170 protein-coding genes are annotated in these 176,618 nt (G+C 69.4%); 85 read left to right on the top strand and 85 right to left on the bottom strand.

Features of this window, described 5'->3' with window-relative positions; all coding sequences use genetic code 11:
* Positions 1-29: 29 nt before the first annotated feature.
* Positions 30-3,203: a TonB-dependent receptor gene (locus AC2YHT_RS02575; protein WP_487288028.1), complete on the top strand. Its 3,174-nt coding sequence runs from the start codon at positions 30-32 to the stop codon at positions 3,201-3,203.
* A gap of 36 nt (positions 3,204-3,239) precedes the next feature.
* Here AC2YHT_RS02575 and AC2YHT_RS02580 read toward each other — a convergent pair whose 3' ends face one another.
* Positions 3,240-4,871: an amidohydrolase gene (locus AC2YHT_RS02580; RefSeq protein WP_487288029.1), complete on the bottom strand. Its 1,632-nt coding sequence runs from the start codon at positions 4,869-4,871 to the stop codon at positions 3,240-3,242.
* A 96-nt stretch (positions 4,872-4,967) separates the two neighbouring features.
* Between AC2YHT_RS02580 and AC2YHT_RS02585 the strand changes: the two genes are divergently transcribed.
* A complete protein-coding gene (locus AC2YHT_RS02585; RefSeq protein ID WP_487288030.1) occupies positions 4,968-5,540 on the top strand; it encodes a methylated-DNA--[protein]-cysteine S-methyltransferase in 573 nt (190 codons plus the stop codon).
* Between the two features lie 102 nt (positions 5,541-5,642).
* On the opposite strand, the gene AC2YHT_RS02590 is transcribed toward AC2YHT_RS02585, so the two are convergent.
* A complete protein-coding gene (locus AC2YHT_RS02590; RefSeq protein WP_487288031.1) occupies positions 5,643-8,636 on the bottom strand; it encodes a TonB-dependent receptor domain-containing protein in 2,994 nt (997 codons plus the stop codon).
* A 324-nt stretch (positions 8,637-8,960) separates the two neighbouring features.
* On the opposite strand from AC2YHT_RS02590, the gene AC2YHT_RS02595 reads away from it, so the two are divergent.
* Positions 8,961-10,982, top strand: coding sequence for an alpha/beta hydrolase family protein (locus AC2YHT_RS02595; RefSeq protein ID WP_487288032.1), 2,022 nt, complete (start codon positions 8,961-8,963; stop codon positions 10,980-10,982).
* 117 nt (positions 10,983-11,099) lie between these two features.
* On the opposite strand, the gene AC2YHT_RS02600 is transcribed toward AC2YHT_RS02595, so the two are convergent.
* The 6 genes from AC2YHT_RS02600 to AC2YHT_RS02625 all read right to left on the bottom strand — a co-directional run bounded on the left by AC2YHT_RS02600 (position 11,100) and on the right by AC2YHT_RS02625 (position 18,980).
* Positions 11,100-11,468 carry a response regulator gene (locus AC2YHT_RS02600; RefSeq protein WP_101718306.1) on the bottom strand — a complete coding sequence of 123 codons (369 nt, stop codon included), beginning with the start codon at positions 11,466-11,468 and terminating at the stop codon, positions 11,100-11,102.
* Between the two features lie 5 nt (positions 11,469-11,473).
* Positions 11,474-13,099 (bottom strand): HWE histidine kinase domain-containing protein, encoded by a 1,626-nt coding sequence (locus tag AC2YHT_RS02605; protein ID WP_487288033.1) that lies wholly within the window; start codon positions 13,097-13,099, stop codon positions 11,474-11,476.
* A gap of 162 nt (positions 13,100-13,261) precedes the next feature.
* Entirely contained in the window at positions 13,262-14,377 is a 1,116-nt protein-coding gene (aroB, locus tag AC2YHT_RS02610; RefSeq protein WP_487288034.1) for a 3-dehydroquinate synthase, read from the bottom strand.
* A complete protein-coding gene (locus tag AC2YHT_RS02615) occupies positions 14,374-14,982 on the bottom strand; it encodes a shikimate kinase (RefSeq protein ID WP_487288035.1) in 609 nt (202 codons plus the stop codon). The genes aroB and AC2YHT_RS02615 overlap by 4 nt, the downstream gene beginning before the upstream one ends.
* Positions 14,983-15,255: 273 nt before the next feature.
* The gene (locus tag AC2YHT_RS02620) at positions 15,256-16,554 is read right to left on the bottom strand and encodes a carbohydrate porin (protein WP_487288036.1); all 1,299 of its coding nucleotides are present in this window, start codon (positions 16,552-16,554) and stop codon (positions 15,256-15,258) included.
* Positions 16,551-18,980: a membrane-bound PQQ-dependent dehydrogenase, glucose/quinate/shikimate family gene (locus AC2YHT_RS02625; RefSeq protein WP_487288037.1), complete on the bottom strand. Its 2,430-nt coding sequence runs from the start codon at positions 18,978-18,980 to the stop codon at positions 16,551-16,553. Before AC2YHT_RS02625 ends, AC2YHT_RS02620 begins: the two co-directional genes overlap by 4 nt.
* 227 nt (positions 18,981-19,207) lie before the next feature.
* Between AC2YHT_RS02625 and AC2YHT_RS02630 the strand changes: the two genes are divergently transcribed.
* Together AC2YHT_RS02630 and AC2YHT_RS02635 are read left to right on the top strand one after the other, a co-directional pair.
* Entirely contained in the window at positions 19,208-20,713 is a 1,506-nt protein-coding gene (locus AC2YHT_RS02630) for a hypothetical protein (RefSeq protein ID WP_487288038.1), read from the top strand.
* Entirely contained in the window at positions 20,710-21,642 is a 933-nt protein-coding gene (locus tag AC2YHT_RS02635; RefSeq protein ID WP_487288039.1) for a site-specific tyrosine recombinase XerD, read from the top strand. Before AC2YHT_RS02630 ends, AC2YHT_RS02635 begins: the two co-directional genes overlap by 4 nt.
* On the opposite strand, the gene AC2YHT_RS02640 is transcribed toward AC2YHT_RS02635, so the two are convergent.
* From AC2YHT_RS02640 to AC2YHT_RS02655, 4 genes are all read right to left on the bottom strand, one after another.
* Positions 21,639-22,067: a hypothetical protein gene (locus AC2YHT_RS02640; RefSeq protein WP_487288040.1), complete on the bottom strand. Its 429-nt coding sequence runs from the start codon at positions 22,065-22,067 to the stop codon at positions 21,639-21,641. The genes AC2YHT_RS02635 and AC2YHT_RS02640 overlap by 4 nt on opposite strands.
* A gap of 94 nt (positions 22,068-22,161) precedes the next feature.
* Entirely contained in the window at positions 22,162-22,761 is a 600-nt protein-coding gene (locus AC2YHT_RS02645) for a hypothetical protein (protein ID WP_487288041.1), read from the bottom strand.
* On the bottom strand, positions 22,758-23,102 hold the full coding sequence (locus AC2YHT_RS02650; RefSeq protein ID WP_487288042.1) for a hypothetical protein: 345 nt from the start codon (positions 23,100-23,102) through the stop codon (positions 22,758-22,760). Before AC2YHT_RS02650 ends, AC2YHT_RS02645 begins: the two co-directional genes overlap by 4 nt.
* A gap of 70 nt (positions 23,103-23,172) precedes the next feature.
* On the bottom strand, positions 23,173-24,444 hold the full coding sequence (locus tag AC2YHT_RS02655; RefSeq protein WP_487288043.1) for a cytochrome P450: 1,272 nt from the start codon (positions 24,442-24,444) through the stop codon (positions 23,173-23,175).
* 162 nt (positions 24,445-24,606) lie between these two features.
* On the opposite strand from AC2YHT_RS02655, the gene AC2YHT_RS02660 reads away from it, so the two are divergent.
* Positions 24,607-26,628 carry a di-heme-cytochrome C peroxidase gene (locus AC2YHT_RS02660; protein WP_487288044.1) on the top strand — a complete coding sequence of 674 codons (2,022 nt, stop codon included), beginning with the start codon at positions 24,607-24,609 and terminating at the stop codon, positions 26,626-26,628.
* A gap of 125 nt (positions 26,629-26,753) precedes the next feature.
* Complete coding sequence (locus AC2YHT_RS02665; RefSeq protein WP_487288045.1) at positions 26,754-26,975, top strand: alkylphosphonate utilization protein; 222 nt, start codon at positions 26,754-26,756, stop codon at positions 26,973-26,975.
* 8 nt (positions 26,976-26,983) lie between these two features.
* On the opposite strand, the gene AC2YHT_RS02670 is transcribed toward AC2YHT_RS02665, so the two are convergent.
* The 4 genes from AC2YHT_RS02670 to AC2YHT_RS02685 all read right to left on the bottom strand — a co-directional run bounded on the left by AC2YHT_RS02670 (position 26,984) and on the right by AC2YHT_RS02685 (position 30,681).
* On the bottom strand, positions 26,984-27,949 hold the full coding sequence (locus AC2YHT_RS02670; protein WP_487288046.1) for a phosphotransferase: 966 nt from the start codon (positions 27,947-27,949) through the stop codon (positions 26,984-26,986).
* Positions 27,950-28,026: 77 nt separating this feature from the next.
* Positions 28,027-28,512 carry a VOC family protein gene (locus AC2YHT_RS02675; protein ID WP_487288047.1) on the bottom strand — a complete coding sequence of 162 codons (486 nt, stop codon included), beginning with the start codon at positions 28,510-28,512 and terminating at the stop codon, positions 28,027-28,029.
* A 101-nt stretch (positions 28,513-28,613) separates the two neighbouring features.
* A complete protein-coding gene (locus AC2YHT_RS02680) occupies positions 28,614-29,684 on the bottom strand; it encodes a hypothetical protein (protein WP_487288048.1) in 1,071 nt (356 codons plus the stop codon).
* A gap of 109 nt (positions 29,685-29,793) precedes the next feature.
* Positions 29,794-30,681, bottom strand: a complete 888-nt coding sequence (locus AC2YHT_RS02685; RefSeq protein WP_487288049.1) for a LysR family transcriptional regulator — start codon at positions 30,679-30,681, stop codon at positions 29,794-29,796.
* Positions 30,682-30,801: 120 nt separating this feature from the next.
* On the opposite strand from AC2YHT_RS02685, the gene AC2YHT_RS02690 reads away from it, so the two are divergent.
* From AC2YHT_RS02690 to AC2YHT_RS02720, 7 genes are all read left to right on the top strand, one after another.
* On the top strand, positions 30,802-31,800 hold the full coding sequence (locus AC2YHT_RS02690; RefSeq protein WP_487288050.1) for an aldo/keto reductase: 999 nt from the start codon (positions 30,802-30,804) through the stop codon (positions 31,798-31,800).
* Between the two features lie 165 nt (positions 31,801-31,965).
* The gene (locus AC2YHT_RS02695) at positions 31,966-32,991 is read left to right on the top strand and encodes a mechanosensitive ion channel family protein (protein WP_487288051.1); all 1,026 of its coding nucleotides are present in this window, start codon (positions 31,966-31,968) and stop codon (positions 32,989-32,991) included.
* A 2-nt stretch (positions 32,992-32,993) separates the two neighbouring features.
* The gene (locus tag AC2YHT_RS02700) at positions 32,994-33,245 is read left to right on the top strand and encodes a hypothetical protein (protein ID WP_487288052.1); all 252 of its coding nucleotides are present in this window, start codon (positions 32,994-32,996) and stop codon (positions 33,243-33,245) included.
* Positions 33,246-33,336: 91 nt separating this feature from the next.
* Positions 33,337-34,386 (top strand): HpcH/HpaI aldolase/citrate lyase family protein, encoded by a 1,050-nt coding sequence (locus AC2YHT_RS02705; RefSeq protein WP_487288053.1) that lies wholly within the window; start codon positions 33,337-33,339, stop codon positions 34,384-34,386.
* 418 nt (positions 34,387-34,804) lie between these two features.
* Positions 34,805-35,845 carry a bifunctional nicotinamide-nucleotide adenylyltransferase/Nudix hydroxylase gene (locus AC2YHT_RS02710; protein WP_487288054.1) on the top strand — a complete coding sequence of 347 codons (1,041 nt, stop codon included), beginning with the start codon at positions 34,805-34,807 and terminating at the stop codon, positions 35,843-35,845.
* A 76-nt stretch (positions 35,846-35,921) separates the two neighbouring features.
* Positions 35,922-37,313 (top strand): nicotinate phosphoribosyltransferase, encoded by a 1,392-nt coding sequence (locus tag AC2YHT_RS02715; protein WP_487288055.1) that lies wholly within the window; start codon positions 35,922-35,924, stop codon positions 37,311-37,313.
* A gap of 62 nt (positions 37,314-37,375) precedes the next feature.
* Positions 37,376-38,386 carry a radical SAM protein gene (locus AC2YHT_RS02720; RefSeq protein ID WP_487288056.1) on the top strand — a complete coding sequence of 337 codons (1,011 nt, stop codon included), beginning with the start codon at positions 37,376-37,378 and terminating at the stop codon, positions 38,384-38,386.
* Between the two features lie 81 nt (positions 38,387-38,467).
* Here AC2YHT_RS02720 and AC2YHT_RS02725 read toward each other — a convergent pair whose 3' ends face one another.
* The 3 genes from AC2YHT_RS02725 to AC2YHT_RS02735 all read right to left on the bottom strand — a co-directional run bounded on the left by AC2YHT_RS02725 (position 38,468) and on the right by AC2YHT_RS02735 (position 41,852).
* Positions 38,468-39,154, bottom strand: coding sequence for a type 1 glutamine amidotransferase domain-containing protein (locus tag AC2YHT_RS02725; protein WP_487288057.1), 687 nt, complete (start codon positions 39,152-39,154; stop codon positions 38,468-38,470).
* 263 nt (positions 39,155-39,417) lie between these two features.
* Complete coding sequence (gene argJ, locus AC2YHT_RS02730) at positions 39,418-40,908, bottom strand: bifunctional glutamate N-acetyltransferase/amino-acid acetyltransferase ArgJ (RefSeq protein WP_487288058.1); 1,491 nt, start codon at positions 40,906-40,908, stop codon at positions 39,418-39,420.
* Positions 40,905-41,852, bottom strand: a complete 948-nt coding sequence (locus AC2YHT_RS02735; RefSeq protein ID WP_487288059.1) for a peptidylprolyl isomerase — start codon at positions 41,850-41,852, stop codon at positions 40,905-40,907. Before AC2YHT_RS02735 ends, argJ begins: the two co-directional genes overlap by 4 nt.
* Before the next feature lie 434 nt (positions 41,853-42,286).
* Between AC2YHT_RS02735 and secA the strand changes: the two genes are divergently transcribed.
* A complete protein-coding gene (secA, locus tag AC2YHT_RS02740; protein ID WP_487288060.1) occupies positions 42,287-45,052 on the top strand; it encodes a preprotein translocase subunit SecA in 2,766 nt (921 codons plus the stop codon).
* 86 nt (positions 45,053-45,138) lie between these two features.
* Here the strand turns inward: secA and AC2YHT_RS02745 are convergent, their stop codons facing one another.
* The 4 genes from AC2YHT_RS02745 to AC2YHT_RS02760 all read right to left on the bottom strand — a co-directional run bounded on the left by AC2YHT_RS02745 (position 45,139) and on the right by AC2YHT_RS02760 (position 47,161).
* On the bottom strand, positions 45,139-45,519 hold the full coding sequence (locus AC2YHT_RS02745) for a type II toxin-antitoxin system VapC family toxin (protein WP_487288061.1): 381 nt from the start codon (positions 45,517-45,519) through the stop codon (positions 45,139-45,141).
* Positions 45,516-45,785 carry a type II toxin-antitoxin system Phd/YefM family antitoxin gene (locus AC2YHT_RS02750; protein WP_487288062.1) on the bottom strand — a complete coding sequence of 90 codons (270 nt, stop codon included), beginning with the start codon at positions 45,783-45,785 and terminating at the stop codon, positions 45,516-45,518. Before AC2YHT_RS02750 ends, AC2YHT_RS02745 begins: the two co-directional genes overlap by 4 nt.
* 189 nt (positions 45,786-45,974) lie before the next feature.
* Positions 45,975-46,196 (bottom strand): hypothetical protein, encoded by a 222-nt coding sequence (locus AC2YHT_RS02755; protein ID WP_487288063.1) that lies wholly within the window; start codon positions 46,194-46,196, stop codon positions 45,975-45,977.
* Positions 46,197-46,198: 2 nt separating this feature from the next.
* Positions 46,199-47,161, bottom strand: coding sequence for an acetyl-CoA carboxylase carboxyltransferase subunit alpha (locus AC2YHT_RS02760; RefSeq protein ID WP_487288064.1), 963 nt, complete (start codon positions 47,159-47,161; stop codon positions 46,199-46,201).
* A gap of 284 nt (positions 47,162-47,445) precedes the next feature.
* Between AC2YHT_RS02760 and AC2YHT_RS02765 the strand changes: the two genes are divergently transcribed.
* From AC2YHT_RS02765 to AC2YHT_RS02785, 5 genes are all read left to right on the top strand, one after another.
* Complete coding sequence (locus AC2YHT_RS02765) at positions 47,446-47,640, top strand: hypothetical protein (RefSeq protein WP_110121916.1); 195 nt, start codon at positions 47,446-47,448, stop codon at positions 47,638-47,640.
* A 93-nt stretch (positions 47,641-47,733) separates the two neighbouring features.
* The gene (locus AC2YHT_RS02770) at positions 47,734-48,147 is read left to right on the top strand and encodes an OsmC family protein (RefSeq protein WP_487288065.1); all 414 of its coding nucleotides are present in this window, start codon (positions 47,734-47,736) and stop codon (positions 48,145-48,147) included.
* A gap of 162 nt (positions 48,148-48,309) precedes the next feature.
* A complete protein-coding gene (locus AC2YHT_RS02775; protein ID WP_487288181.1) occupies positions 48,310-49,083 on the top strand; it encodes an ABC transporter ATP-binding protein in 774 nt (257 codons plus the stop codon).
* Complete coding sequence (locus AC2YHT_RS02780; RefSeq protein WP_487288066.1) at positions 49,080-50,630, top strand: putative ABC transporter permease subunit; 1,551 nt, start codon at positions 49,080-49,082, stop codon at positions 50,628-50,630. The genes AC2YHT_RS02775 and AC2YHT_RS02780 overlap by 4 nt, the downstream gene beginning before the upstream one ends.
* Positions 50,631-50,744: 114 nt before the next feature.
* The gene (locus AC2YHT_RS02785; protein WP_487288067.1) at positions 50,745-50,951 is read left to right on the top strand and encodes a hypothetical protein; all 207 of its coding nucleotides are present in this window, start codon (positions 50,745-50,747) and stop codon (positions 50,949-50,951) included.
* Here AC2YHT_RS02785 and AC2YHT_RS02790 read toward each other — a convergent pair.
* The 3 genes from AC2YHT_RS02790 to AC2YHT_RS02800 all read right to left on the bottom strand — a co-directional run bounded on the left by AC2YHT_RS02790 (position 50,929) and on the right by AC2YHT_RS02800 (position 57,680).
* Positions 50,929-53,136, bottom strand: a complete 2,208-nt coding sequence (locus AC2YHT_RS02790; RefSeq protein ID WP_487288068.1) for a PAS domain-containing protein — start codon at positions 53,134-53,136, stop codon at positions 50,929-50,931. The two genes, AC2YHT_RS02785 and AC2YHT_RS02790, sit on opposite strands and share 23 nt — an antisense overlap.
* A gap of 321 nt (positions 53,137-53,457) precedes the next feature.
* On the bottom strand, positions 53,458-54,966 hold the full coding sequence (locus AC2YHT_RS02795; protein ID WP_487288069.1) for a DEAD/DEAH box helicase: 1,509 nt from the start codon (positions 54,964-54,966) through the stop codon (positions 53,458-53,460).
* 500 nt (positions 54,967-55,466) lie between these two features.
* On the bottom strand, positions 55,467-57,680 hold the full coding sequence (locus tag AC2YHT_RS02800; RefSeq protein WP_487288070.1) for a putative bifunctional diguanylate cyclase/phosphodiesterase: 2,214 nt from the start codon (positions 57,678-57,680) through the stop codon (positions 55,467-55,469).
* A gap of 418 nt (positions 57,681-58,098) precedes the next feature.
* Here AC2YHT_RS02800 and AC2YHT_RS02805 point away from each other — a divergent pair, with 418 nt between their 5' ends.
* From AC2YHT_RS02805 to AC2YHT_RS02830, 6 genes are all read left to right on the top strand, one after another.
* Positions 58,099-58,995, top strand: a complete 897-nt coding sequence (locus tag AC2YHT_RS02805) for an EamA family transporter (protein ID WP_487288071.1) — start codon at positions 58,099-58,101, stop codon at positions 58,993-58,995.
* Between the two features lie 60 nt (positions 58,996-59,055).
* Entirely contained in the window at positions 59,056-59,472 is a 417-nt protein-coding gene (locus AC2YHT_RS02810) for a hypothetical protein (RefSeq protein ID WP_487288072.1), read from the top strand.
* Between the two features lie 69 nt (positions 59,473-59,541).
* Positions 59,542-60,582, top strand: a complete 1,041-nt coding sequence (locus tag AC2YHT_RS02815; protein ID WP_487288073.1) for a beta-eliminating lyase-related protein — start codon at positions 59,542-59,544, stop codon at positions 60,580-60,582.
* A 66-nt stretch (positions 60,583-60,648) separates the two neighbouring features.
* On the top strand, positions 60,649-61,338 hold the full coding sequence (locus AC2YHT_RS02820) for a hypothetical protein (RefSeq protein ID WP_487288074.1): 690 nt from the start codon (positions 60,649-60,651) through the stop codon (positions 61,336-61,338).
* Positions 61,338-62,591, top strand: a complete 1,254-nt coding sequence (locus tag AC2YHT_RS02825; RefSeq protein WP_487288075.1) for a M48 family metalloprotease — start codon at positions 61,338-61,340, stop codon at positions 62,589-62,591. The genes AC2YHT_RS02820 and AC2YHT_RS02825 overlap by 1 nt, the downstream gene beginning before the upstream one ends.
* Positions 62,588-63,178 (top strand): hypothetical protein, encoded by a 591-nt coding sequence (locus tag AC2YHT_RS02830; protein WP_487288076.1) that lies wholly within the window; start codon positions 62,588-62,590, stop codon positions 63,176-63,178. Before AC2YHT_RS02825 ends, AC2YHT_RS02830 begins: the two co-directional genes overlap by 4 nt.
* 180 nt (positions 63,179-63,358) lie before the next feature.
* Here the strand turns inward: AC2YHT_RS02830 and AC2YHT_RS02835 are convergent, their stop codons facing one another.
* Positions 63,359-63,694: a PRC-barrel domain-containing protein gene (locus AC2YHT_RS02835; RefSeq protein ID WP_487288077.1), complete on the bottom strand. Its 336-nt coding sequence runs from the start codon at positions 63,692-63,694 to the stop codon at positions 63,359-63,361.
* Positions 63,695-63,780: 86 nt separating this feature from the next.
* Between AC2YHT_RS02835 and mutT the strand changes: the two genes are divergently transcribed.
* Positions 63,781-64,209 (top strand): 8-oxo-dGTP diphosphatase MutT, encoded by a 429-nt coding sequence (gene mutT / locus AC2YHT_RS02840; RefSeq protein WP_487288078.1) that lies wholly within the window; start codon positions 63,781-63,783, stop codon positions 64,207-64,209.
* A 46-nt stretch (positions 64,210-64,255) separates the two neighbouring features.
* Positions 64,256-65,662, top strand: coding sequence for a family 43 glycosylhydrolase (locus tag AC2YHT_RS02845; RefSeq protein WP_487288079.1), 1,407 nt, complete (start codon positions 64,256-64,258; stop codon positions 65,660-65,662).
* A gap of 120 nt (positions 65,663-65,782) precedes the next feature.
* Here AC2YHT_RS02845 and AC2YHT_RS02850 read toward each other — a convergent pair whose 3' ends face one another.
* Positions 65,783-66,694, bottom strand: coding sequence for a methyltransferase domain-containing protein (locus tag AC2YHT_RS02850; protein ID WP_487288080.1), 912 nt, complete (start codon positions 66,692-66,694; stop codon positions 65,783-65,785).
* Between AC2YHT_RS02850 and AC2YHT_RS02855 the strand changes: the two genes are divergently transcribed.
* Genes AC2YHT_RS02855 through AC2YHT_RS02870 form a run of 4 tightly spaced genes read left to right on the top strand, consistent with a single transcriptional unit; the run spans position 66,693 to position 69,027 of the window.
* Positions 66,693-67,472: a ComF family protein gene (locus AC2YHT_RS02855; RefSeq protein WP_487288081.1), complete on the top strand. Its 780-nt coding sequence runs from the start codon at positions 66,693-66,695 to the stop codon at positions 67,470-67,472. The two genes, AC2YHT_RS02850 and AC2YHT_RS02855, sit on opposite strands and share 2 nt — an antisense overlap.
* A 29-nt stretch (positions 67,473-67,501) precedes the next feature.
* Entirely contained in the window at positions 67,502-67,756 is a 255-nt protein-coding gene (gene grxC, locus AC2YHT_RS02860) for a glutaredoxin 3 (protein WP_110120192.1), read from the top strand.
* A complete protein-coding gene (locus tag AC2YHT_RS02865) occupies positions 67,753-68,577 on the top strand; it encodes a carbon-nitrogen hydrolase family protein (protein ID WP_487288082.1) in 825 nt (274 codons plus the stop codon). The genes grxC and AC2YHT_RS02865 overlap by 4 nt, the downstream gene beginning before the upstream one ends.
* A 15-nt stretch (positions 68,578-68,592) precedes the next feature.
* On the top strand, positions 68,593-69,027 hold the full coding sequence (locus AC2YHT_RS02870) for a DUF1178 family protein (protein ID WP_487288083.1): 435 nt from the start codon (positions 68,593-68,595) through the stop codon (positions 69,025-69,027).
* Here AC2YHT_RS02870 and AC2YHT_RS02875 read toward each other — a convergent pair.
* From AC2YHT_RS02875 to AC2YHT_RS02915, 9 genes are all read right to left on the bottom strand, one after another.
* Complete coding sequence (locus tag AC2YHT_RS02875) at positions 69,020-70,294, bottom strand: cation:proton antiporter (RefSeq protein WP_487288084.1); 1,275 nt, start codon at positions 70,292-70,294, stop codon at positions 69,020-69,022. The two genes, AC2YHT_RS02870 and AC2YHT_RS02875, sit on opposite strands and share 8 nt — an antisense overlap.
* A 106-nt stretch (positions 70,295-70,400) precedes the next feature.
* Positions 70,401-70,712, bottom strand: a complete 312-nt coding sequence (locus AC2YHT_RS02880) for a glycine zipper 2TM domain-containing protein (protein ID WP_487288085.1) — start codon at positions 70,710-70,712, stop codon at positions 70,401-70,403.
* A 105-nt stretch (positions 70,713-70,817) separates the two neighbouring features.
* Positions 70,818-71,909, bottom strand: a complete 1,092-nt coding sequence (locus AC2YHT_RS02885; RefSeq protein ID WP_487288086.1) for a glycine zipper 2TM domain-containing protein — start codon at positions 71,907-71,909, stop codon at positions 70,818-70,820.
* 138 nt (positions 71,910-72,047) lie between these two features.
* Positions 72,048-72,425, bottom strand: a complete 378-nt coding sequence (locus tag AC2YHT_RS02890; RefSeq protein WP_487288087.1) for a hypothetical protein — start codon at positions 72,423-72,425, stop codon at positions 72,048-72,050.
* 50 nt (positions 72,426-72,475) lie between these two features.
* Positions 72,476-72,880, bottom strand: coding sequence for a type II toxin-antitoxin system VapC family toxin (locus AC2YHT_RS02895; RefSeq protein ID WP_487288088.1), 405 nt, complete (start codon positions 72,878-72,880; stop codon positions 72,476-72,478).
* Entirely contained in the window at positions 72,877-73,149 is a 273-nt protein-coding gene (locus tag AC2YHT_RS02900) for a type II toxin-antitoxin system VapB family antitoxin (protein WP_487288089.1), read from the bottom strand. The genes AC2YHT_RS02895 and AC2YHT_RS02900 overlap by 4 nt, the downstream gene beginning before the upstream one ends.
* A gap of 20 nt (positions 73,150-73,169) precedes the next feature.
* The gene (ubiG, locus tag AC2YHT_RS02905; protein WP_487288090.1) at positions 73,170-73,934 is read right to left on the bottom strand and encodes a bifunctional 2-polyprenyl-6-hydroxyphenol methylase/3-demethylubiquinol 3-O-methyltransferase UbiG; all 765 of its coding nucleotides are present in this window, start codon (positions 73,932-73,934) and stop codon (positions 73,170-73,172) included.
* A gap of 2 nt (positions 73,935-73,936) precedes the next feature.
* On the bottom strand, positions 73,937-74,323 hold the full coding sequence (locus AC2YHT_RS02910) for a type II toxin-antitoxin system VapC family toxin (RefSeq protein ID WP_487288091.1): 387 nt from the start codon (positions 74,321-74,323) through the stop codon (positions 73,937-73,939).
* Positions 74,313-74,825, bottom strand: a complete 513-nt coding sequence (locus AC2YHT_RS02915) for an AbrB/MazE/SpoVT family DNA-binding domain-containing protein (RefSeq protein ID WP_487288092.1) — start codon at positions 74,823-74,825, stop codon at positions 74,313-74,315. Before AC2YHT_RS02915 ends, AC2YHT_RS02910 begins: the two co-directional genes overlap by 11 nt.
* A gap of 206 nt (positions 74,826-75,031) precedes the next feature.
* On the opposite strand from AC2YHT_RS02915, the gene AC2YHT_RS02920 reads away from it, so the two are divergent.
* The 12 genes from AC2YHT_RS02920 to AC2YHT_RS02975 all read left to right on the top strand — a co-directional run bounded on the left by AC2YHT_RS02920 (position 75,032) and on the right by AC2YHT_RS02975 (position 87,315).
* Entirely contained in the window at positions 75,032-76,279 is a 1,248-nt protein-coding gene (locus AC2YHT_RS02920) for an aspartate kinase (protein ID WP_110120202.1), read from the top strand.
* A 7-nt stretch (positions 76,280-76,286) separates the two neighbouring features.
* Positions 76,287-76,682 carry a hypothetical protein gene (locus AC2YHT_RS02925; RefSeq protein WP_487288093.1) on the top strand — a complete coding sequence of 132 codons (396 nt, stop codon included), beginning with the start codon at positions 76,287-76,289 and terminating at the stop codon, positions 76,680-76,682.
* Between the two features lie 58 nt (positions 76,683-76,740).
* Positions 76,741-77,205: a hypothetical protein gene (locus AC2YHT_RS02930; protein WP_487288094.1), complete on the top strand. Its 465-nt coding sequence runs from the start codon at positions 76,741-76,743 to the stop codon at positions 77,203-77,205.
* 164 nt (positions 77,206-77,369) lie between these two features.
* Positions 77,370-78,149 carry a helix-turn-helix domain-containing protein gene (locus AC2YHT_RS02935; RefSeq protein ID WP_487288095.1) on the top strand — a complete coding sequence of 260 codons (780 nt, stop codon included), beginning with the start codon at positions 77,370-77,372 and terminating at the stop codon, positions 78,147-78,149.
* A gap of 88 nt (positions 78,150-78,237) precedes the next feature.
* Entirely contained in the window at positions 78,238-79,545 is a 1,308-nt protein-coding gene (locus AC2YHT_RS02940; RefSeq protein ID WP_487288096.1) for a family 1 glycosylhydrolase, read from the top strand.
* A gap of 74 nt (positions 79,546-79,619) precedes the next feature.
* Positions 79,620-80,564: a DMT family transporter gene (locus AC2YHT_RS02945; protein ID WP_487288097.1), complete on the top strand. Its 945-nt coding sequence runs from the start codon at positions 79,620-79,622 to the stop codon at positions 80,562-80,564.
* Positions 80,565-80,821: 257 nt separating this feature from the next.
* Positions 80,822-81,208 carry a hypothetical protein gene (locus AC2YHT_RS02950; protein WP_487288098.1) on the top strand — a complete coding sequence of 129 codons (387 nt, stop codon included), beginning with the start codon at positions 80,822-80,824 and terminating at the stop codon, positions 81,206-81,208.
* A gap of 181 nt (positions 81,209-81,389) precedes the next feature.
* On the top strand, positions 81,390-83,654 hold the full coding sequence (gene ptsP, locus AC2YHT_RS02955) for a phosphoenolpyruvate--protein phosphotransferase (RefSeq protein ID WP_487288099.1): 2,265 nt from the start codon (positions 81,390-81,392) through the stop codon (positions 83,652-83,654).
* Positions 83,655-83,832: 178 nt separating this feature from the next.
* On the top strand, positions 83,833-84,885 hold the full coding sequence (locus AC2YHT_RS02960; protein WP_487288100.1) for a helix-turn-helix domain-containing protein: 1,053 nt from the start codon (positions 83,833-83,835) through the stop codon (positions 84,883-84,885).
* 66 nt (positions 84,886-84,951) lie between these two features.
* Positions 84,952-86,091 (top strand): flavodoxin-dependent (E)-4-hydroxy-3-methylbut-2-enyl-diphosphate synthase, encoded by a 1,140-nt coding sequence (ispG, locus tag AC2YHT_RS02965; RefSeq protein WP_487288101.1) that lies wholly within the window; start codon positions 84,952-84,954, stop codon positions 86,089-86,091.
* A 181-nt stretch (positions 86,092-86,272) separates the two neighbouring features.
* Entirely contained in the window at positions 86,273-86,719 is a 447-nt protein-coding gene (locus AC2YHT_RS02970; RefSeq protein WP_487288102.1) for a translation initiation factor 2, read from the top strand.
* Entirely contained in the window at positions 86,716-87,315 is a 600-nt protein-coding gene (locus AC2YHT_RS02975; RefSeq protein WP_487288103.1) for a hypothetical protein, read from the top strand. The genes AC2YHT_RS02970 and AC2YHT_RS02975 overlap by 4 nt, the downstream gene beginning before the upstream one ends.
* Positions 87,316-87,409: 94 nt before the next feature.
* Here AC2YHT_RS02975 and AC2YHT_RS02980 read toward each other — a convergent pair whose 3' ends face one another.
* Positions 87,410-88,792: an aminotransferase-like domain-containing protein gene (locus AC2YHT_RS02980; RefSeq protein WP_487288104.1), complete on the bottom strand. Its 1,383-nt coding sequence runs from the start codon at positions 88,790-88,792 to the stop codon at positions 87,410-87,412.
* Between the two features lie 97 nt (positions 88,793-88,889).
* On the opposite strand from AC2YHT_RS02980, the gene AC2YHT_RS02985 reads away from it, so the two are divergent.
* The 4 genes from AC2YHT_RS02985 to AC2YHT_RS03000 all read left to right on the top strand — a co-directional run bounded on the left by AC2YHT_RS02985 (position 88,890) and on the right by AC2YHT_RS03000 (position 91,345).
* A complete protein-coding gene (locus AC2YHT_RS02985; RefSeq protein ID WP_487288105.1) occupies positions 88,890-89,561 on the top strand; it encodes a LysE family translocator in 672 nt (223 codons plus the stop codon).
* 83 nt (positions 89,562-89,644) lie between these two features.
* A complete protein-coding gene (locus tag AC2YHT_RS02990; protein WP_487288106.1) occupies positions 89,645-89,890 on the top strand; it encodes a hypothetical protein in 246 nt (81 codons plus the stop codon).
* Positions 89,891-89,945: 55 nt separating this feature from the next.
* Complete coding sequence (locus tag AC2YHT_RS02995; protein ID WP_487288107.1) at positions 89,946-90,449, top strand: molybdopterin-dependent oxidoreductase; 504 nt, start codon at positions 89,946-89,948, stop codon at positions 90,447-90,449.
* A 59-nt stretch (positions 90,450-90,508) separates the two neighbouring features.
* A complete protein-coding gene (locus AC2YHT_RS03000; protein WP_487288108.1) occupies positions 90,509-91,345 on the top strand; it encodes an alpha/beta hydrolase in 837 nt (278 codons plus the stop codon).
* Positions 91,346-91,360: 15 nt separating this feature from the next.
* On the opposite strand, the gene AC2YHT_RS03005 is transcribed toward AC2YHT_RS03000, so the two are convergent.
* Positions 91,361-91,888: a DUF1993 domain-containing protein gene (locus AC2YHT_RS03005; RefSeq protein WP_487288109.1), complete on the bottom strand. Its 528-nt coding sequence runs from the start codon at positions 91,886-91,888 to the stop codon at positions 91,361-91,363.
* 191 nt (positions 91,889-92,079) lie between these two features.
* Between AC2YHT_RS03005 and prfA the strand changes: the two genes are divergently transcribed.
* A complete protein-coding gene (prfA, locus tag AC2YHT_RS03010) occupies positions 92,080-93,141 on the top strand; it encodes a peptide chain release factor 1 (protein ID WP_487288110.1) in 1,062 nt (353 codons plus the stop codon).
* Positions 93,142-93,308: 167 nt separating this feature from the next.
* Here the strand turns inward: prfA and AC2YHT_RS03015 are convergent, their stop codons facing one another.
* Together AC2YHT_RS03015 and AC2YHT_RS03020 are read right to left on the bottom strand one after the other, a co-directional pair.
* Complete coding sequence (locus tag AC2YHT_RS03015) at positions 93,309-93,833, bottom strand: GNAT family N-acetyltransferase (RefSeq protein ID WP_487288111.1); 525 nt, start codon at positions 93,831-93,833, stop codon at positions 93,309-93,311.
* Positions 93,834-93,880: 47 nt separating this feature from the next.
* A complete protein-coding gene (locus AC2YHT_RS03020) occupies positions 93,881-95,131 on the bottom strand; it encodes a YihY/virulence factor BrkB family protein (RefSeq protein ID WP_487288112.1) in 1,251 nt (416 codons plus the stop codon).
* 89 nt (positions 95,132-95,220) lie between these two features.
* Here AC2YHT_RS03020 and AC2YHT_RS03025 point away from each other — a divergent pair, with 89 nt between their 5' ends.
* Positions 95,221-95,985: an MOSC domain-containing protein gene (locus AC2YHT_RS03025; protein WP_487288182.1), complete on the top strand. Its 765-nt coding sequence runs from the start codon at positions 95,221-95,223 to the stop codon at positions 95,983-95,985.
* On the opposite strand, the gene AC2YHT_RS03030 is transcribed toward AC2YHT_RS03025, so the two are convergent.
* Positions 95,982-96,272 carry a type II toxin-antitoxin system RelE/ParE family toxin gene (locus AC2YHT_RS03030; protein ID WP_487288113.1) on the bottom strand — a complete coding sequence of 97 codons (291 nt, stop codon included), beginning with the start codon at positions 96,270-96,272 and terminating at the stop codon, positions 95,982-95,984. The genes AC2YHT_RS03025 and AC2YHT_RS03030 overlap by 4 nt on opposite strands.
* Positions 96,269-96,532, bottom strand: a complete 264-nt coding sequence (locus tag AC2YHT_RS03035; RefSeq protein WP_487288114.1) for a type II toxin-antitoxin system ParD family antitoxin — start codon at positions 96,530-96,532, stop codon at positions 96,269-96,271. Before AC2YHT_RS03035 ends, AC2YHT_RS03030 begins: the two co-directional genes overlap by 4 nt.
* A gap of 82 nt (positions 96,533-96,614) precedes the next feature.
* Here AC2YHT_RS03035 and prmC point away from each other — a divergent pair, with 82 nt between their 5' ends.
* The 7 genes from prmC (at position 96,615) to AC2YHT_RS03070 (ending at position 104,963) form a co-directional block, all read left to right on the top strand.
* On the top strand, positions 96,615-97,484 hold the full coding sequence (gene prmC / locus AC2YHT_RS03040; protein WP_487288115.1) for a peptide chain release factor N(5)-glutamine methyltransferase: 870 nt from the start codon (positions 96,615-96,617) through the stop codon (positions 97,482-97,484).
* Positions 97,485-97,738: 254 nt separating this feature from the next.
* On the top strand, positions 97,739-98,902 hold the full coding sequence (locus tag AC2YHT_RS03045; protein ID WP_487288116.1) for a DUF4167 domain-containing protein: 1,164 nt from the start codon (positions 97,739-97,741) through the stop codon (positions 98,900-98,902).
* A 108-nt stretch (positions 98,903-99,010) separates the two neighbouring features.
* Positions 99,011-100,042: a sensor histidine kinase gene (locus AC2YHT_RS03050; RefSeq protein ID WP_487288117.1), complete on the top strand. Its 1,032-nt coding sequence runs from the start codon at positions 99,011-99,013 to the stop codon at positions 100,040-100,042.
* On the top strand, positions 100,043-100,381 hold the full coding sequence (locus AC2YHT_RS03055; protein WP_487288118.1) for a response regulator: 339 nt from the start codon (positions 100,043-100,045) through the stop codon (positions 100,379-100,381).
* A gap of 116 nt (positions 100,382-100,497) precedes the next feature.
* Positions 100,498-101,247 carry a M48 family metallopeptidase gene (locus tag AC2YHT_RS03060; RefSeq protein WP_487288119.1) on the top strand — a complete coding sequence of 250 codons (750 nt, stop codon included), beginning with the start codon at positions 100,498-100,500 and terminating at the stop codon, positions 101,245-101,247.
* 101 nt (positions 101,248-101,348) lie between these two features.
* Entirely contained in the window at positions 101,349-103,937 is a 2,589-nt protein-coding gene (clpB, locus tag AC2YHT_RS03065) for an ATP-dependent chaperone ClpB (protein ID WP_487288120.1), read from the top strand.
* Between the two features lie 447 nt (positions 103,938-104,384).
* Positions 104,385-104,963, top strand: a complete 579-nt coding sequence (locus tag AC2YHT_RS03070) for an OmpA family protein (protein ID WP_110120226.1) — start codon at positions 104,385-104,387, stop codon at positions 104,961-104,963.
* A gap of 308 nt (positions 104,964-105,271) precedes the next feature.
* Here the strand turns inward: AC2YHT_RS03070 and AC2YHT_RS03075 are convergent, their stop codons facing one another.
* Positions 105,272-105,736 (bottom strand): tRNA (cytidine(34)-2'-O)-methyltransferase, encoded by a 465-nt coding sequence (locus tag AC2YHT_RS03075; RefSeq protein ID WP_487288121.1) that lies wholly within the window; start codon positions 105,734-105,736, stop codon positions 105,272-105,274.
* 198 nt (positions 105,737-105,934) lie between these two features.
* Between AC2YHT_RS03075 and petA the strand changes: the two genes are divergently transcribed.
* From petA to AC2YHT_RS03090, 3 genes are read left to right on the top strand one after another with little or no spacing between them, the layout of a single operon-like run.
* Complete coding sequence (petA, locus tag AC2YHT_RS03080) at positions 105,935-106,483, top strand: ubiquinol-cytochrome c reductase iron-sulfur subunit (protein WP_110120228.1); 549 nt, start codon at positions 105,935-105,937, stop codon at positions 106,481-106,483.
* Positions 106,484-106,488: 5 nt separating this feature from the next.
* The gene (locus tag AC2YHT_RS03085) at positions 106,489-107,808 is read left to right on the top strand and encodes a cytochrome b (protein ID WP_487288122.1); all 1,320 of its coding nucleotides are present in this window, start codon (positions 106,489-106,491) and stop codon (positions 107,806-107,808) included.
* Between the two features lie 5 nt (positions 107,809-107,813).
* The gene (locus AC2YHT_RS03090; RefSeq protein WP_487288123.1) at positions 107,814-108,668 is read left to right on the top strand and encodes a cytochrome c1; all 855 of its coding nucleotides are present in this window, start codon (positions 107,814-107,816) and stop codon (positions 108,666-108,668) included.
* A gap of 173 nt (positions 108,669-108,841) precedes the next feature.
* Here the strand turns inward: AC2YHT_RS03090 and AC2YHT_RS03095 are convergent, their stop codons facing one another.
* From AC2YHT_RS03095 to AC2YHT_RS03110, 4 genes are all read right to left on the bottom strand, one after another.
* Complete coding sequence (locus tag AC2YHT_RS03095) at positions 108,842-109,237, bottom strand: OsmC family protein (RefSeq protein WP_487288124.1); 396 nt, start codon at positions 109,235-109,237, stop codon at positions 108,842-108,844.
* 31 nt (positions 109,238-109,268) lie between these two features.
* The gene (locus AC2YHT_RS03100; protein WP_487288125.1) at positions 109,269-110,012 is read right to left on the bottom strand and encodes a hypothetical protein; all 744 of its coding nucleotides are present in this window, start codon (positions 110,010-110,012) and stop codon (positions 109,269-109,271) included.
* Between the two features lie 216 nt (positions 110,013-110,228).
* Entirely contained in the window at positions 110,229-112,484 is a 2,256-nt protein-coding gene (locus tag AC2YHT_RS03105) for a beta-glucosidase (RefSeq protein WP_487288126.1), read from the bottom strand.
* Between the two features lie 67 nt (positions 112,485-112,551).
* A complete protein-coding gene (locus AC2YHT_RS03110) occupies positions 112,552-113,589 on the bottom strand; it encodes a LacI family DNA-binding transcriptional regulator (RefSeq protein WP_110119074.1) in 1,038 nt (345 codons plus the stop codon).
* A 666-nt stretch (positions 113,590-114,255) separates the two neighbouring features.
* On the opposite strand from AC2YHT_RS03110, the gene AC2YHT_RS03115 reads away from it, so the two are divergent.
* From AC2YHT_RS03115 to AC2YHT_RS03125, 3 genes are all read left to right on the top strand, one after another.
* Complete coding sequence (locus tag AC2YHT_RS03115) at positions 114,256-117,336, top strand: TonB-dependent receptor (RefSeq protein WP_487288127.1); 3,081 nt, start codon at positions 114,256-114,258, stop codon at positions 117,334-117,336.
* 125 nt (positions 117,337-117,461) lie between these two features.
* Entirely contained in the window at positions 117,462-119,000 is a 1,539-nt protein-coding gene (locus tag AC2YHT_RS03120; RefSeq protein ID WP_487288128.1) for a tryptophan halogenase family protein, read from the top strand.
* Between the two features lie 38 nt (positions 119,001-119,038).
* Complete coding sequence (locus AC2YHT_RS03125; RefSeq protein WP_487288129.1) at positions 119,039-120,565, top strand: tryptophan halogenase family protein; 1,527 nt, start codon at positions 119,039-119,041, stop codon at positions 120,563-120,565.
* 3 nt (positions 120,566-120,568) lie between these two features.
* Here the strand turns inward: AC2YHT_RS03125 and AC2YHT_RS03130 are convergent, their stop codons facing one another.
* The 4 genes from AC2YHT_RS03130 to AC2YHT_RS03145 form a co-directional block, all read right to left on the bottom strand.
* A complete protein-coding gene (locus AC2YHT_RS03130) occupies positions 120,569-120,772 on the bottom strand; it encodes a hypothetical protein (protein WP_487288130.1) in 204 nt (67 codons plus the stop codon).
* A gap of 88 nt (positions 120,773-120,860) precedes the next feature.
* A complete protein-coding gene (locus AC2YHT_RS03135; RefSeq protein WP_487288131.1) occupies positions 120,861-121,544 on the bottom strand; it encodes a Fe2+-dependent dioxygenase in 684 nt (227 codons plus the stop codon).
* Positions 121,545-121,813: 269 nt separating this feature from the next.
* Positions 121,814-122,125, bottom strand: coding sequence for a hypothetical protein (locus AC2YHT_RS03140; protein ID WP_110119078.1), 312 nt, complete (start codon positions 122,123-122,125; stop codon positions 121,814-121,816).
* Between the two features lie 31 nt (positions 122,126-122,156).
* Entirely contained in the window at positions 122,157-122,987 is an 831-nt protein-coding gene (locus AC2YHT_RS03145) for a TonB family protein (protein WP_487288132.1), read from the bottom strand.
* A gap of 211 nt (positions 122,988-123,198) precedes the next feature.
* On the opposite strand from AC2YHT_RS03145, the gene AC2YHT_RS03150 reads away from it, so the two are divergent.
* The gene (locus tag AC2YHT_RS03150; RefSeq protein ID WP_487288133.1) at positions 123,199-123,849 is read left to right on the top strand and encodes a tetratricopeptide repeat protein; all 651 of its coding nucleotides are present in this window, start codon (positions 123,199-123,201) and stop codon (positions 123,847-123,849) included.
* A gap of 160 nt (positions 123,850-124,009) precedes the next feature.
* Here AC2YHT_RS03150 and groL read toward each other — a convergent pair whose 3' ends face one another.
* Together groL and groES are read right to left on the bottom strand one after the other, a co-directional pair.
* Positions 124,010-125,653 carry a chaperonin GroEL gene (gene groL, locus AC2YHT_RS03155; protein WP_487288134.1) on the bottom strand — a complete coding sequence of 548 codons (1,644 nt, stop codon included), beginning with the start codon at positions 125,651-125,653 and terminating at the stop codon, positions 124,010-124,012.
* A 63-nt stretch (positions 125,654-125,716) separates the two neighbouring features.
* Entirely contained in the window at positions 125,717-126,007 is a 291-nt protein-coding gene (groES, locus tag AC2YHT_RS03160; RefSeq protein ID WP_110119081.1) for a co-chaperone GroES, read from the bottom strand.
* Positions 126,008-126,208: 201 nt separating this feature from the next.
* Here groES and AC2YHT_RS03165 point away from each other — a divergent pair, with 201 nt between their 5' ends.
* Together AC2YHT_RS03165 and AC2YHT_RS03170 are read left to right on the top strand one after the other, a co-directional pair.
* Complete coding sequence (locus AC2YHT_RS03165; protein ID WP_487288135.1) at positions 126,209-126,592, top strand: VOC family protein; 384 nt, start codon at positions 126,209-126,211, stop codon at positions 126,590-126,592.
* Positions 126,593-126,645: 53 nt separating this feature from the next.
* Positions 126,646-127,074 carry a DUF4345 family protein gene (locus AC2YHT_RS03170; RefSeq protein ID WP_487288136.1) on the top strand — a complete coding sequence of 143 codons (429 nt, stop codon included), beginning with the start codon at positions 126,646-126,648 and terminating at the stop codon, positions 127,072-127,074.
* Between the two features lie 201 nt (positions 127,075-127,275).
* Here AC2YHT_RS03170 and AC2YHT_RS03175 read toward each other — a convergent pair whose 3' ends face one another.
* Positions 127,276-127,791: a methylated-DNA--[protein]-cysteine S-methyltransferase gene (locus AC2YHT_RS03175; protein ID WP_487288137.1), complete on the bottom strand. Its 516-nt coding sequence runs from the start codon at positions 127,789-127,791 to the stop codon at positions 127,276-127,278.
* Between the two features lie 302 nt (positions 127,792-128,093).
* Between AC2YHT_RS03175 and AC2YHT_RS03180 the strand changes: the two genes are divergently transcribed.
* Positions 128,094-129,116 (top strand): hypothetical protein, encoded by a 1,023-nt coding sequence (locus AC2YHT_RS03180; RefSeq protein ID WP_487288138.1) that lies wholly within the window; start codon positions 128,094-128,096, stop codon positions 129,114-129,116.
* 90 nt (positions 129,117-129,206) lie between these two features.
* Positions 129,207-130,286, top strand: a complete 1,080-nt coding sequence (locus tag AC2YHT_RS03185; RefSeq protein ID WP_487288139.1) for a S1C family serine protease — start codon at positions 129,207-129,209, stop codon at positions 130,284-130,286.
* Between the two features lie 10 nt (positions 130,287-130,296).
* Here AC2YHT_RS03185 and AC2YHT_RS03190 read toward each other — a convergent pair whose 3' ends face one another.
* Positions 130,297-131,241 (bottom strand): TraB/GumN family protein, encoded by a 945-nt coding sequence (locus AC2YHT_RS03190; RefSeq protein ID WP_487288140.1) that lies wholly within the window; start codon positions 131,239-131,241, stop codon positions 130,297-130,299.
* A gap of 37 nt (positions 131,242-131,278) precedes the next feature.
* On the bottom strand, positions 131,279-132,277 hold the full coding sequence (locus AC2YHT_RS03195) for a TraB/GumN family protein (protein WP_487288141.1): 999 nt from the start codon (positions 132,275-132,277) through the stop codon (positions 131,279-131,281).
* Positions 132,278-132,407: 130 nt separating this feature from the next.
* Between AC2YHT_RS03195 and mutL the strand changes: the two genes are divergently transcribed.
* Positions 132,408-134,366, top strand: a complete 1,959-nt coding sequence (gene mutL, locus AC2YHT_RS03200) for a DNA mismatch repair endonuclease MutL (RefSeq protein WP_487288142.1) — start codon at positions 132,408-132,410, stop codon at positions 134,364-134,366.
* A gap of 166 nt (positions 134,367-134,532) precedes the next feature.
* On the opposite strand, the gene AC2YHT_RS03205 is transcribed toward mutL, so the two are convergent.
* Positions 134,533-135,750, bottom strand: a complete 1,218-nt coding sequence (locus AC2YHT_RS03205) for a hypothetical protein (RefSeq protein ID WP_487288143.1) — start codon at positions 135,748-135,750, stop codon at positions 134,533-134,535.
* 110 nt (positions 135,751-135,860) lie between these two features.
* Here AC2YHT_RS03205 and AC2YHT_RS03210 point away from each other — a divergent pair, with 110 nt between their 5' ends.
* Positions 135,861-136,256, top strand: coding sequence for a VOC family protein (locus tag AC2YHT_RS03210; protein WP_487288144.1), 396 nt, complete (start codon positions 135,861-135,863; stop codon positions 136,254-136,256).
* 163 nt (positions 136,257-136,419) lie between these two features.
* On the opposite strand, the gene AC2YHT_RS03215 is transcribed toward AC2YHT_RS03210, so the two are convergent.
* The 3 genes from AC2YHT_RS03215 to AC2YHT_RS03225 all read right to left on the bottom strand — a co-directional run bounded on the left by AC2YHT_RS03215 (position 136,420) and on the right by AC2YHT_RS03225 (position 139,653).
* Positions 136,420-137,616 carry a hypothetical protein gene (locus AC2YHT_RS03215; RefSeq protein WP_487288145.1) on the bottom strand — a complete coding sequence of 399 codons (1,197 nt, stop codon included), beginning with the start codon at positions 137,614-137,616 and terminating at the stop codon, positions 136,420-136,422.
* A gap of 84 nt (positions 137,617-137,700) precedes the next feature.
* Entirely contained in the window at positions 137,701-138,918 is a 1,218-nt protein-coding gene (locus AC2YHT_RS03220; protein WP_487288146.1) for a hypothetical protein, read from the bottom strand.
* Between the two features lie 144 nt (positions 138,919-139,062).
* Positions 139,063-139,653 (bottom strand): GNAT family N-acetyltransferase, encoded by a 591-nt coding sequence (locus AC2YHT_RS03225; protein WP_487288147.1) that lies wholly within the window; start codon positions 139,651-139,653, stop codon positions 139,063-139,065.
* Positions 139,654-139,821: 168 nt separating this feature from the next.
* Between AC2YHT_RS03225 and AC2YHT_RS03230 the strand changes: the two genes are divergently transcribed.
* Complete coding sequence (locus tag AC2YHT_RS03230) at positions 139,822-141,126, top strand: acyl-CoA dehydrogenase family protein (protein ID WP_110119093.1); 1,305 nt, start codon at positions 139,822-139,824, stop codon at positions 141,124-141,126.
* Here AC2YHT_RS03230 and AC2YHT_RS03235 read toward each other — a convergent pair.
* From AC2YHT_RS03235 to AC2YHT_RS03250, 4 genes are all read right to left on the bottom strand, one after another.
* Complete coding sequence (locus AC2YHT_RS03235; protein WP_487288148.1) at positions 141,123-142,097, bottom strand: hypothetical protein; 975 nt, start codon at positions 142,095-142,097, stop codon at positions 141,123-141,125. The two genes, AC2YHT_RS03230 and AC2YHT_RS03235, sit on opposite strands and share 4 nt — an antisense overlap.
* Positions 142,098-142,166: 69 nt before the next feature.
* Positions 142,167-143,108, bottom strand: a complete 942-nt coding sequence (locus tag AC2YHT_RS03240; protein ID WP_487288149.1) for a bifunctional riboflavin kinase/FAD synthetase — start codon at positions 143,106-143,108, stop codon at positions 142,167-142,169.
* Positions 143,109-143,122: 14 nt separating this feature from the next.
* Positions 143,123-143,542, bottom strand: coding sequence for a MaoC family dehydratase (locus tag AC2YHT_RS03245; protein ID WP_487288150.1), 420 nt, complete (start codon positions 143,540-143,542; stop codon positions 143,123-143,125).
* A 62-nt stretch (positions 143,543-143,604) separates the two neighbouring features.
* Positions 143,605-144,465, bottom strand: coding sequence for a TIGR01459 family HAD-type hydrolase (locus AC2YHT_RS03250; protein ID WP_487288151.1), 861 nt, complete (start codon positions 144,463-144,465; stop codon positions 143,605-143,607).
* A gap of 289 nt (positions 144,466-144,754) precedes the next feature.
* On the opposite strand from AC2YHT_RS03250, the gene AC2YHT_RS03255 reads away from it, so the two are divergent.
* On the top strand, positions 144,755-145,873 hold the full coding sequence (locus AC2YHT_RS03255; RefSeq protein WP_487288152.1) for a YadA-like family protein: 1,119 nt from the start codon (positions 144,755-144,757) through the stop codon (positions 145,871-145,873).
* Positions 145,874-145,971: 98 nt separating this feature from the next.
* Here AC2YHT_RS03255 and AC2YHT_RS03260 read toward each other — a convergent pair whose 3' ends face one another.
* The 4 genes from AC2YHT_RS03260 to tipF all read right to left on the bottom strand — a co-directional run bounded on the left by AC2YHT_RS03260 (position 145,972) and on the right by tipF (position 149,374).
* Entirely contained in the window at positions 145,972-146,658 is a 687-nt protein-coding gene (locus AC2YHT_RS03260; protein WP_487288153.1) for a 2OG-Fe(II) oxygenase, read from the bottom strand.
* On the bottom strand, positions 146,655-147,419 hold the full coding sequence (locus AC2YHT_RS03265) for a methylated-DNA--[protein]-cysteine S-methyltransferase (RefSeq protein ID WP_487288154.1): 765 nt from the start codon (positions 147,417-147,419) through the stop codon (positions 146,655-146,657). The genes AC2YHT_RS03260 and AC2YHT_RS03265 overlap by 4 nt, the downstream gene beginning before the upstream one ends.
* A 71-nt stretch (positions 147,420-147,490) precedes the next feature.
* Positions 147,491-147,958 carry a nuclear transport factor 2 family protein gene (locus AC2YHT_RS03270; protein WP_487288155.1) on the bottom strand — a complete coding sequence of 156 codons (468 nt, stop codon included), beginning with the start codon at positions 147,956-147,958 and terminating at the stop codon, positions 147,491-147,493.
* 144 nt (positions 147,959-148,102) lie between these two features.
* On the bottom strand, positions 148,103-149,374 hold the full coding sequence (gene tipF / locus AC2YHT_RS03275) for a flagella assembly cyclic-di-GMP phosphodiesterase TipF (protein WP_110119100.1): 1,272 nt from the start codon (positions 149,372-149,374) through the stop codon (positions 148,103-148,105).
* A 199-nt stretch (positions 149,375-149,573) separates the two neighbouring features.
* Here tipF and AC2YHT_RS03280 point away from each other — a divergent pair, with 199 nt between their 5' ends.
* The 4 genes from AC2YHT_RS03280 to AC2YHT_RS03295 are packed head-to-tail and all read left to right on the top strand — an operon-like array spanning position 149,574 to position 152,461.
* Positions 149,574-149,894, top strand: coding sequence for a FeoA family protein (locus AC2YHT_RS03280; RefSeq protein WP_487288156.1), 321 nt, complete (start codon positions 149,574-149,576; stop codon positions 149,892-149,894).
* On the top strand, positions 149,891-151,762 hold the full coding sequence (feoB, locus tag AC2YHT_RS03285) for a ferrous iron transport protein B (protein ID WP_487288157.1): 1,872 nt from the start codon (positions 149,891-149,893) through the stop codon (positions 151,760-151,762). The genes AC2YHT_RS03280 and feoB overlap by 4 nt, the downstream gene beginning before the upstream one ends.
* A gap of 37 nt (positions 151,763-151,799) precedes the next feature.
* The gene (locus tag AC2YHT_RS03290; RefSeq protein WP_487288158.1) at positions 151,800-152,075 is read left to right on the top strand and encodes a hypothetical protein; all 276 of its coding nucleotides are present in this window, start codon (positions 151,800-151,802) and stop codon (positions 152,073-152,075) included.
* Between the two features lie 2 nt (positions 152,076-152,077).
* Entirely contained in the window at positions 152,078-152,461 is a 384-nt protein-coding gene (locus AC2YHT_RS03295; RefSeq protein WP_487288159.1) for a type II toxin-antitoxin system VapC family toxin, read from the top strand.
* Between the two features lie 10 nt (positions 152,462-152,471).
* Here AC2YHT_RS03295 and AC2YHT_RS03300 read toward each other — a convergent pair whose 3' ends face one another.
* The 9 genes from AC2YHT_RS03300 to AC2YHT_RS03340 all read right to left on the bottom strand — a co-directional run bounded on the left by AC2YHT_RS03300 (position 152,472) and on the right by AC2YHT_RS03340 (position 160,690).
* A complete protein-coding gene (locus AC2YHT_RS03300; protein WP_487288160.1) occupies positions 152,472-153,350 on the bottom strand; it encodes a 3-hydroxybutyryl-CoA dehydrogenase in 879 nt (292 codons plus the stop codon).
* A 173-nt stretch (positions 153,351-153,523) separates the two neighbouring features.
* Complete coding sequence (locus AC2YHT_RS03305) at positions 153,524-153,796, bottom strand: GNAT family N-acetyltransferase (RefSeq protein ID WP_110119106.1); 273 nt, start codon at positions 153,794-153,796, stop codon at positions 153,524-153,526.
* Positions 153,797-153,882: 86 nt separating this feature from the next.
* Positions 153,883-156,321 (bottom strand): phenylalanine--tRNA ligase subunit beta, encoded by a 2,439-nt coding sequence (gene pheT, locus AC2YHT_RS03310; RefSeq protein ID WP_487288161.1) that lies wholly within the window; start codon positions 156,319-156,321, stop codon positions 153,883-153,885.
* 94 nt (positions 156,322-156,415) lie between these two features.
* Positions 156,416-157,489, bottom strand: a complete 1,074-nt coding sequence (gene pheS / locus AC2YHT_RS03315) for a phenylalanine--tRNA ligase subunit alpha (RefSeq protein WP_487288162.1) — start codon at positions 157,487-157,489, stop codon at positions 156,416-156,418.
* A gap of 123 nt (positions 157,490-157,612) precedes the next feature.
* Positions 157,613-157,969: a 50S ribosomal protein L20 gene (gene rplT / locus AC2YHT_RS03320; protein WP_058347692.1), complete on the bottom strand. Its 357-nt coding sequence runs from the start codon at positions 157,967-157,969 to the stop codon at positions 157,613-157,615.
* A gap of 15 nt (positions 157,970-157,984) precedes the next feature.
* A complete protein-coding gene (gene rpmI / locus AC2YHT_RS03325; protein ID WP_018061454.1) occupies positions 157,985-158,185 on the bottom strand; it encodes a 50S ribosomal protein L35 in 201 nt (66 codons plus the stop codon).
* A gap of 160 nt (positions 158,186-158,345) precedes the next feature.
* Complete coding sequence (locus AC2YHT_RS03330) at positions 158,346-159,566, bottom strand: MFS transporter (RefSeq protein ID WP_487288163.1); 1,221 nt, start codon at positions 159,564-159,566, stop codon at positions 158,346-158,348.
* Between the two features lie 97 nt (positions 159,567-159,663).
* Positions 159,664-160,464, bottom strand: a complete 801-nt coding sequence (locus AC2YHT_RS03335) for a transglutaminase-like domain-containing protein (RefSeq protein ID WP_487288164.1) — start codon at positions 160,462-160,464, stop codon at positions 159,664-159,666.
* A gap of 37 nt (positions 160,465-160,501) precedes the next feature.
* Positions 160,502-160,690 (bottom strand): hypothetical protein, encoded by a 189-nt coding sequence (locus AC2YHT_RS03340; RefSeq protein WP_110119113.1) that lies wholly within the window; start codon positions 160,688-160,690, stop codon positions 160,502-160,504.
* Between the two features lie 217 nt (positions 160,691-160,907).
* Between AC2YHT_RS03340 and AC2YHT_RS03345 the strand changes: the two genes are divergently transcribed.
* Positions 160,908-161,453, top strand: a complete 546-nt coding sequence (locus AC2YHT_RS03345; protein ID WP_487288165.1) for a cysteine hydrolase family protein — start codon at positions 160,908-160,910, stop codon at positions 161,451-161,453.
* Positions 161,450-162,442 carry a GlxA family transcriptional regulator gene (locus AC2YHT_RS03350; RefSeq protein ID WP_487288166.1) on the top strand — a complete coding sequence of 331 codons (993 nt, stop codon included), beginning with the start codon at positions 161,450-161,452 and terminating at the stop codon, positions 162,440-162,442. The genes AC2YHT_RS03345 and AC2YHT_RS03350 overlap by 4 nt, the downstream gene beginning before the upstream one ends.
* A 195-nt stretch (positions 162,443-162,637) precedes the next feature.
* Here the strand turns inward: AC2YHT_RS03350 and AC2YHT_RS03355 are convergent, their stop codons facing one another.
* The 3 genes from AC2YHT_RS03355 to infC all read right to left on the bottom strand — a co-directional run bounded on the left by AC2YHT_RS03355 (position 162,638) and on the right by infC (position 166,003).
* Complete coding sequence (locus tag AC2YHT_RS03355; RefSeq protein WP_487288167.1) at positions 162,638-164,599, bottom strand: alpha/beta hydrolase family protein; 1,962 nt, start codon at positions 164,597-164,599, stop codon at positions 162,638-162,640.
* A 78-nt stretch (positions 164,600-164,677) separates the two neighbouring features.
* A complete protein-coding gene (locus tag AC2YHT_RS03360) occupies positions 164,678-165,415 on the bottom strand; it encodes a 2OG-Fe(II) oxygenase (protein WP_487288168.1) in 738 nt (245 codons plus the stop codon).
* 66 nt (positions 165,416-165,481) lie between these two features.
* On the bottom strand, positions 165,482-166,003 hold the full coding sequence (infC, locus tag AC2YHT_RS03365) for a translation initiation factor IF-3 (protein ID WP_110119117.1): 522 nt from the start codon (positions 166,001-166,003) through the stop codon (positions 165,482-165,484).
* A 249-nt stretch (positions 166,004-166,252) separates the two neighbouring features.
* Between infC and AC2YHT_RS03370 the strand changes: the two genes are divergently transcribed.
* The 3 genes from AC2YHT_RS03370 (at position 166,253) to AC2YHT_RS03380 (ending at position 168,245) form a co-directional block, all read left to right on the top strand.
* Entirely contained in the window at positions 166,253-166,852 is a 600-nt protein-coding gene (locus tag AC2YHT_RS03370) for a YitT family protein (RefSeq protein WP_487288183.1), read from the top strand.
* 125 nt (positions 166,853-166,977) lie between these two features.
* On the top strand, positions 166,978-167,829 hold the full coding sequence (locus AC2YHT_RS03375) for an aldose 1-epimerase (protein WP_487288169.1): 852 nt from the start codon (positions 166,978-166,980) through the stop codon (positions 167,827-167,829).
* Positions 167,826-168,245 carry a response regulator transcription factor gene (locus AC2YHT_RS03380; protein WP_110119119.1) on the top strand — a complete coding sequence of 140 codons (420 nt, stop codon included), beginning with the start codon at positions 167,826-167,828 and terminating at the stop codon, positions 168,243-168,245. Before AC2YHT_RS03375 ends, AC2YHT_RS03380 begins: the two co-directional genes overlap by 4 nt.
* A gap of 212 nt (positions 168,246-168,457) precedes the next feature.
* Here AC2YHT_RS03380 and AC2YHT_RS03385 read toward each other — a convergent pair whose 3' ends face one another.
* Positions 168,458-169,345: a LysR family transcriptional regulator gene (locus AC2YHT_RS03385; RefSeq protein ID WP_487288170.1), complete on the bottom strand. Its 888-nt coding sequence runs from the start codon at positions 169,343-169,345 to the stop codon at positions 168,458-168,460.
* 75 nt (positions 169,346-169,420) lie between these two features.
* Between AC2YHT_RS03385 and AC2YHT_RS03390 the strand changes: the two genes are divergently transcribed.
* The 4 genes from AC2YHT_RS03390 to AC2YHT_RS03405 all read left to right on the top strand — a co-directional run bounded on the left by AC2YHT_RS03390 (position 169,421) and on the right by AC2YHT_RS03405 (position 173,527).
* The gene (locus AC2YHT_RS03390; RefSeq protein WP_487288171.1) at positions 169,421-170,641 is read left to right on the top strand and encodes an MFS transporter; all 1,221 of its coding nucleotides are present in this window, start codon (positions 169,421-169,423) and stop codon (positions 170,639-170,641) included.
* Positions 170,634-171,335, top strand: a complete 702-nt coding sequence (locus tag AC2YHT_RS03395) for an alpha/beta fold hydrolase (protein WP_487288172.1) — start codon at positions 170,634-170,636, stop codon at positions 171,333-171,335. The genes AC2YHT_RS03390 and AC2YHT_RS03395 overlap by 8 nt, the downstream gene beginning before the upstream one ends.
* 2 nt (positions 171,336-171,337) lie before the next feature.
* Positions 171,338-171,736, top strand: a complete 399-nt coding sequence (locus tag AC2YHT_RS03400; protein WP_487288173.1) for a VOC family protein — start codon at positions 171,338-171,340, stop codon at positions 171,734-171,736.
* A gap of 75 nt (positions 171,737-171,811) precedes the next feature.
* Entirely contained in the window at positions 171,812-173,527 is a 1,716-nt protein-coding gene (locus AC2YHT_RS03405) for a hypothetical protein (RefSeq protein ID WP_487288174.1), read from the top strand.
* Positions 173,528-173,719: 192 nt separating this feature from the next.
* On the opposite strand, the gene fixJ is transcribed toward AC2YHT_RS03405, so the two are convergent.
* The 3 genes from fixJ to AC2YHT_RS03420 form a co-directional block, all read right to left on the bottom strand.
* Entirely contained in the window at positions 173,720-174,328 is a 609-nt protein-coding gene (gene fixJ / locus AC2YHT_RS03410) for a response regulator FixJ (protein ID WP_487288175.1), read from the bottom strand.
* Positions 174,325-175,809 carry a PAS domain S-box protein gene (locus AC2YHT_RS03415; protein WP_487288176.1) on the bottom strand — a complete coding sequence of 495 codons (1,485 nt, stop codon included), beginning with the start codon at positions 175,807-175,809 and terminating at the stop codon, positions 174,325-174,327. The genes fixJ and AC2YHT_RS03415 overlap by 4 nt, the downstream gene beginning before the upstream one ends.
* Before the next feature lie 6 nt (positions 175,810-175,815).
* Positions 175,816-176,618: ATP-binding cassette domain-containing protein (locus AC2YHT_RS03420; protein ID WP_487288177.1), on the bottom strand; the 803-nt coding region annotated here is incomplete at its 5' end.

Genomic DNA, 176,618 nt, shown 5'->3' on the forward strand with positions numbered 1-176,618 from the left:
GGTCACCGCCTGTCTCTCGGAGGGAAACCATGTCGACCAACCACAAAGCGCGCCGGGACAACCGGCTGCTGATCACCACGGGCCTGGCCGCGGCCATCCTGGGCTCGAGCTCGTCGATCGCCCTGGCGCAAGCGACCCAGAATCCGGCGACCCAGGCCACGGACACGACCAAGGCCGCGCCGGAAGCCACGGTGGAGAACAAGGTCGAGGAGATCGTGGTCGTCGGCACCCGCGCCAGCCTGCAGAGCGCCATGGGCCGCAAGAAGCGGGCGGGGACGATCTCGGACTCGATCGTCGCGGAAGACATCAGCCAGTTCCCCGACAAGAACGTCGGCGAGGCCCTGGGCCGGGTGACCGGCGTACAGCTGGCCCGCGACTTCGGCGAAGGCAACGCGGTGTCGATCCGCGGTGTCGAGCCCGACCTGAACCGGGTCGAGATCAACGGCATGAGCACGCTGTCGACGGCCGGCAACATCAACGTCTATGGCGGCGGTGGGCGCGCCAACGACTTCCGCGAGCTGGCCTCGGAGCTGGTCAAGTCGATCGACGTGTTCAAGGGCTTCACGGCCGACATGACCGAGGGCGGCGTCGGCGGCACGGTCTCGGTGACCACCCGCAAGCCGCTGGACTTCAAGAAGCCGACCCTGTCGCTGACCGGTTCGATGCAGAACCTCGACACGGCCAAGGGCTGGAAGCCGCGCGGCAACCTGTTCGCCGCCACCCAGCTGTTCGACGGGCGTCTGGGCCTGATGGCCAACGTCACCTACGACAAGGTCAACACCCGCGGCGACTATGTCCGCAACTCGTCGTGGGGCCGGTTCGCCGACTTCGACGGCTCGACCGACAAGACCGTCGACTACTATTCGACCGCCTACAGCCAGGAGATCAACGACCTGGCCAGCGGCGTCAGCACCTATGCCGGCTGCTCCAGCCTGACCTCGCCCGACACCAGCCAGATCTCGACCAGCAACCTGCGCACGGCCTGCCAGAGCCAGTGGTACGACTACGCGCCGCGCGTGGCCCGCTACGGCGTCTGGACCCGCGAGGACGAGCGCCTCTCGGCCGAGTTCACGGTGCAGTACAAGGTCAGCGACCGGATCGACATCTGGGCAAGCTACAACCGCAATGAGCGCAGCCAGCGCCTGAACGACATCAACTACGGCACCGACTTCACCTCGGCGACCCGTCTGCGCAACACCGCCGCCAGCGGCGCCTCGTGCTCGTCGACCGACACCACGGCCAGCTCGGTCGTGGTCGACAAGAACCACAACGTCATCCAGTACACCCTGGGCAACTGCCTCACCACGTCGGGCAGCGGCGGCTACAACGGCTTCAGCATCAGCTCGCGCGACTTCGCCTACGACTCGTCGAGCGACTACTACAATTTCGGCGGGACCTATCGCGGCGAGCGCCTGCAGATCGACTTCCAGGGCTCGAACGCCGAGACCTCGACGGTGTCGCAGACCAACAATGTCAGCGTCAGCTTCGACACCCCCGGCATGACCGTGACGCTGAACCCGACCACGGGCGCGCCCTCGTTCACCTTCGCCAGCGGCTACAGCCCGTCGGACGCCTCGGCGATCCGCCAGTGGCAGATCCAGTATCGCCCGTCGAACTCGCAGTCGGAAGAGAAGCAATACAAGCTGGACTTCGACTATGAGACCGACCTGCCGTTCCTCAAGAAGATCGAGTTCGGCGGCCGCGCCACCGACTTCTCGACCTCGGGCTACGGCTACGGCGGCTACATCATCGACGGCGGCGACAACCTCTATTCGACCACCGACGACGTCGTGATCTACAGCAACGCGGTCAACTCGACGGCCACGGTCAGCAACTCGGCCACGGCCGATCAGACGGCGGCGACCGCCGCCTCGGCCGCCTATACCACCGGCTACTGGTCGACGACCGAGACCTGGTCGCGGGCGTTCTCCAACGCCGTGTTCGCCAACGCCATGACGGCCCTGCCCAGCGCCTTCTACTACGGCGGCGGCTCGCTGCCCTCGACCTGGCTCTATCCGAACTTCGCCAAGGTGGCGCAGTACCTCGACACCTCGCACTTCAACCTGAACAACCTGGTGAGCACCACCGGCAGCGACGGCAACACCTACGAGCAGATCCCCTATCGGATCGCCGAGCAGACCGACGCGATGTACCTGAAGTTCAACTACGCCTTCCCGCTGTTCGACTACGACGTGAACGGCAACTTCGGCTGGCGCCGGGTGCACACCAAGACCGTGGCTTCGGGCGCCCAGACGCGCAGCGAGACCTACGCCTCGACCAACGGCGGGACCTCGACCACCTATGTGCTGAGCAACACCCAGGCCAGCATGGAGAAGGACTACACGGTCTGGCTGCCGAGCTTCAACGTGGGCCTGTGGCTGCAGCCCAACAAGCTGTCGGCGCGCGCCGGCTTCGCCCAGCTGATGGCCCGTCCGCGCATGGACTATCTGATGCCGACGGTCAGCTGCACCACCGACAATTCGCCCGACGCCAACGGCGAGTTCGACGAGCCGAGCTGCACGGCCGGCAACCCGAACCTGAAGCCCTACCGCGCCAACCAGTACGACCTGTCGTTCGAGTGGTACCCGAACAACGACACCCAGCTGTCGCTGGGTCTGTTCTACAAGGACATCAAGTCGTTCTACCTGTCGTCCAAAACCCTGATCGGCAAGGTCGACGTCTATGGCGACGGGGTGCTCTACAACTACAACACCTACATCAACGGCGACGGGGCCAAGATCTCGGGTGTCGAGCTGACCGGCAAGACGGCCCTGACCTGGCTGCCGGGGGTGTTCTCCGGCTTCGGCGTCGACGCCAACTACACCTATCAGGAAGCCAAGGACGTCGAGCTCTATTCGACCCTCGACGGCTCGCCGCTGCCGTTCCCCGGCCTGTCCAAGAGCAGCGCCAACCTGACGGTCTGGTACGACAAGGGCCCGGTCAACGCCCGCCTGGCCTACAACTACCGCTCCAAGTACCTGTCCTCGGCCGCCGACACCTCGGGCCAGCCGGTGTTCAAGGAGCCGACCGGCTACCTCGACGGCAAGATCACCTGGAAGCCGGGTCCGCAGGGCCTGCAGCTGTTCGTCGAAGGCAAGAACCTGACCAAGGAAGAAGAGGTCTCGACGGCGGGCGACATCCGCCTGATCGAGCAGGGCTATTTCGGCCGCCGCTTCTTCATGGGCTTCACCTACAAGTACTAGGGTTAGGCCAAGGCCGCCCCGCTCCGGCGGGGCGGCCTATTTCTCGAACACCACCTTGCCGTCGACGATGGTCAGCACGGCCTGGGCCTTGAGGATATCGGCCGGGGCGATGGCCATCAGGTCGCGGTCGAAGACGGTGAGGTCGGCGGCCTTGCCGGCCTGCAGCACGCCGCGCTGCTGCTCGGCGAAGGCCGCGTATGCGGGCGCCCAGGTCAGCATGCGCAGGGCCTGGTCGCGGCTGACCGCCTCTTCCAGATGCCAGTCGGCATTGGCGAAGCCCGAGAGGCTGTGGCGGTAGACGGCGGCGTAGAACTCGATGCGCGGGTCGCCGACCTCGACGGGCGCGTCGGATCCGGCGGCGACGACCGCGCCGCTTTTCAGCATGTCGGCCCAGGCATAGGCGCCTTTCAGCCGGTCCTTGCCCAGGCGGGCGGGGGCGAAATAGAGGTCGCCGATGGCGTGGCTGGGCTGCATCGAGGCGATGATCCCCAGCCTGGAAAAGCGCGGCAGGTCGGCGGCGTCGACCACCTGGGCGTGCTCGATGCGCCAGCGGCGGTCGGCGTCGCTGCCCAGCACTTCGCCGAACCAGTCCAGCACCATGCGGTTGCCGCGATCGCCGATGGCGTGCATGGCGACCTGGGCGTTGACGGCGCGCGCCTGGCGCATGAGGGCCAGGCCCTGGTCGTGCTCGGTGAGGATCAGGCCCTGGCCCTCGGCGTCGCTGTAGGGCGCCAGCAGGGCCGCGCCGCGCGAGCCCAGGGCGCCGTCCATGTAGAGCTTGATCCCGCGCAGGCGGATCAGGCCGGTGGGGTCGGCGCTGGGACCGGTCTTCAGCACCTCGGCCGCGCCGGACGGGTCCATGTAGTTGTCGACGCGCAGGGAAAAGCGGCCCTCGGCGGCCAGTTGGCGCAGGATCTCCAGGTCCTCGGCGTCGACGCTCATATTGCCAAGGCCAGTCCAGCCGCGGCTGGCGTAGAGCCTGCCGGCGGTCTCCAGCGCCTGGCGCTTGAGGGCCGGGGAGGGCGGCGGGATGACGCCCTCGACCAGCGCCTGGGCGTGGTCGATCAGCATGCCGGTGGGCTCGCCGGTCTCGTCCTTGAGGATCTGGCCGCCGGACGGGGCGGTGGTGTCGCGGGTGACGCCGGCCTTGGCCAGGGCGGCGCTGGAGGCGACCACGGCGTGGCCGTCGGCGCGGCCCAGCACGACGATGCGGCCGGGGGCGGCGCGATCGAGGTCGGCGCGGGCGGGGAAGCGCTTTTCCGGCCAGTGGGTCTCGATCCAGCCCCGGCCGTAGATCGGCGCATCGCCCGGATGGGCCTGGGCGTAGGCGCGGACGGCGGCGACCAGGGCCTCGACGGAGTCGGTCTGGTCGAGGTTGAGGGTCAGCTCGCGCAGGCCGATGCCGGTGAGGTGGGCGTGGGCGTCGACGAAGCCGGGATAGGCGGCCGCGCCCGCAAGATCGATGTCGCGGGCGCCGGGGGCGGCCTTGGCGCGGGCGGCGGCCAGCGGGCCGACGAAGGCGATCGTCCGGTCGCGGATCAGCACCGCCTCGGCCGTGGGGGTCGCGGCGACCCCGGTGTGGATCGGCCCGCCGTGCACCAGGATGTCGCCGGCGAAGGCTGGCGCGGCGGCGAGGAGCAGGGCGGCGGCGAGCGGGGCGAGGCGCAAGGGCGATCTCCGGAACCGGGGCGGGGAGAAGAGCGTGACCGTGGAAAGGTAGAAGGCCCGGCTCGCAACCTGCAACAGCGGTGTTAATCTGTCGCCATGGGACAGGGCTTCATGCTTTTCGAGACGGCGATCGGCCGTTGCGGCCTGGCGTGGGCGGCGGGCGGGCTGATCGGCGTGCAACTGCCCGAGGCCGGCCCCGGCGCGACCTGGGCGAGGCTGCGCAAGCGCTATCCCGACGCCGCCGAAACCGCGCCGCCGCCGGAGATCGACCTCGTCGCCGATCGTATCATCGACCTGCTGGCCGGAGGTCGCGACGACCTGGCCGACGTGTCGCTGGACCTCACCGTGGTGCAGCCCTTCAACCGCCGGGTCTACGAGATCGCTCGCGCCATTCGCCCCGGCGAGACCTCGACCTACGGCCAGGTGGCCAAGGCCATGGGCGAGCCGGGGGCGATGCGGGCGGTGGGCAAGGCCCTGGGCGAGAACCCCTGGCCGATCGTCGTGCCCTGTCACCGGGTGCTGGGCGCCGACGGCCGGATGGGCGGCTTCAGCGCCGACGGCGGGGCCGAGACCAAGGCCCGGCTGCTGACCATCGAGCGGGCCCGCGTCAACGACGTGCCGACCCTGTTCGACCTGGAATTCTCGGTGGCCCCGCCCAAGGGGCGCTGAGCGCGCCGGCCCGTCGCCGACGATCGATTTCGCTTGGTTCCAAATAAAAAGGCGGCGGATCCGAAGATCCGCCGCCCGATAGCTCATTCTATTCCGTGAGGATTAGAAGCTCTTCGACACGTTCAGGAAGAACTGACGGCCGATGTAGTCGTAGCCGCTGTACAGCGGGGCGTTGCCAACCCGGTTGTAGTAGCCCGACGAGATGACCGGCGGGTCCTTGTCCATCAGGTTGCGGACGCCGAAGGTGGCTTCCCACTCGTTCTTGGAGGTGTACTGGACCGACAGGCTGTGCAGGAAGTAATCCGGCACATCGAAGTCGTACTGGGTGGTCTGCTTGTTCACGCCCAGGTAGGCGTAGCTTTCCTGAGCAGCGATCCATTCCAGACCGTAGCGGAACTTGTAGGACTTCCAGGCGTAGGTGGCGTCGAAGGTGCCCGTGTATTCCGGCGAGTTAACGGTGCCGTTGTACTCGTCCATCTCGTCGTCGCTGAACAGCTTGGAGGCCTGCGACAGGTACTGAGTGACCTGGGCGTTCAGGGTCAGACGGCCCTCGCCGATGTCACGCTTGTAGCGGAAGTTGTAGTCCCAACCCTTCACGACCTGGATCGCGATGTTGGTGTAGCTGTCGTGCACCGTCAGGGCGTTGGTACCCACGGCGCGCGTGTCGACGAAGCGGCAGAAGCCGCCGCCCGAGCGGAACTGCGGGTCGTCGTAGCAGGCCTGCAGGATGTTGCTGGCGCCGAAGCGGGCGACACCGTTGTTGATCTTGATGTTGTAGTAGTCGATGGCGACCGACAGGCTGCCCCAGCCCGAGGGCAGTTCGGGCTGCAGGATGATGCCGCCGGTGTAGTTCTTCGAGGTTTCAGCCTCGAGGCCCTGATCGGCGCCGCCGGCCGTCAGCACCTTGACGCTTTGGGTCGAGGTGTAGGCGGTGTTGTTGAGTTCGGCGTTACAGTTCTTGTAGCGCTGCGAGGTGATGTCCTGAGCGCCGTAGTTGTCGCAGGGGTCGATGGTGTTCGACAGGAAGCCGCTGGTGGCGCCTTGGTACTGTTCGAACAGCGCCGGAGCGCGGAACGAGGTGCCGTAGGTGCCGCGGAACGACAGCCAGCCGACCGGCGTGTAGACGCCGCCGACCTTGTAGGTCTGATCCGAACCGTACGACTTGTAGTCGGTGTGACGGCCCGACAGGTTCAGGGTCAGGTCCTTGGCGAACGGCTGGTTGGCCAGCAGCGGGATTTCGACTTCGCCGAACACTTCCCAGACCTGGTCGTCGCCGCGGGTGATCGTCGACGAGGTCAGGTTGTAGAGGTTGCCGGTCTGGCTGTTGATGTCCGGAGTGTCGTCGATCTCGTTGCGGCGGATTTCGGCGCCGACCGAGGCCTTCACTTCACCGGCCGGCAGCTTGAACACCGGGCCGTCGAAGTTCACGGTGGCGACGGCTTCGTTGTAGTTCGTCTTACCGGTCACCTTCTGGAAGGTGTAGTCGATCCAGTCCTGCGGCAGCTTGCCACCGACGGTGTCGCTGGTCAGAGCCGGACCGGGAATGCAGCCGGCGGCCGAGTTCGTGGTGTTGACGCGGCAGGTGTAGCCGTTGCGGACGAACTGGGCGGGCGTGCCGGTCGGAGCGACCACGACGTCCATCGATTCGGCCAGACGGTCGGTCAGCCACGACTGCTGGGTGTAGGTCGAATCCGAGTTCGAGTAGCTGGCCGAGAAGTCATAGCGCCAGTTCGGCAGGAAGGTCAGGTCGCCGCGGATGCCGCCGGTGGCCTTTTCGAACTTCACGACCTGGCTGCTGACGTCGTTGCCGAAGCCGATGAAGGCGCGTACGCCCGTGGCCAGGCCCTTGGTCATCGTGCTGCCGCCAGCGGCGAGGAACGTGCTGAAGGCCAGGTTCGACGGGATGAGCGGGCTGCCCTTGGCGTAGTCCAGCGACAGCTGGCGGTAGCCGGTCTGCTGCGAACGACGCTGGTTGGCCAGCACTTCGAAGTAGACTTCGGCGTTGCCGAGGGCCTGCAGGTCGTAAGCGCCTTGACCGAAGGCGGTGTAGATCTTCACCGGCGAGATCAGCGAGCGCTTCAGCGTGCGCGGATCGAAGGTGTCGCGGACGTTCAGGTTGTTCGAACCGCCGCCAACGCCTTCCCAGCCGACCAGGCCGGTGGTGACGGCCGAGTTCGGACGCCAGCGGTTGAACGTGGTGCCCACCGAGCCGGCGGCGCCGACGCCCGTGGTCGAGGTGGTGCCGAGGGTGTTGATCGTCACGCCGTTCGAGCCGGTCGTGGTGATCGGGTAGCACTTCGGCGACTTGGTCAGCGGGTCGACGAAGTCGAGCGAGCCGCCCGAGGCGCGGTTGATGAAGCTGTCGGTGTTGCAGCGGGTCCAGTCGCGGTCGGCGAGGGTGAGGTCGCTGCGCTCGAGGTATTCCAGCGAGCCCGACAGGGTCCAGCGGTCGCCCGTGGCGCCGGCGACGACCGACAGGCGGTTGGTGTTGCCGCCGCCGTGAGCGGTCTTGTTGTACTGGTTCTCGACCGTGATGCCCTGGGCGTTTTGCTTGGTGATGATGTTCACCACGCCGGCGACGGCGTCAGAACCGTAGATCGACGAAGCGCCGTCCTTCAGGATTTCGACGCGGTCGATCATGGCGCTGGGCAGCACGTTCAGGTCGGCCGAACCGACCGAACCGCGCGAGCCGGCCGGAGCGACGCGGCGGCCGTTCAGCAGGATCAGGGTGCGCGAGGCGCCCAGGCCGCGCAGCGACAGGGTGTTGGCGCCCGGGCCGCCGTTGGTGACGTAGCCGCCGAAGGCGTTGTTGATCTGAGCCGAACCGCCGGTGACGGCGGTGCCTTGCAGGGCCTCGGTGGTCGAGGCGAAGCCGGCCAGGGTCGATTCCTCGCGGGTGATCACTTGGACCGGCGAGGGCGAGTTGAAGGTGTCGCGACGGATGCGCGAACCAACGACCACGAGTTCTTCGACTTCGTTAGCGTCGGCCTTGGCCTTGTCTTGCGCGAAGGCCGGAGCCGCCATGGCGGCCATGCTCAGCATAACGCCGAGAGCAGACCCCGCACACAGCGCGGTCTTCATCGTCTTATCAATCATTCGAGTCCCCAAAAGTACCTGTCGCTGACGCCCCTCAGGGTCCGCGACCGCCGCACGCATAAGGCGCAGCCCCGGCGGACAGTAGCGGGCCGACACTCGGTCGCAACACTTTTGACGCAATTTCGACGCGAATGGAAAATGACGCGGTACGATGGTTGCTCAAATGGCACAATGAGGCAGTGAACGCGAAAATTTTCCCCCTTTCCGTGCACGAAGTCGCCCTTGTCGCCCTCTGAATGCGGTGGCAGCTTGCCAAGATTGCACGGCGCGTCATGCACCTATGCGGGCATGGGGCGCCCTCCAGGGGTTGGGGATTGAAAGTTTATGCTTAGAAGTCTGGTGCTGGCGGCCATGGCCGTTTTCGGAGCGACTACGGCGATTGCGGCGCCGAAACCTCCCACCGTCGAACAGCTCGCCGCATATCCGGCGGTGTCGAGTTTCTCACTTTCCCCCGACGGGAAATATATCGCCGGCCTGCGAGGCCAGGGCGAAGATCGCGTTATCCTGGTGTGGGAAGCCGCCGATCTGAAGAAGGCGCCGAAGGTCCTGGCGTCCAAGCAGATGAAGATCCAGTCGGTCCAGTTCATCAAGAACGACCTGCTGGCCGTCAGCCTGTGGAACCCGTACGACGACCTGCTCGGCGGCGGCGTGACCAAGACCTTCGCCGAGAAGCTGTTCTTCGTCGACGTCGACGGCAAGAACTGGCGCGAGCCGATGTATCAGGACGACGGCGGCAGCCAGGCGATGTCCGTGCTGATCAAGCGCTTCGGGCCGGAGGTGCTGGACAGCCTGCCCAACGATCCCGACCACGTTCTGGTCGTCTCGCAGGTGGGCACCAAGCGCGGCGACGTGTTCAAGGTGAACGTGAAGAACGGGCGTTCCGAGCGCATCCAGCGCACCGCCGACAACGTCTCGGGCTACTTCACCGACCTGGACGGCAAGCTGCGCGGCCGGGTCCGCGGCGACGTCGACGGCAAGGGCGCCTACACGACGACCGAGCTGCGCACGGCTGACGGCGGCTGGGTGGAGCACTTCCGCACCTATGTGAAGGACCGCGACGTCACCAGCATCGTCGGCTTCACCAAGGATCCTAACGTCGCCCTGGTGCTCAGCAACGTCGGCCAGGACAAGGCCGTGGTCTATGAATACGACATCGCCAAGCGCCAGATGGGCGAGGTGCTGTTCAAGCACCCCTATTTCGAGGCCAACGCGCCGCGGGTGTTCCGCTACGCCGGGCCGCGCTTCGGCGAGATCGTCGGGCTGAGCTATGACGGCCCGGTCGGCGGCGACGTGGTCTGGGTCGATCCGGACCTCAAGGCCCTCGACGCCGCCCTGCGCCAGGCGCTGAACATCACCCCGACGCCGACCACCTTCGTCGACGTGGAGACCGGCAAGAGCGCTGAAACCAAGTACTTTTCCGACAAGTACTATCGCATCATCGACTACTCGCCCGACCTGAAGACGGTGATCCTGTCGGTGGCCGGCGCGACGACGCCGCCGTCCTACTACCTGTTCAAGAATGGTGAGCTGCAGCTGCTGTCCAAGGCCTATCCGGACATCGACCCGGCCGCCCTCGGCACCCGCAAGCTGGTCTACTACAAGGCCCGCGACGGTCTCGACATCCCGGCCTTCCTGACCCTGCCGAACCCCGAGCTGTGCGGCCCGGCGCCGTATCGCACCGTCATCCACCCGCACGGCGGTCCGTGGGCGCGCGACCACATGGGCTTCGACGGCTCGATGTGGACGCCGCTGATGGCCTCGCGCTGCATGGCCGTGCTGCAGCCGCAGTATCGCGGCTCCGACGGCTGGAGCCGCCGCCTGTGGAAGGCCGGCGACGCCGAGTGGGGTCAGAAGATGCAGGACGACAAGGACGACGGCGCCAAGTGGCTGATCGAGCAGAAGATCGCCCAGCCCGGCCACATCGCCATGTTCGGCTTCTCCTACGGCGGCTACGCCTCGATGGACGCCGCCGTGCGCCCGAACGGTCTCTACAAGTGCGCCATCGCCGGCGCCGGGGTGTCGGACATCCGCCGCATCTGGAAGGACTTCTACACCAACCCCTACTTCATGGACGCCCAGGGGCCGACCGTGAAGGGCGTCAGCCCGGTGGACTTCGCCGACCAGATCAAGATCCCGATCATGGTCTATCACGGCGAGCGCGACCGGACGGTGCCGATCGAGCAGTCGGAATGGTTCGTCAACAAGGCCAAGAAGTCGGGCCAGGTGGTCGAGTACCACGTGTTCGACGACTACGATCACGGCCGGGCCTGGACCCGCAAGATCATGGCCGACCAGCTGCGGATCATCGACGACTACTTCGCCAAGGGCTGCGCCGGCGGCCTGTAGGCGCGCCGGCTCGGGCGGGCGGCGTCAAGCCGCTCGCCCGTCCGCCGCCAGCCGGAAACGAGAACGCCCGCGCGATCGCATCGCGCGGGCGTTTTCTTGTCTGGAAACGTGGAGGGCTCAGACCACCTGGGCGGCCAGGCCTTCCAGCACGCGGCGCAGGTCGGCCTCGCGGAACGGTTTCTGCAGCACCGCCGAGCCCTTGTGCGGCTCGGTCAGGCCCGCCTCGCCGTAGCCGCTGGCGAAGGCGAACGGCACGCCGCGCGCCTTCAGGGCGTCGGCGACCGGGAAGATCGGGCGGCCGCCCAGATTGACGTCGAGCAGGGCCGCGTCGATCTCGGCCGAGCCGGCCAGGCGCAGGGCCTCCTCGATCTCGGCGGCGGGACCGACGACCTCGCAGCCGAGATCGCCGAGCATGTCCTCGACCAGCATCGAGACGAGGGCCTCGTCTTCGACCACCAGAACCTTCAGGGCGGCGAGGGTCTTCATCTGTTTCACGGCTCCAGGGCGGCCAAGGGCAGCGTCATCGCGCAGACCAGGCCAGATTGATCATAGGCGAGACGGACCACGCCGGACAACTCGCCGGCGAGGCCCTTCTCGAGAAGGCGGGCGCCGAACCCGCGACGGGTCGGCGGCGGGACGGGCGGGCCGCCGCTTTCGGTCCAGCGCAGGCGCAGGCGGGCGGAGGTCTCGGGCGAGGCCGGCTCGGTCGACCAGGCGATGCTCACTCGGCCGCCGGGCGTCGACAGGGCTCCGTACTTGGCGGCGTTGGTGGCCAGCTCGTGCACGGCCATGCCGACGGCCACGGTGGCCTTGGGATTGAGCCGCAGGTCGCGGGCGTAGTCGAAGTCCAGCCGCTCGCGGCCGCCGAAGGCTTCCAGCTCGGCGTCGACGATCTCGCGCAGGCTGGCGCTTTCCCAGTTCTGCTCGGTCAGCAGGTTGTGGGTCTGGGACAGGGCGATCAGCCGGGCCTCGAAGGCCTCGCGGAAGGCGGGGAGGTCGCTGGCGGCGCGCAGGGTCTGGGCGGCCATCGACTGGACGGTGACCAGGGTGTTCTTGACGCGATGGTTCAGCTCGTTGAGCAGCAGGCGCTGGCGCTCCTCGGCGCGCTTGCGCTCGGTGACGTCCAGAGACACCCCGGCCATGCGCCGCACGCCGCCGCCGATCACGGGTTCGTCGCGCACGGCGGCGCGGCCGCGGGCGTGCACCCAGCGGGTCTCGCCGCTGGGGATCACCACGCGGTATTCGATGTCGTATTCGCCGCCGGTGCGGATGGCCTCGTCCATCGCCGCCAGCATCCGGTCGCGGTCGCTGGCGTGGATGGTGGCCACCAGGTCGTCGAAGCCGAAGTCCTGGTCGGGGCCGCGGCCGTAGTTCGACCTGCAGATGTCGGAGGCGTCGTAGGCGCGGGTTTCGACGTCGAGCTCCCACGAGCCCAGGCGGCCCGAATCGAGGGCGAACTTCAGGCGCTCCTCGGCGCGCCGGCGTTCGGTGAGTTCGCGGTCGCCAGCCTCGCTCGCGCGGCTGCGCTCGATGGCGACGGCGGCCTGGGCGGCCAGGCCCATGATCACCGTCTCGGCGCGCGAGTCGAAGCGGGCCGGCTCGCGGTGGCCGAAGAACAGGCCGCCCAGCACCAGGCCGTCGGCGGTCTTCACCGGGGCGGCCAGATAGCTGCGCACCGGCAGGTGGCCCTCGGGCATGCCCTGGTTGGGCGCGTTCTTGCCGTAGCGGGGATCGGCCAGCACGTCGTCCGAACGCACCACGCCCACGCCGTCGAAGGTGGGTGCGAAGATCGCCGTCTTGCGCGGCATCGGGAAGTTGGCGAAGGCCTCGTCCGGCGCGCCCGCCAGGCCGTACAGCATGTAGCTTTCGCCGGTGCGGTCGATGACGTTGTAGAAGAAGGCCCCGAACTGGGCGCCGATCAGCTCGACGCCGCCGTCGATCACCGCCTGGACGGTCTCGCCCAGGCTCTGGTGCGCGCCGATGGCCGCCGCGATCCGGCTGAAGGCCTGGTTGCGGCGCACTTCCTCGGCATGAGCTTGCTGGGCCTCGGCCAAGCGCCGGCGGAGATCGAAGATCTCCTCGGTCGCGGCGCGTGCGTCAGCCTCCAAAACGGTCACCCCTGGGCTCCCCCTAGACCCCACGCCGACAAAGCGGTGCGTCGTCGTCAACGCACCGGATGCGGACCGGTTCCGGTCCGTCGGCAGAAAGCTTGACCATTGCGCGGATGCGGCGCCAAGAGGCGCCGACGCGGGGGCTGTGGACGAAACCGGACCAGTCGGTCAGCCGGCCGCGCCCTCGGCCACCAGGAAGGCGCGCAGCGGGGCCGGATCGACGCCCTTGGCGACGAAGGCATCGCCGATGGCGCGGACCAGCACGAAGGTCAGGGCGCCGCCCTCGGCCTTCTTGTCCTGGCCCATGTGGGCGATCAGGGCGTCGGCGTTGAAAGGTTCCGCGCGCACGTCCGACAGCTTGGTCGGCAGGCCGGCGGCCTTGATGGCGGCCTCGGCGCGGACGGCGTCCTGGGTCGAGCACAGGCCTTGCGAAGCCGAGAAGCGGAAGGCCTGGGCCATGCCGACGCCGACGGCCTCGCCGTGCTTGAGCGCGTCGCCGAAGCCCATCTCGGCCTCGATGGCGTGGCCGAAGGTGTGGCCGAGGTTCAGCAGGGCGCGGCGACCGGCCTCCTTCTCGTCCTCGGCGACGATCTCGGCCTTCATCTCGACGCTGCGGCCGACGGCGCGGACCAGGGCCTCGGTGTCGCGCTCGAGCACGGCGTGAACGTGCTTCTCCAGCCACTCGAAGAACGGGAAGTCGCCCAGCAGGCCGTACTTGACCACCTCGGCATAGCCGCAGGCCAGCTCGCGGGCGGGCAGGGTGGCCAGCACGTCGAGGTCGGCGAGCACCAGGCGCGGCTGGTGGAAGGCGCCGATCAGGTTCTTGCCGCGCGGGGTGTCGATGGCGGTCTTGCCGCCGACCGAGCTGTCGACCTGGGCCAAGAGGGTGGTCGGGATCTGGATGAAGTCGACGCCGCGCTTGTAGATCGCCGCCGCGAAGCCGGCGAGGTCGCCGATCACGCCGCCGCCGAAGGCCACGATCATGTCGCCGCGGTCCAGCGCCAGGGCCAGCAGCTGGTCCGACAGGTGGGCCAGACCCTCGAAGCTCTTGGTCTCCTCGCCCGGCGGCAGGACGATGACGTCGACCGCGGCGCCGGCCTTCTCCAGCGACACCGACAGCCGCTCGACATGGTGCTCGCCGACATTGGCGTCGGTGACCACGGCGCAGCGTTTGCGCTTGGACAGGAACGGCAGGACGTACTCGCCGGCCTTGTCGATCAGGCCCGTGCCGATGACGACGTCGTAGGCGCGATCGCCCAGGCCCACGGGAACGGTGCGGATCACGGCTGTACTCTTTCGGAAGCGTCGCCAGCGGGAGTGTCGCTGGCGGAAGCGGCGGCGAGGCGGCCCTGCAGGGCGGCGATGACGGCCTCGACGGCCACCATGTGGGGCGTGTCGCCGGTCTCGACGGTCAGGTGGGCCTCGCCATAGGCGGGATAGCGGGTGGTCGCCTGTTCGCGCAGCACGTCCATCGGGTCGCGGTTCTTCAGCAGCGGCCGGCCGTCCTTGCGGCCGACGCGGCGGGCCAGCAGTTCCAGATCGGCCTTGAGCCAGACGGCGATGGCCTTGTCCTTGATCAGGGCGCGGGTCTCGGCGTTGACGAAGGCTCCGCCGCCGGTGGCCAGCACGTGGGGCGGATCCTCCAGCAGGCGGGCGATCACCCGCCGCTCGCCGTCGCGGAAGGCGGCCTCGCCCATCTCGGCGAAGATCTCGGGAATGCCGCGGCCGGCGGCGCGCTCGACCTCGTTGTCGGCGTCGCGGAACGGCAGGTCGAGGGTCTGGGCCAGGCGGCGGCCGACGCTGGACTTGCCCACGCCCATCAATCCGACCAGCACGATGGTCTGGTCACGGAGCTCTGGATAGCGCGGCGGGGCGAGGTCGGCGGTCATGGTCGATCCCCCCGATACACGACCCGAGCCGCCGCCGCCACGCCCCGGGTTCCGCTTATTCCTGGGGCGGGCGTTAGTTTTGCGGCAGGGGAGGGGGGATGGGCGTTCGCCTGCCGCCGCTCCCCAATCCGACTTTCCCCGCGAAGGCGGGGATCCAAGCTGGCTGTCAGAAGGAGGAGCGGCCGTGGATCATCTCCAGACTCGGCTTGGATCCCCGCCTTCGCGGGGACGCACGGAGGAAAAAGCGTCCAGCTTGGTGAACGCCGATCCGCTTCAGAACTGCGCCTTGATCTGCGCCCCCACCGCCAGGGCGTTGGGCGTCGAGCGATAGCTGAAGGCGCCGGGGTCGATGATGTACTGCACGTCGGGGCGCACGATCAGCCAGCGGGTCGCCTGCCAGCCGTAGCTGAGCTCGATCGCGGTTTCGCCGGCCGGCAGCGAGGCGTAGTCGACCAGGGTCGGCGAGGCGTCCGCATAGGCCTGGCGCAGGCGTGGATTGAGCTCAGCGTGGACGATCCCGAGCGCAATGGTGTCGGCGTCGCGGCCGGGGAAGGTGCCGGTCTGCACGAAGCCCGCCTCGTACCAGCGGGTGATCGGGGCCGAGGCCTTGGGATTGAGGGTGACCTGGCCGAACAGCGACAGGCCCCGGCCGCCGCTCCCTTGGCGCCAGACCATCTGGTCGGCCAGCAGGTAGACGCCGTAGCGGCCCTTCACCTTGCCGGTCTCGCCCTGCCGGGTGACGCGTGAGCTGTCGTAATAGGCGCCGAGCTTGTAGTGGCCGGGCAGGCCTCCCCCAGAATTGTGAGAGGCCGCGCCGCGGTCGTATTCGACCTCCAGCGGCAGCATCACTCCGGTCGAGCCCGAGGCGAACGGCTTGTAGGCGTTGGCCTTGTTGTTCAGCGACGGGTTCACCTGGTAGGCGCCGGTGCGCACCAGCAGGTTCGGCCGCACGGCGTAGCGCACGGCCAGGCCCCAGCGGGCGTTGGGGTAGTTGTACCAGCCGCTGTCGCCCGACATCGACAGCGGGTGGGCGCAGAAGGCGGCGTTGACCAGGTTGCAGCCGATGGCCATGCCGCCCAGGTCGTTGCCCATGGCGAAATAGCCGGCCCGCAGGTTCAGCCGCCCGCCGTCCAGCTTCTGCTCGATGGAAGCCTCGGTCAGCCGGGAATACTGGCCGCCATAGGCTTCCTGGATCGGCAGGCGGTTGCCGACCACGTCGGACGACACGCCCTTGCCGCGCCGGTCGTTGAAGGTCAGGTGGGCGATGGCGCCCGACCAGCCCGACAGTTTCTCCAGGTCGAAGTCGGCGCCGACCCGGATCTGCTGGGTGTAGCCGCCGCCATGGCGCAGGCCGCCGTCGATGGCGCTGAAGGTCTCCGAGACGTAGTCGCCGCGGAAGGCGATCCCGTCTTCGGCGAGGTCGGTGCGGACGCCGCCCCAGTCGCCGGTCAGGGTCGTGCGCTCTTCGGCCAGAGCGGATGAGACGAGGGCGGACGAGACGAGCGCCGACGAGGCGAGGAGCGCCGCCGCCAGACCGGCGGCGGCGCTCAGCCGTTCGAGACGCCCGCTCATTTCAGGGCGTAGGCGATGACGTAGTCGCCGCGGTCGGGCGACTGGCGGGCGCCGCCGGCGGTGATGACGACGTACTGCTTGCCGGTCTTGGGCGAGCGGTAGCTCATCGGGCCGCCCTGGCTGCCGACCGGCAGGCGGGCCTTCCAGACCTCCTTGCCCGTCGCCGAGCTGAAGGCCCGCAGGTAGTAGTCCTGGGTGCCGGCGAAGAAGACGAGGCCGCCCTGGGTGGCCAGGCTGCCGCCCAGGGTGGGCAGGCCGATCGGCATGGGCAGGCCCATCTTGATCCCCAGCGGGCCGGTGTCGCGCACCGTGCCGACCGGAACCTGCCACTTGATCTTCTGGGTCTTCATGTCGATGGCGGTCATGGTGCCGTAGGGCGGGGCCTGGCAGGGGATGCCCAGCACCGACAGGAAGCGGTTCTTGTTCACCGAATAGGGCGTGCCCTTCAGGGGGACGGCGCCCATGCCGGTGTTGACCGCCTCGCCGCCGGCGGCGGCCGTGGCCTTGGCGGCCTGCGGCGTCATCTCCACCCAGAGGCCCAGCCGCATGTCGTTGACGAAGATGGTGTTGGTGGTCGGGTCGGTCGACAGCCCGCCCCAGTTCATGCCGCCCAGCGAGCCGGGGAAGCTCAGCGACTTGTCCGTGCCCGGCGCGGTGTAGAGCCCCTCATAGCGCATGCCCTTGAAGGCGATGCGGCACAGCAACTGGTCGAAGGGCGTGGCGCCCCACATGTCGGCTTCCTTCAGGGTCTGGGACCCGATCTGCGGCATGCCGACCGACTTGGGCTGGGTCAGGGCGTAGGGCTCGCCGGGGATGTTGGCGGCCTTGACCGGGACGTTCTCGACCTTGGTCAGCGGCTTGCCGGTGGCGCGGTCGAGTACATAGAGCTGGCCGGCCTTGGTGCCGAACACCAGGGCCGGAACCGAGCCGCCGCCGGCCTTGGGGAAGTCGATGAAGCTGGGCTGCATCGGCACGTCGAAGTCCCAGAGGTCGTTGTGGACGGTCTGGAACACCCACTTCTCGCGGCCCGTGGTGGCGTCGAGCGCCAGCATCGAGGCGCCGTAGCGGTGGTCGAGCGCGCTGCGGGTGACGCCATAGAGGTCGACCGAGGCGCTGCCCACCGGCATGAACACGGTGTTGGAGGCGGCGTCGTACGACATCGACGACCAGACATTGGGCGTCGAGCGGGCGTAGGTCTTGCCGGCCGGCGGGTCCTTGGTGACCGACGGATCGCCCGGATCGAAGGCCCAGCGCAGGGCGCCGGTGATGACGTCGAAGCCGCGCACCACGCCGCCGGGCATGTCGACCTGGACGTTGTCGGCGATGCGGCCGCCGACCACGATGGTGGTGCCGGCCAGGGTCGGGGCGGCGGTCAGCTGGTACTGCGGGTCGGGCGCGTCGCCCAGGCCGGCCTTCAGATCGACGCGGCCGCCGGTTCCGAAGCCTTCGCAGGCCTTGCCGGTGTCGGCGTCGAAGGCCATCAGCACGGCGTTGATGGTGTTCATCAGGATGCGGCGGCGGCAGGGCGCGCCTTCCGGCACGCTCGCCGTCAGGATCGGCGTGGCGCCGGAGACGGTGGGCTGGGCGAGCGGCGCGCCGGCGTCGAAATAGGCCAGGCCCCGGCAGCGCATCCACACCGAGGCGTGGGCGTCGACGATCGTCTTCCACTTTTCGCGGCCGGTGTCGGCGTCCAGGGCGATGACGTTGTTGTGCGGGGTGCAGATGTAGACGGTGTCGCCGACCTGCAGCGGGGTGTCCTGGTCCTCGGCGCCGTTGCCGTCGCTGACCGCCACGTCGCCGGTGCGGTAGGTCCAGGCGACCTTCAGATCCTTGACGTTGTCGCGGGTGATCTCGCCCAGGGCCACGAAGCGGCTGGCGCCGGGGGTGTTGCCGTAGGCCTCCCAGTTCTTCTGGGCCTTGGCCGGGTCGACCGGGACGAGGCCGCCCGCCGCGCCGGCGAAGGCCACGGTGGGATGGGCGAAGAACATGCTGGCGAAGCCGGCGGCCGAGCCCACGGCCAGAACCGCGCCGAGCGCCAGGGCCGGAACGAAGGCCGGCGACTTGCCGCTGGCCCGCGCCATCAGCGGATAGGAGAAGGCGACCACGGCCGCGCCGACGCTGAGCGCCAACAGGCGTGAGATCAGCGGCCAGAACGCAAAGCCCGACTCCCAGACCGCCCACAGCACCGTCAGCACGAACACCGCGCCGAACAGCAGGGCGCCGCTCGCCTTGGCCCGGCAGATCTGCACGCCCGCCGCGACCAGCGCCAGGCCCGCGACCAGGAAGTAGGGACTGCCGCCCAGGCTCAGCAGCTTGCCGCCGCCGACCACGAAGAACAGCCCGGCGGCTAGGATGACCGCGCCCAGCAGCAGCAGCCACAGCCTGGCCACGGGCGGGAGGCGATTATCGGGGGGAGAAAGGGGCATTCGGCGGGATCTCCTGCGGATGATCGGCGCTGCTCGACCACTCCCGTCCGACCGGACGTTGGAGCCCCCCAAGGCTCAAGCTCACGCAACGTAAGCTGTACATTTCCGCAATTGGACCCAAATTCGGCGGCCCGCAAGCCTTTCTGGACGACCAAGGTTACGTCCGCGCCCCCTTCCGGCCGCCGGACCGTCTTCTGCCTGCCGTGCTTCCTTGCCATAGTGGGGGCATGGCTTTCTCCCCGCGTTCCTCGCTCCTGCTCGCCGCCGCCCTGTCGGTGATCGCCGTCGCTTCCGCCCGGGCCCAGGAGGCGCCGCCGGCTTCGGGGGCGGTGGCCGTGACCACCCTGGCGCCGCCGGACCTGTTCTCGACGCCGGCCGCCGAGACGGGGCTGCCGGGCGACCTGTGGAAGGACGCCTCGCCGGAGCTGATGCGCCAGATCCTGCCAACCCTCGCGGCCAGGCCGCTGTCGCCGGCCTTCGCCGAACTGGCCCGCCGGGTGCTGGCGACCGGGGCCCATGCGCCCAAGGGCGTGGGCGACGATCCGGCGATGGGCGGAGCGCGGGCTCTGGCCCTGGTCGCCCTGGGCGAGGCGGCGGGCGCCAAGCAGGTGCTGGACCGCACGCCGGGCCTCGACCAGAACGCCGCCCTGGCCATGGCCGCGGCCGAGGCCAACCTGATCCGTGGCGACGACGAGCGGGCCTGCGCCATCGCCGACGCCCTCAGCGTCGATCGCGGGGCGGGCTACTGGCTGCGGCTGCGGGCCTTCTGCCAGCAGCGCGCGGGTCAGCTCGACCAGGCCCAGCTGACCTTCAACCTCGCCCAGCAGCAGGGCAAGGATCCCGCCTACGCCCGGCTGATGACCGCCTTGCTGGCCAAGACGCCGGCGACGGGGACGGGCGACCTGAGCAGCGGGATCAACTTCGCCCTGTCGACCACCCTGGCGCTGGAGATCCGCACGCCGGCGGCGGCGGCCACGGCCTCGCCCGCCCTGCGCCCGGTGATCGCGCCGGCCCCGACCGACGTGGCGGCCGCGCAGGCCTCGGACTGGGCGTTCCTGCGCACCGCCAGGCCGGGGGCGGACTACGCCGCCGCCGCCCGCGCCGCCGCGCCGCTGATCGCTACTGCGGCTGGGGCCGGAGGACCGATCGACCAGGCGCTGTTCCTGCGCGCGGCCCTGGCGGCGGGCGACGTCAAGACCGCCCAGGCGATCCGCGGCGGCATGACGGCCGACGCCATCCCCGGCGTCGGTCCGCAGGACCTGGCCCTGTTCGACGCGGCCCTGGCGGCGGCGTCGGGCGGCTCGACCGACCAGGCGCTGGACCGGCTGGTGGAGCTGGGCGCGGCGGGCGGACCTAAGTCGCCGGCCCAGCCGGCCGCCGTGGTGCTGCAAGCCCTGGGCGGGGCGTTGAGCCCCGAGGACCGCGCGACCTTCGCCGGCTTCGAGGCCGGCAAGTCCACCGCCTCGGCCGCGCGCCTGGCTTTGCTCGACAGCGCCGCCGCCGCCGGCCGCAAGGGCGAGGCCGCCCTGCTGGCCCTGTCGGTTGCGGCGGAAGCCGGCGTGGCCGGCCCGTCGGCGGGCGACCGCGCCCGCATCGTCTCGGCCCTGAACCGCGCGGGCTTGGCCGCCGACGCCCGGGCGATCGCCGTCGAAGGCCTGCTGCCCGCGCCGCCGGCCCCGCCGAAGGCGGCAGCGCCCAAGCCGGCCGCCAAGCCTGCGGCGAAGAAGAAGTGAGCGCGCCCAAAGGGGGGGGGAGGGCAGAGGGCTGGGTCGAGGCCTTCCTGGAGATGATGGCCGTCGAGCGCGCGGCCGCCGCCAACACCCTGCGCGCCTACGAGAAGGACCTGGCCGACGCCCGGGGCTTCCTGGGACGGGCGGGCAATGATCTCGACGCCGCCGACGCCGAAGCGATCGAGGCCTATTTCCAGGACCTCGGCGCGCGCGGACTTTCACCGGCTACCGCCGCCAGGCGGCGTTCGGCCGTGCGGCAGTTCTATCGCTTCGCCCTGGGCGAGGGCTGGCGGGCCGACGATCCTTCCCGCCGGGTGGTCGCGCCCAAGGCCGGCCGGCCCCTGCCCAAGGTGCTGTCGCGGGCCGAGATCGACGCCCTGCTGGCCGCCGCCTCGGCCAAGGACGGGGCCCAGGGCCTGCGCCTGACCTGCATCATCGAACTGCTCTACGCCTCGGGCCTGCGGATATCGGAGCTGCTGGCCCTGCCGCTGTCGGCCCTGGCGCGGGATCCGGCCTTCCTGATGGTCAAGGGCAAGGGCGGTAAGGAGCGGCTGGCCCCGCTGAACGACGCGGCCCGCACGGCGGTGAAGGCCTATTTAGAGGAAAGGCCACAATTCCTGCCAAAGGGTGAGAAGGCCAGCGCCTGGCTCTTTCCCTCGCGCGGCAAGGGCGGGCGGCTGACGGGGCGGCGCGTCTCGCAACTGCTGGAGGACGCCGCCATCGCCGCCGGCATCGACCGCGAGAAGGTCAGCCCCCACGTCCTGCGCCACGCCTTCGCCACCCACCTGCTGGAGGGCGGCGCCGACCTGCGCGTCATCCAGACCCTGCTGGGCCACGCCGACATCGGCACCACCCAGATCTACACCCACGTCGCCGGCGAACACCTGGCCGAGGTGGTGCGGACCAAGCATCCGCTGGGGCGGAAGGGTTAGAGTACGCCGCGCCGCCGCCGTCCGAAGACCAGGGCGGCGATGACGGCCAGGGCGATCACCAGGATGGGCGTGGCGAGGCAGACGGCGTTCAGCAGCAATTGCGGCAGCCCGTCGTCCGGCAGGCTCCAAGGCGGCAGGCTCCAGGGTAGCAGGGCCGACAGCAGTAGCGCGCTTCCGGCGGTCGCTAGCCCAGCCACGACGCGCAGGGCGACCAGGACGCCGCGTCCGGGCGGCGGCGCGCGCCTGGCCGCCAGTCCGCCAGCGGCGAGCACGACCAGGGCCAGCGGCAGGCCGATGAAGCAGAAGAGGATTTCCGGATAGGACTCGGCGGGCCGCCCCGCTAGCACCCAGGCCAGGGGCGTGAAGGCGAAGACCGCCATCGCCGCCGTGAGCGCCGCGCCCAGTGCAAGCAGTGCGAACCTCATCGACGCCTGTCGCCCCCTTCGTTCCACCTCTGGGCCGAGCATGCCACGCGTCGATGCAGATCGTATGCAGCGCCTGTCGACAAGCCGCGGAAGCCTAGGTCGTCGCCGACGCCGCCGTCACGATGCTGACCGAGAAGATCCGGTAGATCCCGTCCTCGCAGCCGCCGCCGAAGGCGCCCGCGTCGATGGCGGCCCTGGCCGCGTCGAGAGTGTCGAACAGACAGCGGGCGTTGACCGGCAGCTCTTCCGCGACGCTGTTGCAGGACAGTGGTGAGTGGCAGAGGAAGTCGTCGAACACCACCACGTCGTAGCCGATCAGCTGGGTCTTCAGGCCTTCCGACGGCGGGACGACGGCGGTGTCCACGCCGGGCGCGGTCGGCGGCGACAGCGGTCGCCAGTCGCTGGGATCGAAGGTCCAGCCGTCGGACGGGATCTCCCGCTCGTAGACCTCGTAGTAGAACAGCACGCCGTCATCGACGGCCTTGCCCGCGCTCGGATCGGGATCGGGCAGGCGGCTCCACAGGTCGGCGGGCGCATTGGCGACGCCGAAGCCGTTGTGCGCCCAGATGTTCTGGAGATCGATCACGTCCTCGTTGACGCAGTCGGAGACGCTGCAGACGTCGGCGATCGCCGCCCCCTGCAAGAATTCCGGCGGGGTGACGATGCGCTTGAGGAGATAGCCGGCGGGGATCATGGATGAGCCGCCTTGCCGTTTTCGTCATCGGCGGCAGTCCAGGTCACCGGCCCCCAAGGCTGGATGTCGACCCAGGCCTTCGCAGCGCCGAGGCTTTCGAAGTAGCCGCCGAACCAGCCATCGACGCGGTAGAGCCACCCGCCGGGACCGAGCGGATGAGGTTCGGGCCTTTTCAAGCCGTCGGGATTGCCGATGGATTCCTCGTACTCATAGTCGTCGAGTTCGGCTTCGTACCCGTGGTCGTAGTTGCTGGCCTTGATCTCGACGAGTTGGGGCACGCTGCCGTCATAGAACCAGACGCCGGTGGCGACGACCTTGTCCCATACCTTCTCGAACCGCATCGACGACGCCCGGCTGACTGAAACGTGCTGGCGGCGAGAATGCGGGAGCCGAGGGGCTCCCGCAACGCCCCTACTTGGTCAGCACCAGGCTTTCCGGGAACGGGCCGCCCTTGAAGTCGAGATGGCCGGCCGCGCCCGCCGCGCGCTTGCAGAAGCCGGCCTTGATGATCTGCTTGGCCAGTTCGGGGGCCTGCATCAGGCTGACCTGGTCGCCCAGGCAGCGGTGCTCGCCAAAGCCCAGGTGCAGGTAGTGATAGGCCGGGCGGCCGGGCTTGAAGGTTTCCGGATCGGGAACCACCGTGCCGTCGTGCATGGCCGAGGCGACGCTGGCGAACACCACCGTGCCGGCCGCCAGGGTGGTCTGGCGCGGGGTGCCGGCGGCGATCGTGTAGGGCTCGACCAGCAGGCGGACCACGAACGGGGCCATCGGGTTGAAGCGCAGGGCCTCCCAGAAGATGGCGTCGAAGGTCGCGTCGTCATTGGCCTGGGCCGCGCGCTTGGCGGCGACCATCTGGTCGGGCCGGTCGAGCAGCTGGTCGATCGCCTGGACGATGGCGGCCGAGGTGGTCTCGATGCCGCCGACCAGCAGGCCCATGGTGTTGGACAGGATCCGGCCCTGGTCGAAGCCGATCTGCGGCGGGGTCTGCAGGCGCAGCATGCGCGAGACGACGTCGTCGAGCTTGGGATCGGCCTTCACCTGCTTGGCGCGGCGGGGCAGGAAGTCTTCCAGGTAGGACCGCATCTCGGCCCCGGCGGCGATGTTGGCCGCATGGACCTTGGGGTCGTCGGTCAGGTTGTGGAACATGTCGTTCTGGGTGGCGTAGGACCAGCGCAGCATCGCCGTCAGGTCCGGCCCCGGAAAGCCGAAGTACTGGCCGGTCAGGGCGATCGGGCCGGGACGGGTGACCTGCGAGACCAGCTCCAGCCGGCCGTCGGGCGAGGCGCCCTGGGCGATCAGCTTGGCGCCGATCTTGGCCACCGTCTGGCGCACGCTGGGCAGGTCGGCCTGCTGGATCAGGGCGCGCATGATGCTCTTGTCGCGCTGGTTGTAGACCGTGCCGTCGCGGGCCAGCATGAACGGGCCGACGGCCGGGTCCATCTTGGGGGCGTAGGGCTTGACCGTGAACTGCAGGTTCCGGGTCAGGGCCTCCTCGACGTCGGCGAACATCGCCAGGAGGGTCGGCCCGCCGGGCGTGACCAGGATCGGCCGCCGGGTTCGCAATTCCTTGAACAGCGCCAAGGGCTTGGTGGCGATCCACTGATAGAGGAGGCCCAGTTTCTGCTGCGGCTGCTGCGCGGCGTCGTAGGCGTCCAGGAACGATGATGCTGCGACATCGACCATCTTTGACCTCGGCTTGGCGGGTTTGGTTGTTCTGAAAAAAAAGCGGCCCCGAGACGCGCCCGCCACGAGAGGGCGATGCGCATCACTTCCAGAAATTGTATCCCATGTTGATGAGTCCTCAAAATTGCATTCTTATGGGGTGCGTCGCGGAGGGGAACGTCGATGTCGGGATTCAAGAAAGCCGCCTTGTGGATCTTGGCGCTGGTCGTCTTCGTGGCGGTGGGGATCGGGATCCAGAAGGTCCTGTCCTTCGTCGAGCCGCCGCTGCCGCCGGCCCAGCCGGTGCGCGAGGCCCGCTGGCTCGACCAGGGCTGGAGCGAGAGCGACCGCTACTGGTTCCACCACGCCACCCAGGGCACCTCGACCCTGCCGATCCCCTACGCCTGGTTCGTGGCCGTGGCCGAACCGAAGATCCTGCCCGGCAAGGAGACGCTGTTCATCAACGACGGCTACATGCAGAAGCTGGGCTTCATCCCCAGCCCGCCGTCGGGCGGCGGCCAGGCGGGTCCCGCCGGTTGGCGCGAGAAGGCCTACGGCTACAAGCACAAGATCGGCGGCGTGGCCGCCGACGCCAAGGTCGAGAGCAACCAGGGCCTCAATCCGGCCGGCATGCCGGTGGGCTTCGCGATCACCAAGGCCTATGCCGATCCGACCACCGGCAAGATGCTGCCCGACCAGGTGGGCCTGACCTGCGCGGCCTGCCACACGGGCCACCTGGAATATAACGGCGTCTCCCTGCGCATCGACGGCGGCAACGCCGCCTCGAGCCTGGGCCAGCTGACCAGCACCCTGGGCGCGGCCCTGCTGCTGACCGACGTGCTGCCCTGGCGCTTCAATTCGTTCGCCGACCGGGTGCTCGGCCCCAAGGCCACCAAGGCCCAGCGCAAGCAGCTGCACGCCGACCTGAAGGCGACGATCAAGACCCTGGCCGCGGCGGCCAAGGCGACGTCGGCGATCGACAAGCGCGACGGCGTGCCCGAGGGCTTCAACCGCCTGGACGCCCTCAACCGCATCGGCAACGAGGTGTTCTACGTCAACCTGCTGCCGGTGAAGTCGGCGACCTTCGACCCGCTGGTCAACTATGCGGCCCTGAGCGCGCCGGTGAAGTATCCGCACCTGTGGACCACGCCGTGGTTCACCTGGGCGCAGTACGACGGCTCGATCGGCCAGCCGGCCATCCGCAATGTCGGCGAGGCGATCGGGGTGCTGGCGCGGGTGAACATGACCACCTACGACCAGCCCCACAAGCTGTGGGACTCGTCGGTGCCGGTGGGCAACCTGGCGCGGATGGAGCAGCAGATCGAAGGCCCCAACCCGCTGGATCGCGAGCCCGACGGCCGGGTGCGCGGCTTCAAGGGCCTGTCGGGTCCGAAGTGGCCGCAGGACGTGCTGGGCCGGATCGACATCGCCAAGGCGGAGGCGGGCCGCAAGGTCTACGCCCTGCGCTGCCAGGGCTGCCACCTGCCGCCGGTCGATGACCCCAATCAGGCGCTCTACACCCCCTCGCTGTGGACCACGGCCAACGAGCACGGCGAGAGCTATCTGAAGGTCAACATCATCCCGCTCAGCGTGGTTGGCACCGATCCCGGCCAGGCCGAGATCCTGTCGGCCCGCAAGATCAAGACGCCGCTGGCCCTGGGTCTGCAGCCGGGCGTGACCGACCCGACCACGGGGGTGACCTGCTTCACGACGCCGACGCCGGCGGCCACCGACATGACCTTCGGCCAAGCCCTGGCCTCGGCGGTGCAGTTCGTGGTCGACAAGTTCCACGTCGACGAGGGCACGCCGATCAAGAGCCTCGAGGCCGACGCCGACAAGGGCAACCGTCCCAACTGCATCCAGGCCCCGCCGGCCTACAAGGCCCGGCCGCTGAACGGCATCTGGGCGGCGCCGCCCTATCTGCATAACGGCTCGGTGCCGTCGCTCACCGCCCTGCTGGGCGCGCCGGGCGAGCGGCCGTCGAGCTTCTGCCTGGGCAACCGCGCCTACGACCCCAAGGCCGTCGGCCTGGACGTCAAGGCCGCCTGCCCGCGCGGGGCCTTCAAGCTGGACGTCAGCGTCAAGGGCAGCTCCAACAAGGGCCACGAGTTCCGCGACGCCCCGGCCGGGACCAAGGGCGTGGTCGGCCCGGCCCTTACCGCGCAGGAGCGGGCGGCGGTGATCGAGTTCCTGAAGACGCAGTAGGGAGAAGACCCTGCAGGAAAAGACGGCCGGAGGCCTTTACGCCTTCGGCCGCCGCATCCTAGAAAGCCCGCAACTTTTGTAAGGGCTTCGCCTTCGCGCCGCCCGGCCGACGAAGGAGACTATCCATGTCCGACGAAACCCGCGATTCCAACGGCGCGATCCTGGCCGACGGCGACAACGTCACCCTGATCAAGGACCTGAAGGTCAAGGGCTCGGGCGGCGTGACCCTCAAGCGCGGCACCCTGGTCAAGAAGATCCGCCTGACCGGCGACCCCGAAGAGATCGAGGCCAATGTCGACAAGGTGAGGGGCCTGGTGCTGCGGACGGAGTTCGTCAAGAAGGCCTGAGGCGGCGCCTAGGCCGCCGCCAGCCGCGCCAGGCCGTACTCGACCCGGCCGTCCCAGGTGTCCAGCAGCGGTTCGCCGACGCCGAGGGCGGCGTGCAGGTTGGCCAGGGGACGGGCCGGCGTCGCCTCGGCGAGGCGGGCGTCGGGGCGCTCGTTCGCCGCGGCGGTCAGGAACATCACCGCGTAGAACAGGTGGCTGACCCGGCGCGCCAGGGCCAGGCGGCCGCGCTGCGCGTCGGTCGGCGGCGCGCCGAAATAGACGGCCAGCAGGCGGTCGGCGGCCTCGGGGCCGGGGGCGAACAGGTTGGCGATTGCGGCCAGGTCGACATAGCGGTCGGCCAGGAACGCCGACTCCCAGTCGATCAGCCACAGCCGGGCGCCGTCGCTGAGGATGTTGCGGGGATTGAGGTCGTTGTGGCTGGAGACCGGCTCGCACCCCGCCGCGCGGCTGGCCGTGGCCAGTCCGTCCCACAGGCTCGCCGTCGCCTCGCGGGTCGCCGGCGCCAGCAGCGGCCGGGCCAGCAGGCCGCGCACCAGGCCCTCGAGGGCGTCGAGATAGTCGATCGCCGGCGGGAAGGCCGGGGTCTCGTGCAGCAGGCGCACGGTGCGGGCCAGTTCGTCCACCAGGGCGCCGCCGGGGAAGTCCGACAGGGGCCGGGCCTCGATCCACTCCACGATCGTCACGCCGCTCTCCGCATCGGCCCAGCGCAGGCGCGGGCTGAACAGGGCGTCGGCGGCGATGCGCTGGCAGGCCTGGGCGCGGGCCGGATCGCGCACGGCGTCGCGGGCCGTGTCGATGCGCAGCGCATAGGGGACGCCGCCGACGCGGATGCGCCAGCTGCCGGCGCCGGAGAGCCCGCCGGTCAGCCGCGTCTCGGAATCGACGGCGTCGGCCGCGAACGCCGTCCGCAGGGCGCGGGCGACGGCGGGGATCCGGGCGACGGAAGAGGGGGCGGAAGAGGCGGCGGACGACATGGGCGGCGGCTCCCTGAAAAGCGCGCCGCCTAATTTGTCCGGATAAAAATCAGAGTCAATATTACCCGGGTTAAATCCTATTCGCCCTGCGCGGCCCTCTCCAGGGTCGGCACGTCGATCTTCACCATCTGCATCATGGCGGCGAAGACGCGGCCGGCGACGGCCTTGTCGGGACCGGTGGTCAGCTCGATCAGCTGGCGCGGGGTGATCTGCCAGGAGAGGCCGTAGCGGTCCTTCAGCCAGCCGCAGGCCGAGGGCTGGCCGCCGCCGGCCAGCAGGGCGTCCCAGTAGTGGTCGACGTCGGCCTGGCCGTCGCAGTCGACGGTGAACGACACCGCCTCGTCGAACTTGAAGTGCGGGCCGCCGTTCAGCGCGGTGAAGCCCTGGCCGTCGAGCTCGAAATAGACCGTCGACACCGAGCCGCCCGGCCCGGCCGGCGGTGGCACGTCGTCGGGATAGCGGTTGACCGACAGGATCCGCGAATTGGGGAAGATCGAGACGTAGAACTCGGCGGCCTCCTCGGCCTGGGTGTCGAACCACAGGAACGGGGTGATCTTGGGCATGGCGTCCTCCTCCTGGCTGGCGGCCTGGTCGCCGCGTCTTCCCGAGGACGAAGGAACGCCCGCCGCCCCGACATCGTCGAGGCGAATTTTCGCGGGGGCCGTCAGATCGAGCGGTCGACCGTCTTTCCGACGTTGCTCAGGGTCGCCAGGGCGACCGCCGCGGTCGAGGCGGCGGCGCTGACCGGAACGGCCAGGGTGGCGGCGGTCGCCGAGGCCGTGCTCGCAGGCGCCGTGGTCCCGATCGCGGCCGTCTTTGAGGTTTCGGCCGCGAGGGCGGCGTCCCGGGCCTTGCGGGCGGCGATGACGTCCGACCAGCGAAAGCCCCACGCGGAGCTGTCGTCGACCTGGTCGCTGACGTCGCGGCCGTTGGCGATGGCCGTGACCTCGCCCGTCGAGCGCACCGACACCGACCAGCCGGCCTCGCCGGCCGACTGGGTGAAGTCGCCGATCCTGAGCTTGCCCTCGGTCGTGCGGTAGAGCGGCGCGCCCGTGACCTCGAACCGGCTGTTCATCCCACGGAGCGTGGCGTTCAGGCTGGAGAGGCCCCTGTTGATCCACTTTTCGGAGATGTAGACCATCATGTCGACCTCGCCGCCCATCCCCTGGGCGCGCATTTCGTCGAACTTGGCCGTGTTGTTCAGCATCCAGACGCCGCCGTTGATCAGGCTGATGTCCAGGCCCAGCATCTCGATGTTGTTGCGCGCGGCCTTGGCCATGCCTGTGGCCATCTGGTTGTTCTCGGAGGCGAGCGAGCCCTTGGGGTAGGTCTCGACCGGCGCGGCGACGGCCGTGGTCGCGCCCGTGGTCGGGGTGACGGCGACAGCGGTCGTGGGCGTTGCGTCGGACGTTTCGGCGGGCTTCTGCGCGGCGTCTTTCGCCAGGGCCGCCTTGGCCTCCGGGGACAGGTCCACCTTCACGGCCGGCTCGACATATTCCGGAAGGTTCAGCGCCTGGATGGACGTCTCGGCCTGCGCCAGTATGGCTTCGCGCCGCTCGTAAGCGCCCGCCGCCTGGGCGTACATGTCCTTGCGGTTCTGGGCCTGCTTCAGATAGGCGGCCTCGTCGAACGACACGTGAGCAAACTCGTAAAGACGCCGCAGCCCCGGCAAGCTCGCCTGGGCGTGCGCCACGGGGTCGTAGCTGTAGGGAGAGGGGGCGACGGCCGTGACCATGGAAGTCCTCACCGGTGCGCGTGCTGCGCGTGTCGAGTTTTCAAGCTCAACATGAGGGCGAGTTGTGAACAGCGCGTAAACCTTGTCGCGCGTTGGGCCGTGTCGGCGCTTAGAACCGCATCCAGTCGATGAAGGCCCGCAGGGCCGGGGAGAGCTGGCGGCGGCTGGGGTAGTAGAGGAAGAAGCCGGGGAAGGGCTCGCACCAGTCTTCCAGCAGCGAGACGAGACGGCCGGCGGCGATGTCGTCGGCGACGGCTTCGCGGAACGGGAAGGCCAGTCCCGCCCCGCCCTTGCAGGCCTCCAGCAGCACCGCGCCGTTGTCGGTGAGCAGGCAGGCGGGCGGGGTGACGACGACGAGGCGGCCCTTGCGCTCGAACTCCCACGGATAGGGCGCGCCGGAGGACCGGCGCACCAGCAGGCAGCGGTGGCCGCTCATCAGGTCTTCCGGCTCCTGGGGGGCGCCGTGGCGGGCGATGTAGTCGGGGGTGGCGACCAGGGCCTGGGAGAGCTCGCCGCTCAAGGGGATGGCGATCATGTCGGCCTGCAGCCGCTCGCCCAGGCGCACGCCGCAGTCGAAGCCGCCGGCGACGATGTCGGACAGGGCGTCCTCGCAGACGATCTCGACCCGCACGTCGGGATAGGCGTTCATGAAGCCGCCGATGCGCGGGGCCAGCAGCATGCGGGCGGCCGTGGTGGCGATGTTGATGCGCAGGCGCCCGGCGGGTCGGTCGCGGAACTGGGCGATCTCGTCGAGCGCCGCGTCGATGTCGGCCAGGGCGGGGCCAAGTCTCGCGAGCAGCCGCTCGCCGGCCTCGGTGGGGGCGACGCTGCGGGTGGTGCGGTTGAGCAGCCGCACGTCCAGCCGGGTCTCCAGGTTGCGGATCGCGTGGCTGAGCGCGGAGGCCGTCACCCCCAGGGCCTGGGCGGCGGCGCGGAAGCTGCGGCGCTCGGCCACCAGGGCGAAGACGGCGAGGTCGGGCAGGGGGCGGGGCGACATTGCTGAGAGATGCTCAGGAGTGCGTTGAGACCGCAAGCGGTTATCGTTTGGCCCGCCAAGGCCCATCTCCCTGCCGTCGCGGCGACGTCCGCGGCCCCCATTTCGCACAAGGAGCTGCCCATGAAGACGCGCAAACTCGGCGACGGCCTGGAGGTCTCCGCCCTCGGTCTCGGCTGCATGGGCATGAGCTGGGCCTATGGCCCCGCGCCCGACAAGCAGGCGATGTTCGACCTGATGGCCAAGGCGGTGGACCTGGGCGTCACCTTCTTCGACACCGCCGAGGTCTATGGCCCCTATGTCAACGAAGAGCTGGTCGGCGAAGGCCTGAAGCCCTTCTGCGACAAGGTCGTGATCGCCACCAAGTTCGGCTTCGACATCGGGCCCGACGAGTCCGGGACCGTGCGCATGAAGGGCGTCAACTCGCGGCCCGACAACATCCGCGCCGTGGCCGAGGCGTCGCTCAAGCGCCTGGGCGTCGAGGCGATCGACCTCTTCTACCAGCACCGCGTCGATCCCGGCGTGCCGATCGAGGACGTGGCCGGAACGGTCAGGGACCTGATCGCCGAGGGCAAGGTCAAGCACTTCGGCCTGTCGGAAGCCGGGGCGGCGACGATCCGCAAGGCCCATGCGGTGCAGCCGGTGGCGGCGCTGCAGAGCGAGTATTCGCTGTGGACGCGCGGGATCGAGGCCCAGGTGCTGCCGACCATCCGCGAGCTGGGCATCGGTCTCGTCCCCTACAGCCCGCTGGGCCGGGGCTTCCTGACCGGCGCGATCAAGGCCGGCGACGGTTTCGGCAAGGACGACTTCCGCTCGACCCTGCCGCGCTTCCAGGGCGAGGCCATCGCCAAGAACCAGTCGCTGGTCGAGGCGCTGGTCGAACTGGCCGGCGAAAAGGGTGTGACCCCCGCTCAGCTAGCGCTGGCCTGGCTGCTGGCCCAGGGCCCGGACATCGCGCCGATCCCCGGCACGACCAAGGTCGCGCGGCTGGAGGAGAACATCGGCGCGGTGGACGTGGCGCTGAGCGCCGACGACTTGGCGAAGATCGCCGCCGCGGTGCCGGAGACGGCGGTCGAGGGCGAGCGGTATGCCGAGGCCGGGCTGGCGATGGTGGGGCGCTAGCCGGCTGGCGCCGGCCCCCTCAGTCGCTCCGCGACAGCTCCCCCAGAGGGGGAGCATCTGCGGCGATAGATCCTCCCCCTCTGGGGGAGGTGGCCCGGAGGGCCGGAGGGGGTCTGCGGCGGCGGGGCTTGAAAGCCGCGCCGACGACGGCTCAAACTCCACCCCATGACCGACAACCCGCTGCAACGCCTGGACGCCCTGGAGCTGGTCAAGCTCGGCAAGTCGGCGATCACGGTGGGGGGCTTGGGGGCCGGGATCGTCATCGTCATCGCCGCCCTGCTGGCCGCGCGGCTGGCTGCGGCGGGGCTGCGGCGGCTGCGGGCGCGGGCGGCCGACAACGCCTCGTCGCTGTATGTGGTCGAGAAGCTGACGACCTACGGCCTGGTTGTGGTGGGCCTGCTGGCGGGCCTGTCGACCATGGGCATCGACCTGACCTCGCTGACGGTGTTCGCCGGCGCGGTCGGGGTGGGCGTGGGCCTTGGTCTGCAGGGGGTGATCAAGGACTTTGCGTCGGGCGTCAGCCTGGTGTTCGAGCGGCTGATCGCGGTGGGCGACTTCGTCGAGCTGTCGAACGGCTCGCGCGGGGTGGTGCACGAGATCGGGCCGCGCGCCACGCGCCTGCGCACCAACGACGCCACCGACGTGATCGTGCCCAACTCGGTGCTGGTCAACGACCAGGTGGTCAACTGGACCCTGCGCAACACCACCCGCCGCATCCGCGTGCCGTTCGTCACCGCCTTCGGGGTCGACAAGGAGGTGGTGCGCGAGGCGGTGCTGAAGGCGGCCCGCAGCGTGCCCTTCACCAGCGCCGACGACGCCGTGCGCCGCACCCAGGTGTGGTTGGTCGGCTATGGCGAGCACGCCCTGAAGTTCGAGCTGATCGTCTGGCCGACCGTGGAAGCCGTGCGCCGGCCGGCGGCGATCTTCGCGGCCTATACCTGGGCCATCGACGACGCCCTGCGCGGGGCCGGGATCGAGATCCCCTATCCGCAGCGCGACGTGCGGCTGCGGGGGCTGTTCGGCGAGGAGGGCGAGGACGCGCGGGCGGCCCTGCGGCTGGAACCGCGCGCGGCGCGCAAGGCTCGGGGCAAGGCGGCGACCCACGTCTCGCAGAACGACGCCGCCGACGAACTGGGCCGCGAGGATCCGGACGAGGCGCCGCCGCCGAGGCCGGGACAGGGAGCAGCCTGACAATGCAGACAGTGGAAACGTCCGAGGAGGTCGAGATCGCGTCGGCCTTGCACCCTCGTCGCCGCTTCGTGGTGCTGTTGCGGGGTGACGGCCTCTTCGCGTGGGCGGAGCAGTACCACTACGTTTCGGAACATGAGGGCGAGGTGGTCGCAGAGGGGTGGCATACCCTGTCGCCGGAGGGGATCTACGCCTCGGCCGAGGTCGCCGCGGCGGAGGGGCGCGCGGCCATGCGGAGCCGGCTCGGCGGGGAGTAGCTGAGGCCTTCCCCCGCGTCGCCCTTGACCCCCTCGCGCCCGCGCCGCAGTCTTCTCGCAACTGCGAAATAAGAACACAGGGAAGACGCGCATGAAGACCGCCCGAGGCTTCTTCAAACCCCTGGCCATCGGCGCGCCGGCGCCGTGGCGCGAGCTGCCCGCCCGCGTCGAGCGGATGATCCACTTCGTGCCGCCGCATCTGGAGAAGGTGCGGGCCAAGGTCGGCGAGATCGCCCCCACGGTCGACGTGATCCTGGCCAATCTGGAGGACGCCATCCCCGCCGACGCCAAGGGCGCGGCCCTGGCGGGCACGATCGCCCTGTCGCGCGAGGTCGACTTCAAGGCCCTGGGCGTGGGGCTGTGGGTGCGGATCAACTGCCTCAACTCGCCCTGGCACCTGGACGAGGTGGCGACCCTGGTCGAGAAGGCCGGCGACCGGATCGACGTGATCATGGTCCCCAAGGTCGAGGGGCCGTGGGACATCTTCTACATCGACCAGCTGCTGGCCTCGCTGGAGGCCAAGCACGGGGTGACCCGGCCGATCCTGCTGCACGCCATCCTCGAGACGGCCGAGGGGGTGATGAACGTCGAGCAGATCGCCGGCGCCAGCCCGCGCATGCAGGGGATTTCGCTGGGTCCGGCGGATCTGGCGGCCAGCCGGGCGATGAAGACCACCCGGGTCGGCGGCGGCCATCCGGGCTACCGCGTCATCGAAGATCCGCATACGGACGGATCGCCCCGCGTCAGCGTGCAGCAGGACCTCTGGCACTACACCTTCGCCAAGATGGTCGACGCCTGCGCGGCCCATGGCGTCAAGCCGTTCTACGGGCCGTTCGGGGCGATCGACGATCCGGTCGCCTGCGAGCAGCAGTTCCGCAACGCCTTCCTGATGGGCTGCGCCGGGGCCTGGAGCCTGCACCCCAGTCAGATCGCCATCGCCAAGCAGGTCTTCAGCCCCGACCCGGCCGAGGTGGCCTTCGCCAAGCGGATTCTGGAGGCCATGCCCGACGGTTCGGGCGTGGCGATGATCGACGGCAAGATGCAGGACGACGCCACCTGGAAACAGGCCAAGGTGATGGTCGACTGCGCCAAGCAGATCGCCGCCAAGGACGCGGAATACGCGGCGCTCTACGGGTTCTGAGGTCTCCTTGCCCGCTCCCTATCCGCCCGTCATTCCCGCCCTTGTGGCTGACAGAGGGGGTCTCACCATAGGGGCGGCTTGGATCCGTTGCGGATGGCAGGCGCGAAAACCCTCTCTCTTAGAGAGAGGGAGGGGCCCATCGCGCAGCGATGGGAGGGTGAGTGGTTACACCTTCAGCCGGCGTGCCAGCACATCGCCCGCAACAGCGCCAAGATCGTCGCCAAGATTGTCCGGGGGCTTCGCCTACCCACTCACCCTCCCACGCCTACGGCGCGGGCCCCTCCCTCTCTCCATGAGAGAGGGTTTCCCTAAAGAAGGCGAGCCCTGCACGTCCGGGTTGACAACACCTTTTGCTCAAAGTTAGCATAACCCATGTCGCCGGATAGACCGGCGGCGGACATCGGCGTGAGGGAGTCTCATGCGCTTCGACTATCTGGTCCTGATCGGACGCTTCCAGCCGTTCCACAACGGCCACGCCAGCGTGCTGAAACATGCGCTGCGGCTGGCGGAGAAGGTGATCGTGCTCACCGGCAGCGCCGGCCAGCCGCGCACCATCCGCAACCCCTTCAACGCCGCCGAGCGGGCCGTGATGATCCGCGCCGCGGCCGGCGACGACGCGGCCCGGCTGATCGTGGCGCCGCTGCGCGACCGCCTCTATGGCGACACCCTGTGGGTCGGCGACGTGCAGCGTCTGGTGGCCGAGGCCCTGGTGGCGGACGGCGCCGGTGAAGACGCCAAGGTCGGCCTGATCGGCCGCAACAAGGACGACGCCACCGCGACCTATCTGGCGGCTTTTCCGCAGTGGGAGCTGGTCGACGTGCAGCACGCCGACGTGCTGTCGGCCACCGAACTGCGCGACTGGCTGTTCGCCGGCGAGGCGGGGGGTCTGCGCCTCGTGGAGGCCAATGTGCCCGGGCCGGTGTTCGAGATGCTCGGCGCCTTCCGCGACGGCTCGCCCGCCTACGCCCAGCTGGCCCGCGAGCACGCCTTCATCAAGACCTATCGCCAGGCCTGGGCCGCCGCGCCCTATCCGCCGACCTTCGTCACCGCCGACGCGGTGGTCGTGCATTCCGGCCACGTGCTGCTGGTGCGCCGCCGGGCCGAGCCGGGCAAGGGGCTGTGGGCCCTGCCGGGCGGCTTCGTGAACCAGGGCGAGACGGTGCAGGCCGCCGCGATCCGCGAGCTGCATGAGGAGACGCGCCTGAAGATCCCGCCGGCCGTGCTGCGCGGCTCGATCAAGGCCGCGCGGGTGTTCGACCACCCCGACCGCTCGCTGCGCGGGCGGACCATCACCCACGCCTTCCACTTCGACTTCCCCGCCGGCCCGCTGCCGCGCGTGAAGGGCTCCGACGACGCCGAGCAGGCGCGCTGGGTTCCCGTCAGCGAGGCGCTGCTGATGGAGGAGCAGTTCTTCGAGGACCACTTCCACATCCTCGAACACTTCGTCGGCGCCGCCTGACGGCGCTTTCAGATCAAATCCACGAAACCGCCCCGAGAGACGAGACGGTCACTCCCCGCGCGAAGGAGCTTCCGCGATGTTCGACAACCTGATCCTCGACACCGACAGCTACAAGGCCAGCCACTGGCTGCAATATCCGCCCGGCGTGACCGGCGCCTTCTCCTATGTGGAGAGCCGGGGCGGGCGCTACGACCGCACGGTCTTCTTCGGCCTGCAGGCGATCCTGAAGACGGCGCTGGCCAGGCCGGTGACCCACGCCATGGTCGACGAGGCCGCCGAGCTGCTGGCGGCGCACGGCGAGCCGTTCAACGAGGCCGGCTGGCGGCGGATCGTCGACGTGCACGGCGGCCGCCTGCCGGTGCGCATCCGCGCCGTGCCGGAAGGGACGGTGGTTCCGACGCACCAGGCGCTGATGACCATCGAGAACACCGACCCGGAGTGCTTCTGGCTGCCGTCGTACCTGGAGACCCTGCTGCTGCGGGTCTGGTATCCGGTGACCGTCGCCACCACCAGCTGGGGCGTCAAGCAGACGATCCGCGCGGCGCTGGAGAAGACCAGCGACGATCCGGCCGGCCAGCTGCCGTTCAAGCTGCACGACTTCGGGGCGCGGGGCGTCTCCAGCCGGGAGAGCGCCGCGATCGGCGGGCTGGCCCACCTCGTCAACTTCCTGGGCAGCGACACCCTGGCGGCGGTGCAGGCCGGGCGCGCCTGGTACAACGAGCCCATGGCCGCCTTCTCCATCCCAGCCGCCGAGCACAGCACGATCACCAGCTGGGGCCGCGACCGCGAGGCCGACGCCTACCGCAACATGCTCAAGAGCTTCGGCAAGCCCGGCGCCCTGTTCTCGGTGGTGTCCGACAGCTACGACCTGTTCGACGCCGTCAGCCGGATCTGGGGCCAGGAGTTGCGCGACGAGGTGATCGCCAGCGGCGCGACCCTGGTGGTGCGGCCCGACTCCGGCGATCCCGTCAGCATCGTCGCCGAAACCCTGAAGCGCCTCGACGAGGCCTTCGGCAGCACGGTCAACGCCAAGGGCTACAAGGTGCTGAACCACGTGCGGGTGATCCAGGGCGATGGGGTCAATCCGGTCAGCATCGCCGCGATCCTGGAGCGGGTGATCGCCGATGGCTTCGCCGCCGACAACCTCGCCTTCGGCATGGGCGGCGGCTTGCTGCAACAACTCGACCGCGACACCCAGCGCTTTGCTTTGAAGTGCTCGGCCGCCAAGGTCGACGGGGTGTGGATCGACGTCAGCAAGAACCCCGTCACCGACCCCGGCAAGCGCTCCAAGGCCGGGCGGCTGATGCTGCAGACGAACGCGGCCGGCGACTACCGGACGGTGGCGGTGGGCGAAGACGAGGCGGTGGAGGCCGGCTGGACCGACGCCATGGTCACGGTGTGGGAGGACGGGGCGCTGCTGGTGGACCACACGCTGGCCGACGTGCGGGCGCGCAGCGAGGCGGCTTAGCCGCTCCGCGCTCCGGCCGCTGCGGCCGAGGCTCGCAAGTCTGCTCGATCAGGAGGTTCAACGTGACGTACGCCGCCGAGACCGACCGCCGCCTGATCGTCCTGTGGCGGGTCTTCGACGCCTGCAACCTGTCCTGCCCGTTCTGCGCCTACGACAAGCGGGTGGACGGACCCAGGCACGCCGTCGACCCGGCCCGGGTGGAGCGGACCATAGACCTGCTCGGCGACTGGCGTCGGGCGCAGGGCCGTTCCGTCCTGCTCAGCTGGCTTGGGGGCGAGCCCTTGCTCTGGGAGCCGCTGTCGGCGCTCAGCGCCCGCGCCGTCGACCAGGGGCTGGAACTCAGCCTGACCACCAACGGCACGAGGCTCGGCTCGCCCCGGGTCCGTGACGAACTGGTGCGGCGCTATCGCGAGGTGACGATCAGCATCGACGGTCCCGCCGCCTTCCATGACCGGATGCGGGGCTGGCCGGGGGCGTTCGACAAGCTCTCGCGCTATGTGCCCGCGCTCGTGGCCGACCGCGACGCGGCCGGCGCCGCGCTCAAGGTCCGCGCCAACGTGGTGCTGATGCGCGACAACATCGCCGACTTCGAGGCGCTGTGCCGGACCCTGGCCGGCTGGGGCGTCGACGAGATCAGCTTCAACCAGCTGGGCGGTCGCGATCGTCCCGAGTTCTTCCCCGACCATCGCCTTCGTCCGGACGATGTGACGTTCCTGGCCGCGCTGCTGCCGGGGCTGCGCGCCGAACTGGCGGGTCTCGGCGCGGGCCTGGTCGGCGGAGCGTCCTATGTCGCGCGGATCGCCGACACCGTAGCGGGCCGGCCGCTGCCGATCGCCGATTGCCGGGTCGCCGAGCGGTTCCTGTTTATCGACGAGGCCGGCCGGATCGCGCCGTGCAGCTTCACGCCGCAGCATTTTGCGCTGTCCGTCGACCAGCTTCGCGAGCCGGCGGACCTGGAGGCGCTGCCGGGGCGGCTGCGCGACCTGCAACGGCGCACGCCCTCGCGCGACTGCGCCGACTGTCCCAGCACCCAGCAGTTCGCCAAGTTCGAGCCGACCGGCGCCGAGGCCTGATGCGGCTCGGCGCTCAGCCCGCTGATCAGCCTTCTCCGTAAAATCCCCGCTTTCGCGGGGGTTTTGCGGTTGGAGACAAGCTCAGGCCTTGGCTGCCAGGCGTTTGACCAGAGCGTGGGCGACGGCGTCGCTGCTGGCGGGGTTCTGCCCGGTGATCAGGTCGTCGTCCGTGACGACATAGGGGGCCCAGTCGGGGCCCTTCTCATAGAGGCCGCCGTTCGCCTTCAGCATGTCCTCGACCAGGAACGGCACGATGTCGGTCAGTTCGACGGCGTCTTCCTCGCCGTTGGTGAAGCCGGTGACCTTGCGGCCGGCCACGAGCGGGCGGCCGTCGGCGGCCTTGACGTGGCGCAGGGCGCCCGGGGCATGGCAGACCAGGGCCTGGGGCTTGCCGGCGCGGTCGAAGGCTTCGATCAGGGCGATCGAGGCGGGCGACTCCGCCAGGTCCCACAGCGGTCCGTGACCGCCGGGATAGAAGACCGCGTCGAAATCGGCAGCGTCGACGGCGTCCAGCGGAACGGTCTTGGCGAGGGCTTCCAGCGCGGCCTCGTCGGCCTGGAAGCGGCGGGTCATGTCGGTCTGGAAGTCCGGCAGGTCGCTCTTGGGATCGAGCGGCGGCTGCCCGCCCTTGGGCGAGGCCAGGACGATCTCGGCGCCGGCGTCCTTAAACACGTAGTAGGGCGCGGCGAGCTCTTCGAGCCAGAACCCGGTCTTCTTGCCGGTGTCGCCGAGGGTGTCGTGCGAGGTGAGGACGATCAGGATTTTCATGGCGCGCTTCTCTGCTGCGAAGATCGGTCGGGGGCGTCGATCTTGCCGCATATAGGGTGGGCAGGCGCCGGCCGCCGCCATGATCGCGGCGCGCGGTGAAGAGGGGGGCAGGCCCAGGCCTTACCCCTTCCGTAAAATCCCCGCGAAAGCGGGGACCCAGGTGTTTTCTGAAACGCGCCGCGCTCGACGATAAAACGCCTGGGCCCCCGCTTTCGCGGGGGTTTTACGGTGGAGGGATGGGGGCAGGTCGGTAGGGGGTGACCCTACGACCGATAATCCCCGTTGATCGCCACGTACTGCTTGGTCAGGTCGCAGGTCCAGACGGTGGAGCTGCCCTTGCCGACGCCGACCTCGACGGTGACCTCGAGTTCCTGGTGCTTCATGTAGGCGCTCATGGCCGCCTCGTCGTATTCGGCCGAGACCAGGCCGTCGCGGGCGGCGAAGAGGTCGCCGAACTTGACGCTGATCTTCTCGCGGTTGACCGGCTCGTCGGCGCGGCCGACGGCCATGACGATGCGGCCCCAGTTGGCGTCCTCGCCGGCGAAGGCGGTCTTGACCAGCGGGCTTTCGGCGATGGTGCGGGCGATCTTGCGGGCCGACAGCGGGCTTTCGGCGCCGTTGACGGTGATCTTGACGAACTTGGTGGCGCCCTCGCCGTCGCGGACCAGCTGCAGGGCCAGATCCAGCAGTACGCCTTCCAGCTTTTCGCGGAAGTCGGCCAGGCGCTTGTCGCCGGGGCGGCTGATCTTGGGCGCGCCCGACTGGCCGGTGGCGAACAGCAGCAGGGTGTCGTTGGTCGAGCGGTCGCCGTCCACCGTCACGCAGTTGAAGGTGGTGCGGGTGTACAGAGAGACCAGCGTCTGCAGGGCGGCCGGAGCGATGGCGGCGTCGGTGGCGACGAAGGCCAGCATGGTGGCCATGTCCGGCGCGATCATGCCCGAGCCCTTGGCGATGCCGGCGATCTTCACTTCATGGCCGTCGATCACCGCCGTGGCGTAAGCGCCCTTCGGGAAGGTGTCGGTGGTCATGATCGCCGAGGCCGCTTGGGCCCAGCCGTCCGGCGTCAGGCGGGTCTCCACCTCGCGCAGGTTGGAGGTGATCTTGCTGTCGTCGAGGATGACGCCGATGACGCCGGTCGAGGCCATCATCACGTCGCGCTGGCGGCAGTCGAAGCGCTTGCCCACGGCGGTGGCCACGCGGCGCACGGCGTCGGCGCCGGGCTTGCCGGTGAAGCTGTTGGCGCAGCCGGCGTTGACCACGAGGGCGCGCACGTCGCCGCCGCCGCTGGCGGCCAGCTGACGCTTGCACCAGTCGACCGGAGCCGAGCCGACGCCGTGGCGGGTGAAGACGCCGGCGCCCGAGGTGCCCTCGGCGAAGCGCATCAGCAAGAGGTCGGGGCGCTCGTGCTTGTAGAAGCCGGCGCGGCCGGTGGCGATCTCGACGCCGGCGATCGGCGGGATGGTCGGGAACGGCACGACCAGCGGCGAGACGGCCAGGCCCGGCTTGCCCGGCGCGGCGGCGGGCGTCGCGGGGGCGGCGGTCGGGACAGGGGTCTCGCCGGCCGACTTCTGGGCGCGGCGCAGGCCGGCGCGCTTCAGGGCCGAGGCCAGCGGATCGAGGGCGCGGTCCAGGGCCTGACCGACGCTGGCGCCGACCTGGCCGACGATCTCGGCCGGAGTCGTGGTCGCGGGCGTCTTTTCGGCGGCCTTCGGAGCGGTGGTCTTGGTCGGGGTCTTTGCAGGCTTGCGGGTCATTTTTTGGCCGGGGTCTGGGCGGGCGCCGAGGCGGGCGGCGCGCTGTCGAGGTCGGAAACGGGGGCGGCGGCGCCGGCCGGAGCGGAGGCCGGCTCCTGCGGCGCGCCGGGGACGTCCTGGCCCTTGCCGACCAGCATCTCCACCTTGGCGCCCGAGCGCAGCTTCTCCAGCAGGTCGCGGACCTGGTCGTAGGTCAGGAAGCGTACGATCTGGGGGCGGGTCTCTTCCAGGCTGAGCGGGGCTTCCAGGCGCTTGTCCTCGACGCGCAGCACCACCCACTGGCCGTCGGAGTGGAACGGACCGATCAGGTCGCCGGCCTTGGCGTCCTTCAGGGCGCCGGCATAGGCCTCGGGCATGACGTCGACGGTGAAGTAGCCGAGGTCGCCGCCCTTGAAGCGGGTCGCTTCGTCTTTCGAGCGCTCCATGGCCAGGGCGTCGAACGAGGCGCCGGTGGCCAAGAGCTTCTTGACGCTTTCGGCTTCGGCCTGGCTGGGCACCAGGATCTGGCGGGCGCGGATCTCTTCGGACTGCTTGGCCAGCTTCTGCTGCTCGGCGTAGAGGCCGCGGATGTTGTCTTCGGTCACGGCCTTCTCGACCATGCCCTCGACCAGCATGTCGCCGAGAATGCGCTCGCGGGCGGCCGCCAGGCGGCGCTGGGCGACGGGATCCTTGTCGAGCTTGCGCTGCATGGCCTCGGCGGCCAGCAGCTTCTGGTCCACCACCTCGTCGAGGACGCGGCGGAAGAGGTCGGACGAGACGTCGAGCGGCTCGCCCTCGCCGATCAGGCCCTGCGCCACCGCCTCGCGCTTGACGTCGGAGGCCCAGACCGCGTGGCCGTCGACCCGCGCCACGGCCGTGTCGCCGGGCTCGGGCGGGCGCTCGTCGACCCCGCCGCGGCCGCAGGCGGCGACCAGCAGCGCCAGGCCGAGGGCGGCGGCGAGCATCAAGGGACGGGCCTGAAGTTTACCGGGGCGGACGGGGTGCATCGGACGCGGTTCTCCGCTGAACTCAAGAAAAGCGCTCTAGAGCGCGTCAGGCCAAAGGGGAAGCCGTTTCGGCGGCCTTTGGGTCTAAACTTCGCGTCGGGCCGTCCGGTTCTGGCCAAGCGGATGGAACTCCAGGCGCTTCCAGCGGTTTCGGCGTCGCGCCCACGCGCGCTGCGGGCATAATTCGTGCGGCGCGGGCAAGCTTGGCCGATCGGTGTTTTCGACGTCGAGGCGGGCCGGGCCTTCGTTGACACTGGGAGGGGCGGTGCTTAAGTCTCGCGCGCGCGCCGTTTTCAGTGGTTTTCCGAAACCCGGCGCAACGTCATTACCGTAGTGAAGGCCCACAAGCCTTAGCGCCGGCCTCACTAGTTCTCGCTCCGGATCCTTTCTGCATGCTCGGCTTCGCCAAAAAGCTCTTCGGTTCCTCCAACGAACGCAAGGTCAAGACGCTGCAGAGCCGCGTGGCCAAGATCAACGCGTTCGAGCCGGCGATGGCCGCCCTGTCGGACGAGGCCCTGAAGGCCAAGACCCAGGAATTCAAGGACCGCCTGGAAAAGGGCGCGACCCTCGACGACATCCTCGACGAAGCCTTCGCCGCCGTGCGCGAGGCCTCCAAGCGCGTGCTGGGCATGCGCCACTTCGACGTGCAGCTGGTCGGCGGCATGGTGCTGCACTTCGGCGGCATCTCGGAAATGCGCACCGGTGAAGGCAAGACCCTGGTCGCCACCCTGCCGACCTATCTGAACGCGCTGGCCGGCAAGGGCGTGCACGTCATTACGGTCAACGACTACCTGGCCACCCGCGACGCCGAGTGGATGGGCCAGCTCTACAACTTCATGGGCCTGTCGTACGGCATCATCGTCAACGGCCTGTCGCAGGGCGACCGCCAGCGCGCCTACAAGTCCGACATCACCTACGGCACCAACAACGAATTCGGCTTCGACTACCTGCGCGACAACCTCGTCTATGACGTGAACGAGATGGTCCAGCGCGGCCACCACTACGTGATCGTCGACGAAGTCGACTCTATCCTGATCGACGAAGCCCGCACCCCGCTGATCATCTCGGGCCCGACCGAGGACCGCAGCGAGCTCTACAAGACCATCGACGTCCTGGTGAAGGAACTCATCAAGGACAAGACCAACTACGATCACGACGAGAAGCAGAAGCAGGTCATCCTGACCGAAGAGGGCCAGGAGCGGATCGAAGAGGTCCTGATCTCGGGCGGGCACCTGGCCGAGGACACCGCCGGCCTCTACGACGCGGCCAACATCTCGATCGTGCACCACGTCAACCAGGCCCTGCGGGCCAACGTGCTCTACACGCGCGACAAGGATTATATCGTCAAGGCCGACGAGATCGTCCTGATCGACGAGTTCACCGGCCGCATGATGACCGGCCGCCGGCTGTCGGAAGGCCTGCACCAGGCCATCGAGGCCAAGGAAGGCGCCGCCATCCAGCCCGAGAACCAGACCCTGGCCTCGGTGACCATCCAGAACTACTTCCGCCTCTACACCAAGCTGTCGGGCATGACCGGCACGGCCTCGACCGAGGCGCAGGAGTTCGACGACATCTACAAGATGGGCGTCAGCGAAATCCCGACCAACCGCGTCATCCAGCGCATCGACGACGACGACGAGGTCTACCGCACCGAGGAAGAGAAGAACCGCGCCATCCTGGTGCAGATCGCTGACTGCCACAGCCGCGGCCAGCCCATCCTGGTCGGCACCGTGTCGATCGAGAAGTCCGAAGAACTGTCCAAGCTGCTCGACGCCTACGAGTGGGAAAACAAGGGCGCCAAGCAGAAGGGCATCCCCCACCAGGTGCTGAACGCCCGCTTCCACGAGCAGGAAGCCGGCATCGTCGCCGACGCCGGCGTGCCGGGCGCGGTGACCATCGCCACCAACATGGCCGGCCGCGGCACCGACATCCAGCTGGGCGGCAGCATCGACCTGCGCCTGTCGAAGTGGAAGATCGAGCAGCGCGGCCTGGGCATCACCGTCTCGCACGAGGACGAGCTGGCCCATCGCGCCGAACTGGAAGCCGAGATCGCCGACGCCAAGAAGGCGGCCCTGGCCGCCGGCGGCCTGTTCGTGCTGGGCACCGAGCGCCACGAGAGCCGCCGCATCGACAACCAGCTGCGCGGCCGCACCGGCCGTCAGGGCGACCCGGGCCGCAGCAAGTTCTTCCTGTCGTGCGAAGACGACCTGCTGCGCATCTTCGCCGGCGAGCGCCTGGACGCGATCATGCGCACCTTCGGCGTCCAGGACGGCGAGGCGATCACCCACAAGTGGCTGAACGCCGCCATCGCCAAGGCCCAGACCCGGGTCGAGCAGCGCAACTACGAGATCCGCAAGAACCTCCTGAAGTACGACGACGTCGTCAACGACCAGCGCAAGGCCGTGTTCGAGCAGCGCCAGGAGTTCATGGAGAGCAACGACCTGTCGGAAGTCATCGCCGAGATGCGCACCGACGTGGTCGAGGACCTGGTGGCCCGTCACGTGCCGCCCAAGGCCTATGCTGAGCAGTGGGACATCGAGGGCCTGCACGAGCGCGTCCAGGCGATCCTGGGCCTCGACCTGCCGCTGAAGGAATGGGCCGCCGAGGAAGGCGTCGACGACGAGGTCTTCCGCGAGCGCATCGGCAAGGCCGCCGACGAGTACGCCGCCCAGCGCGAAGTGATCATCACCCCCGAGCAGATGCGTTCGGTGGAAAAGAGCTTCCTGCTGCAGATGATCGATCTGCAGTGGCGCGAGCACCTGATGCACCTGGACCACCTGCGCAACGTCATCGGCCTGCGCGGCTACGGCCAGCGCGACCCGCTGAACGAGTACAAGACCGAAGCCTTCAGCCTGTTCGAAAAGCTGCTGGGCGACCTGCGCAGCAACACCACCCGCTGGCTGATGACGGTCGAGATCGCCTATGCCGAGCCCGAGCCCCTGCACACCCCGGAAAACCTGATCCCGGTGCACCTGGACCCGCTGACCGGCGAGAACGCGGCCCTGGCCGGCGCTCTGCCCGAAGGCCTGTCGCCGCAGCAGCGCGAGGCCCTGCCGGTCTCGGCGCTGCCGGAAGGCTGGGACCGCACCAACCGCAACGGTCCGTGCCCCTGCGGTTCGGGCAAGAAGTTCAAGCAGTGCCACGGCTCGCTGGTCTGACGACCGGCGGGTTCGAAAGAGCCTGAAAAGACGAAGCCCGCCCCGGTAGACCGGGGCGGGCTTTTTCGTGGGCGGGGGGGCGCGCGTCAGGCTGAGATCAGGTCGGTGCGGGCGAAGTCGTCGCCGACAAACAGCAGCCGCCCGCCGCAGTCCTTGGCCGCGACATAGGCGAAGCAGTCGCCCCAGTTCAGGCCGGCGGGATGAAAACCCTTGCCCCAAAGTCCGTAGGCTTCGGCGACGCGGTGAGCGGTGACTTCCGATACCGGCGTGATGGTCATGCTCAAGTTGTCGAGCAGCTTTTGCATTTGCGGGGTCACGCCGCGACGCGCCGAGACGATCAAGGTCTCTGTCAAGGTGCCGGCGGAAATGACGGGACTGGCTTCTTCGGCCAAGACGGCGATGCATCGCCGCCCTTCGGGCTCGTTCAACACGATTGCGATCAGCGCGGAGGTGTCGACCGCGATCACCCGGGCAGGCCGTCGTCGCCGTAGAGGAAGTCCTGGCTACGCGCCGCCGAAGGGCCGGGCGTCGCCTTCGCACCCGCTTCCTTGGCGATGGCTTCCAGGATCGCGCGACGCTTGGCGGGGTCGAATTTGGCGTCGGCCTGGGCGTGGATAGGCACCAGCCGCACGGCCGGTTGGCCGTGACGGGTCAGCACGACCTCGTCGCCGGCCTCGGCCTTGCGGACGAGGTCGGTCAGTTGGCCTTCGGCGTCTGTGACCGAGATTTCCATGGGACGACCGCTCCGGACCATCGAGAAGGTCCAGAACGAAAGATGCAGCTGAGTGGGGCTTGCGTCCACCTCTAGCCGTAAAATCCCCGCGAAAGCGGGGACCCAGGCTTTTTCTGAAACGCGTGGTGCTTGACGATAAAACACCTGGGCCCCTGCTTTCGCGGGGGTTTTACGGGAGAGAAGGGACCGTCAGCCGATCTTCTTCTTGCCGCCCGGGCCTTTGAGCGCCTTCCAGGCGAGGAAGCCGATCAGGCCCGCGCCGGCGATCACGCCGCTGACGACGAGGAAGGGCAGGGGCGCGATCTCGGCGGCGAGGCCGAGGCCGGCTTCGACGCCGGCGTCCGCGACCGAGGAATCCTTGCGCTTCTTGCCGACGGTTTCTCCGAGGAACGGATCGCCGTCGCCGCTCACGGCTATTGCAGGCCTTCGCGGCCGATGGCGTAGAAGCGGTCGGCGCGCTGGCGCTTGAGTTCGGCGGGGGTGAGGACCGACAGCTTCTTCAGCTCGTCTTCCACCGCGTCGCCGACGGCCTTGATGGCGGCTTCGGGATCCGAATGAGCGCCGCCGGCCGGTTCCTCGACGATGCGGTCGACGATGCGCAGCTTGATCAGGTCTTGCGCGGTGATCTTCATGTTGGTGGCCGCGTCCTTGGCCCGGCCGCCGTCGCGCCACAGGATCGAGGCCGCGCCTTCCGGCGAGATCACCGAATAGATCGAGTGCTCGAGGATCAGCACGCGGTTGGCGCCGGCCAGGGCGATGGCGCCGCCCGAGCCGCCTTCGCCGGTGATGGTGGTGACCATGGGCGTGCCTAGGGTCAGGCAGCGTTCGGTCGAGCGGGCGATGGCCTCGGCCTGGCCGCGCTCCTCGGCGCCGAGGCCCGGATAGGCGCCGGCGGTGTCGACGAAGGTCAGGACCGGCAGGTTGAAGCGCTCGGCCATGTCCATCAGGCGCACGGCCTTGCGGTAGCCCTCGGGGCGGGCCATGCCGAAGTTGTGCTTCAGGCGGGTGGTGGTGTCGTGGCCCTTCTCGTGGCCCATGACCACGACCGGCATGCCGCGGAAGCGGCCCAGGCCCCCGACGATGGCCTGGTCGTCGGCGAATTTGCGGTCGCCGCGCAGCTCGACGAACTCGTCGATCAGGCCCGCGACATAATCGCGCAGGTGCGGCCGCTGCGGGTGGCGGGCGACCATCGTCTTCTGCCAGGCGTCGAGACCGGCATAGGCTTCCTTGCGCAGAACCTGCACGCGCTCGCGCAGGGCGACGATCTCGTTGTCGAACGCGCCGGGGCCAGCCGTCTCGGAAAGCTTGGAAAGCTCTTCGATCTTGGCTTCCAGGTCGGCGATGGGTCGCTCGAAGTCGAGATAGTGCGCGGGCATGAGTCTCTTAACGTCGCCGTTTGCGAAAGGTGGCGAACCTAGTGCGTGATGACGTCCAGGGAAAGCGCATTCGCGCCAAATTGGAACCATGGTTCCAGGCGAGGATTCCCATCAAGACGGGATTCATCCCCAACTGAGTCCTGTTAAGAAACCGAACCCCTATGGTGAATCGCTTTGCGTTCATTATATTGGGTTTTCAAGAGCCGGTTGCGGAAGTCAGCTGGCGCTGCGGCCCCGCCCATCGAACATGGACCCGGTCCCGCCTGATGAGGACGATCGTTCCCATGCAGGTGTTTACCTTCTTCTGCGTCGAGCGCGACGGCTCGGTTCCTCGTTTCGATGTCACGGCCTGCGCCGACGACAACGCCGCGCGCCTGCGCGCCGGCGAGTTGTTCGACATGCACCGCGGCTGCAACGAGGTCGAGGTCTGGCGCGGCGCCACCCACCTGTTCAAGGTCGGGGCCGGCGCGGCCGCTTAAGATCCTTCGAAGGTTCGTCGGGGGACGGATTTCGACAAGCGCGATGCCGCATGGGACGCCTAAGTTGGGCTTCCCAACCCGCGAGGATTCGCCATGACCGACGTCGCCCGCCCTTCCGCCATCGCCGAGGACAGCGGCCACGGCGGCGTGCAGATCCTGATCACAGCCGGCCCTTCGCGTATCGCCGGCGACCTCAAGCCGTCGGAAGGCGGGCTCGACACCGGCCCCAATCCCCACGACCTGGTCGCGGCGGGCCTGGCGGCCTGCACCACCCAGACGCTGCGGCTCTACGCCAAGCGCAAGGGCTGGGCCCTGGGCGAGGTGCGGGTGGAGGTGACTTGGCGCCGGGCGACGGGCCAGGTTCCCGCTGATGTCTTCGACCGCGTCATCACCCTGCCGGCCGATCTCGACGAGACCCAGCGTCAGCGGCTGATGGAGATCGCCGAAGCCTGCCCGGTGCACAAGATGCTGACGGCGGGCGTGAAGGTCGAGACGCGGGCGGGGTGACGTCCTTTGGATGCTCCCCCTCTGGGGGAACTGTCGCGGAGCGACTGAGGGGGTAGCGGCCGAGGCCGCGCTGGCCCCCTCCGGCCCTCTGGGCCACCTCCCCCAGAGGGGGAGGATTTGCGTGTGCAGACCACCCAACCTTGCGCCCATCCCCCAATCGCGATCACATGCCCGCCGCATTGCACGGGGGCCAGCGTGACCGAAGCCTTGATCGTCCGGGGGCTGGACAAGACCTTCGCCAAGCCCGCCGTGCGCGAGCTGGACCTGACGGTGCATCCGGGCGAGCTCTACGCCCTGCTCGGGCCCAACGGCGCCGGCAAGACCACCACCCTGCGGATGGTCGCGGGCCTGACCAAGCCCGACAAGGGCAGCATCGAGATCTTCGGCATCGACGCCCGGACCGATCCGGCGGCGGCCAAGGCGATCACCGCCTGGGCGCCTGACGAGGCGATGATTTATGACCGGCTCACCCCGCTGGAATATCTGGAGTTCGTCGCCGGTCTCTGGAACGTCGAGCCCAAGCACGCCAAGGCCCGGGCGCAGGAGTTGCTGGAGACCCTGGGTCTTGCGGGCGAGGCGCGGCGGCGGTGCGAGGGCTTCTCGCGCGGCATGAAGCAGAAGGTGGCCCTGGCCGGGGCGCTGATCCACGATCCCCGGCTGCTGATCCTCGACGAGCCGCTGACCGGCCTCGACGCCGCCGCCGCGCGGCTGGTCAAGGACATGCTGCAGGCCCGCGTCGACGCCGGCGGCACGGTGATCCTGACCACCCACATCCTGGAAGTGGCCGAGCGCATGGCCGACCGCATCGGCATCATCGCCGGCGGGCGGCTGCTGGCCGAAGGCACGCTGGATACGCTGCGCGGCCAAGCAGGCAAGGACGGCGGCACGCTCGAAGACGTCTTCCTGCAGCTGACGTCCGACGGGGCGGCGGCGTGAGGCTGCTGCGCTCCGGCTCGGTCGCCTGGCTGCTGGCCCAGGAGATCCGCCTCTACTGGCGCGGCCTGACCGGCAAGAGGGCCGGCGCCGGCATCGGCGCCTGGATCGGCGGCTCGATCCTGCTGCTGGTGATGCTGAGCGGCGGGGTGTCGCTGGGTTTCGTGCTGCGCAAGCTGGACGTGCCGATGGTCCCGATGGCGGCGGCCATCGCCCTGGCCTGCTGCGCCACCGCCTTCACCCTGATGCTGTCGCAGACCCTGGCGGCGGCCAGCGAGGCGCTCTACGAGCGCGGGGACCTCGACCTGCTGTTCTCCTCGCCGATCCCGCCGCGGACGGTGCTGTTCGTCCGCGCCCTGGGCGTGGCGGCCGGGGTCATGACGGTGTTCCTGATCTTCCTGACGCCGCTGGTCGGGCCGGCGATCATCCTGGGCCATCCCGAATGGCTGGGCCTGTTCGGCGTGCTGGCGGCCCTGGCCTTGCTGGCGACGGCCGCGGGCCTGTCGCTGGCCATGACCCTGTTCTCGCTGATCGGCCCGCGCCGCACGCGCACGGTGGCCCAGGTGCTGGCGGCCCTGGTTGGCGCGGCCTTCTTCCTGACCAGCCAGATCCGCACCATCCTGGGCAAGGGCGCCAGCGAGAGCCTGTTCCAGACCCTGGCGCGCGAGACCGCCGAGGGCCGGCTGAAGCTGCCGCCGATCGCCTGGCTGCCGCTGAAGGCCATGCTGGGCGAGCCCTTGCCGCTGCTGGCGCTCCTGGCGATCGGGGCGGGCGCCTTCACCCTGTCGGCGCTGTCGCTGGGCCGGCGGTTCGCCGACGCCGCGGCCGCGACGCAAGGATCCCAGACCAGCGCCGCCAGGCCCGCGCGCGGCCGCGACCGGGCCTTCGCCAAGGGGGTGTTCGCCGCCACCCTGGCCAAGGAGCTGCGGCTGATCCTCCGCGACGCCGGCCTGCTGTCGCAGGTGCTGCTGCGCGTGCTGTACCTGGTGCCGACCGCCGTGATCCTCAGCCGCAACGCCGCCCACGGCGGGGGCGCGGCCCTGGCCGGCGGGGCGGGGGTGGTGGTGTTCCTGGCCGGTCAGGTGGCCGGGAGCCTGGCCTGGATCACCCTGTCGGCCGAGGAGAGCCCGGACCTGCTGGCCGTGTCGCCGGCCGCCGTGCGGTCCCTGCGCCGCGCCAAGCTGGCCGCGGCCCTGTTGCCGGTGGCCCTGCTGCTGGCCGCGCCGCTGGCGGTGCTGGCCTGGCTGGCGCCGGCCACCGCCTTCTGGACCGCCGTCGGCGCCGGCCTGGCGGCCTGGGCCTGCGGGCTGATCAATGTCTGGCACCAGAAGCCGGGCAAGCGGGCCGACTTCAAGCGCCGACGCGGGGCGTCGTGGTTCGCGACCCTGGCCGAGGTGGCGATCTCGGCCCTGCTCGCCGGCTTCGTCGGCCTGTCGGTGGCCGGCCTGCCGCTGTGGGGCCTGGCGCCGCTGGCGGTGGCGCTGCTGGCGCTGCTGGCCCTGCGCCGCAGCGACGCCCAGATCGCCAAGGTCCTGCGCCTGGCGGCCTGATTTTCCGGATTTTCGTGAATTTGCACAGATATTGTCCGCGCGAGGGTTCAACCTTTTCGCGAACGGCCTATGGTGGGGCAAGCCGGGGGCGGCGTCTGGAAAGATCGACCGCCCATGCCCGATCCCTACAGCTTCGAGCGCGCGGATATTTCCCCGGAATCCAAGCCGTGGATCGTGATCCAGTCGTTGCTGCAGCTGTCGCTGATCGCTCTGGTCTGGCTGCTGGCGATCGCGCCCGTCGGCCTCGTGGTGCTGGGCGTCGCCGGCGCGCGGAGGCTGAAGGCCGGCTTGCGGGCCCTCAGCAGTCGAGCAGGGCGGTGATGGTGCACACCACGCCTTCGGGGCGGAACTCGATGCGCGCCTCGCCCGACAGCTCGGCCGCCAGGCCCCGCTCGATCAGGCGCGAGCCGAAGCCGCGCCGCGTGGGCGCCTCGACCGGCGGGCCGCCGCGCTCGATCCAGCTGAGGGTGAGGCGCGGGACCGCCGCATAGTCGACGCTCCACGACAGCAGGATCTGCCCGCCGGACCGCGACAGGGCGCCGTACTTGACCGCGTTGGTCGCCAGCTCGTGCAGGGCCATCGACAGCGACAGGGCCGGCCGCGGCGACAGCCGCACCGGCGGGCCGTCGAGCACGAAGCGGTCGCCGCCGCCGTGCAGGGCGGTCAGGCGGTCGATGACGTCCATCAGGTCGGCGCCTTCCCAGTTCTCGCGGGTCAGGACGTCGTGGGCTTCCGACAGGGCGATGATGCGGGCGGTGAAGGCCTCCTGGGCGGCCGGCAGCGAGCGCGCGGCGTGGAAGGTCTGGCCGGCGATGGCCTGGATGGTGGCCAGCGAGTTCTTCACGCGGTGGTTCAGCTCGTTGACCAGCAGCCGCAGGTGCAGCTCGGCGCGCTTGCGGTCGGTGACGTTGACCGTGGTGCCAATCATCCGCGTCGGCTTGCCCTCGGCGTCGAAGAAGGCCTTGCCCTTGGCCGACAGCCAGCGCTCGACCCCGTCCTGGCGGCCGATGACCCGGAACTCGACGTCGTAATCGGCGCGGATGCGGCCGTCGAGCGTGCGGCGCAGGGCTTCGCGGACCTCGCCGCGGTCGGAGGGGTGCAGGTTGGTGTAGAAGTCCTCGCGCACCACCGGCGTGCCCAGCGGCACCCCGAACATGGCGTAGCAGCGGTCGGACCAGGTGAGCACGTCGTTGCGGATGTCGAGGTCCCAGGTGCCGACGTCGGCGGCCTCGATGGCCAGGCGCAGGGTCTCTTCCTGCGACGCCAGGCGGCGATCGGCCGTCTTGCGATCGGTGATGTCCCAGCCGACCCCCACGAAGCGCACGCACTGGCCGCGCTCGAAATAGGCCCGGCCGAAGGTCTCGATCCAGCGCAGGGCCCCGTCGGAGGCGCGCACGGTGCGGTACTGGACGTTCAGCAGGCCGTCGCCGGCGGGATCGGTGGCGGCGGTCACGGCGGCCTGGACCTCCTCGACGTGGTCGGGGTGGACCAGGGTCAGGAAGCTTTCGAAGCTGTCCGGGCCGGGCTCGGCCACGCCGAACAGCTCGCACGAACGCTTGTCCCAGTAGCGTTGGCCGGTGCTGGGATTGTGGTCCCAGCGGCCCATGCCGGCCGCCTCCATGGCGATGTCGCGGTCGAGGCGGGCCTCCAGCAGCTCGGCTTCCATCGCCTTGCGTTCGGTGATGTCGAAGACGACGCCGGCGTTGCGGTCGGGCTTGCCGTCGGCGTCGAGATAGCAATGGCCGCTGGCCACGACCCAGCGGATCGAGCCGTCGGCCTGGACGAGGCGGAACTCGTCGGAGAAGTCGCCGCCGGTCTGCATGGCCGCCAGGGCGACGCCGGCCACCCGGTCGCGGTCCTCGTCGTGGACGGCCGGGGTGAAGCGCTGGGCGGGCAGGCCCAGCGACGCGAAGGCCGGATCCACCTGGTGCAGCATGGCGTAGCGGGCGTCGCAATAGACCTTGTTGGCCTTGATGTCCCACTCCCAGGCGCCGACCCCGCCGGCGGCGCCAAGCGCCATGTTGTAGCGGGCCTGGGTGTCGCGCAGGGCCTTCTCGGTCTCGACCGCGCCGGTGACCTCGACGGCCGAGATCAGCACCCCGCCGACGCCGGTGGGGGCGGTGTCGTCGGGCACCGGGCTGTAGCTGACGGCGAAGTGGGCCAGGCGGGCCTCGCCGCCTTCGCGCTGCACCTGCAGGGGCATGCGCTCCAGGGCGTAGCCGCCGCTTTCGCCACGCAGGATGTCCTGGTGGATGCCCAGCAGGGTGGCCCGGAACTCGTCGGAATGCTGGGTGAAGGCGCGGCCCAGGGCGTCGGGGTGGCGCTCGCGCAGGGCCGGCGCGTAGGCGTCGTTATAGACCAGGATGAACTCGGGGCCCCAGCGCAGGGCCATGGGGAAATTGGTCGCCAGCAGCATGTCGACGGCCAGCTTCAGGCTGGGAGACCAGGTCTCGCGCGCGCCCAGCGGGGTGCGCGACCAGTCGAACGCGCGGACGCGTTCGGCCATTTCGCCCCCGGCTAGACGCGTGAACGCAGGCAAGCTTCGCCCGTCGCCTTGCGGCATGGCGTTTGGTCCCTCCCACCGGCTCCCCTAAAGCCGGGTCCGGGCGAACAATGATCCGACGGCCCAACCGGTTGCAAGGGTCGAGGGACCACCCTGCGCGCAAGCGTCGCAGTACGGGGCGGCCCAGGGTTGTGGTTTTCGTCGCGGGGGCGACCGGGCTCGACCCTGGGGGTGGCCAGGGCATGGCTCAAGGGACGGGCAGGCAAAGAAAAGGCCGCCTTCCCGGAGGAAGGCGGCCGATATCTTCAGGTCAGTTCAGGCCGATCAGTCGATCGGGCTCCAGCGGGTCTCGACCGTCTGGACGCCGCCGCGCTTGGGGCCGCGGAAATCGCCGCCCTGCTTGGCGCCGCCGGCGGCCTGCTGGCCGCCCCGGCCTTGACCGCCGCCGCCCTGGGCGCCGCGACCGCCGCTACGGCCGCCGCCGTTGCGGCCTTCGTTACGACCCTGGGCCTGACGGCCTTCGCCGCCGCCCTGGCCTTCACGTTGACCGCCGCCCTGGCCGCCCTTGCCTTGAGCGCCGTTACGGTTGCGCTTGCGGCGCAGTTCCGAGGGGACGTTGTTGCGCGGGTCGGCCTTGCGCGGGTCGACGTACTTCTCGGCCGGGGCCAGCTTGTCGGCGACGGCCGCGGCGGCCGCCAGGGCCTTGTCGTTGCGGCGGTCGAAGGACGGGATCTTCTGGCGGGTGGCCTTCTCGATGTCCTTCAGCAGGCTGCGCTCGTCGTCCGAGCAGAAGCTGATGGCGACGCCGTCCTTGCCCTTGCGGGCGGTGCGGCCGATCCGGTGGACATAGGCCTCCGGCACGTTGGGCAGCTCGTAGTTGAAGACGTGGCTGATGTCGTTGACGTCGATGCCGCGGGCGGCGATGTCGGTCGCGACCAGGGCCTTGACCTCGCCGGCCTTGAAGGCCGCCAGGGCGCGCTCACGCTGGCCTTGGGTCTTGTCGCCGTGGATCGAGGCGGCCTCGATGCCGGCGGCGGTCAGGTACTTGGCCACGCGGTCAGCGCCGCGCTTGGTGCGGGTGAAGACGATCGAACGCTCGACGCTGCGGTCCGACAGCAGCTCGGCCAGCAGCGGGCGCTTGCGCTGGGCTTCGATGTAGATCAGCGACTGGTCGATGCGCTCGACCGTGGTGGCCTGCGGGGTGATCGACACCGAGGCCGGATCCTTCAGCAGCTCGCCGGCCAGCTTGCCGATCTCGCTGGGCATGGTGGCCGAGAAGAACAGGTTCTGGCGGTCCTTGGGCAGCTGGCTGGCGATCTTGCGGATCGGCACCACGAAGCCGAGGTCGAGCATCTGGTCGGCTTCGTCGAGCACGAAGATCTCGACGCCGCCGAGGGTGGCGCTCTTTTCGCCCAGGTGGTCCATCAGGCGGCCCGGGGTGGCGACGACGACGTCGACGCCGGCGGCCAGGGCGCGCATCTGCGGGCCGTACTTCACGCCGCCGAAGATGGTGGCGACCGAAAGGCCGAGGTGGGCGGCGTAGGCCTTGAAGTTGTCGGCGATCTGGGTGGCCAGTTCGCGGGTCGGGGACAGGACCAGGCAGCGGAAGCCGCGGCGCGGGGCCGGACGGCGGTCCTCGGCCAGGCGGTGCAGGATCGGCAGGGCGAAGGCGGCGGTCTTGCCGGTGCCGGTCTGGGCGATGCCCAGCAGGTCGCGGCCCTTCATGACGACGGGGATGGCTTGCGCCTGGATCGGGGTGGGTTGGGTGTAGCCCTTGTCGGCCAGGGCCTTGAGGATCGGCTTGGCCAGGCCAAGGTCAGTGAATTGAGTCACTACGGACGTATCTTTCATACGGTCGCGAGACGGCGCGCGCGGTCCTCGCACGGCTCGCCTGGCGGCGGGTCGGTGGGGAGCGCCCCGCGTGATACGGGCGGTCTATGAGAAGCTTTCAGGGCGCTCGACAGGCTGAACCCGCTGGGGTCCGTCACGCGGCTGGAGCGCCAATAGCGCCGGCTGGCGCGAGGCTCATATCGGATATTGCAGGTGCGAAGTCAAGGGCGGGCCAAGAAACGCAAGGGATTGCGGTGGTTTGGCGCACTAGATGCTCCCCCGCTGGGGGAGCTATCGCGGAGCGACTGAGGGGGAGGGGAGCCTCCCTCTCAAATCCGTAAAATCCCCGCGAAAGCGGGGACCCAGGTGTTTTATCGTCGAGCGCCACGCGTTTCAGAAAAAGCCTGGGTCCCCGCTTTCGCGGGGATTTTACGGGAGGGGTGTTGCGGCCTCAGTAGCCGCAGCCCCCCTCCGGGCCACCTCCCCCAGAGGGGGAGGATCTGTTAGGCGCGGCGTTCTTCGAGATGCTCCCCCGCTGGGGGAGCTGTCGGCGTAGCCGACTGAGGGGGCAGCGCCGAGAACGCCACCACCTCCGAAAGCCCGCGCGGCGTGGCCGCCTCGACGCCCAGCAGGGCGGCGATCTCCAGCGCCGGCTTGGGGCGGCTGATGAAGTAGCCCTGGATCTCGCCGCAGCCCTGGCGGCGCAGCTCGTGCAGCTGTTCCTCGGACTCCACGCCCTCGGCGGTGGTGGTGATGCCCAGGCTGGCGCCGAGGTCGAGCACGGCCTTGATGATCGCCAGGGCGTCGGCGTCGTCGAGGATGTCGCGCACGAAGGTCTGGTCGATCTTGATCTTGTCGAACGGGAAGCTGCGCAGGTAGCTCAGCGAGCTGTAGCCCGTGCCGAAGTCGTCCATCGAGATGCGCACGCCCAGGGCTTTCAGGTCGTGCAGTATGGCGGTGTTCTGGGCGCTGTCCTGGAGGAGGACGCTCTCGGTGATCTCCAGCTCCAGGCGCTCGGCGGCCAGGCCGGAGGCGGCCAGGGCCTGGACTACGGTGGCGGCCAGGCGGCGATCGCGGAACTGGGCGGGCGACAGGTTCACCGCCAGGCGCACGTGCTGGGGCCAGCGGGCGGCCTCGTCGCAGGCGGCGCGCAGCACCCAGTCGCCCAGGGCGCCGATCAGGCCGATCTCCTCGGCCAGCGGGATGAACTCGCCGGGCGAGACCATGCCGCGCTCGGGATGGCGCCAGCGCAGCAGCGCCTCGCAGCCGGTGACCCGGTCGGCCTCGAGGTCGAACAGCGGCTGGTAGAAGAGTTCGAACTGGCCCTCGGCCAGGGCGCGGCGCAGGTCCAGCTCCAGGGCCCGGCGGGCCTGAAGCTGCTCGTCCATGGCCCGCTCGAAGAAGTGGAACGTGCCCTTTCCGTCGGCCTTGGCGCGGTAGAGGGCCATGTCGGCCTTCTTGAGCAGCTCGTCGCTGTCGAGGCCGTCGTCGGGCGAGACCGCCACGCCGACGCTGCCGCCGATCACCACCTGGTGCCCGCGCAGGTCGAACGGGGCCTCCAGGGCCTCGACGATGCGGGCGGCCAGGCGCGTGGCGCCGGTCAGGTCGTTGAGGCCGGTCTGGACGACGGCGAACTCGTCGCCGCCCAGGCGGGCCACGGTGTCGCCCTCGCGCACGCAGCCGCGCAGGCGCTCGGCGGCGGCCTTCAGCAGGGCGTCGCCGACCGGATGGCCCAGGGTGTCGTTGACCACCTTGAAGCGGTCCAGATCGACGCAGTGCACGGCCACCAGGTCCTCGCGCCGCGCGGCGCGGGCCAAGGCGTCCGACAGGTCCTTCTGGAACAGAAGGCGGTTGGGCAGTTCGGTCAGCGGGTCGTAGTGGGCCAGGCGCGCGATCTGGGCCTCGGCCCGCTTGCGCTCGGCGATGTCTTCCGAGATGCCCAGCAGGTATTCGGGGCGGCCGTCGGCGTCGAGGATGGCGATCTTCTTGGTGCGCAGTATGGCGGTCGCGCCGTCCTTGCGTGGGATCAGGTCTTCCTCGATGACCTTGATGTCGCCCGAGCGGATCACCTCGGCGTCGCGGGCGTGATAGATCGCCGCCTGGATCGGATCGTAGAAGTCGTCGTCGGTGCGGCCGATCATCTCCTCGCGGCTATAGCCCAGGATCTTCTCGCCGGCCCGGTTGAGCAGGACGTAGCTCTGGTCGTCGGCCCGCTTGACGAACACCATCGAGGGAATGGACTCGACGACCGCGCTCATGAAGGTGCGGGCGCGCTCCTCGTCGGCCTTGGCCTCGGCGAGAGCGTGCAGGTTCTGGCGGTTGGTCTCGCTGGTGGCCTGCAAGAGGCCGATCACCGTGCCGACGCCCAGATAGCGCCCGCCGTCGGTGACGATGAAGCCGCGCAGCAGATCGGACGCCCGATAGGACAGGCTGTCGCTGGTGAAGGCGGCCAGCTCGACGTCGGCCTCGACGACCAGCGGCTCGGAGTCCATCAGCACCTCGATCGGCCGGTTTGCGTAAAGGGCCCGGCCGTACTCGGCCGCCATGCGCAGGAAGAAGGCGTTGCGCTCGACCAGCCCCACGGGCCGGTCGTCGGCGTCCAGCACCGGGACGATCAGGGTGTCCGGTTCCTCGCGGAACCGTTCGTACAAGGTCTTGCCCAGGTCTTCCGCCCGCGCCGGGGCTAAGGAAGAAACCGTGTCGCGCAAGGTGAACATCGGAATACGCCCTCCACTCGCGAGGGGGAATGACCGTTTCACACCTAACGAGGTGCTAAACTTGACCGTGTGGACACCAGGTTTCGCGAAAACTTCATGGCGGTGTCACAGTCATTGCGGGCGCGTTTACTGTGAGGACGTGGGCTGAATATTCAGTGGTCGGACGATGCGGCGCGCGCCTTGTGGCGACCGCGTACACCTCATCCGTCAAATCCCCGCGAAGGCGGGGACCCAAGCTGACTTTCCGCTGCGAACCGGCTGTCCGGCTGGAGCGCTGAATTCATGCACGGTCGCCAGTTCGGCTTGGATCCTCGCCTTCGCGGGGACGCACGGAGAAAAAGGGGACGCTTCTGGCCCCGCCGTCGGTTCCCTCCAGCATTTCCAAGGCCTAGGTAGGGCTCCGTCCGAGGAGTCCCCCATGCCCAGTTCCCTGCCGCTTCGCCATTTCCTTCTGGCCCTGGCGGTGGTGGCGGTGTGGGGCACGAACTTCGTGGTCATCCGCCAGGCGCTGAACCACCTGCCGCCGCTGACCTTCGCCACCCTGCGCTTCACCCTGGTGCTGCTGCCGCTGGTGTTCTTCGTCAAGAAGCCGGCGGTGTCGTGGCTCAATCTCGCCGGCTACGGCCTGCTGATCGGGGCGGGGCAGTTCGGCCTGCTGTTCGTGGCCATGAAGGGCCACATCTCGCCGGGCCTGGCTTCGCTGATCCTCCAGACCCAGGTGTTCTTCACCATCGCCCTGGCCATGCAGATCAATCGCGAGCGGGTGCGGGGCTTCCAGATCGTCGCCCTGCTGCTGGCCGTCGCCGGGATCACGATCATCGCCGTCCATGGCGGCGGCTCGGCCACCCCGCTGGGCGTGGCGCTGGGCCTGCTGGCGGCGCTCAGCTGGGGTTGCGGCAACATCGTCGCGCGCCAGGCCGGGCCGGTGAACATGCTGGGCTACGTGGTCTGGGCCAGTCTGTTCTCGATCCCGCCGCTATTGGTCATGGCCCTGTGGCTGGAAGGCCTGCCGGCCATGGTCAAGGGCGTGACCGAAGCCGGTTTCGGCACCTGGCTGGCCGTCGCCTGGCAGGCGGTGGGCAACACCATGTTCGGCTACGGCGCCTGGGGCTGGCTGCTGGCCCGCCACCCGGCCGCGACCATCACGCCGATGGCCCTGCTGGTGCCGGTGTTCGGCATGAGCGCCTCAGCCCTGTTGCTGGGCGAAGGGCTGCCGGCCTGGAAACTGCTGGCGGCGGGCCTGGTGCTGGCCGGCCTGGCGGTCAACATGCTTTGGCCGAAGATCCGGGCGCTGCGGACCGCGCAGGCGGCGTAACGCGGGCGACTTGACGTCAGGTTGCGCGCGCCCGACCTTCACCGTGAAGGGGAGGGGCGCATGCAGCGACGGACATTCATCATCGGAGCGACTGGGCTGGTCGCGGCGCCGGCCATCGCGGCGGCCGAAACGGGCTGGAGCAAGCCGTTCCCTGTCCATTTCAAGCCGGGGCGGGGCGATTCCGAGGGCATGGACTGGAAGGACATCCAGGCCGCCGTCCATGCATTCCAGAGCCGCCCCAACCCCCGCAACGGCGACTCCGTCCGCGTCTCCGGCCACATCGACGAGGCCGAGCGGTTACAGGGCTTCCGGGATCTGGCGCTGCAGCGGGCGCAATTCGTCGCCGAGGTGTTCGGCGAACTCGACAAGTCGCCGGGGCGGGCGAGGCCGCGGCGGGGGCTGGGCCTGGTGGTCGATGTCGCCGGTCCTTCGGCCGACAATCGCGTCGCCCTGGTCTCCTGGCGCTTCAAGGCCTGAGAAGACCGGCCTTGAAAAGGCGACGCCGCCCCGGCATCGAGGCGGCGTTCCTTTCCTGAGTGATCGCCCATGACCGCCGCCCGCTACGACTTCGCTTCCGACAACGTCGCCGGGGCCATGCCCGAGGTGATGGAGGCGCTGGTCGCCGCCAACGCCGGCACGGCGTCGGGCTATGGGACCGACCATGTCAGCCAGGCGGCCGGCGATCGCATCCGCGCGGCCCTCGACGTCGACGCCGAGGTGAAGTTCATGCCGTCGGGCACGGCGGCCAACGCCTTCGCCCTGACCCTGCTGGCCGCGCCGCACGAGGCGGTGCTGGCCCACGAGCACGCCCACATCTGCACCGACGAGACCGGCGCGCCGGGCTTCTTCGGCCAGGGCGTGGGACTGATCGGCCTGCCGGGCGCGTCGGGCAAGATCGAGCTTTCCGCGCTGGAGGCGGCGCTGGCCCAGCCCGACGTCTCCTACCGCCAGCCGGCAGCGGCCCTGTCGCTGACCACGGCCACCGAGTACGGCACGGTCTATTCGGAAGCCGCCCTCAAGGCCCTGGTCGATCCGGTCAAGGCCAAGGGCTACGGCGTGCACCTGGACGGCGCGCGGCTGGCCAACGCCGTGGCGGCTGGCTTCGACCTCAAGGCGGTCAAGCGCCTGGGCGTCGATATCCTGGTCATGGGCGGCACCAAGGCCGGCTCGACCCCGACCGAGGCGGTGGTGTTCCTGAACCCTGACCATCGCCGGCGCCTGGACTCGCGGATCAAGCACGCCGGCCAGCTGGTCTCCAAGGGCCGTTTCCTGGCCGCGCCGTGGCTCGGTTTGCTGGACGAGGCCGGCGGGACCGGCCCCTGGGCGGCCCGCGCGGCGCACGCCAACGCCATGGCCCAGAAGCTGGCGGCGCTGATGCCCTATCCGATCCTGCACCCGGTGGAGGCCAACGGCCTGTTCGTCGACATGAGCGACGCGGCGCTGGATCGGCTGCGCGGCGAGGGCTGGTTCGTCTACCGCTTCCTGGACGGTTCTGCCCGCTTCATGTGCTCGTGGGCGACCACCTCGGAGATGGTGGAGCAACTGGGCGCCGCTCTCGCCAAGATTGCCCTCGACGAGCCCGCATAGCAGCGCTATGCGTGCGAAGGACTGTTTCGGAGTTGAAACAGTCGGGGGCATATCTGGGGGCTCACCGTGTCCGTTTTCCGTAGCGTCGCCGTCACGGCGTGCCTGTTTCTGGCCGCCTGCACCACGACCAACACCCGTCTCGCCGACAAGTCGCCGACCAAGCCGGCGGCCGGCGCCAAGATCCTGATCGTCCAGCCGGACATCGAGCTTGGCCTGCTGACCGTCACCGGCATCCAGGAGGCGCGCGCCGACTGGTCGACCCAGGCGCGGGGCAACATCAAGCGCGAACTGGAAGAGGCCGCGACGGCCAAGTCGCACGTCTTCCGCTCGCTGGACCCGACCTCGGTCGAGGACCCGCGCGCCCTGCAGCTGCTGCGCCTGCACGAGGCCGTCGGCAACTCGATCCGCGGCTTCAACTACGGCCTCTATTCGCTGCCGACCAAGAAGAGCTTCGACTGGACGCTGGGGAACGGAACCCAGACCCTGGCCCAGGCCTATGACGCCGACTACGCCCTGTTCACCTACGGCCGGGGCGCCTATTCGAGCGGCGGCCGCAAGGCGGCGATGGTCGGCGCGGCCCTGCTGGGCGTCAGCATGCCGCTGGCCCAGCAGTACGCCTTCACCTCGCTGGTCGACCTGAAGACCGGCAAGGTGGTGTGGTTCAACGTCGCCGTGGCCGGCACGGACTCCGACATGCGCTCGCCCGAGGGCGCGGAGACCTTCGCCAAGGCCCTGCTGAAGGACGCGCCGCTCTGATGCCTCGCGTCCTTCGCCCCAGGGCGAAGGGCCTGGCCCTGCTGGCCGCCGCCGTCCTGGCGGCCGCGCCGGCGGGCGCCCAACCCCGCGCCCCGCACCTGCGCCCGGCCGACACCTCCGACGAGGGCGGCATCTGGGCGCTGTCCGAAAAGGCCGAGCTGGCGGCCCGCCAGTCGGTCGAGCGCAACCGCGACCCGGCGCTGAACGCCTATGTCACCGGCGTCGTCGCCAAGCTGGCGCCCGAGTACCAGGGCGACATCCGCGTCTATGTGATGGACCGGCCGTTCTTCAACGCCCAGATGGCCCCCAACGGCTATGGCGAGGTGTGGTCGGGCCTGCTGCTGCGGGTGCAGAGCGAGGACGAGCTTGCCTTCGTGCTGGGCCACGAGGTCGGGCACTTCGCCGAGAACCACTCGATCGAGGCCTATCGGGCGCTGAAGGCCCGGCTGGGCGCGACCATGGCCGTGCAGTTCGCCGTGGCGGCGGTGGCCATGGGGGCGGCGGTCAACGCCGGCTCGGCCCAGGGCGCCAACGACATCATGCGCGCCGCCGGGGCCCTGAACGACCTGCTCTATCTGGGCCAGCTGGCCGCCTATTTCGGCTATTCGCGCGAGAACGAGGTCGAGGCCGACGGCCTGGGCTTCAAGCGGGCCGTGGCCGCGGGCTACGACCCGGCCGCCGGGGCGACCCTGTGGCGCTCGCTGATCGCCGAGACCGGCTCGTCGAGCTTCAAGCGCGTGCGCGACCAGGAAGCCCGGGCCAACATCTTCAGCACCCACCCGGTCAGCAGCGAGCGGGTCAAGGCGCTGGACGACCTGGCCGCCCGGACGCCGACCAAGGCCTCCACCGCCGATCGCAAGGCCTATCGCGCCGTCATCCGCCCGCACCTGGCGGCTTGGCTGAAGGATGATTTGCGCCGGCGCGACTACGGCCAGAGCCTGGCCCTGATCGACCGCCTGGCGGCCGAGGGCGAGGACCAGGGCCTGCTGACCTTCTATCGCGCCGAGGCCTATCGCCAGCGGCGCGGCGAGGGCGACCTGGAGCTGGCCCGCAAGGCCTACGCCCAGGCCGGGACCTATCCCGACGCCCCGGTCTCCACCTGGCGCACCCTGGGCGACCTGGCCCTGCAGGCCGGCGATCGCCCGGGCGCCAAGGCCGCCTACGAAACCTATCTCGCCCGCGCCCCCCAGGCGCAGGACCGCTGGCTGGTCGAGGCCAGCCTCAAGAAACTCTCCGAAGGAAGCGCGACATGATCCGCACCAACGTCGTTCGCCTGCTGGCCGCCTCCGCCCTGCTCATGAGCCTGTCGGCCTGCGTCAGCGTCACCTCGGCCCCGGCCGGTCCCTACAAGATCGGTACGGCCACCGTGACGCTCGGCCACGAATGGTCGGACATCAGCGCCATCATGTTCGCCCGCCCGGCCAAGGTGCGCCTGCTGTCGATGGACGGCCCGCTGCTGAACCGGCTCTACGTGACCGACGGCCTCGCGCCCGGCGAATTCATGGTCAAGCCGGCCGCCAAGGAGCGCCCGACCCCGACCTATCGCGCCGGCATGGCCCCGACCGAGCTGGTGGAGTTCGTCACCGACAGCGTCGCGGCTCTCGACTACCAGCGCGTGGAGACCGACAACCTGCGCCCGGCGAAGGTGGGCTCGGCCGACGGCCTGCGCTTCGACCTCAAGGCCAAGACCAAGGAAGGCCTCGACATCTCCGGCGCCGCCCAGGTGGCCGAGGTGAAGGGCAAGCTCTACGTCGTGCTGTTCCTGGCCCCCAGCGAACACTACTTCGCCGCCGAACTGCCGGAAGTGGAGACGGTGCTGGGCTCGGTGAAGGTGGGGTGAACACCCGCGTCCCTCTCCCCTTGCGGGAGAGGGTGGCCTCGCGGAGCGAGGTCGGGTGAGGGTCTCTCAGAAATCAGACGCCGCGATAGCTGTTCAGCCGTCGCGGCGTTTTGCGTTTGAGAGACCCCTCATCCGTCGACTTCGTCGATACCTTCTCCCGCAAGGGGAGAAGGAGCGCTGCTAACCCTCGAAATACCGCTCCACCTGCTCGGCCCAGCCGTGGGAGGGCTTGGCCAGTTGGTCGCGGTCGTAGGCGGGACTGTCCTTGAAGCGGTCCTTGGTGATCTCGACGGCGTAGGCTTCAGCCTTGTCGTCGAAGGTCAGCACGCGCCAGGGCAGGGGATGGTACTTGCCGCCGGTGAACAGGCCGGACGGCTCGACGGCGACATAGCGGCCGATGCCGGCGTCGCGGTCGACGAACACCTCGCGGATGACGCCCAGCTTGTGGCCCTTGGCGTCGGTGACCGGCGTGCCGATCAGGTCGCCGCTCTTCACCAGACGATCGTCGACGGCCATGGCGTTCCTCCTTTGAATAGCCCAAGGGCAACGCCCCATGCGCGGCGGGAGTTGCCAACCCCGGCGAAGCCCGCGATGGATCGGGCATGAGCACGCCCGTCGCCCCGCCTACCGACCGCCCGATCGTCCTGGTCGCCGCCGCCGCCCTGATCGACGTCGACGGGCGGGTGCTGATCTGCCAGCGCCCCGAGGGCAAGTCGCTGGCCGGCCTGTGGGAGTTTCCCGGCGGCAAGGTCGAGAAGGGCGAGACGCCCGAGCAGTGCCTGATCCGCGAACTGCACGAGGAGCTGGGCATCACGGTCGCCCAGGCGTGCCTGGCGCCCTTCGTCTTCGCCTCGCACACCTACGAGACCTTCCACCTCTTGATGCCGCTCTATCTGCTGCGGCGCTGGGAGGGACAGGTGACGGCCAAGGAGCACAAGGCGATGGCCTGGGTGAAGCCCGCCCAGCTGTCGGACTACGACATGCCGCCGGCCGATCTTCCGCTGGTCGCCTGGCTGCGGGATGTGCTTTAACTCAGACAAATAGCGCGAAGGCGCGAAACGTCCGAGGAAACGAGCGGTGACTTTCGACTTTCAGCCTTCGCGGCGCGTGATGCTAGCGGGGGCCGGGGCCCTGACCGTCTCTGGAGGCGCGCTCGCCGCGCCCGCGCCGGCCGCCCCGCTGCTCAATCCCGTCGTGCGCCAGCGGGCCGACGCCCAGGTCTTCAAGCACACCGACGGCTTCTACTACCTGACCGGGTCGGTGCCCGAGTACGATCGGCTGATCATCCGCCGGTCGCGCACCCTGGCGGGGCTGGCCACGGCGCAAGAGGCGGTGATCTGGCGCAGGCCCAAGGAAGGCAAGCTGGGCGGCTATATCTGGGCGCCCGAACTGCACTGGCTCGACGGCGCCTGGCACATGTACTTCGCGGCCGGCGACGCGGGCGAGCCGTTCCACATCCGCACCTATGTCCTGCGCTGCCAGGACCGCGACGCCCTGTCGGGCCGCTGGAGCCTGCTGGGCCAGTTGCAGACCCCGTGGGACACCTTCACGCTCGACTCCACGGTCTTCAGCCACAAGGGCGTGCGCTACATCTGCTGGGCGCAGACCGAACCGGGCATCAAGACCAACAGCAACCTCTACCTGGCCCCGCTGGCCACGCCCCTGACCCTGGCCCGGCCGCCGGTGCGCCTGACCGTGCCGACGCTGGACTGGGAGACCCGGGGCTACAAGGTGGCCGAGGCGCCCGCCGCCCTGATCCGCAACGGCCGCGTGTTCATCGCCTATTCGGCCAGCGCCACCGACGACCGCTACTGCCTGGGCCTGCTGACCGCCGACGCGGACGCCGACCTGATGGCCGAGGCGTCGTGGAGCAAGTCGCCGGTCCCCGTGTTCGTCTCGTCGGAGGAAACCCGCGTCTGGGGGCCTGGCCACAACTCGTTCACGGTGGACGAGCAGGGCCGCGACGTCCTGGTGTTCCATGGCCGCGACTACAAGGCCATCAAGGGCAACCCCCTGTTCGACCCCAACCGCCACACACGCGTGCAGCGGCTCTACTACAAGCCCGACGGGACCCCGGACTTTGGCGTGCCGGCCGGGGCGGGGGAAATCCCGGACCGCTTCTCGCCGGTCGATCGGCCGGGGGCGTTCCTGCGCGTCGAGGGCGATGTGGTGAGCGTGGGCGAGGGGGCGCTGGCGACGACCCAGTTGCGGCAGAAGGCGGGGCCGCACGGCCAGGTGACGCTGGAGCCGATCCTGCGACCGGGTCATGGCCTGCGGATCGAGGGCGACAAGGTCGTGGCCGCCCAGCCCGACCCTCTCGCCGATCGCGCGGCGGACTTCGTTCGGGTGACGGGCCTGGCCGGCAAGGGCGTCTCGTTCAGGGCGCGCAAGGGCGGCTATCTGATGCACCGCGACGGCGCGGTGGTGGTGGCGCCGGCCAAGGACGCCAAGGCCCGCGCGGCGGCGACCTGGCTGGTGAGTTGAGGTTCGGGGGAGACCCCCTCAGTCGCTCCGCGACAGCTCCCCCAGAGGGGGAGCATCTACTGAGCTAGATCCTCCCCCTCTGGGGGAGGTGGCCCGGAGGGCCGGAGGGGGTCTTCGCCGTCAGCCCGCCTTGTCCCCGGCCGGTTGCTCCTTGACCCCCAGCGCATCGGCCAGCCGCATCTTGGCCGAGCCGGGGCGCAGGGGTTTCTGCTGGCTCGCATGCGGCGCCCAGCCCGTCGCCGTGACGATCTCGAAGGTCGCCGGCACGCGGCCGTCGGCCTCGGCGAAGCGCTGCTGGTAGATCTCCAGGGCGCGGAACAGCACCTTGCGGCTCAGGGGCTTGCGCGAGCGGTCGAGCAGCACGCTGGTCTCGCCCATGCGGCGCAGGTCCTGAAGCAGGGCGATCGGGTGGCCGTAGCGGACCTTGACCCGGTCGACGTCGGCCACCGGCAGGGTGAAGCCCGCCCGTTGCAGCAGGCCCGCCGCGTCGACCGTGTCGGCGAAGGGCGAGACGCGCATCGAGACGCCGCCGGCGATCTCGTCCTCGGCGGCCATCAGCGACTGGCGCAGTTCGGTCAGGGTGGCCCCGCCGAACAGGGCGCCGATGAAGAGGCCGTCGGGCCGCAGGGCGCGGCGGATCTGGATCAGGGCGCCGACCAGGTCGTTGGTCCAGTGCAGAGCCAGGGTCGAGACCACCAGATCCAGCGTCTCGTCGCCGAACGGCAGGCGCTCCTCGTCGGCGACCACGGTCGGGCCGCCGCGACCGGCCAGCATGCGGGCCGAAAGATCGGTGTCGATCAGCAGGCCGATCTTGGCCGCCGCATCGCTTTCCGACAGGGCCTGGCGGAAAGCGCCGTTTCGGCTTCCGAGATCGACGGCGACCGGAAACTCCCGCAGGATCGCCTCCAGCCGCATGACCGCGTCACCGGCGGCGCGCGCCTTCAGGAAGCCGGCCTGGCCGAAGTGGGGCGCGGCGCGGTCGAGGCGGGCTCGGAGAAGGTCGCGGTCGAAGAGGAGGGGCGAACTGGTCATGCGGGCGGAACATGGCGATTTCCTTGCGCAATGGAAACCCGGCCCGCGCCTGACCGGTATCGGAAGGGGCTTGCTTGACCTGATCCTGCCGCCGCGCGCCTTCGACGGCGAGCCGGCCTTGACCTCCGGACTGTCGGCCGGGGCCTGGAGCCGCATCGTCTTTCTGGACGGGCCGGTCTGCGACGGTTGCGGGGCGCCGTTCCCGTTCGACCAGGGCGAGCCGCTGTGCGCCCTGTGCCTGGCGAGGCCCCGAACCTTCGCGCGGGCGAGGGCCGCCTGCCTCTATGACGAGCACTCGCGGGACTTGATCCTGAAGCTGAAGCACGCCGACCGCACGGACCTGTCGGGCCTGTTCGCCCGCTGGATTTCGCGCGCCGCGCCCGACCTGCTGGACGAGGCCGATGCGGTGGTTCCCGTGCCGATGCATCGCGCGAGGCTTCTGCGCCGCCGCTACAACCAGGCCGCCGAGATCGCCCGGCCCCTGGCCCGGACGGCGGGGCGGCCCTATCTGGCCGACGCCCTGGTGCGCCGGCGCGACACCGCCAGCCAGGGCGGCAAGTCGGCCGACGGCCGCCGCCGCAACGTCGCCGCCGCCTTCGCCGTGCCCGATCGCAAGCGGCCCCTGGTCGAGGGAAAACGGGTGCTGCTGGTCGACGACGTGCTGACCACGGGAGCCACCGCCGAGGGCTGCGCGCGGGCGCTGCTGGCGGCCGGGGCCTCGGCTGTCGACCTGACTGTCGTCGCGCGCGTTACAGAAATGCGAACCCGTCCTATATGAGGGCTGGAATCCGAGCTTTTGGAACCGACATGGCCAAGGTCACCATCTACACCCGTCCCTTCTGCGGCTACTGCGCCCGCGCCCTGAAGCTGCTCAACGACAAGGGCGCCGACTTCTCCGAGATCGAGGCGGGCATGGATCCCAAGCTGCGCCAGGAGATGATCGACCGCTCGGGCCGCGCCACCTTCCCGCAGATCTTCGTCGGCGAGCAGCACATCGGCGGCTGCGACGACATGATGGCGCTGGAGCGCGAGGGCAAGCTCGACCCGCTGCTGGCCGCATGACCACGGTCCGGGTCGGCCTCGTCCAGACGCGTACGCCGGCCACCCAGGCCGCCGCGCTCGAGCATGTCGCGCCGCTGGTGCGGCAGGCGGCCGAGGCGGGCGCTGCGTTCATCCTGACGCCCGAGGGCGTCAACGTGCTGCAGAAGGACAAGGAGAAGCTGCTGCCGACCCTCGTCCCGCTGGAGGACGACGTGGTGGTGCGCGGCCTGCAGGCCCTGGCGCGGGAATACGGCGTCTGGATCGACGTCGGCTCGGCCCTGGTGCTTCGCGAGGACGGCAAAGCCGCCAACAGGCAGGCCGTGATCGATCCTTCGGGCGCGATCGTCGCGACCTACGACAAGCTGCACATGTTCGACGTACAGTTGCCGACTGGAGAGACGGCCAGGGAGTCTGCCGTCTACACCCCCGGAGAGCGGGCGGTGGTGGTCGACACGCCCCTGGGCCCGACCGGCCTGACCATCTGCTACGACATGCGCTTTCCGGCCCTGCACCGGGCTCTGGCCCTGGCGGGGGCCAAGGTGATCACGGCGCCCGCCGCCTTCACCCGCCCGACCGGCGAGGCGCACTGGGACATCCTGCTGCGGGCCCGGGCCATCGAGACCGGCTCGTTCGTCATCGCCGCCGCCCAGGGCGGTTTCCACGAGGATGGGCGCGGCACCTGGGGCCGCTCGATCGCCATCGGCCCTTGGGGCGAGGTGATCGGCAAACTTGACCATGACGAGCCGGGCGTGCTGATCGCCGATCTCGACCTGGCGGCCGCCGACAAGGCGCGCGCGGCCATCCCGGTCCTGACCAACGCCCGCGACTTCGTCGGGCCGTGAGCCCATACTGACGTCATGATCAAGTACGCCCTCGCCTGCGATCACGAACATGAGTTCGAAGGCTGGTTCGGCTCGTCGGGCGACTATGACGACCAGGCCGCCCGCGGCCTCGTCGAGTGTCCGGTGTGCGGCTCGACCGCCGTGCGCAAGCAGATCATGGCCCCCGCCGTCGCCGGCACGAAGGCTCAGCGATCCTCGCCAGAGCCGGATGCGAAGATGCGCGAGATGATGATGACCGCCATGAGCGAGGTCCGCCGCGAGGTCGAGGAGAACTTCGACTATGTGGGCGACCGCTTCGCCAAGGAGGCCCGCGATATCCACGAGGGCAAGTCCGAGGAGCGCGGCATCTATGGCGAGGCCTCGCCCAAGGAGGTGAAGGCCCTGCTGGAGGACGGCGTGAAAATCGCGGCCCTGCCGCCGGCCCCGCCGAAGAAGACGCAGGTCAACTAGGCTCGCCGCGCTCCCTGGGGCTCATGAGGCCGGCGCCGCGCCGCCAGTCGTCGATGCGGCGCATCAGCGGCGTCGCGGTCGCGCCATGGATCAGGATCGAGCCCAGGACCACGAAGCCGGTGATCGCCCAGAGCCGCGACCAGTTGTCGAACGGTCCGTGGTTGAGGGCCCAGGCCAGATAGTAGAACGAGCCGATCCCGCGGATCCCGAAGAACGAGACGATCGCCCGCTCGCGGCGCGAGTGCGGCGCCCACAGCAGGCCGATCCAGCCGGCGAGCGGCCGCACGACAAGCAGCAGCGCCAGGCCCAGGCCCGCATCCTTCCAGGTCAGGGGCGCCAGCAGCCCGCCGCCGATCGCGCCGCCCAGCATGACCAGGACCAGCATCATCAGCAGGCGCTCCACCTGTTCGGCGAAGTCGTGCATGGCCTCGTGGAATTCGTGGTCGCGCTCGGTGGCCCGCAGCGCCAGGGCGGCGATGAATACGGCGAGGAAGCCGTAGCCGTGCGCCGCCTCGGCCACGGCGTAGGCGAACAGGGTCGCCCCCAGCGCCACCAGGCCGTCGCCTGTGCCGGAAAGGCGCGCGCGGGGGGCCTTGAAGGTGATCCAGCCGAGGGCCTTACCGACCGCCCAGCCCACGGCGATCCCGGCCGCGATCCGCCAGGCGACGTCGATGGCCAGCCAGTGGCCCAGGCGCTCGGCGGACAGAAGGCCGCCGCCGGCCGCCGCGGCCACGGCCAGGTGCACGAACGGAAAGGCGAAGCCGTCGTTGAGCCCCGCCTCGGAGGTCAGGGCGAAGCGCGCCTCGCCGTCCTCGCCCGAACGCGGCGGCCCGACCTGGACGTCGGAGGCCAGCACCGGGTCGGTCGGGGCCAGGGCCGCGCCGAGCAGCAGAGCGGAGGCCAGGCCCAGCCCCAGGCCGTAGACGCCGATCAGCGTCACCCCGGCGATGGTCAGGGGCATGGTGACGGCGATCAGCCGCCAGGACGAGCTCCATGCCTTCCAGCCGAGGCGGCGGTCGATCTTCAGCCCCGCGCCCATCAGCGAGACCAGCACGACCAGTTCGGTCAGCCGCTCGGTCAGGGTGGAGAAGCGCAGGGGATCGGGTCGGAACGGCAGGCCGCCGGCGTGGAACACCACGACGCCGATGGCGACGCAGAGGATGGCCAGCGACAGGGGCAGGTTGCGCAGCGCCATCGGCAGCCAGGCGACCAGCAGCACGATCACGCCGACGCCGAGGAGAAACAGGATGTAGGGGTCTAGCGCCATCGTGCTCCAACGCGCTGGGAGGCGAAGGGAAACGAAAAAGGGCCCGTCCTTACGAACGGGCCCCTCGACCTTTCGAAGCGGCTTGCCGCCGCTCGTCGCTTCCGGCTTAGCGGTAGCGATACTCGTAGTGGCAGTTCTTCTTGGAATTGTGCTTGGCGATCTGGTTGCCGGCGACCGCGCCGACCACGCCGCCGAGGATCGCGCCCTCGGTCTTGGCGCCGTTGCCGGCCACGGCCGCGCCGAGCGCGCCGCCGCTGAGGCCGCCGATCACGGTGCCCTTGTTGCGCGACTTCTTGGTGCTCTTGCAGACCAGCACGCGCTCGCGGCGTTGCTGGGCCTCGGCGACGGTGACCGCGACGGTGGAGGCGGTGAAGGCCAGGCTCACCGCGACGATCAGGGTTTTCATTTGGGCGCGCATGGCGACCTCCGTTGAGAGTGTTGTTCTATGTCCCTTGCGGGGGATAACGCCGAAGCTCCGCGTCGGTTCTATGTCGAGAGCCCGACGCGGGAACTCAGGTGTGGATCAGCCGTCGACGCGATAGCGGCCGTCGCTGTCGGGACAGACGCGGACGTAGCGGCTTTCGGTGCGGCCCTGGTACTCGGTCGGGGCCTGCACGAGGCGGCACTTGCGTTCGTTGTAGCGGTTCCATTCCGAATAGCCGCCGGCCCGGTCGCGATAGTCGGCGCTTTCGCGATAGGGCACGGTGTCGTCGTAGGACCAGTACTGGCCGCGGCTGTCGCAGCGGGCCTTGGCGGCCGAGTTGCCGATGACCGCGCCCGCGCCGGCGCCGACCACGGCCCCCAGCACCGCGCCTTCGGTCTTGGCGTTGCGAGCGGCGACGTTGGAGCCGATCACCGCCCCGGCCAGGGCGCCGATCACCCCGCCAGCGGTGGCGTTGCGCTTGGCGTCGTCACGGCACGGATCGCTGTAGCTTCCGCCCGAGGGCCTGGTGTTGTCGCCATAGATGGGCGGCGGCGGATTGTTCGCGTAGGGGTCGGTCTCGTAGCGGTCGCCCGCGTCCGGATAGCGCCGGTCATAGGACCCGCGGCCGTACCGGCGGTCGTAGTCGTCGCGGGCCCGCTCATAGCTGGCGCGGTCGCTCTCCCACTGGCGGCGCTGGGCGTCGTAGTCGGCGACATCCCTCGAGTCGTAGTTCTGGCCGCTGGTGGCGTAGCGACGGGCTTCGTCGGGGTAGCGGCGATCATAGGCGCCGCGGCCGTTGCGACGGTCATAGGCGTCGCGCGTGCGCTGGTAGGCGGCGCGGTCGGCCTCGAACTGGCGCTGTTCGGCGTAGTAGTCGCCGCTGGTGGGGTAGGCCGGCGTGCGCCAGCGGCTGGCTTCGCTGGGATAGCGGCGATCATAGGCCCCGCGGCCATAGCGGCGGTCGTAGTCGTCGCGGGCGCGCTCATAGGCGGCCCGGTCGGCGTCGTACTGGGCCTGGCGGCTGTCGTAGTCCGCGCGGCGGGCCTCGTAGGACGAGCGCTGCTGCTGATAGGTCTGCAATTGCTGCTGGTAGGCGCTATCGCTCTGAGTTTCGTACTGCGCCATGGCGGGCGCGGCCGAGGTGATGGCGACGGCGCCGGCCATCAGCCAGGCCAGACGACGGGAGGTCATGGGGAAGTCTCCGTTCCGACGAACGGATCGGGCGCTCCGCCCCACGAGAGGCGCCGATCCAGGTTCCAAGTCCCTGCGGCGAAATAAGCCGCAGCGAAGGTCAAGGTTCCCGGAAAAGGTCTCGAAAAAGGACTGGGATCAGTCGATCAGCCAGGTGATGGCGAAGCGCTCGCCGGTCCAGACCGCCACGGCCATGGACGCTTCCTCGGTTCCGAACGACAGGGTCGGGGCCTTCAGTTCGACCTGGCGCGGCTCGTCGGCGGCGCAGGGCGCGCCGACGTCCTTGGCGCAGGTGGTCGGATAGGTCCCGGCCGGCTGGGCGGCGATGAAGAAATTGGCCGTATCGGCGACAAGGGTGACGGTCTCGGGCTTGCCCGGCGCGGCGCCGCGCTCGACCACCAGCACATGGGCCCCGCCGCGGGGCTCCAGCCGGGCCTGGTCGGCCTTGCCGTCGCCGTCGAAATCCCCGGCCAGCGAAGGCAGGGCGGCGGCGAGGGCGAGCAGCAGGGCGGGCATGGGGAGAACTCCAAAGCTACAGCCGGAGGTTGGCGCGCGGCCTCGCGGCGTCAAGCCTCTTTCAGGGCTGAGCGTAGGTCGGTGCGGGTGAAGTCGTCGCCCTTGTAGAGCAGGGCGCCGTCGCCGTGGGTACGGGCCAGGGCGTAGGCGAAGCAGTCGCCGAGGTTCAACTTTGCGGGCGTACGTCGACCGAAACGCACGAAGGCCTCGATAGCGAGGCGGGTCAGGGCGGCGTCCACCGGTAATACTTCTATCCGAAGCGCCTGCAGGAGGCTTTCCGCCTCTAGCCGCCCGATCTCGCCCTTGGCCACTTCGGCGCGGGCCAGGATCTCCCAGTAGTTGACGCTCGATATCACACGTTGGCTGGGCTCATCGCGAAGCCTTGCGGTGAAATCGGCGGCTTCGGGCTCGCCGAGCAGGATCGCGACGACTGCCGAAGCATCGACGACGATCAACGGGGCAGGCCGTCGGCGTCGTAGAATTCGGCGTCGGACGGCATCGGGGCCAGTTCCGGGAGCGCCTGGAAGCGAGCCGCGATGGCGGCGACCTCGTCGAGATCGATGTCGGTCTGCCGCTGCCGGTCGCGTTCCAGCGTCGCGCGCACGGCGATGTCGATCGCCTCGGACAGGCTGCTCCCGCGTTGGCGGGCCAGTTCGCGGACGTGATCCGCGACCTGGGTTTCGATCTCGATGGTCTCAACCTTGGTCATAGCGGTAGAAAACATACCGCGAACCCCGTTCGACGTCACGCCGCCGGCTTGGTGACCGTCATCATGTAGTTGATGTCGACGTCGGTGGAGCGGCTCCAGCGGCCGGTCAGCGGGTTGTAGGCGACGCCGAACGGGCCGTGCATCTCGACCGGCTCGCCGGCCAGGAAGGCGCGCAGCTCCTCGGGCTTGAGGAACTGCTTCCATTCGTGGGTGCCGGGCGGCACCCAGCGCAGCACGTATTCGGCGCCGATCTTGGCCAGGGCGAGGGCCTTGAGCGTGCGGTTCAGGGTGGCGACGATCATCAGGCCGCCGGGCTTGAGCAGCTGGGCGCAGGTGCGCAGGAAGGCGCCCGGATCGGCCACGTGCTCGATGACCTCCATGGTCAGCACCACGTCGAACGGCCCCGCGCCCTCGGCGACCAGCTGTTCGGCGGTGGCCGGGCGATAGCCGATGGACAGGCCCTGCTCGGCGGCGTGGGCCGCGGCGGTTTTGATGTTGTTTTCCGAGGCGTCGATGGCGGTGACGGAAAAGCCCAGGCGGGCCATCGGCTCGCTCAGCAGGCCGCCGCCGCAGCCAATGTCGATCAAGCTGAGGCCCTCGAACGGTGCGCGCTCGTTGCCGTCGCGGCCGAAGCGCTCCAGCGCCTGTTCCCGGATGAAGCCCAGCCGGCAAGGGTTGAACACATGCAGCGGCGCGAACTTGCCCTTCGGGTCCCACCACTCGGCGGCGATGGCCGAGAACCGCGCCACGTCGGCGGGGTCGATGCTCCAGTTGGGCGTATTCGGGGCGCTCTGAGTCATGGTCAGCGTATGAGCACGACTTCGACCGGCAGGTCCAGATCGCTCCAGGCCCGATCGGCGGTCATGACGGGGAGGCCCTCCCGCATGGCCAGGGCGAGGCAGGCGCGGTCGCCGAGCGACAGGCCCTTGTGGCGGGTGGCGGTGCGCAGAAGGCCGGCCTGGATGGCGAGGTCGCCATCGAAGTCAGCGATGTTCAGCGCCAGCGTCGAGAGGCGGCCTTCGACGTCCGAAGGCGTTGCGCCGCGCTCGATCAGCTTAGTGACCACTTCAGCCAGGTTGACGGTGGATATCCGGGCGTCCTTGAGCGCCGCGGCGGCGCGATCCTGGCCGGATTCGCCAAACAGGATCGCCAGGACGGCGGAGCAATCCATGATGAATTCAGTCGTCATGGCGGCGTTGAGCCTCCCAGGCCCGGGCTTCCTCTTCCTCCTGAGCGGCCTCTCGGCGGCGATCTTCGATCAACTCATCGGACGCCAGTTTGTCGGAGGGGATAGCGAAGCTCGCCACCCAGTTCTGCAGACGACGCACGGACTCCGGAAGGCTGATGAGCTTGAAGAACTCACCATCCAGCTCGGCGATGATCACGCCGTTCGCTCCAGCGCCGAGCGCCGCGAGCACCTCGGGTGGAAGCGTCAGCGATCCGTTCCTGAGTTCCAATCGGTAGCTCTTCGGCCGATCGTGGACAAAGGCTCCGGCGTCGCCTTCGGCCATTCCTATCGGCGCGACCGTCTCAGCCGGACGGGCCTCCTCGAGCACGTTCCGCACATGCTGGTAGCGCTTGCCAAGGATGCGGGCGATGTCGGCGCGCTTGTAGCCGGCGGCGGCCAGGGCGCGGATCTTGCCGGCGACGGTGGTCTGGCCGGCCAGCAGGCGTTCGACCTCGGGCGACATGGCGCTTTCCGATCGTCTGTGGACAGGTAGATAGTCAGTCAGGTTGCGCCCTGCGTCAAATCCTCGCCCCATCCCGAGAAAAAAGACACATCCGCGACATTGCCGTTGCGCCAAGGCCCCGCTAGAAGGCGCGGGCTTGCGCGGAAGGACGGGTTCCGGCCGCGAAGGCGCAAGAAAAAACCGCTTTGGTTCGAGGATTTAGAGACGTGTCACGTCTGGTGATGAAGTTCGGCGGCACCTCGGTGGCCGACCTGGAGCGCATCCGCCGGGTGGCGCGCCTGGTCGCCGCGGAAGTCGCCACGGGCAAGCAGGTCGCCGTCGTCGTTTCCGCCATGTCGGGCAAGACCAACGAGCTGGTCGCCTGGACGGACGGAGCCGGCCGCGCCGCCGCGGGCCTTCCCGCGTCTGACGACGAGTACGACGCCGTCGTGGCGTCGGGCGAGCAGGTGACCGCCGGCCTGCTGGCCATGACCCTGCGCAACATGGGCCACAAGGCCCGCTCGTTCCTGGGCTGGCAGGTGCCGATCCTCACCAACGAGGCGCACGGCAGCGCCCGCATCGAGGACATTCCGCCGGCCAATCTGGAAGCCTGCTTCGAGGCCGGCGAGATCGCCGTCATCGCCGGCTTCCAGGGCGTGACCAGCAAGCAGCGCATCACCACGCTGGGCCGTGGCGGTTCGGACACCAGCGCCGTGGCCATCGCCGCCGCGGTGAAGGGCGCCTGCGACATCTACACCGACGTCGATGGTGTCTACACCACCGACCCGCGGATCGAGAGCAAGGCCAAGCGCCTGGCCAAGATCAGCTACGAAGAGATGCTGGAAATGGCCTCGCTGGGGGCCAAGGTGCTGCAGACCCGTTCGGTCGAGATGGCCATGGCCCATCGCGTCCCGGTGCGGGTGCTGTCGAGTTTCGTCGAGCCGGGCGAAGCCCCGGGCCAAGGTACGATCGTCTGCGACGAGGAAGAAATCATGGAAAAGCGCATCGTCTCGGGCGTCGCCTACAGCCGCGACGAAGCCAAGATCACCCTGCTGGGCCTGCCCGACCATCCGGGCGTGTCCTCGCAGATCTTCGGTCGTCTGGCCGACGCCAATGTGAACGTCGACATGATCGTGCAGTCGCGCGCCCGCAGCGCCGACACCGCCAACATGGAGTTCACCGTCGGCAAGCGTGACGCCGCCCGCGCCGTCGAGATCGTCCGCGCCGCCCAGGTCGAGATCGGTTTCGAGGACGTGGCCGTCAACGAGGACGTCGCCAAGGTGTCGGTGATCGGCGTGGGCATGCGTTCGCACGCCGGCGTCGCCCAGTCGATGTTCGCGGCCCTGGCCGAGAAGAACATCAACATCCAGGTCATCTCGACCTCGGAGATCAAGATCTCGGTCCTGATCGACGCGGCCTACACCGAGCTGGCCGTCCGCGCCCTGCACGCCGTGTACGGCCTGGACCAGCTGTAAGATACCCATGGACGGGGCCTGGAGACGCATCGACGGCTTCCAGGACCTCGTCGACTGGTTTGGCCGGGCGCCCGGCTTCCACGACGGTTACGTTCTGTCGCTGAAGATCGACTTCCCCACCGAGGCCGTGCTGGTCATGCACGGCTGGAGTATGACCGATCGCGTCGACGCCCGCGGCTATTTCGAGCTCGAAAAGCACTTCGTTGCGACGTTCCGCCTGGATGGCCTCGTTAAAATCGATCTCGAAGATACCGACCACGCCGGCGCTATCGTGGAGCGGCTGACGATCGACGCGGCTGGCGATCAGCTCGACTTCGCCATCAATCCTATTCTGGGGACCGGCGGGCTGTTGCGATGCCTGAAGGCCAGCGTCAGCTTCGAACCTGGCAAACCGACGACCTGACCTTCTACAAAACGTCGTCTTCGGACGTTATGAGGATCAGGTAGCCTTCGAGAGTCCCATGTCCGACGTCTTCAAGTTCGACCCCGCCGCCAAGACCGTCACCTTCCACGGCGACGCCGGCCTCGAGCTGCTCTACGATCTGCTGCTGCGCGCCAAGTTCGGCGACGGCTACGAAAAGCCGCTGCTGGTCAGCCCGTGGCTGGCGGCGCTGCTGCGCCAGCTGGACCAGGCCCTGCCGGACGATGGCCAGTGGTTCCCTGAAAAGCCCGGCCAGCCGATCTTCGACACCGACGACCTGCTGGCCATGGGCGACGCCGTGATCGAGGAAGGCCACACCGTCGGCTGGTGGACCATGACCGAGCCGGAAAAGCGCGACTATCTGCGCGACGTCGTCGCCGCGCCGCACCCGCTGACTGACCTGCAGGTCGAGTTCATCGAGAGCGACATCGACGCGGCCCTGGAGCAGGCCCGCCGCCTGGTCATGGACGCCGAGGAGCCCCTGGCCCTGCCGGGTCACGGCTGACGCCCTCCTTTGCTTTCCTGGGCCCTGTGCCCAGGATCCATGCTTCCGTTGTTCCTGAGTTCCGTGTCCTTGGCGGCCACATTGGCGGAGAGCGTCCTGTGGCGCACAGCCTGGCGCGGCCATGGGCCCTAGGCACGAGGCCTAGGGAGGCGGGATTTTTGTCGATGCGGCGGGTGGGACGCATCCGTTCCCGGCGCTACAACATCACCATGGGCCACGACCTGACCGCCCCCGCCGAGCTGTCCTTTCGCCGCTACAGCGTCGAGGCCATCTCGCACGCCCACGACTTCGACCAGATCGTGCTGCCGCGTCGCGGCGTGCTGGAGATCGAGATCGACGGCCGGGGCGGCCGGGTCGATCCTGGCAGCGCGGCGGTGATTCCGCCGGGCACGCGCCACGTCTGCGCCGCCGACGGCGAGAACCTGTTCGTGGTGGCCGACATCGGGTCCTCCCTGATGGCGCCGTTCGAGCGCCTGCGCGAAAAGCCGTTCGCCTGCGTCACCAGCCCGGTGCGCGGCCTGCTGTCGTTTCTGTCGGGCGAGGCGCCGGGCGGGATCGACGACGGCGTCGCGGGGCTGTGGACGCCGCTCCTGCTGCGCGGCCTGTCGAGCGGCCCGATCGCCGTCGATCCGCGCCTGGCCCGCGCCGCGGCGATGATCGAGGCCCGCTACCACCAGCCGCTGACCGTCCGCGACCTGGCGGCAGAGGCCGGCATGAGCCAGAGCCGCTTCTTCGACCGCTTCGCCGCCGCCTACGGCGCGACCCCGCACGCGGCCCTGACCGACGCGCGGCTGCGGGCCGCCCAGCGCCTGCTCGACGACCCGGCGCTTTCCATCGCCGAGATCGCCGTCCGCACCGGTCACGGCGACCAGAGCACCCTGACGCGGCGGATGAAGGCGGTGCTGGGCGTCACGCCGGCCGCCTGGCGAAAGGGGCGATGGTAGCGGTAAATCTATCGCTCGCCACAGCCTATCGACTTGGATCCGAAGCCTCGACCGCCGCCCATGTTGGAAAAACATGGGAGAGGAAATCGTGGATCGTCGCACCCTGATGCTGCAGGCCGCGGCCCTGGCCGCCCTGCCGGCCGGCAAGGCCCTGGCGGCCTCGCCCAAGTTCCCCGACCGCTTCCTGTGGGGCGCCTCGACGGCCGGCCACCAGATCGAGGGAAACAACGTCGCCAGCGACTTCTGGCTGATGGAGAACGTCGAGCCGCGCGGCTTCGCCGAGCCGTCGGGCGATGCGGTCAACAGCTTCGCGCTGTGGCCGCGAGATCTCGACCTGGTGAAGGCCCTGGGGCTGAACACCTACCGCTTCTCGCTGGAATGGAGCCGGATCGAGCCGGAGCGGGGCCTGGTCTCGATCGCCATGCTCGACCACTACAAGGCGATGATCGAGGGCTGCCGCGCGCGGGGCCTGACGCCGGTGGTGACCTTCAACCACTTCTCGTGCCCGCGCTGGTTCACGGCGGCGGGCGGCTGGACCAGCGCCGACTCGGCGGCCCTGTTCGCGGCCTTCTGCGACCGGGCCATGCGCCATCTGGGCGGAGAGATCGGCTACGCCGTGACCTTGAACGAGCCGAACCTGCCCGCCCTGCTGCTGTGGACGCCGATCCCGGCCAAGGCCTACGACCAGAAGGCGGCCAACCGCGCGGCGGCGGCCAAGGCGGCGGGCGCGGCGAGCTTCCCCGGCGGCTTCATGTTCCGGGCCGAGGAGTTCGCGCCGATGGTCCCCAACCTCGTGGCCGCCCATCGCCAGGGCAGGGCGGCGATCAAGGCCGTGCGCGGCGACCTGCCGGTGGGGATGAGCCTGTCGGTGGCCGACGACCAGGCGGTGGGTCCGAATAGCAAGCGCGACGCCAAGCGGGCGGCGGCCTACGGCGTCTGGCTGGAGGCGGCGCGCGACGACGATTTCGTGGGCGTGCAGAACTATGTCCGCACCCAGATCGACGAAAACGGAACCCTGCCGCCGCCGCACGACGCGCCGCAGAGCGACATGCACACCGAGATCTATCCGGCCTCGCTGGGCGGTTCGGTGCGCTACGTCCACGAGGCGACCAAACGGCCGATCCTGGTCACCGAGCACGGGCTGAGCACCCAGGACGACCGCCTGCGCGCGGCCTTCATCCCGCCGGCCCTGGCCAGCCTGAAGCAGGCGATCGACGAGGGCGTTCCGGTGCTGGGCTACATCCACTGGTCCCTGCTCGACAATTTCGAATGGTACCAGGGCTACGCCCAGAAGTTCGGCCTGGTCGCCGTCGACCGGAAGACCTTCGCGCGAACGCCCAAGCCCAGCGCCCACGTGCTGGGCGCGATCGCCCGGGCCAACGCCCTGGCCGGCTGAGGCGGGAGCCTTCGCCCGGTCTTCGGGAGCTTTCGCCAAAGCCAGGGGATCGCGCGCCTGCTAGGTCCGGGGACATGATCAGTCCCCGGAACCTTCTGCTCGGTCTTCTCTACGGTCTCATCGCCGGCGCGCTTTGGGGCGGGGTGTTCCTGGCGCCGAAGCTGCTGGAGGCGTTCACGCCGCTGCAGATGACCGCCGGACGCTACATCGCCTACGGCCTGGCCGCCGCCGTGCTGCTGGCCCCGAGCTGGAGGTCGGTGATGGCGCGGATGGACCGCCGCGACTGGCGGGATCTCGCCGGGCTGAGCCTGCTGGGCAACCTCGTCTACTATGTGGGCCTGTCGGTGGCGGTGCAGACGGCGGGGGTTGCCCTGGCCTCGCTGATCATCGGCCTGTTGCCCGTGACCATCACCCTGGCCGGCGCCCGGAAAGGCGAGGGGGCCCCGCTGCGCGCCCTGGCCGCGCCGCTGGCCCTGATCATCGCCGGCGGGGTCTGCATCAATGTGGCGGTGTTCACGACGCCGTCGGAGGTTCCGGTCGGCAAGCTGATCCTCGGCGTGCTGGGCGCGACCCTGGCCCTGGCGGTGTGGACCGCCTACGCCGTCTGGAACGCCCGTCGCCTGGCCGCGACGCCGAAGTTCAGCAGCCACGAGTGGTCGCTGCTGACGGGCCTGGTCACGGGGCTGTTGTCGCTGGTGCTGGTGGTTCCGGCCTTCCTGATGGGCGGCAAGGTGCATGCGCCCGCCGCCTGGGGCTGGTTCTGGATGGTCAGCTTCGCCGTCGCCATCGGGGCCTCGGTGATCGGCAACGGCCTGTGGAACGGGGCCAGCCGCCTGCTGCCGCTGTCGCTGTCGGGCCAACTGATCGTGTTCGAGACCTTGTTCGCCCTGCTCTACGGCTTCCTGCACGAGGGCCGCTGGCCGCACGTGCTGGAATGGTCGGCCATCGTGCTGATGCTGGCGGGCGTGCTGTGGTCGGTGCGTCTGCATCGGCCCGGGGCGGCGCACGCGGGGGAATAGCCTACCCCTCACCGTAAAATCCCCGCGAAAGCGGGGACCCAGGCTTTTTCTGAAACCCGTGGCGCTCGACGATAAAACACCTGGGTCCCCGCTTTCGCGGGGATTTTACGGGGAAAAGTGGTTCAGAAAGGCGGACCCAAACCTGACACCAACATGAACAGGCGCGTTCAGGTCGGGTTCAAACGGCAAGGCTCATAAACGTCCTCAACAGCGCCGCCTCCGGGTTTGGCGACGCTTCTGGAACAAGGAGCACTGCCATGAAGACCTTCGGTAAGTTCAGCAAGATCGCCATCAGCACCGCCATCGCCGGCGCGCTGGTCCTGCCCGCCACGGCCGCCTTCGCCGGCGATCGCGGCAAGAGCAACAAGACCGAGCGCGCGATCCTGGGCGCGGTCCTGGGCGGCGCGGCCGGCGCCATGCTGGGCGACGGCGACGGCGGCGCGATCGCGGTCGGCGCCCTGGCCGGCGGCGCCATCGGCGCGGCCACCGCCAAGGACAAGCGTCATCACCGCTACAGCAGCCGCTATGACGAGCGTCGCCCTTACTACAGCGACACCCGCTACGGCTATAACGACCGCTACGACCGTCGCGACCATCGCGATCGCTACGACAGCCGCTACGACTATTACGGTCAGCGCCGCTAAAGCTTGGCCGCTGACAAGCTAGGCAAGACGCCGCCCCTTTCCGGAGGGGCGGCGTTTTTTGCGCTTAAGGGTCGAGGAAAAACACCGCGCTCACTGTGCGGCGCGCGAAATCTGCTATAGCGCGCATGACAGGACGACGTGCTTCGACGCGTCGGAACCAAGGGAGCGCACGACAGGCGACATGGCAGGCCCCGGCATCGCCGTTCGAGGACCCAGAAGCCTGCTTCGCCAGATCCGCGAGGCCATGGCCGGCGGCGGACCCGCCCAGGCCAAGCTCGACATGGTGGTGCGCACCATCGCCGTCTCGATGGTCGCGGAAGTCTGCTCGATCTATCTGCGCCGCGCGTCCGGGGATCTCGAGCTCTTCGCCACAGAGGGCCTGTCGCGCGACGCCGTCCACGTGACGCGGATGAAGCCGGGCGAAGGCCTGGTCGGCGAGACCATGCGCCTGGGCCGGCCGCTGAACCTGTCGGACGCCGCCAGCCACCCGTCGTTCTCCTATCGTCCGGAAACGGGCGAAGATCCCTACCACGCCTTCCTGGCGGTGCCGCTGCTGCGCGGCGGCCGGGCCATCGGCGTGCTCGTCGTCCAGAACCGCACCGAGCGGGTCTATGAGGACGAAGAGGTCGAGGACCTGCAGATCATCGCCATGGTGCTGGCCGAGATGGTCAGCTCCAGCGAGCTCCTGGGCGCGGACGAGCTCAAGGACGTCGAGCTGGCGCCGCACAAGCCCGAGCGGCTGAAGGGCGCGCGCTTCGCCGAGGGCCTGGCTTACGGCGTCGCCGTGCTGCACGAGCAGCCGGTGGCCCCTGAACAACTGCTGTCGGACGACGCCCTGGCCGAGGAGGCCCGGCTGAAATGGGCCATCGAGGCCCTGCAGACCCAGATCGACGAGATGCTGGACGGCCAGCACGGCCTGGTCGGCGCCAGCTACGAGGTGCTCGACACCTATCGCCTGTTCGCCCACGACCGGGGCTGGAACCGGGGGCTGCAAGAGGCCGTGCGCTCCGGCCTGACGGCGGAAGCCGCGGTGGAGCGCGTGCGCTCCGAGCACCGCGCGCGCCTGGGCCAAGCCCGCGATCCCTATCTGCGCGAGCGGCTGCACGACCTGGAAGACCTCAACGACCGGCTGCTGCGGCACCTGTCGGGCGATGTCCACGCCGTGCGCCAGCTGCCCGAGGACGCCATCCTGATCGCGCGGAACCTGGGTCCCGCCGACCTGCTGGAATACGACCGCACCAAACTGAAGGGCATTCTGCTCGAAGAAGGCTCGGCCGCCAGCCACGCCGGCATCGTCGCCCGGGCGCTCGACATCCCGTGCGTCGGCCGCCTGGCCGGCCTGCGCGACCGGGTCAGCGAGGGCGACCCGGTGGTGGTCGACGCCGAGACGGCCGAGGCCTGGCTGCGCCCGCGCCCCGACGTCGTGAAGGCCCTCAAGGCCCGGATGGAGGTCCGCGCCCAGCGCAAGGCCGAGTTCGCCCGCCTGCGCGACACGCCGGCCTTCACCCGCGACGGCTCGAAGATCACCCTGCTGATGAACGCGGGCCTGGCCGTCGATCTCGACATCCTGGGCGAAACGGGCGCGGAGGGCATCGGCCTGTTCCGCACCGAGTTCCAGTTCATGGTCGCCGAGGAGATGCCGCGGCTGGAGGCCCAGACGTCGCTCTACGAAAAGGTGCTGGAGGCCGCCAACGGCATGCCGGTGACCTTCCGCACGCTCGACCTCGGCGGCGACAAGCTGCTGCCGTACATGGAGCTGGAGCGCGAGGACAATCCGGCCCTGGGCTGGCGCGCCGTGCGCATGGGGCTGGACCGTCCGGCCCTGCTGCGTCTGCAGATCCGCGCCCTGATCAAGGCCGCCGCCGGCCGCGAGCTGCGGATCATGTTCCCGCTGGTGGCCAATGTGGACGAGTTCCGCGCCGCCCGCGCCTTCGTCGACCAGGAAGTGGCCTGGGCCCTCAAGCGCGGCCGTCCCGCGCCGGCCCGCCTGGACGTCGGGGCGATGGTCGAGGCTCCGTCGCTTCTGTGGCATTTGGACGCGTTGCTGCCGATGACCGACTTCGTTTCGGTCGGCACCAACGACCTGATGCAGTACCTGTTCGCCGCCGACCGGGGCAATCCGCGGGTGTCGGACCGCTACGACCCGCTGTCGCCGGCGGCTCTGCGGGCGCTGAAGACCATCCAGCAGGCCTGCGAGGACACCGGCACGCCGGTGTCGGTGTGCGGCGAGATGGCGGGCCGTCCGCTGGAGGCTTTCGCCTTGGTGGCCTTGGGTTTCGACCGCCTGTCGATGCCCCCGGCCGGCATCGGTCCCGTCAAGCAGATGGTGCTGTCCTGCGACCGCGAGGCCGCCCGCCGCAACGTCGAAGCTCTGCTGAAAGGGTCCGGCGGGTCCTTGCGGGGCGAGATCGAAACCTTGGCCAGGAAGCTCTATGTCGCCGTCTAGACTGAGGGCGCGTTAACCCTGCGGCCAAGTTTAGTGCATTGAATCCGGCTACTTACTTTGATATCCACAATCAAATGTTAACAAAGGCCGGCTAGAGTCGGCGCAAGATCGGTCGGACTCTCGTGCGACGCGAATTTTCTGGGGTGATCTGTTCGTCATGCCGCTCGACACGGGCAGGGTGAGTCATTTGAGTCTGGTCGCCGAGGGCGACCGGGACGAGGCTGGGGCCGTGACGGCCGGTCAGCCTTCGGTCGATCACGGCGTCGACCTGGGCGAAGCCCTGCGCGCCGCTCGCCTGTTCCACGGCATGACCTTGCAGGACGTGGCCGACGCCACCCGCATCCGCCAGGCCTATGTCGAGGCGCTGGAGGACATGCGCCTGGACGAACTGCCCTCGCGGCCGTTCACCATCGGCTACATCAAGGCCGTGGCCAACCTGCTGCACCTGGACGCCGAGGCCGCCGTGGCCCGCTTCAAGCTGGAAGCCCACGACGACGTCGAGCCCCTGCGCGCGCCGATCGGCGTGCATCGCCAGCGCGACCCGCGCCTGGGCCTGCTGCTGGCCGGCGGCCTGCTGGTCGGCGGCGCCATCGTGCTGTGGAACGTCGCCCAGCGCGCCATGACCCATGACGCCGAGCCCAAGGCCCAGGTGGCCGCCGGCGCGGTTCCGCCCAGCGCCCCGACGGCCGTCGCCGCCGGCGGCGCTGGTGGCGACGGCGGCGGCTCGGTGTCGCTCGGCGCGCCGCTGCCGGCTCCGGTCGAATCGACCACCCCGACGCCCTATGTGACCCCCGGCCTGGAAGCCGCCGCCGCCGCCGGCGGTTCGGCCGACGCCGTGGCCGCCGCCGCCAAGGCCCGCAAGGAAGCCGAGGCCCAGGCCGCGCCCGAGGCGATCGCCAATCTCGGCGCGCCGTTCAAGTCCAAGGGCGCGATATACGGCGCGGCTCCGGCCGACTCGTCGGGCGTCATCCTGCAGGCCCGCAAGTCGACCTCGCTGGTGGTGCGCGGCGCCGATGGCGCGGTCTACTTCACCCGCTGGCTGTCGGCGGGCGACGCCTTCCGCGCCCCGCGCACGCCGGGCCTGGTGGCCGATATCGCCGAGCCGGGCGCCGTGGACGTGTTCGTCGGCGGCGTGCTGACGACGCGCCTGTCGGCCCCGCAGACGCCGCTGGCCAAGCTGGTTCCGGTTGCGCCGAAGCCCGTCGCCCCGGCGCCGGCCAAGCCGCAATAGGGTCTTTGGTCGAAGCCTTCGCGCTCGGGCCTTCTATCCGTCACCAAGACCCACTAGACTGGCGCCATGGCCGCTGACCACACCCACGTTCGTCCCTGGCGCATGATCGAGCGCCGCAAGTCGCGCAAGATCCGCGTCGGCAGCGTCGAGGTGGGCGGCGACGCGCCGATCTCGGTGCAGTCGATGACCAACACCCTGACCAGCGACGCCGCCGCGACGCTGAATCAGATCCGCCAGCTGGAAGAGGCCGGCGCCGACATCGTTCGCGTCAGCTGCCCGGACGTCGACAGCACCGCGGCCTTCAAGACCATCGCCCGCGAGGCGAAGGTGCCGCTCGTGGCCGACATCCACTTCCACTACAAGCGCGGCATCGAGGCGGCCCAGGCTGGCGCGGCCTGCCTGCGGATCAATCCGGGCAATATCGGCAGCCCCGACCGCGTGCGCGACGTCGTCAACGCCGCCAAGGACCACGGCTGCTCGATCCGCATCGGCGTCAACGCCGGCTCGCTGGAGCGCGAACTGCTGGAAAAGTACGGCGAGCCGTGCCCCGACGCCATGGTCGAGAGCGCGCTGAACCATGCCCGCATCCTGCAGGACCATGACTTCCACGAGTTCAAGATCAGCGTGAAGGCGTCCGATCCGTTCATGACGGTGGCGGCCTATCACCAGCTGTCGGAACGCATCGACTGCCCGCTGCACCTGGGCGTCACCGAGGCCGGCGCCTTGCGCACCGGCACGGTGAAGAGCGCCATCGGCATGGGCTCGATGCTGTGGGCCGGCATCGGCGACACCATCCGCGTCAGCCTGGCCGCCGACCCGGTGGAAGAGATCAAGGTCGGCTTCGACATCCTGAAGTCGCTGGGCCTGCGCCACCGCGGCGTCAACATCATCGCCTGTCCGTCCTGCGCCCGTCAGGGCTTCAACGTCATCAAGACGGTGGAGCAGCTGGAAGAGCGCCTGGCCCATATCGCCACGCCGATGTCGCTGTCGATCATCGGCTGCGTGGTCAACGGCCCGGGCGAGGCGCTGATGACCGACATCGGCTTCACCGGCGGCGGCGCTGGGGCGGGCATGGTCTACATGGCCGGCAAGCCCGACCACAAGCAGTCCAACGAGGGCATGATCGACCACATCGTCGAGCTCGTGGAGAAGAAGGCCGCCGAGCTGCAGGCGGCCCAGGCCGCCAAGGCGATCGCGGCGGAGTAGAGCGGGCGGCGGGAGAGCCTCTCGCCGACGTCGTCGCAAAAGCTTCAATTTTTCAAGGGCGTGCTGGCTGTCGCCGCCTCCTGTCGGTTTGAATTATTTCGATAACGACACTATGTTGCAGCTAGACTGTGCAATTGACCGCGTCTAGGTTGAGCCCTGTAACTTTGAGTTGGGGGCTATCATGAACACCTATCTTCGCGGCGCGTCGCTGTTCCTGGCGGCGGCCTCCCTGAGCGCGTGCGCCACCGTCACGCGCGGCACCACCCAGTCGTTCACCGTCGAATCCTCGCCGCCGGCCGAGGTGAAGACCTCGACGGGCTTTTCCTGCCCGTCGACGCCCTGCACCCTGAAGCTGCCCCGCAAGGAAGGCTTCACGGTCACGGTGACCAAGGCCGGCTACAAGACCCACACCTCGGAAGTCGTCAGCAAGATGAGCGGCGGCGGCGGCGCGGCCCTGGCCGGCAACGTCCTGGCCGGCGGCATCATCGGCATGGGCGTCGACGCCTCGAGCGGCGCGCTCAACGACCTGACGCCCAACCCGCTGAAGGTGGTGCTGGAGCCGGAAGTCGCCGCGGCGCCCGCGGCTGAAGCCGCCGCCGCCCCGGCCGCCGCGAGCGGCACGCCGTGAGCGCGCTCCGCACCTTCGCCCGCGTCTCGCGCGCGGCCCTGGTCGGCGCGGGCCTGCTGACCCTGGCCGCCTGCGCCAGCGCCTCCAAGCCCGAGCAGATGACCATCACCGCCAGCACGGTTCCGGCCGTCGCGCCCGGCGCGCCGGGCTACAAGGCGTTCCGCGTGGCCGCCGTCCAGGGCGGCGGCGAGACCAACCCGCTGTGGATGTCCAACGTCTCCGACAAGGACTTCAAGGTGGCGCTGGAGACCTCGCTGAAGGGCCTGAACTATCTGGCCGACAGCAGCGACAAGGCTTCGCTGGAACTGAAGGCCAGCATCGTCGACCTGCAGCGGCCGATGGCCGGCATCGACATGTCGGTGACCTCGAAGGTGCGCTACAGCGCCATTCCGGTCGCCGGCGGCGCGCCGGTGTTCGACGACACCGTCGCGGCTACGGGCACGGCTCACTTCGGCGAGTCCCTGCTGGCCGTCGAGCGACTGCGCAAGGCCAACGAGGCGGCGATGCGGGCCAATATCGAGGCCTTCGTCAAGCGCCTGCAGGAAGGTCTGAAGACCAAGGGCGGCGCCAGCAGCGCCAGCATGTACCAGCAGTAGGCGCTCGCGCCTTCGGCTGTGACGCAAGGACCCGGCGACGCCATGCGTCGCCGGGTTTCCTGTTTCCGGAGGGGGCGGCTTCAGATCAACGGCCTCAGATCACCGGTCGGGCGCGCTCGTCGACGTCGGCCAGGGCGGCGGCGACGATCCGCAGGCCCTCTTCCAGCTCGACCCGGTCGGCCGCCGCGCCCAGGGCCAGGCGCACGCCGGTGACCAGGCCCGGCTCGACGATCGGGGCGGCGGGCGGGGTGACCTCGGCGCCGCCGCGCAGGGCGCGGCCGGCCAGGCGCTCGGCCTCCAGCTCGCTCATCGGCAGCCACAGGTGCGGCGCGGTCGGGGTGGCCGGGCCGGAAAGGGCGTTGCCCAGGATCGAGCGGGCCAGGGCGACGCGGGCGGCGGTCTCCTCGCGGATCTCGGCCAGGATGGCGTCGGCCGTGCCGTCCTCGATCCACTGGCCGGCGATCAGCATGCCAAAGCCTGGCGGGGCGTAGGCGATGGCCCGCATGGTCTCGAGGATCCGCTCCAGGGCCGCGTCGTCGGGGGCGATGACGAAGCCGGCCCGCAGGCCCGGGGCCAGGGTCTTGGACACGCCGGAGACGTGGAACGTCCGCTCGGGCGCCAGCATGGCCAGGGGCGGCGGGGCGCTGGGCGCATAGGCGCCGTAGATGTCGTCCTCGATCAGGATCAGGTCGAGGCGACGGGCGACCGCGACGATCGCCTCGCGCCGGGCCAGCGACATGATCCGCCCGGTAGGGTTCTGCAGGGTGGGCAGCACGGCGACCACCCGCGCGCCGGTGGCGGCGACGGCGGCTTCCAGGGCGTCGGGGACCAAGCCCTCGTCGTCCATGGCCACGCCCTTCAGGCGATAGCCGGCGTGGGCGGCCAGGGCGCGGATGCCGTGGAAGGTCGAGGCCTCGCACAGCACCGCGTCGCCGGGCCGCGCCACCGCGCCGAAGGCCAGGGCCAGGCCCTGCTGGGCGCCGGCGCAGCAGACGAGACGTTTCCAGTCGGCGGTCTCGAAGCCGGCGCTGCGGGCCAGCCACTCGGCGGCGGCGCGACGATGCCGCTCCAGTCCCGCGGCGGGCGAATAGTCCAGATGGTCGGCGAGGTCGGGGCGGCGGCGCAGGCGCTGCATGGTCTCGCCGATCACCCGCGAGGCCGGCCAGTTGAGGGCGACGTTCTGGGCCAGGTTGATCGGCCCCTCGCGGCGGCGCGGCGAGCCGATCGCGCCGGGCGCGTTGACGAAGCTGCCCCGGCCGACATGGGCGCTGACCAGTCCGGCCTTCTCGGCCTCGACATAGGCGCGGGTGACGGTGCCCAGGCCCAGGCCCAGCCGATGGGCCAGATCGCGCTGCGGCGGCAGCCGGGTTCCGGCCGGCAGGGCGCCGGAGGCGACGTCGGCGCGCAGGGCCTCGACCAGGCGCTCGTAGATCGGGGCGTCGCCATCGGGCAGGGCGGGGGTCCAGGCGGCGGCCATCGGGCGCTCCAGCTACATTGTCACTGTATCAATATAAGTTTTGACTCGTAGATCAATCAAAATCATCACCGTGACATTCCTGTCCAGGGAGGTCTCGATGACCCCGCAACTGATCCTCGCCTTCGTTCTGTTCGCCTTCGCCACCGCCGGCACGCCCGGTCCCAACAACATGATGCTGCTGGCCTCGGGCGCGAACTTCGGGTTCCGCCGCACGATCCTGCACATCCTGGGGATCAGCCTGGGCCTGGGGGCGATGGTGCTGGCCATGGGCTTTGGGCTGTCGGGCGTGTTCAAGGCCTGGCCGGTGCTGCACGAGATCCTGCGCTGGGTCGGGGCGGGCTACATGCTGTGGCTGGCCTGGAAGATCGGTACGGCTCGGGGAATTTCAGAGCGCGAAGCGGGCGGCGGCCCGATGGGGTTCTGGGCGGCGGCGGCCTTCCAGTGGGTCAATCCCAAGGCCTGGGCCATGGCCCTGGGCGCGGTGACCACCTACGCGCCGGAAGGCGGTTCGATCCTGGTCGTGCCGATGCTGGCGGGCCTGTTCATGCTGGTCGGCGCGCCGTGCAGCGCCGCCTGGGCCGGCTTCGGCATGGCCCTGCGCCGGTTCCTCGACCGGCCGGCGGTGCTGCGCGGCTTCAACATCACCATGGCCGTGTTGCTGGTCGTGTCGCTGTATCCGACGATCTTCGGCGGCGGCCACGCGCCCAAGACCGCGCCGCGCGACCTGGCGTTCGCCTTCAGGCCGCTGGTCTTCGACTGGCGGGGGTGAGGCGCCCGATATCTTTCGAAACTGGACTGCTGGCCTGGTCGTGGCGAAATGACCGTTGCTGAATCAGTAACGGGGACAGTGGAGTGAACAAGGATCGAGCTCGTCGCAGCTCGGCGAATTTCATCGCCGTCTGCTGCTTCCTGGTCGCCGGCGTGATGTTCTTCGTGATGATCAGCGATGCGTTCTGGCCAGGACGCTTTCCCATGCGGGACGCCAATATCCGGATCATCGAGTTCATGGCCTTAGGGTATGTCATTCGCCTGCTGACGCGGATCGACCAGAAGCTCGACGAACGCGGCGTGGCGCCGGCGAGCGACGCGGTCGACTGACCTTGCGCCGACGCCGCGCGGAGGGTCAGATCGGGGCCCGTTCAGGAGACTATCCATGCGTCTCGCCCCCTCCTTCGCATCTGCCTTCGCCGCCGCCGTCCTGGCGCTCGCCCCCGCCGCCTTCGCGCCTTCGGCCTGGGCCCAGGACATCAAGGTGACCGTGCAGGGCCGCGACAGCATCGTGCTGACCCCGGCCGACTTCGCCGCCCTGCCGCGCGGCAAGGCGACCATGGTCGAGGGCGGCAAGAGCGCGGTCTACGAGGGCGTGCTGCTGAACGCCGCCCTGGTCCAGGCCGGCGTGGTGCACGGCGACCGGCTGATGGGCCGCTACCTGAACCAGGTGGTGATCGTGAAGGCGGCAGACGGCTACACCTCGATCCTGTCGCTGGCCGAGACCGACCCGTTCTACCGCGACAATCCGGTGGTCATCGCCGACCGCAAGAACGGCCAGCCGCTGGACGCCCGCGAGGGTCCCTACCGGGTGGTGGTGGACGGCGACAGGAAGCCCTCGCGCTCGGCGAGGCAGGTGAGCGCCATCGAGGTGCGGCCGGCCTACTGAGCCTGGACAATCGACGCGAACCGGCGAAGCCTGCTCGCTAAACGATTGTGGGGCTTTCCGTGACCAAGCTTATCCTCAACCGCCGCGGCCTGCTGGCGGCGACCCTGGCCTTCGCCGCCGCGCCGGCCCTGGCGCACGCCGCGGCGGCGACTTCGACCACCACCCTCAAGGTCGGCGACCGCGACGTCGAACTGACCATCGTGCGCCCGGACGCGCCCAAGGGCGTGGTGATCTTCTCGCACGGGGCGGGCGGCTGGCCGGCCGCCTACGGCGCGCTGTTCGACCTGTGGAGCCAGGCCGGCTTCATGGTGGTCGCGCCGCTGCATGTCGATTCCCAGAAGAACCCCAATCGCCTCGACCTGCGCGCGGCCTTCCCGCTGCGCCTGGCTGACCTGGCGGCGGCCGCCGACTACGCCGCCAAGGCCGCGCCGGGCCTGCCGACGGCCTCGGCCGGCCACTCCTACGGCTCGCTGATGTCGCTGATCCGGGGCGGGGCGCTGGAGGGGATGATCCCGGCCCAGGACCCGCGCACCAAGGCCGTGCTGTGCTTCTCCAGCCCGGGCGTCATCAAGGGCCTGATCGGTCCGACCGCCTATCAGGGCGTCAAGGGACCCATGCTGATGATCACCGGCGACAAGGATGTTCTGCCCGGCATGATCGAGGACTGGCATGAGCACCTCTATCCGTTCGACACCAGCGCGGCCGGGGGCAAGTACCTGTGGGTTGGCAAGGGCGTCGGCCACAGCATGTCCTATCAGCCCCAGGCGCTCGGCTTTCCCGAGGCCTCGGCGCTGAGCGTGGCCTTCCTGAAGGCCAAGGTGCTGGGTGACGCGGGCGCCGAGGCCGCGCTTGCGGCGCAGGCCTCGACGCCCCTGGCCGACTGGAAGACGCGATAAGGCTGGCGGGCGGCTCTAGGCCGCCCGCACCCGTTCCGCGCCGAGGTTCAGGTAGTCGCGCTTGCCCAGCGGCACGCCGTGATGGCGCAGGATGTCGTAGGCGGTCACGACGTGGAACTGGAAGTTCGGCAGGGCGAACTCCAGCAGGTAGTCCAGCCCGGAAAAGCCCAGGGTGAGCGGCCCGGCGGGGAACACCACCTCGCGGGTCTCGGCCCCTTCGAAGGCTTCGGCCGGAACGCTTTGCACATAGGCCAGGCTGCGGGCCACGCGATCCTGCAGCTGGGCGAAGGTGGTCTCGTCGTCGGTCATCGGCGGGGCGACGCCGCCGCTTAAGCGGGCCATGGCGCCGCGGGCCGCGTCGGAAGCGCGCTGGATCTGGCCGGCCAGCGGCAGCATGTCTTCGAAAAGGCGGGCCTGGACGAAGGCGTCCGGGTCGGCGCCGGCGGCTTCCGCATGAGCCTTGGCCTTGTCGAGCAGGTTCGACAGCGTGGTCAGGCCGCGCGTGAAGGCGGTGGCCGTGACGTGGTGGATCGAAAAGGACATGGGCGTTTCCCTGGGCAGACCGCGTCGCGCGGCCGGCTCTACGACTAGCTAATCCCAGTCCGGTAAGTTTTCAAACGATACTGATGACGGTGGGCGTCAGCAGCCGACGGCTTGGCCGCGCCTCCATTCCCTTCCCTCTGGAAAGGGCCTAGAGAAGCCGGCCCCATCCTTCAGCCGTGCGATCTCTTCCCTTGCGACTGCCCCAGGCCCGCCTCGACCAGGTTCTCGACCGTTTCCGCGAAGTGGAGGCCCGCATGGGCGCGGCCACCGACGGCGGCGAGATCGTCAAGCTCTCCAAGGAGCACGCCGAGCTGCGGCCGGTGGCCGAGGCCGTCGAGCGCCTGGCCAAGCTGAGCGCCGAGCGCGCCGAGCTGGACGAGATGGCCGCCGATCCCGAGATGGCCGCCATGGTCCGCGACGAGATCGAGGCCCTCGACGAGCGCCTGCCGATCCTGGAGCGCGAGCTGGCCCTGATGCTGGCTCCCAAGGACAAGGACGAGAACGCTTCGGCCATCCTCGAAGTCCGGGCCGGCACCGGCGGCGACGAGGCGGCGCTGTTCGCCGGCGACCTCTTCCGCATGTACCAGCGCTACGCCGTCACCCAGGGCTGGCGGGTCGAGGTCGACAGCGTCTCCGAAGGCGAGATGGGCGGCTACAAGGAAATCATCGCCTCGATCACCGGCGACGGCGTGTTCGGCCGGCTGAAGTTCGAGAGCGGCGTGCACCGGGTGCAGCGCGTGCCCGAGACCGAGGCGCAAGGCCGCATCCACACCTCGGCCGCCACCGTCGCGGTGCTGCCCGAGGCCGAGGACGTCGAGATCGACATCAAGGAAAGCGATCTGCGGATCGACACCTACCGCTCGTCCGGCGCCGGCGGCCAGCACGTCAACAAGACCGACTCGGCCGTGCGCATCACCCACTTGCCGACCGGCGTGGTGGTGACCAGCTCGGAGAAGAGCCAGCACCAGAACCGCGCCAAGGCGATGAAGAACCTGAAGGCCCGGCTCTACGACATGCAGCGCCAGGCCCTGGACGACGCCCGCTCCGACGCCCGCAAGAGCCAGGTCGGCAGCGGCGACCGCTCCGAGCGCATCCGCACCTACAACTTCCCGCAGGGTCGGGTGACGGACCACCGGATCAACCTGACCCTCTACAATCTGGCCAAGGTGATCGAGGGCGAGTCCCTGGACGACGTCATCAACCCGCTGATCGCCGAGGACCAGGCCGCGCGCCTGGCGAGTTTGGAAGACTAAGTTTCCTTCTCCCCTTGCGGGAGAAGGTGTCGGCGATAGCCGACGGATGAGGGGTCTCTCAGAAATCAGACGCCGCGAAAGCTGATCGGCTTTCGCGGCGTTTCTGTGCGTGCGACCCCTCACCCGACCTGCTTCGCAGGCCACCCTCTCCCGCAAGGGGAGAGGGATCAGATGGCCTTCTCCATCACCACGAAGCTCAGATCATCCCGCAGCGGCTTGCCGAAGCGGTCGTCGCCGTGGGGGAAGGGGCGGGTTTCGCCGGTGAGGGCGTAGCCGCGGCGTTCGTACCAGGCGATCAGGGTGTCGCGGATGTGGACCACGGTCATCTGCATGCGGGTCGCGCCGCGCTCGCGGGCGAAGGCCTCGCCGGCCGCCAGCAGGGTGCGGCCCAACTGCCGGTCCTGCAGGTCGGGGCGGATGGTCAGCATGCCCAGGTACCAGACGCCCGGCTCGGCCGGCTCCAACCAGACCGAGCCCAGGATCGGGCCTTCCGCGTCGTCGCGGGCGGTCAGGATCACCGCGTCCGGCGAAGCGGCCAGGTCGGCTTGCAGGCTTTCCAGGTCGATCCGCTGGCCGTCGATATAGCCGGCCTCGGTGGTCCAGCCGGCCTGGGCGCCCTGGCCGCGATAGGCGGAATTGACCAGGGCGACGAGGGCGTCGTGTTCGGCGGGGAGCGCGGGGGCGAAGATCATGGCCGCGAGCTAAGCCATGGGTCGAGCGCGGCGCCAAGCCTCAGGACTCAAGTCTCGGGCGGCGGCGATTCCTTGCGGCCCATCCGCGTCGCATGCCCCCAGTAGCGGCCGCCGATGCGCTTCACCGTGCCGGCCTCGCGCTTGATCATCTCCCAGGGGTGGAAAGCTAGGCCGACGGTGTCGGCCATGGCCGCACCGCGCGCGCCCATCGGCTTTTCGGGGCCGGTGGTCGAGTCGTGGGCGGTCTGGTGCTCGATCTCGGCGTTGAGCTCGGCGCCGATCAGCACGGTCATGATCGAGAACCACACCCAGACCATGAAGGCGATCACCGCCCCCAGCGGGCCATAGGTGGCGTCGTAGTGGGCGATGCGGTTGACGTAGAGCGAGAAGCCCAGCGAGCCGATCAGCCAGGCGGCCGCCCCGAACAGCGCGCCCAGCACCACCCAGCGCCAGCGCGGCCGCGCCCGGCAGGGGGCGAAGCGGTAGAGCATGGCGAAGGCCAGGGCGGTGACCAGCCACACCGTCAGCCAGCGCAGCGGAATCCACAGGGCGGCGATCGCGCCCAGGCCCAGGCGCTCGAAGGCGATCGGCAGGGCGATCAGCACCGCGGCGATGAACACCGCATAGACCAGGGCGCACAGGGTGAAGCCATAGGTCAGCAGGGTCTTGCCGACGAAATGGCGCTTCTCGTCCTCGTCATAGGCGACGTTCAGCCCGTCGAAGAGCGCCTTCATGCTGGCGTTGGCGCTCCAGATCGACAGCAGCAGGCTGACCACGAAGGCCAGGCCCAGCTTGCTTCCCTCCTGGCTGGCCAGGCGCAGCATCTGCTCGCCGACGATCTGGACGACGCTGGCGGGGAAGACGGTGGCCATCTCCTGCAGCTGCTTTTCCACCGCCCCGACGTCGGCGAACAGGCCGTAGAGCGAGACGAAGGCGCCTATGGCCGGGAACAGGGCCAGCAGGGTGTAGAAGGTGACCCCGCCGGCGACCGAGGGCAGCTTGTCGACGCTGATCTCGCGGGCGGTGCGCCAGAGGATGTCGCGCCAGCCGAGCAGGGGGATGACGTAGGGATGCCGGGCGGCGCGGCCGCGCCGGGGCTCGGCGGCGTCGAACTCGTCGGGCGGCATGGTCCGGTCTTCCGACAGGCCCGGCGGCGGGGCATGGGGCTCCTCGACCGGCTCCAGCCGCTTGGGGAAGGCGAACGGCGCGACCGCCAGCAGCAGGATCCAGGGCGCGAGGTGATAGGGCCGCGTGGCCAGCCACGACCGGATGGGGCGTCGCGGCGCGGTGTCGGTCATGAACGGGCCTCCCGGGCTTGGGAAATTCGCGAGCGGGCGCTGCGTTCCTTGATCTTGCCAAGCCCTAGTTGCGCGACCACCTTGCCGCCATGCAAGCCCAGGTCGCCTCGCTCTATCGTCATCCCGTCAAGGGCTTCACGCCCGAGCGCCTGGAGGCGGCGACGCTGAGCGCGGGCGCCTGCTTCCCATGCGACCGGCTTTATGCGGTCGAGGACGGTCCCAGCGGCTTCGACGCGGCCGCGCCGGGCCACCTGTCGAAGATGAAGTTCACCGTGCTAGCCAAGATCCCGCACGTCGCGAAGGCGCGCACGGCCTATGACGAGGAAAGCGGCGTGCTGACCGCTTCGGCCGAAGGGCTGGACGCCTTCGCCGGCGACCTGCGCGGCGAGGAAGGCCGGCGCGGTTTCGAGGCCTGGCTGGCTGCCCTGCTGGGCGACGAGGCGAGAGGCCCGTTGCGGGTGCTGGAGGGGCCGGGCGCGCACCGGTTCATGGACAGCAAGTCGGGCTTCGTCTCGATCGTGAACCTGGCCAGCGTGCGCGACCTTGCCGAAAAGGTCGGGCGTCCGGTCGATCCCCTGCGCTTCCGCGCCAACCTCTATGTCGAGGGCTGGCCGGCCTGGGCCGAGAACGACTGGACGGGAAAGACGGTGAGCGTCGGCGCGGCGACCGCCCAGGTGCTCAAGCCCATCGTCCGCTGCGCGGCCACCCACGTCGACCCGATCACCGCCGAGCGTGACATCGAGGTGGTGAAGGCCCTGTTCGACAACTACGGCCACACCTTCTGCGGCATCTACCTGAACGTCACCGAAGGCGGCGCGGTGGGGCAGGGGGATGCGGTGGTGGTCGAGGGCTAGAGGTGGGACGAGGGGTCCATCTGCTGGTGCAGGATGCGAACGATCAGCGCCATTTGTCGGTCGGCCCTGTAGAAGACAACGTGCGAGCCCACCGTGTGACGCCGGTAGGCTGAAGAGATGCGGTCATCCAGGCGGCCGGCCTCGGGATGCAGGCCGACAAGGTCGAGCGCCCGCTTGATTTCGCGAAGATAGGCTGCGGCTCGGCGGGCGCCCCACTGGCTTTTGGAATAGGCCCGGATGTCGTCGATATCGCGTCGCGCTTTGAACGACAGCCGATAGCCGCTCATTTCTCCTGCTCGGCCTCGGCCTCGGCTTCCAGCTCGGCGATGAAGCCCTCGAAGTCGAACGGTTCTTCCATGAACCCGCTAGCCTCGCCCTCGGCGAGGGCGGCGCGGAGCGCTTCCAGCTTGGCTTCGTGCTCTTCCAACATCCGCAATCCCGCGCGGATGACGTCGCTGGCCGATCCATAGCGGCCTTCGGCCACCTGGCTTTCGATGAAGGTCTGGAAGTGCGGGCCGAGGCTGACCGAGGTGTTTTTGCTCATCAAGAACCTCCAAGACCGAGAATACCAAAAACTGGTATCGCGCTCAATCTCGCCCTCGCCGCCGCGACGCGCTATTGGAGCCGCCATGACCCTCACTCTCGTCAAAGCCTGGAACGGCGCCAAGGAGCGCCTGAAGGAAGCCGGCATCGATCAGCCCGCCATCGACGCGCGCCTGATGCTGGAAGTCGCCGCCGGCGTCAGCCGCACCGACATCATCACCGACCCCTATCGCGAGCTGACCGCCGAGCAGGTGGCCACGCTGGACGACTATCTGGAGCGCCGCGCCCGCCGCGAGCCGGTCAGCCACATCATCGGCCGTAAGGGGTTCTGGAAGATCCTGCTGTCGGTGACCAAGGACGTGCTGACCCCGCGTCCCGAGACCGAGGTCATCGTCGACGAGGTGCTGAAGGCCTTCCCCGAGACCATGGCCTTCAACCTGCTGGACCTGGGCGTCGGCTCGGGCTCGATGCTGATGGCCATCCTGGCCGAGCGTCCGGCCGCCAAGGGCCTGGGGATCGACATCTCCGAGGAGGCCCTGGCCGTGGCGCGCGAGAACGCCGCCAACCTGGATCTCGACGGCCGCCTGGCGCTGATGCGCGGCGACTGGACGACGGGCCTGGGCGATGCGTCGTTCGACGTGGTGGTGTCCAACCCGCCCTATATCCCGACCGCCCATATCGACACCCTGGAGCCCGAAGTGCGCGACCACGAGCCGCGCCTGGCCTTGGACGGCGGGAGCGACGGCCTGAGCGCCTATCGCGCCCTGGCGCCCGAGATTCTGCGGGTGCTCAAGCCCGGCGGCCTGTTCTGCGTCGAGATCGGTTTCGACCAGTCGGCGGACGTCGAGATCCTGTTCAAGGCGGCCGGCGCGCAGAACGTGCGGACGGTCAAGGACCTCTCCACCCACGACCGCGTTGTCACGGGGTTCAAAAACCCCTTGGAAACGGCCGCGTGAGGCGCTAGACGAAAGGTGTCTCCTTCCAAATCGCCGGGTGACGGGAAGAGCGGTCGTTTCGACGGTCGCCAGACGCATCCGGCAGGCGCGAACGGCCGACGAGGCCGAAAGCCGCGCCCGATCCGGACGGAGACTCTACGGAAACCCAGGTCTCAAGAACATCGAAGGCGAGCCCGAGACGGGCCCACCCAGTCTCAAGAGACCGAATACCGATCGAGGCAAAGCTTCCCGGTCGGACAGGTTCAGAAGAGAAGATGAGAGATTTCAAGGGCATGAAGCGCCAGCGTGGCCGCAACAACCGCGGGGGCGGTGGTGGCAAGCCACAGCAGCACAACGCCAACCGGGCCTTCGATTCGAACGGTCCCGACGGCGTGAAGGTCCGCGGCGCGGCCCAGAGCGTCTATGAAAAGTACCAGCAGCTGGCCCGCGACGCCTCGTCGTCCGGCGACCGGGTGCTGGCCGAGAACTACCTGCAGCACGCCGAGCACTATTTCCGTGTGCTGCGCGCCATCCAGCCGAATCGTTCGGTCAGCGACATCATCGGCAAGGACGCCTACTCGGCGTACGAGATCGACTTCGAGGCCGAGCCGGAAGAAGTCGTCGAGGCCCCGGCCGCCGTCGAGACGCCCGCCGAGGGCGCTGAAGGCGGCGAGGGCGGCGAAGGTCAGGGCGAACAACGCCGCGACCGCAACCGCGACCGCTTCGAGAACCGTGACCGCGATCGCAACCGCGACGACCGTCCCCGCGATGGCCAGGGCCAGGGCGAACAGCGCCGCGACCGTTGGCGCGACCGCGACGACCGCGACCGCAGCCGCGACGACCGTCCCCGTGATGATCGGCCCCGTGATGACCGTCCGCGCGATGATCGTCCTCGTGACGACCGCCCGCGTGACGACCGTCCCCGCGAAGACCGCTTCCGCGACCGCGACGATCGCCCCCGTGATGACCGCCCCCGTGATGATCGGCCGCGCGACGACCGTCCCCGCGAAGAGCGCCAGCCGCGCGAAGAGCGTCCGGCGGCCGAAGGCGGCGAATTCCAGGGCGAGGCCCGTGAAGGCCGCCGCTCGCGCCGCGACCGGGATCGTGACCGCAATCGCGACCGTGACCGCGGCGAGCGTGATCCGCTGGCCGTGATCGAGCCGGAAGCCGCCCCGCTGGGCGGCGGCGAGGCCTCGGTGAGCGAAAGCTCGCCGGTGCTGCGCGGCCAGGACGGCGCCGTCAGCCACGCCCCGGCGTTCCTCGGCCGCAAGTCCGAGCCGAAGGCCAAGGTCGAGGCCGAAGCCGCTCCGGCGGCCGAGACCCCCGCCGCTCCGGCCCCCGAGGCCGCCGCGGAAGAGGTCAAGAAACCCCGTCGTCGCCGCGCCCCGCGCAGCTTCGAAGGCGGCGATGCTCCGGCCTCGGAATCCGAAGAAGCTTGAGACATCCTCCGCCCATTTCAAGGCTTGGAGCGCGCCTTGGCGCGCTCAGGGCCTTGGCTATTGCTAAACCCATAGGCTAGGCTCTCCTGGACGACAGGAGAGCCGGCCATGGGCGGGCGTGGAGCTAAGGCCGGCGGCGCGGGCGAAGAGGCCCGCTATCGCGCTATCGTCGATACGGCGGTGGACGCGATCGTCGTGATCGACGAGCACGGCCGCATCGAGGCGTTCAATCCCGCCGCCGAGCGGCTGTTCGGCTACGCCGCCGCCGACATGATCGGGTCCAACGTCAAGGCCCTGATGCCCGAGCCGCATCACGCGGGGCACGACGGCTATCTCGAGACCTACCGCGCCACCGGCGAGCGCCGGATCATCGGCATCGGCCGCGAGGTGTTCGGCCGCCGGCAGGACGGCTCGACCTTCCCCCTCGAACTTTCGATCGCCGAATGGCGCTCGGGCGGCCGGCGGTTCTTCACCGGCGTGATGCGCGACGTCACCGAGCGCAAGCGGACCGAGGAGCTGCAGAGGCTGCTGGTCAACGAGCTCAATCACCGGGTCAAGAACACCCTGGCCACCGTGCAGTCGGTGGCCGGCCAGACCCTGCGCAACGCCGCCGACCTGGGCGACGCCCGCGAGTCCCTGACCACCCGCCTGCTGGCCCTGGCCCGCACCCACGACATCCTGACCCGCGAAAGCTGGGAGGGCGCGGACCTGCGCGACATCCTGGCCGGGCTGATCGAGTCCTACGGCGACGCCACGCGCTTCACCCTGTCGGGACCCTCGGTGCGGCTGTCGCCGAAGACCGCCCTGTCGCTGTCGCTGGCCCTGCACGAGCTGATGACCAACGCCACCAAGTACGGCGCCCTTTCCACCCCGGCAGGCCAGGTGACGATCGGCTGGAGCCGGGAAGGCGAGGGCGATGACGAGCGCCTGCGGCTGGGCTGGAAGGAGAGCGGCGGGCCGCTGGTCTCTCCGCCCGAGCGCCAGGGCTTCGGCAGCCGCCTGATCACCCGGGGCCTGGCCCTGGAACTCGATGGCGAGGCGACCCTGGACTACCAGCCCGACGGGGTGGCCTGCGCCATCGTCGCCCGTCTTCGTCGCAAGCCGGCCGCCAACGCCGTACCGGCCCGAGGAGCCGCCTGAATGCGCGTTCTGATCGTCGAGGACGAGATCATGGTGGCGATGCTGGTCGAGGACCTGCTGACCGACCTGGGCTGCGAGGTCACCGGCCCCGCCGTCTCTGCCGAGACCGCCGTCGAGGCCGCGCGGCGCGAGCAGGTCGACTTCGCCCTGCTCGACGTCAATCTGGACGGCGGCACCTCGTTTGCGGCCGCCGACGTGCTGCGCGAGCGCGGCGTGCCTTTCGCCTTCGTCACCGGCTATGGCGACCAGGGCGTGCGGGCCGACCTGCGCGACGCGCCGATCCTCAGCAAGCCGGTCGATCCCAAGCACCTGGCGCGGACCATCGCCGCGGCGCGCTGAAACCGGTCCCCATCCGACCCTTCGGACCACCTCCCCCAGAGGGGGAGGATCTTTGTTGCGCGCCGCGACCTCAGTGACTTAAGTCGGGGTCCCGACAACAATAACGCGTGCCGCCCATGCGCCTTCGCCCGTCGCTTGTCCTGATCGCCGGCCTGATGCTGTCCGGCTGCGCCTACAACGCCGAGCTCGGTCGCGACCAGTTCGCGGTCGTCGACGATGCGGCCCTGGCCCGTTCGGGCGAGCAGGCGTGGGGCCAGGCGCTGCGCACCGGCAAGATCTCGCAGGACCCCCGGCTGAACGCCCGGGTCGAGCGGGTGGGCCAGCGGGTGGTCACGGCCGCGGGCCTGGCTGACCGTCCGTGGGACTATGTGGTGTTCGACAATCCGGTGCCCAACGCCTTCGTGCTGCCGGGCGGCCATGTGGGCGTCAATTCGGGGCTGGTGCAACTGGTCGACAACGACGACCAGTTGGCCGCCGTGCTGGGTCACGAGGCGGCGCACGTCGTCGCCCGCCATGCGGCCGAGCGCTATTCGCAGCAGGTGGGCACGCAGCTGGTTCTCGCGATCGCCTCTGCGGCGGCCGGGGGCGGCGCCAGCGACGGCGGCAAGGCCGTCGCCTCGCTGGGCGGGGCGGGGGCGCAGGTCGGCTTCCTGCTGCCGTTCTCGCGCAAGCACGAACTGGAGGCCGACCGCCTGGGCGTCGACTTCATGCAGCGCGCCGGCTACCGCCCGCGCGAGGCCGTGGCCCTGTGGCGCAAGATGCAGGCTCAGGGCGGCGGCAGCCGCGCCGAGTTCACCTCGACCCACCCGTCGGACGCCACCCGCATCCAGGCCCTGGAAACTTATATCGCCAGCCGGGGCTGGTGACGCCTTGTGTGGCCTGAAGGTCACACTACATCCCCTGACAGGTCGGGCCGCGCTCATCGGAGGCGGCCTGGTCTGATCCGCCTAACAAGGGGACGTTCAGAGTGAAGATCGACATCTATTCCGACCGCGCCAAGCAGGCCGTGCAGTCCGCGCAGAGCCTGGCCCTGGCCCGTGGTCACCAGCAGCTCGGGCCCGAACACCTTCTGAAGGTGCTGCTGGAAGAAAAGGACGGGCTTTCGCGCACCATCATCGTCAACGCCGGCGGTCGCCCCGACGCGGCCGACGCCGCCGTGGACGCGATCCTGGCCAAGAACCCGCGCGTCGATGGCGCCGGCGGCCAGCTCTACATGAAGCCGGACACGGCGCGGGTGTTCGCCGCCGCCGAGGACGGCGCCAAGAAGGCGGGCGACGCCTTCGTCACCACCGAGCGCCTGCTGGTGGCCATCGCCAAGGACGGTGGCGACGTGGCCAAGGTGCTGAAGGACGCCGGCGTCTCGGCCCAGAGCCTGGAGACCGCCGCCGCCGCCCTGCGCAAGGGCCGCACCGCCGACAGCGCCAACGCCGAGGAAGGCTATGACGCCCTCAAGCGCTATGCTCGCGACCTGACGGCGGCCGCCCGCGACGGCAAGATCGACCCGGTGATCGGTCGCGATGAAGAGATCCGCCGCACCATCCAGGTCCTTTCCCGCCGCACCAAGAACAATCCGGTGCTGATCGGCGAGCCCGGCGTCGGCAAGACCGCCATCGTCGAGGGCCTGGCGCAGCGCATCGTCAACGGCGACGTGCCCGAGAGCCTGAAGGACAAGAAGCTGCTGTCGCTCGACATGGGCAGCCTGATCGCCGGCGCGAAGTATCGCGGCGAGTTCGAGGAGCGGCTGAAGGCCGTGCTCGGCGAGGTCACGGCCGCCGAGGGCTCGATCATCCTGTTCATCGACGAGATGCACACCCTGGTCGGCGCGGGGAAGAGCGACGGGGCGATGGACGCCTCGAACCTGCTGAAGCCCGCCCTGGCGCGCGGCGAGCTGCACTGCGTCGGCGCCACCACGCTCGACGAGTACCGCAAGCACGTCGAGAAGGACGCCGCTCTGGCTCGCCGCTTCCAGCCGGTGTTCGTGCAGGAGCCGACGGTGGAGGACACCGTCTCGATCCTGCGCGGCCTGAAGGAGAAGTACGAGGTCCACCACGGCGTGCGGATCAGCGACAGCGCCATCGTGGCCGCCGCGACGCTCAGCAACCGCTACATCGCCGACCGCTTCCTGCCCGACAAGGCCATCGACCTGGTGGACGAGGCGGCCAGCCGCGTGCGCATGGCGATCGACTCCAAGCCCGAGGAGCTCGACGAGATCGACCGCCGCCTGGTGCAGCTGAAGATCGAGCGCGAGGCCCTGTCCAAGGAAACCGACGCTGCCTCCAAGCAGCGCCTGGAGAACCTAGAGGTCGAGATCGACGACCTGCAGTTCCGCTCGGACGAGATGACTGCCCGCTGGAAGGCCGAGAAGGACAAGGTCGGCGGCGCCGCCCAGGCGCGCGAGGCCCTGGACCGCCTGCGCGCGGACCTGGCCAACGCCCAGCGCGCCGGCGACTTCGCCCGCGCCGGCCAGCTTCAGTACGGCGAGATCCCGGCGCTCGAAAAGCGCCTGGCCGACGCCGAGGCCGGCGAGACCGGCGGGGAGAAGGCCCTGACGCCGGAAGTCGTCGACGCCGAGCAGATCGCCGCCGTCGTCAGCCGCTGGACCGGCGTGCCGGTCGAGAAGATGCTGGAAGGCGAGCGCGAGAAGCTGCTGCAGATGGAGGTCGCCCTGCGCTCGCGCGTGGTCGGCCAGGACGAGGCCCTTGAGGCCGTCTCCGACGCCGTCCGCCGCGCCCGCGCCGGCCTGCACGATCCCACGCGCCCGATCGGCTCGTTCCTGTTCCTGGGTCCGACGGGCGTGGGCAAGACCGAGCTGACCAAGGCCCTGGCCGAGTTCATGTTCGCCGACGAGCATGCGATCACCCGCATGGACATGTCGGAATACATGGAGAAGCACTCGGTCAGCCGTCTGATCGGGGCGCCTCCCGGCTATGTCGGCTACGACGAGGGCGGGGCGCTGACGGAGGCTATCCGTCGCCGTCCGTACCAGGTGGTGCTGTTCGACGAGATCGAGAAGGCCCACCCGGACGTCTTCAACGTTCTTCTTCAAGTGTTGGATGACGGCCGTCTCACGGACGGGCAAGGCCGCACGGTCGACTTCCGCAACACGATCATCATCATGACCTCCAACCTCGGCGCCGAGTTCCTGGCCAACCAGGAGGACGGAGCCGACGTGGAAGAGGTGCGTCCCCTGGTCATGACCACGGTGCGCGGTCACTTCCGTCCGGAGTTCCTGAACCGGATCGACGAGATCATCCTATTCAAGCGGCTCGACCGCTCGAACATGAGCGACATCGTCCGCATCCAGCTGGGGCGGGTGGAGAAGCTGCTGGCCGATCGCCGCATGAGCCTGGCGCTGGACGCCGGCGCCCTGCAGTGGCTGGCCGACAAGGGCTACGACCCGGTCTATGGCGCGCGCCCGCTCAAGCGCGTGATCCAGAAGGAGCTGGTCGATCCGATCGCCCGCCGCCTGCTGGCCGGCGAGCTTGAGGACGGCGGCGTCATCGCGGTGGGAGCGGATGCCGAGGGCTTGTCCTTCGGACGGGCGACCTTGCAGTAGGCTCTGGGCACTAAGCCCTGGCCGATCGATTTCGACGAAGCGCGCGCTCCGGCCTCCGGAGCGCGCGTTTTTCGTTTGAAGTCGCGCGAAAGCTCCCTACATCTGGAGGACGAGCGATGCGCCGCCGCGCCCGTTTCAGGCCGGCCAGCGATTCCGTCCGATGTCCTTTCGGGACCCGACGGCGGCCCCTGGGCCCCTTCGAACGGCCAAAAATCCCCATCCCATTCGAAAATAATTCGTGGAACCAAAACGGCGTTCGCACGATCGCGCGCGGTCTATAAAGTCACCAAGAACATAGGTTCAAAGCGGTGCCAATCGCGACAAGAACACGCCCATTTTTCGCCTCTGTCACCTGACGGTTTCGTAATGCGAAAGCTGAACGACCCGGATGGAGTGTGTAGGTCCAAGGTCAAGCTTTATTGGATCAATGAAGAGAGAAGGCGAACAATGATCGGCCAAGTCAAAGGCAGCTTGAAGATGGCGGCGGTGGTCGCGCTGGTGGCTGGGGGCCTGGCGGTCAGCGGCTGCGCGACCAAGAAGTACGTCAACACCCAGGTCGGCGGAGTCGCCACCCGCGTCGATGGCCACGACACCCAGATCTCGGAACTCGACAAGACCTCGCGCGAGGCGCTGGAGCGCGCCACGGCGGCCGGCAAGCTGGCCGAGGGCAAGTTCATGTACTCGATGGTGCTGTCCGACGATTCCGTGAAGTTCCCGACCGACCAGGACGCCCTGTCGCCGGAGGCCGAACAGCGCCTCGCCGACTTCGCGTCGAAGCTCAAGGAAGAGAACAAGAACGTCTACCTGGAGATCCAGGGCTACACCGACGCCACCGGCGAGACCGACTACAACGAAAAGCTCGGCCAACGCCGCGCCGACGCGGTGCGCAAGTATCTGTCCCGCCAGGGCGTGGCCCTGAACCGGATGGCGACCATCTCGTACGGCTCGGAAGATCCGATCGCCCCGAACGAGACCAAGGAGGGCCGGGCGCAGAACCGCCGGGTCGTGATCATGGTGCTCGCCTAGGCCTTACCGCCTGGGACGCCAAGGCCGGCGGGCGAGGACTCCACATCTCGCCTGGCCGGCCCGAGCGCCAGACTGAACCTTGGGCGGTCCCGGAAACGGGGCCGCCTTTTTTCGTGGTCTGATCTTTGGGCGAGGCGACTTCCGCCCGCTGATCCTTCCCCCAAATCCGTCTCTCCCCGCGAAGGCGGGGACCCAAGATGGCTTTCAGGATGGGGCGCGGCCATGGATCATCCGCAGACTCGGCTTGGATCCCCGCCTTCGCGGGGACGCGCGGTGAAAAAGCGCTTCGGTTTCCGAATGCCCAGCCGCTAGGCCAGGGCGGGGAAGCCGCCGGTCTGGCGCAGGGCTTCGGCCAGGGCCATGCCCGCGGTCACCGAGACGTTCAGCGAGCGGGCCTCGGGGCGCAGCGGAATGACCAGCCGGGCGTCGACGGCGGCGTGCACCTCTTCCGGCGCGCCGCGACTCTCGTTGCCGAACAGCAGGGTGTCGCCCGGTTGGAAGGCGAAGTCGTGGAAGCTTCTGTCGCCGCGGGTGGTGAAAAGCACCAGGCGCCCCTCCGCCCGTTGCGGCGCGGCCAGGAACGATTCCCACGAATCATGTCGCGTCAGGTGGGTGAGCGGGCCGTAGTCGAGGGCCGCGCGCTTCAAGCTCTTGTCGTCCAAGGGAAAGCTGCAGGGTTCGATGACGTCGAGCCCGACCGAGAGGCAGGCCGAAAGCCGAATCGCCGCGCCCACGTTCTGGGGAATGCCGGGTTGAAAAAGGGCGAGACGCATTCTAACGAACCAACCATGGGGCTAGTAGGGGCATTGCTGCGCATCGAAAGGGCTTGCGAACTCTGTTCGCCCATCCGATAGGGAGCATGCCCCTTGTGGCGAAGATCCGCTTGCGGGTCGAATAAAAGATACTGCGCCGAAATGGCGCTTCCTGGTCGGGTCGCTCGCCGGTCCGACGGAAACGAAGGGTGGAACAAGGTGGCCGACACCGCCGTGGGCGCAAAGACCGAGTCTGGGTCCGATCCCAGCCGACGCGATTTCATTTACATTGCGGCCATTACGGCCGCCGCCGGCGGCGCCGCCGCCATTGCCTGGCCGTTCATCGACCAGATGAATCCCTCCGCGGACACGCTGGCCCTGGCCTCGACCGAGTTCGACCTGACCAAGGTCGCCGACGGCCAGCAGGTCACGCTGAAGTGGCGCGGCAAGCCGTTGTTCGTGCGTAACCGTACGTCGGCCGAGATCGCCCGCGCGGTGAAGGACGACCATGATCCGGGCCTGCGCGACCCGCAGACCGACGCCGAGCGCGTGAAGCCGGGCAAGGCCCAATGGCTGGTGCTGATCGGTTCGTGCACGCACCTGGGCTGCGTGCCCACCTTCGGCGGCGGCGACTACGGCGGCTGGTTCTGCCCGTGCCACGGCTCGCACTACGACACGTCCGGCCGGATCCGTAAGGGCCCCGCTCCGAAGAACCTGGTGGTTCCGGAGTACGCCTTCCTGTCCGACACCAAGGTCAAGATCGGGTAAGCCAGATGAGCGGACATTCGACCTACCAACCCAAGACCGGTATCGAGCGCTGGCTCGACGCCCGTCTGCCGATCGTGCGCCTGGGCTACGACAGCTTCGTCGACTACCCCACCCCGCGTAACCTGAACTACTGGTGGACCTTCGGCGGCATCCTGTCGCTGTGCCTGGCCAGCCAGCTGATCACCGGCATCATCCTGGTGATGCACTACACGCCGAGCGCCGACCACGCCTTCGCCAGCGTCGAGCACATCATGCGCGACGTGAACTACGGCTGGCTGATCCGCTACATGCACGCCAACGGGGCGTCGATGTTCTTCATCGCCGTCTACGTCCACATGCTGCGCGGCCTCTACTACGGCTCCTACAAGGCGCCCCGCGAGGTGCTGTGGATCCTGGGCTGCGTGATCTACCTGCTGATGATGGCCACGGCCTTCATGGGCTACGTGCTGCCCTGGGGCCAGATGAGCTTCCACGGCGCCGTCGTGATCACCAACCTGTTCGGCGCCCTGCCGATCGTCGGCCCGTCGATCACCACCTGGCTGTGGGGCGGCTTCGCCGTCGACAACGCCACGCTGAACCGCTTCTTCTCGCTGCACTACCTGCTGCCCTTCATGATCGCGGGCGTCGTGATCCTGCACATCTGGGCGCTGCACGTGGTCGGCCAGAACAACCCGACCGGCGTCGAGCCCAAGTCGAAGGCCGACACCCTGCCCTTCACGCCGTACGCCACGGTGAAGGACGCCTTTGCGATGAGCGTCTTCATGATCCTCTTCGCGGTGTTCGTCTTCTACCTGCCGAACGCCCTGGGTCACGCCGACAACTACGTCGAGGCCAACCCGCTGGTGACGCCGTCGCACATCGTGCCCGAATGGTACTTCCTGCCGTTCTACGCGATCCTGCGCGCCGTGCCGGACAAGCTGATGGGCGTGCTGGCCATGTTCGGCGCCATCGCCTGCCTGTTCGCCCTGCCGTGGCTGGACACCTCTAAGGTGCGCTCGATGCGCTACCGCCCGACCGCGAAGCTGTATTTCCTCATCTTCGTGGTGGTGTGCTGCATCCTGGGCCTCTGCGGCGCCAAGCTGCCGGACGATCCGGTGCTGGGTCACTTCAAGACCTTCACCCTGATCGACTCCGACCTGAACAGCTTCGTGTGGCTGAGCCGGTTCGCCTCGCTCTACTACTTCGCGTTCTTCCTGGTGATCCTGCCGGTGCTGGGCCTGGTCGAGAAGACCCTGCCGGTGCCGGACTCGATCGCCTCGCCCGCCCTGTCGCACCCGGCCGCCGCGCCGGAGCAAGCGACCGCCGCGCCTGAAATGAAGGGCTGATCCCGATGCTGCGCAAACTCTTCGCCATCGCAGCGGTCGCGGGTCTGCTGACGGTCGGGGCCTCGGCTCCGGCCCTGGCCGCCGGTCACGCGCTGGAACCCGAGAAGATCCACTGGTCGTTCGAGGGGCCGTTCGGCAAGTTCGACCAGGCCCAGCTGCAACGCGGCTACAAGGTCTATCGCGAGGTCTGCTCGGCCTGCCACTCCATGAAGCTGGTCAGCTTCCGGAACCTCGGCGACAAGGGCGGCCCGTTCTATAACGACAGGTACCCGAACTCGAACGACAACCCGTGGGTCAAGGCGATCGCCAAGGAGTTCGAGGTCGCCGACATCGACTCCGAGACCGGCGACGCCATCAAGCGTCCGGCCACCAGCGCCGACCGCTTCCCCTCGCCGTTCCCGAACGAGGCCGCGGCCCGGGCCAGCAACGGCGGCGCCCTGCCGCCGGACATGTCGCTGCTGGCCAAGGCCCGCGAAGGCGGTCCGGACTACATCCACGCCATCGTCACGGGCTACAAGGACGCCCCGGCCGGCCTGAAGGTCGGCGTGGGCCAGCACTACAACCCGTACATGGCCGGCGACCTGACCTCGTACTGGAGCGGCTCGCACGAGCATGTTCCGCCGGGCGGCTTCATCGCCATGGCCCCGCCGCTGAAGGCCGGCCTCGTCACCTTCGACGACGGCACGCCCTCGACGATCGACCAGCAGGCCAAGGACGTCTCGGCCTTCCTGATGTGGGCCGCCGAGCCCAAGCTGGAAGAGCGCAAGCAGACCGGCTTCGCCGTGCTGATCTACCTGATCCTGTTCGCCGGCCTGCTCTATGCGGCCTACCGCCAGGTCTGGAAGAACGAGTCGCACTGAGCGGCGCGTTCCGACTGAGAACGAAGAAGGGCCCGGCGGCGACGCCGGGCCCTTTTGTTTTCGGGGGAAGACCCCCTCAGTCGCTCCGCGACAGCTCCCCCACAGAGGGGGAGCATCTAGCGCGTCTAGATCCTCCCCCTCTGGGGGAGGTGGCCCGTAGGGCCGGAGGGGGCTCACCCCTTTTCCAACACCGTATCAATCTCGAACCCGCCCTTCAGGGCCAGGGTCACCGGCGTGCGTTCGACGACGTCGCGCAGGCGGGCGACGGCGGCTTCGTCCAGGTCGCCGGTGGCGGCCACCTTGCGGTCGATCCTGGGCTTGTCGCCGTGGGTGTCGAGCGCGAGATCGACGGTGATGGTCACTTCGCCCCAGCCCTTGCGGTCGGCGTACATGCGCAGGGTGGTGGCGGTGCAGGCGGCGAGACCGGCCAGCACGAAGCCGAACGGCGGCGGGCCGGCGTCCTGGCCGCCGAGGGCCGGGGGCTCGTCGCCGACCAGCTTGTGGCCGTTCACCTCGAGCAGGATCGTGTGGCGCGGATCGGCGGTGACGGCGTGGGCGCGCGAGGCCATGGGGGAAGCTCCGTACAGGGAAGAAGAAGGGTCAGGGCGTCAGCCACAGGGCGTGAGCGGCCGGGTCCAGCCGCAGGCGGCCGCGGGCCAGCACCTCGACGCCCAACGCCCCGACCACGCCGGGCGGCAGGTCGCCGGCCTTCACGGCCCGGGCGCGGGGATAGAGGCGGCCGTCGAAGGCCAGGGCGGCCACCGTGCCGGCCGGCTTCTGGCGCGGCCCGTCGGCCGCTCCCCGGGCGCGCAGCACGCCACCGGAGGCGGTGTCGAGGGCGAAAGGCCCCTGGACGCTGGTGAAGCCGTCCGAAGCGGTCGCCCGCACGGTCGGCACCCCGCCGATCATCTCGACGGGGAGGGCGCGTCCCGAAGGCCTCGCGAGCCCGTCGGCGGGCGCCAGCGTCAGGCGGCAGGGGGCGAAGTCGATCACCACCGTGTAGCGGGCCAGGACGTCGGCGCCGATGACGCCGGCGATGGGGGCCACGAAGCCGACGCCGCGATAGTCGAGGTCGACGACGGTCACCGGCTGGGCGGGCAGGGCCTCGCCGGCGACGCGGATCGGCAGGGAGAGGTCGGTCGCCTCGAAGCCGCCGGCCTGGGCCTTGGTCTCGTGCAGCAGGGTGCGGGGCGCCGACAGGTCGATGACGAAGTCGCCGGTCATGTCGCCGATCGCCGCGGGAGCGACGACCGCGCCGTTCTCGAACCAGCAGGCCGTCTCGCCCGCCCGCGCCGAGGCGGCGGTCGCGAGGATCAGGGGCAGGGCGAGGAGCGGGGCGCGCATGGAGGGAGACTAGAGCGTGTTCAGCCGGGAGGGGAAGCGGGGAGGGGATAGCCCGAACCGATGGCGCATGGCTTGAACGAAAGAGGGCGGACGCTGTCGCGTCCGCCCCCCCTTCGGCCCTCCGGGCCACCTCCCCCAGAGGGGGAGGATCTTGGCGCATTAGATGCTCCCCCCTCTGGGGGAGCTGTCGCGGAGCGACTGAGGGGGTTTTGCCCCCTACTTCAACAACCCCACCGGCACGGTCTGCGCCGCCACGGTCGCGGTCGCCTTGGCCGAGATCGCCGCCGAGGAAGCCCCCAGCTGCACCTCGTAGTCGCCGGCCGTGACCTTCCAGCCGTGGGCGGCGTCGTCCCAGGTCGCCAGCAGGCGCGGGTCGACCGTCAGGGTGACGGCCTGGCTGGCGCCGGGGGCGAGGGCGACTTTCTGGAAGCCGGCCAGGCGGCGCGGGGCTTCCCAGCCGCCGGCCTTGGGCGAGACATAGACCTGCGGCACGTCCTTGCCGGCCCGCTTGCCGGTGTTGGTGACCTTGAACGACACGGTCAGCTTGCCGCCGGTGGTCGCGGTCTTCAGGTCCGAATAGGCGAAGCTGGTGTAGGACAGGCCGTGGCCGAACGGGAACAGCGGCTGCAGGCCCTTCTTGTCGAACCACTTGTAGCCGATGGCCGCGCCCTCGATCGAATAGTCGACGGCGAACAGCGCGTCGGGCGTCTTCGGATCGCCGTCGAGCACGGGGCGCGGCAGCTGGGCCTCGCCGGCCGGGAAGGTCACGGGCAGGCGGCCGGAGGCGTCGATCTCGCCGGTCAGCACGCGGGCGATGGCCTCGCCGCCATTGGTGCCGGGATACCAGGCCTGCAGCACCGCGCCGACGTCGTTCAGCCAGGGCATGGTCACCGGGCCGCCGGTCTCCAGCACCACGACCACTTTCTTGCCGGCCTTGGCGGCCGCCGCGATCGTCGCGTCCTGGTTCTTGGGCAGGGTCAGGGACGGCGCGTCTTCCGACTCGGTGGTCCACTGGTCGGCGAAGACGATGACGAGGTCGCTGTCGGCGGCCAGCTTGGCGACCGCGGCGGCGTCCTTGCCGTCATTGTAGGTGAACTTGGCCTGCGGGGCGCGGGCCTGCAGCGCCTTCAGCGGCGAGGACGGGTAGTAGATCACCGGGCCGGGCCAGGTCTTGGGCTCCAGGCCCTGAACGGCGCGACCGCCGGCCGGATAGACCTGCGAGGAGCCGCCGCCCGACAGCACGCCGACATTGGCGTAGGCGCCGATCACGGCGATCTTCTGGGCCTTCAGCGCCAGGGGCAGCAGGCCCTTGTCGTTCTTCAGCAGGACGATGCCTTCCTCGGCGTCGGCCTGGCTGACCTTGCCGTTGGCGGCCAGGTCGATCGGGGCGATCTTCACCGGATGGTCGACCGCGCCGCTGGCGAACAGCGAGCGGACGATGCGGCGGGCCATGTCGTCCAGACGCGCCTGGCTGACCGCGCCGCTGGCCAGATCCGCCTTCAGCACGCTCGCCAGGAAGGGCTGCTTGTCGAAGGCGTCGCCGGCCGATTCCTGGTCGAGGCCGGCGTTGACCGACTTGGAGCCGGAATGCACCGCGCCCCAGTCGGACATGACGTAGCCCTTGTAGCCCCAGTCCTGCTTGAGCACCTTGTTGAGCAGCCAGTCGTTCTCGCAGGCGTAGTCGCCGTTGACGCGGTTGTAGGCGCACATCACCGAGTGCGGCTCCGACGCCTCGATGGCGATCTGGAAGGCCAGCAGGTCGGAGGTGCGGGCGTCGGCCTGGCCGATCCTGCTGTCGACCACGAAGCGGCCGGTCTCCTGGGCGTTCAGGGCGTAGTGCTTGATGGTCGAGACGATCTTGGCCGATTGGATGCCTTTGATCTGGGCCCCGACCATGACGCCGGCCAGCAGCGGATCCTCGCCGCCGTATTCGAAGTTGCGGCCGTTGCGCGGCTCGCGGACCAGGTTGACGCCGCCGGCCAGCATGACGTTGAAGCCCGAATTGCGGGCCTCCGAGCCGATCATCGCGCCGCCCTTCTGGGCCAGCTCCGGGTTCCAGGTGGCGGTGGTGGCCATGCCCGAGGGCAGGGCGGTGCGCTCGCGGAACTCGGCGGCGCTGCCTTGTGTGGCCACGCCGACGCCGGCGTCGGTTTCCCACTGGGCCGGAATGCCCAGGCGCGGCAGGCCCGGCACATAGCCGGCCGAGCCGGGCAGCGAGCCTTCGATGCGGGTATATTTGGGCTTCATGTCGGCGCCGAAGTAGCCGTAGACCAGGGTCAGCTTCTCGTCCTGGGTCATGGCCTTCAGCACGAGGTCGGCGCGGGTGTCGGCGTCGAGCTTGGGATCTAGCCAGGGCTGGCTTGCCGGAGCCGCGGCGTGGCCGGCGTGGTCTTGAGCGCAGGCGGGCAGGGCGGCCAGGCCCCCGAGGGCGATGGTCAGGGCCAGGGCGCTGGCGCGGAAACGCGAGTTCATTCTACCTCCCACACGGATCTTATTGGCCGGCGTAACCGGCGGTGTTTTCGCGGACGGAGAGGCTCCGTCAGCTGGTCTTGGCCGGCGGACCCTTGCGGGCCGGGCCGGTGGATTCGCGGATCACCAGGCTGTGCTGGGCCAGGAACGGTCCGGTGCGCAGGCCCGACTCGCCGCTGTTCCAGGCCGCGAAGGTCTGCAGGGCGCGCAGGGCCATGGGCTCGAACGGCTGGCGGATGGTGGTCAGGGTCGGCCAGATGACCCCGGCGATGGGCGCGTCGTCGAAGCCGACCACCGAGATGTCGTCGGGAATGCGCAGGCCGCGGCGCTGGGCCTCCATGCAGGTGGCGGCGGCCATCTCGTCGTTGGCGGCGAAGATCGCGGTCGGCGGCTCGTCGATCTCGAGCAGCAGCCTGGCGGCGTCCAGGCCGGTCTTGAAGGTGAACTCGCCCTGCACGATCAGTTCCGGGGCTGGGCGCGGCAGGCCGGCGGCGGCGTAGGCCTCGAAGAAGCCATTGCGGCGATGGGTGCTGGCGGCGTGGTCGGGGTGGCCCGAGATGTGGCCGATGCGGGTATGGCCCAGGCTGAACAGGTGCTCGACCACCTCGCGGGCGGCGGCGCGGTCGTCCATGGCGATGGCCGGGAAGTGCGGGTCGGGCGTGGTCGGCGAGATCAGCACGCAGCGCACTTCCAGCTCGCGCAGCAGCGCCTTCAGCGGACCGAAATCGCATTCGGGCGGCAGCAGCACGACCTCGCGGATGCCGCCGTCCTCGACGAAGGCGCGGATGCGGTCCTGCCAGCCGGCGATCGGGCCGTCGAACAGCTCGACCGTCAGGTGGCGGCCGGTCTCAAGGCAGGCCAGCAGCAGGGCGTGGTGCGTGCGGGTGTGATAGCCGCCGCTGGGGTCGCCCATCAGGGCCCCGACGGCTGACGAGCCCTGGGCGCGGAACTGGCGGGCCACGGCGCTGGGCTGGTAGCCGAGGGCGGACATCGCCTCGCGGACCTTGTCGCGGGTCTTGGCGGTGACGCTGGCGTGGTCGTTGAGGACCCGCGAGACCGTCTTGGCCGAGACCCCGGCCCGCTGGGCCACATCGTGAATCGTCGACATTTAGAGGATCCGCACCCGACTCGGCCGTCGCCGCGCGCCCGGCAGGACGGCGGCCGGACGGCTCCCTTGACCAGCCATACCGCAGCTGGATCGGCTTGTCATGCGATGGGACAGGTTCGGGTCAAAAATTGTCTTACCGTCGGACATTGTGTTGTCCTGTAAATGTCTTGTCGGACATTTCGGCGTGGCCTCGGCGTCCTTGTCGCCCGCGCTCTGCGGTTTTGATTCCCTTCGTGGCCTCGCCCGTAGATTTTATTGAGTTGAGGCGAAGCGGGGTTGGCAGCGCTGTCTCCTTTGTCGCTCAGGCCGAAGTGTGTGAGGTAAAATGCCTTATATAATAGGGAATTATCCCGTCTCTCGGGCTCGATCTGATCGGGCCTGAGCGCCTCGCGGACATGTTGCATTCCGGCGATTTTCAGAAATGACAACGTTGACATTCTTGTTGACTTGCTCGGGACATTTGGGAATGTAGCCACCGTGAGCGGCGACTGAGGGCTGTCTCGCAGCACCGTTCCGGCGCCGGGGGTCGCCGACAGGACATCACCGGGTCAAGGCCGCCAGAAGCAGGTTGGCGTGAAGGCCGAGACCCGGGCTCAAGACCCACCGCGGCGCGCAAAGAGCGTCGCGGCCCGAACGCAAGAACAAAGACATTGGGGAGCGATCGACTTGACCACACCACGTTCGAAGTCCGTCTGGACTCGCGGCTTGACCCTGGCCTTGCTGGCCGGCGCGTCTCAGGCCGTCATCACCACAACCGCCCTGGCGCAGACCACCGAAGAGACCGCGGTCGACGAGATCGTCGTCACCGGCGTGCGCGGCTCGCAGCTGAAATCCGTCGACGTCAAGCGCAAGGAAGCCTCGATCGTCGACGCCATCTCGTCGGAAGACATCGGCAAGCTGCCCGACGTCACCATCGTCGACTCGCTGCAGCGCATCACCGGCGTGCAGATCCAGCGTGACGCCGGCGAGGGCAAGACCGTCAACATCCGCGGCCTCAAGCAGGTGATCACCCTGCTGAACGGCGAGCAGTACCTCAGCGCCGGCAATATGGGCGAGGCCCAGCCGAACCTGCTGGACGTGCCCTCGCAGCTGATGAACCAGGTGCTGGTCTACAAGTCGACCGACCCGAACAACGCCCTGTCGGGCATCTCGGGCACCATCGACCTGCGCACCCGCCGGCCGTTCCAGATGTCGGAAGGCTTCACGCTCGCCGGCGCGGTCGAAGGCCAGCGCGGCGACCGCACCAGCGAAGACGACTACCTGGGCAACATCCTGGCCAGCTGGCGCAACGACCGCGTCGGCCTGCTGGTGTCGGCCGCCCAGAGCAAGTCGAACCTGGGCAACAACTATTCGGGCACCGTCGCGCTGTCGGGCAACAACGACTGGGGCGGCACCAACCCCAACTCGTTCATCTCGCCGCATGGCTACGAAAGCTTCAACCGCGTCGTCGAGCGCAAGCGCACCGGCGTCAACGTGTCGTTCGAGGCCGACCTGGGCGAAGGCTTCACCCTGATCGCGGAAGGCTTCTACGCCAAGCTCGACGAGTACAACCGCGCCATCGGCATCAACATCTCCAACCGCTGGGACGGCGGCGCCTTCGGCAACTGGACCAAGCCGACCGACTTCCAGCCCGTGGGCATCGGCGGCTGGCAGGCCGTCAGCGAGTACGACATCGACGCCTGGTGGATCAATTCGTTCAGCGTCAACCGCGTCACCAAGTCGGAATCGAAGAACTACAACCTCGAACTGAAGTACGACAACGGCGGCAAGTTCACCTCGGAGGTGCGGGCCATCCGCGCCAACGGTGAAAAGCTGAGCATGAACGGCCAGGCCCAGGGCGACCTCAGCAACTGGCAGTACGCGCCCAACCGCTTCAACCTGTTCCGCAACGCGCAGGACCGCACCCGCGGCCCGTTCTATCCGAAGGCCATCTGCGACCAGTATCCGGCCAGCCAGCGCAGCAACGCCGTGGCCGGCTCGGCCGGCGGCTGCTACCTGACACCCAACCCGCAGGGCTACGGCGAGAACCCGCAGCTGCACTACGACATCAGCGGCGGCCACCCAGTGTGGAGCGGCTTCGATACGCCGATCTCGGGCGGCCTGGGCGCGGGCAAGACCCTGCGCGACTACATGGCCAACAAGGACAGCTACGCGATCGGGGCCTTCTCGTCGGAAGGCAACAACGAGGTCGAGTCGGACATGAACGTGTTCCGCGCCGACGGCCACTACCGCTTCGACGACAAGTTCCTGGGCTTCATCACCAAGGTCGACGCCGGCGTCCGCCAGAGCGACCGCTCGATCAGCGTCGAGCAGTTCCACCTGTTCTCGTCGTTCTACGGCGGCGTGGCGGGCGCGGTGCAGAAGAACGGCACGGCTGTTCCGGCCGCCGGCTGCATGGCGCAGTGGAAGGCCATCGACGTGGCCATGGACAACAACCAGTGCTCGGCGGGCGAGTTCGTGCCCAACCCGATCACCGGCGTGCCCGAGTTCCAGCCCTACACCGTCAACCGTCCGACCAAGCTCTACACCTACAACAACATCCAGTTCGTCACCGACCTGGGCGGCGTCACCTCGGGCATGCCCGGCTTCTGGGCCATCGACCCGAAGGATTTCGACGACATCGTCGCCTTCCAGAACAAGGTGTTCGGCGGCGCGACCCGCGTGCAGGTGCCCGGCCAGACCTACGACGTCGACCTGAAGGAGCAGAGCGCCTACGGCGCGGCCGACTTCTCCATCGGCAACCTGTCGGGCAACTTCGGCCTGCGGGTCATCCAGACCGAACTGCTGGTCAAGCAGAACAACACCGGCGACACCCTGGCCTACGGCGACACCAACGCCGACGTCGGCGACACGGTCACCCGCCGCAAGTACACTGACTGGCTGCCGTCGCTGAACGCGGTCTACGACCTGGGCGACCACTGGAAGTTCCGCTTCGCCTTCTCGAAGACGATGCAGCCGTTGGACCTGGGCAACTACGGCGGCGGCCTGTCGATCTTCACCGCCGACTGCGGCTCGGTGAAGCCGGGCGTGCGCTGCGTCACCGGCGCCAGCTCGTCGGGCAACCCGATGCTGGATCCGTGGCGCTCGGACAACTTCGACGGCGCTGTCGAGTACTATTTCGGCCGGGCCTCGATGTTCAACCTGTCGGCCTTCAAGCTGAAGATCGACAGCTTCGTGACCAGCGGCGTCACCACCGGCCGGTTCACCAACGGTGACGGCTCGCTCAGCGATCCGGTCAACGTCTCGCTGCCGGTGCAGGGCCAGAGCGGTTCGGTCGAGGGCGTGGAAGTGGGGGCCAAGATCGCCTTCACCGACGTGATCCCCGACATGCCGATCCTATCCAACTTCGGCATCGACACCAACTACACCTACTCGCCGAGCGAGGAGTCGCGCGTCGGCCTGGACGGCCACAAGCTGCCCTTCGTCGACAACTCCAAGCACCAGTGGAACCTGGTCGGCTGGTATCAGGACGACAAGCTGCAGGCCCGCGTGGCCTACAACTATCGCAACGATCGCCTGGCCGAGGTGATGAGCAACAACATCCCGATCTACCAGGACGCCACCGGCTACGTGGACGTGAACGTCAGCTACAACATCCGCGACAACGTCACGGTCTATCTGAACGGCTCGAACGTCTCGGGCGAGATCGAGACCTATTACGCCCGGTTCGCCAAGGGCAAGACGCAGTACATCAAGCAAAACGAGTTCGAGCCTCGCTACACCATCGGCCTGCGCGCCAAGTGGTGATCTGACTTTCCTCCTGCGCCCGTCGCGGCGGCTCCCCTAGGGCCGCCGCGACGGGTCTTTTTTGTTTCAGCAGGTGCTTTCCGTTTGCGCCTTCGGGCGCCAGTTTCGGTCGGGGAGGATCGGCCATGAGCCAAGACGTCCGCGAAGGGCGCATCCGCAGCATCGTCATCGTCGGCGGCGGCACCGCCGGCTGGATGGCGGCCGCGGCCCTGCGTCGCCACTTCGGCCAGGCGCCGATCGACATCACCCTGGTCGAGAGTTCCGAGATCGGCACGATCGGGGTGGGCGAGGCGACCATCCCCACCATCCGCGCCTTCTATCGCAACCTCGGTCTCGACGACCTGGAGGTGCTGCGCGCCACGCAGGGGACCTGCAAGCTCGGCATCCGCTTCAAGGACTGGATGGCCCCGGGCTCGGCCTTCATCCACCCCTTCGGCCTCTACGGCCAGGACCTGAACGGGGTGGCCTTCCAGCACTATTGGGCCAAGGCCCGCGCCGGCGGCGAGGTCGGGGCGTTCGGCGAGTACTGCCTGGGCGCCAGCCTGGCGGCGGCGGGCAAGTTCACCGTGCCGGCCGCCAATCCGCCGTCCAGCCTGTCGGTGTTCGACTGGGCCCTGCACTTCGACGCCAGCCTGTTCGCCCAGCTGATGCGCCGCGTGGCCGAGGCCAACGGCGTGCGTCGCATCGACGCCAAGGTCGTGAAGGTCAATCTGCGGCCCGACGACGGCTTCGTCGCCTCGCTGGACCTGCATACGGGCCAGACCATCGAGGGCGACCTCTTCATCGACTGCTCGGGCTTCCGGGGCCTCTTGATCGAGGAGGCGCTGGAGACCGGCTACGAGGACTGGTCGCAGTGGCTGTTCTGCGACCGGGCGCTGGCCGTGCAGAGCCAACCTCCGGAAGGCGCGGAACCGCCGCCCTATACCGACGTCACCGCTCACGCCGCCGGCTGGCGCTGGCGCATCCCGCTGCAGCACCGCTACGGCAACGGCTATGTCTATTCGAGCCGCCATATCGGCGACGAGGCGGCCAAGGCCGAGCTGGTCGCCGCCGTGCCCGACAGGCTGCTGCACGAGCCGCGGCTGATCCGCTTCACGCCGGGCCGCCGCAAGCAGGTGTGGAACCGCAACGTCGTGGCCCTGGGCCTGGCGTCGGGGTTCCTGGAGCCGCTGGAGAGCACCTCGATCGCCCTGATCGAGACCGGCATCGAGAAGTTGAAAGCCCTGTTCCCGGACCGGCGCTTCGACCCGGCGGTGATCGACGAGTTCAACGACTGGTCGCGGCGCGAGATGGAGCGGGTGCGCGACTTGGTGATCCTGCACTACAAGGCCGCCCAGCGCGGCGACACGCCGTTCTGGCGCACCACCCGCGACGCCGACATCCCCGAGACCCTGGCCCGCAAGGTCGAGCTGTTCCGCGCCCGCGGCCACGTGGCCCGCTATCGCTGGGAGATGTTCCAGCCGCCCAGCTGGCTGGCGATCTTCGACGGCTTCGACATCCGCCCCGAAGGCTGGGATCCGGCGCTGGACGGGATCGACGGCGCGGCCCTGGCGGCCAGCTTAAACCAGATGCGGGCGGGCGTGGCCCGGGTGGTCGCCGAGGCCCCCACCCACGGCGAGTTCCTGCGCCGCTACGTCGCCGCCCAGCCGGCGGCCGCCGAATAGACGACAACGATAAAAGACAAGACGACGGGAGAGGCCCGATGGCCAACAATCTGCGGAAGATCGTGATCGTGGGGGGCGGCTCGGCAGGCTGGATCACGGCGGCCATGCTCAGCCACTATCTCAAGGACAGCCCCTGCGAGATCGAGCTGATCGAGTCAGAGCAGATCGGCATCATCGGCGTCGGCGAAAGCACCATCCCGCCCTTCCTGCAGCTGATCCGCGGCCTCGGCATCGACGAGGTCGAGTTCATGCAGGAGACGCAAGCCGCCTTCAAGCTGGCCATCCGCTTCGAGAACTGGCGCCAGAAGGGCGAGGTCTACTACCACCCGTTCGGCCTGATCGGCGGGCCGGTCGACGTGCACGAGTTCTACCAGGTCTGGTTGCGCGGCAAGGCCGAGGGGCATCCCGCCGCCTTGCAGGACTTCGCCCCGGCCTCGGTGATGGCCGACCGTTGGAAGTTCATGTCGCCGGCCATGGCCCCGCGCACCATGATCGCCAACGCCAACTACGCCGTGCACATCGACGCGGCCCTGCTGGCCAAGTTCCTGCGCAAGTTCGCCGAGGCCCGGGGCGTCAAGCGCACCGAGGGCATCGTCAGCGACGTCGCCACGCGGCCCGACGGCTTTATCGACAAGGTGATCCTGCAGGACGGCCGCGAGGCCTCGGGCGACCTCTTCATCGACTGCTCGGGCTTCCGCTCGCTGCTGAACGGCAAGACCCTGGGCACCGAGTTCCTCGACTGGTCGGACGTGCTGCTGTGCGACCGCGCCATCGCCGTGCAGACCGCCAACATCCGTGACCCACATCCCTACACCCTGGCCCAGGCCCAGGACTCCGGCTGGCGCTGGCGCATCCCGCTGCAGCACCGGGCCGGCAACGGCTACGTCTATTGCAGCCAGTTCTGCAGCGACGACGAGGCCAGGGCGACGCTGATGAGCCAGGTCGAGGGCGAGGCCGTGCGCGAGCCGTGGCTGGTGCCGTTCAAGACCGGCATGCGCAAGCAGCTGTTCAACAAGAACTGCGTGACCATCGGGCTTGCGGGCGGCTTCATCGAGCCGCTGGAGTCGACGGCCCTGCACCTGATCTATCGCGGCGTCGACTATCTGCTGCGGTTCTTCCCCGACCGCGACTGTGACGCCACCCTGGCGGCCGAGTACAATCGGCGCATGCGGGCCGACTACGAGGAGATCCGCGACTTCATCGTGCTGCACTACTTCACGACCAAGCGCGACGACACGCCGTTCTGGCGGGCCTATCAGCAGGTCACCCCGCCCGAGAGCCTTCGCGAGCGGATCGCGCTGTTCAAGGCCAGCGGCGTGCTGCGCGACGGCGTCGACGACATGTTCCGCGCCCCCAGCTGGCAGTCGGTGATGGAAGGCATGGGCATCCGGCCCCAGCGCTACCAGCAGCTGGTCGACACCCTGCCGGCCGGGGTGGTGAAGGGCCTGCTCGACAAGTCCGCCCCTATGCTGAGCGATCTGGTCGACACCCTGCCCAGCCACGGCGACTTCCTGCGCCAGTACTGCCCGGCGCCGGTGCCGGAGGCGCTGAGGAAGGCGGGGTGAACCCTAGTCGGTGATGGGCGGCTTGGTGCCGTCCAACGCCGGCCAGGGCGCGAAGGCGAACACCCAGAGCAGGACGATCGAGGCGCCGGGGATCAAGGCCACCAGGGTCAGCCAGGGCGACCAGCCGGCGCGCTTGAAGATGCGCGCGACCGGAATGAAGAAGATCGCGAGGACGGCGAGCAGCACCACCCAATGAAGCCACGACATCGAACCCATGATCCCCTCCGTTCGGACACTGGGATCACTATGACTGATTCCGCCGCCTGAGGTTGCGTGCCCGCCGGACTGCGCGGGCTCAGACCTCGGCCCACATCCGCAGCAGGTTGTGGTAGGTCCCGGTCAGCGACAGCACCGAGGCGTCGCCCTGGCCGACCTGGCTGGCCAGGCGCTGGATCGAGACGTCCATGTCGAGCAGCAGGGCGCGCTTGGCGTCGTCGCGCACCAGGCTCTGGATCCAGAAGAAGCTGGCCGTGCGCGCCCCGCGCGTGATCGTGGTCACGTGGTGCAGGCTGGAGGCCGGATAGAGGATCAGCGAGCCGGCCGGCAGCTTGACCAGGTGGCTGCCGTAGGTGTCCTCGACCACCAGTTCGCCGCCGTCATAGTCCTCGGGATCGGTCAGGAACAGGGTGGCCGACAGGTCGGTGCGGATCTGGGCGCCCGTGGCGGGGTTTCGGCGGATCGAATTGTCGACGTGGTCGCCGAAGCCCATGCCTTCGCCATAGCGGTTGAACAGCGGCGGCAGGATGGTGTGGGGCAGGGCGGCCGAGACGAACAGCGGGTTGCTCTGCAGGGCCTGGACGATGATCGCCCCCACCTCGCGGGCGGCCGTGCCGTCCTGCGGCAGCTGCTGGTTGTTCTTGGCCATGGCCGCCTGGAAGCCCGAGGTGGCGTTGCCGTCGACCCACGGGGCGGCGTCGATGATCGCGCGGCAGCGGGCCACTTCATCGGGGCTCAGCACGTCGGGGATCTGCAGCATCATGGCGGTCGGCCTTCGTCGTCTCGTGCTCAGGCTTTAGGGCCTGAGGCGGCCCTGGGCAATGCGAACGGCTCGCAGAAGATTGCGTAAGGGGAAAGGGCGCGATCACGTGCTCTCAACGAGAGGAGGCCGTCCCATCCTCCGCAAAATCCCCGCGAAAGCGGGGACCCAGGCTTTTTCTGCAACGCGTGGTGCTCGACGATAAAACACCTGGGTCCCCGCTTTCGCGGGGATTTTACGGGGGAGGGGGAATCCGCCTTCCGCTCAGGCCTCTAGAACAGCCAACGCCTCGGATACTTGTCCCCCAGCGCCCGCGCCTCGCCGGTCTTCAGGCCCAGTTCGCGCATGCGGTAGGCGAGGATCTGGCGCATGGCGTCGACCGGTTCGCGGCCGTCGACGGGGCTGGAGGCGATGGTTCCGGCCTGCTGGGCCAGGTCGGTCGCCGCCCATTCGGCCAGGGCCCGGTCGGCCTTGCCGACGGCGAAGTAGTGCGGGACGGGCGTGCGCTCGCCGGCGACCTCGACCATCACGGCGATCACCCAGCCCTGGGGGATCATGTCGGCGTCGGGGCGCTGTCGGAACATGGGCCGGATGTAGCGGTCCGGCGGCCCAGGTTCAATTGCCGTGCGCGGGAGCGGTCTCGTCCTTGCAGATCCCGGTGATCAGGCAGAACTGGGTGTCGAGCAGGTTGCGGATCGAGGCCCCGGCGGCCTGGGCCTCGTTGCCGGCCTGGTAGCGGAAGTTTCCCTGGGCCCGCACGAGGGCCTGTCCGACCGGGCCCTCGTAGAAGGCGACGGCGGCTTCCAGGTCGGCCGAGCTCATCTCGCGGGCCAGGGCGACGCCTGCGGCCTCGACCACGATCTGGCGCGCCTTGGGGCGCGTTTCCTGCAGCATCTCGTACAGCGCGCGTCGTTGCTCGGGCGGTACGGGCCTGTCGGTGCGATAGAGCATGGTGGCGCCGTAGGCCATCAGCTCGGCTTCCGCGTCGTCGCCAATGCGCAGGGCCAGCGCCAGCCGGCGACCGAGCAGTTGGTCCGCCAGCGCGGGCATCGGACCGGCGGCGACCTTGCGCTCCGCCGGTGGCGAGAAGGTGATGGGGATCGTCACGGTGGACGAGGTCGGCTTGCCGCAGCGGAGCTCGGGCGTGAACTCCATCAGGGGGCGAAGACTGACGGCGGCCTCGCCGAAGCCGAATTCGGTCGGCGTTTCGGAGACGACGAAGCATTCGGTCGCCTTGCCCAAGGTGTCGATCGTGCACTGGATCACGGCCTTGCCGCCCTGGCGGGTGGCCACGGCCTGGGGCGGATAGGCCCACATGACGCTTTCGGCCGACAGGGGCGTCTTCCAGTTGGCGCGGACCCGCGGAATGGACGGATCGCCGCCAGCCGGACAGTCCGCGCCAGCGGTCGCCGCCGCCATCATCATCGCCGCGATCAGCAAGTTCATCCACCCGTCCCCCGACGTTCCATGTCGTTGCTAGTGGAGCTTGGCTGCTGGAGCAACCAGGGTGCGAGTTCGCTATCGACTGTTCTTCGGTCGGCAAGGAAACCGGGCGCCGCCCGGGCGGTCCGAACCGTCTCGGGGCTTCGATGACCGCGTCATTGCGACGGTGTCGCCCGGCGGGTAGCGTCGCTGCGTTGCGAATGGGGGTTGCATCATGCGTTTGGGTCTCGCGCCGCTGATGGCGGCGGTTGTCGCCTTTGGCGGCTTGTCCTCGATGGCCGTCGCGGCGGACGCCGGCTACAAATCCGTCAGTGCGGCCACGGCGAGGGCGCTGGGCAAGGCGCGGGCGGCCGCCAAGAAAGGCGACCACGCCACCGCCATCGCCGCCTATGACGAGGCGCTGAAGCTGGAGCCCAATTTCGCGCCGGTGATCACCGAGCGCGCCTTCGTCCGCGAGGCCTCGGGCGATCTGGCCGGCGCGGCGGTCGACTACGCCGAGGCGGTGCGCCTTGCGCCAACCCGGCCGAACGCATGGAGCCACGTGGCCTGGATCGAGGCCTTGCGCGGCGGCGACCTCGACCGCGCCCTCGCCGACAGCGAAAAGGCGGTCAGTCTTGGCGCGACGAGCGATGCAGTGGATACGCGCGGGTTCGTGCGCTTTCGGCGCGGCGAGTACGCCCTGGCCCTGGCTGACTACCAGGCGGTGCTCAACGCCTATCCGCGCGTAGCCTCGCCTCTGTTCATGCGCGGCGTCGTCAAGCGTCGGCTGGGACTGGACGCCGAGGGCGACGCCGACATCGCCCGCGCCTTGAAGATCGACAAGACGGTCGAGGCGCTGTGGGTTCGCCGGGGCGTGACGCGGTAGACGGGTCCAGGCGCAAAGAAAAAGGGCGGAGCCTCGCGGCCCCGCCCTTCTCTTTGGTTCAGCTGGTGCTGACCGGACTTCTTAGAAGTCCATGTCGCCGCTCGGGATCGGCGTGCCGATCCCGATCTCTTTCGAGGATGGGCGACTTTATGGATTTCTCTTAGAAATCCATGTCGCCCATGCCGCCCGGCATGCCGCCGCCGGCCGGAGCGCCGCCGCCCTTCTTGGGGGCTTCGACGATCGCGGCTTCCGTGGTGATCAGCAGGCCGGCCACCGAGGCGGCGTTCTGCAGGGCGGTGCGCACGACCTTGGCCGGGTCGATGACGCCGTCGGTCACCAGGTCGACATACTGCTCGGTCTGGGCGTTGAAGCCGAACGAGGGGCTGTCGTTTTCCAGGATCTTGCCGACCACGATCGAACCTTCGACGCCGGCGTTCTCGGCGATCTGGCGGATCGGCGATTGCAGGGCGCGACGGACGATGGCGATGCCGGCCGTCTGGTCGTCGTTGTCGCCGGTCACGCCGGCCAGGGCCTTGGAGGCCTTCAGCAGGGCGGTGCCGCCGCCGGGGACGATGCCTTCATCGGCGGCCGCGCGGGTCGCGTTGAGGGCGTCGTCGACGCGGTCCTTCTTTTCCTTCACTTCGACTTCGGTCGAGCCGCCGACGCGGATGACCGCGACGCCGCCGGCCAGCTTGGCCAGACGCTCTTGCAGCTTTTCCTTGTCGTAGTCCGAGGTGGTGTCTTCGATCTGGCGCTTGATCTGGGCGATGCGGGCCTCGATCGCGTCCTTCTCACCGACGCCGTCCACGATGGTGGTGTCGTCCTTGGTGATCGAGACCTTCTTGGCGCGGCCGAGCATGTCGAGCGACACGTTCTCGAGCTTGATGCCCAGGTCTTCCGACACCACTTGGGCGCCGGTCAGGATGGCGATGTCTTCCAGCATGGCCTTGCGGCGGTCGCCGAAGCCCGGAGCCTTGACGGCGGCGACGCGCAGGCCGCCACGCAGCTTGTTGACGACCAGCGTGGCCAGGGCCTCGCCTTCGACGTCTTCGGCGATGATCACCAGCGGGCGGCCCGACTGGACGACGGCTTCCAGCACCGGCAGCAGCGGCTGCAGCGACGACAGCTTCTTTTCGAACAGCAGGATGAGCGGCTCTTCGAGCTGAACTTCCATCTTGTCGGCGTTGGTGATGAAGTACGGCGACAGGTAGCCGCGGTCGAACTGCATGCCTTCGACGACGTCGAGTTCGGTTTCGGCGGTCTTGGCTTCTTCGACGGTGATGACGCCTTCGTTGCCGACCTTGTCCATGGCCTTGGCGATCATCTCGCCAACTTCCTTGTCGCCGTTGGCCGAGATGGTGCCGACCTGGGCGATTTCGCCGTTGGTGGTGACCTTCTTGGAGGACTTCTTGATGTCTTCGACGGCGATGGCGACGGCCTTGTCGATGCCGCGCTTCAGGTCCATCGGGTTCATGCCGGCGGCGACCGACTTGAGGCCTTCCTGGACGATGGCTTGAGCCAGCACGGTGGCGGTGGTGGTGCCGTCGCCGGCCTTGTCGTTGGTCTTCGAAGCCACTTCGCGGATCATCTGCGCGCCGAGGTTCTCGAACTTGTCAGACAGTTCGATTTCCTTGGCGACCGAGACGCCGTCCTTGGTGGTGCGCGGGGCGCCGAACGACTTTTCGATGACGACGTTGCGGCCCTTCGGACCGAGCGTCACCTTCACGGCGTTGGCGAGAACGTTGACGCCGCGCAGCATCTTGTCGCGCGCGTCGGAGCCGAAATAAACGTCTTTAGCGGCCATGGTGGGCGCCTTTCTAATCTTGAGAATTTCGTGAGGAAGGAAGCCGTCGGGAAGGGAAGCCGATTAGGCTTCGACCACGCCCAGGACGTCGCTTTCCTTCATGATCAGCAGGTCCTTGCCGTCGACCTTCACTTCGGTGCCCGACCACTTGCCGAACAGGATGCGGTCGCCGGCCTTCAGGTCGAGAGCGACCAGGTCGCCCTTGTCGTTGCGGGCGCCCGGGCCGACGGCGACGACTTCGCCTTCTTGCGGCTTTTCCTTGGCGGTGTCGGGGATGATGATCCCGCCCTTGGTGGTGGTTTCTTCTTCGACGCGCTTCACGAGGACGCGGTCGCCCAGGGGACGAAATTTCATGTGTCTTCTCCGTCGGAACGGTTTCTGTAAAAGGCTTCGTTAGGCCGAGGGAGCGTCGCTGTTAGCAGTCGCTCCCATCGAGTGCCAACGCCAGGCACGAGTTAGGCGCCGGCCCTTGGGGAGTCAAGGACGACGCCGGCGAACTTTTTACGATCGCGGTAAACGGCGCGGCGAAACGGGGACGAAAAGGGAGGGTCTTCGATGTTCGATCATCTGGGGTTCGATGTGGCCGATTTCGAGCGCTCGGCCGCTTTTTACGACGCGGCCCTGGCGCCGCTGGGGATCAAGCGCCTCTACGCCGTGCCCAAGGAGCACACCGGCGGCATCGACGTGGTCGGTTATGGCGCCCAGCGTCCGCAGTTCTGGATCTCGGGCGGCGGCGGGACGAGCGGCAAGCTGCACGTGTGCTTCGCGGCCAAGACCCGGGCCGACGTCGACGCCTTCTACGCGGCGGCGATCAAGGTCGGCGGGACCGACAACGGCGCGCCCGGACTTCGCCCTCATTACCACGAACATTATTACGGCGGCTTCGTTCTGGACCCGGACGGGTTCAATGTCGAAGCCGTCTGCCACGCGCCCGTCTGAGTCCCGCCCGCCCGAGTCCCGCCCGTCTGAGTCCTTTTCGGAGACCGCCCCTGATGTCGAGCTACGCCCTGTCGCTGATCCTAGCCGTGGTCGCTTGCGTGATCGGGGGCGTGCTGGGCGGGCTGGTGCTGGCGCGGCCGGACTCGATGCTGGGCCTGGCGGGCCTGAAGAGCGAGGAAGAGAGCGCCGCCGTCACCGAGGGCCGGGCCTTCGGCGGACTGCTGATCGCCTCGCACGGTGCGGCGGCGTTGTTCCTGGGCTGGCAGTCCAGCGCCGGCGCGGCCATGGCCCTGGTGCTGGCGGTGGCCTGGTTCGGCGCGGCCTTCGGGCGCTTCGTCTCCATGCTGATGCAGAAGGCCGGCGGCCGCTTCAACTACGGCAGCATCGTCCTGGACCTGCTGATGGGGCTCACCCTGGCCCTGCCGTTCTTCAACCAGGGCGCCCTGCCGCTGCATCGCGTCGGCGCCAGCATGCTGGTCTAGGACGGGCGAAAGGCGGACTCGCTTCATCACACCATCAATGGTCGCCTCCCTCGCCCTTGTGGCGAGGGTCCATGCTGGCGACCGCTCAGACCTTGGACATGTTCGAAAGGTCTGAGCGGCTGAACGATGGGTCCTGGGCACAAGGCCCAGGAAGGCGATCAGAGAAAGCCGCAAGCCGGTCAATCGCTGACCGTGTCTCCGCTACCGCGCGCCTTCGTGCGTCAGCAGCCAGGCCTTGCGTTCGACGCCGCCGCCGTAGCCGGTCAGTGACCCGTCCGCCCCGACCAGGCGGTGGCAGGGCACGACGATGCTGAGCGGGTTGGCGCCGTTGGCCGCGCCGACGGCGCGCACGGCCGCCGGGCGTCCGATGCGGGCGGCGAGGCCGGCATAGGTCAGGGTCGTTCCCGCCGTCACCTCGCCCAGGGCTCGCCAGACGCTTTGCTGGAAGGCCGTGCCGCCGGTCGCCCACGGGATGGCCGACAGGGCGGCGAGGTCACCCCCGAAATAGGCCGCCAGCGCCTGGCGGATCGCGGCGGGCGCCGGGCCGCTCGCCAGCGGCGTCTGGCCGTAGTGCAGCCGCAGCAGGCGATGCAGGCGATCCTCGTGATCGTGGAAGTCGGCCGCGCGCAGCCGGCCGTCCTGGTCGGTGACCAGCAGCATCTCGCCGATCGGGCTTGGCGCGCGGTCGAGGATGAGGCGAGGGCTCGGCGTCGGCATGGCGACATTATGGCGGGGCCAGCCTTCGGTGTCCGCCCGCTTCTTGTGATCGCGCGTTTCTCTTGTGGCGGTTGAATGACAGCCTGCATTGCATCGCATTTGGAGAATGTCGGTTCGGCGACATAGGGACTAATGATTTGTCGTGTCTCTGACTTACTGAAAACTTCGCCGTTCAGGTGCGACATTATGCGCACGAAAACTGGTCGAATACATGTCGGTTAAAGGGTGATTCACCACGCCGATTACGATGTCGTCAACCGCGCCGGCCGCCCAATGCCCTCGAAGTCGGGAGGCCTTTGGGCATGGCGTGGAACAAGCATTGGATGGTGGCTGGCGCGGCGGTTGTCGCCCTGGCCGTGGGTGGGCTGGCGACAGCGCGCCAGGAACGTGAAGCGCCGGGCGTCAGCCTGGCCCAGGACGTGGTGGCCGCGGCCAGCGCCTTCGAGACCTATACCCGCGGCGCCGGCGCGATCTCGCCGGCGGCCTTCACCGACGGCGAAGGCGTCGCCGGGGCCCTGAAGGCCGGCGCGGCCTACAAGGCCGAGCAGTTCGAGGCCGGCATGATCGCCTACGGCGCCATCGCCGCCTTGCAGGAGCCGACCTTCCTGGAAGGCGTGCGCCGCGCGGCCCGCGAGACCTCGCGCGAAGCCCTGGTCGAGCGCCTGCTGGCCTCGCCCGAAAGCGTCGTCGAGATCGAGGGCGTCGGCCTGGCCGCCGCCCGGGCCCAGACCGCCCTGCAAGGCCGGGGCGCGCCCCTGGCCGTCGCCGGCCGCTCGGTCAAGCAGTCGGCCTATGACATCCAGCGCCAGACCTGGTCCAAGGGCGCGGTCGCCGACAACGCCGGCCGCCTGGCGCGGGTCAAGCAGCTGTCGGCCACGGTGTTCACGCCTGGCCGGGACGACGCCGGCCGGCTGATCCAGGCCGCGACCGGCGCGGGCGGCGGCGGCTTCGCCGAGGGCGGGCGGGTGTTCACCCCGGTGACGGTGCGCTCGGCGGCCTTGGCTGCCCTGGCCGTGCTCGACGCCGCCGGCGACGCCGACGTGGCCCGTCTGGCCCCGGTGCTCAGCGAGAAGAAGGCCAACTTCTGCATGAAGATCGCCAAGCTGAACCTTTACCAGTGCTTGGCCGTCGCCGGTCCGCACTACGAGGACGTCTTCTGCCTGGGCCAGCACGCGCTGATCGACACGGCCCAGTGCGTCAACGACGCGGCGGGCGCCGGAGCGTTTGCGCCGGCCGCCGCGCCTTCGCCGCCGCCTCGTCCGCAGGGCTTCGTGATCCCGGTCGCCAGCGTCTCGCCGGCGGTGCTGGCCGAAGGCTCGCGCTGAGCCCGGCGTGAAGAAGGCTTGATCGCCGAACGCCGTCATCGTTAACCTTTCTCCGGCGCAGGCCCCAGGGGACGGGGGCGGGGGGCGGGGATGAAGGCTCGGAAGTACGAACTGTTCGCGAGGGCCAGGCGCCCGCGCCCCAGCCGGGCGCGGGAGATCCTGGCCTATCCGGCCGAGGCCCAGTTCGTGTTCGACGCGGGGACGCCGCCGGCGCGTCCGGCTCGGGCCGACGAGGGCGACCTGCTGGACGCCTATTCCAACGCCGTGGTCCGGGCCGTCGAGACGGTCGGCCCCAGCGTGGTGCGCATCCACCCGATGCTCGATGACCCCAACCTGCAGGGCGTGGGTTCGGGTTTCGCCGTGGCCGAGGGCGGGGTGCTGCTGACCAACAGCCACGTGGTGCAGGGCGCGCGCCGCTTCGTGGTCATCACCGCCGACGGCCGCAGCCTGACGGCGCGCTGCATCGGCGATGATCCCGACACCGACCTTGCTTTGCTGAAGATCGACCAGCCTGTCGACCTGCCGCCGGTGCGGCTGGGCGATTCCAAGGCCCTGCGGCGCGGCCAGCTGGTCATCGCCATCGGCGCGCCGCTCGGCTTCGAGGCGACGGTGACCACCGGCGTGGTTTCGGCGCTGGGCCGCAGCCTGCGCGGCGAGCGCGGGCGGCTGATCGAGGACCTGATCCAGACCGACGCCGCCCTCAATCCCGGCAACAGCGGCGGACCGCTGGTGGCCTCCAACGGCGAGGTGATCGGCGTGGCGACCGCCGTCATCGTCGGTTATCCGGGCCTGTGCTTCGCCGTGGCCGCCAACACCGCCCGCTTCGTCATCGGCGAGTTGCTGGCCCACGGCCAGGTGCGACGGGCCTCGATCGGCGTCGTCGCCCAGCAGGCGCCGGTGCCGCCGCTGCTGGCCCGCTCGACCGGGGTCACCCAGGGCTATGCGGTGTTCGTCGCCCAGGCCGACCCGGGCGGCCCCGCCGCCAAGGCCGGGGTGCGGGCCGGCGACCTGCTGATCAAGGCCGGCGAACGACCCCTGACCGGCCTGGACGACATGCTGCGGGTGCTCGACCACGCCTGCATCGACGTGCCGACGCCCTTCGTACTGATCCGCGAGGGCCGGCTGATGACCACGACGATCACGCCTCGGCTGAGGCGCAGGGGCGGCTAAGGGGAGGCGGCTAGTTCGCGCTCTCGGGCGTGGTCACCTTGAAGCCGCGCGCCCGCAGGGTGTCGAGCACGCCGCCCTGCGCCACCAGACTGCGCAGCGAGAAAATCGCCACCGCCTTGCCAGGCGTGTCCATCGCCTGGCTGATCGCGTCGACCTGGGCAGCCGAGGTCTTGCGCAGCCGGTCGGCGACGCCCGGCAGGACCATGGCGCAGCGCTCGCCCTGGCGCGGAACCGCGAGCGCGCCGCGCACGTCGCCCTTCGCCCAGGCGCGGGCGGCGCGGCGTATGGGCTCGGGGCCGGCCTCGACCTCGTCCAGCACGCCTTCCAGGCAGGCCAGGCCCGCGGCCTCGGAATGCTGGGCGACCACGGCTTCGAGCAGCGGCGTGGCTTCATAGATCGCCGCCGGTCGCATCGGAACGCCGTGCTTGCGGGCCAGGCGGTTGATCGTGCGGTCTGGTTGGCTGGTCGTCAGCTTGGCGTCGCGGCGGGCGGCGGCCGACAGCATCAACCCCGCTCCCAACGGCTTCCAGTCACGCCAGTCGCCGCTGGCGTGGGTCCTGTTCCAGGCCCGGTCGAGGCGGGCCGCCAGCTCCGGGACCACCTCGGTCAGGGACGAGCCGTCCTTCAACCGGCGGCGCGTCCTGAGGAAGGTGGGCAGGTCCGCCACTCGGGTGCGGTTCACCGCCGGGGTCAGCAGGACGAAGGCGCCGTCCAGCCGCCGGTCGAGCACCGAGGTGTCCCAGTCCAGGCGTTCGGGCACGCTGCCGGGGATGCCCAGCACGTAGATCGTGGTGTCGCCGTCGCTGACCTTCCACCAGGCCGGACCCGGCAGCCTGGCGTTGACCACCAGTTCCTCGACGACATTGGCTTCGGGGTCATCGATGGCCTGGGCATGCGCGCCGGAAGACGCCGCCAGCGCCATCAGGCCGGTCATGGCCAGGATCAGCTTTCGCAACGCTCCTCCCCCCTCGTCGTGCGCTCTTCGCCCGACGTCACTCGTCCGGCGTGGAGACCTTCAGGCCCTTGGCCCGCAGCTGGTCGAGCACGCCATCCTGGGCCAGAAGCGAACGCAGTTCGATGACGGCGACGGCCTTGCCCGGCTTTTTCAGAGCCGCCTCGATCGCCTTCACGGCGTCGTCGCGGCCGTCGCGCAGTTCGCGGGCGATCGACGGGGTGGAGTCCAGGCAGCGCTGGAAGCCGCGATCGGCCGCGACCACGTCGCGCACCTGCCCCTCGGCCCAGCGCCGGGCGGTGACCTTGATGCCGCCTTCGCCGCTCTCGGCCTGGCGCAGGCCGGCGTCCAGGCACAGCAGCTGGAGGGGCTGCGGCGCGGTCGCCAGGGCCTTGATGGCGTCGGCGAGGCTGTAGTTCGAAAGGTTCTGGATGCGGGGACGCTTGGCGATGTCCTTGCTTCCGGCGATGTCGCGGATGCGGTCGGTGACGCCGCCAACGCTGATCGAGACGCTGCCCTCCTGGTTGTTGGCGACCAGGAAGCCGGCGAAGGCGGGCTTGGTGTCGTCCATCGAGTCCGGCTTCTGCTTCATCGCCTTCAGTCGCGCCTCCAGGCGTTGACGCAGGTCCGGCGGCAGGGTCTGGCGCATCGGCTGGTCGGAGACGAACAGCTTGCGGCCGCCCATCGCCAGGGCGATCAGGCGCACGACGCTGATATCGGCCTCCTGGCCCATGATCAGCACGTTGGCGCCGTCCAGCCGCCGACGCAGCACCGACTCTTCGGCCTTGGTGTCGGTGGGAACCATGGCCGGCACGCCCAGCACGTAGACGGTGGTGTCGCCGTCGCTGACCTTCCACCAGGCCGGACCGGGCAGGCGGGCGTTGACGATCAGTTCCTCGACGAGGTTTTCGTTGGGATCGACCCGTTGCAGCGCGATCGGCCCGGAGGCGTCGACCGCCTGCTGGGCCAGGGCGGGGCCGGCGGCGAGCGCCAGGAGGAAAGCCGCGAGGGCGGGGGCTGCGGCGACGCGCTTGATCACTATCTCTCGTCCTCGGCTTGTTCGGAATCGTTCTAGAATGGCGGTTCCTTGCAAGCTGAACCGTTCTCAACCGGGGCGGTCAAATTAAGTCGCCGCAATGCAGGCCCGTCCTGCGCCGAAAGTCCGTTCCATGCCGATCCGCCGCCTGCCGCCCGAGACCGTCAACCGCATCGCCGCCGGCGAGGTGGTCGAGCGGCCCGCGAGCGCCATCAAGGAGCTGGTCGACAACGCCATCGACGCCGGCGCGACCCGCATCGAGGTGGAAGCCCATGGCGGCGGCTTGACCCGGATCCTGGTCGCCGACGACGGCTGCGGCATGAGCGCCGAGGAACTGCCCGTCGCCATCGAGCGCCACGCCACCTCCAAGCTGGCCCCCGACGACGAGGGGCTGTGGGATCTGCTGCGCATCCACACCATGGGCTTCCGCGGCGAGGCCCTGCCGTCGATCGGCTCGGTGGCGCGGCTGCAGATCAGCTCGCGCGCCAAGGGCCAGCGCGAGGCCTGGTCGATCCTGGTCGAGGGCGGCCGGGTGGACGACGTCGCCCCCGCCGCTTTCGCCGGCGACAACGGCACCCGGATCGAGGTGCGCGACCTGTTCTACGCCACGCCGGCGCGGCTGAAGTTCATGAAGTCCGAGCGGGCCGAGGCCCAGGCGATCACCGAGGAACTCAAGCGCCAGGCCATGGCCCACGAGTCGGTGGGCTTCTCGCTCGACATCGACGGCCGCCGCATCCTGCGCCTGCCGCCCGAGCATCCGGGGCCGCAGGGGCGCCTGGCGCGCCTGGCCGCCGTGCTGGGCCGCGACTTCCAGGACAATGCGCTGGAGATCGACCAGACCCGCGACGGCGTGCGGCTGTCGGGGTTCGCGGGGCTGCCGACCTACAATCGCGGCAACGCCGCCCACCAGTACCTGTTCGTCAACGGCCGGCCGGTGCGCGACCGTCTGCTGCAAGGCGCCCTGCGCGCGGCCTACGCCGACTTTCTCGCGCGGGACCGCCACCCCAGCGCGGCGCTGTACGTGACGCTCGACACCTCTGAGGTGGACGTCAACGTCCACCCGGCCAAGGCCGAGGTGCGCTTCCGCGATCCGGCCCTGGTGCGCGGCCTGATCGTCGGGGCCCTGCGCCACGCCCTGGCCGGCGCCGGCCACCGCGCCTCGACCACCACGGCCGCCCAGGCGCTGGACAGCATCCGCGCGCAGAACGTCTATCCAGGTTACCAGCCGGGCCCGTCGCCGGCCGGCTTCTCGGCCTGGCGCGAGGGCGGCTGGACGCCGCCGACCCAGCGGCCCCTATCCATGCAGGCAATGGACCTGCCGGGTCTGTCGGACGTCTCGGCCCGCCACGAGGCGCGGCCGGAGGAGGCCTACCAGACGCTCGGCGGCGGCTTTGCCGGGGGGGGCGTGGCCGAGGCCGTGCGCGAGGCGGCCTATGGCGGCTACGACGCGCCGCCGTCGGTGGCCTATCCCGCGCAGGACTACGTTCCGAGCCAGCCGTTCGACCCGATCGACTTCCCGCTGGGCGCGGCTCGGGCCCAGGTGCACGAGACCTATATCGTCGCCCAGACCCGCGACGGCGTCGTCATCGTCGACCAGCACGCGGCCCACGAGCGCCTGGTCTACGAGCGGATGAAGCACGAGATGGAGGCCGGCGGCGTCGCTCGCCAGACCCTGCTGCTGCCCGAGGTGGTCGAGCTGGATCCGGCCGAGGCCGAGCGGGTCGTGGCGCGGGCCGAGGAGCTGTCTTCGCTCGGTCTGGTCTTGGAAAGCTTCGGCCCGGGCGCGGTGCTGGTGCGCGAGACGCCGGCCCTGCTGGGCAAGGCCGACGCGGCCGGCCTGGTGCGCGACATCGCCGATGATTTGGCGGAGAACGGCCAGGCCCTGGCCCTGAAGGAGCGGCTGGAGGAGGTCTGCTCGACCATGGCCTGCCACGGCAGCGTCCGCGCCGGCCGCCGCCTCAACGCCGCCGAGATGAACGCCCTGCTGCGCGAGATGGAAGCCACGCCCCACTCGGGCCAGTGCAACCACGGCCGCCCGACCTATGTGGAACTGAAGCTCTCGGACATCGAGAAGCTGTTCGGGCGGCGCTGATTTCCTTCTCCCCTTGCGGGAGAAGGTGGCGCAAAGCGCCGGATGAGGGGTCTCTCAGACATGAGACGCTCCACCCGGCCTGACCGCTTTGCGCGGTTTCGAGTTCTGAGAGACCCCTCACCCGACCTCCTTCGGAGGCCACCCTCTCCCGCAAGGGGAGAGGGATCTAGGCTGCGTGCGGATCCAGCGACTGCACGTCGTGCCAGTCGTGCAGCGGCAGCATCGGCCGGGCGAAGGGGGAGACGGTGGCCGGGGCGTGCAGCAGGTCGGTGACCTCGGGGCCGGTGACGAACGGCACCTCGTGGTCGACGCAGGCCAGCAGTTCGCGCCGGCGGGAGACGCCGGTGACGCCCTGCCAGATGCGCTTGCGGCGATAGGTCGGTCCCTCGCGCATGAAGCGGTCGATGGCCGCCAGCCGTTCGCCCTCCGCCGCGTCGGGCAGGTCGAGGGTGACGCTGCTGGCGAAGTCGGGCGGCAGGTCCTCGACCCGGAAGGCCGGATCGCGCACCCGCAGGTCCAGCCGCGAGACATAGGGCGCCAGGAACGACTTGATCTGCGATAGGGCCGAGAACGACGGCGCGCGCGGGGTGTCGTAGATGCCGGCCGCCAGGCGGCCGCGCGCCGAGGCCGGGAGGGCCGAGAGACCAACGGTCAGAAGGTTGCGGCCGCTCGGCTTGACCAGGCTGGAGAAGCAGATCGGCACGAAGATCACGCCGGCCTCGTCGGCCTTCAGCAGACCGGGCAGGGCCGCCAGGGCCGCGGCGTCGGCGTCCTCGGCCTCGGCGTGGACGTCCTGCTCGAAGGCGTGGCGCTCCACGAGGGCGTGCACGACGACGCTGCCGACGAAGAGTTCGCGTTGCAGGTGATAGACGCCGCGGAAGCCCAGCGGGCCGGTCGGTTCGGGGCGCGAGACGATCTTGGGCAGGGCCTCCATCGGCGGCTCGCCGGCCACCGGTCCGCCGGGCGGGGCCAGGGAGACCACACCGTCGGGCGTGACCTTGCAGACCCGGCCCAGGCCCTCGGGATAGGCTCCATCGATCATCAGCGCCCGCACGGCCGCCAGCGACATGCCGCCAAAGCGCATGACCTCGGCCTGGTCGCCCTCGACCAGCAGCAGGCTGACCTCGCCGTCGCCCTCGACGCCGAACAGCTTGCGCTGCATGTCGCGGGCCATGGCCTGCAGTTCGCGGGCGTCGAGCCGCGTGGCGCGGGGGTCGGCCAGGACGAAGGTGAACGGCGCCACCAGGCCATAGCGGCGTGGATGCAGCCAGGTGGTTTCCAGATAGGCCCCGGCCACCTTGGCCACGAGGGCGGCCATGGCGTCGTTGTCCGCGAACCGGAGTTCGTCGCCGACGAAGATCTTCAAGCACGCTACGGCGGTCATGGAGGCAACCTTCGCGCGCGGTGGTTACCGACAGGCGCCTTTGCGGTTGCAGCCAGACGTCGCACGAACCTCGGTCTTTCCGATGCGTTGTGGCGGGGGAGGAGATCGTCATGCAGATCCATCGCGGCCGGCTGATCGACCATGTCCACCTGCGCGCCAGGGACCTGGAGGCGACCAAACGTTTCTACCGGGCGGTGCTGGAGGCTCTGGGCGTTCCTTTCGACGACGCCGAGGATCACCTGTCGGCCGACGAGCTGTGGATCGACGCCGGCGAGCCGGCCACCCACGTGCATCTCGCTTTCCAGGCCAGCGACCAGGAGACCGTGCGGCGCTTTCACGCGGCGGGACTGGCGGCCGGCGGACGCGACAACGGCGGGCCGGGCGAGCGGCCTTACCACCCCGGCTACTACGCCGCCTTCCTGTGGGATCCCGACGGCAACAACATCGAGGCGGTGTTCCACGGCCCGGCCCAGCGCTCGGCCGACAGCGTGGTGTTCACGTTCTGAAGGGCGCCGCCCCCAAAATCCGTCCTTCCCCGCGAAGGCGGGGATCCAAGCTGACTCTCGGGGTGAGGCGCGGCCGTGGACTGACTTCGAGCTCGGCTTGGATCCCCGCCTTCGCGGGGATGCTCGGAGAAAAATTAGCCCAGGTCGTGAATGTCGATTGGCCCTAAGCCGCCGCCTCGGCGGTCCAGCCGTAGAGCGGCAGCTGGCCGCGCGGATAGGGCGCGACGGTGGTCGGGGCTTCCAGCAGTTCGGTGACCATGCCGCCGCTGACGAACGAGGCGCCCTGGTCCAGGGCGGCGGCCAGTTCGCGGGGGCCGCGCAGGTCGCTGACGCCCTGCCAGACCTGGCGGCGGCGATAGAGCGGACCGTCCTTGAGGAAGCGGGCGATGGCGGCCAGGCGGTTGGCATCGGTGTCGCCCTCGGGGGTGAAGGTGATGCTGGCGGCCAGGGTCGGGGGCAGGTCCTCGACCTGGAAGGCCGGGTCGCTGACCCGCAGGTCCAGCCGGCTGAAATAGGGATCAAGGAACGCCTTCAACTGGCGCAGGGCGACCAGGGACGGGGCGCGGGGCACGCCGTAGACGCCCGCCGCCAGCCGTCCGCGCAGGTCGCCGGGCAGGGCGCGCAGGCGGCTCTCAAGCTCGGCCCGCAGGCCCGGCTTCAGCACCGACGAAAAGCCGATCGGCACGTAGGCGACGCCGGTGTTGGGGCCGAGCGCGGCGATCGCGCCCTTGAGGATCGCCATGTCGTGCAGGGCGCGCTGGCCGTCGACATAGGTCTCGTAGGCGACGCCGGCGTGGCCCGCCTCGCGCCAGACGGCGACGTTGCCGACGAAGAGCTGGCGGCCGGTGTGATAGACGCCGCGCCAGGCGACCCGGGCCGGCAGCGGGCGCGGGCACAGGCGGGCCAGGGCCTCCATGGTCGGCACGCCGGTGATCGGGCCGCCCACCGGCATGACCGAGCGCACCTCGCGCGGGGTGATGCGGCAGACGCGGCCGGCCAGGGAGGCGTCCTCCTCGCCGGACAGCAGCAGGGTGAGCTGGCGGGCGGGCAGGCCGGCGAAGCGCATGACTTCGTGCTGGTCGCCCTCGAACATCAGCATGACGATCTCGCCGGCGTCGTCGTCGCCGAACAGGCGGTGCTGGAGAGCGCGGGCCAGGGCCTGGAGTTCGCGGGCGTCCAGCCGCGTGGCGCGCGGATCGGCCAGCACGAACGAGAACGGGGCCACCAGCCCATGGCGGCGCGGCGCCGTCCAGGCGGTCTTCAGGTGCTCGGCGGCGACCTTGGCGACGAGGGCGGCGTTACGCTCGGTCTCGGCGGGATCGTCCCCGACGAAGACCTTCAGGCAGGCAATGGCGGTCATGCCGCGCAGGTTGCGCGAACGAGGTTATCACGCGTTATAGGTCAGCTGCGACCCAGCGTCGCGAACGCCGGTTTTTGAGTGCGCCTAGGCCGCCCGGAGCGGCAGTTCCTGGGTCGCGCCCAGGGCCGGCGGCTTGTCGAGCAGGGCGCTGACGGCCGGACCGGCGGCGAAGCGCAGGCCGGCGGCGCGGCAGGCGTCCAGTTCCTTGGCGCTGCGCACGCCCAGCACCGCCTGGCGCACGCCCTTGCCGCGATAGATCGACTGGCGCGAGGCGAAGAGAGCGATGGCCTTGATCCGCTCGGCGTCGGACTCGTCGCCCAGTTCCAGCGAGATGCTGGAGGCGATGTCGCCCGGCAGGGTGTTCACCGGGAAGTTCGGATCGGAGATGCAGAGATCGATGAAGGCGAACGAGCCCTGCAGGAAGCCGCGGATCTGTTGCAGCAGGCCCATCGAGGGCTCGCGCGGGGTGTCGTAGACGCTGGCCCCCAGACGCGGCTGCAGGTCGAGCGGGAAGCGCGACAGCCGGCGCTTGTAGGCCTCCTGCGAGGCCGGGGTGGTCAGGTTCCAGAAGCTGAGCGGCAGGAACAGCGCGCCGTCGCCGTTCTTGACCGTCGGGAAGCCGAACTGGGCGTCGTTGAGACCGGTGAGGTCGCGGGCCAGCAGGTCGGAATCCTCGGTCGGACGCGGCGCGGCGAGATCGGCCTTGTGGCCCAGCAGGGCGCCGACCACGGTCTCGCCGGGCAGGTGATAGATGGCGCTCCAGCCGGTGGTCAGCGGCGCGGCGGGCTTGGCCGGCGCGACGGCGGCGATGGGGCGGACCGGGGCGGGCGGCTTGGCGGCGGCTTTCGCGGGGACGGGCGTCGGCTCGGGCGCGGCGGCCGGAGCGCTGGGCACCGCGCGGATCTCCTCGGCGGTGATCACCTGCACGTGGCCCGGGGCGCCGGAATAGCCGCGGCCGGCCATCAGGCCCGCCAGTTCGCCTTGCGACAGGCTGGCGAACTGCAGCACGGCGTTCTCGTCGCCCTCGAAAGTCATCAGGCAGACCTGGCCGCTCTTGCGGCCGGGGAACAGCGAGGTCTCCAGCTCGATGGCCAGGGCCTGCATCTCGGTGGGATCAAGCTGCTCGGCCTTGGTGTCGGCCAGCACGAAGGCCAGGGGCGCGACGACGCCGTAGCGGCGCGGGGCCTTCCAGCGATGCTTGAGATAAAGGTCGGCCGCGACCTCTACCTGAGCAGGAGGAACGCTGGCGCCCGCCGTCTCCGCGGCGGTGAGCAGGATACGCAGGCAGGCAATGGCCGTCATGATCGACAATCTGACGGCCAATGCTTGGCGAAATCCTTACAAAGCAAGGATAACGTCGGTTTTTCTTATTTCGTCCAGGTATAGCTGCGGCAGGTTGTCGCGATCGCCGGAAGCTCTACCTGACGACGACCCGCCGCGACAGGCTCAGACGAAGTCCTCGCTGAGGCGGAACTCCAGGCGCTGCTTGACGCCCGGCCAGTCGAAATCGGTGATCGAGAACACGGCCGTGTCGCGCACGTGGCCGGTCCAGGTGATCTTGTGGCTGCGCAGCACGCCTTCCTTGCTGGCGCCCAGCTTCTCGACCGCGGCCTGGCTGCGGGCGTTGCGGACGTCGATGTTGAACTCCACGCGGATGACGCCGGAGTCGAAGGCGTGGCCCAGCAGCAGGCGCTTGGACTCCGGGTTCACCGGGCCCGAGCGGGCGCTGGGGTGCAGGAAGGTCGAGCCGATCTCCAGGCCCTTGTGCAGGCGGCGGATGTTCAGATAGCTCGACGTGCCGACGATCTTGCCGTCCGACTTGCGGCGGATGGCGAAGCCGACGCGCTCGCCGCGGTCGCTCTCACCCAGCAGCGCGCCCCACCAGTCCTCGAAGCCTTCGCCGCAGCCGTTGACCGACATGATCTCCCAGCTCTCGGGATCGCAGTCGATGGCGCCGCGCAGCTCGTCGCGCAGTTCCGGAGTGATCGGTTCCAGCCGGACGTAGCGGCCTTCGAGGGGCTTGATGGTCAGGTTCATGCCGGTGTTTTCCGTCAGGAGCGGGCGGCTGACAAGCCGCCAGGCGAGGATCCGGGGCTGAAGCGGCGGGATCGTTCAAAATGGCCCCGCATCGCCCGCTTGCCGCGCCCGTAAACTCGGTGTTACAACATCTTCAAACAAGTGTTTGAACCAGGGATCGGGAACGCCATGGACTTCGACATCTCTCCCCGTCAGCGGGAATTCCTCGACCGGGTGAACGCCTTCATCGAGGACCACGTGCGGCCGGCGATCCCGACCTACGAGGCCGAGATGGACGTTCCGGCCGACCAGCGCTGGAAGGTCGTCCAGGTGCTGGAGGAACTGAAGGGCAAGGCCAAGGCCGCCGGCCTGTGGAACTTCTTCATGCCGCCGCACAGCGGCCAGGTGCATGTCGACGACACCTTCGAGTTCGAGGGCGTGCAGCTGACCAACCTCGAATACAGCCTGATCGCCGAACAGCTGGGCAAGATCGGCTTCGCCTCCGAGGTCTTCAACTGCTCGGCGCCCGACACCGGCAACATGGAAGTGCTGATGCGCTACGGCACGCTGGCGCAGAAGGAGCGCTGGCTGCGGCCGCTGATGAACGGCCAGATCCGCTCGGCCTTCCTGATGACCGAGCCGGAGGTGGCCAGCTCCGACGCCACCAACATCGAGACCCGCATCGAGCGCGACGGCGACGACTACGTGATCAACGGCCGCAAGTGGTGGTCCTCGGGCGTGGGCGATCCGCGCTGCAAGGTCGCCATCGTCATGGGCAAGACCGATCCGACCGCCTCCACCCACCAGCAGCAGAGCCAGATCCTGGTGCCGCTGGACGCGCCGGGCATCGAGGTGGTGCGCATGCTGCCGGTGTTCGGCTTCGACGACGCCCCGCACGGCCATGCCGAGGTGATCCTCAAGGACGTCCGCGTGCCGGTAGAGGACGGGCTGATCCTGGGCGAGGGCCGCGGTTTCGAGATCGCCCAAGGCCGCCTTGGCCCCGGCCGCATCCACCACTGCATGCGCACCATCGGCGCGGCGGAAGTGGCGCTGGAGAAGATGGTCAAGCGCCTGATGACCCGGAAGGCCTTCGGCAAGTACATCTCCGAGCAGTCGGTGTGGGAGCAGCGCATCGCCGAGGCCCGCATCGACATCGAGATGTGCCGCCTGCTGTGTCTGAAGGCCGCCGACATGATGGACAAGGCCGGCAACAAGGCAGCCCGGCTCGAGATCGCCATGATCAAGGTCGCCGCGCCGCGCATCGCCCTGAAGGTGATCGACGACGCCATCCAGGCCCACGGCGGCGGCGGCGTCACCACCGACTTCGGCCTGGCCAAGCTCTATGCCGGCATCCGCACCCTGCGCCTGGCCGATGGCCCCGACGAAGTGCACTGCCGCACGATCGCGCGGATGGAATATTCGAAGTACGGCGACCTGGCCTTCAAGCAGAAGGCCGAGCGCGAAGCGGCTCTGCACGTGCCGGGGATCCGCTAGGGCTTAGGAGCGGCCGCTTTAGCCATCTTGATCCTGGCGACGAGGAGTCGGGCGTCGCCGATGGTTTCGAGCGGCGCCCGCTTCGTGCAGGCGATGGCCCAGATCGCCTCGGTCGGGCCGCCCGCCACGACCGGGGCGGCGGGCTCGGTGACCTTCTGTAGAGCCGGCCCCGGTTCTTCGTCGCTAGCTTCGAACGGCCAGCGCCGCACGGTCTGGATCGCAATCGTCCTTTCGCGGCAGTCGGCCTCGAAATCGCGGAAGGCATAGGCGGGGCGGTCGTCGTGGTTTTCCGGGACTGTTGAGGTCATGGTCCAGATGGACCGTCCTCTCACCTTGTCCTTCTTCTTATCGGCGAAGGTGGCGGCGGGCGATGTCAGCACCATGCGCTGCGGCCCCGACCATATGAGATCGTAGGACGTCCCCGCGCCCTGGGCCCGCACTGGAGTGTCGACGCTCATAGGGGCGGGGCTTATCAGAAGCGGAGCCTTGGGGCGGTGCGTGAAGGCGTCCGCCGCGTCGGCGTAGCCCAGTCGCCGCGCGCCCTCTTCCATCGTCGCGGCGATGTCCATCCCGCCCTGGGGCGCTTCTCCGCGACAGGCCTGACGAGCGATCGTCGCTACGGCGTCGTCGAAAAGGAAGCGCCAAGCGTCCCAGGCGGGAGCTTTGGCGTTGGGGTTGCGATTTCCGGTGGCGGGGAGCCTTTCGATCCAGGCGTTTGACTGCGCGCGCCAGCCGCAATCGAGCCGAACGGCGATGAGGTTGGCGAGCCCATTGTTGGCTTTGGTCTCACCCGGCACGAGGACCAGGGTCTCGAACTCCACCATGTCGCCGTTACGGACGATCGTGGCGGGGTTCCAGTAGGTCAGACTCTTCGATGGCGCAGCCGTCTCTGCCGGAAGCCAGCCGGCCGCAGCCGGGGTGGCGGCCGCGAGCGCCGCGAGCAGGCCGACGATGGAAAATGTCTTCGGCATGCGGCGGCTCTCCATAGTTGAGCTTGGAGATCTAGAGTGCTCGCTGCGTGAGTGGCAAGCGCCGTGCCGTCAGAATGTCGGCGCGACGATCGCCCGGGCCTGGGTTTCGTCGCAGCGGATCTGGTCGATCATCAGTTCGATGCTGTCGAACTTCAGTTCGGGACGCAGGAAGGCGATCAGCTGGGTTTCGATGACCTGGCCGTAGAGGTCTTCGTCGAAGTCGAACAGCCAGGTCTCCAGCCGGGTCTCGACCTCGCCGGTGGTCGGGTTGTTGCCGAGGTTGGCCACGCCCGGGATCACCCGGCCGTCGGGCAGGCGGGTGCGGGTGGCGTAGACGCCGAGCTTGGGCACCACATAGTCGACGATCTCGACATTGGCGGTGGGAAAGCCCAGCTGGCGGCCCAGCTGCTGGCCGCGCCGCACCACGCCCTCGATGGCGAAGGGACGGCCGAGGATCCGGGCGGCTTCTTCCGGCTTGCCGGCCCGCAGGGCCTCGCGGACGCCCGTGGACGAGAACTTCTCGCCGTCGCGATTGGCCACGGGTTCGGCGACCGAAACCGAGAAGCCCAGCTCCTCGCCATAGGCCTTCATCGCCTCGGGGCTGCCGGTGCGGCCCTTGCCGAACGAGATGTCGAAGCCGACGGCCACGTGTCGGATGCCCAGGCCGTCGTGCAGCACGCGCTCGGCGAAGGCCCGGTCGTCCAGCGTGGCCATCTCGAAGTCGAACGGCAGCAGGTAGAGGAAGTCGACGCCCAGATCGCTGAGCAGGCGGGCCTGCTGCTCGACCGTCATCAGCCGGAAGGCCGGCTCGGTGGGGCGGAAGAGGCGGCGGGGGTGCGGGTCGAAGGTGACCACGCCCAGCGGGACCTTCAGTTCGCGCGCGGCCCGGGCGGCCTCGGCGATCACCTGCTGGTGGCCGCGATGGACGCCGTCGAAATTGCCCAGCGCCACGGCCGCGCCCTTCTCCTCGGGGGAGACGTCCTTCCAGCCGTGGACGATCTTCAGGCGCACGCGCGCATCCATGCTCAGGCGCCCTTCTTCGGAACCAGGACCACGGCCTCGCCGTCGACCACGGCCTTCTTGCCGACGATGCAGGTGGTGGAGAGGGTGACGCGGCCCTTGGCCTCGTCGATGGCGGTGACCGCGACCTTGACCACGACGGTGTCGCCGATGCGCACCGGCCGCTTGAAGTTCAGCGATTGCGACAGATAGACCGCGCCCGGACCGGGCAGGCTGGTGCCCAGCGCCGCCGAGATGTAGCCGGCCGACAGCATGCCGTGGGCGATGCGCTCGCCGAAGCTGGTGCTCGCCGCATAGTCGGCGTCGAGGTGGACGGGGTTGGTGTCGCCGGTCACGTCGGCGAAGGCCTGGATGTCGGCCTCGCCCACGGTGCGGCTGAGTTCGGCGCTCTGGCCGACGCTCAAGTCCTCGAGAAAGAGACCCATGCGATCCCCGATCCTGCGTTCTTATTGCTCTTAGACGGGCTTTGTAGCGCGCCGGGTGGGGTTCACCAGACCAGATCGGCGATGGCGTGGGTCGCGCCGACGCTTTCGGCGGCCAGCAGCTTGGCCACGGCCTCGGGCGACAGCAGGCCGTCGGGGCCGAGGGCCTTCTCGCCGTGGATGCCCTTGGCGATGAACAGGCAGGCCAGCTTCTGGTTCTCGGCGCCCAGCACGTCGGTGATGACGCCGTCGCCGATGCACAGCACGCGGGAGCGATCCACCGGGCCGCCCTTCAGGCGCTCGGCCTGCGCCAGGGCCAGGTCGTAGATCGCCGCGAACGGCTTGCCGGCCATCACCACCTTGCCGCCCAGCTCCTCATAGAGGTCGGCCAGGGCGCCGGCGCAGTAGATCAGCTTGTCGCCGCGCTGCACCACCCGGTCGGGATTGGCGCAGATGAACAGCAGGCCGCGGTCGGCGGCGACCTTCAGGCGGTCGCGATAGTCCTCGGGGACTTCGGTCTCGTCGTTATAGAGGCCCGAGCACAGGATGAAGTCGGCGTCCTCGCAGCCGGCCAGCGTCAGGTCGAGGCCCGCCCACAGCGGCGCGTCGCGGTCGGGGCCGACCTTCCAGACCTTCTTGCCGGCCTGGGGCGTCAGCAGCGAGCGGGTGGCGTCGCCGCTGGTGACGAAGGCGCTCCAGGCCTCGCGCTGCACCTTCAGGCCGTCCAGCTGCGACAGCACGTCGGGCGAGGGGCGGGGGGCGTTGGAGATCAGCACCACCGGGCCGTGGTCGCGATTGAAGCGCTCGAGGGCGTCGCAGGCTTCCGGGAAGTTGCGCACGCCGTTGTGGATCACGCCCCACACGTCGCAGAGCACCACGTCGTAGCGGTCGGTCAGGGCGGAAAGGCCGGCGGGAAAGTCGATCATGGCAGGGCGGGTACCGGGCGAGAGTCCGAGCGTCAATGGCGGGCGAGCGGCGAGCCGGAGAGGGGCGCGGCCACGCTTCGCATGTGGTGATCACCCGCTAAGATATCAACAGCTTCTGTTGATAGGTATTTCGCTCAAAATGGGAAGTAACGTTGTTCGTTATTGTAGGTAATTTATCTACGGAATTTAATAATCTGCGATTCACCTTACAATAAGAAATGGCGACTATTTCTCATCAACAGGGGGCGGCGGAAGAATTCCGAGCCTGTTTTGTAAGTGAGTTAGTATCATGCGTAGCGTTGCTAAGAAGTCGGCTCTGTTCTGCTCGGCCGTCGTGGTCTCGTTCTTCGCCGCTCAAGGCGCCTTTGCTCAAACCACGGCCGGCACCGGCGCGACCGCCACCGGTTATGACACCGCCGCCGTCGGCGCGTACGCCACGGCCGGCGGCGATTACGCCAACGCCGTGGGCGCGGGCGCCACGGCTAACGGCAGCCACTCGGTGGCGATTGGCCACTACGCCACGGCCAGCGGCGAATCCTCGATCCAGATCGGCTCGCACGGCACCGCTTCGGGCGCCTACTCGACCGTTATCGGCAACTACTCCTCGGCGAGCGGCGACTACAGCTCGGTGCTGGGCGCCAACGCCTACGCCACGGGGGCCAACAGCGTGGCCATCGGCTACGGCTCGATCGCCGATGAAGACAACACCGTCTCGGTCGGCACCTCGACCTCGACCCGCCGCATCACCAACGTTTCGGACGCCGTCAACGACACCGACGCGGTGAACCTGCGCCAGCTGGAAAGCTACAGCGCCTCGACCCTGTCCAGCGCCAACGAATACACCGATACGGCCGTGGCCGGCGTGGTCAGCACCGCCAACGCCTACACCGACACCGTCGCGTCCCAGACGCTGACGACCGCCAACGCCTACACCGACACGGCCGCCGCGGCCGCGGTGACGACGGCCAACACCTATACGGACACGGCCGCCGCCGCCGCCGTGACCACGGCCAACGCCTTCACCACGGCCACCGCCGCCACGACCCTGTCGTCGGCCAACGCCTATACCGACACCAAGGCCGCCGCGACGCTGACCGCCGCCAACGCCTATACCGACTGGCGCGTCGACACCCTGGCCACCCAGATGGACAACCGCATCAACGAGGTCTCCAGCCGCCTGAACGGCGTGGGCGCCATGAGCTCGGCCATGTCGATGATGGCCGCCAACAACGCCGGCCAGGGCGCGGGCCTGACCAACCGTCTGGCCGTGGCCGTCGGCGGCTATCGCGGCCAGGGCGCCATCGCCGTGGGCTACTCGCACAACAGCCGCGCCGTCAGCTACAACGTCGGCTTCTCGGCCACGGGCCGCGACGTGATGAGCGGCGGCAGCGTCGGCTTCGCCTGGTAATCCAGCCCCGATAATTCGGAGCGCAGAAGCGCGAGCCACGCAGAACGCGTGAAACGACACGGCCCCGGAGCTTGCTCCGGGGCCTTTTCGCATGGGGCTCAGGCCGCGTCGTGGAAGATCACGCCGAGCGTGCGCCTTGTTCCGCCGCGCACCTCGCTGACGCCGTGGCGCAGGATCCGGCGGTGGACGCCGCGCGATCCTTCCGCCGGCCGCTCGCGCACGGCGAAGATCACGCCCTCGCCCTGGGCCAGCGGCACGACCTGGGCGGCCGACTGCTGGCGCGGGCGCTGCTCGACCAGCACGAACTCGCCGCCTTCGAAGTCGCGGCCCGGCTCGTCGAGCAGGAAGGCGGCCTGCAAGGGAAACACGTGCTCGCCGTAGAGGTCCTGGTGCAGGCAGTTGTAGTCGCCCGGGCCGTAGGTCAGCAGCAGGGGCGTCGGCCGCGCCTGGCCCGCGCCGTGACAGCGGTCGAGCATGGCCGCCAGATCCTCCGGAAAGCGTCGCGCCTCGCCCAGCCGCTGCATCCAGCCGTTGGCGATGCGGGCCAGCGGCGGATAGAGGCCGGCCCGCAGCTTCTGCACCGTCTCGGGCAGGGGATAGGCGAAGTACTTGTACTCGCCGCGCCCGAAGCCGTGGCGGGCCATGACCACCCGGCTGCGGAACGGCGCCTCCTCGGCGTAGAGCCCGGCCAGGCGGCCGCAGGTCTCCGGCGTCAGCACCGGGCCCGTGGTCGCCCAGCCGCGGGCGTCGAGTTCGGCGGCGATGCGGGTCCAGTCCAGGTTCAAGCCGCCACCTCCCTGGCGACGCCTTCCCGCGCCAGCAGCGCCTGCTTTCGCTCGACGCCCCAGCGGTAGCCGGACAGTGCGCCGTCCGAACGCACCACCCGGTGGCAGGGCGTCAGCACGGCGACGGGATTGGCCCCGCAGGCCTGGGCCACGGCCCGCACGGCCGAGGGCCGGCCTATGGCGCGCGCCACCTGGGCATAGGAGGCGGTGGTCCCGGCCGGGATGTCGCGCAGGGCCTTCCAGACGGCGCGCTGCAAATCCGTGCCGCGCTCGTCGAGCGCCAGGGGGAGCGCCAGGTCGCCGGGGCGGCCGCTGTCGATGGCGGCGACCAGGGCGGCGAGGGCGGGGCCGGCGGCGGCGTCATCCTCCAGCAACCGGGCGCGGGGGAAGCGGGCGGCCAGGTCCTCGCGCATCTCCGCGCGGTCCCAGCCCATGATCAGCAGGGCCAGACCCGTTTCGGAGGTCGCCGCCAGGGCCAGGCCCAGCGGGGTGTCGCCGAAGCCGTAGCTGAGGGTCTCGATCGGCTCGTCGGGCCGGCAGCGCAGGCAGGGGCGCAGGCCCGCCGCCCGGGCGGCCTCGCGGGTGTCATGGAAGGCGACGTTCTTGCGCAGCGGGCGGCCTGAGCAGCTGGGGCGGCAATAGACGCCGGTGGTGCGCACGCCGCAGAAGAAGGCGCCGTCGGCGGCGCGGTCGCGGCGCTCGATCGCGGCCCAGCGGGCTTCGTCGGTGGGATAGGCGTTGGTCAGATCGGCGGTGGTCATGTCGGGCTCCTTTCGGATCTGAGCCCACCATCGCGCCGTCGCCCGCGCCCGTCATTCCGATGCTTGCGGTCTCAGCGTTCCGCCGCCGTGGCCGTGCGATGGCCGTAGCTGAGCACCCGCGTGGCGATCCAGGTCTCGCCCTGCCGCTTCCAGACGATCACGAACTTGGCGATGCCGGCGCAGCCCTGGTCCTTCTGGCAGAAGCGGTGCTCGCCCTCCTCGACCGCGCCGAAGTCCTTGATCGGATAGATGCGCAGCGTGCCGGGGATCAGCTCGCGCCGCACCTTGCCGCAGATGTACTTGCGGGTGTTGTCGATCACCGACTGGCGCTCCCAGGTGACGCCGCCCTCGTCGTGATAGAACTCGACGTCGGGCGCGAAGGCCGCGCCGAAGGTTTCCAGGTCGCAGGCGTTGTAGGCGTCGAAGACCCTGCGGTCCTGGGCCGTGATCGTCGCGGTCAGCGACGGTTCGGCCGCCCATGCCGCGTTCGCCCCGCCCATCGCCGCCAGCAGAGCCGCCGCCATCATCGCCTTGCGCATGATCCCCTCCTTGTCCGTTGGCGAGGAGCTTGGCCGGACAGGGCGGTGAGAGCCGAGTGAATTCCGGCTCATGACGCAGGCTTAATGCGAAACCGCCGCCCGGTGGCCCGGACGGCGGTCGAAAGGATCAGGTTTCTGGAAGGCCTACCAGTTGGCGGCGCGGCGGCGCAGCGGGGCCTGGACGAAGTCGGCCGGCGGGGCGGTCTCGGCCAGGACGGCGTCGCGGATGGCCCGCGGCTCGCCGAACAGGTGGCCCTGGCCGTAGCCGATGTCGAGATCGAGGATCTCGGCGATCTGGCGCTCGCTCTCGACCTTCTCGGCGATCACCTCGACGCCGTAGCGGCGCATCAGGGCGGCGAAGTCGGCGGCGTTGAGGTCGGGCAGCGAGCTCAGCACCAGCTTGCCGTCCTGCTCTTCCAGCTGCTCGAGGATCATCTCGGCGCCGACCTTGACGAACTTGACGTCGGCGCGGGCCAGGTCCTGGAAGTCGAGGTCCAGGTCGACGATCTTGTCGAGGCTGAACTGGAAGCCCAGGCTGGCCAGGCGGGCCATGTGGCGGGCCTCGACCGGGCCGCGCTGGTTGAAGGCGGTCTGGCCCAGTTCGAAGATCAGCGAGCCGGCCAGGTCCTTGTGGCCCTGCAGGAACTCGAGGAACTGCGGGAAGAAGCTTTCGTCGGCCAGGCTGGCCAGCGAGATGTTGCAGAAGATGCCGACCTTGCGGTCCTGCTTGGCCAGGCGGCGGACGATCTGCACGCAGCGGAACAGCAGCAGGTTGTCGATGGCCGTCATCAGGCCCTCGGACTCGGCGACGGCCAGGTACTCGGCCGGCATCATCACGCGGCCGGTCTCGTCGCGCAGGCGCGAGAAGCTTTCGTAGAAGACGGTGCGGCGCTGGGGCAGGCTGACGACCGGCTGCAGGTAGAGGTCGACGCGGTTCTCGGCCAGGGCGTCCTGGACGATCTCCAGCATGGCGTTGACCGGGGCGGCGACGCGGGCGTTGGCGCTGGCGCTGTGACGGGCGGCCGCGACCTGGTGGGTCAGCTGGCTTTCCAGGCGCTCGCTCATGCGCTGCATCAGGTCTTCGAGCTGGTGGACCTCGCTGGTCAGTTCGGCCGAGCGCTTCTCGGCGTCCTCGGCGACGGTTTCGACCAGGGTGGTCATGCGCGCGTCGATCTTCTCGATCTGCTCGACCAGGATGGAATGGGCTTCGCGCACGGTCTCGATGTCCAGCTTCAGCTGGGCGTTGTCGAAGACGTTGCTGATGATGCCGTGGAACGCGAAGCACAGGCCGAGCGACCCGATGAAGGCCGACAGGCCGACAGCGGGTGTCGCGCCCATGCGCCACAGCAGCAGGGAGACGATCAGAGCCAGGCAGAGGTAGGCGCCGGTCAGAAGAGCCAGCTTGAGCCTTCGCATTTCAGGTCCCTACGAATCGCTTGCAAAAATTAATGCAACCGCTGCGGCCTTGAGTCGAATAGATTAACGCTGCTGGGCCATTACGCCGCGCATCCCCTGTTGATTTTTTTCGAGACCGCCGTTCGCGGCGGCCATCCTTTCGTCGACAGTGGCGGTTAGGGCTGATAATCGTTCGCAACTTTTTGCCGCGAGGCCCCAGATGACCAACGCCGTCCTCACCGCCGACGCCTCCATAGCTTCCGACGCCCCGACCCGCGCCCTGAGCACGGCCGCGCGAGGCGACAAGGGCGTGATCGTGGCGGTGCGCGGCGAGACCGGTTCGCCCGAGGCGGTGGCCGCCGAGGAGCTGGAGCGCCGCCTGCTGGAGATGGGCTTCGTCGAGGGCGCCCGCATCGAGATCCTGCAGGAAGGCCTCTTTGGCCGTGATCCCATCGCCGTGCGGGTGGACGACACCCGCGTGGCCCTGCGCCGCCGCGAGGCGCGCGCCGTGACCGTTCAGTTCGACGGAAAGACGCTTTGACCGACACCGCTATCCGGCCCTCGCGCATCGCGCTGGTCGGCAATCCGAATTCCGGCAAGACCGCGCTGTTCAACGCCCTGACCGGGGCCCGCCAGAAGGTCGCCAACTACGCCGGCGTCACCGTCGAGCGCAAGGAAGGCCAGCTGGTCACGCCGGGCGGCCGCACCGTCAGCGTGCTCGACCTGCCGGGCACCTATTCCCTGCGCGCCCGCAGTCCGGACGAGGTCGTCACCCGCGACGCCGTGCTGGGCCGCCTGGCCGGCGAGACCGCGCCCGACGTGCTGGTCTGCGTGGCCGACGCCACCAACCTGCGCCTCGTTCTGCGCCTGGTGCTCGAGCTGAAGCAGGTCGGCCGGCCGTTCGTCCTGGCCCTCAACATGTTCGACATCGCCCAGCGCCAGGGCCTGCGGATCGACGTCGAGCAGCTGGCCCGCGAGATCGGCGCCCCGATCGTCACTACGGTGGCGACCCGCAAGCGCGGTCTCGACGAACTGCTGACCCAGGTCGATACGCTGACGCTGACCCACTCGGGCGCCGGCGACAACACCTGGCGCGAGCCGAACGCGGGCGAGATCCGCGCCGCCCACGCCGAGGCCCAGCGCATCTTCAAGACCTGCGTGCGCCCGCCCGAGCGTCCCGACACGGTGACCGGCAAGATCGACTCGGTGCTGCTGCATCCGGTGGCGGGCCTGGCGATCCTGTTCACCCTGCTGTTCGTGATGTTCCAGGCGGTGTTCACCTGGGCGACCATCCCGGCCGACGCCATCGACGGCGGCTTCGCCGCGCTCGGCGCCTTCGTCACCGCCCACCTGCCCGAGGGGCTGCTTTCCAGCTTCATCGCCGACGGCCTGATCGCCGGCGTCGGCAGCGTGCTGGTGTTCCTGCCGCCGATCCTGATCCTGTTCTTCTTCATCCTGCTGCTGGAAGACAGCGGCTACATGACCCGCGCGGCCTTCCTGATGGACAAGATCATGGGCGGGGCGGGCCTGCACGGCCGGGCCTTCATCCCGCTGCTGTCGAGCTTCGCCTGCGCGATCCCGGGGATCATGTCCACGCGGGTGATCGACAACAAGCAGGACCGGCTCACCACCATCCTGGTGGCTCCGCTGATGACCTGTTCGGCGCGGATCCCGGTCTACACCCTGATCATCGGCGCCTTCATCCCGCGGACCACGGTCAACGGCCTGTCGCTGCAGGGCCTGGTGATGTTCGGCCTCTACGCCGCCGGCATCGTCTTCGCCCTGCTGGTGTCGTTCGTCATCCGCCGCATCTTCTGGCGGGGCACGGTCGAGCCGTTCATGATGGAGCTGCCGACCTATCGCTGGCCCGAGCCGCGCAACCTGCTGCTGAACCTCTGGACCCGCGCCAAGATCTTCCTGAACCGCGCCGGCCGCATCATCATGCCTCTGATGGTGCTGGTCTGGGTGCTGTCGACCTTCCCCTATCCGCCGGAAGGCGCGACGGGGCCGGCCATCGACTACAGCATCGCCGGGCGCCTGGGCCATTTCCTGGCCCCCGTCATGCAGCCCATTGGTTTTAATTGGCAAATGACCGTGGCCCTGATCCCCGGCATGGCGGCCCGCGAAGTCGCCGTGGCGGCGCTGGGCACGGTCTACGCCGTGGGCGGGGCCGACGGCTCCACCGACGCCCTGTCGGCCACCTTGAACAGCCAGTGGTCGCTGGCCACCGCCCTGGCCTTCCTGGCCTGGTACGTCTTCGCGCCGCAGTGCATGCCCACCCTGGGCGTGGTCAAGCGCGAGACCAACAGCTGGATCTGGCCGACCGTGATGTTCGTCTACATGGTCACCCTGGCCTACCTGGCGGCGTTCGTCGTCTACCACGTGGCCGTGGCGCTCGGGGCGGGGTAGGTCTTGTTCTGCTTGTGTTCTGTGTTAGGCTCGGGGCATGACGATCCGGGTCGACATCGCAAGTGAGATTAGCTTGGCTGAACTCGTCGCGCTCCTCGATAGCCACGACGTCGTGCTGCTCACTGAGAATGGAGAGGTCGTCGCGGAAGCGCGGCGGGTCGAGGCTAAGGCAGGGCGTAAAGAGCGCGTCCCCGGGGCTTTGGCCCACCTCGGCCCGATGGACGATCCCGATCTATTCTTCCGCCAAGACGAGGCGCTGGAAGGCGTCGCTGAGGCCGGTGAAGCTTACGAAGGTCCACCCGGCAAGGAATGATCTTGCTCGACACCCACGCGCTGGTTTGGTGGCTGCTGGCCCCGGAACAGCTTTCGGAGAGGGCGCGCCGCTTCATAGGCGACGGCGACAACAAGCTCTGGGTCAGCGCCGCGAGCGCTTATGAGATTGAATACAAGCGCAATCGCGATACGTCGCTTCAGCGGTTCCCAAAGAACATCTCTGGCACGATCCCGACATTCGGCTTCGAGTGGTTGGAGATCGACGCTTCGGATCTTGTTTGCGCGGCGCGTTTCGATAACGCCCACCGCGACCCCTGGGACAGGATCATCGCCGCGCAGGCGCAGCGGCGAGATCTGTTGCTCATGACGTCCGATCGGGATCTCACTAGGGCCTGCCAGACTTGGCGGGTCCCGATCCTCTGGTAGTCCGATGCGCCTACCGCGTCGGGACCGGAACCTCGCCGCGGTAGTCGTAGAAGCCGCGGCCGGTCTTCTTGCCCAGCCAGCCGGCCTCGACGTACTTCACCAGCAGCGGGCAGGGGCGGTACTTGCTGTCGGCCAGGCCTTCGTAGAGCACGTTCATGATGCTCAGCACGGTGTCCAGGCCGATGAAGTCGCCCAGCTCCAGCGGGCCCATCGGATGGTTGGCGCCCAGCTTCATGGCGGTGTCGATGGCGTCGACCGTGCCGACCCCTTCGTACAGCGTGTAGATCGCCTCGTTGATCATCGGCACCAGCACGCGGTTGACGATGAAGGCGGGGAAGTCTTCGGCGTTGCTGGTGATCTTGCCCAGCGACTTGGCGAAGGCCACGGCCGTCTCGTAGGTCGGCACGTCGGTGGCGATGCCGCGGATGATCTCGACCAGCTTCATCAGCGGGACGGGGTTCATGAAGTGCAGGCCGATGAAGCGCTCGGGGCGATCGGTGGCCGAGGCCAGGCGCGTGATCGAGATCGACGAGGTGTTCGAGGCCAGCAGGGTGTCGGGCTTCAGGTGCGGTTGCAGACCGCGGAAGATGGCCTTCTTGAGCTCTTCGTTCTCGGTGGCGGCCTCGATGGCCAGGTCGGTCTGGCCGATGGCCTGGATGGCCTCGGCGGCCGAGATGCGGGCCAGGGCGGCGTCGGCCGCGTCCTGGTCGATGATGTTGCGGGTGACCTGGCGGGCGAGGTTCTTTTCGATCAGGGCCAGGCCCGCGTCGATGCGCTCGCGCGAGATGTCGTGCAGGCGGACGTCGTAGCCCGCGAGAGCGCAGACATGGGCGATGCCCGAACCCATCTGACCGGCGCCGATTACGCCGACCGTCTTGATATCAACCATGAAAATCCAAGCCTTCGCTCACGATCGCGCAAGCTCCCGGCAGGGCGCGCTGTACCGTCGCCGAAGTTCTAGCACGAGGAACCGCACGCTCGCCAAGGGCTTTGCTGCGCCGCAAACGTCGGGTGAGCGACGTTCCCCGTCCTGTTCCCGGATTATCCGCCTGTCGGAAGGCGTCAGGCGATCAGTTCGGGGTCGTTTCGCCGCAGCCAGGCGGCGGCGTAGGAGCAAAGCGGGGTGATCCGCATGCCCTCGGCGCGGGCCACCTCGGCGACCTTGACCATCAGGCGGCCGGCGGCGCCGGTGCCGCGCAGGGCGGGATCGGCCTCCACATGCGGGATGACCAGACGATGGCCGCTGCGCTGGTAGTCGGCGAAGGCGATCAGGCCGTCGACGTCCAGCTCGTAGCGGCTCTTGGCGGGGTTGTGGCTGAAGAGGTCGTCGCTCATGGGCCTGAAACGCGAAAGGGGCGAAGGTGGATGCAGCGCAGCATCACCTTCGCCCCTACATGGCGCTCAGACTTGAACGATCAAGCTCAAGCCCGCAGCTTGCCGCCCGCCTTCTCGACCGCGGCGACGACCTTGGCCGACAGGGCCTCGATCTCGGCGTCGGTCAGGGTGGCGTCGCGCGGCTGGACCAGCACCTCGATGGCCACCGACTTGGAGCCCTCCGGCACGCCGGGGCCTTCGTAGACGTCGAAGACGCGGGCCGAGGCGATCAGGGCCTTGTCGGCGCCGGCCGCAGCCTTGACCAGGTCGCCGGCCGCCTTGGCCTTGTCGGCGACGAAGGCGAAGTCGCGGCTCAGCGGCATCAGGGCCGAGGGGCTGAAGGCCGGCTTGGTCTTCACGGCCTTCTTCTTCGGCTCGGGGATCGCCTCCAGGGTGATCTCGAAGCCGTAGACCGGGCCGGCGACGTCCAGGGCCTTCAGCACGGCGGGGTGGATCTCGCCGAACTCGGCGATCACCGCCTTGGGGCCCAGCTGCAGGCGGGCCGAGCGGCCGGGGTGCCACCACGACGAGGCCGAGCCTTGCGCGGTCTGCAGCGAGGCGACCGGCGCGCCGATCTCTTCGAGCAGGTTCAGCAGGTCGGCCTTGATCGTGAACACGTCCTCGGCCGAGCGCTTGTCCCAGGCGCGCGGCGGGCGCGGGGCCAGGATGCCGGCGACGACCGTGCGCTGGTCCTTGGGACCATCGCCCAGGAACACCGGGCCGACCTCGAACAGGGCCGCGTCCGGGAAGCCCTGGCGGGCGTTGCGGCCGGCGGCCTCGATCAGGTTGGGCAGCACCGAGGGGCGCATGCAGTCCAGTTCCGAGGCGATCGGATTGGCCAGCACAAGGGCGTCGGCACCGCCGCCGAACAGCTGGGCGGTGGCGCGGCTGGTGAAGCTCCAGGTCACGGCCTCGGCGTAGCCGGCCGCGGCCAGGGCGCGACGGGCGGCGCGGGCGCGCACCTGGCGTGGGGTCAGCACGCCGCCGACGGCGCGGGCGACCTCGGGCAGGGGCGTCGAGGGCAGGGCGCCGTAGCCGGCGATGCGGGCCACTTCTTCCACCAGGTCGGCCTTGCCGTGGGCGTCGCGGCGGAAGCTCGGCGGGGTCACGCAGACCACGCTCTCGGCGTGGGTGGCGAACTCGGCGACGGGCACATCCTTGGGCGGCTCGACCTTGAAGCCCAGGGCCTGGAGGATATCCAGGCTCTTTTCCGGCGCGATCTCCAGGCCCGACAGGGCCTGCACATAGGCCGGGTCGAACAGGATCGGGCCCGGCGCGGCCGGGGCCTCGCCGGCGACGACGACTTCCGAGGCCTCGCCGCCGCACAGCTCCAGGATCAGCTTGGTGGCCAGGTCCAGGCCCGGAACCACCGAGCCGGTGTCGACCGTGCGGGCGAAGCGGTACTGGGCGTCGCTGTTGATGCCGGTCTCGCGACCGGTCTGTGCGATGCGGATCGGCTCGAACCAGGCGCTTTCGACGAAGACGTCGACAGTGGCTTCCGAGCAGCCGGTGCTCTCGCCGCCCATGACGCCGCCGAGGCCGATCGGGCGCTCGCCGTTCGCATCGGCGATGACGCACATGGCCGGGGTCAGCTCGTAGGTCTTGCCGTCCAGCGCGATCAGGTGCTCGTCGCCATTCAGGCCGTGGCGGCCCAGACGCGTCTCGATCTTGGTCCCCGACAGCAGGGCCGCATCATAGACGTGCAGCGGCCGGGCGCGGTCGTACGAGATGTAGTTGGTGATATCGACCAGGGCCGACTTCGGATTGATGCCGATGGCCTTCAGGCGGTCCTGCAGCCATTGGGGCGAGGGGCCGTTCTTGACGCCCTTGATCAGGCGGCCGGCGAACACCGGGCAGGCCTCGCCGTCGACTTCGATCTTGATCGGGCAGGGGAAGGTTCCGGCGACCGGGGCGATCGACAGGTCCTTCAGCTTGCCCACGCCCGCGGCGGCCAGGTCGCGGGCGATGCCGGCGACGCCCAGCCAGTCGGGACGGTTGGGGGTGACCTCGAAGTCGATGACGGCTTCCAGGCCCAGCGCGACGGCGGCCGGGGTGCCGACGGCCAGGTCGCCGGACAGTTCAAGGATGCCTTCCGAACCGTCGTCGGCTTCAAGCTCCGAACCCGAGCACAGCATGCCGTTGGAGACGACGCCGCGCACCGGCTTCTCGACCAGGGTGACGCCCAGGCCCGGCACATAGGCGCCGATCGGGGCGTAGATGGTGGTCAGGCCGACGCGGGCGTTCGGCGCGCCGCAGACGATTTCCTTGCGGCCGTCGATGGTGTCGACCTGGCAGACCCGCAGGCGGTCGGCGTTCGGATGCTGAACGGCCTCGACGATCTTGGCGACGCTGAAGGCGGCCAGCTTGGATGCCGGGTCGGTGACGTGCTCGACCTCGAGGCCGGCCATGGTCATGGCGGCGACGACCTGGGCGGCGGTCGCTTCGGTGTCGAGGTGGTCCTTGAGCCAGGACAGGGTGAATTTCATCGTTCTGGATCTCCAAGCCCCGCCGCGCGGGAGGGGTTGGGTGGAAAGGCATGTCCGGAGCGGTCGGGCTGCGCCGTCGCTCCGGAGGGGTTCGTCAGCTCAGGCCGCTGGCCGGGTTCGGCGCGGAAAAGCCCGAGAAGCCGTAGTGGGCCAGCCAGCGGCTGTCCGACGACCACATGTCGCGCAGGTCGGGCATGCCGTACTTCAGCATGCCCAGGCGGTCGACGCCGACGCCGAAGGCGAAGCCCTGGTACTCGTCCGGATCGATGCCGCAGGCGCGCAGCACGTTCGGATGGACCATGCCGCAGCCCAGGATCTCGAGCCAGCTCGTGCCCTGGCCGATCTTGATCTCGCCGCCCGAGCGGTCGCACTGCACGTCCATCTCGGCCGAGGGCTCGGTGAACGGGAAGTGGTGCGGGCGGAACTGGGTGGTCACCGCGTCGGTCTCGAAGAACCGCGCCAGGAAGGTCTCCAGGGTCCACTTCAGGTGGCCCATGTGGATGCCCTTGTCGATCACCAGGCCCTCGACCTGGTGGAACACCGGCGTGTGGGTGGCGTCGTTATCCACGCGATAGGTGCGGCCCGGCGCGATGATGCGGATCGGCGGCTTCTCGCTGACCATGGTGCGCACCTGCACGGGGCTGGTGTGCGTGCGAAGAAGCATCCTTTCGCCGTCTTCCTTCCGGTTGAAGAAGAAGGTGTCGTGCATCTCGCGGGCCGGGTGCTTCTCGGGGAAGTTCAGGGCCGTGAAGTTGTGGAAGTCGTCCTCGATGTCCGGACCTTCGGCCACGGCGAAGCCCATCTCGGCGAAGATCGAGACGATCTCGTCCATGGTCTGCATGGTCGGGTGGACGGATCCCTTGCGGCGATAGGGGCCGGGCAGGGTGAGGTCGAGGGTCTCGCGGGCCAGGCGCGCGTCGAGTTCGGCCGCTTCCAGCGCGGCCTTCTTCTCGGTGATCGCCGACTGCACGCGGTCGCGCAGGGCGTTGATCGCCGCGCCGCGTTCCTTGCGCTCGTCGGGGCTCATCGCGCCCAGGGTCTTGAGCAGGCCCGAGATCGAGCCGGTCTTGCCCAAAGCGGCCACGCGGACCGCGTCTAGCGCTTGCAGGTCGGCCGCGCCGGCCACTTGGGCCAGGACGTCGGATTCGAGGGTGTTGAGATCGGTCATGACGGGGTTTCGTCTAGGCGGTTTTGACGTCGGGTGGAACCGGATAACGCGCAGCAAAAAGCCCTCCGGCTCGCGCCGGAGGGCTTTTAAAGGATCGTTCGAGCGGTGAGGCTCGGAAGTTCCTTAGGCCAGGGCCGCGCGAACCTTGTCGGCGATGGCCTTGAACGCGACGGCGTCGTTGCCGGCGATGTCCGCCAGGACCTTACGGTCGATCACGATACCCGCCACGTCCAGGCCGTGGATGAATTGCGAGTAGGTGAAGCCTTCGGTGCGGGCGCCGGCGTTGATGCGCTGGATCCACAGCGAACGGAAGGCGCGCTTGCGCACCTTGCGGTCGCGGTAGGCGTACTGGCCGGCCTTGTCGACCGCGGCCTTGGCCGTACGGATGGTGTTCTTGCGGCGGCCGTAGAAGCCCTTCGCCTGTTCAAGAACCTTCTTGTGCTTGGCGTGGGCGGTGACGCCACGTTTAACGCGAGCCATGTGTCAGCGCTCCTCTTAAAGGCCGTAGGGCAGGTACGAACGGATGGTCTTGGCGTCAGCCTCGCTCATCACCTTCGTTCCGCGGTTTTGGCGGATGTACTTGCCGTTGTGGCCGATCAGGCGGTGGCGCTTGCCGGCGACGCCGGCCTTCAGCTTGCCCGTGGCGGTGATCTTGAAGCGCTTTTTGGCGCCCGACTTCGTCTTCAACTTAGGCATTTCGCGTCAGAGCGTTTAACGGCCCTGTCCTCTGGATAGCGAGACGAACCGCCATGGCATGCCAAATTGGCCAGGCGGTTCCGGAAAGGCGGGGTGAATACGGGAACCCCGGGCGAAAAGCAAGGCCTGGCGGACTCTTATGCCCAACTGCCGCTCCCGGTCAGGGCGCGGCCTTGGCGCGGCGGCCCACCGTCACCGCCAGGGCGACGGCCGGCACGGTCAGCAGCGCCCCGAACCAGTAGGGACCCGCCATGGTCAGGCCAAACAGCGGACCGGCGATCATCGGGCCGCTCATCCGCGCCAGCGAGCCGCCGGCCATGTTGAGGCCCAGCATGGCGCCCTGCTGGTCGGGCGGCGTCGCGCGCGAGATCAGGGCGGCGATGCACGGGAACACCAGCGACTGGCCAAAGGCCGTCAGTCCCACGAACAGCGGCACGAAATGGCCGCTGGGCACGAACGGGGTGATGGCCATCGACAGGCAGATGATGGCCAGGCCGGTGGTCAGCACCTTGGGCTCGCCGTAGCGGCGGGCCAGGCGTCCGGTCAGCACGCCCTGGCCCAGCGAGGCCACCACGCCGATGACGGCGAAGCACAGGCCCACCTGCTGCGGGCCCCAGCCGAAGCGGGCCGAGGTCCACAGGCCGAAGATCGCCTCCATGCCCGAGAAGGCGGCGGTGGAGACGAAGGTGACCATCAGCACCCGCGACAGCACCGGATGGGCGAAGGCGGCCTTCAGGGCCTCGCGCCGGGGCGGCGGGGGCGGGGCGTCCTTGCGGGGCGCGCGGCTCTCGACCACGAACAGGAAGACGCCCAGCGAGGCCGCCGCCGCCAGGCCCGCGGCCACGAACAGCGGGATCTGGAAGCCCAGGCGTCCGGCGTCCGGGTGGGCCAGCAGGCCGCCAAGCGCCGGGCCGACCACGAAGCCGGCCCCGAAGGCGCTGCCCAGCAGGCCCATGCGCCCGGCCCGCTTATCGGGCGGGGTGACGTCGGCCATGTAGCCCTGGATCGTCGAGATGTTGCCGCTGGCCGCGCCGCTGAAGAAGCGGATGACGAAGGCCACCGCGATGGTCGGGGCGAAGGCCAGGGCCACGTAGGACAGGGTGTTGGCCAGGATGGTGACGATCAGCACCGGCCGCCGGCCGATGCGGTCGGACAGACGTCCCCAGAACGGCTCGGCCAGGAACTGGCCCAGCGAATAGGCCGAGAACAGCGCCGTCACCTGCCACGGGCTGGCGTTCAGCGCCTTGGCGTAGAAGGGCAGCAGCGGGATCACCAGCCCGAAGCCCACCAGGTTGATGAACACCACCAGCAGCAGGACGTAGAGGGCGCGGGAACTGTGAACGGGCGCCGGCGCAGTTGCCGGAGCGGAGAGCGTGGACATGACGGGAACCTTCGAGGCGGCTCCTCTACGCCCGATGGCCCGGAAAAGCGACTGAAATGTCAGTTTCCGGATGCGGACGATTCGAAGGGAGGCAGCGCTAGGTCGCTGGCGTCTGGTCCGCCCGCGTCACCAGGATGGACTTGGCCTCGAACCGGGCGTCGCCGAAGGTCGCGGCGAACGGCACGTCGGCGGCGTCGCGGCCAAAGCCGATGGGGACCAGGCCTCCCAGCGGCGCGCGGCGGGTGGCGTCGAAGGTCCGCCAGGCGCCGTCCAGATAGACCTGGAACACCGCGTGGAAGTCGGCCGGCTGAAGGTCGAGCGCGTAGCAGGCGGCGAAGCGGGCCGGCATGTCGAGCGCCCGGCACAGGGCGATGCCGATGTGGGCGAAGTCGCGGCAGACGCCCTTGCGGTCGACCAGTGTGTCGATGGCCGAGGTCGTGTCGCTGCTGGTCCCGGCCTCGTAGGTGATGGTCGCGGCGATCCAGTCGGCGATGGCCTGGACCTGGCCCAGGCCCTGGGGGCGGGAGCCGAAGGTCTGGCGGGCGAAGGCGGTCAGGCGATCGGACGGGCAGTAGCGGCTGGGGTTCAGATAGGGCAGCACCGTCGCCGGCAGATCGTTGACCACGTCGCCGCCGATGAAGCCGCGCTGATCGACCAGCGCCCGGCGTTCGACCTGGGCGATGTAGCCGATATCCAGCGGCCCGGGCTGGGCGAGGAAGCGGATGAAGCGGTTGCCGGCGAAGGCGTCGACGAAGAAGTCGGCGCTCACGCCCGGCGGCAGCAGGATGGTCTCGTCGAGCACCTTCTGGTCAGCGCCGTCGGCGGCCTGGATCGCCAGGATGAAGCTGGTGGGGGTCCGCACCTCGTAGCGCAGGCGGCAGTCGATCGAGAGACGCATCGCGCGGAATTCCAGGCTGGAGCGGAAGGTGGCGTCGCTAAACGCCCGACGTCGTCATTCGGACCCGCGTCGCCGCGCGCGCGTCTTCGGCGTCGGCCAGATCGCTCCAGGTGCGGGCGGCGTGTTCGTGCTTGGCCTGGACGTGGGGTAGGCCGCACTTGCCGGCCGCTTCGAGAGCGGCGGCGGCCAGCGCACGGTACTCCGGCGCACGAAGGGGATGTCTCAAGGGGGAAGCTCCTCGCCGGCGGCGAAGTCCGAGGCGGGCTCCACGCTCCATCATATGGGGCGGAACGTCGCCGAAAGCGAGCCGGCGCGGCGGATGGGGCGAAGACGGTGCGATGGTGTGATGTCCTTTTCTGTCCGCTCTTCGTCCGCCAGCTTCCTTATTCGCCTTGAAGAGCGTGGGTAGCTTGCGGCATCGTCATCGCCACGGAGCTACGCAAATGTCCGCCGCCACCGCCCTGATCGTCGTCGACGCCCAGGACTCCTTTCGCCAGCGCGCCTCGTGGGATCCGGCCGTGGCCGGGGTCTATCTCGAGCGCCAGCAGGCCCTGATCGACGGCGCCAAGGCCAAGGGCCTGCCGGTCGTGCAGATCCTGCACGTCGAGGCCGAGGGGCTGTTCAGCCTGGCCTCGGGCCATGTGCGCACGGTCGAGGGGCTGTCGTTCGAGCCCGACGTCACCTTCCACAAGCCCGCCCACAGCGCCCTGGCCGGCACCGGCCTGCTGGTCTGGCTGATCCGCAACCGCATCGGCAAGGTGATCGTCAGCGGCATCCGCACCGAGCAGTGCTGCGAGACCACCACCCGCCACGCCTCGGACCTGGGCTTCGCCGTCGACTACGTCACCGAGGCCACCCTGACCTTCGACATGACCGACCGCCACGGGCGGGTCTTCACCGTCGACGACATCAAGGCCCGCACCGAGCTCGTTTTGCACGAGCGCTTCGCCCGCATCGCCACCGTGGAAGAGGCCCTCGAAGCCGCATGACGTCCGACTCGCCCGCCGTCATCCCCGTCTTCGTCGTCCTGCCGCCGCGCACCCTGCTGCTCGACGTGGCCGGACCGCTGGAGGTGCTGCGGCGGGCGACGTTCGAGCCCGGATCGCCGGGCTTCGCCGTGACCTATATCGCCGCCCGGCCGAGCGTGGAAAGCTCCATCGGCCTGACGCTGGCCGGGATCCAGCCGCTGCCCGACGCCCTGCCGGACGGGGCGCTGGTCATCGTCTCGGGCAATGTCGATCAGGTGCTGGGCGGGGAGGGGGCCTCGGCGGCGGACGCCGGGGACGAGACGGCCATCGTCGCCTGGCTGGCCCGCGCGGTGCGGCCGGGCGTGACCCTGGCCTGCATCTGCTCGGGCAGCCTGCTGGCGGCGCGGGCCGGGCTGCTGGCCGGCAGGGCCTGCACCACTCACCACGCCTGCACCGAGGAGCTGGCGCGCCTGGCGCCCAGCGCCCGGGTGCTGGAGGACCGCCTGTTCGTCGAGGACGGCGAGCGACTGACCAGCGCCGGCGTCACCTCGGGCGTTGATTTGATGCTGCATCTGGTCGCCCGGCTGCGCGGCCCGGCCCAGGCCGTGTCGATCGCCCGCCAGATGGTGGTCTATCTGCGCCGGGGGCCGTCCGACCCGCAGCTGTCGCCGTGGCTGGAGGGGCGCAACCACGTCCATCCGGCCATCCACCGGGTGCAGGACGCCATCGCCGCCGACCCGGCCCGCGACTGGAGCCTGGAGATCCTGGCCGACCTCGCCGCCGCCAGCCCTCGCCACCTGTCGCGGCTGTTCAACGCCCATGCCGGCATGAACCTGACCGACTACGTCAACCGCCTGCGCCTGGCGCTGGCCAGCGAGATGCTGTCGGCGACGCGCCTCGATATGGAAAGCGTCGCCGAGCGGGCCGGCTTCGCCTCGACCCGCCAGCTGCGCCGCGTCTGGGCCCGCCATCACCCCACGCCGCCCAAGGCGGCGCGGGCTTCTGTCTGATGTGAGGGCGAAGGTCGGATCGGCATTCGACGTCTGAGACGAAAACCTCGTCCCCTCGGGTCGCGCCGCTGGCGCGGCCCGCCCAAGGGCATGCTTCGACGGGCTCAGGATGAGGTTTTTCTACTGCCCGGGCCTGCAAATGGTCCTCATCCTGAGCTTGTCGAAGGACGAGGACCACCCACAGAGCCTGCTGTGCTAGCGCGCGGCCGTCGTCTGGGCCGGGGCGGCCGGGTCGGGCGGATTGTGCTTTTCGAGGAACTGCACGGTGGCGTTCAGCATCTGCTGGCGGCTGGCGCCGCGCGACAGCCAGTGGTCCTCGCTGGCCAGGGTGACCAGCTCAGTCGGCTTGCCGGCCCTGGCCATGGCGTCGGCCATGATCTTGCTCTGCACATAGGGAACGACCGTATCGTCCTTGCCGTGGATCAGCAGGATCGGGATGTCGATCTTGTCGGTCAGCTTGGCCGGCGAGATCGCCGCCAGGTCGGGATCGCGGATGCCGTCGGCGCCCATGAAGCGCAGCCAGTAGCGCAGGGTCGAGTTGTTGCGCGACAGGTGGCGTTCCTGGTCGTCCTGCAGCATGCGCTTGAGGTCGGCCGGGCCGGCCACCGATACGGCGCAGCGATAGACGCCGCGGTCGAGCGCCGCGCCGGCCAGGGCCGCGTAGCCGCCGTAGCTGGCGCCGACGATGCAGACGCGCTTGGGATCGGCGATCCCCTGCTTCTCCAGCCAGCGGACGCCGTCCGACAGGTCGGTCTGCATCTTGCGGCCCCACTCGCCGAAGCCGGCCTTGATGAAGTCCCAGCCGAAGCCTTCGGAGCCGCGGAAGTTGGGCTGCAGCACGGCGTAGCCGCGCGAGGCCAGGCCCTGGGCCCACCAGTCGAAGCCCGGCGTGTCGCGGCCTTCGGGACCGCCGTGCGGCAGCACCACCAGCGGCAGGTTCTTCGGGTCCCGGCCCTTGGGCAGGGTGAGGTAGCCGGTGATCTCCAGGCCGTCGGCGGCCTTGTACTTCACCGGGCGGACCTCGGCGATGTCGGCGGCGGCCAGGTCCTTGTACTCGTCGCCGATCCAGGACGCGGTCTTGGCCGTCATGTCGACCAGGGCGTAGGCCGGGCCGTCGGTCGGCGAGTCGACGCGGACGACCACCTTGGTGCGATCGGCCGACCACGAGGCCAGCGACACCCGCGAGCCGGCGAAGCCCTTCTCGACGGCGTTCCAGCGCGACTGGTCCTTGGGATCGAAGAAGACGTAGCGGGTCTTGTCGCCGACCAGCGACACCCCGCCGATCAGGGCGTCGTTGCCGGGATCGCGCAGCAGGCCGTCGAAGGGGATCTCCATCGGCACGTCGACCTGCGAGCCGTCGGCGGCGTATTCGCGATAGACGGTCTCGTTCTTGTCGTTGACGCGGGCCACCAGCACCGACTTGCCGTCGCGACCCAGGCCCGAGACGCCGTAGGAGCCCATCGGGCTGACCGCCCGGTCGACGATGGTCCAGCCCTTCGGACCCTTGATGCGCAGCACCCAGGTTCCGCGGCTCTGGTCGTACTGCGACTGGGCCAGGGGGACGCCGTCGCCGCCGACCAGCCAGTCGTCGGTGTCTTCCGAGCGCGCCTCGATCATGCGGGTGCGCCCGTTCTTCACATTGACCGCGAACAGGGTGTTGCGGCCGAGGTTGTCGACGAAGTGGATGCCCTGCACGAAGGCCGTGGGCGCGCCGTCGACCGAGCGCAGCGAGGCGGCGCTGAGCACGACGTTCATCGAATCCGGCTGGTTGTCGAGCAGCAGGCGCGCCTTGTCGGTGTCCAGGTCGTATAGCGAGGTCATCCAGTACTCGCGCTTGGGCCCTTCCAGCCCGACGACGCTGGCCGTCGACGAGACGGTGACCAGAAGGTGCGAGGCGTCGGCCCACTGCACCCAGCGCAGCTTGTTGTTGCCCATCCGCAGGGCCTTGATCAGCTTGTTGTCGGCCGCGTTGTGGATGGTCAGAACGCGCTGCTCGCCGTCGGTCAGCGACACCGCCAGGCGCGTGCCGTCCGGCGAGATCTCGACATCCTCGATCGTCGGCAGCTTGCCGTAGGTCGACAGCGGCGCGGCCTTGGCCTGAACGCCCGACAGCAGAGCGGTCGCGCAGATGGCGATCGCAAGATCCTTGATACGCACGAAACTACAGCCCCCAGAAGAGTCCCCGGGGCGAGTATAAGCTCTACCTTGCCGGGAGGTCGAGCGGGGCGCGCGAAATCAGCGTCGCGAGCGGATCCAGCCGGTGAGCGACAGGCGCGGGCCCGCCGCGTGCGGCGTGACGTAGGTCACGGCGTGCTTCTGCGGCACGCGAAAGATGTTGAGGGCGTTGAAGCTGGGCTTGTAGCCCTCGGCCACGTGGCCGTCCCCGTCGAGGAACAGCAGAAGCCCGCCCCAGTCGGCCCGCCAGTTCGGCGTCAGGTTGAGGACGTAGGCGTAGAGCCGGTGCTTGCCGTCGGCGTGGTCGTCGTGCTCGGTCAGGAAGTGGCCGGGGCGATAGCGGGTGGCCTGGCTGTCGCAATAGACGGCCCGGTCGTCGCCCGTCAGCTCGCGCACGAAGTCCAGGAAGGCCTCGCCGTTCAGCAGGTCGTAGGCGGCCTCGACCAGCCGGCCCTCGCGACGGCCGGCCTCGACCTCGTCGCTGACCCGGAAATTGTCGAACCGGAAGCCGAAGCCGTTGCGGGTTTCCTCGGCCACCTGGCGGTCCAGCGCCAGGTCGTCGGCCGGGGACAGGGCGCCGGGACCGTCCAGCGGCAGGTTCCACAGCTTCTTGCCGACCCCGACCACGCCGCTCCAGGGCGTGTCGAGGGTCAGGGCCGCGTGCAGGCGTGCGGCCGAGTCGGCGGTCAGGATCCCCGGCACGTGCAGACGGCCGTTGCGGGCGAAGGCGTCGCGCCAGGCCCCGGGCGTCAGGCCGGGGTCCAGGGACAGGGGAGCTTGCTGGGCGGGCTGGGACATGGACGATACCGGAAACGAAAAACGCCCCGGTGGTGACCGGGGCGTTTTCGAAGATAGAGCCGAAGCTTAGCGGGGCGCCAGGATCATGATCATCTGGCGGCCTTCCATGCGGGGCTCGTACTCGACCTTGGCGATCTCCTCGAAGTCGGCCTTGACCTTGAGGAGCAGCTTCATGCCGAGTTCCGGGTGAGCCATTTCACGACCGCGGAAGCGCAGGGTGACCTTGACCTTGTCGCCTTCCTCGAAGAAGCGGTGCATGGCCTTGGCCTTCACCTCGTAGTCGTGGATGTCGATGTTCGGGCGGAGTTTGATCTCCTTGAGCTCGACCACCTTCTGACGCTTGCGGGCCTCGTTCTTCTTCTTCTGCTCCTGGAACTTGAACTTGCCATAGTCCAGGATCTTGCAGACCGGCGGGTTCGCGTTCGGAACGATTTCGACCAGGTCCAGGCCAGCCTCTTCGGCCGCTTCCATGGCGGAGGCGGTCGGCATCTCGCCCTGCTTCTCGCCGTTCTGGTCGATCAGCAGGACTCGGGGGACGCGGATTTCATCGTTGATACGCGGTCCATCCTTGACGGGCGGCGCTTGCATGGGACGGCGAATAGGGGCGGCTCCGGAATTGTTGTAGAGGATTTCGCGCGGCGCCCATGGGGCGTCGCGTTCAGATGATATATGACGCCAGACACGGGCGCTATCAAGCGCTCGCCGCGACAAGACCGTTCCTCGACCGCGGATAAGTGGCGAAAGGGACGGCGGGACGGGAACGCGATCGGGACGGGACGCCCTTTTCCCTTCCTCCAGACGCGACTCGACCCTGCCTTGACCGCCGCCGCTCCCGACATGCCCGCCACACGCCACACGCTGATCGAAGACGTGCACGCCCTGCTGATCGGCACGAGCTTCATTTCCGTGGGCCTGATCCTGCTGAAGGCCGCCGGCCTGGTGACCGGCGGCATCGCCGGGATCGCCCTGATCGTTTCCTACCTGACCGACTGGCCGGTCGGGATCGTGTTCTTCGTGCTGAACCTGCCGTTCTACATCTTCGCCCAGCGGGCGCTGGGCTGGGTGTTCACGGCCAAGACCCTGGCCACCAACGTGCTGCTGGCGGCGCTCAGCCTGGCCCTGCCGCACTGGCTGAAGCTGCAGGGCGTCAACCCTGTCTTCGCGGCGGTGTTCGGCGGCACGATCATCGGCATGGGCATACTGGCGCTGGCCCGCCACCGCTCGTCGGTCGGCGGCGTCGGGGTGCTGGGCCTGTGGCTGCAGGAAAAGCACGGGATCAGCGCCGGCAAGGTGCAGATGGCCACCGACGTGCTGGTGGTCGGCGCGGCCTTCATGGTGGTCAGCTTCGACAAGCTGCTGCTGTCGATCCTGTCGGCGGTGGCGCTGAGCATCGTGATCATCGCCAACCACAGGCCGGGGCGCTACGCCGGCTACTGACCCCAACGCCTGACGCCACGACTACTGACTACGATGTCGACAGGCCCTCTGTTCGAGAGCGGCCGGAACTGGCATATGACGCACCGTAAAGCTCAAGTTAGCGCTAACATAACAATGGGTTCCCAATGACACGTCCCGTCCTGGCGACCGACCGCGCCCGCGTCGAACTGCTGCCGCAGGTGGGCGGTTCGATCGGCCGTTTCGTGTTCGACGGCCGCGACGTGCTGCGCCCGGCGCCGGAGGGCGCGACCGACGCGCTCGACGTCGGCTGCTTCCCGCTGGTCCCGTTCTGCAATCGCATTCCGAACGGCCGCTTCACGTTCGAGGGGCGCGAGGTGACCCTGGCCCCGAACCTGGCCGGCCATCCGCACCCGCTGCACGGCCAGGGCTGGCGCGCCGCCTGGACGGTCACCGGCCTGTCCGACACCCGCGCCGTCCTGACCTATGACCACGCCCCGTCCGACTGGCCCTGGGCCTATCGCGCCGAGCAGATCCTGGTGCTGTCCGACGAGGGTCTGCGCATCGAGCTGTCGGTGACCAACACCGGAACGGAAACGATGCCGGCGGGTCTTGGCCTGCACCCCTATTTCACGGCTCGCCCGGGCGAGACCCTGCAGGCCGGCGTCGACGGCGTCTGGATGGTCGACGCCGACGTGCTGCCCACCACCCATCACGACGGCGTCTGGAGGCGCGACTGGAACGCCGGCGCGCCGACCGCCACCGACAGCCTGATCGACAACTGCTGGACCGGTTTTTCCGGCAAGGCCGTGCTGTCGGCCCCGGGCGGGACTTCGACGACCATCGAGGCCTCCGGCAACTGCCGCTGGGTGCACGTCTATTCGCCGCCGGGCGCCGACTTCGTCTGCGTCGAGCCCACCGCCAGCCGTCCCGACCCCTTCGGTGAAGGCGAGACCGGGATCGTCGCCCTGGCTCCGGGCGAGACGACCTCGGTCTGGATGACCCTCAAAGTCGCATGATCGCCGACCTGCTGGATTTGCGTCAGATCAAGGCGCGCTGGGCCGACGCTGGCTTGAATGGCGCGATGAGCGCCCCTTCGCCCGCCCGTCCGCTGGTGGTCGTCGTCGAAGCCGACGCGGCCCTGCGCGAGGCCCTGGCCTTCGCCCTGGAGACCGAGGGCTACTGGATCCGCGCCTTCGCCGGCGTGGACGAGGCGTCGCTGTCGGAGATGATCGCCGCCGACTGCCTGGTGCTGGACGTCGATTTCCTGGCCCTGGCGGCCCTGCGCGGCAAGGGCGTGCGCACGCCGGCCGTGCTGCTGGCCGACGGCCCGGTCGACCTCTCGGCCGCCGACGCCCTGTGGGCCGGCGTCGCCCACAAGCCCCTGATCACCGACGCCCTGAGCCTGCAGGTGAAAAAGGCGGTCGGGGCTTAGAAGGTCACCGCCTCCCAAATTATCCCGTCATTCCCGCCCGCTCTCCTCCCGTCATTCCCGCCCTTGTGGCGGGAACCCCTCTGTCAGCCGCAAGGGCGGGAGGGGCGGCGTGCTCAGCACGCCGCTAGCGCTTCACATGCGAGCGGACCCAGGGTTTCCCGCCACAAGGGCGGGAATGACGGGAGTTGGGGGAGGGGTGTGAGTTCGCTCCCTCACCCCCGAAAAGCCGGCCGGATCACCTGGATGAAATTCCGCAGCGCCGGGCTCGGCGTCTTCGTGGCCGCCAAGCTGAGCCGCGCCACGGGGGTCTGGCCGGCGATGTCGCGGTAGGCCACGCCCTCGACGGCCAGCTGGCGCATCGAGACGGGCACGATCGAGACGCCCAGTTCGGCCGCGACCAGCACGATCACCGAGGCCATCTGCGGCGCCGGCTGGCCCATCACCGGCTCGACGCCGGCGGCGCGGAAGGCCTCCACCGCCGCGTCGTGCACCGTGGGGCCCAGGTGGCGCGGCGTCATGATCAGCGGCTCGCCTTTCAGCCGCGACAGGTCCACCGGATCGGAGGCGGCGGCCGGATGGCCCGCCGGCAGCACGGCGATCATCGGCTCGTCGACCAGGTCGTACACGGAAAGGCCCTCAAGGCTCACCGAGCCCGGCCGCAGGAAGGCCGCGTCCAGCGCCCCCTCGGCCAGGTGGTCGGAAAGGTGGGTGCTGTTGCTCTCGGTCAGCGACAGCTCGACCTCCGGATAGAGCCGGCGATAGGCCCGCACGGCCGTGGAGACCACCGGATGCAGGCTGGCCGAGCCGGTGAAGCCCAGCCGCAGCGAGCCGGTCTCGCCGCGCGCGGCCCGCCGGGCCAGCACGGCCGCCGCGCCGGCCTGGTCGGGCAGGGTGCGCACGGCGGCGTGGAAGGCCTTGCCGGCCTCGGTCAGCTCGGCCCCGCTGGGGATGCGGCGGAAAAGCTGCACGCCGAGCTCCGTCTCCAGGTCCTTGATCTGCTGGCTCAGCGGCGGCTGGCCGATGCCGACCTTGGCGGCGGCGCGGGTGAAGTTGCGCTCCTCGGCCACGGCCAGGAAATAGCGGATGTGGCGCAGCTCCATGCCATCTCCAAAAGCGATCAAGAAAGTCTTCGCCATATATTGGACTATGGGGCGGCCGACTTCTAGATCGACGCCATGACCGCCATCGACCCCACGACCGATCTTTCGCCGCCGCGCATCGCCGCCGGCACCGCGCGGTTTCGGCGCATGTCGCTGGCCCTGTTCCTGGGCGGTTTCTCGACCTTCAGCCTGCTCTACTGCGTGCAGCCGCTGCTGCCGACCTTCGCCCGCGATTTCTCCCTGACCCCGGCCCAGAGCTCCCTGGCCCTGTCGCTGACCACCGGGGCGCTGGCGGTGGCGATCCTGCTGGCCGGGGCGGCGTCGCAGAGCCTGGGGCGCAAGGGGCTGATGTTCGCCTCGATGAGTCTGGCCGCCCTGCTGAACCTCGCCGCCGCCTTCGCGCCGTCCTGGCCGATGCTGCTGCTGGCGCGGGCGGCCGAGGGCTTCCTGCTGGGCGGGGTGCCGGCCGTCGCCATGGCCTATGTCGGCGAGGAGATGGAGCCGCGCGACCTGGGCGCGGCCATGGGCCTCTACGTCGCCGGCACGGCCTTTGGCGGCATGGCCGGACGGGTGGGCATGGGCCTGCTGGTCGAGGTCGGCTCGTGGCGCTCGGCCATGGCGACGATCGGGGCGCTGGACTTGCTGGCCGCCGCCGCCTTCTTCCTGCTGCTGCCGCGCTCGCGCCACTTCCAGCCGACCCCGGCCCGCGACCGCGCCGCCCAGGCCGCCGCCTGGGGCCAGGCCCTGGCCGACCGGCGGCTGCTGGCCCTGTTCGCCGTGGGCTTCTGCCTGACCGGCGTCTTCGTGACGATCTTCAACTATGCCGGCTTCCGGCTGGAGGACCCGCCCTACGGCCTCAGCCAGGGCCAGACCAGCCTGATCTTCCTGGTCTACGCCTTCGGGGTGGTCGCTTCGTCGACGGCGGGGAAGCTGGCCGATCGCTGGGGCCGGCGGACCCTGCTGGGCGCGGGGCTGGCCGTCATGCTGGCGGGCGTGGCCCTGACCCTGCCGGCCGGCCTGCCGTGGATCGTGGCGGGCGTGGCCTTGGTCACCATCGGCTTCTTCATCGCCCACGCGGTGGCGAGCGGCTGGGTCGGCGCCCTGGCCGGAAAGGCCAAAGGCCAGGCGGCGGCGTTGTACCTGCTGTTCTACTATGTCGGCTCCAGCCTAGCCGGCTCGGCCGGCGGCGGCTTCTGGCGCGCGGGCGGCTGGCCGGCGGTGGCGGCCTTCACCACCGTGCTGGCCGTGATCGCCGGCGTCCTGGCCCTGCGTTTGAAGGAGACCCGCCATGGCTGATCTTGCCCCGCTCGTTCTCCTGCCCGGTCTGCTGTGCGACGCCCGCCTGTGGCGCGAGCAGGCGCTGGCCCTCCACGACGTCGCCGATATCCAGGTCGCCGACCTGACCCTCGACGACAGCGTTTCGGCCATGGCCGCTCGCGTGCTGGCCGCCGCGCCGCAGCGCTTCGCCCTCGGCGCCCTCTCCATGGGCGGCTACGTCGCCTTCGAGATCCTGCGCCAGGCGCCGGAACGGGTGACGCGCCTGGCCCTGTTCTCGACCAGCGCCGCGCCCGACAGCCCCCAGCGCGCCGAGCAGCGCCGCCGGGCCATGGCGGCCCTGTCGGTCGGGCGGTTCCTGGGCGTCACCCAGCAGATGATGCCGCAGCTCTTGCCCCCGTCGCGGCTGAACGATCCCCTGGCCGGCGAGGTCAAGGCCATGGCCGGCCGGGTCGGCGGCGAGGCCTTCCTGCGCCAGCAGCAGGCGATCCTGGGCCGGCCGGACTCGCGCCCGGACCTGGCCGGCGTCCGCGTGCCGACCCTGGTGGCGGTGGGCGATCTCGACCGCCTGACGCCCCCGGCCGAGGCCCAGGCCATCCACGAGGGCGTCGCCGGCTCGACCCTGCACGTCTTCGCCGACTGCGGCCACCTGCCGGCCATGGAGCGGCCGGACGAGACCACGGCCCTGCTGCGCGCCTGGCTGGCGGAGGCCTGAAGATGATCGCCATCGACCGGCTCCATCACTTCGTGCTCGTCGTCGCCTCGATCGAGGCCAGCGCCGCCTTCTACGAGCGGGTGCTGGGCGCCGAGCGGGTGGTGACGCCCGGCAAGCCGACGGCCGTGCGCTTCGGCCGCTGGAAGATCAACCTGCACACGGCCGACGCCCCCTTCACGCCCAAGGCCGCGGCTCCGGTCGCCGGCGCGGCGGACTTCTGCCTGATCACCCTGCAGCCGATCGAGGCGGTGGTCGCGCATCTGGCCGCCTGCGCCGCGCCCGTGGAACTGGGACCGGTCGAGCGCAACGGCGCGCTGGGGCCGATGACCTCGGTCTATTTCCGCGATCCGGACGGCAATCTGGTCGAGGTAAGCCGCTATCACGACGAGGCCGCTCGCTAGGCGTTCAGGTAACTGGATTACGATTGTAGATTTAAAGGTCGCTTCGTAAGCTCCTCCGAAACGGGAGGAGGCGTGATGCGACAGTCTTGGTTGATCGGCCTGGCGGCGGCCTTGGCGCTGGGGGCGGGCTCGGCGGCGCAGGCGTGCTCCACGGCCTACGGCTATGTCCGGCCCAGCAATTTCGAGCTCGTGCAGGTCGCCGACGCCATCGTCGTCGCCACGCCCGTCTCCGCGCCGCCGTTGGCGCGGGAGGGCTCGCCCTGGGACGCGCCGATGCGTCTGCGGGTGAGCGAGACCCTGAAGGGCGACCTGGCGGGCGAGATCGAGGTTCGGGGACTGCTGATGGGGCGCACCGTGCGCAGCGACCCCGACGACGTCACCTTCTCGCACCCGGAGGGCCACAACGGACCCTGCAACCGCATGACTCTGGCCAAGGGCGGCAGCTACCTGCTGCTGCTCGGCCATCGAGGCGAGCGCCTGGGCGTGCTGCCCTTCGCGTTCTCGCGCGTGAACGAGGACTATGCGGGACCGGACAGTCCGTGGTCGCGGATGGTGCGGACCTATCTCGACATCCAGCGCGATCCCGACGCCATGGCCCGGCTCGCGCGGCTGGAGGCGCTGAAGGCGCAACTCGACGCCAAGCCGGGCCGCACGCCCTACGAGACGGCGCTAGCCCGCGACATCGGCGGACACCTGGGCTCGATCTCGCCCTGGAAGCCGACGCCGTTCCTGCTGGCCGCCTATGGCGACCTCAAGGCCGGCCGGCCGCCGCGCTACGCGCCCCGCGACCCGGCCTTCGACGCCGAACAGTCTGAAGCAGCGGCTTTCACCGACCTGATCATGGCCGAACTGACCGGCGGCCGGCCGCCGGCCAAGCCGGCGCGCGACCCGCGTGAAACCGCCATACTGGAAGCGCTGATCGAGGAGGGGCACGCCGACGCCGCGCCGGTCTTCGAACCGTTTCTGCGCGACGACGCCTCGCTCGCCGACCTCGACATCGGCCTGCGCTTCCTGGCCGTCAACGGCCAGTACCGACGGGCCTACGACCTGATCGAGGCGCGCGTTCCCGCCCGGCTGGCGGCGGCCGCCTCGGCCGACGAGGCCAAGGCCCTGCTGGCCATGGTGGCGCGGGTGCAGGAGGACCCCTACGGTTCCGAGCCGCCGCGCTGGCGTTCGGATCCGTCGGTCGCCGCCCGCTGGCCGCGCTTCTCCCTGGCGCTGGCGAACGAGGCCAAGGCCCGGTTCGACGTCGAAGCCGATTTCGCCCAGGGACCCAAGGCCTTGCTGACCGCCGACTATCGCGCCGATCCGGCCCTGACCCTGATGCTGTCGGGGCACTACAACGAGATAACCGATTGGGCCAACGCCGAGCTGGTCCGGCCCGAGGTGCTGGCCTCGCCGGCCGTCGGCGGGCCTGGCGATCCCCTGACGCTGCCGCTGGACGTCGCCCTGCGCTGGTACGGTGTCGGTCGAGACGAGGCGGATGAAGCGGCGGCGACGCGGGTGTTCTGCGCCGGTCCAGGCCCGCGCGCGGCGGTGATCCGAGCCTGGGGGCGGTCTGGCGGCTCCTTCAGCATCGGCCTGGCCAAGCGGATGGCGGTCTCGCCCGCGCTCGACGCCGGCGATCGGACCCTGCTGGCGCAAGCCGCCGAGGCGTGGAAGCGCCGCGAGGCCAAGGAGGCGATCGGCGACCTGCCCGACGATCCAGTGCTGAGCAAGCTGCTCGGGGGCGAGGCGCCGAGCCTCAAGGCGATCAAGCCACTGAAGCCGATCCGCTGCCCGGCGGCCTAGGTCGTTTCGACATTCAGCTTTTCGCGCCCTTCAAATCCGTGTCTCCCCGCGAAGGCGGGGATCCAAGCTGGATTTCAGGATGAGGCGCGGCCGTGGATCACCTGCGGCCTCGGCTTGGGTCCCCGCCTTCGCGGGGATGCTCGGTGAAAAATGAGCTCAGGCCGGTAAATGTCGATCCGCCCTAGGTCGAGATCAGCCCCGCACCGACAGGGTCATCCGCACCAGGGCGGCCAGGTTGTCGGCGTGCATCTTGCTCATCAGCTTGGCGCGGTAGATCTCGACGGTGCGGGGGCTGATGCCCAGGTCGCGGGCGATGATCTTGTTGGGCTGGCCGGCCACCACGCCGTCGAGCACCTGGCGCTCGCGCTCCGACAGGGTCTCGATCCGCGCCAGCACCTGGGCCTGGTCGTCGCTGACCGTCGGCTGGGCCGGGGCGGCGCTGGCCAGGGCGCGCTCCAGCGCCGCCAGGATGCGGGCTTCGGAGAACGGCTTTTCGATGAAGTCCACCACGCCGTCGCGCATGGCCTCGACGGCCATGGGGATGTCGCCGTGGCCGGTGATCATCACCACCGGCAGGGCCGAGGCCTCGGCGCGCAGGCGCTTGACCAGTTCCTGGCCCGACATGCCGGGCATGCGCACGTCGGTGATCACGCAGCCGGGCTCGGCCTGGGGCAGGGCGGCCAGGAAGGCCTGGGCGTCGGGATAGGTGCGCACCCGGAAGTCGGCCGTCTCCAGCAGGAAGGCCAGGGAGTCGCGGGCGTCGGCGTCGTCGTCGACCACGTGCACAACGGCGTCGCTCATCGGGTGGTCTCCTGGTCGGTCTTGTCGGCTTGGTGCGGTGCAGGCGGCAGGGTGAAGCGGAACACCGTGCCGCCGCCGGGATTGGCGTCGGCCCAGATGCGGCCGCCGTGGGCCTCGATGATCGAGCGCGAGATCGACAGCCCCACCCCCATGCCCTCGGCCTTGGTGGTCATGAACGGCTCGAACAGCCGGGCCCGGAACGCGTCGTCGACGCCCGAGCCGGTGTCGGCCACGGCCACCTCGACGACCCCGTCGTCCTGCCGGCGGCTGGTCACCGACAGGCGGCGGACCGGCCGGCCGTCCATGGCCTCGACGGCGTTGCGGATCAGGTTGACCAGCACCTGCTGGATCTGCACCCGGTCGGCGAAGACGGCGTCGCAGGCCGGATCCAGGGCGATGCTGACCTCGGCCTGGCCCTCGCGCACGCCGATCAGGGCCAGGGCGCGAGCGTCGTCGACCAGTTCCGACAGGCTCTCGACGTCGCGCTCGGTGGCGCCGCGGCGGACGAACTCGCGCATGCGGTGGATGACGTCGCCGGCCCGCAGCGCCTGGTCCGAAGCGCGGTCGATGGCGTCGCGCACCTTGGCCTGGTCCTCGGGGCGGCCCCGATCCATCAGCCGGCGCGAGCCGGTCAGCAGGTTGGCGATGGCCGACAGCGGCTGGTTCAGCTCGTGGGCCAGGGTGGTGGCCATCTCGCCCATGGCCGTCAGCCGCGAGACGTGGACCAGCTCGCCCTGCAGCTCCTGCAGCCGGCTCTCGGTGGCGTGGCGCTCGGTCAGGTCGCGGATGAAGCCGGTATAGGCGCGGGTGGGACCCTTGGTCTCGCCGACCGCCAGCTCCATCGGAAAGGTCGTGCCGTCGCGGCGCAGGCCGGTGACGATGCGGCCGATGCCGATCACCCGCTTGTCGCCGGTGCGCTCGTAGCGCTCGAGATAGGCGTCGTGGGCGGTCTGGTGCGGCTCGGGCATCAGCATGCTGACGTTCCTGCCGATCACCTCCGGGGCGTTCCAGCCGAACAGGCGCTCGGCGGCGGGGCTGAACGAGGTCATGATCCCGCGCGGATCGATCACCACCACGGCGTCGGGCACGGTGTCGAGCACCGAGCGCAGGTGGTCGGTGATGTCGGCCATCCGCCGGCGGGCGGCGTGGAACCAGCCGCCGCCGATCGACATGCCCACCCCGATCATCAGGAACACCAGGCTGGAGACCGCCGTGGCCTGGTCGGGCTGGGGCGAGAAGGTCAGGAACCAGACCATGGCCGAGGCCAGGATGGTGGCCACCAGGCCGGGGATCAGTCCGCCCAAGGCCGCGCTGATCAGCACCGAGGGCACGAACAGCAGGAAGGTCGCCGGGGCGGCGTAGCGGCTGGGCAGGGCGAAATAGAGCAGGGCGCAGCCGGCCACCAGGCCGGCGGCGGCCATGAAGACGCCGAGGCGAAGCTCGCTGTACAGCGGCGCGGGCGGGCGCTGGGGCGCGGCCATGGTCGTCTAGAGCGTCGCCGTCGTGGTCATGGGCGCGCTTATAGCCGGTCCGGCGGCCGGGGACACCGTCTCGACAGCGACTGTCCGTTCACAGAGCGCCAGCGGCGCCTGGCGATGGCTGACCAGCACCAGACCTTGCCCCGTGACGCGCAGACGGGCGTCGAGGCGGGCGACGACGCGGGCCTCGGTCGCCGCGTCCAGGCCCTCGGTCGGCTCGTCGAGCAGCAGCCAGGGCGCGTCGCGCAGCAGGGCGCGGGCCAGCGACAGGCGCCGGCGCTCGCCGCCCGACAGCCGCTCGCCGGCCTCGCCCAGCCAGGTGTCGAGCCCTTGCGGCAAGGCGCGGACGCGGTCGGCCAGGGCGGCGTCGTCGAGCGCGGCCCACAGGGCCTCGTCGTCGGCCTTGGGCGCGGCGAGCTTGAGGTTCTCCCGCACCGTGCCGGCCAGCAGGGCGGCGTCCTGCGGGGCGTAGGCGAAGGCTTGGCGCAGGTCGGCGGGCGACAGGGTCGCGCCGTCCACGCTATCGAGCGCGAAGGCGCCGGCGGGGGGGGCGCGCAGGCCCAGCAGTTGCTCCAGCCGGGTGGTCTTGCCGCAGCCGGTGGGGCCGACGATCGCCAGCCGCGCGCCGGGCGCGAGGTCCTGGCCCAGCAGGCGCAGGGTCGGTTGGCCGACGTCGATTAGCGCAGCGGTCTCGGTCGTGTGGCGCAGGATGGCGTCCAGCCGCTCCCCGGCGGCCTCGGCGGCGCCGTCCTGCTCGAAGGCGCGCGCGATGGGGCCGACGGCTTCGATGGCCATCACCGCCGCCAGGGCGG

Source organism: Caulobacter sp. SRI_008 (assembly GCF_057586355.1).

Excerpts from the sequence above, each read along its gene's own strand:
- AC2YHT_RS03220 (WP_487288146.1), bottom strand. The coding sequence starts at position 138,918 with ATGACGGCCATTGCCTGCCTGCGTATCCTGCTCACCGCCGCGGAGACG.
- AC2YHT_RS03130 (WP_487288130.1), bottom strand. The coding sequence starts at position 120,772 with ATGTCGTGGCTTCATTGGGTGGTGCTGCTCGCCGTCCTCGCGATCTTC.
- AC2YHT_RS02865 (WP_487288082.1), top strand. The coding sequence starts at position 67,753 with ATGACCACGGTCCGGGTCGGCCTCGTCCAGACGCGTACGCCGGCCACC.
- ptsP (WP_487288099.1), top strand. The coding sequence starts at position 81,390 with ATGGCAGGCCCCGGCATCGCCGTTCGAGGACCCAGAAGCCTGCTTCGC.
- AC2YHT_RS03380 (WP_110119119.1), top strand. The coding sequence starts at position 167,826 with ATGATCGCCGACCTGCTGGATTTGCGTCAGATCAAGGCGCGCTGGGCC.
- AC2YHT_RS02660 (WP_487288044.1), top strand. The coding sequence starts at position 24,607 with ATGTCGGGATTCAAGAAAGCCGCCTTGTGGATCTTGGCGCTGGTCGTC.
- AC2YHT_RS03230 (WP_110119093.1), top strand. The coding sequence starts at position 139,822 with ATGGACTTCGACATCTCTCCCCGTCAGCGGGAATTCCTCGACCGGGTG.
- AC2YHT_RS02595 (WP_487288032.1), top strand. The coding sequence starts at position 8,961 with ATGCTTAGAAGTCTGGTGCTGGCGGCCATGGCCGTTTTCGGAGCGACT.
- fixJ (WP_487288175.1), bottom strand. The coding sequence starts at position 174,328 with ATGAGCGACGCCGTTGTGCACGTGGTCGACGACGACGCCGACGCCCGC.
- AC2YHT_RS03330 (WP_487288163.1), bottom strand. The coding sequence starts at position 159,566 with ATGTCCACGCTCTCCGCTCCGGCAACTGCGCCGGCGCCCGTTCACAGT.
- AC2YHT_RS03175 (WP_487288137.1), bottom strand. The coding sequence starts at position 127,791 with ATGCCGACGCCGAGCCCTCGCCTCATCCTCGACCGCGCGCCAAGCCCG.
- AC2YHT_RS02645 (WP_487288041.1), bottom strand. The coding sequence starts at position 22,761 with ATGATCCCCGCCGGCTATCTCCTCAAGCGCATCGTCACCCCGCCGGAA.
- AC2YHT_RS02655 (WP_487288043.1), bottom strand. The coding sequence starts at position 24,444 with ATGGTCGATGTCGCAGCATCATCGTTCCTGGACGCCTACGACGCCGCG.
- AC2YHT_RS03090 (WP_487288123.1), top strand. The coding sequence starts at position 107,814 with ATGCTGCGCAAACTCTTCGCCATCGCAGCGGTCGCGGGTCTGCTGACG.
- AC2YHT_RS03100 (WP_487288125.1), bottom strand. The coding sequence starts at position 110,012 with ATGCGCGCCCCGCTCCTCGCCCTGCCCCTGATCCTCGCGACCGCCGCC.
- AC2YHT_RS03400 (WP_487288173.1), top strand. The coding sequence starts at position 171,338 with ATGATCGCCATCGACCGGCTCCATCACTTCGTGCTCGTCGTCGCCTCG.
- groES (WP_110119081.1), bottom strand. The coding sequence starts at position 126,007 with ATGAAATTTCGTCCCCTGGGCGACCGCGTCCTCGTGAAGCGCGTCGAA.
- AC2YHT_RS02935 (WP_487288095.1), top strand. The coding sequence starts at position 77,370 with ATGCGGCGGGTGGGACGCATCCGTTCCCGGCGCTACAACATCACCATG.
- AC2YHT_RS02785 (WP_487288067.1), top strand. The coding sequence starts at position 50,745 with ATGCCCGATCCCTACAGCTTCGAGCGCGCGGATATTTCCCCGGAATCC.
- AC2YHT_RS02950 (WP_487288098.1), top strand. The coding sequence starts at position 80,822 with ATGAAGACCTTCGGTAAGTTCAGCAAGATCGCCATCAGCACCGCCATC.
- AC2YHT_RS03270 (WP_487288155.1), bottom strand. The coding sequence starts at position 147,958 with ATGCGCAAGGCGATGATGGCGGCGGCTCTGCTGGCGGCGATGGGCGGG.
- AC2YHT_RS02995 (WP_487288107.1), top strand. The coding sequence starts at position 89,946 with ATGCGTCTCGCCCCCTCCTTCGCATCTGCCTTCGCCGCCGCCGTCCTG.
- AC2YHT_RS03030 (WP_487288113.1), bottom strand. The coding sequence starts at position 96,272 with ATGAGCGGCTATCGGCTGTCGTTCAAAGCGCGACGCGATATCGACGAC.
- AC2YHT_RS03140 (WP_110119078.1), bottom strand. The coding sequence starts at position 122,125 with ATGTTCCGACAGCGCCCCGACGCCGACATGATCCCCCAGGGCTGGGTG.
- AC2YHT_RS02690 (WP_487288050.1), top strand. The coding sequence starts at position 30,802 with ATGAAGACGCGCAAACTCGGCGACGGCCTGGAGGTCTCCGCCCTCGGT.
- AC2YHT_RS03145 (WP_487288132.1), bottom strand. The coding sequence starts at position 122,987 with ATGAACTTGCTGATCGCGGCGATGATGATGGCGGCGGCGACCGCTGGC.
- AC2YHT_RS02695 (WP_487288051.1), top strand. The coding sequence starts at position 31,966 with ATGACCGACAACCCGCTGCAACGCCTGGACGCCCTGGAGCTGGTCAAG.
- rplT (WP_058347692.1), bottom strand. The coding sequence starts at position 157,969 with ATGGCTCGCGTTAAACGTGGCGTCACCGCCCACGCCAAGCACAAGAAG.
- AC2YHT_RS02835 (WP_487288077.1), bottom strand. The coding sequence starts at position 63,694 with ATGGCCGTCGACGATCGTCTGGTGAAGAGCGGCGACCTGATCGGCACG.
- mutT (WP_487288078.1), top strand. The coding sequence starts at position 63,781 with ATGAGCACGCCCGTCGCCCCGCCTACCGACCGCCCGATCGTCCTGGTC.
- AC2YHT_RS03290 (WP_487288158.1), top strand. The coding sequence starts at position 151,800 with ATGACGATCCGGGTCGACATCGCAAGTGAGATTAGCTTGGCTGAACTC.
- AC2YHT_RS03095 (WP_487288124.1), bottom strand. The coding sequence starts at position 109,237 with ATGGCCTCGCGCGCCCACGCCGTCACCGCCGATCCGCGCCACACGATC.
- AC2YHT_RS02770 (WP_487288065.1), top strand. The coding sequence starts at position 47,734 with ATGACCGACGTCGCCCGCCCTTCCGCCATCGCCGAGGACAGCGGCCAC.
- AC2YHT_RS03110 (WP_110119074.1), bottom strand. The coding sequence starts at position 113,589 with ATGTCGACGATTCACGATGTGGCCCAGCGGGCCGGGGTCTCGGCCAAG.
- AC2YHT_RS03265 (WP_487288154.1), bottom strand. The coding sequence starts at position 147,419 with ATGACCACCGCCGATCTGACCAACGCCTATCCCACCGACGAAGCCCGC.
- AC2YHT_RS02805 (WP_487288071.1), top strand. The coding sequence starts at position 58,099 with ATGCCCAGTTCCCTGCCGCTTCGCCATTTCCTTCTGGCCCTGGCGGTG.
- grxC (WP_110120192.1), top strand. The coding sequence starts at position 67,502 with ATGGCCAAGGTCACCATCTACACCCGTCCCTTCTGCGGCTACTGCGCC.
- AC2YHT_RS02930 (WP_487288094.1), top strand. The coding sequence starts at position 76,741 with ATGTCCGACGTCTTCAAGTTCGACCCCGCCGCCAAGACCGTCACCTTC.
- AC2YHT_RS02970 (WP_487288102.1), top strand. The coding sequence starts at position 86,273 with ATGAACACCTATCTTCGCGGCGCGTCGCTGTTCCTGGCGGCGGCCTCC.
- AC2YHT_RS02885 (WP_487288086.1), bottom strand. The coding sequence starts at position 71,909 with ATGACCTCCCGTCGTCTGGCCTGGCTGATGGCCGGCGCCGTCGCCATC.
- AC2YHT_RS03210 (WP_487288144.1), top strand. The coding sequence starts at position 135,861 with ATGCAGATCCATCGCGGCCGGCTGATCGACCATGTCCACCTGCGCGCC.
- AC2YHT_RS02890 (WP_487288087.1), bottom strand. The coding sequence starts at position 72,425 with ATGCCCGCCCTGCTGCTCGCCCTCGCCGCCGCCCTGCCTTCGCTGGCC.
- AC2YHT_RS03360 (WP_487288168.1), bottom strand. The coding sequence starts at position 165,415 with ATGTCCCAGCCCGCCCAGCAAGCTCCCCTGTCCCTGGACCCCGGCCTG.
- AC2YHT_RS02790 (WP_487288068.1), bottom strand. The coding sequence starts at position 53,136 with ATGGCCGAACGCGTCCGCGCGTTCGACTGGTCGCGCACCCCGCTGGGC.
- AC2YHT_RS03300 (WP_487288160.1), bottom strand. The coding sequence starts at position 153,350 with ATGGTTGATATCAAGACGGTCGGCGTAATCGGCGCCGGTCAGATGGGT.
- rpmI (WP_018061454.1), bottom strand. The coding sequence starts at position 158,185 with ATGCCTAAGTTGAAGACGAAGTCGGGCGCCAAAAAGCGCTTCAAGATC.
- AC2YHT_RS02810 (WP_487288072.1), top strand. The coding sequence starts at position 59,056 with ATGCAGCGACGGACATTCATCATCGGAGCGACTGGGCTGGTCGCGGCG.
- AC2YHT_RS02620 (WP_487288036.1), bottom strand. The coding sequence starts at position 16,554 with ATGAGCGGGCGTCTCGAACGGCTGAGCGCCGCCGCCGGTCTGGCGGCG.
- AC2YHT_RS03020 (WP_487288112.1), bottom strand. The coding sequence starts at position 95,131 with ATGACCGACACCGCGCCGCGACGCCCCATCCGGTCGTGGCTGGCCACG.
- tipF (WP_110119100.1), bottom strand. The coding sequence starts at position 149,374 with ATGCGAAGGCTCAAGCTGGCTCTTCTGACCGGCGCCTACCTCTGCCTG.
- AC2YHT_RS03055 (WP_487288118.1), top strand. The coding sequence starts at position 100,043 with ATGCGCGTTCTGATCGTCGAGGACGAGATCATGGTGGCGATGCTGGTC.
- AC2YHT_RS03125 (WP_487288129.1), top strand. The coding sequence starts at position 119,039 with ATGGCCAACAATCTGCGGAAGATCGTGATCGTGGGGGGCGGCTCGGCA.
- AC2YHT_RS02825 (WP_487288075.1), top strand. The coding sequence starts at position 61,338 with ATGCCTCGCGTCCTTCGCCCCAGGGCGAAGGGCCTGGCCCTGCTGGCC.
- AC2YHT_RS03150 (WP_487288133.1), top strand. The coding sequence starts at position 123,199 with ATGCGTTTGGGTCTCGCGCCGCTGATGGCGGCGGTTGTCGCCTTTGGC.
- AC2YHT_RS02870 (WP_487288083.1), top strand. The coding sequence starts at position 68,593 with ATGATCAAGTACGCCCTCGCCTGCGATCACGAACATGAGTTCGAAGGC.
- ubiG (WP_487288090.1), bottom strand. The coding sequence starts at position 73,934 with ATGACTCAGAGCGCCCCGAATACGCCCAACTGGAGCATCGACCCCGCC.
- infC (WP_110119117.1), bottom strand. The coding sequence starts at position 166,003 with ATGCAAGCGCCGCCCGTCAAGGATGGACCGCGTATCAACGATGAAATC.
- AC2YHT_RS02750 (WP_487288062.1), bottom strand. The coding sequence starts at position 45,785 with ATGGAAATCTCGGTCACAGACGCCGAAGGCCAACTGACCGACCTCGTC.
- AC2YHT_RS02910 (WP_487288091.1), bottom strand. The coding sequence starts at position 74,323 with ATGACGACTGAATTCATCATGGATTGCTCCGCCGTCCTGGCGATCCTG.
- mutL (WP_487288142.1), top strand. The coding sequence starts at position 132,408 with ATGCCGATCCGCCGCCTGCCGCCCGAGACCGTCAACCGCATCGCCGCC.
- AC2YHT_RS02760 (WP_487288064.1), bottom strand. The coding sequence starts at position 47,161 with ATGCCCGCGCACTATCTCGACTTCGAGCGACCCATCGCCGACCTGGAA.
- AC2YHT_RS03005 (WP_487288109.1), bottom strand. The coding sequence starts at position 91,888 with ATGTCCTTTTCGATCCACCACGTCACGGCCACCGCCTTCACGCGCGGC.
- AC2YHT_RS02670 (WP_487288046.1), bottom strand. The coding sequence starts at position 27,949 with ATGTCGTCCGCCGCCTCTTCCGCCCCCTCTTCCGTCGCCCGGATCCCC.
- AC2YHT_RS02855 (WP_487288081.1), top strand. The coding sequence starts at position 66,693 with ATGCGGGCGGAACATGGCGATTTCCTTGCGCAATGGAAACCCGGCCCG.
- AC2YHT_RS02625 (WP_487288037.1), bottom strand. The coding sequence starts at position 18,980 with ATGCCCCTTTCTCCCCCCGATAATCGCCTCCCGCCCGTGGCCAGGCTG.
- AC2YHT_RS02735 (WP_487288059.1), bottom strand. The coding sequence starts at position 41,852 with ATGCTCGCCGCCGCCCTCGGCCTGGCGCTGCTGGTCGCCGCCTGCGGC.
- AC2YHT_RS02980 (WP_487288104.1), bottom strand. The coding sequence starts at position 88,792 with ATGGCCGCCGCCTGGACCCCCGCCCTGCCCGATGGCGACGCCCCGATC.
- AC2YHT_RS02650 (WP_487288042.1), bottom strand. The coding sequence starts at position 23,102 with ATGCGGTTCGAGAAGGTATGGGACAAGGTCGTCGCCACCGGCGTCTGG.
- prmC (WP_487288115.1), top strand. The coding sequence starts at position 96,615 with ATGACCCTCACTCTCGTCAAAGCCTGGAACGGCGCCAAGGAGCGCCTG.
- AC2YHT_RS02830 (WP_487288076.1), top strand. The coding sequence starts at position 62,588 with ATGATCCGCACCAACGTCGTTCGCCTGCTGGCCGCCTCCGCCCTGCTC.
- AC2YHT_RS03060 (WP_487288119.1), top strand. The coding sequence starts at position 100,498 with ATGCGCCTTCGCCCGTCGCTTGTCCTGATCGCCGGCCTGATGCTGTCC.
- AC2YHT_RS03075 (WP_487288121.1), bottom strand. The coding sequence starts at position 105,736 with ATGCGTCTCGCCCTTTTTCAACCCGGCATTCCCCAGAACGTGGGCGCG.
- AC2YHT_RS03395 (WP_487288172.1), top strand. The coding sequence starts at position 170,634 with ATGGCTGATCTTGCCCCGCTCGTTCTCCTGCCCGGTCTGCTGTGCGAC.
- argJ (WP_487288058.1), bottom strand. The coding sequence starts at position 40,908 with ATGACCCGCAAGCCTGCAAAGACCCCGACCAAGACCACCGCTCCGAAG.
- AC2YHT_RS02700 (WP_487288052.1), top strand. The coding sequence starts at position 32,994 with ATGCAGACAGTGGAAACGTCCGAGGAGGTCGAGATCGCGTCGGCCTTG.
- AC2YHT_RS02880 (WP_487288085.1), bottom strand. The coding sequence starts at position 70,712 with ATGCGCGCCCAAATGAAAACCCTGATCGTCGCGGTGAGCCTGGCCTTC.
- AC2YHT_RS03120 (WP_487288128.1), top strand. The coding sequence starts at position 117,462 with ATGAGCCAAGACGTCCGCGAAGGGCGCATCCGCAGCATCGTCATCGTC.
- AC2YHT_RS03225 (WP_487288147.1), bottom strand. The coding sequence starts at position 139,653 with ATGAACCTGACCATCAAGCCCCTCGAAGGCCGCTACGTCCGGCTGGAA.
- AC2YHT_RS02640 (WP_487288040.1), bottom strand. The coding sequence starts at position 22,067 with ATGAGGTTCGCACTGCTTGCACTGGGCGCGGCGCTCACGGCGGCGATG.
- AC2YHT_RS03070 (WP_110120226.1), top strand. The coding sequence starts at position 104,385 with ATGATCGGCCAAGTCAAAGGCAGCTTGAAGATGGCGGCGGTGGTCGCG.
- secA (WP_487288060.1), top strand. The coding sequence starts at position 42,287 with ATGCTCGGCTTCGCCAAAAAGCTCTTCGGTTCCTCCAACGAACGCAAG.
- AC2YHT_RS03045 (WP_487288116.1), top strand. The coding sequence starts at position 97,739 with ATGAGAGATTTCAAGGGCATGAAGCGCCAGCGTGGCCGCAACAACCGC.
- AC2YHT_RS03255 (WP_487288152.1), top strand. The coding sequence starts at position 144,755 with ATGCGTAGCGTTGCTAAGAAGTCGGCTCTGTTCTGCTCGGCCGTCGTG.
- AC2YHT_RS03215 (WP_487288145.1), bottom strand. The coding sequence starts at position 137,616 with ATGACCGCCATTGCCTGCCTGAAGGTCTTCGTCGGGGACGATCCCGCC.
- AC2YHT_RS02765 (WP_110121916.1), top strand. The coding sequence starts at position 47,446 with ATGCAGGTGTTTACCTTCTTCTGCGTCGAGCGCGACGGCTCGGTTCCT.
- AC2YHT_RS03165 (WP_487288135.1), top strand. The coding sequence starts at position 126,209 with ATGTTCGATCATCTGGGGTTCGATGTGGCCGATTTCGAGCGCTCGGCC.
- AC2YHT_RS02575 (WP_487288028.1), top strand. The coding sequence starts at position 30 with ATGTCGACCAACCACAAAGCGCGCCGGGACAACCGGCTGCTGATCACC.
- AC2YHT_RS03375 (WP_487288169.1), top strand. The coding sequence starts at position 166,978 with ATGACACGTCCCGTCCTGGCGACCGACCGCGCCCGCGTCGAACTGCTG.
- AC2YHT_RS02630 (WP_487288038.1), top strand. The coding sequence starts at position 19,208 with ATGGCTTTCTCCCCGCGTTCCTCGCTCCTGCTCGCCGCCGCCCTGTCG.
- AC2YHT_RS03050 (WP_487288117.1), top strand. The coding sequence starts at position 99,011 with ATGGGCGGGCGTGGAGCTAAGGCCGGCGGCGCGGGCGAAGAGGCCCGC.
- pheS (WP_487288162.1), bottom strand. The coding sequence starts at position 157,489 with ATGACCGATCTCAACACCCTCGAATCCGACGTCCTGGCCCAAGTGGCC.
- AC2YHT_RS02680 (WP_487288048.1), bottom strand. The coding sequence starts at position 29,684 with ATGGTCACGGCCGTCGCCCCCTCTCCCTACAGCTACGACCCCGTGGCG.
- pheT (WP_487288161.1), bottom strand. The coding sequence starts at position 156,321 with ATGAAATTCACCCTGTCCTGGCTCAAGGACCACCTCGACACCGAAGCG.
- AC2YHT_RS03250 (WP_487288151.1), bottom strand. The coding sequence starts at position 144,465 with ATGATCGACTTTCCCGCCGGCCTTTCCGCCCTGACCGACCGCTACGAC.
- AC2YHT_RS02615 (WP_487288035.1), bottom strand. The coding sequence starts at position 14,982 with ATGACCGCCGACCTCGCCCCGCCGCGCTATCCAGAGCTCCGTGACCAG.
- AC2YHT_RS03085 (WP_487288122.1), top strand. The coding sequence starts at position 106,489 with ATGAGCGGACATTCGACCTACCAACCCAAGACCGGTATCGAGCGCTGG.
- AC2YHT_RS02675 (WP_487288047.1), bottom strand. The coding sequence starts at position 28,512 with ATGCCCAAGATCACCCCGTTCCTGTGGTTCGACACCCAGGCCGAGGAG.
- AC2YHT_RS03015 (WP_487288111.1), bottom strand. The coding sequence starts at position 93,833 with ATGATCTTCGCCCCCGCGCTCCCCGCCGAACACGACGCCCTCGTCGCC.
- AC2YHT_RS02585 (WP_487288030.1), top strand. The coding sequence starts at position 4,968 with ATGGGACAGGGCTTCATGCTTTTCGAGACGGCGATCGGCCGTTGCGGC.
- AC2YHT_RS02875 (WP_487288084.1), bottom strand. The coding sequence starts at position 70,294 with ATGGCGCTAGACCCCTACATCCTGTTTCTCCTCGGCGTCGGCGTGATC.
- AC2YHT_RS02715 (WP_487288055.1), top strand. The coding sequence starts at position 35,922 with ATGTTCGACAACCTGATCCTCGACACCGACAGCTACAAGGCCAGCCAC.
- AC2YHT_RS03370 (WP_487288183.1), top strand. The coding sequence starts at position 166,253 with ATGCCCGCCACACGCCACACGCTGATCGAAGACGTGCACGCCCTGCTG.
- AC2YHT_RS02850 (WP_487288080.1), bottom strand. The coding sequence starts at position 66,694 with ATGACCAGTTCGCCCCTCCTCTTCGACCGCGACCTTCTCCGAGCCCGC.
- AC2YHT_RS03105 (WP_487288126.1), bottom strand. The coding sequence starts at position 112,484 with ATGAACTCGCGTTTCCGCGCCAGCGCCCTGGCCCTGACCATCGCCCTC.
- AC2YHT_RS03335 (WP_487288164.1), bottom strand. The coding sequence starts at position 160,464 with ATGCGTCTCTCGATCGACTGCCGCCTGCGCTACGAGGTGCGGACCCCC.
- AC2YHT_RS02665 (WP_487288045.1), top strand. The coding sequence starts at position 26,754 with ATGTCCGACGAAACCCGCGATTCCAACGGCGCGATCCTGGCCGACGGC.
- AC2YHT_RS03345 (WP_487288165.1), top strand. The coding sequence starts at position 160,908 with ATGTCCGCCGCCACCGCCCTGATCGTCGTCGACGCCCAGGACTCCTTT.
- AC2YHT_RS03415 (WP_487288176.1), bottom strand. The coding sequence starts at position 175,809 with ATGGCCGCGCCCCAGCGCCCGCCCGCGCCGCTGTACAGCGAGCTTCGC.
- AC2YHT_RS03350 (WP_487288166.1), top strand. The coding sequence starts at position 161,450 with ATGACGTCCGACTCGCCCGCCGTCATCCCCGTCTTCGTCGTCCTGCCG.
- AC2YHT_RS03135 (WP_487288131.1), bottom strand. The coding sequence starts at position 121,544 with ATGATGCTGCAGATCCCCGACGTGCTGAGCCCCGATGAAGTGGCCCGC.
- AC2YHT_RS03205 (WP_487288143.1), bottom strand. The coding sequence starts at position 135,750 with ATGACCGCCGTAGCGTGCTTGAAGATCTTCGTCGGCGACGAACTCCGG.
- groL (WP_487288134.1), bottom strand. The coding sequence starts at position 125,653 with ATGGCCGCTAAAGACGTTTATTTCGGCTCCGACGCGCGCGACAAGATG.
- AC2YHT_RS03235 (WP_487288148.1), bottom strand. The coding sequence starts at position 142,097 with ATGCCGAAGACATTTTCCATCGTCGGCCTGCTCGCGGCGCTCGCGGCC.
- AC2YHT_RS03390 (WP_487288171.1), top strand. The coding sequence starts at position 169,421 with ATGACCGCCATCGACCCCACGACCGATCTTTCGCCGCCGCGCATCGCC.
- AC2YHT_RS03180 (WP_487288138.1), top strand. The coding sequence starts at position 128,094 with ATGGCGTGGAACAAGCATTGGATGGTGGCTGGCGCGGCGGTTGTCGCC.
- AC2YHT_RS02900 (WP_487288089.1), bottom strand. The coding sequence starts at position 73,149 with ATGTTTTCTACCGCTATGACCAAGGTTGAGACCATCGAGATCGAAACC.
- AC2YHT_RS03170 (WP_487288136.1), top strand. The coding sequence starts at position 126,646 with ATGTCGAGCTACGCCCTGTCGCTGATCCTAGCCGTGGTCGCTTGCGTG.
- AC2YHT_RS03405 (WP_487288174.1), top strand. The coding sequence starts at position 171,812 with ATGCGACAGTCTTGGTTGATCGGCCTGGCGGCGGCCTTGGCGCTGGGG.
- AC2YHT_RS02815 (WP_487288073.1), top strand. The coding sequence starts at position 59,542 with ATGACCGCCGCCCGCTACGACTTCGCTTCCGACAACGTCGCCGGGGCC.
- AC2YHT_RS02710 (WP_487288054.1), top strand. The coding sequence starts at position 34,805 with ATGCGCTTCGACTATCTGGTCCTGATCGGACGCTTCCAGCCGTTCCAC.
- AC2YHT_RS03245 (WP_487288150.1), bottom strand. The coding sequence starts at position 143,542 with ATGGGTCTCTTTCTCGAGGACTTGAGCGTCGGCCAGAGCGCCGAACTC.
- AC2YHT_RS03025 (WP_487288182.1), top strand. The coding sequence starts at position 95,221 with ATGCAAGCCCAGGTCGCCTCGCTCTATCGTCATCCCGTCAAGGGCTTC.
- AC2YHT_RS02600 (WP_101718306.1), bottom strand. The coding sequence starts at position 11,468 with ATGAAGACCCTCGCCGCCCTGAAGGTTCTGGTGGTCGAAGACGAGGCC.
- AC2YHT_RS02705 (WP_487288053.1), top strand. The coding sequence starts at position 33,337 with ATGAAGACCGCCCGAGGCTTCTTCAAACCCCTGGCCATCGGCGCGCCG.
- AC2YHT_RS02800 (WP_487288070.1), bottom strand. The coding sequence starts at position 57,680 with ATGTTCACCTTGCGCGACACGGTTTCTTCCTTAGCCCCGGCGCGGGCG.
- AC2YHT_RS02685 (WP_487288049.1), bottom strand. The coding sequence starts at position 30,681 with ATGTCGCCCCGCCCCCTGCCCGACCTCGCCGTCTTCGCCCTGGTGGCC.
- AC2YHT_RS03305 (WP_110119106.1), bottom strand. The coding sequence starts at position 153,796 with ATGAGCGACGACCTCTTCAGCCACAACCCCGCCAAGAGCCGCTACGAG.
- AC2YHT_RS02925 (WP_487288093.1), top strand. The coding sequence starts at position 76,287 with ATGGACGGGGCCTGGAGACGCATCGACGGCTTCCAGGACCTCGTCGAC.
- ispG (WP_487288101.1), top strand. The coding sequence starts at position 84,952 with ATGGCCGCTGACCACACCCACGTTCGTCCCTGGCGCATGATCGAGCGC.
- AC2YHT_RS03280 (WP_487288156.1), top strand. The coding sequence starts at position 149,574 with ATGACCAACGCCGTCCTCACCGCCGACGCCTCCATAGCTTCCGACGCC.
- AC2YHT_RS02945 (WP_487288097.1), top strand. The coding sequence starts at position 79,620 with ATGATCAGTCCCCGGAACCTTCTGCTCGGTCTTCTCTACGGTCTCATC.
- AC2YHT_RS02725 (WP_487288057.1), bottom strand. The coding sequence starts at position 39,154 with ATGAAAATCCTGATCGTCCTCACCTCGCACGACACCCTCGGCGACACC.
- AC2YHT_RS02590 (WP_487288031.1), bottom strand. The coding sequence starts at position 8,636 with ATGATTGATAAGACGATGAAGACCGCGCTGTGTGCGGGGTCTGCTCTC.
- AC2YHT_RS02915 (WP_487288092.1), bottom strand. The coding sequence starts at position 74,825 with ATGTCGCCCGAGGTCGAACGCCTGCTGGCCGGCCAGACCACCGTCGCC.
- AC2YHT_RS02985 (WP_487288105.1), top strand. The coding sequence starts at position 88,890 with ATGACCCCGCAACTGATCCTCGCCTTCGTTCTGTTCGCCTTCGCCACC.
- AC2YHT_RS03385 (WP_487288170.1), bottom strand. The coding sequence starts at position 169,345 with ATGGAGCTGCGCCACATCCGCTATTTCCTGGCCGTGGCCGAGGAGCGC.
- AC2YHT_RS03185 (WP_487288139.1), top strand. The coding sequence starts at position 129,207 with ATGAAGGCTCGGAAGTACGAACTGTTCGCGAGGGCCAGGCGCCCGCGC.